Source organism: Ruegeria sp. AB11 (genome assembly GCF_056536325.1).
In genome coordinates, this window is record NZ_JBQFJO010000001.1 from 1,058,579 (window position 1) to 1,278,261 (window position 219,683).

At 56.8% G+C, this 219,683-nt stretch carries 236 protein-coding genes and 2 pseudogenes (2 of these 238 running past the window's edge); 138 read left to right on the top strand and 100 right to left on the bottom strand.

Going from position 1 to position 219,683, the window contains the following annotated elements; all coding sequences use genetic code 11:
- The 3 genes in view from ACR3EJ_RS05355 to ACR3EJ_RS05365 are tightly spaced (at most 9 nt apart) and all read right to left on the bottom strand, a layout consistent with a single transcriptional unit that may run on beyond the window.
- Window positions 1-82, bottom strand: the beginning of a protein-coding gene (locus ACR3EJ_RS05355) for a MotE family protein (RefSeq protein ID WP_170541946.1). Its footprint begins 512 nt before the window's first position; the window shows 82 of its 594 coding nt (coding positions 1-82); its start codon is at window positions 80-82; its stop codon lies off the left edge, out of view.
- Complete coding sequence (locus ACR3EJ_RS05360) at window positions 79-540, bottom strand: hypothetical protein (RefSeq protein ID WP_170541943.1); 462 nt, start codon at window positions 538-540, stop codon at window positions 79-81. Before ACR3EJ_RS05360 ends, ACR3EJ_RS05355 begins: the two co-directional genes overlap by 4 nt.
- Before the next feature lie 9 nt (window positions 541-549).
- Window positions 550-1,047 carry a flagellar basal body-associated FliL family protein gene (locus tag ACR3EJ_RS05365; RefSeq protein WP_170541940.1) on the bottom strand — a complete coding sequence of 166 codons (498 nt, stop codon included), beginning with the start codon at window positions 1,045-1,047 and terminating at the stop codon, window positions 550-552.
- 119 nt (window positions 1,048-1,166) lie between these two features.
- Between ACR3EJ_RS05365 and fliF the strand changes: the two genes are divergently transcribed.
- From fliF to fliP, 4 genes are read left to right on the top strand one after another with little or no spacing between them, the layout of a single operon-like run.
- Window positions 1,167-2,756: a flagellar basal-body MS-ring/collar protein FliF gene (fliF, locus tag ACR3EJ_RS05370; RefSeq protein WP_170541937.1), complete on the top strand. Its 1,590-nt coding sequence runs from the start codon at window positions 1,167-1,169 to the stop codon at window positions 2,754-2,756.
- On the top strand, window positions 2,756-3,352 hold the full coding sequence (locus ACR3EJ_RS05375; RefSeq protein WP_170541933.1) for an ABC transporter ATP-binding protein: 597 nt from the start codon (window positions 2,756-2,758) through the stop codon (window positions 3,350-3,352). The genes fliF and ACR3EJ_RS05375 overlap by 1 nt, the downstream gene beginning before the upstream one ends.
- A complete protein-coding gene (locus ACR3EJ_RS05380) occupies window positions 3,345-3,632 on the top strand; it encodes a FliM/FliN family flagellar motor switch protein (RefSeq protein ID WP_170541930.1) in 288 nt (95 codons plus the stop codon). The genes ACR3EJ_RS05375 and ACR3EJ_RS05380 overlap by 8 nt, the downstream gene beginning before the upstream one ends.
- Window positions 3,629-4,357, top strand: coding sequence for a flagellar type III secretion system pore protein FliP (fliP, locus tag ACR3EJ_RS05385; protein WP_480422819.1), 729 nt, complete (start codon window positions 3,629-3,631; stop codon window positions 4,355-4,357). The genes ACR3EJ_RS05380 and fliP overlap by 4 nt, the downstream gene beginning before the upstream one ends.
- Before the next feature lies 1 nt (window position 4,358).
- Here fliP and ACR3EJ_RS05390 read toward each other — a convergent pair whose 3' ends face one another.
- Both ACR3EJ_RS05390 and ACR3EJ_RS05395 read right to left on the bottom strand, forming a co-directional pair.
- Window positions 4,359-5,801, bottom strand: coding sequence for a sensor histidine kinase (locus ACR3EJ_RS05390; RefSeq protein ID WP_170703565.1), 1,443 nt, complete (start codon window positions 5,799-5,801; stop codon window positions 4,359-4,361).
- The gene (locus tag ACR3EJ_RS05395; protein WP_170541920.1) at window positions 5,798-6,535 is read right to left on the bottom strand and encodes a response regulator transcription factor; all 738 of its coding nucleotides are present in this window, start codon (window positions 6,533-6,535) and stop codon (window positions 5,798-5,800) included. The genes ACR3EJ_RS05390 and ACR3EJ_RS05395 overlap by 4 nt, the downstream gene beginning before the upstream one ends.
- Window positions 6,536-6,750: 215 nt before the next feature.
- Here ACR3EJ_RS05395 and ACR3EJ_RS05400 point away from each other — a divergent pair, with 215 nt between their 5' ends.
- From ACR3EJ_RS05400 to ACR3EJ_RS05415, 4 genes are read left to right on the top strand one after another with little or no spacing between them, the layout of a single operon-like run.
- Complete coding sequence (locus ACR3EJ_RS05400) at window positions 6,751-7,995, top strand: ABC transporter substrate-binding protein (protein ID WP_170541917.1); 1,245 nt, start codon at window positions 6,751-6,753, stop codon at window positions 7,993-7,995.
- A 57-nt stretch (window positions 7,996-8,052) separates the two neighbouring features.
- Entirely contained in the window at window positions 8,053-8,925 is an 873-nt protein-coding gene (locus ACR3EJ_RS05405) for a carbohydrate ABC transporter permease (protein WP_170387762.1), read from the top strand.
- Complete coding sequence (locus tag ACR3EJ_RS05410; RefSeq protein WP_010438517.1) at window positions 8,918-9,817, top strand: carbohydrate ABC transporter permease; 900 nt, start codon at window positions 8,918-8,920, stop codon at window positions 9,815-9,817. The genes ACR3EJ_RS05405 and ACR3EJ_RS05410 overlap by 8 nt, the downstream gene beginning before the upstream one ends.
- A gap of 5 nt (window positions 9,818-9,822) precedes the next feature.
- Window positions 9,823-10,920 (top strand): ABC transporter ATP-binding protein, encoded by a 1,098-nt coding sequence (locus ACR3EJ_RS05415; protein ID WP_170541914.1) that lies wholly within the window; start codon window positions 9,823-9,825, stop codon window positions 10,918-10,920.
- 77 nt (window positions 10,921-10,997) lie between these two features.
- Here ACR3EJ_RS05415 and ACR3EJ_RS05420 read toward each other — a convergent pair whose 3' ends face one another.
- Both ACR3EJ_RS05420 and ACR3EJ_RS05425 read right to left on the bottom strand, forming a co-directional pair.
- On the bottom strand, window positions 10,998-11,606 hold the full coding sequence (locus tag ACR3EJ_RS05420) for an MlaC/ttg2D family ABC transporter substrate-binding protein (RefSeq protein WP_170541913.1): 609 nt from the start codon (window positions 11,604-11,606) through the stop codon (window positions 10,998-11,000).
- Window positions 11,596-12,411 carry an MlaA family lipoprotein gene (locus tag ACR3EJ_RS05425; RefSeq protein WP_010438526.1) on the bottom strand — a complete coding sequence of 272 codons (816 nt, stop codon included), beginning with the start codon at window positions 12,409-12,411 and terminating at the stop codon, window positions 11,596-11,598. Before ACR3EJ_RS05425 ends, ACR3EJ_RS05420 begins: the two co-directional genes overlap by 11 nt.
- Before the next feature lie 296 nt (window positions 12,412-12,707).
- Between ACR3EJ_RS05425 and ACR3EJ_RS05430 the strand changes: the two genes are divergently transcribed.
- Genes ACR3EJ_RS05430 through ACR3EJ_RS05445 form a run of 4 tightly spaced genes read left to right on the top strand, consistent with a single transcriptional unit; the run spans window position 12,708 to window position 15,465 of the window.
- The gene (locus ACR3EJ_RS05430; RefSeq protein ID WP_010438528.1) at window positions 12,708-13,163 is read left to right on the top strand and encodes a RidA family protein; all 456 of its coding nucleotides are present in this window, start codon (window positions 12,708-12,710) and stop codon (window positions 13,161-13,163) included.
- The gene (locus tag ACR3EJ_RS05435; RefSeq protein WP_170541911.1) at window positions 13,160-13,930 is read left to right on the top strand and encodes a glycerophosphodiester phosphodiesterase family protein; all 771 of its coding nucleotides are present in this window, start codon (window positions 13,160-13,162) and stop codon (window positions 13,928-13,930) included. Before ACR3EJ_RS05430 ends, ACR3EJ_RS05435 begins: the two co-directional genes overlap by 4 nt.
- Before the next feature lie 45 nt (window positions 13,931-13,975).
- The gene (locus ACR3EJ_RS05440) at window positions 13,976-15,163 is read left to right on the top strand and encodes a GNAT family N-acetyltransferase (RefSeq protein WP_170541908.1); all 1,188 of its coding nucleotides are present in this window, start codon (window positions 13,976-13,978) and stop codon (window positions 15,161-15,163) included.
- Window positions 15,160-15,465, top strand: a complete 306-nt coding sequence (locus ACR3EJ_RS05445) for a 4a-hydroxytetrahydrobiopterin dehydratase (RefSeq protein ID WP_170471617.1) — start codon at window positions 15,160-15,162, stop codon at window positions 15,463-15,465. Before ACR3EJ_RS05440 ends, ACR3EJ_RS05445 begins: the two co-directional genes overlap by 4 nt.
- On the opposite strand, the gene ACR3EJ_RS05450 is transcribed toward ACR3EJ_RS05445, so the two are convergent.
- From ACR3EJ_RS05450 to ACR3EJ_RS05465, 4 genes are all read right to left on the bottom strand, one after another.
- Entirely contained in the window at window positions 15,448-15,756 is a 309-nt protein-coding gene (locus tag ACR3EJ_RS05450) for a hypothetical protein (RefSeq protein ID WP_170471619.1), read from the bottom strand. The two genes, ACR3EJ_RS05445 and ACR3EJ_RS05450, sit on opposite strands and share 18 nt — an antisense overlap.
- A 21-nt stretch (window positions 15,757-15,777) precedes the next feature.
- Entirely contained in the window at window positions 15,778-16,125 is a 348-nt protein-coding gene (locus ACR3EJ_RS05455) for an EF-hand domain-containing protein (protein WP_480422824.1), read from the bottom strand.
- A gap of 11 nt (window positions 16,126-16,136) precedes the next feature.
- Window positions 16,137-16,382 carry a glycine zipper 2TM domain-containing protein gene (locus ACR3EJ_RS05460; RefSeq protein WP_170541902.1) on the bottom strand — a complete coding sequence of 82 codons (246 nt, stop codon included), beginning with the start codon at window positions 16,380-16,382 and terminating at the stop codon, window positions 16,137-16,139.
- A 102-nt stretch (window positions 16,383-16,484) separates the two neighbouring features.
- On the bottom strand, window positions 16,485-16,970 hold the full coding sequence (locus ACR3EJ_RS05465; protein WP_170541899.1) for a peroxiredoxin: 486 nt from the start codon (window positions 16,968-16,970) through the stop codon (window positions 16,485-16,487).
- Between the two features lie 99 nt (window positions 16,971-17,069).
- Between ACR3EJ_RS05465 and ACR3EJ_RS05470 the strand changes: the two genes are divergently transcribed.
- From ACR3EJ_RS05470 to ACR3EJ_RS05485, 4 genes are read left to right on the top strand one after another with little or no spacing between them, the layout of a single operon-like run.
- The gene (locus ACR3EJ_RS05470) at window positions 17,070-18,281 is read left to right on the top strand and encodes an FAD-dependent oxidoreductase (protein WP_170541896.1); all 1,212 of its coding nucleotides are present in this window, start codon (window positions 17,070-17,072) and stop codon (window positions 18,279-18,281) included.
- Entirely contained in the window at window positions 18,278-18,835 is a 558-nt protein-coding gene (gene rsmD, locus ACR3EJ_RS05475) for a 16S rRNA (guanine(966)-N(2))-methyltransferase RsmD (protein ID WP_170541893.1), read from the top strand. The genes ACR3EJ_RS05470 and rsmD overlap by 4 nt, the downstream gene beginning before the upstream one ends.
- A 1-nt stretch (window position 18,836) precedes the next feature.
- Window positions 18,837-19,472, top strand: a complete 636-nt coding sequence (locus tag ACR3EJ_RS05480) for an HAD family hydrolase (protein ID WP_170541890.1) — start codon at window positions 18,837-18,839, stop codon at window positions 19,470-19,472.
- A gap of 25 nt (window positions 19,473-19,497) precedes the next feature.
- A complete protein-coding gene (locus ACR3EJ_RS05485; protein WP_170541888.1) occupies window positions 19,498-19,677 on the top strand; it encodes a hypothetical protein in 180 nt (59 codons plus the stop codon).
- Here the strand turns inward: ACR3EJ_RS05485 and map are convergent.
- On the bottom strand, window positions 19,665-20,477 hold the full coding sequence (gene map, locus ACR3EJ_RS05490) for a type I methionyl aminopeptidase (protein WP_170541885.1): 813 nt from the start codon (window positions 20,475-20,477) through the stop codon (window positions 19,665-19,667). The genes ACR3EJ_RS05485 and map overlap by 13 nt on opposite strands.
- Before the next feature lie 88 nt (window positions 20,478-20,565).
- On the opposite strand from map, the gene ACR3EJ_RS05495 reads away from it, so the two are divergent.
- Both ACR3EJ_RS05495 and ACR3EJ_RS05500 read left to right on the top strand, forming a co-directional pair.
- The gene (locus ACR3EJ_RS05495) at window positions 20,566-20,733 is read left to right on the top strand and encodes a hypothetical protein (RefSeq protein ID WP_170541883.1); all 168 of its coding nucleotides are present in this window, start codon (window positions 20,566-20,568) and stop codon (window positions 20,731-20,733) included.
- Between the two features lie 36 nt (window positions 20,734-20,769).
- Window positions 20,770-21,411, top strand: a complete 642-nt coding sequence (locus tag ACR3EJ_RS05500) for a GNAT family N-acetyltransferase (protein WP_170541880.1) — start codon at window positions 20,770-20,772, stop codon at window positions 21,409-21,411.
- Between the two features lie 41 nt (window positions 21,412-21,452).
- Here the strand turns inward: ACR3EJ_RS05500 and sfsA are convergent, their stop codons facing one another.
- Complete coding sequence (sfsA, locus tag ACR3EJ_RS05505) at window positions 21,453-22,163, bottom strand: DNA/RNA nuclease SfsA (protein ID WP_170541878.1); 711 nt, start codon at window positions 22,161-22,163, stop codon at window positions 21,453-21,455.
- Between the two features lie 51 nt (window positions 22,164-22,214).
- Here sfsA and ACR3EJ_RS05510 point away from each other — a divergent pair, with 51 nt between their 5' ends.
- The 5 genes from ACR3EJ_RS05510 (at window position 22,215) to ACR3EJ_RS05530 (ending at window position 26,090) form a co-directional block, all read left to right on the top strand.
- A complete protein-coding gene (locus tag ACR3EJ_RS05510; protein ID WP_170541875.1) occupies window positions 22,215-22,937 on the top strand; it encodes a molybdopterin-binding protein in 723 nt (240 codons plus the stop codon).
- Entirely contained in the window at window positions 22,934-23,644 is a 711-nt protein-coding gene (locus ACR3EJ_RS05515; RefSeq protein ID WP_170541872.1) for a GNAT family N-acetyltransferase, read from the top strand. The genes ACR3EJ_RS05510 and ACR3EJ_RS05515 overlap by 4 nt, the downstream gene beginning before the upstream one ends.
- Complete coding sequence (locus tag ACR3EJ_RS05520; RefSeq protein ID WP_480422828.1) at window positions 23,613-24,227, top strand: peroxidase-related enzyme; 615 nt, start codon at window positions 23,613-23,615, stop codon at window positions 24,225-24,227. Before ACR3EJ_RS05515 ends, ACR3EJ_RS05520 begins: the two co-directional genes overlap by 32 nt.
- Window positions 24,224-25,126, top strand: a complete 903-nt coding sequence (locus ACR3EJ_RS05525) for an OmpA family protein (RefSeq protein WP_170541869.1) — start codon at window positions 24,224-24,226, stop codon at window positions 25,124-25,126. Before ACR3EJ_RS05520 ends, ACR3EJ_RS05525 begins: the two co-directional genes overlap by 4 nt.
- 148 nt (window positions 25,127-25,274) lie before the next feature.
- Entirely contained in the window at window positions 25,275-26,090 is an 816-nt protein-coding gene (locus ACR3EJ_RS05530; protein WP_170541866.1) for a DUF2189 domain-containing protein, read from the top strand.
- Between the two features lie 85 nt (window positions 26,091-26,175).
- On the opposite strand, the gene ACR3EJ_RS05535 is transcribed toward ACR3EJ_RS05530, so the two are convergent.
- Entirely contained in the window at window positions 26,176-27,081 is a 906-nt protein-coding gene (locus ACR3EJ_RS05535; protein ID WP_010438570.1) for a LysR family transcriptional regulator, read from the bottom strand.
- Between the two features lie 228 nt (window positions 27,082-27,309).
- Here ACR3EJ_RS05535 and ACR3EJ_RS05540 point away from each other — a divergent pair, with 228 nt between their 5' ends.
- Window positions 27,310-27,750: a DUF4399 domain-containing protein gene (locus tag ACR3EJ_RS05540; protein WP_260023377.1), complete on the top strand. Its 441-nt coding sequence runs from the start codon at window positions 27,310-27,312 to the stop codon at window positions 27,748-27,750.
- 3 nt (window positions 27,751-27,753) lie between these two features.
- On the opposite strand, the gene ACR3EJ_RS05545 is transcribed toward ACR3EJ_RS05540, so the two are convergent.
- On the bottom strand, window positions 27,754-28,434 hold the full coding sequence (locus tag ACR3EJ_RS05545) for an ArsR/SmtB family transcription factor (protein ID WP_170541863.1): 681 nt from the start codon (window positions 28,432-28,434) through the stop codon (window positions 27,754-27,756).
- Window positions 28,435-28,506: 72 nt separating this feature from the next.
- Between ACR3EJ_RS05545 and ACR3EJ_RS05550 the strand changes: the two genes are divergently transcribed.
- Window positions 28,507-28,827 carry an NIPSNAP family protein gene (locus ACR3EJ_RS05550; RefSeq protein ID WP_170541860.1) on the top strand — a complete coding sequence of 107 codons (321 nt, stop codon included), beginning with the start codon at window positions 28,507-28,509 and terminating at the stop codon, window positions 28,825-28,827.
- Window positions 28,828-28,831: 4 nt separating this feature from the next.
- On the opposite strand, the gene ACR3EJ_RS05555 is transcribed toward ACR3EJ_RS05550, so the two are convergent.
- On the bottom strand, window positions 28,832-30,133 hold the full coding sequence (locus tag ACR3EJ_RS05555; protein ID WP_170703571.1) for an MFS transporter: 1,302 nt from the start codon (window positions 30,131-30,133) through the stop codon (window positions 28,832-28,834).
- Between the two features lie 87 nt (window positions 30,134-30,220).
- Window positions 30,221-32,248, bottom strand: a complete 2,028-nt coding sequence (locus ACR3EJ_RS05560; RefSeq protein ID WP_170541854.1) for an NADPH-dependent 2,4-dienoyl-CoA reductase — start codon at window positions 32,246-32,248, stop codon at window positions 30,221-30,223.
- A 137-nt stretch (window positions 32,249-32,385) separates the two neighbouring features.
- On the opposite strand from ACR3EJ_RS05560, the gene ACR3EJ_RS05565 reads away from it, so the two are divergent.
- Window positions 32,386-32,877 (top strand): RNA pyrophosphohydrolase, encoded by a 492-nt coding sequence (locus ACR3EJ_RS05565; protein WP_170541851.1) that lies wholly within the window; start codon window positions 32,386-32,388, stop codon window positions 32,875-32,877.
- A 49-nt stretch (window positions 32,878-32,926) separates the two neighbouring features.
- Here ACR3EJ_RS05565 and ACR3EJ_RS05570 read toward each other — a convergent pair whose 3' ends face one another.
- The 5 genes from ACR3EJ_RS05570 to ACR3EJ_RS05590 all read right to left on the bottom strand — a co-directional run bounded on the left by ACR3EJ_RS05570 (window position 32,927) and on the right by ACR3EJ_RS05590 (window position 37,360).
- Entirely contained in the window at window positions 32,927-34,264 is a 1,338-nt protein-coding gene (locus ACR3EJ_RS05570; protein WP_170703572.1) for a leishmanolysin-related zinc metalloendopeptidase, read from the bottom strand.
- 255 nt (window positions 34,265-34,519) lie between these two features.
- Window positions 34,520-35,509, bottom strand: coding sequence for an adenosine kinase (locus tag ACR3EJ_RS05575; RefSeq protein ID WP_170541844.1), 990 nt, complete (start codon window positions 35,507-35,509; stop codon window positions 34,520-34,522).
- Window positions 35,506-36,150: an endonuclease III gene (gene nth / locus ACR3EJ_RS05580; RefSeq protein ID WP_170541841.1), complete on the bottom strand. Its 645-nt coding sequence runs from the start codon at window positions 36,148-36,150 to the stop codon at window positions 35,506-35,508. The genes ACR3EJ_RS05575 and nth overlap by 4 nt, the downstream gene beginning before the upstream one ends.
- Before the next feature lie 96 nt (window positions 36,151-36,246).
- The gene (locus ACR3EJ_RS05585; protein WP_010438592.1) at window positions 36,247-36,888 is read right to left on the bottom strand and encodes a cysteine hydrolase family protein; all 642 of its coding nucleotides are present in this window, start codon (window positions 36,886-36,888) and stop codon (window positions 36,247-36,249) included.
- A 1-nt stretch (window position 36,889) separates the two neighbouring features.
- On the bottom strand, window positions 36,890-37,360 hold the full coding sequence (locus tag ACR3EJ_RS05590) for a MarR family winged helix-turn-helix transcriptional regulator (RefSeq protein ID WP_260023371.1): 471 nt from the start codon (window positions 37,358-37,360) through the stop codon (window positions 36,890-36,892).
- A 99-nt stretch (window positions 37,361-37,459) separates the two neighbouring features.
- On the opposite strand from ACR3EJ_RS05590, the gene ACR3EJ_RS05595 reads away from it, so the two are divergent.
- Window positions 37,460-38,311: a bifunctional helix-turn-helix domain-containing protein/methylated-DNA--[protein]-cysteine S-methyltransferase gene (locus ACR3EJ_RS05595; protein ID WP_170471759.1), complete on the top strand. Its 852-nt coding sequence runs from the start codon at window positions 37,460-37,462 to the stop codon at window positions 38,309-38,311.
- 176 nt (window positions 38,312-38,487) lie between these two features.
- Window positions 38,488-38,922, top strand: coding sequence for a glyoxalase superfamily protein (locus tag ACR3EJ_RS05600; protein ID WP_170541835.1), 435 nt, complete (start codon window positions 38,488-38,490; stop codon window positions 38,920-38,922).
- A 45-nt stretch (window positions 38,923-38,967) separates the two neighbouring features.
- Here ACR3EJ_RS05600 and ACR3EJ_RS05605 read toward each other — a convergent pair whose 3' ends face one another.
- From ACR3EJ_RS05605 to ACR3EJ_RS05615, 3 genes are all read right to left on the bottom strand, one after another.
- On the bottom strand, window positions 38,968-39,678 hold the full coding sequence (locus ACR3EJ_RS05605) for a glutathione S-transferase family protein (protein WP_170541833.1): 711 nt from the start codon (window positions 39,676-39,678) through the stop codon (window positions 38,968-38,970).
- 64 nt (window positions 39,679-39,742) lie between these two features.
- A complete protein-coding gene (gene sigZ, locus ACR3EJ_RS05610; protein ID WP_170541830.1) occupies window positions 39,743-40,285 on the bottom strand; it encodes an RNA polymerase sigma factor SigZ in 543 nt (180 codons plus the stop codon).
- Between the two features lie 131 nt (window positions 40,286-40,416).
- Window positions 40,417-41,856, bottom strand: coding sequence for an aldehyde dehydrogenase family protein (locus ACR3EJ_RS05615; RefSeq protein ID WP_170541827.1), 1,440 nt, complete (start codon window positions 41,854-41,856; stop codon window positions 40,417-40,419).
- Window positions 41,857-42,074: 218 nt separating this feature from the next.
- Here ACR3EJ_RS05615 and ACR3EJ_RS05620 point away from each other — a divergent pair, with 218 nt between their 5' ends.
- Entirely contained in the window at window positions 42,075-42,725 is a 651-nt protein-coding gene (locus ACR3EJ_RS05620) for a peroxiredoxin (protein WP_058274981.1), read from the top strand.
- Window positions 42,726-42,764: 39 nt separating this feature from the next.
- On the opposite strand, the gene ACR3EJ_RS05625 is transcribed toward ACR3EJ_RS05620, so the two are convergent.
- Window positions 42,765-43,760 (bottom strand): Hint domain-containing protein, encoded by a 996-nt coding sequence (locus tag ACR3EJ_RS05625; protein WP_170541823.1) that lies wholly within the window; start codon window positions 43,758-43,760, stop codon window positions 42,765-42,767.
- Window positions 43,761-44,035: 275 nt separating this feature from the next.
- On the opposite strand from ACR3EJ_RS05625, the gene ACR3EJ_RS05630 reads away from it, so the two are divergent.
- On the top strand, window positions 44,036-45,481 hold the full coding sequence (locus ACR3EJ_RS05630; RefSeq protein WP_170541820.1) for a pyridoxal-dependent decarboxylase: 1,446 nt from the start codon (window positions 44,036-44,038) through the stop codon (window positions 45,479-45,481).
- A 123-nt stretch (window positions 45,482-45,604) separates the two neighbouring features.
- On the opposite strand, the gene pnp is transcribed toward ACR3EJ_RS05630, so the two are convergent.
- The 5 genes from pnp to ACR3EJ_RS05655 form a co-directional block, all read right to left on the bottom strand.
- Window positions 45,605-47,755 (bottom strand): polyribonucleotide nucleotidyltransferase, encoded by a 2,151-nt coding sequence (pnp, locus tag ACR3EJ_RS05635; protein WP_170541817.1) that lies wholly within the window; start codon window positions 47,753-47,755, stop codon window positions 45,605-45,607.
- Between the two features lie 223 nt (window positions 47,756-47,978).
- A complete protein-coding gene (locus tag ACR3EJ_RS05640; RefSeq protein ID WP_170541814.1) occupies window positions 47,979-48,347 on the bottom strand; it encodes a DUF1761 family protein in 369 nt (122 codons plus the stop codon).
- Entirely contained in the window at window positions 48,344-48,766 is a 423-nt protein-coding gene (locus ACR3EJ_RS05645; protein ID WP_170541811.1) for an SRPBCC family protein, read from the bottom strand. The genes ACR3EJ_RS05640 and ACR3EJ_RS05645 overlap by 4 nt, the downstream gene beginning before the upstream one ends.
- Window positions 48,747-49,100, bottom strand: a complete 354-nt coding sequence (locus ACR3EJ_RS05650) for an ArsR/SmtB family transcription factor (protein ID WP_010438614.1) — start codon at window positions 49,098-49,100, stop codon at window positions 48,747-48,749. The genes ACR3EJ_RS05645 and ACR3EJ_RS05650 overlap by 20 nt, the downstream gene beginning before the upstream one ends.
- 55 nt (window positions 49,101-49,155) lie before the next feature.
- Window positions 49,156-50,070 (bottom strand): LysR family transcriptional regulator, encoded by a 915-nt coding sequence (locus ACR3EJ_RS05655; protein WP_170541808.1) that lies wholly within the window; start codon window positions 50,068-50,070, stop codon window positions 49,156-49,158.
- Window positions 50,071-50,219: 149 nt separating this feature from the next.
- On the opposite strand from ACR3EJ_RS05655, the gene ACR3EJ_RS05660 reads away from it, so the two are divergent.
- Window positions 50,220-51,788 (top strand): arylsulfatase, encoded by a 1,569-nt coding sequence (locus ACR3EJ_RS05660; RefSeq protein ID WP_170541805.1) that lies wholly within the window; start codon window positions 50,220-50,222, stop codon window positions 51,786-51,788.
- A gap of 1,059 nt (window positions 51,789-52,847) precedes the next feature.
- Here ACR3EJ_RS05660 and rpsO read toward each other — a convergent pair.
- From rpsO to rbfA, 6 genes are all read right to left on the bottom strand, one after another.
- Complete coding sequence (gene rpsO, locus ACR3EJ_RS05665) at window positions 52,848-53,117, bottom strand: 30S ribosomal protein S15 (RefSeq protein ID WP_008757925.1); 270 nt, start codon at window positions 53,115-53,117, stop codon at window positions 52,848-52,850.
- A gap of 143 nt (window positions 53,118-53,260) precedes the next feature.
- Window positions 53,261-54,283: a calcium-binding protein gene (locus ACR3EJ_RS05670; protein WP_170541802.1), complete on the bottom strand. Its 1,023-nt coding sequence runs from the start codon at window positions 54,281-54,283 to the stop codon at window positions 53,261-53,263.
- Window positions 54,284-54,379: 96 nt separating this feature from the next.
- Window positions 54,380-54,883 (bottom strand): DUF1643 domain-containing protein, encoded by a 504-nt coding sequence (locus ACR3EJ_RS05675; protein WP_170541799.1) that lies wholly within the window; start codon window positions 54,881-54,883, stop codon window positions 54,380-54,382.
- 21 nt (window positions 54,884-54,904) lie between these two features.
- Window positions 54,905-55,810 carry a tRNA pseudouridine(55) synthase TruB gene (gene truB, locus ACR3EJ_RS05680; RefSeq protein ID WP_170541796.1) on the bottom strand — a complete coding sequence of 302 codons (906 nt, stop codon included), beginning with the start codon at window positions 55,808-55,810 and terminating at the stop codon, window positions 54,905-54,907.
- Window positions 55,811-55,864: 54 nt separating this feature from the next.
- The gene (locus ACR3EJ_RS05685) at window positions 55,865-56,608 is read right to left on the bottom strand and encodes a phosphodiester glycosidase family protein (protein WP_170541793.1); all 744 of its coding nucleotides are present in this window, start codon (window positions 56,606-56,608) and stop codon (window positions 55,865-55,867) included.
- Window positions 56,605-57,000, bottom strand: coding sequence for a 30S ribosome-binding factor RbfA (rbfA, locus tag ACR3EJ_RS05690; RefSeq protein WP_010438628.1), 396 nt, complete (start codon window positions 56,998-57,000; stop codon window positions 56,605-56,607). Before rbfA ends, ACR3EJ_RS05685 begins: the two co-directional genes overlap by 4 nt.
- Window positions 57,001-57,091: 91 nt before the next feature.
- Here rbfA and dapB point away from each other — a divergent pair, with 91 nt between their 5' ends.
- The gene (gene dapB, locus ACR3EJ_RS05695) at window positions 57,092-57,901 is read left to right on the top strand and encodes a 4-hydroxy-tetrahydrodipicolinate reductase (protein WP_170541790.1); all 810 of its coding nucleotides are present in this window, start codon (window positions 57,092-57,094) and stop codon (window positions 57,899-57,901) included.
- Window positions 57,902-57,961: 60 nt separating this feature from the next.
- On the top strand, window positions 57,962-58,624 hold the full coding sequence (locus ACR3EJ_RS05700; protein WP_480422838.1) for a DUF2306 domain-containing protein: 663 nt from the start codon (window positions 57,962-57,964) through the stop codon (window positions 58,622-58,624).
- Here the strand turns inward: ACR3EJ_RS05700 and ACR3EJ_RS05705 are convergent.
- From ACR3EJ_RS05705 to tmpA, 3 genes are read right to left on the bottom strand one after another with little or no spacing between them, the layout of a single operon-like run.
- Window positions 58,611-59,279 (bottom strand): ureidoglycolate lyase, encoded by a 669-nt coding sequence (locus ACR3EJ_RS05705; RefSeq protein ID WP_170541783.1) that lies wholly within the window; start codon window positions 59,277-59,279, stop codon window positions 58,611-58,613. The two genes, ACR3EJ_RS05700 and ACR3EJ_RS05705, sit on opposite strands and share 14 nt — an antisense overlap.
- Window positions 59,276-59,866, bottom strand: coding sequence for a (R)-1-hydroxy-2-trimethylaminoethylphosphonate oxygenase (tmpB, locus tag ACR3EJ_RS05710; protein WP_170541780.1), 591 nt, complete (start codon window positions 59,864-59,866; stop codon window positions 59,276-59,278). The genes ACR3EJ_RS05705 and tmpB overlap by 4 nt, the downstream gene beginning before the upstream one ends.
- Window positions 59,863-60,999, bottom strand: coding sequence for a 2-trimethylaminoethylphosphonate dioxygenase (tmpA, locus tag ACR3EJ_RS05715; protein ID WP_170541777.1), 1,137 nt, complete (start codon window positions 60,997-60,999; stop codon window positions 59,863-59,865). Before tmpA ends, tmpB begins: the two co-directional genes overlap by 4 nt.
- Before the next feature lie 99 nt (window positions 61,000-61,098).
- Here tmpA and ACR3EJ_RS05720 point away from each other — a divergent pair, with 99 nt between their 5' ends.
- Window positions 61,099-61,956 (top strand): LysR family transcriptional regulator, encoded by an 858-nt coding sequence (locus tag ACR3EJ_RS05720; RefSeq protein WP_170541773.1) that lies wholly within the window; start codon window positions 61,099-61,101, stop codon window positions 61,954-61,956.
- Here the strand turns inward: ACR3EJ_RS05720 and ACR3EJ_RS05725 are convergent, their stop codons facing one another.
- Window positions 61,957-62,139, bottom strand: a complete 183-nt coding sequence (locus tag ACR3EJ_RS05725) for a DUF1674 domain-containing protein (protein WP_010438637.1) — start codon at window positions 62,137-62,139, stop codon at window positions 61,957-61,959.
- A 91-nt stretch (window positions 62,140-62,230) separates the two neighbouring features.
- Here ACR3EJ_RS05725 and ACR3EJ_RS05730 point away from each other — a divergent pair, with 91 nt between their 5' ends.
- From ACR3EJ_RS05730 to ACR3EJ_RS05765, 8 genes are all read left to right on the top strand, one after another.
- Window positions 62,231-63,490 (top strand): transcription antitermination factor NusB, encoded by a 1,260-nt coding sequence (locus tag ACR3EJ_RS05730; RefSeq protein WP_170541770.1) that lies wholly within the window; start codon window positions 62,231-62,233, stop codon window positions 63,488-63,490.
- A gap of 88 nt (window positions 63,491-63,578) precedes the next feature.
- Entirely contained in the window at window positions 63,579-65,318 is a 1,740-nt protein-coding gene (locus ACR3EJ_RS05735) for a heparinase II/III domain-containing protein (RefSeq protein ID WP_170541766.1), read from the top strand.
- 22 nt (window positions 65,319-65,340) lie between these two features.
- On the top strand, window positions 65,341-66,930 hold the full coding sequence (gene purH, locus ACR3EJ_RS05740) for a bifunctional phosphoribosylaminoimidazolecarboxamide formyltransferase/IMP cyclohydrolase (RefSeq protein ID WP_170541764.1): 1,590 nt from the start codon (window positions 65,341-65,343) through the stop codon (window positions 66,928-66,930).
- Complete coding sequence (gene lspA, locus ACR3EJ_RS05745; RefSeq protein WP_170541761.1) at window positions 66,930-67,400, top strand: signal peptidase II; 471 nt, start codon at window positions 66,930-66,932, stop codon at window positions 67,398-67,400. Before purH ends, lspA begins: the two co-directional genes overlap by 1 nt.
- Before the next feature lie 50 nt (window positions 67,401-67,450).
- Entirely contained in the window at window positions 67,451-67,966 is a 516-nt protein-coding gene (locus tag ACR3EJ_RS05750) for a DUF3035 domain-containing protein (RefSeq protein WP_010438645.1), read from the top strand.
- An 85-nt stretch (window positions 67,967-68,051) separates the two neighbouring features.
- A complete protein-coding gene (locus ACR3EJ_RS05755; protein ID WP_170541759.1) occupies window positions 68,052-69,392 on the top strand; it encodes a M16 family metallopeptidase in 1,341 nt (446 codons plus the stop codon).
- Complete coding sequence (locus ACR3EJ_RS05760; protein ID WP_170541756.1) at window positions 69,389-70,693, top strand: M16 family metallopeptidase; 1,305 nt, start codon at window positions 69,389-69,391, stop codon at window positions 70,691-70,693. The genes ACR3EJ_RS05755 and ACR3EJ_RS05760 overlap by 4 nt, the downstream gene beginning before the upstream one ends.
- A gap of 250 nt (window positions 70,694-70,943) precedes the next feature.
- Window positions 70,944-71,108, top strand: a complete 165-nt coding sequence (locus ACR3EJ_RS05765; RefSeq protein ID WP_010438648.1) for a hypothetical protein — start codon at window positions 70,944-70,946, stop codon at window positions 71,106-71,108.
- 65 nt (window positions 71,109-71,173) lie between these two features.
- On the opposite strand, the gene ACR3EJ_RS05770 is transcribed toward ACR3EJ_RS05765, so the two are convergent.
- The 3 genes from ACR3EJ_RS05770 to deoC all read right to left on the bottom strand — a co-directional run bounded on the left by ACR3EJ_RS05770 (window position 71,174) and on the right by deoC (window position 75,418).
- Window positions 71,174-71,986 carry an SDR family oxidoreductase gene (locus ACR3EJ_RS05770; RefSeq protein WP_170541753.1) on the bottom strand — a complete coding sequence of 271 codons (813 nt, stop codon included), beginning with the start codon at window positions 71,984-71,986 and terminating at the stop codon, window positions 71,174-71,176.
- A 24-nt stretch (window positions 71,987-72,010) separates the two neighbouring features.
- On the bottom strand, window positions 72,011-74,344 hold the full coding sequence (locus ACR3EJ_RS05775) for an aldehyde dehydrogenase family protein (RefSeq protein WP_170541750.1): 2,334 nt from the start codon (window positions 74,342-74,344) through the stop codon (window positions 72,011-72,013).
- A 75-nt stretch (window positions 74,345-74,419) separates the two neighbouring features.
- Complete coding sequence (gene deoC, locus ACR3EJ_RS05780; protein ID WP_170541747.1) at window positions 74,420-75,418, bottom strand: deoxyribose-phosphate aldolase; 999 nt, start codon at window positions 75,416-75,418, stop codon at window positions 74,420-74,422.
- Window positions 75,419-75,617: 199 nt separating this feature from the next.
- Between deoC and ACR3EJ_RS05785 the strand changes: the two genes are divergently transcribed.
- From ACR3EJ_RS05785 to ACR3EJ_RS05810, 6 genes are all read left to right on the top strand, one after another.
- A complete protein-coding gene (locus tag ACR3EJ_RS05785; protein WP_170541744.1) occupies window positions 75,618-76,571 on the top strand; it encodes a metal ABC transporter solute-binding protein, Zn/Mn family in 954 nt (317 codons plus the stop codon).
- Window positions 76,572-76,574: 3 nt separating this feature from the next.
- Window positions 76,575-77,378: a metal ABC transporter ATP-binding protein gene (locus ACR3EJ_RS05790; RefSeq protein ID WP_170541741.1), complete on the top strand. Its 804-nt coding sequence runs from the start codon at window positions 76,575-76,577 to the stop codon at window positions 77,376-77,378.
- A gap of 2 nt (window positions 77,379-77,380) precedes the next feature.
- A complete protein-coding gene (locus ACR3EJ_RS05795) occupies window positions 77,381-78,586 on the top strand; it encodes a metal ABC transporter permease (RefSeq protein ID WP_170471832.1) in 1,206 nt (401 codons plus the stop codon).
- Window positions 78,583-79,512 (top strand): metal ABC transporter permease, encoded by a 930-nt coding sequence (locus ACR3EJ_RS05800; RefSeq protein WP_170471834.1) that lies wholly within the window; start codon window positions 78,583-78,585, stop codon window positions 79,510-79,512. The genes ACR3EJ_RS05795 and ACR3EJ_RS05800 overlap by 4 nt, the downstream gene beginning before the upstream one ends.
- A gap of 282 nt (window positions 79,513-79,794) precedes the next feature.
- The gene (gene mutL / locus ACR3EJ_RS05805) at window positions 79,795-81,639 is read left to right on the top strand and encodes a DNA mismatch repair endonuclease MutL (RefSeq protein ID WP_170541738.1); all 1,845 of its coding nucleotides are present in this window, start codon (window positions 79,795-79,797) and stop codon (window positions 81,637-81,639) included.
- 52 nt (window positions 81,640-81,691) lie between these two features.
- On the top strand, window positions 81,692-82,921 hold the full coding sequence (locus ACR3EJ_RS05810; RefSeq protein WP_170541735.1) for a DNA recombination protein RmuC: 1,230 nt from the start codon (window positions 81,692-81,694) through the stop codon (window positions 82,919-82,921).
- Between the two features lie 3 nt (window positions 82,922-82,924).
- Here the strand turns inward: ACR3EJ_RS05810 and ACR3EJ_RS05815 are convergent, their stop codons facing one another.
- The 3 genes from ACR3EJ_RS05815 to ACR3EJ_RS05825 all read right to left on the bottom strand — a co-directional run bounded on the left by ACR3EJ_RS05815 (window position 82,925) and on the right by ACR3EJ_RS05825 (window position 84,696).
- Window positions 82,925-83,308: a hypothetical protein gene (locus ACR3EJ_RS05815; RefSeq protein ID WP_260023345.1), complete on the bottom strand. Its 384-nt coding sequence runs from the start codon at window positions 83,306-83,308 to the stop codon at window positions 82,925-82,927.
- A gap of 70 nt (window positions 83,309-83,378) precedes the next feature.
- Window positions 83,379-84,029, bottom strand: coding sequence for a ChrR family anti-sigma-E factor (locus ACR3EJ_RS05820; RefSeq protein WP_170541732.1), 651 nt, complete (start codon window positions 84,027-84,029; stop codon window positions 83,379-83,381).
- A 10-nt stretch (window positions 84,030-84,039) separates the two neighbouring features.
- Entirely contained in the window at window positions 84,040-84,696 is a 657-nt protein-coding gene (locus tag ACR3EJ_RS05825; protein WP_170541729.1) for a sigma-70 family RNA polymerase sigma factor, read from the bottom strand.
- Between the two features lie 149 nt (window positions 84,697-84,845).
- On the opposite strand from ACR3EJ_RS05825, the gene ACR3EJ_RS05830 reads away from it, so the two are divergent.
- The 4 genes from ACR3EJ_RS05830 (at window position 84,846) to ACR3EJ_RS05845 (ending at window position 86,679) form a co-directional block, all read left to right on the top strand.
- Window positions 84,846-85,616, top strand: a complete 771-nt coding sequence (locus ACR3EJ_RS05830) for a DUF1365 domain-containing protein (protein ID WP_170703578.1) — start codon at window positions 84,846-84,848, stop codon at window positions 85,614-85,616.
- 85 nt (window positions 85,617-85,701) lie between these two features.
- Window positions 85,702-86,019 (top strand): DUF3775 domain-containing protein, encoded by a 318-nt coding sequence (locus tag ACR3EJ_RS05835; RefSeq protein ID WP_010438669.1) that lies wholly within the window; start codon window positions 85,702-85,704, stop codon window positions 86,017-86,019.
- 165 nt (window positions 86,020-86,184) lie between these two features.
- Entirely contained in the window at window positions 86,185-86,421 is a 237-nt protein-coding gene (locus tag ACR3EJ_RS05840) for a DUF1127 domain-containing protein (protein ID WP_170541723.1), read from the top strand.
- Between the two features lie 57 nt (window positions 86,422-86,478).
- On the top strand, window positions 86,479-86,679 hold the full coding sequence (locus tag ACR3EJ_RS05845) for a DUF1127 domain-containing protein (RefSeq protein ID WP_170541719.1): 201 nt from the start codon (window positions 86,479-86,481) through the stop codon (window positions 86,677-86,679).
- A gap of 63 nt (window positions 86,680-86,742) precedes the next feature.
- Here the strand turns inward: ACR3EJ_RS05845 and ACR3EJ_RS05850 are convergent, their stop codons facing one another.
- From ACR3EJ_RS05850 to ACR3EJ_RS05865, 4 genes are read right to left on the bottom strand one after another with little or no spacing between them, the layout of a single operon-like run.
- Window positions 86,743-87,885, bottom strand: a complete 1,143-nt coding sequence (locus ACR3EJ_RS05850) for a saccharopine dehydrogenase family protein (RefSeq protein WP_170541716.1) — start codon at window positions 87,883-87,885, stop codon at window positions 86,743-86,745.
- 3 nt (window positions 87,886-87,888) lie between these two features.
- Window positions 87,889-88,944, bottom strand: a complete 1,056-nt coding sequence (locus ACR3EJ_RS05855) for a saccharopine dehydrogenase (RefSeq protein WP_170541713.1) — start codon at window positions 88,942-88,944, stop codon at window positions 87,889-87,891.
- A 14-nt stretch (window positions 88,945-88,958) separates the two neighbouring features.
- Window positions 88,959-89,573 (bottom strand): glutathione S-transferase family protein, encoded by a 615-nt coding sequence (locus ACR3EJ_RS05860; RefSeq protein WP_170471854.1) that lies wholly within the window; start codon window positions 89,571-89,573, stop codon window positions 88,959-88,961.
- Between the two features lie 10 nt (window positions 89,574-89,583).
- Window positions 89,584-90,234 (bottom strand): histidine phosphatase family protein, encoded by a 651-nt coding sequence (locus ACR3EJ_RS05865; RefSeq protein WP_010438686.1) that lies wholly within the window; start codon window positions 90,232-90,234, stop codon window positions 89,584-89,586.
- Window positions 90,235-90,379: 145 nt separating this feature from the next.
- Between ACR3EJ_RS05865 and ACR3EJ_RS05870 the strand changes: the two genes are divergently transcribed.
- The 7 genes and pseudogenes from ACR3EJ_RS05870 to ACR3EJ_RS05900 all read left to right on the top strand — a co-directional run bounded on the left by ACR3EJ_RS05870 (window position 90,380) and on the right by ACR3EJ_RS05900 (window position 100,163).
- Complete coding sequence (locus tag ACR3EJ_RS05870) at window positions 90,380-91,567, top strand: Zn-dependent hydrolase (RefSeq protein WP_170541711.1); 1,188 nt, start codon at window positions 90,380-90,382, stop codon at window positions 91,565-91,567.
- 273 nt (window positions 91,568-91,840) lie between these two features.
- Window positions 91,841-92,935 (top strand): glycine cleavage system aminomethyltransferase GcvT, encoded by a 1,095-nt coding sequence (gcvT, locus tag ACR3EJ_RS05875; RefSeq protein ID WP_480422848.1) that lies wholly within the window; start codon window positions 91,841-91,843, stop codon window positions 92,933-92,935.
- 17 nt (window positions 92,936-92,952) lie between these two features.
- Window positions 92,953-93,317, top strand: a pseudogene (gcvH, locus tag ACR3EJ_RS05880) (glycine cleavage system protein GcvH).
- Window positions 93,318-93,460: 143 nt separating this feature from the next.
- Window positions 93,461-96,307 (top strand): annotated as a pseudogene (gene gcvP, locus ACR3EJ_RS05885) (aminomethyl-transferring glycine dehydrogenase).
- Window positions 96,308-96,502: 195 nt separating this feature from the next.
- A complete protein-coding gene (locus tag ACR3EJ_RS05890) occupies window positions 96,503-97,657 on the top strand; it encodes a phosphoserine transaminase (RefSeq protein ID WP_170703631.1) in 1,155 nt (384 codons plus the stop codon).
- Window positions 97,658-97,714: 57 nt separating this feature from the next.
- Complete coding sequence (gene serA, locus ACR3EJ_RS05895; RefSeq protein WP_170545433.1) at window positions 97,715-99,310, top strand: phosphoglycerate dehydrogenase; 1,596 nt, start codon at window positions 97,715-97,717, stop codon at window positions 99,308-99,310.
- Window positions 99,311-99,434: 124 nt separating this feature from the next.
- Window positions 99,435-100,163, top strand: a complete 729-nt coding sequence (locus ACR3EJ_RS05900) for a metallophosphoesterase family protein (RefSeq protein ID WP_170545430.1) — start codon at window positions 99,435-99,437, stop codon at window positions 100,161-100,163.
- Window positions 100,164-100,166: 3 nt separating this feature from the next.
- Here ACR3EJ_RS05900 and ACR3EJ_RS05905 read toward each other — a convergent pair whose 3' ends face one another.
- The 3 genes from ACR3EJ_RS05905 to ACR3EJ_RS05915 all read right to left on the bottom strand — a co-directional run bounded on the left by ACR3EJ_RS05905 (window position 100,167) and on the right by ACR3EJ_RS05915 (window position 103,815).
- The gene (locus tag ACR3EJ_RS05905) at window positions 100,167-101,684 is read right to left on the bottom strand and encodes a malonate--CoA ligase (RefSeq protein WP_480422850.1); all 1,518 of its coding nucleotides are present in this window, start codon (window positions 101,682-101,684) and stop codon (window positions 100,167-100,169) included.
- Between the two features lie 67 nt (window positions 101,685-101,751).
- Complete coding sequence (locus tag ACR3EJ_RS05910; protein WP_170545424.1) at window positions 101,752-102,456, bottom strand: GntR family transcriptional regulator; 705 nt, start codon at window positions 102,454-102,456, stop codon at window positions 101,752-101,754.
- Window positions 102,457-102,459: 3 nt separating this feature from the next.
- A complete protein-coding gene (locus ACR3EJ_RS05915; protein WP_170545421.1) occupies window positions 102,460-103,815 on the bottom strand; it encodes a formimidoylglutamate deiminase in 1,356 nt (451 codons plus the stop codon).
- A gap of 81 nt (window positions 103,816-103,896) precedes the next feature.
- On the opposite strand from ACR3EJ_RS05915, the gene hutI reads away from it, so the two are divergent.
- The 8 genes from hutI to ACR3EJ_RS05955 all read left to right on the top strand — a co-directional run bounded on the left by hutI (window position 103,897) and on the right by ACR3EJ_RS05955 (window position 111,184).
- Window positions 103,897-105,102, top strand: a complete 1,206-nt coding sequence (hutI, locus tag ACR3EJ_RS05920; RefSeq protein ID WP_170545418.1) for an imidazolonepropionase — start codon at window positions 103,897-103,899, stop codon at window positions 105,100-105,102.
- A complete protein-coding gene (hutH, locus tag ACR3EJ_RS05925) occupies window positions 105,099-106,634 on the top strand; it encodes a histidine ammonia-lyase (protein ID WP_170545415.1) in 1,536 nt (511 codons plus the stop codon). Before hutI ends, hutH begins: the two co-directional genes overlap by 4 nt.
- Window positions 106,634-107,425: an N-formylglutamate deformylase gene (gene hutG / locus ACR3EJ_RS05930; protein ID WP_170545412.1), complete on the top strand. Its 792-nt coding sequence runs from the start codon at window positions 106,634-106,636 to the stop codon at window positions 107,423-107,425. Before hutH ends, hutG begins: the two co-directional genes overlap by 1 nt.
- A 1-nt stretch (window position 107,426) precedes the next feature.
- Window positions 107,427-109,109 carry a urocanate hydratase gene (gene hutU, locus ACR3EJ_RS05935; RefSeq protein ID WP_170545409.1) on the top strand — a complete coding sequence of 561 codons (1,683 nt, stop codon included), beginning with the start codon at window positions 107,427-107,429 and terminating at the stop codon, window positions 109,107-109,109.
- Window positions 109,110-109,177: 68 nt separating this feature from the next.
- A complete protein-coding gene (gene serB / locus ACR3EJ_RS05940) occupies window positions 109,178-110,056 on the top strand; it encodes a phosphoserine phosphatase SerB (protein ID WP_170545407.1) in 879 nt (292 codons plus the stop codon).
- A gap of 39 nt (window positions 110,057-110,095) precedes the next feature.
- On the top strand, window positions 110,096-110,425 hold the full coding sequence (locus ACR3EJ_RS05945; protein WP_170545404.1) for a metalloregulator ArsR/SmtB family transcription factor: 330 nt from the start codon (window positions 110,096-110,098) through the stop codon (window positions 110,423-110,425).
- Complete coding sequence (locus ACR3EJ_RS05950) at window positions 110,413-110,841, top strand: SRPBCC family protein (protein ID WP_170545402.1); 429 nt, start codon at window positions 110,413-110,415, stop codon at window positions 110,839-110,841. Before ACR3EJ_RS05945 ends, ACR3EJ_RS05950 begins: the two co-directional genes overlap by 13 nt.
- Before the next feature lie 22 nt (window positions 110,842-110,863).
- Window positions 110,864-111,184 carry an autotransporter adhesin family protein gene (locus ACR3EJ_RS05955; RefSeq protein WP_170545399.1) on the top strand — a complete coding sequence of 107 codons (321 nt, stop codon included), beginning with the start codon at window positions 110,864-110,866 and terminating at the stop codon, window positions 111,182-111,184.
- Between the two features lie 3 nt (window positions 111,185-111,187).
- Here ACR3EJ_RS05955 and ACR3EJ_RS05960 read toward each other — a convergent pair whose 3' ends face one another.
- Window positions 111,188-112,186, bottom strand: a complete 999-nt coding sequence (locus tag ACR3EJ_RS05960) for an asparaginase (RefSeq protein ID WP_170545396.1) — start codon at window positions 112,184-112,186, stop codon at window positions 111,188-111,190.
- A 179-nt stretch (window positions 112,187-112,365) separates the two neighbouring features.
- Between ACR3EJ_RS05960 and ACR3EJ_RS05965 the strand changes: the two genes are divergently transcribed.
- The 5 genes from ACR3EJ_RS05965 to ACR3EJ_RS05985 all read left to right on the top strand — a co-directional run bounded on the left by ACR3EJ_RS05965 (window position 112,366) and on the right by ACR3EJ_RS05985 (window position 115,839).
- Window positions 112,366-112,899: an invasion associated locus B family protein gene (locus ACR3EJ_RS05965; protein WP_010440673.1), complete on the top strand. Its 534-nt coding sequence runs from the start codon at window positions 112,366-112,368 to the stop codon at window positions 112,897-112,899.
- 176 nt (window positions 112,900-113,075) lie between these two features.
- Complete coding sequence (locus ACR3EJ_RS05970) at window positions 113,076-113,246, top strand: hypothetical protein (RefSeq protein WP_170545394.1); 171 nt, start codon at window positions 113,076-113,078, stop codon at window positions 113,244-113,246.
- 100 nt (window positions 113,247-113,346) lie between these two features.
- The gene (locus ACR3EJ_RS05975) at window positions 113,347-113,724 is read left to right on the top strand and encodes a lysozyme inhibitor LprI family protein (RefSeq protein ID WP_170545391.1); all 378 of its coding nucleotides are present in this window, start codon (window positions 113,347-113,349) and stop codon (window positions 113,722-113,724) included.
- Between the two features lie 77 nt (window positions 113,725-113,801).
- Window positions 113,802-114,989, top strand: coding sequence for a dual-specificity RNA methyltransferase RlmN (gene rlmN / locus ACR3EJ_RS05980; protein WP_170545388.1), 1,188 nt, complete (start codon window positions 113,802-113,804; stop codon window positions 114,987-114,989).
- Between the two features lie 226 nt (window positions 114,990-115,215).
- Window positions 115,216-115,839, top strand: coding sequence for a cytochrome P460 family protein (locus ACR3EJ_RS05985; RefSeq protein WP_170545386.1), 624 nt, complete (start codon window positions 115,216-115,218; stop codon window positions 115,837-115,839).
- A 3-nt stretch (window positions 115,840-115,842) separates the two neighbouring features.
- Here ACR3EJ_RS05985 and ACR3EJ_RS05990 read toward each other — a convergent pair whose 3' ends face one another.
- The 3 genes from ACR3EJ_RS05990 to ACR3EJ_RS06000 form a co-directional block, all read right to left on the bottom strand.
- A complete protein-coding gene (locus ACR3EJ_RS05990) occupies window positions 115,843-117,495 on the bottom strand; it encodes a U32 family peptidase (protein ID WP_170545383.1) in 1,653 nt (550 codons plus the stop codon).
- A gap of 63 nt (window positions 117,496-117,558) precedes the next feature.
- Window positions 117,559-117,903 carry a hypothetical protein gene (locus ACR3EJ_RS05995; protein WP_010440680.1) on the bottom strand — a complete coding sequence of 115 codons (345 nt, stop codon included), beginning with the start codon at window positions 117,901-117,903 and terminating at the stop codon, window positions 117,559-117,561.
- Window positions 117,900-118,817 (bottom strand): DnaJ C-terminal domain-containing protein, encoded by a 918-nt coding sequence (locus ACR3EJ_RS06000; protein ID WP_170545380.1) that lies wholly within the window; start codon window positions 118,815-118,817, stop codon window positions 117,900-117,902. The genes ACR3EJ_RS05995 and ACR3EJ_RS06000 overlap by 4 nt, the downstream gene beginning before the upstream one ends.
- 161 nt (window positions 118,818-118,978) lie before the next feature.
- Here ACR3EJ_RS06000 and ACR3EJ_RS06005 point away from each other — a divergent pair, with 161 nt between their 5' ends.
- Window positions 118,979-119,368 carry a hypothetical protein gene (locus ACR3EJ_RS06005; protein ID WP_010440684.1) on the top strand — a complete coding sequence of 130 codons (390 nt, stop codon included), beginning with the start codon at window positions 118,979-118,981 and terminating at the stop codon, window positions 119,366-119,368.
- Here the strand turns inward: ACR3EJ_RS06005 and ACR3EJ_RS06010 are convergent.
- Both ACR3EJ_RS06010 and ACR3EJ_RS06015 read right to left on the bottom strand, forming a co-directional pair.
- Entirely contained in the window at window positions 119,363-120,463 is a 1,101-nt protein-coding gene (locus ACR3EJ_RS06010; protein WP_170545378.1) for a cystathionine gamma-lyase, read from the bottom strand. The genes ACR3EJ_RS06005 and ACR3EJ_RS06010 overlap by 6 nt on opposite strands.
- A gap of 3 nt (window positions 120,464-120,466) precedes the next feature.
- The gene (locus ACR3EJ_RS06015) at window positions 120,467-121,309 is read right to left on the bottom strand and encodes an LOG family protein (RefSeq protein WP_170545375.1); all 843 of its coding nucleotides are present in this window, start codon (window positions 121,307-121,309) and stop codon (window positions 120,467-120,469) included.
- A 78-nt stretch (window positions 121,310-121,387) separates the two neighbouring features.
- On the opposite strand from ACR3EJ_RS06015, the gene ACR3EJ_RS06020 reads away from it, so the two are divergent.
- The 5 genes from ACR3EJ_RS06020 (at window position 121,388) to dapD (ending at window position 125,526) form a co-directional block, all read left to right on the top strand.
- Window positions 121,388-122,299, top strand: coding sequence for a threonine/serine dehydratase (locus ACR3EJ_RS06020; RefSeq protein WP_170545372.1), 912 nt, complete (start codon window positions 121,388-121,390; stop codon window positions 122,297-122,299).
- A gap of 44 nt (window positions 122,300-122,343) precedes the next feature.
- Entirely contained in the window at window positions 122,344-122,943 is a 600-nt protein-coding gene (locus ACR3EJ_RS06025; protein ID WP_170545369.1) for a GntR family transcriptional regulator, read from the top strand.
- Between the two features lie 118 nt (window positions 122,944-123,061).
- Window positions 123,062-123,649, top strand: coding sequence for a biotin transporter BioY (locus tag ACR3EJ_RS06030; RefSeq protein ID WP_170545364.1), 588 nt, complete (start codon window positions 123,062-123,064; stop codon window positions 123,647-123,649).
- Entirely contained in the window at window positions 123,642-124,607 is a 966-nt protein-coding gene (gene bioB, locus ACR3EJ_RS06035) for a biotin synthase BioB (protein ID WP_170545361.1), read from the top strand. Before ACR3EJ_RS06030 ends, bioB begins: the two co-directional genes overlap by 8 nt.
- A 91-nt stretch (window positions 124,608-124,698) precedes the next feature.
- Entirely contained in the window at window positions 124,699-125,526 is an 828-nt protein-coding gene (gene dapD / locus ACR3EJ_RS06040) for a 2,3,4,5-tetrahydropyridine-2,6-dicarboxylate N-succinyltransferase (RefSeq protein WP_010440698.1), read from the top strand.
- A gap of 55 nt (window positions 125,527-125,581) precedes the next feature.
- On the opposite strand, the gene ACR3EJ_RS06045 is transcribed toward dapD, so the two are convergent.
- On the bottom strand, window positions 125,582-126,769 hold the full coding sequence (locus ACR3EJ_RS06045; protein WP_170545358.1) for an aromatic ring-hydroxylating oxygenase subunit alpha: 1,188 nt from the start codon (window positions 126,767-126,769) through the stop codon (window positions 125,582-125,584).
- Between the two features lie 104 nt (window positions 126,770-126,873).
- Between ACR3EJ_RS06045 and ACR3EJ_RS06050 the strand changes: the two genes are divergently transcribed.
- From ACR3EJ_RS06050 to ACR3EJ_RS06060, 3 genes are read left to right on the top strand one after another with little or no spacing between them, the layout of a single operon-like run.
- The gene (locus ACR3EJ_RS06050) at window positions 126,874-127,146 is read left to right on the top strand and encodes a hypothetical protein (RefSeq protein WP_260023317.1); all 273 of its coding nucleotides are present in this window, start codon (window positions 126,874-126,876) and stop codon (window positions 127,144-127,146) included.
- Window positions 127,147-127,157: 11 nt separating this feature from the next.
- Window positions 127,158-127,751, top strand: coding sequence for a TetR family transcriptional regulator (locus ACR3EJ_RS06055; RefSeq protein ID WP_170545355.1), 594 nt, complete (start codon window positions 127,158-127,160; stop codon window positions 127,749-127,751).
- Between the two features lie 37 nt (window positions 127,752-127,788).
- On the top strand, window positions 127,789-128,133 hold the full coding sequence (locus ACR3EJ_RS06060) for a hypothetical protein (RefSeq protein ID WP_010440705.1): 345 nt from the start codon (window positions 127,789-127,791) through the stop codon (window positions 128,131-128,133).
- Here ACR3EJ_RS06060 and ACR3EJ_RS06065 read toward each other — a convergent pair.
- Complete coding sequence (locus tag ACR3EJ_RS06065; protein WP_010440707.1) at window positions 128,130-129,188, bottom strand: transporter substrate-binding domain-containing protein; 1,059 nt, start codon at window positions 129,186-129,188, stop codon at window positions 128,130-128,132. The genes ACR3EJ_RS06060 and ACR3EJ_RS06065 overlap by 4 nt on opposite strands.
- A 207-nt stretch (window positions 129,189-129,395) precedes the next feature.
- Here ACR3EJ_RS06065 and dapE point away from each other — a divergent pair, with 207 nt between their 5' ends.
- Genes dapE through rnr form a run of 3 tightly spaced genes read left to right on the top strand, consistent with a single transcriptional unit; the run spans window position 129,396 to window position 133,430 of the window.
- A complete protein-coding gene (gene dapE, locus ACR3EJ_RS06070) occupies window positions 129,396-130,535 on the top strand; it encodes a succinyl-diaminopimelate desuccinylase (RefSeq protein WP_170545352.1) in 1,140 nt (379 codons plus the stop codon).
- A gap of 3 nt (window positions 130,536-130,538) precedes the next feature.
- Complete coding sequence (locus ACR3EJ_RS06075) at window positions 130,539-131,114, top strand: TIGR04282 family arsenosugar biosynthesis glycosyltransferase (protein WP_170545349.1); 576 nt, start codon at window positions 130,539-130,541, stop codon at window positions 131,112-131,114.
- Window positions 131,115-131,171: 57 nt separating this feature from the next.
- Window positions 131,172-133,430, top strand: coding sequence for a ribonuclease R (gene rnr, locus ACR3EJ_RS06080; RefSeq protein WP_170545346.1), 2,259 nt, complete (start codon window positions 131,172-131,174; stop codon window positions 133,428-133,430).
- Here the strand turns inward: rnr and ACR3EJ_RS06085 are convergent.
- The gene (locus ACR3EJ_RS06085) at window positions 133,421-133,807 is read right to left on the bottom strand and encodes a DUF1801 domain-containing protein (RefSeq protein ID WP_170545343.1); all 387 of its coding nucleotides are present in this window, start codon (window positions 133,805-133,807) and stop codon (window positions 133,421-133,423) included. The genes rnr and ACR3EJ_RS06085 overlap by 10 nt on opposite strands.
- Window positions 133,804-134,502, bottom strand: a complete 699-nt coding sequence (locus tag ACR3EJ_RS06090; RefSeq protein ID WP_480422861.1) for a glutathione S-transferase family protein — start codon at window positions 134,500-134,502, stop codon at window positions 133,804-133,806. Before ACR3EJ_RS06090 ends, ACR3EJ_RS06085 begins: the two co-directional genes overlap by 4 nt.
- Before the next feature lie 82 nt (window positions 134,503-134,584).
- Between ACR3EJ_RS06090 and ACR3EJ_RS06095 the strand changes: the two genes are divergently transcribed.
- Together ACR3EJ_RS06095 and ACR3EJ_RS06100 are read left to right on the top strand one after the other, a co-directional pair.
- Window positions 134,585-135,292, top strand: a complete 708-nt coding sequence (locus ACR3EJ_RS06095) for a helix-turn-helix transcriptional regulator (RefSeq protein WP_170545337.1) — start codon at window positions 134,585-134,587, stop codon at window positions 135,290-135,292.
- 70 nt (window positions 135,293-135,362) lie between these two features.
- Window positions 135,363-136,679: a lytic murein transglycosylase gene (locus ACR3EJ_RS06100; protein ID WP_170545334.1), complete on the top strand. Its 1,317-nt coding sequence runs from the start codon at window positions 135,363-135,365 to the stop codon at window positions 136,677-136,679.
- 39 nt (window positions 136,680-136,718) lie between these two features.
- Here ACR3EJ_RS06100 and ACR3EJ_RS06105 read toward each other — a convergent pair whose 3' ends face one another.
- Both ACR3EJ_RS06105 and ACR3EJ_RS06110 read right to left on the bottom strand, forming a co-directional pair.
- Entirely contained in the window at window positions 136,719-138,116 is a 1,398-nt protein-coding gene (locus tag ACR3EJ_RS06105) for an aspartate aminotransferase family protein (protein WP_170545330.1), read from the bottom strand.
- Between the two features lie 75 nt (window positions 138,117-138,191).
- Entirely contained in the window at window positions 138,192-138,875 is a 684-nt protein-coding gene (locus ACR3EJ_RS06110; RefSeq protein ID WP_170545327.1) for a GntR family transcriptional regulator, read from the bottom strand.
- Between the two features lie 140 nt (window positions 138,876-139,015).
- Between ACR3EJ_RS06110 and ACR3EJ_RS06115 the strand changes: the two genes are divergently transcribed.
- The 5 genes from ACR3EJ_RS06115 (at window position 139,016) to ACR3EJ_RS06135 (ending at window position 144,302) form a co-directional block, all read left to right on the top strand.
- A complete protein-coding gene (locus ACR3EJ_RS06115) occupies window positions 139,016-140,101 on the top strand; it encodes a polyamine ABC transporter substrate-binding protein (protein WP_170545324.1) in 1,086 nt (361 codons plus the stop codon).
- A gap of 70 nt (window positions 140,102-140,171) precedes the next feature.
- A complete protein-coding gene (locus ACR3EJ_RS06120) occupies window positions 140,172-141,299 on the top strand; it encodes an ABC transporter ATP-binding protein (RefSeq protein WP_170545321.1) in 1,128 nt (375 codons plus the stop codon).
- Window positions 141,299-142,189, top strand: coding sequence for an ABC transporter permease subunit (locus ACR3EJ_RS06125; protein WP_010440728.1), 891 nt, complete (start codon window positions 141,299-141,301; stop codon window positions 142,187-142,189). The genes ACR3EJ_RS06120 and ACR3EJ_RS06125 overlap by 1 nt, the downstream gene beginning before the upstream one ends.
- Window positions 142,186-143,004 (top strand): ABC transporter permease, encoded by an 819-nt coding sequence (locus tag ACR3EJ_RS06130; protein ID WP_170476358.1) that lies wholly within the window; start codon window positions 142,186-142,188, stop codon window positions 143,002-143,004. The genes ACR3EJ_RS06125 and ACR3EJ_RS06130 overlap by 4 nt, the downstream gene beginning before the upstream one ends.
- Window positions 143,001-144,302 (top strand): NAD(P)/FAD-dependent oxidoreductase, encoded by a 1,302-nt coding sequence (locus ACR3EJ_RS06135; RefSeq protein WP_170545318.1) that lies wholly within the window; start codon window positions 143,001-143,003, stop codon window positions 144,300-144,302. Before ACR3EJ_RS06130 ends, ACR3EJ_RS06135 begins: the two co-directional genes overlap by 4 nt.
- Here ACR3EJ_RS06135 and ACR3EJ_RS06140 read toward each other — a convergent pair.
- The 3 genes from ACR3EJ_RS06140 to ACR3EJ_RS06150 form a co-directional block, all read right to left on the bottom strand.
- Entirely contained in the window at window positions 144,297-145,070 is a 774-nt protein-coding gene (locus ACR3EJ_RS06140; RefSeq protein WP_170545314.1) for an aminoglycoside phosphotransferase family protein, read from the bottom strand. The two genes, ACR3EJ_RS06135 and ACR3EJ_RS06140, sit on opposite strands and share 6 nt — an antisense overlap.
- A 147-nt stretch (window positions 145,071-145,217) precedes the next feature.
- Complete coding sequence (locus tag ACR3EJ_RS06145) at window positions 145,218-145,883, bottom strand: flagellar hook capping FlgD N-terminal domain-containing protein (protein WP_170545310.1); 666 nt, start codon at window positions 145,881-145,883, stop codon at window positions 145,218-145,220.
- A 3-nt stretch (window positions 145,884-145,886) separates the two neighbouring features.
- On the bottom strand, window positions 145,887-147,107 hold the full coding sequence (locus tag ACR3EJ_RS06150; RefSeq protein WP_170545308.1) for a flagellar hook-length control protein FliK: 1,221 nt from the start codon (window positions 147,105-147,107) through the stop codon (window positions 145,887-145,889).
- A gap of 113 nt (window positions 147,108-147,220) precedes the next feature.
- Between ACR3EJ_RS06150 and ACR3EJ_RS06155 the strand changes: the two genes are divergently transcribed.
- The 6 genes from ACR3EJ_RS06155 (at window position 147,221) to ACR3EJ_RS06180 (ending at window position 150,938) form a co-directional block, all read left to right on the top strand.
- Entirely contained in the window at window positions 147,221-147,493 is a 273-nt protein-coding gene (locus ACR3EJ_RS06155; protein ID WP_010440740.1) for a rod-binding protein, read from the top strand.
- Window positions 147,486-147,833 (top strand): flagellar export chaperone FlgN, encoded by a 348-nt coding sequence (locus tag ACR3EJ_RS06160; RefSeq protein WP_170545305.1) that lies wholly within the window; start codon window positions 147,486-147,488, stop codon window positions 147,831-147,833. Before ACR3EJ_RS06155 ends, ACR3EJ_RS06160 begins: the two co-directional genes overlap by 8 nt.
- Window positions 147,834-148,043: 210 nt before the next feature.
- Window positions 148,044-149,291, top strand: a complete 1,248-nt coding sequence (locus ACR3EJ_RS06165) for a flagellin (RefSeq protein ID WP_170545302.1) — start codon at window positions 148,044-148,046, stop codon at window positions 149,289-149,291.
- A 77-nt stretch (window positions 149,292-149,368) separates the two neighbouring features.
- Window positions 149,369-149,743 (top strand): flagellar biosynthesis regulator FlaF, encoded by a 375-nt coding sequence (gene flaF, locus ACR3EJ_RS06170; RefSeq protein WP_170545299.1) that lies wholly within the window; start codon window positions 149,369-149,371, stop codon window positions 149,741-149,743.
- Window positions 149,743-150,144 (top strand): flagellar biosynthesis repressor FlbT, encoded by a 402-nt coding sequence (flbT, locus tag ACR3EJ_RS06175; protein WP_170545296.1) that lies wholly within the window; start codon window positions 149,743-149,745, stop codon window positions 150,142-150,144. Before flaF ends, flbT begins: the two co-directional genes overlap by 1 nt.
- Entirely contained in the window at window positions 150,141-150,938 is a 798-nt protein-coding gene (locus ACR3EJ_RS06180; protein WP_170545293.1) for a DUF1217 domain-containing protein, read from the top strand. The genes flbT and ACR3EJ_RS06180 overlap by 4 nt, the downstream gene beginning before the upstream one ends.
- Window positions 150,939-151,090: 152 nt before the next feature.
- Here the strand turns inward: ACR3EJ_RS06180 and ACR3EJ_RS06185 are convergent, their stop codons facing one another.
- The 3 genes from ACR3EJ_RS06185 to ACR3EJ_RS06195 all read right to left on the bottom strand — a co-directional run bounded on the left by ACR3EJ_RS06185 (window position 151,091) and on the right by ACR3EJ_RS06195 (window position 153,701).
- Complete coding sequence (locus ACR3EJ_RS06185) at window positions 151,091-152,650, bottom strand: DUF427 domain-containing protein (RefSeq protein ID WP_170476332.1); 1,560 nt, start codon at window positions 152,648-152,650, stop codon at window positions 151,091-151,093.
- A gap of 90 nt (window positions 152,651-152,740) precedes the next feature.
- Window positions 152,741-153,442: a helix-turn-helix domain-containing protein gene (locus ACR3EJ_RS06190; RefSeq protein WP_170545290.1), complete on the bottom strand. Its 702-nt coding sequence runs from the start codon at window positions 153,440-153,442 to the stop codon at window positions 152,741-152,743.
- Window positions 153,414-153,701 (bottom strand): hypothetical protein, encoded by a 288-nt coding sequence (locus tag ACR3EJ_RS06195; RefSeq protein WP_170545287.1) that lies wholly within the window; start codon window positions 153,699-153,701, stop codon window positions 153,414-153,416. The genes ACR3EJ_RS06190 and ACR3EJ_RS06195 overlap by 29 nt, the downstream gene beginning before the upstream one ends.
- Before the next feature lie 176 nt (window positions 153,702-153,877).
- On the opposite strand from ACR3EJ_RS06195, the gene ACR3EJ_RS06200 reads away from it, so the two are divergent.
- From ACR3EJ_RS06200 to ACR3EJ_RS06215, 4 genes are all read left to right on the top strand, one after another.
- Complete coding sequence (locus ACR3EJ_RS06200) at window positions 153,878-154,357, top strand: hypothetical protein (protein ID WP_170545285.1); 480 nt, start codon at window positions 153,878-153,880, stop codon at window positions 154,355-154,357.
- 110 nt (window positions 154,358-154,467) lie between these two features.
- The gene (locus ACR3EJ_RS06205) at window positions 154,468-155,085 is read left to right on the top strand and encodes a ribonuclease HII (RefSeq protein WP_170545281.1); all 618 of its coding nucleotides are present in this window, start codon (window positions 154,468-154,470) and stop codon (window positions 155,083-155,085) included.
- Between the two features lie 105 nt (window positions 155,086-155,190).
- Window positions 155,191-156,294, top strand: coding sequence for a site-specific DNA-methyltransferase (locus ACR3EJ_RS06210; protein WP_170545279.1), 1,104 nt, complete (start codon window positions 155,191-155,193; stop codon window positions 156,292-156,294).
- A gap of 139 nt (window positions 156,295-156,433) precedes the next feature.
- Entirely contained in the window at window positions 156,434-157,822 is a 1,389-nt protein-coding gene (locus ACR3EJ_RS06215; protein WP_170545276.1) for an adenylate/guanylate cyclase domain-containing protein, read from the top strand.
- A gap of 78 nt (window positions 157,823-157,900) precedes the next feature.
- Here ACR3EJ_RS06215 and ACR3EJ_RS06220 read toward each other — a convergent pair whose 3' ends face one another.
- Window positions 157,901-159,037 (bottom strand): alkane 1-monooxygenase, encoded by a 1,137-nt coding sequence (locus tag ACR3EJ_RS06220; RefSeq protein WP_170545274.1) that lies wholly within the window; start codon window positions 159,035-159,037, stop codon window positions 157,901-157,903.
- 59 nt (window positions 159,038-159,096) lie between these two features.
- Window positions 159,097-160,083, bottom strand: coding sequence for an A/G-specific adenine glycosylase (locus ACR3EJ_RS06225; RefSeq protein ID WP_480423322.1), 987 nt, complete (start codon window positions 160,081-160,083; stop codon window positions 159,097-159,099).
- 150 nt (window positions 160,084-160,233) lie between these two features.
- Between ACR3EJ_RS06225 and ACR3EJ_RS06230 the strand changes: the two genes are divergently transcribed.
- Together ACR3EJ_RS06230 and ACR3EJ_RS06235 are read left to right on the top strand one after the other, a co-directional pair.
- Complete coding sequence (locus tag ACR3EJ_RS06230; protein ID WP_170545271.1) at window positions 160,234-160,740, top strand: DUF721 domain-containing protein; 507 nt, start codon at window positions 160,234-160,236, stop codon at window positions 160,738-160,740.
- Between the two features lie 14 nt (window positions 160,741-160,754).
- Window positions 160,755-161,420, top strand: a complete 666-nt coding sequence (locus tag ACR3EJ_RS06235; protein ID WP_170545269.1) for a DsbA family protein — start codon at window positions 160,755-160,757, stop codon at window positions 161,418-161,420.
- A 38-nt stretch (window positions 161,421-161,458) separates the two neighbouring features.
- On the opposite strand, the gene lpxK is transcribed toward ACR3EJ_RS06235, so the two are convergent.
- From lpxK to ACR3EJ_RS06260, 5 genes are all read right to left on the bottom strand, one after another.
- Window positions 161,459-162,457: a tetraacyldisaccharide 4'-kinase gene (lpxK, locus tag ACR3EJ_RS06240; protein WP_170545267.1), complete on the bottom strand. Its 999-nt coding sequence runs from the start codon at window positions 162,455-162,457 to the stop codon at window positions 161,459-161,461.
- The gene (locus ACR3EJ_RS06245) at window positions 162,444-163,679 is read right to left on the bottom strand and encodes a glycosyltransferase N-terminal domain-containing protein (protein WP_170545265.1); all 1,236 of its coding nucleotides are present in this window, start codon (window positions 163,677-163,679) and stop codon (window positions 162,444-162,446) included. Before ACR3EJ_RS06245 ends, lpxK begins: the two co-directional genes overlap by 14 nt.
- The gene (locus ACR3EJ_RS06250; RefSeq protein WP_170545263.1) at window positions 163,676-164,476 is read right to left on the bottom strand and encodes a 3'(2'),5'-bisphosphate nucleotidase CysQ; all 801 of its coding nucleotides are present in this window, start codon (window positions 164,474-164,476) and stop codon (window positions 163,676-163,678) included. Before ACR3EJ_RS06250 ends, ACR3EJ_RS06245 begins: the two co-directional genes overlap by 4 nt.
- Window positions 164,463-165,809: a TldD/PmbA family protein gene (locus ACR3EJ_RS06255; protein WP_170545261.1), complete on the bottom strand. Its 1,347-nt coding sequence runs from the start codon at window positions 165,807-165,809 to the stop codon at window positions 164,463-164,465. Before ACR3EJ_RS06255 ends, ACR3EJ_RS06250 begins: the two co-directional genes overlap by 14 nt.
- A 125-nt stretch (window positions 165,810-165,934) precedes the next feature.
- On the bottom strand, window positions 165,935-167,458 hold the full coding sequence (locus ACR3EJ_RS06260; protein ID WP_170545259.1) for a DUF2125 domain-containing protein: 1,524 nt from the start codon (window positions 167,456-167,458) through the stop codon (window positions 165,935-165,937).
- A 132-nt stretch (window positions 167,459-167,590) separates the two neighbouring features.
- On the opposite strand from ACR3EJ_RS06260, the gene ACR3EJ_RS06265 reads away from it, so the two are divergent.
- From ACR3EJ_RS06265 to ACR3EJ_RS06275, 3 genes are read left to right on the top strand one after another with little or no spacing between them, the layout of a single operon-like run.
- Complete coding sequence (locus ACR3EJ_RS06265) at window positions 167,591-168,340, top strand: SDR family oxidoreductase (protein WP_170476297.1); 750 nt, start codon at window positions 167,591-167,593, stop codon at window positions 168,338-168,340.
- Entirely contained in the window at window positions 168,337-168,945 is a 609-nt protein-coding gene (locus ACR3EJ_RS06270; RefSeq protein ID WP_170545257.1) for an enoyl-CoA hydratase/isomerase family protein, read from the top strand. Before ACR3EJ_RS06265 ends, ACR3EJ_RS06270 begins: the two co-directional genes overlap by 4 nt.
- Window positions 168,942-169,682, top strand: coding sequence for a VOC family protein (locus ACR3EJ_RS06275; protein WP_170545254.1), 741 nt, complete (start codon window positions 168,942-168,944; stop codon window positions 169,680-169,682). Before ACR3EJ_RS06270 ends, ACR3EJ_RS06275 begins: the two co-directional genes overlap by 4 nt.
- On the opposite strand, the gene ACR3EJ_RS06280 is transcribed toward ACR3EJ_RS06275, so the two are convergent.
- Window positions 169,679-169,975, bottom strand: coding sequence for an HNH endonuclease (locus ACR3EJ_RS06280; RefSeq protein WP_170545252.1), 297 nt, complete (start codon window positions 169,973-169,975; stop codon window positions 169,679-169,681). The genes ACR3EJ_RS06275 and ACR3EJ_RS06280 overlap by 4 nt on opposite strands.
- 44 nt (window positions 169,976-170,019) lie before the next feature.
- Here ACR3EJ_RS06280 and ACR3EJ_RS06285 point away from each other — a divergent pair, with 44 nt between their 5' ends.
- On the top strand, window positions 170,020-171,198 hold the full coding sequence (locus ACR3EJ_RS06285; RefSeq protein ID WP_480422871.1) for a TIGR03862 family flavoprotein: 1,179 nt from the start codon (window positions 170,020-170,022) through the stop codon (window positions 171,196-171,198).
- Window positions 171,199-171,201: 3 nt separating this feature from the next.
- Here the strand turns inward: ACR3EJ_RS06285 and holA are convergent, their stop codons facing one another.
- From holA to ACR3EJ_RS06305, 4 genes are all read right to left on the bottom strand, one after another.
- Window positions 171,202-172,230, bottom strand: a complete 1,029-nt coding sequence (gene holA / locus ACR3EJ_RS06290; RefSeq protein ID WP_170476285.1) for a DNA polymerase III subunit delta — start codon at window positions 172,228-172,230, stop codon at window positions 171,202-171,204.
- A complete protein-coding gene (gene lptE / locus ACR3EJ_RS06295; protein WP_170545248.1) occupies window positions 172,227-172,718 on the bottom strand; it encodes an LPS assembly lipoprotein LptE in 492 nt (163 codons plus the stop codon). The genes holA and lptE overlap by 4 nt, the downstream gene beginning before the upstream one ends.
- Window positions 172,705-175,257, bottom strand: coding sequence for a leucine--tRNA ligase (leuS, locus tag ACR3EJ_RS06300; protein WP_170545245.1), 2,553 nt, complete (start codon window positions 175,255-175,257; stop codon window positions 172,705-172,707). The genes lptE and leuS overlap by 14 nt, the downstream gene beginning before the upstream one ends.
- A gap of 72 nt (window positions 175,258-175,329) precedes the next feature.
- Window positions 175,330-175,818, bottom strand: a complete 489-nt coding sequence (locus ACR3EJ_RS06305) for a DUF3576 domain-containing protein (RefSeq protein ID WP_010440798.1) — start codon at window positions 175,816-175,818, stop codon at window positions 175,330-175,332.
- A gap of 282 nt (window positions 175,819-176,100) precedes the next feature.
- On the opposite strand from ACR3EJ_RS06305, the gene ACR3EJ_RS06310 reads away from it, so the two are divergent.
- Both ACR3EJ_RS06310 and ACR3EJ_RS06315 read left to right on the top strand, forming a co-directional pair.
- Window positions 176,101-177,108 carry a porin gene (locus ACR3EJ_RS06310; RefSeq protein ID WP_170545242.1) on the top strand — a complete coding sequence of 336 codons (1,008 nt, stop codon included), beginning with the start codon at window positions 176,101-176,103 and terminating at the stop codon, window positions 177,106-177,108.
- Between the two features lie 102 nt (window positions 177,109-177,210).
- Window positions 177,211-177,870, top strand: a complete 660-nt coding sequence (locus tag ACR3EJ_RS06315; RefSeq protein WP_170545239.1) for a YggS family pyridoxal phosphate-dependent enzyme — start codon at window positions 177,211-177,213, stop codon at window positions 177,868-177,870.
- Here ACR3EJ_RS06315 and ACR3EJ_RS06320 read toward each other — a convergent pair.
- The gene (locus ACR3EJ_RS06320) at window positions 177,854-178,354 is read right to left on the bottom strand and encodes a L,D-transpeptidase family protein (protein WP_170545236.1); all 501 of its coding nucleotides are present in this window, start codon (window positions 178,352-178,354) and stop codon (window positions 177,854-177,856) included. The genes ACR3EJ_RS06315 and ACR3EJ_RS06320 overlap by 17 nt on opposite strands.
- On the bottom strand, window positions 178,351-179,445 hold the full coding sequence (ribA, locus tag ACR3EJ_RS06325; protein ID WP_170545233.1) for a GTP cyclohydrolase II: 1,095 nt from the start codon (window positions 179,443-179,445) through the stop codon (window positions 178,351-178,353). The genes ACR3EJ_RS06320 and ribA overlap by 4 nt, the downstream gene beginning before the upstream one ends.
- 161 nt (window positions 179,446-179,606) lie before the next feature.
- On the opposite strand from ribA, the gene ACR3EJ_RS06330 reads away from it, so the two are divergent.
- The 6 genes from ACR3EJ_RS06330 (at window position 179,607) to ACR3EJ_RS06355 (ending at window position 183,708) form a co-directional block, all read left to right on the top strand.
- Window positions 179,607-180,293 carry a response regulator transcription factor gene (locus tag ACR3EJ_RS06330; RefSeq protein ID WP_008756096.1) on the top strand — a complete coding sequence of 229 codons (687 nt, stop codon included), beginning with the start codon at window positions 179,607-179,609 and terminating at the stop codon, window positions 180,291-180,293.
- A gap of 188 nt (window positions 180,294-180,481) precedes the next feature.
- Window positions 180,482-180,949: a GNAT family N-acetyltransferase gene (locus ACR3EJ_RS06335; protein ID WP_260023276.1), complete on the top strand. Its 468-nt coding sequence runs from the start codon at window positions 180,482-180,484 to the stop codon at window positions 180,947-180,949.
- Between the two features lie 114 nt (window positions 180,950-181,063).
- Window positions 181,064-181,852 carry an exodeoxyribonuclease III gene (locus ACR3EJ_RS06340; protein WP_010440811.1) on the top strand — a complete coding sequence of 263 codons (789 nt, stop codon included), beginning with the start codon at window positions 181,064-181,066 and terminating at the stop codon, window positions 181,850-181,852.
- An 87-nt stretch (window positions 181,853-181,939) separates the two neighbouring features.
- Entirely contained in the window at window positions 181,940-182,857 is a 918-nt protein-coding gene (locus ACR3EJ_RS06345; protein ID WP_170545226.1) for a thioredoxin family protein, read from the top strand.
- 27 nt (window positions 182,858-182,884) lie between these two features.
- Window positions 182,885-183,526 carry an LON peptidase substrate-binding domain-containing protein gene (locus ACR3EJ_RS06350; RefSeq protein ID WP_010440815.1) on the top strand — a complete coding sequence of 214 codons (642 nt, stop codon included), beginning with the start codon at window positions 182,885-182,887 and terminating at the stop codon, window positions 183,524-183,526.
- Window positions 183,523-183,708 (top strand): Trm112 family protein, encoded by a 186-nt coding sequence (locus ACR3EJ_RS06355; protein WP_010440817.1) that lies wholly within the window; start codon window positions 183,523-183,525, stop codon window positions 183,706-183,708. Before ACR3EJ_RS06350 ends, ACR3EJ_RS06355 begins: the two co-directional genes overlap by 4 nt.
- Here the strand turns inward: ACR3EJ_RS06355 and ACR3EJ_RS06360 are convergent.
- Window positions 183,705-184,967, bottom strand: a complete 1,263-nt coding sequence (locus tag ACR3EJ_RS06360; RefSeq protein WP_480422877.1) for an FAD-dependent monooxygenase — start codon at window positions 184,965-184,967, stop codon at window positions 183,705-183,707. The two genes, ACR3EJ_RS06355 and ACR3EJ_RS06360, sit on opposite strands and share 4 nt — an antisense overlap.
- A gap of 51 nt (window positions 184,968-185,018) precedes the next feature.
- Here ACR3EJ_RS06360 and ACR3EJ_RS06365 point away from each other — a divergent pair, with 51 nt between their 5' ends.
- The 4 genes from ACR3EJ_RS06365 to ACR3EJ_RS06380 all read left to right on the top strand — a co-directional run bounded on the left by ACR3EJ_RS06365 (window position 185,019) and on the right by ACR3EJ_RS06380 (window position 191,179).
- On the top strand, window positions 185,019-186,347 hold the full coding sequence (locus tag ACR3EJ_RS06365; protein WP_170545223.1) for an amidase family protein: 1,329 nt from the start codon (window positions 185,019-185,021) through the stop codon (window positions 186,345-186,347).
- Window positions 186,348-186,455: 108 nt separating this feature from the next.
- A complete protein-coding gene (locus tag ACR3EJ_RS06370) occupies window positions 186,456-187,637 on the top strand; it encodes an aminotransferase class I/II-fold pyridoxal phosphate-dependent enzyme (protein WP_170545444.1) in 1,182 nt (393 codons plus the stop codon).
- A 14-nt stretch (window positions 187,638-187,651) separates the two neighbouring features.
- Window positions 187,652-190,543: a DNA translocase FtsK gene (locus ACR3EJ_RS06375; RefSeq protein WP_170545220.1), complete on the top strand. Its 2,892-nt coding sequence runs from the start codon at window positions 187,652-187,654 to the stop codon at window positions 190,541-190,543.
- A gap of 39 nt (window positions 190,544-190,582) precedes the next feature.
- Window positions 190,583-191,179 carry a LolA family protein gene (locus ACR3EJ_RS06380; protein ID WP_170545217.1) on the top strand — a complete coding sequence of 199 codons (597 nt, stop codon included), beginning with the start codon at window positions 190,583-190,585 and terminating at the stop codon, window positions 191,177-191,179.
- Between the two features lie 10 nt (window positions 191,180-191,189).
- On the opposite strand, the gene ACR3EJ_RS06385 is transcribed toward ACR3EJ_RS06380, so the two are convergent.
- Window positions 191,190-191,771, bottom strand: coding sequence for a transglycosylase SLT domain-containing protein (locus ACR3EJ_RS06385; RefSeq protein ID WP_010440829.1), 582 nt, complete (start codon window positions 191,769-191,771; stop codon window positions 191,190-191,192).
- A gap of 60 nt (window positions 191,772-191,831) precedes the next feature.
- A complete protein-coding gene (locus tag ACR3EJ_RS06390) occupies window positions 191,832-192,713 on the bottom strand; it encodes an AEC family transporter (protein ID WP_010440831.1) in 882 nt (293 codons plus the stop codon).
- Between the two features lie 80 nt (window positions 192,714-192,793).
- Here ACR3EJ_RS06390 and hspQ point away from each other — a divergent pair, with 80 nt between their 5' ends.
- The gene (gene hspQ / locus ACR3EJ_RS06395) at window positions 192,794-193,120 is read left to right on the top strand and encodes a heat shock protein HspQ (protein ID WP_010440833.1); all 327 of its coding nucleotides are present in this window, start codon (window positions 192,794-192,796) and stop codon (window positions 193,118-193,120) included.
- Between the two features lie 24 nt (window positions 193,121-193,144).
- On the opposite strand, the gene ACR3EJ_RS06400 is transcribed toward hspQ, so the two are convergent.
- The 3 genes from ACR3EJ_RS06400 to ACR3EJ_RS06410 all read right to left on the bottom strand — a co-directional run bounded on the left by ACR3EJ_RS06400 (window position 193,145) and on the right by ACR3EJ_RS06410 (window position 195,744).
- Window positions 193,145-194,722 carry a gamma-glutamyltransferase family protein gene (locus ACR3EJ_RS06400; protein ID WP_170545214.1) on the bottom strand — a complete coding sequence of 526 codons (1,578 nt, stop codon included), beginning with the start codon at window positions 194,720-194,722 and terminating at the stop codon, window positions 193,145-193,147.
- A 211-nt stretch (window positions 194,723-194,933) separates the two neighbouring features.
- The gene (locus ACR3EJ_RS06405; RefSeq protein WP_170703615.1) at window positions 194,934-195,383 is read right to left on the bottom strand and encodes an ATP-binding protein; all 450 of its coding nucleotides are present in this window, start codon (window positions 195,381-195,383) and stop codon (window positions 194,934-194,936) included.
- Window positions 195,384-195,405: 22 nt separating this feature from the next.
- On the bottom strand, window positions 195,406-195,744 hold the full coding sequence (locus ACR3EJ_RS06410) for an STAS domain-containing protein (RefSeq protein WP_170545209.1): 339 nt from the start codon (window positions 195,742-195,744) through the stop codon (window positions 195,406-195,408).
- Between the two features lie 102 nt (window positions 195,745-195,846).
- Here ACR3EJ_RS06410 and ACR3EJ_RS06415 point away from each other — a divergent pair, with 102 nt between their 5' ends.
- Both ACR3EJ_RS06415 and ACR3EJ_RS06420 read left to right on the top strand, forming a co-directional pair.
- Complete coding sequence (locus tag ACR3EJ_RS06415) at window positions 195,847-197,019, top strand: thiolase family protein (RefSeq protein WP_170545206.1); 1,173 nt, start codon at window positions 195,847-195,849, stop codon at window positions 197,017-197,019.
- Window positions 197,020-197,094: 75 nt separating this feature from the next.
- Window positions 197,095-197,547 (top strand): GAF domain-containing protein, encoded by a 453-nt coding sequence (locus ACR3EJ_RS06420; protein WP_170545205.1) that lies wholly within the window; start codon window positions 197,095-197,097, stop codon window positions 197,545-197,547.
- A 10-nt stretch (window positions 197,548-197,557) separates the two neighbouring features.
- Here ACR3EJ_RS06420 and ACR3EJ_RS06425 read toward each other — a convergent pair whose 3' ends face one another.
- Window positions 197,558-197,941 (bottom strand): DUF1294 domain-containing protein, encoded by a 384-nt coding sequence (locus tag ACR3EJ_RS06425; protein WP_260023267.1) that lies wholly within the window; start codon window positions 197,939-197,941, stop codon window positions 197,558-197,560.
- An 18-nt stretch (window positions 197,942-197,959) separates the two neighbouring features.
- Here ACR3EJ_RS06425 and ACR3EJ_RS06430 point away from each other — a divergent pair, with 18 nt between their 5' ends.
- From ACR3EJ_RS06430 to rarD, 9 genes are all read left to right on the top strand, one after another.
- On the top strand, window positions 197,960-198,529 hold the full coding sequence (locus ACR3EJ_RS06430; RefSeq protein ID WP_010440848.1) for a helix-turn-helix domain-containing protein: 570 nt from the start codon (window positions 197,960-197,962) through the stop codon (window positions 198,527-198,529).
- On the top strand, window positions 198,529-199,152 hold the full coding sequence (locus tag ACR3EJ_RS06435) for a LysE family translocator (RefSeq protein ID WP_170545202.1): 624 nt from the start codon (window positions 198,529-198,531) through the stop codon (window positions 199,150-199,152). The genes ACR3EJ_RS06430 and ACR3EJ_RS06435 overlap by 1 nt, the downstream gene beginning before the upstream one ends.
- Window positions 199,153-199,156: 4 nt before the next feature.
- Window positions 199,157-199,537 carry a GFA family protein gene (locus tag ACR3EJ_RS06440; protein ID WP_170545199.1) on the top strand — a complete coding sequence of 127 codons (381 nt, stop codon included), beginning with the start codon at window positions 199,157-199,159 and terminating at the stop codon, window positions 199,535-199,537.
- Window positions 199,538-199,552: 15 nt separating this feature from the next.
- Window positions 199,553-202,000, top strand: coding sequence for a GcvT family protein (locus tag ACR3EJ_RS06445; RefSeq protein ID WP_170545196.1), 2,448 nt, complete (start codon window positions 199,553-199,555; stop codon window positions 201,998-202,000).
- A gap of 24 nt (window positions 202,001-202,024) precedes the next feature.
- Window positions 202,025-203,071 (top strand): alcohol dehydrogenase family protein, encoded by a 1,047-nt coding sequence (locus ACR3EJ_RS06450; protein WP_170545193.1) that lies wholly within the window; start codon window positions 202,025-202,027, stop codon window positions 203,069-203,071.
- Window positions 203,072-203,083: 12 nt separating this feature from the next.
- Window positions 203,084-203,977 (top strand): homocysteine S-methyltransferase family protein, encoded by an 894-nt coding sequence (locus ACR3EJ_RS06455; RefSeq protein ID WP_170545190.1) that lies wholly within the window; start codon window positions 203,084-203,086, stop codon window positions 203,975-203,977.
- Window positions 203,978-203,986: 9 nt separating this feature from the next.
- Window positions 203,987-204,967 (top strand): helix-turn-helix domain-containing protein, encoded by a 981-nt coding sequence (locus ACR3EJ_RS06460; protein WP_170545187.1) that lies wholly within the window; start codon window positions 203,987-203,989, stop codon window positions 204,965-204,967.
- 89 nt (window positions 204,968-205,056) lie between these two features.
- Window positions 205,057-207,510, top strand: coding sequence for a GcvT family protein (locus tag ACR3EJ_RS06465; protein WP_170545184.1), 2,454 nt, complete (start codon window positions 205,057-205,059; stop codon window positions 207,508-207,510).
- Window positions 207,511-207,670: 160 nt separating this feature from the next.
- Complete coding sequence (gene rarD / locus ACR3EJ_RS06470; protein ID WP_170545181.1) at window positions 207,671-208,576, top strand: EamA family transporter RarD; 906 nt, start codon at window positions 207,671-207,673, stop codon at window positions 208,574-208,576.
- On the opposite strand, the gene ACR3EJ_RS06475 is transcribed toward rarD, so the two are convergent.
- On the bottom strand, window positions 208,567-209,202 hold the full coding sequence (locus ACR3EJ_RS06475) for an SGNH/GDSL hydrolase family protein (RefSeq protein ID WP_260023260.1): 636 nt from the start codon (window positions 209,200-209,202) through the stop codon (window positions 208,567-208,569). The two genes, rarD and ACR3EJ_RS06475, sit on opposite strands and share 10 nt — an antisense overlap.
- Before the next feature lie 77 nt (window positions 209,203-209,279).
- Entirely contained in the window at window positions 209,280-209,690 is a 411-nt protein-coding gene (locus tag ACR3EJ_RS06480) for a nuclear transport factor 2 family protein (RefSeq protein WP_170545175.1), read from the bottom strand.
- Between the two features lie 97 nt (window positions 209,691-209,787).
- Here ACR3EJ_RS06480 and ACR3EJ_RS06485 point away from each other — a divergent pair, with 97 nt between their 5' ends.
- Window positions 209,788-210,435, top strand: coding sequence for an RluA family pseudouridine synthase (locus ACR3EJ_RS06485; protein WP_170545172.1), 648 nt, complete (start codon window positions 209,788-209,790; stop codon window positions 210,433-210,435).
- A gap of 2 nt (window positions 210,436-210,437) precedes the next feature.
- On the opposite strand, the gene ACR3EJ_RS06490 is transcribed toward ACR3EJ_RS06485, so the two are convergent.
- On the bottom strand, window positions 210,438-210,629 hold the full coding sequence (locus ACR3EJ_RS06490; RefSeq protein ID WP_170476216.1) for a hypothetical protein: 192 nt from the start codon (window positions 210,627-210,629) through the stop codon (window positions 210,438-210,440).
- A gap of 104 nt (window positions 210,630-210,733) precedes the next feature.
- Between ACR3EJ_RS06490 and ACR3EJ_RS06495 the strand changes: the two genes are divergently transcribed.
- The 3 genes from ACR3EJ_RS06495 to ACR3EJ_RS06505 all read left to right on the top strand — a co-directional run bounded on the left by ACR3EJ_RS06495 (window position 210,734) and on the right by ACR3EJ_RS06505 (window position 212,855).
- Complete coding sequence (locus ACR3EJ_RS06495) at window positions 210,734-211,426, top strand: helix-turn-helix transcriptional regulator (RefSeq protein ID WP_170545169.1); 693 nt, start codon at window positions 210,734-210,736, stop codon at window positions 211,424-211,426.
- Window positions 211,427-211,544: 118 nt separating this feature from the next.
- Complete coding sequence (locus tag ACR3EJ_RS06500; protein WP_170545166.1) at window positions 211,545-212,216, top strand: YiaD family glycine zipper/OmpA-like lipoprotein; 672 nt, start codon at window positions 211,545-211,547, stop codon at window positions 212,214-212,216.
- 96 nt (window positions 212,217-212,312) lie between these two features.
- The gene (locus ACR3EJ_RS06505) at window positions 212,313-212,855 is read left to right on the top strand and encodes an NAD(P)H-dependent oxidoreductase (RefSeq protein ID WP_170476210.1); all 543 of its coding nucleotides are present in this window, start codon (window positions 212,313-212,315) and stop codon (window positions 212,853-212,855) included.
- Between the two features lie 3 nt (window positions 212,856-212,858).
- Here the strand turns inward: ACR3EJ_RS06505 and ACR3EJ_RS06510 are convergent, their stop codons facing one another.
- Window positions 212,859-213,338, bottom strand: coding sequence for a GNAT family N-acetyltransferase (locus ACR3EJ_RS06510; protein WP_170545163.1), 480 nt, complete (start codon window positions 213,336-213,338; stop codon window positions 212,859-212,861).
- The gene (locus ACR3EJ_RS06515) at window positions 213,335-214,369 is read right to left on the bottom strand and encodes an NAD(P)/FAD-dependent oxidoreductase (RefSeq protein WP_170545160.1); all 1,035 of its coding nucleotides are present in this window, start codon (window positions 214,367-214,369) and stop codon (window positions 213,335-213,337) included. Before ACR3EJ_RS06515 ends, ACR3EJ_RS06510 begins: the two co-directional genes overlap by 4 nt.
- Before the next feature lie 55 nt (window positions 214,370-214,424).
- Here ACR3EJ_RS06515 and mnmC2 point away from each other — a divergent pair, with 55 nt between their 5' ends.
- Complete coding sequence (gene mnmC2, locus ACR3EJ_RS06520; protein ID WP_170545157.1) at window positions 214,425-215,090, top strand: tRNA (5-methylaminomethyl-2-thiouridine)(34)-methyltransferase MnmC2; 666 nt, start codon at window positions 214,425-214,427, stop codon at window positions 215,088-215,090.
- On the top strand, window positions 215,087-215,965 hold the full coding sequence (locus ACR3EJ_RS06525) for a DMT family transporter (RefSeq protein WP_170545154.1): 879 nt from the start codon (window positions 215,087-215,089) through the stop codon (window positions 215,963-215,965). The genes mnmC2 and ACR3EJ_RS06525 overlap by 4 nt, the downstream gene beginning before the upstream one ends.
- On the opposite strand, the gene ACR3EJ_RS06530 is transcribed toward ACR3EJ_RS06525, so the two are convergent.
- The gene (locus tag ACR3EJ_RS06530; RefSeq protein ID WP_170545151.1) at window positions 215,930-217,903 is read right to left on the bottom strand and encodes a lytic transglycosylase domain-containing protein; all 1,974 of its coding nucleotides are present in this window, start codon (window positions 217,901-217,903) and stop codon (window positions 215,930-215,932) included. The genes ACR3EJ_RS06525 and ACR3EJ_RS06530 overlap by 36 nt on opposite strands.
- A gap of 122 nt (window positions 217,904-218,025) precedes the next feature.
- On the opposite strand from ACR3EJ_RS06530, the gene dapA reads away from it, so the two are divergent.
- Window positions 218,026-218,898, top strand: coding sequence for a 4-hydroxy-tetrahydrodipicolinate synthase (dapA, locus tag ACR3EJ_RS06535; RefSeq protein ID WP_170545150.1), 873 nt, complete (start codon window positions 218,026-218,028; stop codon window positions 218,896-218,898).
- A gap of 132 nt (window positions 218,899-219,030) precedes the next feature.
- Here dapA and ACR3EJ_RS06540 read toward each other — a convergent pair whose 3' ends face one another.
- On the bottom strand, window positions 219,031-219,683 hold the 3' portion of the coding sequence (locus ACR3EJ_RS06540) for a dimethyl sulfoxide reductase anchor subunit family protein (RefSeq protein ID WP_010440886.1). The gene runs 235 nt beyond the window's last position; the window shows 653 of its 888 coding nt (coding positions 236-888); its start codon lies beyond the right edge, outside the window; the stop codon is at window positions 219,031-219,033.

Here is a 219,683-nt window from a genome sequence, read left to right on the forward strand (position 1 = left end):
ACCCGATCATCAGCAAGGAGATGACGGTCAGAACTCCTCCGCGCGTGCGCTGGTCACAATTCTTTTTTCTTTGGCGGATCATTGGCCCGACCCGCTTGACGCTGCGGCATGCCGAAAGAACATCAAGCCCTCGGGCTTTGTTACTGGTTTTAAGGATATGGGCTCAGAATTTTCAGGAACAGTTTCTTCGACAGCGTCCACGTCAGTTTTTTCCTGCGCGTGCTCTTCGGGCTGCTCAGGGCTTGGTTGGTCTTCCTGTACGACATCGTGCATCGAGGCCATCATCAGTTCCAGGCGCTGCGCTACCGACTCCGCCCGTTCAGTCAAAGTCTGCAGGGCAACCCCGGACTCGTCGGAAGACTGACGGGCGCTATCGAGCGATTTTCGCAGCTCTTCCGCTTGGGCCGAAAGAACGGAAACCGCACCACCTACGCCCTTTTCAAGATCAGTAAATCGACGCAAACGACGCGCCAAAATGAAACAGTACAGTCCTGCCCCAAGCGCGCCTGCTACCAGGAGAATATCGGCAATCAGTTCCACCTTCGCCTCCTAATTCAATACAAATTCTGTCACCAGAACGTCGCGCACACGGCCGTCACCTACGACAATTCCTATACGTCGCAGCAGGTGCCCACGGATGCGCACCAAGGCGAGTGAATCTTCAAGGTCGTTCAGCTCGACCGCGCGCAGATAACTGTTCAGAACATCCATGATTCGCGGCTGCATCTTTTCAACCTCGGCGGCGTAGCCCGCGTTCACCTCGAGTTGTGCATGGAACTTGAGATGCCGTGAATCGCCTGCATTGACCGAAACGATCACCGGCGGCAGATCAACAAAGCTCACGTCTGGAAACGCCGTCGCTGGCCTTTTATTGCTATTGCTATCTTCTTCTTTTGCTTCGGCACCGCTACCAATTGGCAGCAAGCCAGAGGCGGTTATGAAATAGCCACCAACACCGCCTGCCACGGCCAGAATCATCCCAAGAATCAGGCCCTTTTTTCCTGATTTTTTAGGGGTTTCCACTTCGTCAGCTGTTGCGTCGGTCATGCCGTCCTCATGAATCTGTTCGGCAACTGTCATAACCCCGCAGGGACTAACCGATTGTTAAGGGCAATCGTCCAAACAGGGGTTGAGCCGAGCAGAATGTCGGTGAGTCGGAGGTGAGTGTGCAGCAGATCGGAACTGTCTGGGCAAGTTTGGACAAGCGCAAACAAATTTTCGTGGCCGGTGCGGTAGTGCTGGTGTTTCTGGTCGTGCTTGCGATGTCGCGGATTGCGACGGCACCGTCGATGACGCTGTTATATTCAGGTCTCGAAAGCGGTGCGGCGGGTGATATCGTGCGATCGCTGGATCAGCGCGGTGTTGCGTATGAAATCCGGGGTGGTTCGATCTATGTACCGGGCTCGCAACGGGATGAGTTGCGCATGACGCTGGCCAGTGAAGGACTGCCAGCAAACGGCAACCGCGGATACGAGTTGCTGGACTCACTCAGTGGATTTGGCACGACGTCGCAGATGTTTGACGCTGCTTATTGGCGGGCAAAAGAGGGCGAGTTGGCCCGCACGATTGTCGGCAGCTCACATGTCAGCCAGGCACGCGTACACATCGCCAACGGTTCGGCCAACCCGTTTCAACGTAGTGTTGCGCCGACCGCTTCGGTATATTTGGTGCCATCGGGTGCGCAGATCACAGGAGATCAGGCCAAGGCGATCCGGTTTCTGGTGGCGTCAGCTGTCAGCGGGCTTGCACCAGAAAACGTCACCGTAATCGATTCGAACGGCGCTGTGATCGGAGCACAGGAATCAACCGTGGCCGCTGATACTGCAGACGACAAAGCACGCCAGTTGCGGGAAAAAGTTCTTCGACTTGTCGAAGCACGCGTCGGGGCCGGTAATGCCATGGTCGAGGTCAGCGTGGATACGGTGACCGAAACCGAGTCGATCCGTGAGCGCCGCTTCGATCCTAAAGGTCGCGTAGCGATCAGTACGGATGTTGAAGAACGGTCTGACAGTGCGCGAAATCAGTCTGCAGACGTGACCGTGGCGTCAAATCTACCGGATGGGGATGGTGCTGGCGGGGACGAATCCAATTCAAATGCCACCCAGACCCGCGAGCGGGTGAATTATGAGGTTTCCGAGACCGAACTCGAGGTTCACCGAGCGCCGGGCGCCATCAAACGTCTGACCGTTGCAGTGCTGGTCAACGGTGCCCGAACGGTTGATGCAGAAGGCGTCGAACGATTTGAACCCATGCCGCAGCCAGAGCTTGACGCGTTGGAGGAACTTGTTTCCTCAGCCGTAGGTTATGATGCCGAACGCGGTGACGTCATTACCCTGAAATCGCTTGATCTACCTGTTGTTGAGCCGCAGGGTACATTGGTGTCGTCGTCGATATGGCAGAAGATTCATCTTGATGCCATGTCGCTGATTCAGATGTTCGTTTTGGCACTGGTATCCCTTGTTTTGGGTCTGTTTGTCATACGGCCCATTTTTACAAATTCTGCTGCACCGGCCCTGCTGCCTGCAGGCACACAGCCGGAAGCAGACCCGGCAACTTACCTGACGGGAGAGATCGCAAATGGTGATGCGCAAGAGTTCACATCACTTCCTGAGACCGCTCAGACAAATGTTCCGGTAATAGCCAGCGCCCATGGTGAAGACCCCGTCGACCGATTGCGCGCCATGATCGGTGACAAACAGGAAGAGACGGTTGAGATCCTGCGAAGCTGGCTTGAAGAAGGTGAGGAGAGGGTGTGATGTCTATCGCTCATCTCCTTGAGGATTTCACCGCCCCAGCAGCTGGTGTCGCTGTTCATCTATTGGATGAAGAGGCACTGGAAGAACAACGCCTTGCGGCCTTTGAGCAAGGCTATGGTGCCGGTTGGGAAGATGCGGTGCAGGCGCAGGAACAGGGTGGGGCGCAACTGAGCTCTGACTTGTCTGCAGCGCTAGCAGACCTGTCGTTTACCTATCAGGAGGCGTTAACCCGCATGACATTGTCGCTGGAACCGATGTTTCAGAGCCTGATACAGGTGGTTTTGCCCGAAACCGTCGAACTGGGCTTTTCCGCCAGATTGACTGAACAGCTTTGTGAGATGGCCCGGGAACAGATCGGGCAGCCGATGCTACTTACCGTTCCGGACGGTGCCGCCGATCAGGTTCAGGCAGTTCTTCCACAAGATCTCACGCCGTTGCCACAAGTTGCCGAGGACCCTTCTCTGCGGCCGGGACAGGCGCGTTTGCAAGTGGGCACCGCCTGTCGAGAGGTGGATTGTACCGCGTTGCTCGCGTCCATTGCCGCATCTTTCGACGCCTATCTATTTGAAGCAAAAGAGGCTCTGTCAAATGAGTGATCCCCAAGCTCCGAAATCCGAAAAGCCAAATCCGTTCGAAGCGGTTCCGATCGAAGTCACAGTTTCGGTTGGTCGGGCGCGACCTTTGATCCGTGATCTGCTGAACATGGGCGAAAACGCTGTTCTGGCGCTGGACAAACGCATTGAAGACCCCGTCGACCTGTATGTCGGGGACCAATTGGTCGCACGCGGGCTGCTGGAGGAAATGGAAGGAGATCAGGCTGGGCAGCTGGCTGTGCGGCTGACAGAGATCTCGGATCTGCAAAACGGGATCGGATGATGCGCCATCTGATCTGGCTGGCAATTCTGCTGGTCGTCCCCACCAGCGGCATGGCGCAGGAGTTGTCGCTGTCTATGGGCGAAGATGGATCGATTTCGGCCCGGACGATTCAGCTGATATTGCTGATCACGGTGCTCAGCCTGGCACCGGGTCTGGCGATCATGATCACCTGTTTTCCATTTCTGATCACCGTATTGGCGATACTGCGGCAAGGGATTGGGTTGCAGCAATCGCCGCCCAACATGCTGATTGTCAGTCTGGCGCTGTTTCTGACCTATTTCATCATGGAGCCGGTTTTCACCGAAGCGTGGGAAGTCGGCATCCAGCCAATGGTCGAGGAAACAATAGACGTGGAGCCCGCGCTGGAACGCGCGCTGGTGCCATTTCGCAGCTTCATGGCGGCGCGTCTGGATGTCGTTACGTTCCAGGCGATGGCAGCATTGCGACCAGATGGCGCGGATTTGCGGCTGTCACCCGAGGCACCTCTGTCCGTTCTGATGCCATCATTCATGCTGTCCGAGATTGCGCGGGCCTTTCAGATCGGGTTTCTGATATTTTTGCCGTTCCTGATCATCGATCTGGTTGTTGCGGCGGTCCTTATGTCGATGGGTATGATGATGGTGCCTCCGGCTACGGTTTCCCTGCCGTTCAAACTGGCATTTTTTGTGATTGCAGATGGTTGGGCTTTGATCGCAAGCGCGCTGGTACGCAGCTATTCGCCCTGATCTATTGCCGGGTGATCTGCAGGCAAGCGCGCAAGCCTTGGTCTCCGGCCTCAAAGCTCAGCGTTCCGCCATGTTGCTCGGCAACGGTGCGTGCGATGGTCAGGCCAAGCCCAAAGCCATCTGACGAACCGGTGTTTGACCCACGCTGGAACGGGGCCAGCAATGCCTCGATATCATCAACCGACAGATCGGTGCCTTTATCTTCAACAATAATCGTGGCGGATTGAGCATCGGTTTCCAGCTCAACTTCGGCCCGCCGCCCATATTTCAAGGCGTTGTCGATCAGATTTGACAGCGCCCGCCTCAACGAGATGGGTCGACCCATCACCAGAATGCGCCGTGTCTCAGGCAGCGATCCGTGCCCCCGGCGCGACATGAACAATGACGGCGCACCTTCGACAGCGACAGGTTCAATCGCTTTCAAAGATACGGGCAAGTTCATATCCTGATAGTCGGCGACCAGTGACTCGACCAGTGAGGTCAGCGATATCTGGCGCGGTTCCTCGACGCTGAGCTCGGACCTTGTATAGGTTAGTACACTTTCGATCATGCCGGTCATTTGATCCACGTCTGCTTCGAGCTTCTCGCGCAATTCGGCATCGTCGATCAGGGCGGCACGCAGCCGGACACGCGTTGCCGGCGTACCCAGATCGTGGCTAACACCCGACAGCACAATGGCGCGTTTCTCAAGCTGCGCGCGTTCAGCCTCAAGGTGATCATTCACCGCAGCCACGATATCGCGCAGCTCTTCCGGCCCGTCCGCATCATAACTTTGTGGCCCACCGCGGCGTTTGCGGTCACCAAGTGCCTGTGCAAAGCGCGTGAAGCTGTCCGAGACATTACCGACAGAGGTCAGCAACGCGGCCAGCGCGACGATACCCAGCAATATCGCGGGCAGGCGCAGATCAATCGGAGCTGCCTTACACCCCCAGATTTCAGTGCCATCAATCTGTTGCCAGACACCACGTCCAAATTGCGCGATCAGGATCGGTTCGCTGCAATAGGTCGCAAGCAGGCGCGTCAGATTGCCCATCTTCTCGGGACCTGTCTGATCGCTGCCGGACACGATGTCTGAAACCGGATAGACTAGCCGATCCGATAATACCGCCAGCGTCAGTTCGCGCCCACTCAGGGGGGCTGAACTGTCGGTCAGGATCGACAGGTTGGTGACAAAGCGGCGATCAGAAAAGCCGGGCATTTGTTGGAATTCTCCCCTATCGGCAAGTGCGGCGGCCTTGGCAGGCAAGGGATTGATCAGCAAGCCGGGTGGCGGTGCCATCCCCGTCCGCAAATCCTCGTATACGGTGAATCCCGCAACAAATGCCTGAGTTTGGAAACGGTTCCAGGCCTGTGCAGAGGTGAACCACAATGCGGTTGCCAACAGCCCTGCAGCGAAGGCTGACAGCGTCCAGACCCAACCAAAGCTGCGCAGGCGCAATGTCATGCGTCCTCATCTACCGAAATGTCGGCGGTAAATATGTACCCAACCCCACGCTCAGTGCGCAGCATCTGAGGCTCTTTCGGATTAGCCTCGATTTTAGAGCGTAGTCGCCCAACCAACATATCGATGGCGCGGCCTTGCGCCTCGGGTTTGTCAGCCTCGCCAGTGACATCCAGTGCGGTGGCGATCTCATCCCGGGTTAGCGGGATGTGTGGATTTGCTAGCAAGACTTTCAGCAGGGCGGTTTCGCGCTGAGAAAGCGAGACTAAATAGCCGTCGGGCGAATGTACCTCGTCCCGTTTGCCGTCAAAGACCCAGCCGTCAAAGTGAAATGTACGGGTACGGCGGCGATAAGCTAGCGAAGGGGTGCGTTGCGCGCGCTGCATCACAGCACGGACGCGGGCCAGTAGAAGCTGCGGGTTGAACGGCTTGGCAATGTAGTCATCCGCGCCAACTTCATATCCCGCCATGCGCTGGTGATCTGCCGACAAAGCAGAGACTAGAATGATCGGTACATCTTGCTCGGTGCGCAATCTAGCGCAAATTTCCACACCGTTCTCGTCGCCTAGCATCACGTCCAACAGGATCAGGTCGATCCGGCCTGAAGTCAGATGCGTGCGTATTTCACTTTCCGAACTGGCAGGCAGCGCTATATACCCGTTCTGCTGAAAGAACTGGGTCATCATCGAACGCATCTCAGAATCGTCGTCCACCACCAGGAGCCGGGGAATACCCACTCTGATCCTCCTCTCAAACTTCCTCCGCCGCCGCAATTGTAACGAATGGAAACGGATTCAAGCCCAAAGTAACACGCGGTAACAAAAGCGGTGAAAATTTCCGCCTTGTCAGGATATTGCTCTGCATTCTGCGTTGCCATGCGGCATTCTGTTAGCGCTATATCGAGCATCGCCGCCCATTGGGTGGCACCGAATTCTCAGGGAGGAGAACAAATATGAAGCGTTTTGCATTTGTCACTGTGTCGACCTTTGCCATTGCGGCCGGGTCGTCGGTAGTGGCCGAACCGCAGGCAGAAGTCCTGCACTGGTGGACATCCGGCGGTGAAGCGAAATCGGTCGCTGTTCTGCAGGAGGAGTTTGCCTCGAACGGTGGCACATGGACTGATATGCCGGTCGCAGGTGGCGGCGGTGATGCGGCCATGACCGCGTTGCGGGCCCGTGTTCTGGCAGGTAACGCGCCGACAGCCGTTCAGCTGAAAGGCCCTGCCATTCAGGAATGGTATGAAGAAGGCGTACTGGCCGATATCTCAGCCGTGGCTGAAGCCGAAGGCTGGGCAGATGTCCTGCCTGCGTCGATCGCGGGCCATATGAAGTGTGAAGGGAGCTGGTGCGCGGCTCCGGTGAACGTTCACCGTGTTGACTGGATCTGGGCCAACGCGGACGTTCTGGCCGCAAACGGTATCGAAATGCCCAGCACTTGGGATGAATTCAATGCCGCTGCCGAAAAGCTGCAGGCCGCCGGTGTGATCCCGCTGGCTCATGGCGGTCAGGCATGGCAGGACGCCACCGTGTTCGAAGCAGTTGTGCTTGGCGTTGGTGGACCTGAGTTCTACCAGAAAGCACTGGTTGATCTGGATCCCGAAGCGCTGACCTCGGACACCATGGTGCAGGCGTTTGATCAGATGCGTACCCTGCGCGGATACGTGGACGAGAACTTCTCGGGCCGCGACTGGAACCTCGCCACCGCGATGGTGATGAACGGCGAAGCTGCGTTCCAGATCATGGGTGACTGGGCCAAGGGTGAATTCCTGGCGGCTGGCAAAAAGCCCGGCGAAGATTTCCTGTGCGCCTCGACCCCCGGTGACGGGTATCTGTACAACGTCGACAGCTTTGCCATGTTTGACGTGGAAGGCGACGACAAGAAAGCCGGTCAGGACCTGCTGGCCAAGCTGATCGTTGCACCGAACTTCCAGAAAGTGTTCAACCTGAACAAAGGCTCGATCCCTGCGCGGACCGATGTTGGTCTGGAAGACTTTGACATCTGTGCCAACCTGTCGGCCGAAGACATGGGTTCGACATCTGCCGCAGGTTCGCTGCTGCCGTCTTACGCCCATGGCATGGCGCTGCGCGGGTCGCAGTCCGGTGCGATCACCGATGTTGTGACCGCACATTTCAACTCGGATATGTCCTCGGCTGACGCGGTTCAGCAACTGGCGGACGCGGTAGCAAACAGCTACTGATCCAATACGCTCTGCCCCCTATACTGAGGGGCAGAGCATTTTTCCCCGGAGGCTAAAATGTCCGAATGGCTGGAAAACCACCTGCCCAAGGTGGTGCTGGCACCGTCGTTCATCGCCGTATTGATCTTTGTCTACGGATTTATCGGATGGACCGCATGGGTGTCGCTAACCCGATCGAAACTACTGCCGAAATACGAGATCAAGGGCTTCATTCAGTACGAACGCCTGTTTGACTCGCCCCGTTGGGATACGGCGATCAACAACCTGTATATCTTTGGTGCGCTGTTCATCGTCATCGCGATGGTACTGGGCCTGTTGCTGGCCATCCTGCTGGATCAGAAAATCCGCGTCGAAGGAGCCATCCGCACGATCTACCTCTACCCGATGGCGCTGTCGATGATTGTGACCGGTACCGCGTGGAAGTGGATTCTGAACCCGGGTCTGGGCATAGAATCCATGGTGCAGGGCTGGGGCTTCACAAACTTCGAGTTCGATTGGTTGGTGAACCCTGATTACGCCATCTACACCATCGTGATGGCCGCGATCTGGCAAAGCTCGGGTTTCGTCATGGCGCTGTTCCTGGCCGGTCTGCGGTCAGTGGACGGAGAGATCATCAAGGCCGCGCAGGTCGATGGCATCCCGACATGGCGCATCTATACTGCGATCATCATCCCCTCGATGGCCCCGATCTTCCTGTCAGCCTTCATCGTACTGGCGCATCTCGCGATCAAAAGCTTTGACCTTGTCATCGCCTTGACGGGTGGCGGTCCGGGCTACGCGACTGATTTGCCTGCCACTTATATGTACGCCATGGCGTTTTCGCGCGGCGATATTGGTCAGGCGGCCTCGTCCGCGATGATCATGATGCTGGTCGTCTTTGCCATCGTGGTTCCCTATCTTTACTCAGAGCTGAGGGCGAAAAATGACTGATCTGTCGATGCCCCAAACCCAAACCCGTACCCAAAGCGCCACTGGAAAGATTGCCCTGCGTTGGTTGCTTTATGTCCTGCTGGGCCTGTTCGCGCTGTATTACCTGATGCCGCTGTTCGTGATGTTGACCACATCGTTGAAAAGCCTTGAGGAAATCCGCACCGGGTCCCTGATTTCGCTTCCGCGAGAGGTCAGCTTTGACGCCTGGAAAACTGCATGGTCCGGCGCCTGTACCGGTATCCAGTGCGAAGGTCTGCGGCCATACTTCTGGAACTCGGTCCTGATTGCGGTGCCTGCGGTGGCGATCTCGACCCTTCTAGGCGCACTGAATGGCTATGTCGTAGCGCAGTGGCGGTTCAAGGGTGCCAACATCATCTTCTCGCTGATGCTGTTTGGTTGCTTCATCCCGTTCCAGGTGGTTCTGCTGCCCATGGCGCGCCTTCTGGGCATCATGGGAATCGCAGGAACCATTCCGGGTCTGATCTTTGTCCACGTAATATATGGGTTGGGCTTCACCACGCTGTTCTTCCGCAACTACTATGTCACCATTCCGGCCGAGCTGACCAAGGCGGCGCGTGTCGATGGGGCCGGGTTCATGAGGATCTTCTGGTCGATCTTCCTGCCGCTGTCGCTGCCGATCATCGTGGTGACCGTCATCTGGCAGTTCACGCAGATCTGGAACGACTTCCTGTTCGGCGTGTCATTCAGCCAGGCGGGCACACAGCCTGTGACCGTGGCGCTCAACAACATCGTAAACTCCACCACCGGCGTCAAAGAGTACAACGTCGACATGGCTGCCGCGATCATCGCGGGGCTGCCGACGCTGCTCGTCTATGTCGTTGCCGGTAAGTATTTCATCCGCGGCCTGACCGCTGGCTCAGTGAAGGGATAAGACCCATGGCTCCCATCCTTGATATCAACAAGCTCTACAAGAATTACGGCCCTGTCGAAATTTTGAAAGACATCAACATCTCGATTGAACCGGGCGATTTCCTGGTGCTTGTCGGCCCGTCGGGCTGCGGTAAATCCACCCTGCTGAACTGCATTGCTGGGCTTGAGGAAATCACCGGAGGCACCCTGTCCATCGGCGGTAACGACATGACCCATGTCAGCCCCAAGGACCGCGACATCGCAATGGTGTTTCAGTCCTATGCTCTGTACCCGACCATGTCGGTGGCCAAGAACATCACTTTCGGCATGAAAGTGCGTGGGGTCGATCAGGCCACTCAGGATGCCAAGCTGAAAGAGGTCGCGTCGCTGCTTCAGATTGAACCGCTGCTCAACCGCCGCCCAAGCCAATTGTCGGGCGGTCAGCGTCAACGGGTCGCAATGGGTCGGGCGCTGGTGCGTGATCCTAAGCTGTTCCTGTTTGACGAACCCCTGTCGAACCTTGATGCCAAGTTGCGGGTCGAGATGCGGACCGAGATCAAGAAGCTGCACCAGACGCTGGACGCCTCGATCGTTTACGTGACCCACGACCAAATTGAAGCAATGACGCTGGCGACCAAGATCGTCGTGCTTAAAGGCGGGATCGTGCAGCAGATCGGAACACCGGCCGAGATCTACAACAACCCGGCCAACCTTTTCGTTGCGGATTTCATGGGCTCTCCGGCGATGAACCTGATCCCAGCACAGGCATCGAACAATGGTTCGGGGACGCAGATTTCGATCACGCGAGAAAGCGGCGATACGCTGGTCTTAACCGATGCGCGCGCACCGGAACTGCCGCAGGATGTCATCCTCGGTCTACGCCCGGAAGACATCGCCGAGGCCGGTTTCCGCGCCGGGGCAGGTGTGCAAGAGGCGGCCTGCATGGTCGATATGGTCGAACCTGCCGGGGCCGACACCTATGTGGTGTCGGAACTGGGGGGCAAGCAGGTCACAGCGCGCCTGCATGCCGAAACCAGCGCGCAGGCGGGCCAGATGTTGAACCTGGCTTTCGACATGAGCAAGGTGTCGTATTTCGCCAAGGAAACCGGTGAACGGCTGAATTGATTCCGTGGATTCAGGCAACGGATCGCCACTGTGCCGCCGGTGTTAACCGGCGGCACGCTCGTTTTCGGATATCAGGATCAGCCGGTGTTTTTCAGGTCCTTGATCAGGCGATTTAGGTCACCGCCACGTGCATCCAGCATGGCACCGATCTCAGTGCGCTCGGTCAGCAGCAGGTTCACGCCTTCGATGAACATGTTGTAGAACTTGCCGCGGCCAGACTTGTCGGACACTAAGAATGTCACTTCGAACGGGGACGAGCCGCGCAGTTTGACTGAGGTTCTGACCTCGTATCCGGTCTTGATCTTGCGCGCATTGCGCACGGTGACCTCACCGCCGATGAACTCGCGGAACCGGCGGCCATATTTGCGCGAGATATAGCCCTCAAACGCCTTGGTGAACTGGCGCAACTGCGCGGATGACGCTGTGCGTGCATCCGCCCCCAACGCATAGCGGGCCATGATCGGCACATCACCGTATTGAACGAAAATCTTCTGAAAATCGCGCAGCATCGCGTTCTCGGATTTACCCGAGTCGATGATACGCGTGATATCGGCCACCACGCTGTTGACCAGTTGCTTGGCCTGCGCTTCGGTCAGCGCAAACGCGGGCAGAGGCAATGCGGCAACTGTCATCCCGGTCAGGGCAGCGGCTACAAATCGGCGTCTGTTCAACAGGTTATTCGGCATAGGGGTCCTCATACGGGTCAAGATAGGGGTCTCTGACAGGGTCGGTCCCGGTGTTGGCGTAGGGATCGTCATACAGACCCAGATAGGCGTCTTCATCATCCCTTGCCAGTTCAAAGCGGCGATTTTGCAAATAGATCGTACGTGCCTGCGCGTAACTATCGGCACTGTCATAAAGAATTGAATCGACCGTATCCGAGAACCGTCCACGATCCCCCATGCGCCGCACAACCTCGGCATAGACACCAATGTTGTCGACCGGACGCACCGGAGAGAAGTTAATTGGGTTCGAGAAAAGATTGAATACGACGCCGACAGCATCACGCGCGGTCGACGGGCCATAGAAGGGGAGTTCCACGTAGGCGCCCTCGCTGACACCCCAAACATGCAAGGTTTCTCCGAAATCGGTGTCGACGGGCGGCAGGTTCAATTCATCCGCCGGAGCGGACAGGCCAAATCCACCCACGGTCGAGTTGATCAGAAAGCGCAGCAACGCGTTGCCCGATTGTTTCAGGTTGCCTTGCAACAGATAATCCAGAGCCTGCCCTGGCATGGTCAGGTTTTCAGCAAAGTGATTGAAGCTGGTGACCATCGGATCGGGCACGATCTTCACATAGCCTTTTGAGGCTGGACGGAACAGGAACCGGTCAACGCCCAGATTGAACTTGTGAATGCCACGGTTGGCACCTTCGTAAGGGTCGAAAATCTCACCTCGCGCGGCAGCGTCCTGTGGCTGCGTTGCGCATGCCGACAGAACCGTCATGATGGCGAATATGAATAGGTGCTTCAGGCGAATATAGCTTGGCACTGTCTTCTTTACTCCAAAAACACCCGGTGGTGTGCCGGGCCTTCAATCAATACGGCCATTGCGCTCATGGTGCGCAATTCGTCTCACATAGAGGTTTCGCGCAGAATATGAAACAACGACTCGCGTTTACCTCAGTAGGTGGGAGGTCGTAAAGTGACACGAATTCAACACTTCCTGAACAGGAGAACACCCGCGCAGTTCGCAGGCCTTAAGAAAATAACCGCTTTCCCGCTTTCCGAAACCTGCGTTCCCGGTTAGCGTCCGCGCGGAATCACTGTGAGATGAGGATCAACCACATGAGTATTGCAGCAAAACTGGATAGCTTGGGTGTCAATTTACCGGACGCGCCCGCGCCCGCAGCAAACTACGTTCCGTTCGTGCGCATCGGCAACATCGTCTATGTGTCGGGCCAAATCTCCAAGGCGGACGATCTGATCACAGGTAAGCTGGGCGATGACATGGATATTGAGGCAGGTGCGGCTGCGGCCAAGGTCTGCGCCATCAATCTGCTGGCTCAGGTAAAAGCGGCGTGCGACGGCGATATCGACAAACTGGTGCGGGTGATCAAACTGACTGGTTTCGTGAACTCGACTGCTGATTTCACCGCGCAACCGCAGGTGATCAATGGCGCGTCCGATTTTCTGGTTGAGGCGCTGGGTGAGGCTGGTCGTCACTCGCGCTCGGCCGTCAGCGCAGCGTCGCTGCCGCTGGGCGTCGCGGTCGAAATCGAAGGCATCTTCGAGGTTCAATGACACCTTCGCTGCCTCTTGAGTTTCTGAAGCGCCCGATTGCACATCGGGCGCTGCATGACGTTGCGGACCAGCGGCCCGAGAACAGCCGGTCCGCCATTCGTGCTGCGATAGACGCGGGATATGGCATTGAAATTGATCTGCAGCGCACGCGCGATAACCGTGCGATGGTGTTTCATGACTATGACATGACTCGCCTGACCGGACGCGCGGGACCTATTCAGCAAATCACTGCGGCGCAGGCTCAGGCGCAGCCTCTGCTGCATTCCGACGGTGAGAGTATCCCGTCATTCGAAGAGGTGTTGAACATGGTTGCCGGTCGGGTGCCTCTGCTGATTGAGCTGAAGGATCAGGATGGGGCAATGGGACCTGATATCGGCGCGTTGGAAGCGGATGTAGTAAGTGCGCTGAAAGGCTATGTCGGACTGGTCGCGCTAATGTCATTCAACCCACACGCGGTTGCCGAACTCGCGCGCCTTGCGCCACATCTACCGCGCGGTCTCGTTACCGGCTCTTACGACCCAAAGGCCGAGCTTTTGCCGCAATCCATTTGCGACCATCTGCGCAATATCCCTGATTTTGACCGTGTTGGTGCCAGTTTCATCAGCCATGAAGCTTCTGATCTTGACCGCCCCCGGGTCGCCGAGCTGAAGGCACAAGGTGTGCCGATCCTGTGCTGGACGGTGCGCTCGCCTGAACAAGAGGTCGAGGCCCGCAGGGTTGCCGATAATGTGACCTTCGAAGGCTATCTGGCCGAATATCCCGCTTGATCCTGCCGTGCGCGATCACAGATAAAGGTGCAGCGCGGAGGGGACATGGATCAGGCACAGATTGAGGTTCGGGTTCTGACATCGCTATCGCAGATAACAGCGGGCGATTGGGACAGTTGCGCCTGTCCTGAGGTTGCTGATGGCGGGCGACCGCATGATCCGTTCACCACACACCGATTTTTGCTGGCTTTGGAAGAAAGCGGTTCAGTCGGACGCGGCACAGGCTGGCAGCCGCAATATCTGACGGCTTATCTTGATGGAATGCTGATCGGTGCGGCGCCGATGTATGCCAAATCGCATTCGCAGGGTGAGTACATCTTCGATCACAGCTGGGCCCATGCTTATGAAAGTGCAGGCGGGCGATACTATCCGAAACTGCAGATCGCTGCGCCATTTACACCCGCAACAGGCCGACGTTTTCTGGTACGGCCCGGCTATGATGCGGTGGGCATGTCAGCGCTGGTGCAAGGCGCGGTGCAGTTAGCCGCCGAAAATCGCATCTCTTCACTGCACGCCACCTTCTGCACCGAGGCCGAGGCGCTGGCTGGTGAACAGATGGGCCTGATGGTCCGGCATTCGCAGCAGTTTCACTGGCTCAATGATGGATACACCGATTTCGATGGGTTTCTGGCAGCGCTATCTTCGCGCAAACGCAAAAATATCCGGAAAGAACGCGAGCAGGCCTGTGACTTCGGCGGGCAGATTCGTACGATCACAGGCGATGATCTGCGGCCGGAGCACTGGGATGCCTTCTGGCGATTCTACCAGGATACCGGCGCGCGCAAATGGGGATCACCCTACCTGACGCGGCAATTCTTTGATATCGCTCAGGAAACCATGACAGATGACATCGCTCTGGTGCTGGCCGAACGCAACGGATACCCGGTAGCCGGGGCCTTGAATTTCATCGGCCGGGAAACGCTCTTTGGCCGCTATTGGGGCTGCGTGGAACACCATCCCTGCCTGCATTTCGAACTGTGCTATTATAGGGCGATCGACTTTGCCATTGCCGAAGGGCTGGCCCGGGTTGAGGCAGGTGCCCAGGGCGAGCACAAGCTGGCGCGCGGTTATATGCCGACCCGCACGCATAGCTTGCACTGGGTCGGTGATCCGGGTTTTGCTGATGCAGTTCAGAAATATCTGGACGCCGAAGCCCACGCAGTGGGAGAAGAGATCGAGATTCTGACGGATTATGGCCCGTTCAGGAAATCGAACCCGGAGGAACAGCAATGACCGAACTTCTGTCAACCGAGACCCGCGGCCCGCTGCTGGACCCGCTGTTCAGAAATGGCTGGACTATGGTTGAGGACCGCGATGCGATCACAAAGACCTTCATCTTCGATAATTTTGTCGCCGCTTTCGGCTGGATGACGCAGGTGGCGATCTGGGCCGAGAAATGGAACCACCACCCCGAATGGTCGAATGTCTACCGCACAGTCGAGGTGGTGCTGTCCACCCATGATGTTGGCGGCCTGTCCGCACAAGACGCCAAGCTGGCGCGCAAGATGGATAGCCTTCTATCGGTCGCCAGCTGACCCTGCACCACCTGCCAGCAACGCAGCGGTTCCTAGTTGTTTGAAATCATCTGGAGAAATGGTTCCTCCGCTGATATCGATATTGGCCGGAATTCTGATCGTGCGGCTGCCGACCGAGCGGACGCTGCGGGTCGACGGGTTGATGTCGAGGCACCGTGTCTCATAACAGGTCAAACCGGCGGTATTGATCTGAATGCGGGTCTGTCCGTCTGGGCCGGTAACAACAGGTGATTGCGGTACATCACAAGCCGCGAGCACCAGAAGCGCGCCGAGGCTGATCCATCTCGTCATCTTACGCCTCCTGATTGAGCATTAGTTTAATTGCCCATTGCCATCCAGATCAGCCGAGGTGAAATCGCTGTCCATCTGGGCGTCGTATTCTGGCCGTGAGATAGCGTTATCTCCATCGCGGTCAACATTCTGAAACTGCTTGATGTCTAGGAACGGTTTAGCTTCATCCAGGCCAAGTGTGCCGTTCTTGTCTTCGTCCATCGCTTGAAACGCATAATCCGTGAAGGCGTTGAATTCGTCCCGGGACAGAAACCCATCATTGTTCTTGTCGATATTGTTCAGCTCGGCCTCGTGCAGTTCTGCGACACTTTCGGCGCTTGCGGTGCCAGACATCAGAATGACAGCGATGATGATCAATGCTTGTTTCAAATCCAATCTCCTCAGCATGCGTAACGTTCGCCAGACAACCCACCTGCAGCAGCGCCCGCCGCCGTCAGAATGGCTTTGCCCGATCCACCGCCAAATTGATTGCCGATCACTCCGCCGATCAATGCGCCGCCTATGGTGCCGCTCAGACAAGCGATCTCGTGTTGCCGAGCAGCTTGTTGCTGGGGTGTAGGGGCAGGGCCGCACGCGGCTAAGGCGCCGGCGCCACCAAGAATCAAAGTGATTAATTTCAGTCGCATCAATGAACTCCCGGGTTGTATGTCCAAGTATTGGCACATCGGGTCGTTGCATCAAGTTAAATGCGTTTCATGTGGCCCCGGTGATGCCGGGGCCAACCGGGATCAGAAGGTTTCAAGCAGACCTTCGCCAGCCGAAATCTCGCAAACGCCCGGATTCTCTTCGATGTTCAAGGCGATTACCTTTCCGTCATTGACGAACATTGCATAGCGCTTGGACCGTGCCAGCAGACCAACCGGTGGTGCGTCGAAATCCATGTCTATCGCCTTGGTGAATTCCGATGCGGCGTCAGCCAGCATGGTCAGTCCTGCGGCAGTTGCTCCGGTGCTTTCACCCCAAGCGCCCATCACGAAGGGATCGTTGACCGAAATACAGATGATCTCATCAACTCCTTTTGCGTCGAATTGGCCTTTTGTCCGCATGAAGCTTGGGACATGCGCGGTCGTGCAGGTCCCGGTAAATGCGCCGGGCACAGCAAAGATCACCACCTTGCGCCCTTTTGTTTTTTCTGAAATCCGCACCTCTTCAGGGCCATCGGCTCCCATCTGAATCAGCGTCGCGTCGGGCAGCATGTCACCTGTTGAGATCATTTATTAAGCTCCTGTCATTTGGATTTGCAGAGTCGGGCTTTGTCGCAATATAGGTTGTCGAAAGAAAGAGACCATCGGAATTCTGCAGGGGAGCACAACATGAGCCATATCGTCGTGATCGGGGCAGGGCAGGCTGGTGCTTCACTCGTGGCGCGGCTACGCAAAGATGGGTTTGAGGGCGACATCACCTTGATTGGTGCCGAGCCGCACCTGCCCTATCAGCGCCCACCTTTGTCCAAGGGTTACCTGTTGGGCGAGATGGAGTTGGAACGCCTGTTCCTTCGACCCGAGAGCTTCTATGCCGAGAATAACATCACCCTGCGACTGGGGCAGCGTGTGACCGGAATTGACCCCAAGGCCAAAACGGTAACGATAGGTGATGACGTGATCGCCTATGACGAGTTGGCACTGACCACAGGCTCTGATCCGCGTCGCCTGCCCGCAGCCGTTGGTGGCGATCTTGAAGGCGTCCATGTGGTGCGCGATCTTGCGCATATCGACGAGATGGAGCCTCGGGTAACCGACGGCGCGCGCGCTTTGATCGTCGGTGGCGGCTATATCGGGCTCGAGGCCGCCGCGGTTTGTGCCAAGCGTGGGGTCAAGGTGACCTTGGTCGAGATGGCAGACCGTATTCTGCAACGTGTCGCCGCGAAAGAGACCAGCGACTATTTCCGTACGCTTCATACGGAATACGGAGCCGACATTCGCGAAGGCGTTGGGCTGGATCGTTTGGTTGGTGAAGATGGCAAGGTGACGGGTGCTATTCTGTCCGATGGCACTGAATTAAAGGTGGATTTCGTCGTGGTGGGGGTCGGAATCGCGCCCTCAACGCAACTGGCTGAAATGGCGGGGTTGGAGCTGGACAACGGCATCAAAACCGATGCCCATGGCCGCACCTCGGACCCGTCGATCTGGGCGGCGGGTGATTGTGCCTCGTTCCCGCATGGTGAGGGCCGCATTCGTCTGGAGAGCGTGCCCAACGCCATCGACCAGGCCGAGATTGTGGCCCAGAACATGCTGGGTGCTGCCAAGGATTATACCGCGACGCCGTGGTTCTGGTCGGATCAGTACGACGTCAAGCTGCAGATTGCGGGCCTAAATACAGGCTATGATCGCGTCGTGACCCGAAAGGGTGAAGGCGCGACGGTGTCCTTCTGGTACTATAAAGGCGGTCAGCTGATTGCGGTCGACGCGATGAATGACCCGCGCGCTTATATGGTAGGTAAACGCCTGATCGATGCGGGTAAAACAGCCGATCCGACGGTGGTGGCTGACCCAGAAGCGGAACTGAAACCGCTGCTCAAAGCGTGAGGATCATCGCCGGTAACTTCCGGGGCCGCGCTTTGGCCTCGGTCGGCAAGGGCGATGCTGGAGCACATCTGCGCCCCACCACCGATCGGGTGCGGGAAAGCCTTTTCAACGTCCTGAACCATCAGATCGACATTGATGGTCTGCACGTGTTGGACCTGTTTGCAGGTACTGGTGCGTTGGGGCTTGAAGCGCTGTCGCGCGGAGCGGCCCATGTTACGTTTGTCGATGATGGGCGAATTGCGCAGAGTCTGATCCGCAAGAATATCGATCTGACCGGAAGTCGGGACCAGACCACTCTGATCAGACGTGACGCAACGCGGTTGGGGGAAAACCCAGGCGACGCATGCGATCTGGTCTTTCTTGATCCGCCTTATGGCAAAGACCTGGGTCAAAAGGCGCTGGCGGCGGCCACCAAAGGTGGCTGGCTGGCCCAGGACGCCCTGATCGTGTGGGAGGAAAACGCCCCCATGATTGCTCCAAATGGGTTCACTCTGCATGACGCGCGAAAATATGGCGACACGTGCATTTCGCTGATGTGGCGAACTGGGGGCTGATATGCATGATCTGGTCATTTTCGATTGCGACGGGGTTCTGGTTGATAGCGAGGTTCTGTCCAATCAGGTCATGATCGACAATCTGGCCCAATATGGTCTGCACCTGACCCTTGCAGAGTGCATGTCTCTATTCGTCGGTGGTACGATGACTGGTGTCCGAGACAAGGCGCGCGATCTCGGTGCGGATCTGCCTGACGACTGGACCGATCAAATCTACTCGGAAATCTATAAGAGGCTGCGAGCGGGCACTCCTTTGGTTGAAGGCATCCCAGAATTGCTGACGCAATTGGATGCAGCCAGCATTCCTTATTGTGTCGCCTCAAATGGCAGGCCAGAGAAAATGCAGATTACTCTGGGTCAAAACGGTCTGTGGGAGCGGTTCAGCACGGTCATGTTTTCGGCCCATGTGCTGGGCTCAGGTAAACCTGACCCCACCCTGTTCCTGACAGCGGCGCAGCAATTTGGCGCCAAATCGCCGGTCGTGATCGAAGACAGTGAGAACGGCGTCACCGCCGCCATCCGTGCCAATATGCGCTGCCTCGCCTATGCAGCCCACGACGACGGCGCGCGGCTGGCTGCGCTGGGGGCCGAGGTCTTCACGGATATGTCACATGTGCCGGGGCTTTTGGGACTCTGACTGCGAAGCATGGTAAGGTCGGCCCATGGACCGCGCTATCTCACCTCCGCTCTGGGCATTCTCGCAGGATGCCGACACCACCACCGGACCGACGACCAAACCGTTGCGTGCGCCGGTGTTCATCAACGACGCGGTGATACCATGGCGGGATGAGACATTGCTGTTGAAACTGTTACGCGATCAGGCGACCGATCAGGACGAATAGGTCGGATGATATTTGCCACCCGGTGACAGCGTGAAAATCTCAACCCCATCGGCCGTCACACCCACCGAATGCTCAAACTGCGCCGACAGAGATTTGTCGCGTGTCACGGCAGTCCAGTCATCGGCAAGTGTTTTGGTTTCGGGGCGGCCCAGATTGACCATCGGTTCGATGGTGAAGAACATGCCTTCTTCCAACACGGCGCCAGTTCCGGGGCGGCCGTAGTGCAGAACGTTTGGTGGCGCGTGGAAAACACGGCCCAGCCCATGTCCGCAGAAATCGCGGACAACGCTCATCCGGTGCGCCTCGACATAGGCCTGAATGGCATGGCCTATATCCCCGAAGGTATTACCCGGCTTGACCATATCGATGCCCTTGAACAGCGCATCATGGGTCACCTGAATCAACCGCTCGGCTTTACGCGGAAGCTTACCAGCCACGTACATACGCGAGGTGTCACCAAACCAGCCATCGACGATCACAGTGACGTCGATATTCAGGATATCGCCATCCTTCAGCTTCTTCTCGCCGGGGATGCCGTGACAGACTACATGGTTCACGCTGATACAACTTGCGTGCTGATAACCTTTATAGCCAATGGTCGCTGATTCTGCGCCTGCGTCCTCGACCATCTGAGTGATCAGCCCGTCAATCGCACCAGTGGTCTGACCAACAAAAACATGATCAGCAATATCGTCCAATATCTGCGCAGCCAGCGCCCCTGCCGCATGCATTCCGGCAAAGTCACTCTGTTCGTAGATACGGATGCCATCCTTGGTCAGACGGCCACGATGTTCTTTCATCGGTGCGAGACTCCAAATATTTCACGCAGCACTTCTTTTACGCTGCTTGTGCAGAAAGTACCAGAGGGCGCGCGATCGCGAATTAAAGATGGCGAATGAATCGGTGACTTCAAGACTTAAAGCCAACGTGACATTGGGATGGGTGCTGCATTTGGCGGCGAAGCGGACAGATGGCCTAGACTGGTATATGCTATTCGGATCGATGCGGGTGCTCACGCCAAAAGTGAAACTGTTCGACACCGCCGTGCGTGCATGAGGGCGTTAATGCCCTTTATCTTGGGAGACTTATCCAATGGCTAGTTCAGTGATCGGGGTCAGGCGTATGTCAGAAGCAGACAATGGTGAAATGTCTAAGCTGCTTGGCGATGTTTTCAGCCGGCGGGATCCTCCCGCTGTTGCAACTAACTTCTCGCCTGTAAAGCTCGAAAAGATCGCCATGCTGTTTGGATCAAAATCTGCAAAAGAAGGATTGTCGTCTGTGGCTTTCAATCAAGCTACTGGTGAAATTGTAGGCGCAGTTTTAGCGCATGATTTCGGTCAGCCACCCCCCGACGGGATTGATGCGCTGGACTTAGACTCTGAACCCGTCATCGCGCTAATTGACGAGTTGGAAAGTGTTTTTTCGAATGCCTACGACATTCAAGCAGAAAAATTCCTTCATATATTTATGATTGCAGTGCGTGATGATTTCTCAAGAAGAGGAATTGCACAAAGCTTGCTAGTTTCATGTCTAAAGCAAGCTGAGAATTCTGGTTATCGGATTGCTTTCGCCGAAGCGACAAACAGTTTTTCACAAAGCCTTTTTTCAAAAGCAGGCTTTGTCGGCATTCACTCGATCGGTTACGAAGACTTTGAAATTAATGGGCAACGGCCATTCCTGGATATCAAGGACGAGGGGGCCTGTGCGCTAATGGAACTCGATCTTTCGGCTTAAACTAGATTTTTGATGTGTATAAGCAAAGCGGCCTGAATCCGTCAACGCTCGTAAGCTTGTCCATAACCTGAGGCGACCCAAACCCCTTCCGGAGAAATTCGTGTTCCGCAGATCATCCGTTCTACCCCCTTGGCCTGCGCCCCTTCAAATGCCGCCGCATAAGCCGGATCGATATCCGCAGCCAGAGCAAACCTGTCACAGTCAGAGCGCTGCACCAGATAGAGCATGATCGCCCGGTGACCTTGCGCCGCCATCGCTGCCAACTCCCCCAAATGCTTGGTGCCGCGCGTTGTAACGCTGTCGGGAAACTCGGCCAGACCGGGTTGGCGAGATAGGGTGACGCTTTTGACCTCGACATAGGCATCTGGCAAACCAGGCTGGGTCAGCAAGAAATCGATGCGGCTGTTTTCACCGTATTTAACCTCAGGGCGCACGGTTTCATAGGACGCCAATTCCGGGATTTCGCGCGCCTCCAGCGCTGCACGAAGCGCCTTGTTCGGGACGGATGTGTCGACCCCCGTAAAATGCCCGTTCCCATGATCGACCAGCCGCCAGCCGTATTTCAGCTTTTTCTTCGGATCATCATTCGGCTCCAGCCAGATTTTCTCACCCGGCTCCGCCAGCCCCATCATCGAGCCGGGATTGGCGCAATGGGCTGTTACTTCGCGCCCGTCTTCCAACCTGCAATCTGCCAGAAAGCGCTTGTAACGTCGGATCAGGCGGGCGGGGACAAGGGGGGTTTCAAATCGCATGGCCTAGGGCCTATACCTGCCCTAACGGTCGATCAAGAGGGAGGGCGCGCCATGGCCAATCCAACCGCTGCAATGTTGGTGATCGGGGATGAGATCCTCTCGGGCCGCACCCGCGATGCCAATATGCATTATCTGGCTGGAGAGCTGACCAAACACGGCATCGATCTGAAAGAGGTGCGTATTGTCAGTGATGATGCGCCCGCGATTGAGGCGGCAGTCAGGGCGCTATCCCAGGCCCATGACCATGTGTTTACCAGTGGCGGCATCGGCCCGACCCATGACGATATCACCGCCGATTGCATCGCTCGAGCTTTTGGCGCGCATATCGATGTTCGCCACGACGCGCGGGCGCTGCTTGAAGCGCATTACGAGAAGTGCGGGCTGGAGCTGAACGACGCTCGCCTGCGTATGGCGCGTATCCCGGACGGGGCGGAATTGATCGACAACCCGGTCTCGACCGCGCCCGGCTTTACGATTGCAAACGTCCATGTCATGGCCGGAGTACCGTTGGTTTTTCAGGCGATGGTGGCGAGTGTTTTACCTTTGCTTACCGGAGGCAACCCGCTTTTGTCGCAGACTCTGCGTGTGGACAGAGGTGAGGGCGATATAGCGTCGACCTTGGCCGCGCTCGCCAAAGATTTCGGCGACCTCTCGATCGGATGTTATCCGTTTCAGACAAATGGCGTGTTCGGGGCGAATGTGGTTGTGCGCGGTACCGATGGCGGGCGCATCGATGCCGCCATGACCCGCCTCGCGAAAGAGATCGAGCTTTGAGCACCGATTGGGCTGCAGTTGTAGACGGCACATGGCCTGCTGCAGGCTATCAAACGCAAGGCCCATTTCGGCTGCGACAAGGGCAGGGCGGAGGGTCACGCGTATCCGCCGCCAGTCGGATTGGGGACGTAGCCAGCGCCGATATCGACGCGGCTGAAGGCGCCATGCAGGCGATGGGCCAGAAACGCATCTTCTGCCTGCGACCGAGAGATGAAGCACTGGATGCGATGCTTGCCGAACGCGGCTACGACATTCTCGATCCGGTCAATATCTATTCCTGCCCGGCGCAGCAATTGACCGATATCCCGATCCCGCGCGTGACTGTTTTCAACATCTGGGAACCGCTGGCCATCATGCGCGAGATCTGGGCGCAGGGCGGTATCGGCCCCGAGCGGATTGCCATCATGTACCGGGCACCGGGCCCAAAGACCGGCCTTTTGTTGCGCCACAGCGATCAACCCGCAGGAACCGGCTTTGTGGCGATCCATGACGGTATCGCGATGGTGCACGCGCTGGAAATCCTGCCGGACCACCGCCGCAAGGGGTTGGGCAACTGGGCCATGCGCGCCGCGGCCTTTTGGGCGCTGGACAATGGCGCGCAGACGCTTAGCGTGATCTGTACCAAGGCGAACGCGGGGGCCAATGGCCTCTACCACTCGCTTGGGATGAAGATCGATGGAGAATACCACTATCGCCAGCGCGTCTGAGGAGAGCGAATTGACCAAACAGGACATGCCCACTGCCCTGGATCTGCCAATGGTGGACCCTCTACCGCCAGAGACGCAGAAATACTTCGATATCTGTGTCGAGAAACTGGGAATGGTGCCGAATGTCCTGCGCGCCTATGCCTTCGATATCGACAAGCTGAACGCCTTTACCGCGATGTACAATGACCTGATGCTGGCCGACAGCGGGCTGTCCAAACTGGAGCGCGAGATGATCGCGGTCGTGGTGTCCTCGATCAACAAATGCTTCTATTGCCTCGTGGCCCATGGCGCGGCGGTGCGGCAGCTTTCGGGTGATCCGCAACTGGGCGAGATGTTGGTGATGAACTACCGCGTCGCCAAACTGGATGCGCGCCAACGTGCGATGCTGGATTTCGCCGCCAAAATGACCACTGCCAGCACCACAATCGAAGAGCCCGATCGCCAGCAATTGCGCGATGTAGGTTTCTCAGATCACGACATCTGGGATATTGCCAATGTCACAGGTTTCTTCAACATGACCAACCGCGTGGCGAGCGCGACTGCAATGGTCCCGAACCCCGAGTATCACGCCCAGTTCCGATGATCCGAACCCTGTTCATCTGTATTGCTTTGCTGGCCGCGCCTGCCTTGGCGCAGGAGTTGAACTTTCCTGCGGGCTCCCGGCAGATATCTGACCGCACCAGTGCGTTGGACAGTTACGACCTGCCAACCGGCGTGTTTGCCGAAGGCTCGGTCCCGTCGCGTAATGTCGAAGGGCGCGTCGAGCGGCTGACATGGCGGCTGCAGGCGGGGTCTAGCACAACGCTGCAAATCCTTGCGCCTCTGCGGGATCAGCTTCAGGCGCAGGGTTTCGAGATCGCGTTTGAATGCGAGGCGCGCAATTGTGGCGGGTTCGATTTCCGCTTTGGCACCGAAGTGGTGCCGACACCCGACATGTATGTGGCGATCCACGATTACCGCTTTCTGTCCGCCGCCCGCGGCGACGAGGTGCTGAGCCTGCTCGTCAGCCGTAATCCGCCGGATGGCTATGTGCAGATGATCTGGGTGACCCCACTGGGCACGCAGCCCGCGCCGCCATTGGTGATCGAGGAAACTGTTGAAGGTTCGGCCGGGTTGCTCAGCGATCTCAGCGGCACCGGACACGTCATTCTCGATGACCTGCACTTTCGCACCGGTGAAGTCGCGCTGGGCGAGGGGCCTTTCGCCTCGCTGGCGCTGCTTGCGGGTTATCTGGCCGACAATCCATCGACCCGCTTGGCGTTGGTCGGACACACGGATGATACCGGCGCCTTGCCGGCCAATATTGCGGTCAGTACCAAACGGGCCGAAGCCGTGCGCGCGCGCCTGATTGAAGCGCATGGCGTTGCCGCCGACCGGATCGAGGCGCAGGGTGTGGGCTATCTTGCGCCCATCACCTCGAACGCCACGCCCGAGGGCCGAGATATTAATCGCCGGGTCGAGGCGGTGTTGCTGGTCAACTGACGGGCGCGGGCATCGCAACCGCTCTGCGCCCCTCTTGCCCTGATGCCGCACCCTGATGCACACTTGCAGATGAACGGGGCCGCTGCCTTGCCGTCGGACTTGTTGGAAGGCAGTCCCATCCGCCACCAAGCTTAGGGAGGAGTGCGTCATGGCTTCCAGGACCGACGATTCCACACCGCCGGACAACATGGCCCCACAACCAGCCATGCCCGAGGTCAACAGGCTGACAGCGGAAGATATCACCGCATCGCTCAAGGCCGGGTTTTCCGACTTCCTCGCACGCCCGGTCATGAGCGGTTTTTTCGGCCTGTTCTATGCGGTTTTCGGCATCCTGTTCGTCTGGTGCCTGGTTTGGCTTGGCAAGATCTGGATGATCATTCCTGCGGCGGTAGGCTTTCCGCTGGTCGCGCCCTTCGCAGCCGCAGGGCTCTATGAGATGTCTCGTCGCTTGCAAAAAGGGGAAAACTTCGGGTGGTCCGAAATCCTCACCGTCATGGCCAATCAACGCAAACGCGAGCTGGGCTGGATGGCCTTCGTCACCCTGTTCATATTCTGGGTCTGGACCTATCAAATCCGCCTTTGGTTGGCGATCACTCTGCAAAAAGCGTCATTTTCCGATTTTGAGGGGTTCTTGAACATCGTGCTTTTCACGCCGCAGGGCTGGACCTTCCTTGCGATTGGCACCTGCGTCGGGGCGTTTCTGTCGGCTGTGCTGTTCTCGGTAACCGTTATCGCCATGCCGATGCTGCTGGATCGTGAAACCAATTTCGTCTCTGCCATGCTTACCTCGGTTCGCGCCGTCTCCGAGAATCCGGTGGTGATGCTCGGCTGGGCTGCGATCATCTCGGTCACCATGCTGATATCGCTGGTACCTGCGTTTTTGGGACTTGTCTTTACACTGCCGATCCTGGGTCACACTACATGGCACCTGTATCAGCGGGCTGTATCACCTGCTGAGGTTTGACCGGCAGATTCAGATCGAACGAGCGACAAAACAAAAAAGACCCGCACTGATCAGCGCGGGCCATTTAGGTTCCACAGGGAGAATTCTACCAATCCATCGGACCTTTTTCAGCGAAGGATGCGACCAGAAAATCGATGAAAGCACGCACCTTGGGCTGGGTGAACCGGCCCGGCGGATAAACTGCGTAAACGCCTTGCACCTCGTCCGGAAGCGAAGGCATCGCATCCACCACCTCGCCCGATTTCAGCGCGTCGGCATAGAGATAGCTTGGCAGATGTGCGATCCCAAGGCCTGAGATTGCGGCGTTCAACAGCGACTGCCCGTCATTTACGCTTAACCAACCAGCGGTGCGCACCTGACGTTTCTCGCCCGACGGCGCGGTCAGTTTCCAGACGCTGCCCGAGGACTGGCTCGAATAGTGCAGTAGCTTGTGTTCATTCAGGTCGTCGATCTTTTGCGGGCGCCCAAACTGCTCGATATAGCTGGGCGCTACGACCATGCGTTTTACGGTTTCGGTCAGTTTGCGGGCGCGCAAGGTGCTGTCTTCCAGTTCCCCAATGCGCACAGCCACGTCAAAGCCTTCCGAGATCAGTTCGACGTAACGGTTGTTCAGCACCATGTTCACGGTGATATCGGGATAGGCAGACAGGAATTCCGAAAGCACAGGTGACAGGTGATTGACACCGAAATCCGTCGCCACACTGATCCGCAGAAGACCAGAAGGGTCGGATTGCATCGAGGTTACAAGCGCATCTGCCTCGCCCGCATCGTTGAGCACGCGCCGGGCGCGATCATAATAGGCCAGTCCAATCTCGGTCGGTGAAACCCGGCGTGTGGTGCGGTTTAGCAGTCGCGCACCCAGCCGCGCCTCAAGGCTCGACACGTGTTTGGACACGGCTGATTTGGAGATACCCATTTTTTTGGCCGCGTCGGTGAAACCACCCTGGTCCACCACGTTGGAAAAGGCCTCCATTTCGGTCAGTCGATCCATTCTCGTTCCCCAGGTCTTCTGTTCGTTGTCTCTTTATCGCGATCAATCTGGGCGAGAACTGGGCAGACATGAGATAATATCAGGGTTTTGATAGGGATCGTTTGCGACTGGGAAACGCCGAAGTTGTCGTGCTGTAATTCCAAACACCCAACACAAATAACCGATATCTGGACTTTTTCTCTATCGTGCTATGATGAGGATGGCATTTTTGTGACCATGGAGGAGATCATGAAAGCCCTATTTGCTGCTGCCGCTCTGTGCCTGTCCGCAACTCTCGCGTCGGCCGGAGGAGAAACGCCGTCAAACCCTGATGCCAGGGTTTATTTCGCAAATCTGACTGACGGAGACACCGTACAATCACCCGTCACGATCGTGTTTGGCCTAAGTGGCATGGGTGTTGCTCCTGCCGGAACCGAAAAGGAGAACACGGGCCACCATCACCTTCTGGTTGATCGTCCTCCGTTGGGGCAGGGTGAAGACGGCGCGGATGAACTGGCCTATGGGCTGCCCGCAGATGACAATCACATCCACTTTGGCGGCGGCCAGACCGAGGTCACGCTGGAATTGAGCCCGGGGGAACACACTTTGCAGCTTGTGTTGGGTGATGCGGGTCATGTGCCCCACGCGACGCCAATCGTTTCAGAGGTGATTACAATCACTGTAGAGTAGTGGTTAAGCGCTGAATTGTGCGTCGAACTCAGTTTCTCCTGTTCGGGTAAAGCGGATGATGCGGCTGTCAGGTATACGCACCAGCCAGCCGATCTCTTCCATGCGGGTCAGCATGGCGCGGCCGAGTTTGCCGGCCAAATGCGTTTCCCGTTCGCTCCAGTCTAGACAGGGGCGGCAAAGCGGTGCGCGGCTGCGGCCGAGTCCTTCCAGATCGATGCCAAAGCCGATGCAGAATTGAGTGCCCTCTTTGGTCAGGTGAACCGCGTCCTCCGTTGTCTCAAGATACCCTTGTTTCTGCATGGCGGTGAACATCTGCACCCCTCGGCTGCCCGCCAGATGGTTGTAGCAAACCCGTGCCGACCGCATTTCCGCATCTTTTGGTCCGGTCTGCGTCCGTAGATGGCCGCGCCCTGCAGCCAGCCCCATAAGGTTTTCCAGCACATGCGCTACATCTTCTCCGGACAGTCCGTAATATTTGTGCCGTCCCTGTCCACGCACCCGGACCAGGCTGCCTGCAAGCAGCTTTTTCAGGTGTGAGCTTGCGGTTTGGGGGCTGATTCCGGCCTCACGCGCCAGTTCGCCAGCCGTCAGCGCTTTGCCTGACATCAGTGCTGTTAACATATTGGCACGCGCAGGATCGCCAATCAGCGCCGCGATCTGTGCAATATCCGGTCCGTTTCGCATACTTCGATCATAGTCGAAACATAAGCTGCATCCAAGAGGTTATTCTTTGCCAATCATAAACCGGAGGCGTCTATGCTCACTTGTATAATCCAATACCAGATCGATCCGACGAAAAAAGAGCAGTTTCAGACCTACGCGCGCAATTGGGGACAGGCGATTCCGCGATGCGGGGCTGATCTGGTCGGATATTTCGCACCGCACGAGGGGTCATCGACCTTAGCCTATGGAATCTACAACATTCCCAGTCTTGCTGAATATGAGTCCTACCGCGCTCGTCTGTCGGCTGATCCACTTGGGCAGGAGAACTACGCATTTGCGCAACAAGAAGGCTTTATACTACGGGAGGATCGAACTTGGCTCAGATGTGTCTCAGCGCCGCATGATAGAACGTAACGAACTACGCCTTTTCTTCCTGCCTCGCGCCCTTCGGAATACTCGGTTCGACAAAGGACAGAATCGCCACAACCGCAAGCAGGCTACCGGCCGAAATGGCAGCGACCGCCCATACGATTTCATTCATGTGGGCAATCGCAGCCAAAGCCGCTGAGATGGCGACGACGGCAACCCGCACCAGCGTTTGTGAGATCGCTTGCGCCGCGATCCGTTGGGATTTTGGGGCGACGTCCATAAAATAAAGCCCACGAGCACTGCCCAACCCGGTGACGGCTACAGTTACGATAAACAGCGACACGGCATGCAGATGCACGTTGTGATCAAATCCCCAACGATGGATCGCTGCCAACCCTATCCCTGTAAGGGCAACCATCGACGCCCCGGCCACCATGACGACTCGATTGGAATAACTGCTGAGCGCCCTCCAAAGGGGCGACGCCACCAACAATGCGGCTGCCGACGATACAACAAGCGCTGTCAGACCCTGCGACGAGCTGTGCTGCGCCTCTGCCGCCAGCAATGCGTAGAACGGAACCGACAGGCCGGTCAGAACAAAAGCAAGCCGGATCAGAACGTATTTCTGAAACCAGCGTTCTTTCAGTAGCGCTTTGGCCTTTTGCCAATATGCCTTAAACGCCTCCGAACGTGTGTTGGCGGACGACGCGGTGCTCGAGGTCTGATCCGGCGATTTCTCTTGCAGAGTCATCATGAATACGGCTGAGAAAACGAAGCAGGTGGCACCAAGTCCGACTACTGTGCTGTGTCGTGTCAGTGCGGGGGCATCCTGAAATAGCTGATGCAGCAACAGTACAATGGCAATCGTTGCAGCGCCTCCAAGCGCCTTCTGCGTATAACTAATTCGCATCCTGTCTTTTGAGGTCAGATTGTCGCTGATGAAATCGATGATCATCAGGCTCTTGATCTCTCCCAAGACACCGATGACGAATATCCCAACAACAAATGCTGCAATGGTTATCGGTCTACTGCCGTAGGTAACGGCGAAAATGACAATCAGAAAACATATTGCAACCGCCAGATCAGCCCGGGCGATGGCTGACTTCTTTTGGGGAAGTCGGGTGATCGACTGTGCAAAGAACATATCCGCAAGCGTGCCCGCGCGTGCCGAATGGTCATCAAAAGGCCAGCCAAAAAGACGGGCAGGTCCAGTGACACCGCAAGAAAAGTCAATACGATCGCCGGGCTGGCCATGGACCAGGCCATGACGGACAGCGCACCTTGCCCGGCTATAATCGGCAGGTTGCTGCGGCGCGGTACGAACGGCTCCTGACTCATAGTCCCGTTTCAAACAACGTGTGTTGATCGTGCCAACTTCACGATAAACGGGAGACTATAGCAAGGATTGGCAACCGGATTGGCGCCAATCCGACGCAATTTAGAAAGTTGCCGCCAGCCGCGTCCCCTGATTGATTGCGCGCTTTGCGTCCAACTCGGCGGCCAAATCTGCACCACCGATCACATGAGGTGTTATCCCGCGTTCAATTAGCTCATCTGCCAGTGAACGGTCCGAGACCTGACCCGCGCACAGTACGATCGTATCCACCGGGATCACAGTCGGGTCTTCGTGGGCTTCGCCAAAGCTCACGTGCAGGCCGTCATCATCGATGCGCTCGTAATTCACGCCGCCTACGAAATTAACGTCTTTCATCTTTAGGGTCGCACGGTGAATCCAACCCGTTGTCTTGCCGAGCCCCTTGCCGTGACGCTGTGCTTTGCGTTGCAGCAACGTGACCTGCCGCGCGGGCGCCTCAGGCTGCGGACCTTCGGGTGCCAGTCCCGAGCGATGTTCGGCCGGGTCAGTGACGCCCCATTCCTTCATCCAAAGAGGCAGGTCCGTGGTCGGGCTGTGGCCATCTTCCAGCAAGAATTCGGAGACGTCGAACCCGATGCCTCCGGCCCCGATCACAGCAACCGATTTGCCGATCTCGGCCTTGTCGCGCAGCACGTCGATATAGCTGAGCACATTGTCTTGCTCTTGTCCGGGGATCTGCGGATCGCGCGGGGTGACACCGGTGGCGATGACCACTTCATCGTAACTGGTGAGATCATCCGCGCTGACTTCGCGGTTCAGTTCGACCGTCACACCCAGATCGTCCATCATGGTGCGGTACCAGTCGACCAGTCCCCAGAACTCTTCTTTCCCCGGCACCTGTTTGGCCATGTTTAATTGTCCGCCAATCTCGGCGGCGCGATCAAACAGGGTTACGTCATGGCCGCGCTGGGCGGCAGTCATCGCGGTCGACAAACCGGCAGGTCCCGCGCCGACAATGGCCACGGTCTTGCGTACCGCGGACTTGCCGATCACCAGTTCGGTTTCATGACAGGCACGCGGATTGACCAGGCACGAGGTCAGCTTGCCGCTGAAGGTATGATCCAGGCAAGCTTGATTGCAGGCGATGCACGGGGCGATCTTCGCTGCCTCACCGGCGATCGCTTTATTCACGAAATCCGCATCGGCCAACATCGGACGGGCCATAGACACCATGTCAGCGCAGCCGGTCGCTAAAACCTCTTCGGCCACTTCAGGCGTATTGATCCGGTTCGAGGTGATCACCGGGATGCCAACTTTGCCCATCAGTTTCTTTGTGACCCACGCAAAGGCCGCACGGGGTACGCTGGTGGCAATCGTTGGAATCCGCGCCTCGTGCCAGCCGATCCCAGTGTTGATGATTGTGGCCCCGGCCTGCTCAATCCGCTGCGCAAGTTCAACGACTTCGTCATGGGTCGACCCATTGGGCACCAGATCAATCATCGACAGGCGATAGATGATGATGAAATCGGTCCCCACGGCTTCGCGCGTGCGGCGCACCACTTCGATGGGCAGACGCATCCGGTTCTCGTATGACCCGCCCCAGCGATCCTCGCGCTTGTTGGTGTGGGTCACGAGGAATTGGTTCAGAAAATACCCTTCGGACCCCATGATCTCGACCCCGTCATAGCCCGCCTTCTGGGCCAACCGGGCCGCGTTGACGATATCTGCGATCTGCTTCTCGATCCCTTCCTCATCCAATTCGGTAGGTGGGAACGGAGAAATCGGGGATTTCACCGGGCTGGGGGCCACGCATTTCGGCCCGTAGGCATACCGCCCCGCATGCAGAATCTGCATTGCGATCTTGCCACCCGCCTCATGCACGCGTTTGGTCACGATGGAATGGTTTGCCACTTCTGTTTCATTGGTCATCATCGAGGCCCCAGGCAGAACCGAGCCTTCTAGGTTCGGGCCAATTCCACCCGTCACCATCAAGGCCACACCGCCACGCGCGCGATCCGCGTAAAACTCGGCGACACGGTTCCAGTCGCCAGTCTCTTCCAGCCCGGTATGCATCGAGCCCATCAGCACGCGGTTCTTCAACGTGGTAAAGCCCAGATCCAGCGGGGCCAGCATGTTTGGGTACGCAGTCATGGCAAACTCTCCCTCCCGACTTTGTCCGTCAGATTGACCTTCGCGTCACCGTTGTCACGCGAAACCTAACGTCATTCCCTTTGCGTTTGCCGCAGTGCTTGCTACAGACGCTTAAAAGAATGTTCATGAGGCCGCATATGACCCCCGACCAGATAGCAAAACTTCCTTATCGCCCCTGTGTCGGGCTGATGCTAATGAATGCCAAGGGATCGATTTTTGTCGGTCAGCGTAACGACCGCCACAAAGACGCCTGGCAGATGCCTCAGGGCGGTGTGGACAAGGGCGAAGACCCGCGCGATGCCGCCCTGCGCGAGCTTTGGGAAGAAACCGGCGTGACCGCAGATCTGGTCGAAATCATCGCCGAGACCGACGGCTGGCTGCCCTATGACTTGCCGCATGACATTGTGCCCAAAATCTGGAAGGGCCGGTATCGCGGGCAGGAGCAGAAATGGTACCTGATGCGGTTTCTGGGGCGGGATGATCAGATCAACATCGCAACTGAGCACCCGGAATTCACCCACTGGAAGTGGCAGACACCGTCACGGCTCGTTGATGAAATCGTACCCTTCAAACGAGACGTGTATGCGCGTGTGGTCGAGGTCTTTCGAGGACATTTGCCTGAGATTTGACCGCAGTTCACTTCATTGAGTGCATGTCGGTTTGCAGACAAGACTTTGATCAAGCGATAAGAAAATCGTTGTACCACTCCATCAAATCTATTCCGTCGCCTGCTTCGTTTGAGCCATTCAGGGCAGCGAGTTCCTCTTCCCATCCGTCAGCAAGGTCATAAATCCCAAGATCCTCTAGCGAAGCAAGCGAATAGTCCGCCAGATACATGGTGTCGGTCTGTTCAACGATCCCTGTCATTAGTTCGGCGTCCAAAGCGGCCTCGTCCCAATGACCTCCGGAAGTACCGCGCCCGCCACCGCCTTCCACCGGAATGTTATCACCATACAAAGCCGTAGCTGCTGCCCCAGTGTAGACAAGATCACCCTTGGATTTCGTTGTCAGATCGTTGCCAGCAACATCCCAAAGGATACCAAATCCCAGCGTATGCATCATCTCGTGAAGTATGGTGTCATCCAGTACGCCGAGCGCATCAAGTGAAGCTGCGTCAGTGAGGTCGATCGTAAGGGTCGCTCCCGCTGGTGTTTCAGCGGTGCCGTTACCGTCCCAATCGTTTGCTGCATATATGTCTGCTGATGCTACCTCTCCACCCAGCGCTCCCGATTCAAGTTTAACTTCAACATACAGGTCATCGAGTACAAACTCCGTACCGTCTGACTTCAAACCGTTGTCATCATCCGTGAAGCCATAAGCAATGACTGAAGAAAGAAACTCCGCCGCCGCTTCAACGTAGCCTTTGATGGTTGTTGCAATCGTAGTGTCCCAATCTGTTCCGCTGCCGGTAAACTCGATCTGGAAATTAAACGGGTCAGTGGTGCCGCGATTGGTATCTACGGTGATAGTATCGTCGAACCCGGCATCAAGAGTGCCGGAAGTGTAGGTAGCTTCTACAACATTGCCGCCACCGCTATCCCCATCCCCATCACCATCATCGCCGCCTCCCGGGCGACCTCCTCCTCCGCCGCCGCCGCCGAACGGATTGCCCATGTTGAACTCTTCGTAGTCAACAAAGGTTGCGTCCGAGCCTTCAAGGCTCTGTCTTTCAAACGTTGCAGGCTGAAAGATTGAGCGCAACGCCTGGCAAGCAACTGGTGATCCAAGCGCAGCACCATTGGGCGCGCTCACATGCTCTAAGACCGAGTCAATATAGGTATCGAGGGTATCTACGCTGCCATCATCGGCACTGCCGAATTGATTGCCTGAGTTTAGTACTGGGTATTCATCTTCGGTTTCAAGAGAGCCCATACTTTCGTCGCTATCAAGAGCTGTATTTTGAAGTGTTGCGCGAAATACCTCACTATCAGCCATTGCAAACGGTTCGAGTCCGTTGGGAGCGATATTCTGCTTGGGGATCCATCCGTCAATGGCATAAAAAAGTCGCCAAACCAAATTCGATCAAAACGTATTTCTTGCATATTACATACCTCCGAGTAGTCACCCCTCCAATACATCTGATTATAAGAATAGAATAATGTGATTTAATGCATGAAGAATACGATGTTAATGTTTGGTTAATACTCTGGCCTGCAGCATGTTAGCCAATCCAACTGCGCAATTTTTACCCACGCGAAAGTCTAAATGGGCTATATATAGTTATTCGCTGCGGCGCAGCAGCCGAAGTCTGCATGACCGGCTGCTCTTGGCTCAAAGCAGCCCTTTCCCCCGCAACAACTCAAGCATGTTTGCCTCCGGTCTTGGCCCGATATGGCTGATCACCTCCCGGGCGCAGACATTGCCAATGCGTGCGCAGGTCTCGTAATCGCGACCCGTTGCCATGCCGAACAGGAAGCCGGCGGCGAATTGATCACCTGCACCGGTCGCGTCCACAGGGACGACCTTTTCAACTGGCACATCGATGCGTGCATCGCCGTTCAGAACGGTCACCCCATCGCCAGACCGGGTGCAGACGACCAGAGGGCAAATCTCGGCCGTTTTAGCCAGCGCCTCTTCCAGATCGTCGGTTTCGAACAGCGATTTGATCTCAGCCTCATTGCCGATCACAAAATCCAATTCGTTTTCGATCAGCAGCAGGAAGTCGACCCGGTGTCGTTCAACACAGAACGGATCGGAAATGGCGATGCCTGCCTTACCGCCGCCTTTGTGGCAGTTGCGCGCAGCTTCCAAAAACGCCGCCTTGCCCTTTTCCTTGTCGAACAAATAGCCTTCGAGGAACATGATCTGGCTATTGCCGGCGACCTCTTCCGAGACATCCTCAGACGACAGCTCGGACGAGATACCCAGATAGGTGTTCATCGACCGCTCACCATCCGGCGAGACAAAGATCATTGAACGAGAGGTCGGCAGTTCTCCACCCGGGATCGGAGGGTTTACGAAATCCACCCCATCCTCGTTCATCGCATCGGCGTAGAACCGACCCAGGGCGTCATCATGTACGCGTCCGATGAAAGCGGAATCCAGGCCCAATGCACCCGCTCCGGCGATGGTATTTGCAACCGAACCGCCCGGTGTCTGCACCCGACCTTCCATCGAGGCATACAGCACTTCGCCGCGTTCCTGCTCGATCAGCTGCATGATGCCCTTTTCGATACCCATCAGCTCAAGGAAACTGTCATCGGCCTGGGAAATCACGTCCACAACGGCGTTTCCGATGCCCGTCAGTTGGTAGGTCTTCATAGAGTCTTGTCCTCAAATTCGCAGAGATCGCGGATGATACAGGTCGGGCACTGCGGTTTGCGTGCCTTGCAGTGATAGCGGCCATGCAGGATCAGCCAGTGATGCGCATGCAACTGGAAATCGGTCGGGATGTTATCTTCGATAGCGCGCTCAACCGCGTCCACATTCTTGCCTGGACAGATGCCGGTGCGGTTGCCAACGCGGAAGATGTGCGTGTCTACTGCCTGCGCCGGATACCGCCACCACATGTTCAGTACGACATTAGCGGTCTTGCGCCCCACACCCGGCAGCGATTGCAGCGCGGCGCGGGAGTTCGGCACCTCGCCTCCATAGTCCTTGACCAAAATGCGGCTCAGCTTGATCACATTCTTGGCTTTCTGACGGAACAGACCGATGGTCTTGATATGTTCGATCAGACCCTCCTCGCCCAGATCCAGCATCTTTTGCGGGGTATCGGCGATCTTGAACAAGTCACGGGTGGCCTTGTTGACGCCCGCATCGGTCGCCTGCGCCGACAGCGCGACGGCCACGACCAGCGTATAGACGTTCACATGCTCCAACTCGCCCTTGGGTTCAGGGTCGGCGTCGTGAAAACGCGTAAAGATCTCGCGGATCTTGTGGTATCCAAGTTGCTTGGCCATCCGAGCCTTAATGCCCTGCCAGACAAGCGGTCGCAATTGAAAAGGTGCGTTTTGGTTTTGCTCAAGTGCGGGTCTTGGTCGATTTGTCCCTGTGCCTTACGTCTGCGGTCGGAAATCTACGCCCGCCGTTGCAAGTTGATTCCTGATCCCGTGCCATCGGCTCGGGTCAGCCACCAGAACGGCTGCCGGATCGATCTGAACCCGGTATCCTCGATTGAGCGCGCCCTGCGCGGTCTTGTTCACGCAATGACACCCGTCCAACCCTGTCAGAACCAGCGTTCCGATCTGTTTTTCTTCCAGGAACTGCTCAAAAACCGACGAAGAAAAGGCGTCACCCACAGACTTTACAAACTCGGCATCCGGATTCAGCGCGAGACGCGGATCCAATCCGATCCCGTCTGATTCCGCATTGCCACGCCCCTGATTGAACCAACCATTCAGCATGTTCGCCAGCCTCCCTTCGAATTCATGCCGAATGACGATCACGGGCCTACGAGACTGATGGGCGCTATCCGTCATCGACCGGATCGCCGATAAGGCGCCCTCGATCTGCGCGTCATCCCATGCGGACATCGAGGTAAAATCTGTTTGCATATCGATCACCAGCAGCGCCGTTTCAGGCCGCGATGCAAGGTTTATTTTGGGCCCGGTGGTCGGAGTTCCAATCTTACGGATTTCCAGGAGTATATATAAAACGGCGATCACTATCCCGGTCGCTATGATCCAAAGGACGGACATGTCAGGTATCCTTGGCGAGGTCTGCAAAGTACCGGGTCAGGGCAAGTTGAACCTTGTGGTAAGCGGCAAGCTCTGACGCAGAAAAATCCTGTGCAAAGCGTGACAGCTTTGTCATCTCATCCGCTCTGATTGCCGTGATCGTCGCATCGCCCGAAGGGCTCAGCCGGTAGCAATGGGTGCCTGCACGTCTGGAATTGGGTTGGCTTTCGATCAGCTGTTCGCTCATCAGCTCTTTTAAGATGCGCGAGACATATTGCCGTTTCAGCTGCAGCTTGGCGCACAGCACCGGGGCGGTCGCGCCTGGAAATAGCGATAGACCTTCCAGAAGGGCACGTTGTCCGACGGTCACGCCTTTGCGCTGGCTGCCCTGCTCAACGGCTGCCGTGATGTTCCGAAGCAATGGCCGGGCGGCCTGCACTGCCTGATAAAGCTGATCCAACCTGTGTTCCATACCTGAATAGTAGGGGCACACAGATTGATTCGTCAACTCAGTTGACAAGATAAAGCGCAGGTTCCGGGTCGCAAGATCGCCGGGGGCAAGTTACTGTTCCTGTAACTGATGAGGTGACCGATGAACATCCAGACAGCAGAAAGCGGATATCATTACAACGTCATGCGGCGCGCGATCGAATTGATCGATCAGGGTGGAGAGAATCTCAGCCTTGATGAGCTGGCCCGCCAAATGGATATGAGCCCAGCCCATTTCCAGCGCCTGTTCTCGCGCTGGACTGGGGTGTCACCCAAGCGATACCAGCAGTACCTGACTTTGGGCCATGCCAAGGCACTGCTGCGCGAACGTTTTACCACGCTGGAGACCGCGCATAACGTCGGATTATCCGGTAGCGGGCGGTTACACGATCTGTTCCTGAAATGGGAATCCATGAGCCCCGGCGAATACGCGCGTAAAGGCGCGGGTCTGACGATCTATTGGGGTTGGTTTGAAAGCCCATTTGGCCCGGCTCTGGTCATGGGGACCGACAAGGGGATCTGCGGCATCGCCTTTGGCGCTGAAACAGGTGAAGAAGAGGCGATGGAAGACATGCTGTCGCGCTGGCCTCAGGCCGAGTTCGTCGAAGACCCGATGCGCCTGCGCCCATGGGTTCTTAGTGCCTTTGGCGCGGAAAGTGACCGCTTGCAACCGACACCGCTCTATCTGATTGGCTCGCCGTTGCAGATCAAAGTGTGGGAGGCGTTGATGCATATCCCATCTGGACAGGTCACTACCTATTCAGAAATCGCGCAGCGGGTTGGCTCGCCACAAGCGGTGCGTGCGGTGGGCACGGCGGTGGGCCGGAACCCGGTCAGCTGGCTGATCCCGTGTCACCGTGCTTTGCGCAAATCGGGCGGTCTGGGTGGTTACCACTGGGGCCTGCCGGTCAAACGCGCCATGCTGGCCTTTGAGGCGGCGCAGGCAGACGCCTGATTGACAGGTCGATCCGAGGCTGCCAAAAGGCGCGGCAGGTTCGGGTCCCCTGCCGTTCGCAGCCTTTGGCTTTGGTGAAACCCGGTTGAATAGCATCTGTTGCCCTTTCCTGGCGTGCGGATGGCAATGCGAGCCCCGTCCAGATTTCGCGCCCGTTCAAGGAAACGAGGCAGATCATGACACATACTCAATACATTGCTCCGATTGCGGAGCTGAAAGAGCAGGCTAAGCGCCTGCGCAAACGTCTGCAGGATAGCGGGGTGAAACTATCGCATAGCGAGGCCTTGGAACTGCTGGCGAATCAGCATGGTGCCCGCGACTGGAATACATTGCATTCGATGGCCGGTAATCGAATGCAACTACGCGTTGGTGACCGGGTTGAGGGCCGATATTTGGGTCAGCCCTTTACTGCGGAAATCCGTGGCCTGACAATCTTGGGTGATGGATCACATCGGCGGGTGACCCTGCAGTTCGACGCGCCTGTAGATGTGGTACAGTTCGATAGTTTTTCGGCTTATCGGCAGCGTGTCACCGGCGAGATTGGCTGGGATGGTCGATCCACCCGGCACACGTCGAATGGAGAGCCTCAACTGACCATTCGACCGGTTTGATGGCGAGCTCCTGCCCGGCGATTGCAGAGCAGGAGTATTCCTATTCTATCCGCAGCACCCGCTCCCGGTTGATTTTGCGGGCGCGCTGGGTGCTTCATTCAGGTTTGCGCCTCGCCCAAGCCATGTGCGTTTGGCCAAATAAAAATCCGAGAACTTCTGATCGAAATCCGCGGGTACGGATTTCGCCGGAATTCCCGTCTGCAGCACAGCCTGCTGCCATGACTTCACCTTGGGATAACCCGCAAGCATGTCATAACCGCTGTGTTTTTCGACAATAGCCGCGCGGTGCAGCAGCGGCAGCCAGGCGATGTCAACATTGCCGAGTTCTTCGCCGGCAAAAAATGAGCCCTCGCCCAGTTGTTTCTCAACCCTGGCAAACGACGCATCCAGTTTGCGGATGCGACCATCCAGCGTCGCCTTGTCGGCGCTCTGCATCGTACTGCATTGGACCAGATAGTGTTTCGTCGCCTGATAGCTCCAAGCGCGATTAACTGCGCGTTGCTCGGGTGAAATGTTTGCCTGCAATGGCGCGGTGACATCGTCGATGTATTCTACGATCGCGTCGGATTCGAACAGCGCGGTACCGTTCTCGGTTACCAGGACAGGCACTTGGCCCGTCGGTGAAATTTCCAAAAACCAGTCCGGTTTGTCGCTTAGGCTGATGTATTTCACGTCATAGGCTACGTTTTTTGCTTCCAGCATCGCGGTGACACGCTGCACGAACGGGCAGATTTTGAAGCTGATAATTTTGATCATCGTTTTATCCTTTTGATACGTTCACCTGTAAGACGGCGCCCGAATTAAAAAGACGAAGATTGGCTCAACATTTTTTGCAGTTATCAGATTTTAAATGATATTCCGCGATATTTCCGCGTGTATCGATGGTCCAGTTACAGCAATCGTCAAATGCTTTACGCAGGTCGTCGCGACCCTTTTGAACTCTGGATTTCAATGTCGAATAAGATAGTCCGTGAGCCTTGGCATATTCTTTTTGGGACACGCCATTGATGTCGATGTCCATAAGCAACTTTGCCGTCTCGGCGGGCAAGCCGCGGATAAATGGCTCAACGCAATTTTCCAGTTCCTGACGGATGCCCGGATCGTCACTGGAATACCAAAGATCTTCGGGATCAACGGTCTTTGCCCGCGCGTTTTTTCTGTAGAAATCGATGATTGTGCGGTCAGCAGTCTGGAACAGCCAGGATTGCAGCTTGGTAGGGTCGCTGAGTGTCGGCAGCCCTGTGAAAACCTTGATCGATATTTCCTGCAATAGGTCGTCTACATCCGCCGGGTTTGCCACCTTGGAATGCAGGAACGCCTTGATACGTGCGCGGTAGTTTGGCCAGATTTCTTCTATTTGCATAACTGGCAGGTATGGTCACCCAGAAGGCTTTTTTCAAGTTTGGCCAGTTCCGAGACGCTGGGATGCGTATCCAAATGAAAGCGGAGCGCGCCTGCGAAGCGCACTCCCCCATAGTCAAATGCGATGGATGCTTACTCCGCAGGCCAGCCGCCTACGGCCTTCACTTCCAGAAAGTCTTCCAACCCCCAAACGCCGCCTTCACGTCCGTTCCCGGATTGCTTCATACCCCCAAACGGTGACCCTGCACTGCGAGACTGGCCATTCATCTCAACCATGCCGGATCGCAACACGCGGGCCATTCGATTGGCGCGGTCGCCATCTTGGGTCTGCACATAATTGGTTAGCCCATAAGGCGTGTCATTGGCGATCTCGATGGCCTCATCCTCGGTATCAAACGGGATCATGGTCAGGACGGGGCCAAAGATTTCTTCGCGGGCGATAGTCATCTGATTGTTTGCATCAGCAAATACTGTGGGGCGTACATAATAGCCCTTGTTCAATCCCTCGGGCCGACCGGTGCCACCAGCGACCAGGCGCGCCCCTTCGTCGATACCCTTCTGGATCAGGTCCTGAATCTTGGTCCACTGAACCTCATTCACCACCGGTCCGATATGGCGACCTTCTTCAGCGGCGCTGCCCACGGTAATCTTGTTGGCCACCTCGGCGGCGGTCTCAACCGCCTGATCATAGATCGGACGCTGCACCAGCATCCGGCTGGGCGCGTTACAGCTTTGGCCGGTGTTGTTCATCATGTGCAGCACGCCGCGTTTGACTGCTTTCTCATCGGCATCCGCAAAGACCACATTTGCGCCTTTGCCACCCAGTTCCAGATGCACCTTTTTCAAGGTATCGGCGGCGTTTTTGGAAATCGCAGTACCTGCGCGCGTCGAGCCGGTGAAGCTGACCATATCCACATCTGGATGCCCCGATAGCTGCGAGCCGACGCCGACACCATCGCCGTTCACCAGATTGAAGACGCCTGCTGGAAAGCCAGCTTCATCCATCATCTCGGCAAAAATCATCGCGTTCAGCGGGCTCTGTTCCGAGGGTTTTATCACCATCGTGCAGCCCGCAATCGCGGCGGCGCCCACCTTGAGCGTGACCTGATTCATCGGCCAATTCCAGGGCGTGATCAGGGCAGCGACACCTACCGCCTCATAGATGATCCGGTCATTCGGCGCGTGATCACCCAGCGGACGTTCGAACTGGAACGCCTTGGCGGCGCGGATAAAGTTTTTCAGGTGATAGATGCCCGCACCGGATTGTTGGGTACGCGCCATGTCAATTGGCGCACCCATTTCCATGGACATCGCCTGCGCCAGATCCTCCGAACGCGTAGCATAGATGTCGACCAGCTTTTCCACCAAGCCGATGCGCTCTTCGACGGGTGTGGCCATCCAGCCGGGTAGGGCGGCTTTGGCCGCAGCGACCGCCGCATTCGTGTCGGCCTCAGATCCCAGCGAGATCACCGCGCAGGGCTCTTCGGTCGAGGGGTCGATGACTTTGAAATCATTCGGTTCTGATGGGGCAACCCATTTGCCGTCGATATAGAACTCGCGCTTTTCGATCATGGCTCATCCTCCGGAGCAAAAATAAATCGACCGTCCGGTCGGCTTTCATGTGCACTCTGTCACCTGACTTGGTGCAAGGCAAGTGAGAATCATAATTTGATCAAATTATGTATCTACCGAATTTCCTGACAGGGCAACATGAATGGTTTAACCTTTGCGGTAAGTGATTAGATTGGCAGCAACCGACTCACGATTTTCTACAGTAGAGGAGTTTTCCAATGGGTTTGCGTATCAACGACACCGTCCCGAATTTCACAGCAGAAACGGATCAAGGTACCGTCCAATTCCATGACTGGATCGGCGACAGCTGGGCAATCCTGTTCTCGCATCCCAAGGATTTCACCCCCGTCTGCACGACCGAGTTTTCGGCCGTTGCGCAGCTTAACGATGAATGGGCGGCGCGGAACACCAAGGTGATGGGTGTGTCGGTCGATGGTGTCGAAGACCACAAGAAGTGGAAGAAAGACATTGAAGCATATGGCAACGCCAACCCCGGCTTCCCGATCATTGCTGATGATGGGCTGGCCGTGTCCAAAGCCTTCGACATGCTGCCGGCAGAAGCGTATCTGCCCGACGGTCGTACGCCTGCCGACAGTGCCACCGTACGTTCGGTCTTTATCATTGGTCCGGACAAACAATTGAAGCTGTCGATGACCTACCCAATGACCGTGGGCCGGAACTTTGCGGAAATCCTGCGTGCACTGGACGGGCTGCAAATGAGCGCCAAGGGCGTGGCAACTCCCGCCAACTGGGTGCCGGGTGAGGATGTGATCATCCCGCCTGCGGTATCGAATGATGAGGCGAAAGAAAAGTTCGGCGAGTTCGAGACGATCTTCCCTTATCTGCGTAAGACCAAAGCGCCGTCCTAAACGGATAGACGGGCAGGGGGCAAAAGCCCCCTGCTTCTTTCAATGCAAAAATGCTGGTGTGGTCCCGGAAGGGGCGCACAAACCCGAGCGCAAAATCTGCACTTCGAATGATCTCAGCACCGGCAACACGGTATCACCATAGCCGCGAGCACCCGACTGCAGTTCGGGAAACAGATCGAACAGTTCTTCCTTCACCGCCACACTCATCACGTCGAGTGTATGGTCGCCGGGATAAAATGATTCCGACCACAACCCTTCAACATTCACCAACTCATGCTGGTCGAACAGGATGTGAATATACTCGACACCTCCTTCCGGCGGCAGCTGATTGATGGTCTTACCGTTGACCAGAGATTTAGCAGTCGCCAGCATCATCGAGTGACTATGATGAAGTTCCATTGCCGGTGACGAAACGACCACCCGATGCTGCGGCGACAGCAGCAGATCTCGCGACGGCGTTTGCGGTCCCAGACTGCCTGCGCTGATCCGGATCGGACAATGCTTCGGGGTCTGATGCAGATCCGCTTCGCTCAGCCACCGCCTGCCCACCCAGCGCACGGCCCGGCTGGTGCCATCCGCGACGATCACCTGATCCCCGACTTTGATCTCTTCAATCAAACGGCGACCGGACGGAGTTAGGATGTAGGACCCCGATGTGAAGCAGACAAAGCTAGGCAGGCTGTCATAGGCCACCGGCGGCGCGGGGTTCTGCGCCAGCGTGTTGCCTGTCAGAACATCGCCGACTTCAACATCGCCAGAGGTCACGACGATGTATTGCGTCCCTGAAAAATTAATCAGAGTATAGGTAACTGGCGCCCCGCTTACAGTGGCCGTGTAACCTTCGAAAATCTGGAGGTTGCCCGAGTTGTCCAGGTTAGGAAGCGTACTGGTGTTAAACTGCTGGCCGCCGTTTCCATCCGGATCTTCAAGAAGGCCGTCATCATCGGTGATTTCGACCTGATACCCTTCGGTGATGGTCACGCTTGGATTGCCAAACGGGTCGCCGCTGATTTCATAGATGGTGATCGAGGCCAAAGCGGAGCGATTTCCCGGATATCGTTATATTCCTTAACTTTGAGCTAACTCAACTTATAAGTGTTAAGAATTGGTTTACCGAACCAGCACCTGAGTGCGGCTAAGGACGGTGTGAGCGGAACCCGAGGCCCCGTGGGTGTCCCCTTTCTAATGAAGCGCGCATAGGGTCTCACAGCTTTATTGACCGGCCAAATCAGGATCAGAATCCAAGGCAGATTGACTAAGTATCATGTGCACCCCACACTTGCGGCTTTTGAACACTTGGGGGTTTTGACATGGGCAATTTTGAAGAATCTCTGGATCCGGAAGACTGGACCCTATCGCGCAATCTTGCACATCAGATGGTTGACGATGCGATCGGGCATTTGTCCCAGGTCCGTGATCGGCATGTCTGGCAGGAAATGCCGGATACGGTTCGAGACTTCTTCAAATCCCCTGCACCCATGACGCCGCAGCCGCTTGATGCCGTCTATGCCGACCTGCGCGAAAACCTGTTCCCGTATTCCATGGGCAACATCCATCCACGGTTCTGGGGATGGTATATGGGTTCGTCCAATTTCACCGGTGCACTGGGCGATTTTATTGCCGCGGTTGACGGTTCGAACCTTGGTGGCGGCAACACGGCTGCGGCGATGATCGACAATCAGGTGGTTGACTGGTTCAAGGAATTGATGGGCTTTCCCGAGGACGCTAGTGGAACTCTGACCAGCGGTGGCTCGATGGCCAATATGGTGGCTCTGAATGTGGCGCGAAACGCACTTGCCGGCGTTGACGTTCGCGCCGAAGGCATATTGGGCATGCCGCAACCCCTCAGGTTTTACTCTTCAGACCAAGTACATAGCTGCCATCAGAAAGCACTCGAGACGATGGGCCATGGCGCAAAGTCGCTGACAGAGGTTGCAAGCGATGACCACAATCGAATGCGCATCCCTGCGTTGGAAAACGCCATCGCAGCAGACCGGGCCAAAGGCATCAAACCGGCCTGCGTGATCGCGACGGCAGGGACGACGAATACCGGTGCAATGGATGATCTCGCTGCGGTCGCGGAAATCTGTCGTCGCGAAGGGATGTGGTTCCATGTTGACGGCTGTATTGGTGCTTTCCTGCGCTTGGCGCCCGCCAACAAACATTTGGTTGATGGAATAGAGTTGGCCGACTCCATCGCCTTGGACCCGCATAAATGGCTGCACAGCCCTTTCGAAGCTGGCTGCGTACTGGTCCGGGACGCAAAGCGCCATTTCGATACGTTTGAGATGCACGGCGACTATCTGCAAATTCAGGAACGCGGGCTGATCGCTGGCAAGTTTTTGGCCGACTATAGTTTTGAGCTTAGCCGTGGGTTCAAAGCACTCAAGATCTGGATGTCACTGAAAGAGAACGGGGTCGAAAAGTTTGGCCGTCTGATCGATCAGAACATCGAACAGGCGCGATATCTGCAGCAATTGGTGAGTGCCGACCAGCGGCTTGAACTCGTCGCGCCCGTGGATCTGAACATCGTGTGCTTTCGCTATACCAATGGGATCGCGGATGAAGATCGGCTAAGGGAAATCAACACAGAAATCATGTTGCGGGTTCAGGAATCCGGTATCGCGGTTCCCTCTGATACCACCCTGGACGGGAAGCATTGCTTGCGCGTGGCGATCAACAATCACCGCACGCAGCGGCAAGATCTGGAGCTTTTCCTCGACACTGTTCTGCAAATCGGAGCGGATTTGGAATGAAAGTTCCGCGCCAACACATAGATTCGAAGCGGGCAGTACTTGCTTCTGTTTATGCGGGGATCATAAAGACAAAAAGACCCCGGCCTGAACCGGGGTCTCTCGCATCCAGACAGTAAAGGCAGATTACTCTGCGCTTTCCTCTTTCTTTTCTTTCTTCTCGGGAACGATCTCTTCGCCGGTTTCCTGATCGACGACTTTCATCGACAGGCGCACCTTGCCGCGATCGTCAAAGCCAAGCAGCTTGACCTTCACTTCCTGTCCTTCCTTCAGAACATCCGACGGATGGTTCAGGCGGCGGTTTTCGATCTGGGACACGTGGACCAGACCGTCGCGCTTGCCAAAGAAGTTCACGAAGGCACCGAAATCGACGATCTTGACCACTTTACCGGTGTAGATCTGACCTTCTTCCGGCTCAGCAACGATCGAGTGGATCATCTCATAGGCCTTCTTGATCGATTCACCATCGGGCGACGCGATCTTGATGACGCCGTCGTCGTTGATGTCGACTTTGGCACCCGAAACCTCGACGATTTCGCGGATGACTTTACCGCCCGAACCAATCACTTCGCGGATCTTGTCGGTTGGGATGTTCATGGTCTCGATGCGCGGGGCGTGGACCGAGAATTCGTTGGTCTCAGATAGGGCTTTGCCCATCTCACCCAGAATGTGCATCCGGCCGTCCTTGGCTTGCGCCAGGGCTTTCTCCATGATCTCGGGCGTGATGCCCGCAACCTTGATGTCCATCTGCAGCGAGGTGATGCCGTTTTCGGTACCCGCAACCTTGAAGTCCATGTCGCCCAGGTGGTCTTCGTCACCCAGAATGTCCGACAGGATGGCGTATTCGCCGTCATCTTCCAGGATCAGACCCATGGCCACACCGGCAACCGGTGCTTTCAGCGGAACACCCGCATCCATCATCGACAGCGAACCGCCGCAGACCGACGCCATCGAGCTGGAGCCGTTGGATTCGGTGATCTCCGACACGATACGGATCGTGTAGGGGAAGTCGGTTGCCGCAGGCAGAACCGCCTGCAGGGCGCGCCATGCCAACTTGCCGTGGCCAATCTCACGACGGCCCGGTCCACCCACGCGGCCAACTTCACCAACCGAATACGGAGGGAAGTTGTAGTGCAGCAGGAAGTTCGATTTGAAGTTGCCATGCAGCGCGTCGATGAACTGCTCATCGTCACCGGTGCCCAGAGTGGTCACGGCCAGTGCCTGTGTCTCGCCACGGGTGAACAGGGCGGAACCGTGGGTCCGCGGCAGCATCGAGGTTTCTGCAACGATCGAACGGATATCGGTGGTCGAACGACCGTCGATCCGCTTGCCGCCTTTGACGACGTCGCCGCGCAGAATGCCAGCTTCCAGCTTTTTCATTGCAGAACCGAGGTTGCCGTCTTCCAGCTGTTCCTCGGTCAGCGCCTCTTTGATCGCTTCACGGGCAGCGGCAACAGCGGCAGTGCGCTCTTGCTTGTCGGTGATCGCGAAAGCGGCGCGCATCTGCTCTTCACCAGCTGCGGCAACAGCGGCGGACAGCTCCGAGTAATCGGGCGCTTCGAATTCAAACGGCTCTTTCGCGGCTTCTTCAGCCAGCGAGATGATCAGGTCGATCACGGGCTGAATCTGCTCATGCGCAAAGGTCACCGCGCCCAGCATTTCTGCCTCGGACAGCTCGTACGCTTCCGATTCAACCATCATCACGGCGTCTTTGGTCCCGGCAACAACCAGATCCAGACGCTGTTCTGGGTTCAGGCGCAGGTCCTGCATGTCATCGACGGTCGGGTTCAGAACGTATTCGCCATCCTCGAAGCCAACGCGGGCACCGGCGATCGGGCCCATGAACGGCGCACCGGAAATGGTCAGGGCAGCGGATGCCGCGATCATCGCAACGATGTCGGGATCGTTGACCAGATCGTGGGACAGCACGGTGCACATCACCAGAACTTCGTTTTTGAAGCCGTCGACGAACAGCGGGCGGATCGGACGGTCGATGAGTCGCGCAGTCAGCGTCTCTTTCTCGGTCGGGCGCGCCTCGCGCTTGAAGAAGCCACCCGGAACCTTACCGGCGGCATAGTATTTTTCCTGATAGTGGACGGTCAGCGGGAAAAAGTCCTGACCCGGCTTTTGAGCCCGCGCAAAGGTCACGTTCGCCATGACGCTGGTTTCGCCCAGCGTGGCAATTACGCTGCCGTCCGCCTGACGAGCAACTTTGCCGGTTTCCAGTGTGAGCGTCTCTTCGCCCCACTGCATAGATTTCTTCGTTACATCAAACATATGCGTATCCTAGAACGGAGCACTCCCGCCCCTGCGGGTCTCCGGTTTGCGTGGCGGCCCCATTGCCGCCGACCCCATTTATCTTCCGTTCGAGTGCCGGGGTCAGGGCACAACGTCTCAGATGACTGGCCCATACATCAGTTTGCATGCTTTGGAAAGTCGGGAGTTTTTGAGGGGCAGGGGTTTGCCTAACCCCCGCCCAAGCCGGGCAGGGGTCGATATATCAAAGGATCGCGTGCGCCAGGATCATCACTACGCCGCAGCCAAACGCATAGCCAGTATCGACCGCGATGGCGAAACCGCTTTTCTGCGCCCATGCCCCGACCGAGGCCGTCTGTGCTGCGACTGCAAGGATGGCCAGTACCGCAACCCCAAGGCTGTTGGTCGTCTCAGTTACGGCAATCACTGAGGCCAGCAGGATCAAAAACACGATCTGGGCTGCCATTTGCGGCAGAGGTGGAGACGCGGGTGGGGTGGGATCGATCCGCGTGCCTTCGGCCCAGCGTTTTTGAAATCCGATGGGGCCGTAGACCAGCCACCCCAACAGAAAGGCGGCGATTACGCCAGCGCCAAGGGCGAGCCAGTTTATCACAGCGCACCCTCCAGCGATTCAAGGATTCGGGTCCAGCCGCCTTCATGATTGTCGCGGCTTTCCTGCGACGGAAAGCGGATGTGGTGCAGGCGCAGTTCGGTGCCCTTGTCAGTGGGTGTGAAATCCAGCGTCACGGTGGAATCGTCCTGACTGTAGGGAGAGTTCCAGGTGAATTGCAGCCGGTTGGGCCGGTCTATGACCTTATATTCGCCCTCATGCGGCAGGTCTCCGGCCTCGGGTGCGCGCATGATGATCTTGAACCGGCCACCGACCTGGGCGTCGGATTGCGCCTCGGGCACGGTCATGTTGGGGCCGGGCAGCATGAATTTAGCCAGCATTTCCGGGTTCAGCCACGCGTCAAACACCTTTTCAGGCGGGTGCGGGATGGCGCGCGTTATTTCAAGGGACAGTTCCGTCATCTTCTGGGTCCTCCAAAGCAGTTTCCAAGGCGTCCAGCCGAAGCGCCCAAATTGAACGCAGCCCGGCAAACCATTCATCCACGGCTGACAAGGGATCCATCTGAACCTCGATCAGATGTTCGCGCCATTCTGTCCGACGCTGCACCAACCCGGCATTTTCCAGCACCTTGATGTGCTTGGATACCGAATTGAGGCTCATCTCGAAGCGTCGCGCGATATCCGTCACCCGCAAGGGACCCTGCTGCGCAAGCATAGTCAGGATCGCTCGGCGTGTCGGGTCGGACGCGGCCTTCAATATTGCGCCCAGGTCATAGCGACTCTCTCGTTCAACCATTTGGATGAATTATACCCCTTCCATGCTTCAGTCAACCATTTGGGTGAATAAGGCGTTACCCATGGTTTTGACAAGCCAGTTCCTCCAACTGTTTCCACAGGGCTTCGGTAGCCGGCTGACCCGGCCCTGCTTTTCGTGCAGCGCATATGTTCCAGGTAATCGGTGGCGTGGTCTCGATCAGCTTGACCGATCCGTCCGCGACCAGTTCGGCGAAGGTTTCAGGCATACCGCCGACAACAAACTCTTGGCCCGTCAGCAGCGACGTTAGAAAGGCATAATCATCACTTTCCACCTGAGGCAACGCTCTGACCTTTTCGGCCGCTTCGTCGGTGCCGCCCAATGCCCGCGTGATCGCCGCACGCCAATGCTTGTGCAGATGCGGCGAGGCGAAAGGATATGAGAAAAGCGCGTTCAAGGTTACAGGCGAGGTGCCGTGCAGTGGATGTGAAACATGGGCAGCAAACGCCACCGCACGTTTTTCGAACATCATCAGCTTGATATTCTCGGTCTCAGGCGTATGCGTCAGATCGCCCAGATAGATGTCGATTTCATCGCTCTCAAGCATCTCGATCGGTGCCTGTCGCGCGCTGACATCCACCCTGAAACGGAATGCCGGGGATTGCTGCAAGGCGGCCTGAATCGCGGGCCGCACCAGCGTTCGCGGCGTTAGAGGGCCACAACCGATCCGCACGGTTTGACCGGTATCCAGACGGATACGCTCCACCTGATCAGCGCAGCGATTCAAACCCGCCTGCAGAGTTTTGGCCACGGGCAGGAACGTTTGCCCCTCACGCGTCAGCCCGCTGTTGCCGCGTTTGCGGTGAAACAGCGGAAAGCCGACTTGTTCCTCGGCCATCGAAACATAACGCGACAGCGACGCGTTCGAGACACCAAGGCGTTTGGCCGCTTCCTGAAAGTTGCCCGTCTCGGCAAGGTGCAGAAAGGCGGAAAGAGTCTTTTCGGTTAACACGATAGCCCTCAAGTTACAGATTCTGATCCCTAAGTTTCAGATCCTGCAAAAAAGTAAAGCTGTGTTTGCGGTGAGAATGATCCTCCCGCTAGGACATGCCGCATATCGGCCCACGTGGCCAATCCGATTGAATGCAGGAGACGAGCGGAATGTTTGGAATAAAATCAATAACAGCCAGCCTCGCGGCGGGGTTGTGGGCGGTTGCCACGGTGGCCGTCGCACAGACCGAAAAGCCCAATATTCTGGTGATAATGGCTGATGATGTCGGCTGGGCCAGCCTTGGCAGCTATCATCAAGGTGTCAAAAGCATCCAGACCCCGAATCTGGATCAACTCGCTGCCGAAGGTGCTCGGTTGACGGACTATTATGCGCAACCCAGCTGCACCGCAGGGCGTTCAGCCTTTATCACCGGTCAGTTCCCGGTGCGTACAGGCATGCACACCGTCGGCCTTCCAGGCGATCCGGTGGGGTTGAGCGACGAAGACCCGACGCTCGCAAACATCCTCAAATCCATGGGCTATACAACCGGGCAGTTCGGCAAGAACCATCTGGGCGATCTGAACAAATTCCTGCCCACGGCCAAGGGTTTTGACGAATATTGGGGCTGGCTCTACCACCTCAATGCGATGGAATACGCCAATGACCCGGATTGGCCCGATGATCCGGAATTTGCCGCTCAGTTCGGCCCACGCAACATTATCCATTCGTTTGCCACCGATACTGTTGACGAAACCGTCGACCCGCGCTGGGGGCCGGTGGGCAAACAGCGCATCATTGATGATGGCCCCGCGCCGCCCGAACGTCAGAAAACACTGGATGATGAGGTCACGGCCCACACCATCGATTTCATCAACCGCGCAGTTGATAGCGAAACCCCGTTCTTTGTCTGGATGGCCCCGGCCCGGGCGCATGTCTGGACCCATCTCAGCCCGGAATACGAGGCGATGCTGGGCGACGGGCGCGGCTTGCAGGATGTGGTCATGAAAGAGCTTGACGATAATGTCGGCAAGGTGACCGCGCATCTGGAAGAGCTCGGTATCGCCGACAACACCATCGTTATCTTCACCTCGGACAATGGCCCGGAAACGATGACATGGCCCGATGGTGGCACCACGCCATTCCACGGCGAAAAAGGCACCACGTGGGAGGGAGGATTCCGCGTTCCCGCGATCATCCGTTGGCCCGGCAAAGTTGCCGAAGGTCAGGTGCTGAACGGTATCTTCGACGGCATGGATTGGATGCCCACTCTGGTCGCGGCAGCAGGGGGGTCGCAGGATTTGCCCACCGATCTGCTTGAAGGGTTCGAAGGCTATCAGGTTCACTTGGACGGGTACAATCAGCTTTCATATCTGACCGGTGAAACCCCCAGCAACCGCAAAGAGATTGTCTATTACGAAGGCACTGACCTGCAGGCGATCCGCTACAACGACTGGAAGGCGCATTTCACCATTCAGGAAAAGGGTTGGGCCGGGCCCAAAGAGGAACTGAACGCGCCAATGCTGTTCAACCTGCGCCGCGATCCTTATGAGAAAGCGGCCGAGGAATCCGGCATGTATACGCGCTGGATGGGCAACAAGATGTGGGCCTTTGGTCCCGCCGCTCGTCTTGTTCAGGCGCATCTGGCGACCTTTGCGGATTTCCCGCCACGTGGTGCGACCGTGGGCAATGAGACCCACGTTCAGGAACAGGTCAGCAGCGAAGGTGGCATGTCGCAATAGCAGCCCGAGTTCACCTGACCCCCATTAAACGCCCGCCGAGTTGCGGGCGTTTTCAATAGTGCGCAGTGCTTCGATATTTGGCACTGGAAACCCGATGACAGAGGCCGGATGTGATGACATTGGCGCGCTATTGTATTGGGTCTTCGTGCGCGCGCGGTTTCGCCGGATTCAGCTGTTCCTCTCTGAGAATTCCTCGGAGAACAGCGGCGGTTTCGACCCTCGATATTGGTTTTCGCGTTCCATCTGGGCTGGAAGGCACCACCGATGGTTTTACAACATCAGCCGTTCGAATTGTTTTAGTCGAAAACACTCTGTCCAGAACAGCTTTCAATGGCATCGTTCACCTCCCAACAACTTAATTCGCCCAGATGCTTGTCGCTGCGGGTCAGATCTGAGCCTCGAGGGAGAAGCTCAAAGATCATATGCCGTGAGTGGTAACCCGCAGCGACACGGTGCATGTATGAAAAATTTGACTTTGAAAAAGGGGAAGGATTCCACGTTTCGCATCATTTTTGATCAAGTGGTAAAAAATAGCTGTATTATTTACGCTTACGTCAACCTTCGGAGCTATCGCCATACGGTCACGACGCCACGTCACAATTAGACCCTTGATTGATTAAGGGTCTTCTCGTCTTCCGGAGCACGAACTTCTTCCTGGATTTGATGCAAATCGGCTGAGAATCGCTCGCATTCCGGGTGATCAAGGTAACAAAAGGGCGCGCCTGTCAAAGGCGCGCCCAGTAAATATAGGGAGGACTATGAAAACCTGACGCCCGAAACAAAAGAAGCGCCTACTCACTAACAATGTCAGCATGGCGCATTCTTTTGGTCTGGTCAGTGAAGTGGTTCACATGGAGCAAAAAAATTTGTTCAAAGTGTAACTGCACATTTTAATGCCACTCCTGAACGTGGGTTGGCCTATAGCTCTCGGCCATGCTTCATGCAAGATGCCTTAGCTGATTCAGTGTTACACAATACAAATACGCCCGCCTATTGGCGGGCGTACTAGATGTACAAAAAAGGGGCAGTCAGTGCCCGCAACGCACGAACAAAGCGTGATTAGCGGCGGATGCCCAGCTTTTTGATCAGGTCCTGATAGCGCGCTTCTTCTTTGCCCTTCAGGTAGTCCAGCAGCTTACGGCGCTGGGCGACCATTTTCAGCAGACCGCGACGACCGTGGTTGTCTTTCTTGTGGGTCTTGAAGTGCTCGGTCAGGGTGGTGATGCGCGAGGTCAGGATGGCAACCTGGACTTCTGGCGAACCGGTGTCGCCGTCCTTAGTTGCGAATTCTTTCATAACGCGTGCTTTTTCAGCGGCAGTAATCGACATCGGGGTCTCCTTTAAAGGTTAGAGTTGATGGCGCAGGCCGGGATGTCGTCCAGCACAGGCCCATGGAGAAAACCGCACCGATTCCGAAGCGGATGGGCGCATATAGGCGCTTTTGCTGCGAATGGCAAAGAGATTCTGCGGGTTCAACCAGTGAAAGCGTATTGTGCCAATTGGGCTTCGGTCACAAACAGAATATCCTCTGCGGCTAGACCTTCTGCACCAAATATCTGCGCAACGTTCTCGCCGTTGACCCTGACATGGGTCAGGTCATTGTTTTCGCTGTCTGGCTCGATGGTCAGCTCAGGGTCTTCTGGGCCGTCCCAGGTGACTAGCAGCTTATCGTGACCAATCTGGAAATCCATGATTGTTGCGGCCTCCTGATCCGGTTCTGGCTGCACGATTATTTCGTCATCGCCGTCTCCACCGGTGACGATATCTCCGTCTTTGGCCAGTATGACATCATCGCCAGCGCCCCCGTTCAGAAAGTCAGGGGAAGTCTCCTCTGGACCATTGTTGCCGTTCAGAATGCCATCCCCGTCTCCACCGAACAGGGCATCTTGTCCTAGACCGCCTGTCAGATAGTCATCGCCGTCACCACCTTGCAATTGATCGTCGCCGTCATCGCCCCTCAAGATATCATCGTCCTGACCGCCGAAAATCCGGTCATCGCCGTCGCCACCTTCCAACTCATCCATTCCGAAATGACCATACAGGTCATCATTGCCTGACATTCCGGCCAAATTGTCGTCGCCATACCCGCCATGGAGCACATCGTTCCCGACGTTTCCGATCAGCGTGTCCTCTCCAGAACCACCGTGGATGACGTCATTTCCGTCCCCCCCGTCGATGAGGTCGCCGCCTTCGTACCCATTAATCTGATCATTACCCTCTTGTCCGGTCAGAACATTTGCATCCTCATCGCCCGTGATGACCAAATCTCCCTCATGCTCAAAGATGATTTCACTTGTGTTGGCATCTTCGGATGAACCGGGCTCTTCAACATCTTCATCCAGTTCGAGGAGGCTGCCTTCGGTCAATTCATCCTCAACCGAGTCATCAATTTGCTCACCATCCTCCTCGGTTGTTTCGTCGGGTACGAGAACGTCGCTTATCGCATAGGCGGCCCCTCCTAATGCAGCCATCCCGAATAAACCGATCAGAAACATGATTACCCTCCGCAAGCACACTTGCCCCGAGTGTAAAACATCTCATGCAATCAAGAGGTTGGTCAAAGCCAAGTTGCAGGCGTGGTTAACCCTTCGTCACCACAACTGAGGCTGTTGCGCGTAAGCGATGTAGAGCGGGTGCTTTGGATGGCCGTCTTTGGTGAGCCCCAGATGATACATCGGTTGACCTGTGGCGCGCAGCAGTGCTTCGACAGATCGACCGCGATCAAGATGCGCGCCATGTGTGCCCCAGCCAGCAATAACCTGATCGGCCCAGTCAACACCTTCCAGAATGGCTTGGTCGTTCTGCGGTCCAACAGGATCCTCGGCTGCGCGCATTTTGCGCGGGTCGGTATCGCGCCATGCAAAAATGTTGGTAACCTGAAATGCGCCGAAGCCCAGTGTTCGCGCCCGCCGTTCACAGCGTTCCACCGTGGGATCGTTCTGTACCTCGGTTGCGGTCGATGGGTTAAGCATCACAAACAGCGCCTTGCGCCCCGCCGGATCCCAGATGCGGGTCAGGCTATAGCGATACTTTTCGCAGTTGGAGTAGATGGCGGTCGAGGGCGCGTCGCCCTTGGTATGAGAACGGGTGATCATGCCCTTCGCCTAACACGTGGTTCAAACGACGAACACCCGGCTGGGATGCAATTCACCGGATTTGTATATCCCGACGGCCACAGCCTTGCCATCCAGCGAAGCCCAGGCCTCGTCGCCGTATTCGACGTCGGATGCCAGCACCATTCCCGGATTGCCATTGCGCAGTCGGGTTGCCCCTTCCGGGGTGCACTTCAACTCAGGCAGATCAGACAGGCCGGTTTCCAACGGGTGCAGGTATTCATCCAATGCTGTGGATTTGGCCATCTCGTCGATCTGTTCGATGGACAGGCCGTCTTCGGCCTCGAACGGACCCGACCAGATGCGACGGAGTTCTTTGACGTGGCCGTAGCAGCCCAGCGCTTCGCCCAGATCGCGCGCGATCGAACGGACATACCCGCCTTTGCCGCATGTCATTTCCAACACCACATGATCGGTGTCGGGTCGGTCGACAAGGATCAATTCTTCAACCCACAGGGGGCGTGCGGACAGTTCCACATCTTCGCCATCGCGGGCCAGTTTGTACGCGCGCTGACCGTCGATCTTCACAGCGGAAAACTTGGGCGGCACCTGCATGATGTCCCCGAGGAACGGTGAGAGCGCCTGTTTGATGTCTTCATCCGTCGGGCGCACAGAGCTTTCCGAGATAACTTCGCCTTCCGCATCGTCGGTATTGGTCGCCTGTCCTAATCGCACAGTGAATGTGTAGGCTTTCAGCGCATCGGTGATGTAGGGAACAGTCTTGGTCGCCTCGCCCAAAGCTACCGCCAGAACGCCAGTTGCTTCGGGGTCCAGCGTGCCCGCATGGCCTGCTTTCTTGGCGTCCATCGCCCAACGTACCTTGTTGACGACCGCGGTCGAAGTCATACCCGCAGGCTTATCCACCACCAGCCAACCGGAAATGTCACGACCCTTGCGTTTGCGTCCCATCTTGCACCTTGAAACTTGCTGAGGCGCGCGAGTTAGCGGATCGCTTCGACGCTGTCAATTTGCCGGTATGTTTTCGACGACGCCTACTATTGGTCCCAGTGAAAACCCGATATCTGATCGGTTGTTCGCGCGGTCATACATCCGCGAAATATTGCCATCCAGAAACAATGCGTTCGGAGTATCCAGCGCGTCGCGGAACACCCTGCCGAATTCATGGAAGGTGACGTAATCCTCAGAGATTGCAAATACCGCACGGGTCCCTTCAGCGTTGGTTCCGACCCCATTGCGTATATAGCGAGAGGTCGAATCCGTCAGAAATCGGGGGTGCAGCTCTCCGTCGATGACAAGCATTGGGCCGGACTGGGTGGCGAACCGGCATTCCGGCACGCGTTCGATGTAATCCAATGTCTCAAACACATCGGCGCGTCCGTCGCGAATGCAGAACACACCGTTGGGCAACAGACCGAAGTTTCCCGGGCCAGCATTCGGGATCACACGCATCTGTTCTTCGCCGTCCTCAACAAAGTGACCCACGGGCGAGCGATCATCATGATACATGCCCGCGTTCATCGCAAAGGCCAGACGCTTACCGTCAGGTGCCAAAGCTTCGTTCACTGACGAGAAATGGCCCAACAGGTCGCCATTCTCATCGTTCAGGAACAGGCGCAAATCTTCGGATGCCGAGTCTACCTCGCAAATGGTATAGCGCTTGTCCTCGTGGGTCAGCTTTTCACAAGTCACTGCCCCAGCCTGTGCGGCCCAAACAACTGCGCCTAATGTGACAGATAGGCGGATCACTCGTCCAGATCGCGGCGCACCGCGTCCTGTTCGAACATGCGACGGGTGTCATCCAGTCGGTCGAATGTGTCATCCAACCGGAAACGTAGATCGGGAGAGAATTTCAGTCCGACCTTCTTGCCGACCATGCGCCGCAGCTCACCCTTGTTGCGAGCGAGCAGTTCGATCACGTCCTCCTGCCCTTTGCCGCCCAATGGCAGCACATAGGCGGTGGCGATCTTTAGATCGGGCGAGGTGCGCACCTCGCCCACGGTGATCGACATGCGGTTCAAATCGGGGTCGTGGACATCTCCGCGCGCCAAAACTTCGGACAGGGTACGGCGGATCAGTTCGCCGACACGCAGCTGTCGTTGGGACGGGCCGGGGCCATCGTGGAATTTGTTCTTAGCCATAAACCCCGATCTAAGCGCAAAGCCGGGCTTTGCCAAGCGGGTGCGAACGGGGTAGGAGGCTTTGAGCCGACTTTAGAAAAGGACCAACGCAATGACCCATATTCCGGGGATCGTCATTACAGGGGCTTCGGGCCGTATGGGGCAGATGCTGATCAAGACCGTGACCGACAGTGATCAGGCACGCCTGGTTGGTGTGGTCGAGCGCAAGGGTCACGATTGGATCGGTCAGGATGTTGGTGAAGCAATGGGTGGCCCTGCGCTGGGAGTTTTGGTCACCGATGATCCGCTGGAGGCCTTCGCGCAGGCGCAGGCGGTGATCGACTTCACCGCACCCGAGGCGACGCTGGAGTTTGCCGCTTTGGCCGCGCAGGCGCGCTGCGTGCATGTGATCGGCACCACCGGCATGAGTGACGAACAGATTGCGGCGCTGGAACCGGCCTCGCGCCATGCGGTGATCGTGCGGGCAGGAAACATGAGCCTTGGCGTGAACCTGCTGGTGCAACTGACCAAAAAGGTCGCCGCCGCGCTGGATGAGGATTTCGATATCGAAGTAATTGAAGGTCACCACCATCATAAAGTCGACGCACCCTCTGGTACGGCCTTGATGCTGGGTGAAGCCGCTGCCGAAGGGCGCGGCGTCAAATTGGCGGATGTGTCCGACCGAGGTCGCGACGGCATAACCGGCGCGCGCAAACGCGGCGATATCGGCTTCCACGCCATTCGCGGCGGGGACATCGTGGGCGAACATGACGTGCTGTTCGCCGCGCCGGGAGAACGCATCGTGTTGCGCCATCTCGCCACGGATCGCGCCATCTTTGCGCGCGGCGCGCTGAAGGCAGCGCTATGGGGGCAGGGTAAGGCACCGGGCCAATACGACATGGTGGATGTGCTCGGGCTGTAAGCCATAGACGGGCCGCGCAACGGCGTTAAACTCGGGCCTATGCGGAACCTTACATCTCGAGTGGCGACCGGATTGGTGCTGATCGTGTTCTATCTGACGCTGCTGCCCTTTTTGATTCACGGGCTGGGTATGATCGGTGTTGGCCTGTCCAAAGACGCGGCTAGGCAGAGCTATCTCTTTTCCGAACGTCAAGATGTCGGCAACGCGGCCATGATGCTGCATATCTTTGCCGGAACTTTGCTGGTGGCGCTGGTGCCGCTGCAGCTGCTGCGGGGTCTTCGGCTGCGGTTTATCGGATTTCATCGCATGTTGGGCGGGCTGCTGGTCACGTTGGCGCTGATAACCGGCCTGGCGGGCATGACCTATATCCCGTTGCGCGGAACCATCGGTGGACCGCTCATGTCTGCAGCGTTCTTTCTGTATGGGCTCTGCCTGTTCACCGCTGGATTAATGGTGGCGAGGATGGCGCTGATCAGGGATCGTGCAGGGCATTGGGCCTGGGGGTTGCGGCTGTTCTGGCTGGCTCTTGGGTCATGGCTATACCGTGTACATTACACGCTTTGGTACCTGCTGACCGGTGGAGTGGGGTCAGAGCCCGATTTCTCGGGCCCTTTCGATCTGGTGCAGAACTTCGCGTTCTTCGTGCCTTACCTGTTGGCGGTTCAGATGTGGATCATTCGCAAGCGTTCTGCGCATCAAGGGGTACTGACTACAATTCTCTGATCTTGTCCGCGCGCAGCGGACAGGACAGATAGACGCCGAACTCCTTGCCGATATCCGCGCTGACCCGGGCATGAACAGCGCCCTGACGGTCAAGGAAACGCTGGTTGTCTTCGACCGGGAAAATCCCCTCGTGCCAGATGCCGGGATGGATGTAGAGGCCGCGCGAACCATCACACCAGAACGCCACCACTTTTTCTGGCGTCAGGTTGTCACCAGGCAGGGCGGCGGGAACGATGAATGGCTTTTTGTCCAGCGGCCAGAACATCTGCCCCCCGTCCGGGTGGTAGTTCATATGCCACAGCAAGACCTGATCGCGGGGTGCGGTTTGACGGCCCGTCTGTGCCTTCTGCGGATCGGCGGACCAACCTAGAACATAATGGCCATTGACGGCCTCGTTCTCACCATAAAGAACATCGCCCTGCCAGTCACAGTTAAACGTGCCTTCGACCCAACCCGCTTCGTCGCCGGTTCCTTCGTCAATTGGTCGCCAACCTTGCTGCGGCCAGCGCACAATTTCGATCTCGAACTTATCCGGGGTGTCGACCAGACAGCCAAACCCCTTGACCGAAGTTTCCGTTGCGCGGATCAGCGGCACCTCGTGCCAGGGCAGGGATGGTTTTGAACTGGCCTCGAAGATGTACTCTGGCGCGGTCATGACGAACCTAGATGTTTATCGACCATGCGCTGCACCATCGGTGCGAAATGGGCGAAATCCGGTGTTTCCATTTCCGCGCGCTTGCCCGCCTCGTCGAGATAGCGCACCTGGATGATCTCTTTCAGGTTCGGGTTAGCCTCAAATTCCGCGACCTCCGCGGCGCTCATCGGGCCGCCTTGTAGTTCTAGCGTATGAACCGAGGCGGCGGACAGGCGGTTGAAATAATCAGGCTTCGTCGCGCAGAGATATCGCTTGGCCGCCACATGATAACGGCAGCAATCGGTGATGACCGAGGGGAAGAACTGCTCGAGCACCTCTGCTCCCGCGTCCTCGTGGTGGCGATCTTCGGTGTCGTCGGGGTGATAGGTGCCAAATTCAGATGTGAAGTGACCAATGTCATGCAACAGCGCGCCGACAATGATTTCTTCGGGCTGCCCATTTTGTTCGGCAATCGTGGCACCCTGCAGCATGTGCTCGGCCATGGTCACGGGTTCGCCCAGATATTCCTCGCCACCACGGCGCTCGAAGATGTCGCCGATAAATGCCACGATGTTGTCCTGGTTCAGGGTTGAAAAGTCGGGTTTCATTCTGCTGCCTCCGGCTGTGCCATCCGCATGGCAGCCAAGGTCGAAAGCAACCCATCCTTGTCAGCATAACAGCCCTGCAGCCAGCGTGACCCCGCGCCAGAGTAACCTAGACGCGCATGCAGGACGCGGGTGTTGTCGACAATAAAGCTTTCGCCCGGTTCCAGCTTGAAAGACACGCCCATGGCAGGATCGTCGATGATCTCACCCAACTGACGATAGGCGGCGTAATAGGCCTCCATCTGATCGAACGGCACATCGACGAACGGAGCGGAGGAACGGTTGTTGAAGCGGATGCCGATCAATTCGCCATCCGGAGACAGTTCGATCATCGGGCGACGCGATTGCAGACAGACGCCGTCAGAGCCTTTGTATTCAAACCGCGCCGGATAGCCCGCCAACAGGGCGAAACCTTCGGGGTTCTGATCGCGTAGACGCTCGGCCGCGTGGAAGCCATCGACAACAATGGAATCCCCACCTTCGGCCGAATTCTCAAGACAGTAGAGGATTTGCAGCGTTGGTACCGGGTCGCGATAGGGATTGTCGGTATGGGCCTGCAGACCTAATCCGGTATAGGCGAGGTTGGTTGGATTCACCTCGGTCCGGACCTCAAAATAAGGACCATAGTTGGTCTCACGCACATAGCCGAACAAATCGGCGACTTTCAGCAGCGATTCTGGCTCGGTGGGGCCATCTGTTAGCTTAGCGAACCCGTATTCCGCCACTGCGGCCAGCCAGTCGCGCTTGGCTGTGGGGTTGGCATGCACCGCATTCCAGTCACCGCACGGCGCGTCGATGCCGCGTTCCCAAGTTGTGATGTCTGGGGCCAGGCGGCCGATCTCGCTGTCCCGATCGCGATCATAGACGTGTTCGGCCAACCAACTGGCAGGAAAAGTCACAGTTTTGTCTTCGGGTTGGAATGTGACGATCAGATCTCCGTTAACGACCTCTGTGGCGCTGATCGATACATCCGCCGGAATATCGCCGATTGTGATCAGGCGCTGACCATTGCCCGACGCTCGTGTTTCGGGGTCCAGAGCGTTGTCGCGCAACCAGATGGCGTGAAATCTGGATTGAGTGCCATTCGCAAAATCGATGGTGACCATCGAGGGATCATGGGTGGCAGAGCGCAGCATGGGGGTTCTCCTGTTCAGCGCGGGCTTTGCTTGAGGAGATACGCGCTTCGTGGCATTACCACAATTAAACCTTGTTGCCGCTGAGGCCTGGAAAATCTTATGGCTAAGAATAAGATCGGATTACCCCCTCTGGACTGGCTGCGCGTGTTCGAAGCTGCCGGGCGACTGGGCGGTTTTTCCGCCGCTGCGCGCGAATTTGGTCTGACGCAGGCAGCGGTCAGTCAACGGATCGGCAATCTTGAGGCTTGGTTAGGTCGATCGCTGTTTGTGCGCGAGGCACGGGGCGTGTCGCTGACAATCGAGGGTGAAAGCTATCTGCCATTGGTGCAGGACAGCCTGCAGGCACTGGAACGCAATACCGAGGATTTGTTCGGAAAAACCCCGCGCGAGCTTCGAGTCGCAGGACTTTCGTCGCATATCCACGCGCTGGTTCTCCCTGCCTTGCCTACGTTCCTGGAGGCGCAGCCCAAAGTGCGTGTGATGACAGATTCGATGGCGCGTCGCGCCTCGTTGGAGGAAGAGCGTACCTGGCTGCAGATCCGCTATGGCAGAGGCGTCTGGCCTGGGCGAAAGGCAAAGCTTATCGCGCCTGAAGTGCTGGCACCGATGGCAGCACCTGGCATCAAGTGGGGCGCGCCGCTGATTGATCTACGTGGAGAACGCCCCGGCTGGAAGGACTGGGCGCAGGTTGCGGGGGTTGATGAATTGCCAACTGGCCGGATCAGTTTCGACTCGGTCGGTCATGCGATCACGGCAGCGCGTCAGGGCATGGGGATCGCGTTGGGATCACTCCCTTTGGCGTCGAGCAGTTTGGAGACCGGTCAACTTCGCAGACTGGAAATGCCCGAGCTTGCGACAAAGGATGGCTATTGGCTGACATGGCCCGAGGATAGGGTGCGCTCGAATCGACAACGCGCTTTGATCGATGACTTCTTGCAGGCGTTGCGCGATGGCTGATCAGAAATCGATTGCGATGCCCTTTTTCTCCCAATCACCGTAACGGGCCGGATCTGGTCCGTCGCGCCCGCCCAGCTCTTTGGGCCGTGCCTTCGCTTCGGCCTCTGCGTTTTTGCGGCGTTCTTCTGCCTCGGCAAGGGCGCGCTGGGCGGCAGGGGGCAGGTCTTTGCGCTCGTCACTCATGACATTGGGTTCCTTTCCGTACAGGGCCTTGATATACGCCCTCGTCCGCACAAGGCAATGCGGGCAAAGGTCACGAGAGGCACTCAGCATCATGTTAAATTCCGCCACAGCAGCGCGCCGAAGTGCGATCTATCTGCTGGATCAGATACTCGGCGAGGGGCGGCTGTTGCCCGAATGTCTTGCGGCAGGTGCGCTGGATCGATTGGCCCCTGAGGATCGCGCGCGGGCGCAACGATTGACGATCGAAACCTTGCGCGGGCTCGAGCGTGCCGACCGGCTGCTGGCCGATCACCTGCGACAAACGCCCGCGCTGACGGTTCACAACGCCTTGCGGCTTGGCACGGTCGAGCTGTGTCAGGGCGAAGCCGCGCACGGGGTGGTGAATTCCATGGTCGAGATCGTGGGCCGTTCGCGCAAGCATGGACGGCTGAAGGGGTTGGTTAACGCGGTTTTGCGCAAGATTGCCGCCGACGGGCCCGACGCTTGGCCCAAGATGCGTGTGCCTCGCCTGCCAGAGTGGTTGCGCGAACCGCTGATCATGGCGTGGGGTGAAGACGCCGTGAAAGGTATGGAGCACGCGCAATTCAACGGGGCACCATTGGATTTGACGCCAAAACCAAGCGTCGAGATCGCGGGTGCAGAGATGTTGCCCACCGATTCGGCGCGGCTGCAGGATGCGGGGCAGGTCTCGACCCTGCCAGGATATGAGGCCGGGGATTGGTGGGTTCAGGATGCGGCGGCGGCGTTACCCGTTCGGGTTCTGGCCCCGAAAGCCGGAGAGAAAATTCTGGATCTCTGCGCCGCGCCGGGTGGAAAAACCTTGCAGCTATCTGCTGCAGGTGCAGATGTCACCGCTCTGGATATCTCGGAGGCGCGACTTGTGCGTGTTCGCGAGAACCTGAAACGAACCGGCCTGAAAGCTAAGGTTATCGCCCAAGATGCGCTGGAGCATAAGGGCCAGTATGACGCTATCTTGCTGGACGCACCCTGTTCGGCAACGGGTACGATTCGCCGCCATCCGGATTTACCTTTCGCCAAGGACGGTTCGGAATTTGGCGGGTTGATCGAGTTACAGGCGCGCATGCTGGCTCATGCCTGGACTTTGCTGAAGCCTGGCGGGCGGTTGGTCTATTGCACATGCTCGCTGCTGCCGGACGAGGGTGAAGTACAGATTGAAGAGGCACTGGATAGCTATACTGATATGCAGGTTGACCGCGCCGCTCTTGAGATTGCGGGCGTTGAAGCAGATTGGATCACTGTAGAAGGTGGCCTGCGATTGCGTCCCGATTACTGGCAGGACAAGGGTGGGATGGACGGATTTTATATTGCCTGTCTGAACAAATCCGCCTGACGCGACGCTTTTCGATGACTTGACGAGCGGACCGGTCTATCGTGTGTTCAAGCGCCCGCAGAGCGCAAGGGGCAGAGTCGCAAGCGTCATGTCAAACACGGATACAATGGCCAATCGCTGGATGCGGTTTCAGAACCGTCTTTATGCGCGCCTGAGTCAAAGGCGGAAGGCGGTCTCAGGATTCGTCGGCCAGCCCGAGCCGCGTACCGTTGGGTCTTTTGCCCGTGGTCGGCAACTGGTGGCCGGGAATTTGCTGTTTGCGGGATATCTGGTTGAGGCTGATGACACCGACCTCTGGGATGTGGTCGCGCCAAGCCTTGATTTCGATGACGAACGTCACGGTTTTGTGTGGCTGGACGATTTGGCGGCCGTGGGCGACATGCGCGCCCGGGAAAAAGCGCAGCGTTGGGTCTGGGGCTGGATAGATGCGCATGGGCGCGGCAAAGGCCCTGGTTGGGCGCCGGACCTGACAGGGCGGCGGGTCATGCGTTGGATCAATCACGCGGTTTTTCTGCTGCGCGGTGTCGATGAAGCGCAAAGCAAGGCTTTCTTTCGATCGCTGTCGCAGCAGACGTGGTTTCTGTCCAAACGCTGGACAGCGGCAACACCGGGATTGCCAAGGTTCGAGGCTCTGGCCGGTCTGGTGCAGGCCGGATTGGCGTTGGAAGGTCAGGAGCAGATGGCAGACCCGGCCTTGCGCGCTCTGGCCCGTGAGTGTGAACGTCAGATTGATGCCGAAGGCGGTATCCCAACCCGCAATCCCGAAGAATTGCTTGAGGTGTTTACCTTGTTGTCCTGGACTTCGGCGGCTCTCAGCGAAGTGGGCCGCGGCACACCTGCTTCGCAGACCGAAGCGATCAAACGCATCGCGCCGACGTTGCGAAATCTGCGCCATGCGGATGGGGCGCTGGCCAGATTTCACGGCGGTGGGCGCGGGTTGGAAGGACGGTTGGATCAGGCGTTGGCGCAAAGCGGGGTAAAGCCGCAGCAGCACTCGGACCTGTCGATGGGTTATGCGCGTCTGGCGGCCTCGCGCACGACGGTTCTGGTGGATGCCAGCGCGCCACCCAAAGGCGCAGCCTCGTATAACGCGCACGCGTCCACCCTTGCGTTTGAACTGACCTCGGGCCGGCGCCCGCTGATCGTGAACTGTGGATCGGGTGGCAGTTTTGGTCAGGACTGGCGACGTGCGGGGCGCGCAACCCCGTCCCATTCGACCCTGTGTGTCGACGGCTACTCCAGCGCGCGGCTTGCCGAAGTCGCAAAAGGATCGTCGCAGGAGGCGCTGGTCGATGGCCCTCGGGACGTCCCGGTGGATTTCGAAGATGCCTTTGAGGGCACACGGTTCATGGTCGGCCATGATGGTTACAACAAAGTGTTCGGTCTGACCCACGCCCGTACGCTCGAGCTGCGATTTGATGGGCGCGAGCTTGAAGGGGAAGATATACTGCTGACCGCAACCGACAAAGCCAAACGGCAATTTGATCGGGCCATGGACGGGGCGGGCCTGAATGGGATCGCCTTTGATATCCGTTTTCACCTGCATCCCGACGTTGATGCGGCGTTGGATTTGGGCGGCGCGGCCGTGTCGATGGCGCTCAAAAGCGGCGAGATTTGGGTTTTCCGCCACGATCGTGTTGGAAAGTTGTCAGTTGAACCAAGCGTTTACTTGGAAAAAGGTCGATTAAAGCCGCGCGCGACAAAACAGATCGTTCTATCTGGGCGCGCAATGGAGTATGCGACGCGCATCCGGTGGACGCTCAGCAAGGCTCAGGATACAGCCTACGCCGTGCGCGATACGCACCGGGACGAGCCCGTTTTCGACTGACGCCAAAAGGACCTTTGGACCCATGACCGACCTTCACCCCGTGCGCCGCGCGTTGCTTTCCGTTTCCGACAAGACCGGATTGATCGAACTGGGCAAGGCACTGTCCGAACGCGGGGTCGAGTTGCTTTCGACTGGCGGCACGGCCAAAGCGTTGCGTGATGCTGGCCTAGAGGTCAAAGATGTGAGCGAGGTGACCGGTTTTCCTGAGATGATGGATGGCCGGGTCAAAACGCTTCACCCGATGGTGCATGGCGGCCTTCTGGCGCTGCGCGACAATGATACCCACGTTGCCGCGATGAACGAACACGGGATTGCTGCGATCGACCTGCTGGTCGTGAACCTCTATCCGTTTGAAGCGACCGTGGCGAAGGGTGCAGGTTACGATGAGTGCATCGAGAATATCGACATTGGTGGACCTGCGATGATCCGGGCGGCGTCCAAGAACCATGCCTTCGTTAACGTCGTTGTGGATGTCGAGGATTATTCTTCGCTGCTGGATCAACTAGAAGAAAACTACGGTAAGACGTCGCTGGGTTTCCGACAGTGGCTGGCGCAAAAGGCTTATGCCCGGACTGCTGCTTATGACACCGCCGTGTCCAACTGGATGGCCTACGCGTTGCAGCTTGAGGCGCCGAAACGCCGCGCCTTTGCGGGTGAGTTGAAACAGACCCTGCGCTATGGCGAGAATAGCCATCAGCAGGCTGCATTCTACACAGATGGTACGGATCGCCCTGGCGTGGCGACCGCTGTGCAGCATCAGGGCAAGGAACTGAGCTACAACAACATCAACGACACGGACGCGGCGTTTGAGCTGGTCGCCGAGTTTGATCCGGCGGACGGCGCAGCCTGTGCCATCATTAAGCACGCGAACCCGTGCGGTGTGGCCAAGGGGGCTACGTTGCTTGAAGCCTATAAAGCCGCGTTCGATTGTGATCGGACCTCGGCCTTTGGCGGAATCGTTGCTCTGAACCAGCCTCTGGATGCGCAAACCGCGCAAGAGATCACTGGAATCTTTACCGAGGTCGTGATCGCTCCGGGTGCGTCGGACGAGGCCAAAGCGATATTCGCCGCGAAGAAGAACCTGCGCTTGCTGACCACAGAGGCTCTGCCTGACGTGACAGCAGGAGGGAAAACCGTGCGTCAGGTCGCCGGTGGCCTGCTGGTGCAGGACAAGGATAACGGCTTTGTCGGCATGGATGACCTGAAGGTCGTCACCAAGAAGGCCCCGTCTGACGAACAAATGCGCGATCTGCTGTTTGCCTGGAAGGTCGCCAAACACGTAAAATCCAACGCTATCGTCTACGTTAAAAACGGCGCAACCGTAGGCGTTGGTGCAGGCCAGATGAGCCGCGTCGATTCAGCGTTGATCGCCGCCAAAAAGGCCGAGCGCATGGCCGACGTACTGGAACTGCCCCAACCACTGACCATCGGCTCGGCCGTGGCATCTGATGCGTTCTTTCCCTTTCCCGACGGATTGATGGAGGCCGCCGAGGCAGGCGCCACTTGCGTCATTCAGCCCGGCGGTTCGATGCGTGACGATGAGGTGATCGCGGCGGCAGATGAGGCAGGTCTGGCCATGGTCTTCACCGGTATGCGGCATTTCCGTCACTGATGCGCAGCCCGCTCCTCCTCTGGGCCGGACTGGCGGCGTTTTTGATCGACCAGATCAGCAAGTATCTGGTCGTTCACGTGCTGCGCGTGGCGCAGGGCGATATCGGCGTCCTGCCGCCGTTTCTGGTGTTCAAATACGGTGAGAATCGCGGCATCAACTTCGGGCTGTTTCAGGGCGACAGCGATGCAGCGCGCTGGGTCCTGATCGGCATTTCTATGGCGATTTGTCTGGGTGTCCTGATTTGGTTGGGCCGAATAGCCCCGACGAGGTTTCAACAATTCTGCGGTGGCCTGCTGATCGGCGGCGCGCTGGGAAATGTCGTGGACCGGGTGCTTTATGGCTATGTTCTGGATTTTCTGAACATGTCCTGTTGTGGGATCAATAACCCGTTTGTGTTCAATCTGGCGGATGTGTTCATATTTGCGGGAGCATTGGGTTTGGTCCTATTCGATGGCAAAAAGCCCTCGTGACCTGCCCGATGATATGCGATAAAAGCGCCTGAAACTGGCTGGAGACACTGATGCGTATGCCACGCACCATTCTTGTTCTGACACTCGCCGCGACAGTTGCGGGCTGTTCCGATATTGGTTTGCGCAATCTTCGGGCGCCCGGGCCCGGGCCGGATGAGTTCTCGGTCCTGCCGGTTAAGCCGCTGACCCAACCAAAGGATTATGCCTTTCTACCTGCACCTACCCCTGGTGGCGCGAATCTGACTGATCCTAATCCAAAGGCAGATGCTGTTGTGGCTCTCGGCGGCAGCGAAGCGGCCCTGAACCCTAATACCGCGATCCCTGCGAGTGATGCAGCGCTGGTCACAGCTTCAAGCCGATATGGTGTTCCCGCCAATACGCGGCAGGTTGTTGCTCAGGAAGATGCGGATTTCCGTAAGAAGAAGCAGCGCTTCACGCGTTTGCGGCTTTTCCCGGTGGATCGTTATTCGCAGGCATATCGGCGCGAGTCGATCGATGCGAACAATGCGAACGAAGCGGCGCGGCAGCGTGGTATCGAAACACCTTCTGCGCCTCCGTTGGAATGAACTTTTCTTAACATTCCGTCATTGGCCTTGAACACTGGCAGCACCACCGTAGTTTGAATACCAGAAACGAAACGGAGGATGCCCCATGGTTCGGGCCCTGGCATTGTCGGCTGCCCTGATCGCAGCATCCCCTCTTTTGGCCAAAGAGGGGCATGAGGCGGTTACCACTTTCACGCTTGATAACGGCATGGACGTCGTAGTGGTCGAAGACCACCGCGCGCCGGTGGTGCAGCATATGGTCTGGTATCGGGCAGGCTCGGCAGACGAACCGATCGGGTCCTCTGGTGTCGCGCACTTTCTGGAACATCTCTTGTTCAAGGCCACCGATACAATGGAAGCGGGCGAGTTGTCGGCTACCGTCGCGGCCAACGGGGGAAATGACAACGCATTTACCTCTTATGACTACACTGCTTATTTCCAGCGCGTTGCCGCCGACCGGTTGGAACTGATGATGCGGATGGAGGCGGACCGGATGCGCAACATCCGCCTGACCGAAAACGACATCGTGACCGAGCGCGACGTCATCCTTGAGGAACGCAACCAGAGGACCGAGAACAATCCACGCGCGCTGTTTGGTGAACAAATGAACGCAGCGCAGTATCTGAACCACCGCTATGGCGTTCCCATTATCGGCTGGAAGCACGAGATGGAAGAGCTCGACATGGACGATGCCCTGTCCTTCTATCAGACCCACTATGCGCCCAATAACGCCATTCTGGTCGTGACTGGTGATGTTGACCCGGACGAGGTCAAATTGCTGGCAGATCAGTATTATGGTGTGATACCCGCCAATCCGGACCTGCCCGAAAGGATCCGTTCGCAGGAGCCCCCGCAAACGGCTGAGCGCCGCCTGACCTACAAAGACGCCCGAGTCTCGCAGCCTTATGTGCAACGCAGTTATCTGGCACCCGAACGCGATGCAGGCGCACAAGAGAAAGCCGCGGCGCTGTTTCTTCTGGCCGAGTTGCTGGGCGGTAGCACCACATCCTATCTGAATGAAAAGCTGCAGTTTGAGCAGCAACTGGTCGTCTATACCGGTGCGTTCTACCGGGGCGTTTCACTGGATGACACAACCTTTGATCTGATTGTTGTTCCGGCTGAAGGTGTCTCGTTACAGGAGGCCGAAGATGCGATGGATCAGGTCGTTTCAGACTTTATTGCCGAAGGCGTGAACGAAGAGGATCTGGATCGCATCAAGATGCAGCTTCGCGCCGCTCAAACCTATGCGCGCGACAATGTGGACGGAATCGGAAACCGCTATGGACGCGCGCTGACCAGCGGGTTGACGGTCGAGGATGTACAGGCTTGGCCGAATATCCTGCAGGCGGTGACAAGCGATGACATCATCGCGGCGGCACGAGAAGTGATACAGCCCGAAACATCTGTAACCGGTTGGCTGATGCGTGACGATGAGGTGACACAATGAAACGGATTTTCGCGACCCTGATCGCTGTTGTTATCGCGTTGCCCGCATGGGCTGAAATCAAAATCCAGGAGGTAACCTCGCCAGGAGGAATCACCGCATGGCTGGTCGAAGATCACTCAATACCCTTTACCGCGCTTGAGATGCGATTTCGCGGCGGCACCTCCTTGGATGATCCCGACAAACGCGGCGCGGTTTACCTGATGAGCGGGTTGATCGAGGAAGGCGCGGGCGACATGGATGTCCGGACCTATGCGCGCGAGCTTGAGGCATTGGCGGCCTCATTCAGCTACCGCGCGACGGATGATACAGTCTCGATTTCAACCCGCTTCCTGACCGAGAACCGCGATGATGTGGTCAATCTGTTGCGGACTACAATTCACGAACCCCGCTTTGACCAAGATGCCATTGAACGGGTGCGGGGGCAGGTGCTCTCGGGTCTGAAATCGGACCAAACTGATCCGAACGATATTGCCGGACGCAGTTTTGCAGCAATGGCTTACGGAGATCACCCCTACGCGACGGACGGAAAAGGGACGATCGAAAGTGTTTCGGGGCTGACCCGTGACGATATCATTGCGGCCTACCAGAACGTCTTTGCCAAGGATCGGCTATATGTTGGGGCCGTCGGTGACATCACCGCAGAAGAACTGGGCACATTGTTGGATACGCTGCTGGTGGATTTGCCAGCAACAGGGAAAGCCATCCCGGATAAGGCCGATGTCAAGATCGATGGCGGCATAAGTGTTGTGGAATTCAACACGCCTCAATCGGTTGCTCTTTTTGGCCAAAAAGGCATTGACCGCGACGATCCTGATTTCTTTGCAGCCTTTATCCTGAATCACATATTAGGCGGTGGTGGATTTGAAAGCCGCCTGATGCACGAAGTGCGGGAAAAGCGTGGTCTAACCTACGGTGTCTCGACCTTTCTGGTGCCCAAGGATCTGGCCTCGGTTTACCTTGGTTCGGTCTCATCCGCAAATGACCGGATTGCGGACGCGGTTAACGTGATCCGCGACGAGTGGGCGCGCGCTGCGTCCGAGGGATTTACCCAAGAGGAACTGGATGATGCCAAGACCTATCTTACGGGTGCATATCCGCTAAGGTTCGACGGGAATGGTCAGATCGCGGGGATCATGGTGGGGATGCAGATGGAAGACTTACCCATCGACTATATCGCAACCCGCAATGACAAGGTGAACGCGGTGACACTGGAGGATATAAACCGGGTAGCGGCCGAGTTTTTGGACCCCGAAGGCCTGCATTTCACCGTGGTTGGGAAACCGATCGGTCTGGACGGATAGCGGCCAGACGACCTTGCTGCGCGTCATGACGGTGTGATTGTGTTGAGACAGTCGTACAGGGTGCGCAATCTATGAATCTGCCAAGGGTACTAGAAATCCCTTGGCGTGCAATTTTGTGACTTAAGAGTTCATTAAAGAGTCGTGGTCATAATTTGGCCAGAAACATCAAGGATGCTTTCATTGTCGAGGCGATTGAGCGGTTAGATCAAACCGGTGTCTCGTTCGACAATAGGTAGGACAGAAAGACGCCATGATAGTTGCGGCATTAGGAATTGGGATACTTGCGGGGCTGCTGACATTTGCGGCCTCTCTGGCTCTCGGCCAATCCCTGCTCAGCGCATTTATTCTCTATGTTGTGGCCGGTTTGCTGACTACGCTTTTGGTTGCAGCTGGACTGTATGTCAAACGCTCCTAGCCTTATTTGAAACGGTAATCCCGCGAGTCTTAAAATGTTGGCGATGCCAATGTCCTGACAGGTGCTCAGTTCTGTTTTGCCTGTGCACGCAGCATTTGCCCCATCATTTGCCCGAACTTGCCAGACCCGCGTTGATAAAGTGCCCCGTCGACCGCCAGAACCGTGCCACTGATGTAGCTCGCCATATCTGAGCTGAGGAACAGGCAGGCGTTTGCCACGTCCTGCGGCTGGCCCCAACGGCCCAACGGTACGTCTTTGCGTAACGCTTCCCCAGCATCCGGGGTGGGGGCAAGGCGTTTGGCTCCCTCGGTGCCTTCGATGAAACCGGGCACGACTGAGTTCACTCGAATACCTTCCACACCCCATTCCATCGAAAGGGTCCGGGTGATTTGATCCACGCCCGCCTTTGCCGCGCAGACATGGGCCTGACCTTCATAAGGTAAGTATGCCTGTGGGGCTGAGATGTTGATGATGCTGGCGCCGGGGCGTTTGAGGAACGGGTAGGCCCCCTTCATCACATGGATCGTGCCCATCAGGTCGATATCGATCACAGTTTTGAACGCATTGACTGACATCTCAGCCGCCAGCGCTGGGAAGTTGCCTGCTGCACCCGAGACCAAAACGTCAAAATTGCCTAATGTATCATGGAACTGTTTCAGTCCAGCCGCTACGGCCTCAGGGTTCCTCACGTCAAACGCTGCACCGATGGCATCCTGTGCGCCAGCGGCTTTCAGAGCCGCGACCGTATCATCAACCTTTTCCTGCGAACGACTGGCTACAGCCAGTTTGGAGCCCGAGGCCGCAAAGGCCTCGGCAATGCCGCGATTGATGCCGCTGGTTCCGCCGATAACGATGACGGTTTTTCCTGAAAAATCCATGTAGACCTCCCTTGGCAGGGAACCCTACTCGCCGTAGGGCACCCAGATGTTTTTCACTTCGGTCGCAGCCTGAAGGAAGCGGCGGGAATGGTCCATGCTCCAGTCAAATGCCGTCGCGTTATTGACCCAAGTTCGCTTCAGGTTTCCGGCCGAGACGGCTTCGATCTCTTTCGAAAGGTCGGTGGACGAGAACGACCAGACCGCATCCACGTTCAGATGTGAGGCCAGCGGTTTCGCCAATTCCACATGACTGCCGGTCAGGATGTTCACCACGCCAGCGGGGACGTCCGAAGTTTCGAGGATCTGGTAAAAGTCTGTTGCCGCCAGTGGATAGGGCTCGGAAGCCACCAGAACTGTCCGGTTGCCCATGGCAATCGCTGGCGCCATCGCAGAAACCAGACCCAGAAGCGGTGCCTCGTCGGCACACAGAGCACCGATCACGCCAACGGACTCTTTCATCGCAATAGCGACTCCCCGGATCGGAACGCCATGCACCTGACCGTCATACTTGTCGGCCCAGGCAGCGGCGGCAAACAGACGCTGGATTGAGGCTTCAACCTCTTTCGCGCCGTCCTTTTTGCCGGTCATTGCGTCGATACGCGCGGCGAATTCATCGGCACGGGCCGAGAGGTTTTCGCCGATGTAGTACAAGATCTGCGCGCGCAGGTGGCCGGTTGTCTTGGACCAACCCTTCGCACCAGCTGCGGCCTCAACCGCGTTCCGGATGTCCTTGCGATTACCAAGCCCCACATGGCCCAGCAGACCGGATTTACCCCAGACGGGCTTTGAATAGCCACCGTCGGGCCGCGCCTGTTTACCACCGATATACAATTTGGCGGTGCGGTCGATTGGATCGACCGGAGCACCTTCGCCCATGGTCGGCTCGATCTTCGCCAGCGGTTTACCCTTGCCCTTGGGCTTTGTGTATGCCGCCAAACCTTCCCAGCCGCCTTCGCGACCAAAGCCGCTTTCGCGCACGCCGCCAAACCCGGCGGCGGCGTCAAACAGGTTGGTCGCGTTCACCCAGACCACGCCAGCAACCAGCTTGGGCGCGATGTCCAGCGCGAGGTTTACGTTTTCGGTCCAGACCGTTGCGGCCAACCCGTAACGGGTGTTGTTTGCCAGCTCGACTGCCTCTTCCGGAGTGCGGAAGGTGGACGACACCAGAACCGGTCCAAAAATTTCCTCCTGCATCAGCGGGTCAGAGGTCTCCAGCCCCGAGATTAGCGTTGGCGGGTAGTAGCAGCCGTTCGCGGGCAAGTCGCAAGCGGCCTGATGAACGCGACCAGCGGTGTTACTTTCAACCATGCCCTTGATGGTCTGCAGCTGAACAGGGTCAACTACAGCGCCCACGTCGATGCACTTATCCAGCGGGTCACCGATGCGCAGGGTGTCCATCCGGGCACGCAGCTTAGCGTGGAAACGATCGGCGATGCCCTCTTGAACCAGAAGGCGCGAGCCTGCGCAGCAGACTTGACCCTGATTGAACCAGATGGCGTCGACGAGCCCCTCGATGGCTGAATCGATATCCGCGTCATCAAAGACGACGTAGGCGGACTTACCGCCCAATTCCAACGTCAGCTCTTTGCCTGACCCTGCGGTCGCCTCGCGGATACGTCGGCCCACAACGGTTGAGCCGGTGAACGCGATCTTGTCCACATCCGCATTCACGATCATCTCGCCCACTGCACCATCTCCGGTCACGATGTTGACGACACCTTTCGGCAGCCCGGCCTGTGAGCAGATATCGGCGAACAGCAGCGCGGTCAGCGAGGTGTATTCGGCCGGTTTCAGAACCACCGTGTTGCCCATTGCCAGCGCAGGCGCGATTTTCCACGCCAGCATCAGCAGCGGGAAGTTCCACGGAATGATCTGGCCGCAAACCCCCAGCGCCTGAGCGTCGGGCAGTTCGCTTTCCATCAACTGCGCCATGCCCGCATGGTAATAGAAATGCCGCTGCGCCAGCGGGATGTCGATATCGCGCGATTCACGGATCGGCTTACCGTTGTCGAGGCTTTCCAGCACAGCAAACAGGCGCGAATGCTTCTGCAGCAGGCGTGCAATCGCGTAGAGATAACGTGCGCGCCCCGCACCGCCCAACTTCTCCCACTTGGGTTGCGCTTTACGTGCGGCAGAAACCGCGGCGTCCACGTCACCCTGTTTCGCTTGCGTCAGCTTGGCCAGAACCTCTCCGGTCGCCGGGTTGCGGCTGTCAAACCCTTTGCCGGGTTTGGTGAATGCGCCGTCGATATAGTGGCCGAACTTGTCGCCCTGATCGACCAGCCAGGCCAGTGCCTCGGCTGCGCTTTCGGGGGCAGGGCCGTAGTCCATGGTCTCGAAAATCTCTTTGACTGTCATTGTTCTTGTCCTTTTCCCGGGGCTTCGCCCGTTCAGCGCTGAAATCGCTCCACCGGAGCGATTTCCGGGCGCGCCTCACCCCATAGAATGACGGTAACCGGCGGAATATGCGCCTGTCACATAGTGTTCCAACTGCCGCTCAATGTCGCCCAGCAGTGATGAGGCACCAAAGCGGAACAGGTCTGGTTCCAGCCAGCGGTCGCCCAACTCGTCCTTGATCAGCGACAGGTAAACCAATGCGTCTTTGGCTTTTGAGATCCCACCCGCAGGCTTATAGCCAACGCGATATCCCGTGCGGTCATAGTAATCCCGGATCGCGCGGATCATCACAAGCGACACAGGCAAGGTGGCGTTGACGCTTTCCTTGCCAGTCGAGGTCTTGATGAAATCGGCACCCGCCATCATGCAGACCAGCGAGGCGCGGGCGACATTGCGCAGGCTGCCCAGTTCGCCGGTGGCAAGGATGGCTTTGACATGGGCATCACCACAAGCGACGCGGAACGCTTTCATCTCATCATACAGGGCCTGCCAATCGCCGGACAGCACATGACGGCGCGAGATCACGATATCGATCTCTTCGGCGCCCGCTTTCACACTTTCTTCGATCTCGGCCACGCGCAGATGGAATGGAGATAGACCAGCCGGGAAGCCAGTGGATACCGCCGCAACCGGAATACCAGTGCCTTCCAGTGCGTCCACAGCCGTTTCGATCATGTCATGGTAGACGCAGACTGCTCCGGTTGTGATTGGCGGCATGTCCAGCGCCTGCAGAACCGACGACGCAACGGGTTGACGAGCCTTGGCACAAAGGCGGCGAACCCGCCCTACTGTGTCATCACCCGATAGGGTGGTCAGGTCGATCATTGTGATCGCCTTCAGCAGCCATGCGGCCTGGTATTCCTTCTTTACCGACCGCCGACCGGGCAGCGTCGCGGCGCGGCGTTCGATGGCCGAAGTGTTGGCCTGTACGGCCCGCACCCAATCCAGATCCAAGTCCATTCCCGGGTTCCGGGGCTCGGTCACTTGCGGCAGATGCGGGGTGCGCACGGGGCTTTCTGAGCTCTGCGTTTCCATTTTTCCGTCCTTTTGGAGGTTTGCGCCAAATTCGCATGGGCTGCGAAGAAAAGAAAGGTGTGCCGACCCCTGCAAAGGGTAAAATTTTGACCAAATGGACAAAAAAGATGTTTTCTTGCGAGTAATTCGCATTTGCATTGACTTAGTTGCGAATGGTTCGCATATTCAGAGGTAACAAGGCACCTAAATGGAGTCGCAAATGATTCGCCGTACCTTTCTTGCAACATTGGCTTTCGTTGCTGCATTACCAGCCGCCGCATTTGCCGAGGCGCCGTTGAAGGTTGTCGCAACGACCGGCATGATCGCTGATACGGCCCGTCAAATCGGCGGTGATCAGGTTGAAGTTAAAGGTTTGATGGGCCCAGGCGTTGACCCACATGCTTATCGTCAGACACGCACAGATATCGTTGCGATGACCCGCGCAGATCTGGTGCTATGGCACGGCCTATATCTCGAAGCGCAGATGGAAGATTTCTTTGATGATCTGGGGCGTAAGCAAACCGTTGTGGCTGTTGCGGAGGGTGTCGACAAAGGCAAATTGCGCGCTCATGACGACTACGCCGACAAATATGACCCGCATGTCTGGATGAGCCCGGTGCTATGGCGTGATGTTGTGCTTGAGGTGCAAGATGCTCTGACTCTAGCTCGCCCTGAGGCTGCAGAATTCTTTGCCGCAAATACTCAAGCGTTTCTGGCCGAGATCGACGCGTTGAGCGCTTATGGCGAACAGATGCTTACTGCAGTTCCTGAAGACAACCGTATGTTGGTAACTGCCCATGACGCCTTTGGCTATTTCGGTGCTGAATATGGCTATGAAGTGCTGGGTGTTCAGGGCATCTCGACCCAATCAGAGGCCGGTTTGAACCGCATCGGTGAGTTGGTCGACACACTCGTGAACCGTCAGTTGAAAGCGGTCTTCGTGGAAAGCTCGGTCTCTGACCGGTCCATGCGTGCTCTGATCGAGGGTGCCGCGGCTGAAGGCCACGAGGTCGGTGTCGGTGGAGAGCTTTACTCGGACGCGATGGGAGAGCCCGGAACATATGAGGGCACTTATATCGGAATGCTTGATCACAACATCACCGTGATTGCCGGGGCGCTGGGCGCGGATGTGCCGCAGCGTGGCATGAACGGCAAACTGTCGGCGGGGTTCTGAGCCATGCTGGAACTCGCAACAGTTCAGGGTGTTTCAATTGAAGGGCAGGATATTGATCGCTGCCCGCTCGCCATTCGCGGTCTGACTGTCTCGTACGGTCAGAAGCCCGCAGTGTTTTCGGTGGATATGACGGTGCAACCCAGCGCGATGACGGCGATCATCGGACCGAATGGGGCTGGCAAGTCCACTTTGCTCAAGGCCGCGTTGGGGATCGTATCGCCTCTTTCCGGTCAGGTGACGGTGTTTGGCCAGCCGCTCGAAGATCAACGTGCGCGTATCGCCTATGTCCCGCAGCGCGCCAGTGTGGATTGGGATTTTCCGACACGCGTGATTGACGTGGTTCTGATGGGATTGTCGCGTCAGTTGGGTCTACTGGGTCGTGTTCGCGCACGTCATATGGCCCGCGCCATGGACTGTTTGAACCGTGTCGGAATGCGAGAATTTGCGGACCGTCAGATTGGTCAGCTTTCCGGTGGTCAGCAACAGAGGGTCTTTCTTGCGCGTGCATTGGCACAGGATGCTGATCTGTACCTGCTGGACGAGCCCTTTGCGGGCGTGGACGCCGCGACCGAAAAGGCCATTATTGCTGTACTGAAATCGCTGAAAGAAGCTGGCAAGACCGTTGTCGTGGTACATCACGACTTGGCAACGGTTGTGGACTATTTTGACCATGTGTTCCTGATCAACACCCGCAAGGTGGCCGAAGGTTCGGTTGAGCAGGCCTTTACTGCGGAAACGTTGCAAGCCGCTTATGGCGGACGCCTCGCAACGGCACAGATTGATCAGATTTCGCGCGCGCTGGGATAATCATGCTTTGGGATGCTCTGACCCTGCAGCTTGGCTATAACGCCACGCTGGTCGCAATCGGTGCGACATTGCTGGGCATTTCAGCGGGAGTGACCGGCACGTTTCTGTTCCTGCGTAAGCGTGCCCTCGTAAGTGATGCCATTAGCCATGCGACCCTGCCGGGGGTTTGCCTTGCCTTCATGGCATTGGTGGCGTTTGGAGGGGATGGGCGCAATCTAATTGGTCTGTTGGTCGGTTCGGCCATATCGGCTTGGGTCGGTCTGCTTTGCATGAACTGGCTAACGCGTCATACGCGGCTTGCAGAGGATGCTGCGATCGGTGCGGTTCTTTCGGTCTTCTTTGGGTTTGGTGTTGTCCTGCTGACGGTGATTCAGACCATGGGTGTTGGACGTCAAGCCGGGTTGGAGGGGTTCTTGCTTGGGTCCACCGCCGGAATGCTCTGGGCAGACGCGCTCGTGATTGCAATCGGTGGTGCGGCGACTCTGTTGCTGGTGATGATTATCCGCCGTCCGATGACGATGGTGGCCTTTGATCCTGAATACGCCGCCGCGCGTGGATTGCCTGTGCACCGGATTGATCTGGCGATGATGGGGCTTGTTATGGCGGTCACTGTGGTCGGGTTGAAGATCGTTGGCCTGATCCTGATTGTCGCGCTGCTCATCATTCCTCCGGTGACCGCGCGGTTTTGGACAGAACGATCCGATCGTGTTGTGCTGCTGGCAGGGATATCCGGGGGGCTTGCTGGCTTTTTGGGGGCAGGAATTTCGGCCTCGGCACCGAACCTGCCAACCGGTCCGATCATTGTCCTGGTCAGTTTTGGATCTTTCGCGCTGTCACTTTTGTTCGCACCGGTTCGAGGCGTTTTGGCGGCGGTACTGCGGCACCTTAGATTCCAGCGACGCGTGCATATCCGGCAGGGTCTTCTGGCGCTGGCGCAAGGTCAGAAGATCTATGAGCCACTGACCATTCGCCTGCTGCGTCGTGCGGGTATCGTGCGCGCCGATGGTGTCGCGACAGATGAAGGGAAAGCGCGCGCCGCCAAAGCGCTGCGGGACGAAAAGCGGTGGGAATTCGTACGTGCCGATCAGGCGCATGAGGCCACCGCGGCGCTGTACGATGGTTTGCGTGATATCGAGACTGTTCTAACGCGCGATCAGATCGCCGAAATAGACCGTCGCATCGGTGGCCCGCAGGAGGTCATGCCATGAGTGGTGAAGAATTTGTCCCTCTGTCGCTGACCCCTCTGTTGATTGGAACATTTGCAGCCATCGCTTGCGCGCTTCCCGGAAACTTTCTGGTTCTTCGTAAACAGGCCCTTATTGGCGATGCGATCAGCCATGTGGTGCTGCCCGGCATTGTCGTGGCGTTTCTGCTGACAGGTGCGATCTCTACTTGGCCCATGATGCTCGGCGCGGCCGGGGCCGCTGTCGTTGCCGTTGTGATGATCGAGGCGATCCGACGATTAGGTCAGATCGAACCCGGCGCCGCAATGGGAGTGGTGTTCACAACCATGTTTGCGGGCGGGGTATTACTGTTGGAACAGACTGATACCTCGACGGTTCATCTAGACGTGGAACATGCGCTTTATGGCAATCTGGAAAGCTTGATCTGGTTGGATGCCACAGGATGGTCGTCTCTGCTGGACGTACAGGCATTGGCTGGTCTGCCCCCCGAATTGCCCCGAATTGCACTGACGATGGTGGGTGTCATCTTGTTTACCTGGTTGTTCTGGCGGCCGCTCAAGATCTCGACATTCGACGAAGGATTTGCTCGTACCATTGGCATCCGAACCGGAGCGTTGGGTATGGCGCTGGTCATCACAGCGGCGATCGCTGCCGTAGCTGCATTTGATGCCGTGGGATCAATCATCGTGATCGCCATGTTCATCTGTCCACCCGCTGCGGCTCGGATGATGACGAACCGGCTGGAAACCCAGATTGTCTGGAGCGTTCTGTTCGCGACCATTTCGGCCATCTCGGGGTATGTTCTGGCTGGGTACGGCCCATTGTGGCTGGGGGGTGCAGATGCTGTTAGTGCTGCGGGAATGATCGCGACGATATCTGGCTTGATACTGGCGCTGACCGCCGTCCTTGGCCCCTGTCGAACCCGCAGCGGAGCCCCCAGCCAGGCTTAACTTGGCGTATTCACGCCAATGGTTTTCGCAAGGTTTCGGCTGAACTTCGCCAAATAGAAACAATTTCCAAATATTAACGGGATTTATTCCATGTGCGATGGTACGCAAGCTTGGATCAAATACCACAAGACCACCACTCACTCTGGTATATCCGGCCAGTATTGACCTAAGTCGCTACCCCCTTTACGACAGGGTCAAGCTGGCCGGATACATCATTTGCTCGCCCGCTGAACCATCCAAACCTGTGGTCGAATCGCGCATATCTATGCTAGGTCTAGTGGTATGGTGTATGCAGACCCCAATATCAGCAACGATCGCCCGGTAATTCGGCAGCTTGATGATGCAGCAATCAATCGGATTGCTGCTGGTGAAGTCGTGGAACGGCCGGCCTCTGCAGTTAAAGAATTGGTCGAAAATGCCATAGATGCTGGGGCCAAACGCATTGCCGTCGAAGTCGCGGATGGCGGCAAGACCCTGATTCGTGTCACCGATGATGGCTGCGGCATCGCTGCTGAAGATTTACCGCTGGCGCTGTCGCGTCATGCGACATCAAAGATCGACGGGTCCGATCTGCTAAATATCCACACATTTGGGTTTCGCGGGGAAGCGCTGCCCTCGCTGGGAGCGGTTGGTCGTTTGACCATCACCAGTCGCGTACCGGGCTCTGAAGCCGCTACAATCCACGTGGCGGGTGGCAAAGTGGAGGCTGTGAAGCCTGCCGCATTGCGCACGGGGACAGTGGTCGAGCTGCGAGACCTATTCTACGCCACCCCGGCACGGCTGAAGTTCATGCGCACGGACCGGGCTGAGGCGCAGGCAATTTCCGACATCGTGAAACGTCTTGCAATGGCCGAGCCTGCAATAGCGTTCACACTACGTGATGTTTCGGGTGGTGGAGAAGGTCGCGTGACCTTCCGCGCCGACCGCGAGAATGGCGATCTGTTTGATGCGTTGCACGCCCGATTGGCGCGCATACTAGGACGTGAATTCGCTGAGAACGCGTTGCAGATCGATGCCACCCGCGAAGGGCTCAGGCTGTATGGCTATGCCGCGCTTCCGACCTATTCGCGCGGGGCTGCAGTCGCGCAGTATCTATTCGTCAACGGACGACCCGTGCGGGACAAGATGCTAACCGGTGCTCTGCGCGCGGCCTATTTCGATTTTCTCAGTCGCGATCGACATCCGGCCGCAGCGCTGTTTATCGACTGTGATCCAACGCTGGTGGACGTGAATGTGCATCCGGCTAAATCCGAGGTTAGGTTCCGCGATCCGGGCCTAGCACGTGGGTTGATCGTATCCAGCCTGCGCCACGCGCTGGCCGAGGCCGGACATCGTGCGTCTTCGACTGTCGCAAATGCAACCTTGGGTGCGATGCGGCCCGAGCCCGCTGCGCCAGCGCGGGTGTATCAGATAGATCGTCCGTCACCGATGGCGCGTCAGGCGGCCTATCGTGCGCAATCTCCTGGCTTTGCGGAGCTGTCACAGAATTATAGCGGGCGCATCGTGGAGCCGGTGCCAGAAACTGCTCCGGTGGAAGAACCGCAGGACCTGCCATTGGGGGCCGCGCGAGGTCAGGTGCACGAGAATTACATCATTGCCCAGACAGCAGATGGCATGGTGATCGTGGATCAGCACGCCGCGCATGAACGGTTGGTTTACGAAAAGCTCAAAGGCCAGATGGCTGAAAACGGCGTTGCCGCCCAAGCCTTGCTGATCCCTGAAATTGTCGATCTGACAGATGGGGACTGCGCGCGGTTGATGGCAGTCGCTGATGATCTTGCGCGCTTTGGGCTGACCATCGAACCCTTTGGCGGTGGAGCGGTCGCTGTGCGCGAAACTCCGGCCATTCTGGGTGAAGTCGATGCCCGAGCCATGATCCTCGACATCCTTGACGAGCTTGCCGATCAGGGCGAAAGCCAAACCGTGCAGGCACGGATTGAGGCGATCCTCAGCCGGGTGGCCTGTCATGGTTCAGTCCGATCAGGCCGTCGGATGCGGGCAGAAGAAATGAACGCCCTGCTGCGCGAGATGGAGGCGACGCCCCATTCCGGCCAATGCAACCATGGGCGGCCGACCTATGTGGAACTGAAGCTCAGCGATATCGAACGCCTGTTCGGTCGCAGTTGATCCATCGGCCCTGTCGGGCTATGAAGAATAAAACAAGAACATCCGAGGCGACATGATCGAGATAGCTGGTACTCAATATGCGTTGAATGACCCCGTCATCCTGATCACTGGCGGAGTTGTGGCGTTGATTCTGCTCTTGCTGTTTCTATCGCTACGGGCGTCACAACGCTCGGCCCGGATGGCCGAACCCTTGGCCCGGCAGATGGCCCATTTGGGACAGCATGTGCAGCAACTAGGCCAAGGGCAGGAGCAGCTACGCGGCGGATTGCAGCATGTCTCGGACACGCAGGCCAATGCGCAGGTGCAGGTGATCCAAACTGTCGAATCCCGTCTGTCGTCGGTGCAGCAGCAGATGAATGACCGGCTGGCAGATAACGCGATGAAATCGGCGCGCGCCTTGGCTGAGATGCAGGAGCGAATGAAGGAATCGCTACATGGCTCATCGAAACAGACGGCGACCTCGCTGACTCAACTGCAGGAACGTCTGGCGGCCATCGACAAGGCTCAGGACAATATTACCAAGCTGTCTGGCGACGTATTAAGCCTGCAGGACATCCTGTCGAACAAACAGACGCGCGGGGCGTTTGGAGAAATTCAGCTAAATGATATCGTCTCAAAGGCGCTGCCATCGGATAGCTTTCAGTTGCAGGCGACATTGTCGAACGGACGGCGGGCAGACTGCCTGATCAACCTGCCCAACCCCCCAGGCCCGATCGTGATCGACAGTAAATTCCCGCTGGAAGCCTATGAGGCGCTGGTCGGTTCGACCAATGACATGGAACTGAAAGCTGCCGTGCAGATGTTCCGCAGCACGGTTCGCAAGCACATCAACGATATCTCCGAGAAGTATATTCTGGACGGTGAAACAGCTGATGGGGCGCTGATGTTCCTGCCGTCCGAGGCGGTCTATGCCGAGCTGCACGCCAAGTTCCCGGAACTTGTGCAGGAGAGTTTTTCGAAACGCGTTTGGATCGTTTCACCAACCACTTGCATGGCGACACTGAATACTATGCGCGCGATCCTCAAAGACGCGCGCATGCGCGAGCAGGCCGGTGCCATCCGCAAGGAGCTGGGAATGCTGCACAAGGATGTGGACCGTTTGGGTGAACGTGTCTCGAACCTGGATCGCCATTTTGGTCAGGCGGCCAAGGACATCTCGGAAATCAAGATAAGCGCCGAAAAGGCGGGTCGCCGGGCGCAACGTTTGGACAATTTCGATTTCGAAGAGCTTGCGCCGGATGACCACACAAACGTCGTGCCGCTGGGAAAAACCGAAGGCTGAGCGTTACTGGATGGATAGGTCCAGATTATAACCAACCGTCTTGCCGGTGTCGCGATCGTTCCCCATCAGATAAACACGTATGGTGTAGTCGCCACTATCTGGAAGCTCGATCCGGGCGGTATTGCCATCAATTGAACCATTGTAAATTGCAACCCCGTCACTGTTCGGCGGCAGGATATTGAAATAGATCACTCCATAACCGTTGGTGTCACTGACCTTGAGGTCGGCGAACATCTCCTGCCCAGCCTTGGCGCCCAGTTTATAGTCGAAATACTCGTTTCCGGTTACAGTACCATTCACCATCGTACCGAAATTGCCCGGTTGGAATTTCACGTCTGCTGTCATCTGAGCGGAAACGCTGGCTCCGAAGGCCATCAACAGCGCCATAGTTGCCATCCTTAACATTGCTGAAATCCCCCAGTTGGTTAGCGTCGATAAACAACCCTACCATAACGGATCAGATTCGAAGGAATGGCTGGAACAGGCGCGGCATCAGCTTGCTGAACTTCAGTGGAGCATCGGTGACGGCCAGACAAATGCAGTCTTCAGAGATGTCTGCCGTAGGCGTGTGATGGATAGATTGGTCTGCAATTTCGACATCGCCGCGGTCGAAGCGGTCGATCTCGTCAGAGAATGCACCCTGCAGGACCATCGTCAGTTCTATGCCATTATGGCTGTGATCCGGCACCGCTGCCCCGGCGGGGATAAACAACAACCGGGCGGTGGCTTCGCTGGTCGTGGGCAGGATTGCCTGTTTGACACCCATGCCGACGGGCTTCCATTTGATCGCGTTCACGTCGCCGCCAACATAGTCCTGCAGCGGAGCCGGAAGAACTGCACAAGATGGGCGCGCGGGTTTCGCCTTTGGTGTGCCCTGAGCAATCAATGCCATTGTTGCCGCCAGCGAACCGTCGCTCATGCTTGCAGACGCATCCTGTTCCTGCAGGACACATCCGCCAACTGCGTCAAAGCTTTCAGCGCGGGCGCGGCAGTGGTCGCAAAGAGATAGGTGCGTGGCGACCATCAGGTCGAACGCTTCGGGCAGATTGCCTGAGGCATAGGCCATCAGCAGGTCGTCGGTCAGGTGATGTTTAATCTCGTTTCTCATGCTCGTCATCTCAGTTCATCGCGTAGCGCAAGCGGTCCAGCGCCAGCCGTATCCGTGATTTGATCGTTCCCAACGGTAACCCGGTCTGAGATGCGATTTCTCGATGGCTCAGATCTCCGAAGTAGGCCTTCTCGATCAGCTGTCTTTGCGCCTCGGGTAATGCCGCCATGGCATCACGCAGCTGCGCGGTTTCCTGTTGCAGCGCCAGAACGTCTTCCTGTTCCGGCTCCGCCTCTGGCCCCCACCAGAGGTCTTCGGGTTCAGGGCGGCGTTGCTTTCGCAATACGTCAATGCGCTTGTTTCTTGCGATAGTGAACACCCAGGTCGCAACCGTTGCCCTTGTCGGGTCAAACAGATGCGCCTTGTGCCACAAGGTCGCCATGACCTCCTGCGCGCATTCCTCCGCCAGTGCAGCGTCTGACCCGGACTTGATTAGAAATGCCTTTATTCGAGGTGCAAAGTGCTGGAACAGTTCAGCAAATGCGATCTGATCCTTCGCATCTCGGATGCGACGGACGTGATCCACCCATTCCTTTCTCGTGTCACAACCTTTGTTTTGTCCGTTCACCGATTTACCTTTAAATCGTTTGGCTCCGTGCACGGCACTTTTGACAGCAGGTTGTGCTGCCGCATCGTCCAAGGTCACGGTATCTATCTCGGTAAACATAACCTCATTACGTTGTCTGACCCAAGTTGGATCAGTCTGGTGCAAAAAATTTCATCCAAAACGAGCAGTATTTCGTAATGTATGATGTATGGGCATTCGGAAATGGATGTCTTTTGAACAGTTTGCAGTCAGTACGGAACATCTGCGTTATGAACACTGTTGATCACATCGCGGGTCATACCTTTCACGGGCGCAAGGGTGCGATCGATAATTCGTTTCGCTATTCAATCGATTATGTTCTGTTTGACCCTGAAGCATGTGCCAAGACGCCCTTTTTGTTTTCGTTCAACAAGGTAAATCTGACCGGATGGCGAGATAGCGATCACGGTGGTGAGCCTGGTCGGGGTCGCGGCGCGATTTGGCTGCGCGAGTGTTTTGAGGCGCAGGGTATTCCTCAGCCGGATCAGATCACTCTATTGACCCAACCGCGCATGCTTGGGCATGTGTTCAATCCCGTGAGTTTCTGGTTCTGCTTTGATGATGGGAATCAGCTCTATGCTGTGGTTGCTGAAGTGACCAATACTTATGGTACGCGTCACAGCTATCTGTGCCACAAACCCGATCATTCGCCCATTGCGTCAACAGATCGGATACTGGCTGACAAGTTGATGCATGTCTCGCCGTTTCAAGAAATTGAAGGAACCTATACATTTCGGTTTGATTATCGCGACGAGCGCGTGGGTGTCTGGATCGATTATGGTCGCGACAGCGGGGGGCTGATCGCCACCCTGACGGGTTCACGCCGGCCGCTTAGCAACCGCATTATTCTTAAATCGCTCTGGCGCCGACCGTTCGGAGCGCGAAGGGCGGTGTTTCTGATCCACTGGCAAGCGCTCAAGCTATGGGTCAAGCGCGCCCGTTTCAGCCCCTTTCGCACCGCTCCCGTCCCTGATCAGCCTGTATCGCGTTCACATCAGTAAAGCCCTCTGCTTTGCGCAAGATCAAAGACGGTCGCCTGTGGCATCGTTCAGATAACAGTGAACCGCGAACACGAGGAGTTGGGACATGTTGGAAATCTCGGCAAGAAAAATCGCTCAGGTTGCCATGATGGGGCGAGAGCTGAACCGGGCCGAGGGCGAATTACGCGCATTCATCGAACGCATGAGCGAGGATGAACAAGCAGAACTGGTCGCCGTCATGTGGGTCGGTCGTGAGAGCTTCTTCGCTGAAGATCTGGCCGAGGCCATTGCAACCGCAAAGTCCGAGGCCTCAACCCCTTGCGCGGATTATCTGATCGGAACGCCGCATTTATCCGATCACCTGGAAAATGGGTTGGATGCGCTGGGAATCTCTGCTGAAGATGTCGAAAACGATCTGATGTAATCCCTGATCTCGCGTTATGGCGTATGGATTGGTCCGGATGCTGGCGCGTCGGATTGGTTGATCCGCTTTCATTAAACAATATTAATGCGGCGTTCCTACGAGGTTAATGTCGAGTTCTTTTATCAGGTTCATCAACGGCAACGATGAATACTGGAGAAATTCGACATGGCACACGTCAATACAACCGCAGCTGATCATCGGTCTCTGTGCTTCGGCCAGTTTGCGAGCCAGCCTGAGGCCCCATCTGCATGGCAGCGTCGCAGAGTTTACAACAAGACTATCCGGGCGCTTGAAAAGCTCAATGATCATCAGCTTAGCGATATCGGCATCTCACGTGCTGAGATACGGCAGCGCGTATATCGAAACGTTTATCACAACACGCCCTATCAGGCCTGCTCTTAGGCACTGTCCGGTGCGATCCGAAAAGCAATCTATGTAAGTAAGCGCGAGGTAACGAATATGCTGGATAGTAACCCAAACCCGAAACAGACCGTGTCTAACAGTGCGCTGTTGTTGTTCGATCAGGCGATGAGAATGCGCGCAATCCAAGCCGATATCGTTCGCGCCGGTCAAGAGCTGAACCGTCTTTCAGATTTCGAATTATCAGAGCTTGGAATCAATCGCTGCGATGTTGAAGCGGTGATAGCGCAATATATTTGACGGCCGTCAGCGACGCCACAATGTGATCAGCCGCTTCGCGTGTTCGAAGCGGCTGATTGCGTTTTAGGCGGTGTGGTCCACGATCTGCAGGTGTTGCGCCAGTGTGTCGATCTCACCCATCCAACCCTGTACCAGTTTCGGATCACTTGGCGCGGCGTGGACACCGGCAGGGATAGCACGGTTCAGGACGGCTTCGACTGCAAGGGACACCGGGATCGATACCAGACGGGCCATGGCCGTGCCGCGTTCGTCACCCCAAGCGTCCATGACATAGGTCTTATGCCAGACCTCAACGCCGTCTTTCTCGGCTTTCAGGCCCACACACAGAACCACGCGGTCGGGTTCGCTCTCTTCATAGGCGTTTTCTTCCCAGAACTGATCCGACATCTCTTTCAGGCGGGCGTCGCCTTCCGGCCCTGCGAGGGTCTCGATTTCAGTAAACACATCCGACCACGCGTCAGCCCAACCGTTCAGGCGCAGGGTGCCGCGGACAAATTCCTTGACCGGCCAGTGATCCTCGAACTGGTACTCGGCCTTAAAAGGGATTGAATCGCGGTTCGGGTAGACCTCGAAGCTTTCGGGCGTGGGCAGCGGGGCGATATAGCTGCTGATCGCGTCCCACGGGCGCGCGACGTCCAATGGGGCATAGTCGCGGATTGATTTCGACGGTGAGCGCAGCGCCTTTAGAACACCTAACGGTGACCAGCTGAACTTGTAGCGGAACGGGTTTGGGTTCTTCGGGATCCCGCCGCAATACGAAATAAAGCTTAGGTGGTTCTGGGGATCGAACGCGTCCGATGCGCGGTAGTCGGCGACCAGAGCATGCGCCATCAGGTGGTCGATCCCAGGGTCCAACCCGACCTCGTTGACAAGCGCCACACCGGCCTCGCGCGCCTTGTCGTCCAAAGCGCGCATCTCGGGCGCGATGTAGGAAGACGACACAAAGTTGGCCTCTTTCGAAATTGCCAGCTCTGCCAGTGGCACATGCCAGTCACCCGGCAGCATCGAGACGATGATGTCGCCCTTCTCAAGCACCGCGCCTAGGGCGTCGATGTCGAAGGCGCGGATGTCATCAGTCAGGTCTCCGACCTCGGCCTTGGCCTTCTCGACGGTCCGGTTCCAGACCGCGACCTTGTGCCCGCCTTCGATTAGGCGGCGCAGGCCGGGGATGGCCGACAGGCCGGTGCCACACCAGTGAATCGTCATCTCTCAGATCCCTTCGATATGTGTTTTATAGGTTGCCTCAGCCCGCCCCCAAACACCGCTGTCCAGATCGGTCAGCGTCAGCAGGGACGGTAGCAGTTGCGCCGCGTAGTCTTGCGAGCTTTCGACGGGCAGCATCGACGGCAAATTGTCGATGGCCATCACATCCATGACCGGGTTGGTCGCCACGCGCAAAGCAGGGGCGTTCCATGTGGTGGCACGGTCATAGACCGGCACTGGGTTGTAATCGCTGTCCGGGTCGCAGGCCACGTCGCCGATGGCCGTCAGACTGCGTTGTGCGCTCAGAGCATCGCGCGGGACAAAAACCGGGGTGCCCGGTCGGGCGAAGATGCAGTTCAGGAAGAGATCGTGATCAAGGATTTCGGGAAATGGCCCGCCGCTGGACGTCTCGGCAATGTCCCATTTGGTGACGGCGACCCCCATGGCCTCGCACATATCGGCGGCGCCGGTCCCGACACGGCCTAACGCGCCGATGACGATGGCGCGGGGACGGTCGGCTCCTCTAGCGTCCAGTTCGGCCATCAGTTCATCATTCAACGCGTCTTTGTTGGCATAAACACCAACGGGTGGGCATGCCTGCCCGCGTTGCTGCGCTGCCCATGTCTTCAGTGTAACCGCAGCACCGGCGTAACCGGCCCAATAGCCAAAGGCAGCAACCCTGCGGCCATCTGCGTCCACCAGATATTCCAAGTCAAAAAGCGTGCCGCCACCGGCCTTAAACCGCCGCAACAATTCGCGTCCAGAATGCTGACCCTTATAAGCATGGCCAAACATGATGTGGCGGTGAGGCAAGGGCGTGCCATCCTCGGGCAGCTCTTTTAAGCCAAAGACGATTGCGTCAAGCGGGGCTTCTGGCCACGAATTCTCGGACGCGATTTCGCAACCTGCCTGTCTGTAACCATCCAAAGGAATAGCCCGTACAGAGCTTTCTTCGACCGTCACCCGAATGCCTGCAGCGATCAGTGCGGCGGCACCTTCAGGGGTAAGCCCGACCCGTTCCTCGTTCGGGCGCTGTTCCGCCCGGACCCAGAGATGTGTCATCATACTTCCTTTTGTCAGAGCATTCCGGCGGCGCGCACCGCCTGAACCGATGGCCGAGCCTCCATCGCCTCGCGGAAGGCGATGATCTTGGGAAAGGCCGAAACGTCGACGCCGTCACCTTCCAGCCAGCTACAGACCACATAGAGGTAAGCGTCGGCTAGCGAGAGTGTCTCACCCAACACGAACGGACCACGCAGCCCGTTTGAAACGATATAGTCGCATGACGCGGTCATCGTCTGGGGTACCTTGTCCTTCATGTCCTTCCAACTGGCCTTCTTGTCCGCCCAACGAGGCCCGCGCAGTTTGTGCGCGTGGTTCACATGCATGGTCGAGGCCAGATAATACATTACCTCCCGCATTCGCGCTGCCATCACGGGATCTGCCGGAACCAGCCCGGCCTCGGGTGCTTTGGCGGCAACAAACTCCAGTAGGGCGCCGGTTTCAGTCAGAATGCCACCATCAACCGCAAGCGCAGGTACACGGCCTTTGGGATTAATTTGCCTGTACGCGGGCTTTGTCTGCTCGCCACCGGCGAAATCAAGCTGCACGGCTTCATATTCCAAACCGGCCTCTTCCAGCGCAATCGCCACAGCGACTGAGATTGTGCGGGGGGCAAAATAGAGCTGCATCCGTGCCTCCTTACAGGTGGGTTTGGGCAAAATGCCGATCTGGTGCTTCTAGATGGGGCACTGCATTGAACAGGACCGGGCTCAGCTGTGAACCGATTGGGTGCAGACGATGCATCGACGTATTCATGATGGCAAGCGCCACCCGTGCCATCGAAGTGATATCCAGCATCATAGCCTGCCGGACCACCATCGAGATCAGCCCCCCGGATGTCACAACAATCGCGGGCCCGCCTTCGGTCCCGATGTCGCGCAACGCGTCGCGGACGCGGGTTTCAAATTCGACGAAGGTCTCTGGCGGGTTTTCAATTTCGCCATTGGCCCAAGCGGTAAATGTCTTGGGAAGATGTTCCACAAACTCTTCGCGGTCGATTGGAATCGCCACGCCATGTTGCTCATGAAACAGCTGCGCGAGGGTGAAGTACTCAATTTCGTTGAGGCGCGCGTCGTGCACAGGTTCGGCCAAACCCATGCTGGCTGCTGTCTCCACATGACGTGTAAGGGTGCCACAATAGACCCGAGGGTGATGGGCCTGGGTATCTTTCAGATGCGCACCCAGCCAACGCGCTTGCTGGTGGCCCAGATCGCTGAGCCTGTCGTAGCTATTCTCGTCCCGCGCGGCGGTGTTGGCCTGCCCGTGACGCACCAATGTAATGAATGACATTTCAAACCCTCTTGCGACGAAGTCTTAGGGCAGCTTCGCGTTCGGGGCCAGAGGGGTTTGGGGAAAAACTGCATCAATTCACGCCCCTCCCTTGCGAGCTAATCTGACGGGCGTATTGTGCATTCTGGTTGATCGGGGGAATGTAATGGCAGTCGACGAAAAACGGTTTCTGGAAGATCTGCATAAATTACGGCAGTTCGGAGCTTCTGGCGTGGGCAAAGGTGTCATTCGGCCTGCTTATTCTGAAGCTGACATTGCAGCCCGTCATTGGTTGGCAGGCCGCATGGCCGAAGCCGGGTTGACCCCCCATTTCGACCCGGTTGGAAACCTTTTCGGATTAGCCGAAGGACCGTCGCTGTTGATGGGGTCACATTCGGACAGCCAACCCGAAGGCGGCTGGCTGGATGGCGCATTGGGTGTGATCGCGGCGCTTGAGGTCGCGCGGTCCAGTGAGCAACCTATTTCAGTTGTCAGCTTTCAAGATGAAGAAGGTCGGTTCGGTGTCACAACGGGCTCGGCGGTTTGGTCTGGCGAATTGGATCTGGAACGGGCAGATGAGCTGACTGATCATACCGGAGAGACCTTTGGTTGCGCACGCGCGGCGATGGCGGATTGTGCCGCTAGTTTCGTCGACCCGGGTCGGTTCACCGGGTTTGTCGAAATGCATATCGAACAAGGCCCCTCGCTTGACACGCAAGGTGACCAGATCGGTGTTGTTACCGACATCGTCGGCATTCGCGATATGGTGGTTCAGTTTGATGGCCAGCAAAACCACGCAGGTACAACGCCCATGCACCTGCGACGCGACGCATTTCAAGCGCTGTCCCTGTTCAACACACGCCTTAATGACCAATTTCGTAACGTCGTAACGCCGCAAACAGTCTGGACAATTGGGCATGTAGACCTGCATCCCAGCGCGTCCTCAATCGTGCCGGGCCGTGCGCGTTTTTCGATGCAGTGGCGCGATGGAGATGCAGATCGGCTGGCAAGGATGGAAGAGATCATTCGCAACACCGCGAGCGATATCGCCGCACAAACGGGTGTGGAGCTTAGCTTTGGAGCCCTTCTGGGCTTGGAGCCTGTGGCGATGGATCACAAACTTCGCAAAGCGCTGGAAGCGGCTGCCGAGCAGATCGCGCCAGGCCGGTGGCGACGGATGCCATCAGGGGCTTTGCATGATGCAACCAATGTTTCGCGCATGATGCCGGTTGCGATGCTGTTTGTTCCGTCAATTGGTGGAATCAGCCACGATTTTGCCGAGGATACAGCCGAAACTGACCTGGTTGCCGGCCTCAAGGTTCTGGATTGTGCGGTTCAGAAACTGAGGTCATGAATGTGATAAGGTGCTGTAAGATCTGAGCTTCTACCTTCGTGTGGTCTGGGAAGGATTGGAAAAGCAAAGCAGTAAGTTAGGCGCGATCTAAAGAGTGTTGCTTAATGGAAAAAAGTTTCCTATAGGAACATTATTAAAGCATACACTCGCATACGAGCCTGGCCAGTCCTTGGTCTGCCATCGAAAACCGGGGCTGAATCGTTGCAAAATATTCAGCTTGGGTCAGACTGACGGGATAGCTTCTGTTCACTATATAATAAGAAGGTAGCCATCATGACATCCTTAAGACGCACGCCTCTTCACGCTTTGCATGTTGAGTTGGGTGGTAAGTTGGTTGATTTTGCTGGGTGGGAGATGCCTGTTCAGTATCCATTGGGGATTATGGGGGAGCATAAGCAGTGTCGTGAGAAGGCGGCGGTGTTTGATGTGAGCCATATGGGTCAGGTGATCCTGAAGGGCGAGAATGTGGGCGAGAAGCTGGAAGCTTTGTGCCCGCAGGCCTATGCGACGTTGAAGGAAGGCAAGGCGCGGTACGGGTTCTTTACGAATTCGGATGGCGGGATAATGGACGATTTGATCGTTTCGAATGCGGGCGATCATTACTTTGTGGTGGTGAACGCGGCGCTGCGGCATCAGGACATTCCGCATATGCGCGAACATCTCGACGGTGTTGAAGTGATCGAGATCTTCGACCGCGCGCTGGTGGCGGTACAGGGCCCTGCGGCGGAAAACGTTGTGGCCGAGCTCTGCCCTGCGGCGCGGGATCTGAAGTTCATGGAAACCACGGTGGCCGATATCAACGGTGTTGAATGCCGTATCTCGCGGCTGGGCTATACCGGCGAGGACGGGTACGAGATCTCGATCCCCGAGGACAAGGCGATAGAGATCACCAAGGCCTTCCTGGCGCATGAAGATTGCGAGGCGGCCGGTCTGGGCGCGCGCGACAGTCTGCGGCTTGAGGCGGGTCTGTGCCTTTATGGCAATGACATCGACCAGAGCACTTCGCCGATCGAGGCCTCCCTGGCCTGGGCGATCCAGAAGCGCCGCAAGGAAGAGGGCGGTTTCCCGGGCGCGGACCGTGTGCAGAAGGAACTGGCCGAAGGTCCCGCCAAAAAGCTGGTGGGCATCAAGCCCGAAGGCCGCGCACCGGCGCGTCAGGGCGTTGAGATCCAGTGCAGCAATGGCAATACAATCGGCCAGATCACCTCGGGCGTGTTTGGCCCCACCGTGGGTGGACCGGTGGCGATGGGCTATGTCGCGGCAGGTCATACCGAGCCGGGCGAGACGGTGAACCTGATCATCCGGGGCAAACCGCAACCGGCGCAGATCGTGGCGCTGCCCTTCGTCAAACAGAATTACAAGCGTTGAAGTCAGGAGAGAGAGACATGGCAACCTATTATTCCGAAGAACATGAATGGCTGGCTGTTGAGGGCGACACCGCCACGCTGGGCATCACCAAACACGCCGCCGAGCAGTTGGGCGACGTGGTGTTCGTGGAACAGCAGGAAGCAGGGGACGAGTTCGAAAAGGCGGCGAGATCGGCGTGATTGAATCCGTCAAGGCCGCGTCCGAGCTTTATGCGCCGGTCGATGGCGAGATCACAGAGGTGAACGAGGCGCTGGCTGACAATCCCGGTTCTCTGAATGACGACCCCGAAGGCGAAGCCTGGATCTACAAGATCAAGATTGCGGATGCCTCGCAGCTCGAAGATCTGATGGATGAGGCCGGCTACAAGGCCTTCATCGGTTAACTCTCAATTGGGGCCCTGTTTCCGGGGCTCCGCCCGTTCGGGCCTGAAACTGTCCCCTGGACAGTTTCCAAGACGGCCCTCACCCCACGCCGGAGGCTCCCGCAGCCGCCGCCGAACCTGATCTATCCTTGAGGAGCGCAACGATGGCCTTCAAACTGACCGATTACGAAGCCTATGACTTCGCCAACCGCCGCCATATCGGGCCCAGCCCGACGGAGATGCGCGACATGCTCAAGGTGATCGGCTTCAAGACACTGGACCAGCTGATCGACGCCACCGTCCCGCCTGCGATCCGGCAGAAAGAGCCGCTGGACTGGGGCCCGGCGATGACGGAACGCGACGCTCTGTTCCACATGAAAGAGGTGGCGAGCAAGAACAAGGTTCTGACCTCGCTGATTGGTCAGGGATATTATGGCACCACCACGCCGGCGCCGATCCTGCGCAACATCCCAAAACCCGGTGGTACGGCCTATACGCCCTATCAGCCCGAGATCAGCCAGGGCCGCCTTGAGGCGCTGTTGAACTTCCAGACCATGGTCAGCGACCTGACCGGGCTGGATGTGGCCAACGCCTCGCTGCTGGACGAAGCCACAGCTGCGGCGGAAGCGATGGCCATGGCCAAGCGCGGTGGTCGGTCCAAGGCCAACAATGCAGCCTTCTTTGTCGACAAGAACTGCCACCCGCAGACCATCGCGGTCATTAAAACCCGGGCCGAGCCTCTGGGCATCGAAGTGCAGGTGGCCGATCCGGACACGCTGGATGCAGGCGCGGTCTTTGGCGCGATCTTCCAGTATCCCGGCACCCACGGCCATGTGCGTGACTTCACCGCCGAGATCGCGGCGCTGCATGAGCACAAGGCCATCGCAATTGTCGCCGCCGATATCCTGTCGCTGGCGCTGCTCAAGTCACCGGGTGAGATGGGCGCCGACATTGCCATCGGCTCGACCCAGCGCTTTGGCGTTCCGATGGGCTATGGTGGCCCGCACGCCGCCTATATGGCGACCACCGACAAGCTGAAGCGCTCGATGCCGGGCCGGATCATCGGTGTCAGCATCGACAGCCGCGGCAACAAGGCCTATCGCCCGCTGCAGACCCGCGAGCAGCATATCCGCCGCGAGAAAGCCAACTCGAACGTTTGCACTGCGCAGGCGCTGCTGGCGGTGATTGCTTCGATGTATGCGGTGTATCACGGCCCCGACGGCATCAAGGCCATCGCGCAATCGGTGCACCGCAAGACCTCGCGCATGGCTGCCGGTCTGGAAGAGGCAGGCTTTGCCGTCGAACCCGAGGTATTCTTCGACACGATCACGGTTGAGGTTGGCCATCTGCAGAACGTCGTGATGGAGGCCGCCGTGGCCCGCGGTGTGAACCTGCGTAAAGTGGGCGACACGAAAGTGGGCATTAGCCTGGACGAACAGACCCGGCCCGAGACCATCGAGGCGGTCTGGGGGGCCTTTGGCATCGACCGCAAGGATGACAGCTCGAACAAGCAGTACCGCCTGCCGGATTACGCGCTGCGCGAAAGCGAATACCTGACCCATCCGATCTTCCACAAGAACCGGGCCGAGGCCGAGATCACCCGCTATATGCGCCGTCTGGCCGACCGCGACCTGGCGCTGGACCGGGCGATGATCCCGCTGGGCTCGTGCACCATGAAGCTGAACGCCACGATCGAGATGATCCCGGTCACCTGGCCCGAGTTCGGCAACCTGCACCCGTTTGTGCCGCAAGATCAGGCGCAGGGCTATCACGAGATGATCGACGATCTGAACGACAAGCTGTGCCAGATCACCGGCTATGACGCGATCTCGCAGCAGCCCAACTCGGGCGCGCAGGGTGAGTACGCGGGCCTTCTGACCATCCGCAATTATCACTTCGCTCGTGGCGAGGGGCAGCGCAATGTCTGCCTGATCCCAACCTCGGCGCATGGCACCAACCCGGCCTCGGCCCAGATGGTCGGCTGGCAGGTTGTGCCGGTGCAGGCGGATGACAAGGGCAACATTGACCTGAACGACTTCCGCGCCAAGGCGGAAAAGCACTCGGATCATCTGGCCGCCTGCATGATCACCTATCCATCCACCCATGGCGTGTTCGAGACCACCGTGCAGGAGGTCTGCCAGATCACCCATGATCACGGCGGTCAGGTCTATATCGACGGCGCCAACATGAACGCCATGGTTGGCGCGCGTCCGGGCGATGTGGGCGGTGACGTCAGCCACCTGAACCTGCACAAGACCTTCTGCATCCCGCATGGCGGCGGCGGCCCCGGCATGGGCCCGATCGGCGTCAAGGCGCACCTGACCGAGCACCTGCCCGGCCACCCGGAATACGGCACCGCCGTGGGCCCGGTCTCAGCCGCACCCTTTGGCTCGCCCTCGATCCTGCCGGTCTCATGGGCCTATGTGTTGCTGATGGGCGGCGCAGGTCTGACCCCAGGCCACGAAAGTGGCAATCCTGAACGCCAACTACATAGCGGCGCGGCTCAAGGATGCCTACCCGATCCTCTACACGTCGGACACGGGCCGGGTGGCGCATGAATGCATCCTCGACACCCGTCCGCTGGACGAGGCCGCGCATGTCAGCGTCGATGACATTGCCAAGCGCGCCTGGTCGATTCAGGCTTCCACGCCCCAACCATGTCCTGGCCGGTGGCCGGAACCCTGATGGTGGAGCCCACGGAATCGGAGCCCATGGACGAGCTCGACCGCTTCTGCGAGGCCATGCTGTCCATTCGGGCCGAGGCGCAGGATATCATCGACGGCAAGATCGATGCGGAAAACAACCCGCTGAAAAACGCCCCCCACACGGTGCGCGATCTGGTCGGCAGCTGGGACCGCCCCTACACACGCGAACAGGCCTGCTTCCCTCCGGGCTCCATGGGCGTCGACAAATACTGGTCCCCCGTCAACCGCGTCGACAACGCATACGGTGACAGAAACCTCATCTGCACATGCCCGCCAATGTCAGAATACGAAGAAGCCGCAGAGTAAACTCTCAAAACCCCGCCGGACTACCGGCGGGTTTTTCGCTCATCGGAAACCTCTGTCCCGATTTGATACCCTTTAAGATGTCGTTTTTAACGGTCGATGGGTCTTTTTCGCTTGCTGCAGGTGCGAAGGAGCCATACCCCTATCCGTGGGACACCCCTCCCCAACGAGGGGCGTGTATCTGGAAGGGTAATACAGATGACAATTGAACAACCGGCGACGCGGCCGGCCAATCCGCGTTTTTCTTCGGGCCCTTGTGCCAAACCCCCCACATTTGATCTGACCAAACTGGCGGATGCGGCCTTGGGCCGTTCACATCGTGCTGCTGTTGGTAAGGACAAGCTGAAGGCGGCCATTGAAGGCACGCGCGAGATTCTGGGTATTCCAGCGGATTATCGCATCGGCATCGTGCCTGCCTCAGACACCGGTGCGGTTGAGATGGCGCTGTGGTCGCTTCTGGGTGAGCGCAAGGTCGAGATGCTGGCCTGGGAAAGCTTTGGCGCGGGTTGGGTGACCGATGTGGTCAAGCAGCTGAAAATCGACGCGGATGTGAAAACTGCCGATTACGGGCAAATCGTCGATCTCGCGTCCGTCGATTTCGCCAATGATGTAGTGTTTACTTGGAACGGTACCACCTCGGGTGTGCGGGTTCCGAATGGCGACTGGATTGCTGATGATCGTCAGGGTCTGACGATTTGTGATGCGACCTCGGCAGCGTTTGCGATGGATCTGCCTTGGGACAAGCTGGATGTGACCACTTTTAGTTGGCAGAAAGTGCTGGGTGGAGAGGCTGCGCATGGGATGCTAATCCTGTCGCCCCGCGCCGTTCAGCGGCTTGAAAATTATACCCCGGCATGGCCATTGCCGAAGATTTTCCGCCTTACCAAGGCGGGCAAGCTAATCGAGGGCATTTTCAACGGAGCAACGATCAACACGCCCTCGATGCTGGCGGTCGAAGACTACTTGTTCGCTTTGGACTGGGCGCGCTCGGTTGGCGGCTTGCAAGGCCTGATCGCCCGCGCGGATGCCAATGCGGGTGCGGTGCATGCGTTCTGCGATCAAAACGACTGGATCGGCAATTTGGCCGAGGACGTAGCGACACGATCGAACACTTCAGTTTGTCTTAAGTTCACCGACACGCGTATTCAGGATGGTTCGGCTTTTGCCAAGGCCGTGGCCAAACGGCTCGAAGCCGAAAACATCGCACTGGATATCGGTGCCTATCGCGATGCCCCTGCGGGTTTGCGCATCTGGTGCGGTGGCACGGTCGAGACCTCGGATATTGAGGCGATGTTGCCATGGCTCGCATGGGCCTTCGAGACCGAAATCGCGGCGCAGACTGAAGCTGCCTGATGTTATTGCCGGGCCACCCAAGGCCCGGCGCTTCCATACAATTCAAGGACCAAAGATATGGCCCCCAAAGTACTCGTATCTGACAAGCTCAGCGAAACCGCTGTGCAGATCTTCCGTGATCGCGGCATTGATGTGGATTTCATGCCCGATCTGGGTAAGGACAAAGACAAATTGGCCGAGGTAATCGGCCAGTATGATGGCCTTGCGATCCGCTCGGCCACCAAGGTCACGCCAACCATTCTTGATAAAGCGGACAAGCTTAAAGTCATTGGCCGTGCTGGGATCGGCACCGATAATATCGACAAGGATGCGGCGTCGAAAAAAGGTGTGATCGTGATGAACACGCCATTCGGCAACATGATCACTACAGCCGAGCACGCCATTGCGATGATGTTCGCGGTCGCACGACAAATTCCCGAGGCCAGCACCTCGACCCATGCTGGCAAGTGGGAAAAGTCCAAGTTCATGGGGATCGAGCTGACCAACAAAACACTCGGCGTGATCGGCGCGGGTAATATCGGCGGCATCGTTTGCGAGCGTGCGCTGGGGCTAAAGATGAGGGTTGTCGCCTATGATCCCTATCTCGGCGAAGAGAAAGCCGCGCAGATGGGAGTGGAAAAGGTTGAGCTGGATGAACTGCTGTCGCGTGCTGACTTTATTACTCTGCACGTGCCGCTGACCGACCAGACTAGTAACATTCTGAGCCGTGAGAACCTTGCCAAAACCAAACCCGGTGTGCGCATCATCAACTGTGCCCGTGGCGGGCTGGTTGACGAAGACGCGCTGGCCGAGGCGTTGCAATCGGGACATGTCGCCGGGGCGGCTTTTGATGTGTTCAGCGAGGAGCCTGCCAAAGAGAACGCGCTGTTCAATCTGCCCAATGTGGTGTGCACACCTCACCTTGGCGCTGCAACGACCGAAGCGCAGGAGAACGTGGCGTTGCAGGTGGCCGAGCAAATTTCGAACTACCTGCTGACCGGCGCGGTAGAAAACGCGCTGAACATGCCAAGCGTTACGGCGGAAGAGGCCAAGGTCATGGGGCCATGGATCAAGTTGGCTGGCCATTTGGGCAGTTTCATTGGTCAGATGACGGACGAACCGATCAAGGCGATCAACATCCTTTATGATGGCGTTGCGGCCGAGATGAACCTGGCGGCGCTGAACTGTTCGGTGATCGCTGGAATCATGAAGAAATTCAACCCCGAGGTGAATATGGTTTCTGCTCCGGTCGTGGCCAAAGAGCGGGGGATTCAAATCTCGACCACCAATCAGGATAAGTCCGGAGCCTTTGAAGGCTATATCAAGGTGACCGTCGTGACCGGGAAACGCGAACGTTCGATCGGGGGAACCGTGTTCAGTGACGGCAAGCCGCGCTTTATTCAGATCAAAGGCATCAATATCGACGCCGAGGTTGGCGCCCACATGCTTTATACCACCAACGAGGATGTGCCAGGCATCATCGGTGCCTTGGGGCAAACTATGGGCACGCATGGTGTGAACATCGCGAACTTTACCCTTGGTCGTGCTGAGGCGGGAGGCGAAGCGATCGCGCTGCTATACGTCGACGAACCAGTTCCGGCTGAAGCGCGCGCGCAGCTGGCGGAAACCGGTCTGTTTACCCAGATCAAGCCACTGGAGTTTGAGGTGGCCTGAGTGTCGCTGTTGAATTTCTGAAACAGATTGATGCCCGGGCTTATGCAAAGCGCGGGCATCGCCTTTTCAAAGAGTCGTATTTGCGTCAGAAGTGCAGCAATCGCAGATGCCCGAGGGGAACCAGATGACCAACCCGATCTACGCAATCGGTGATTTGCACGGGCGTGTGGACGAGTTTGACCGCGCATTGTCGCTGATCGAGCGCGATGGTGGTCAGGACGCCGAAATCGTGTTTTTGGGTGATTACGTCGATCGAGGCCCAGACAGCAGGGGCGTCATCGACCGTTTGATCGCGGGACGTGATGCAGGCAGGCGTTGGGTCACCCTGCTGGGCAATCATGACCGGATGTTTTCGTGGTTTTTGGAGGATGTGCCACGTCATGATCCGCATATGTTGGTGGGGTATCATTGGCTGCACGAGCGGTTGGGTGGTGTCGAAACACTTCAAAGCTATGACGTGTTCTTCGATCAGCAGACGCGCCTAGAGGATCTACATGCCATTGCACGGGGCGCGGTTCCTGTGGCGCATCGGATGTTTCTGCAGGGGCTCGTGGCCATGCATCAGACGCCAGAGATTGCGTTTGTTCACGCAGGTATCCGGCCCGGAATACCGCTGAGCGAACAACGGGAAAATGATCTGGTGTGGATCAGGCAGAGCTTTCACAATCACCGTGGCCCGCATCCGAAGCTTATCGTCCATGGACATACGCCTGTGGATCAGGCGACGCATTATGGTAATCGCATCAATCTGGATAGCGGTGCAGGGTATGGCCGCCCGGTAGGCGTTGCGGTGTTTGAAGGTCGGGATTGCTGGTTGCTGACGGACAAGGCCCGCGTTGCGCTTTTGCCCTGACGATCAGGACTGTGTGAACAGGTCTTTGCAGCGGTCACGCAGGATGTTTTTTTGCACCTTGCCCATTGTATTGCGCGGCAGTTCGTTAAGCAGGATCAGTTGGCGGGGATGTTTAAAACGGGCCAAAGCACCCTGTATCGTATCCTTGATCGCTTCGATATCAGGCGTCTGACCGGGGGTCGGAACCAGAATGCCAACCGGGGTTTCTCCAAAATCCGGGTGGGGTACGCCGATCACCGCGCTTTCCAGCACGCCGGGTTGTTCATCCAGCAGCAGCTCGATCTCTTTAGGGTAAATGTTGTACCCCCCTGAGATGATCAGGTCGTTCCCGCGTCCGACGATGTGGACATATCCATCCTCGTCGATCCGTCCCAGATCACCGGTGATGAAGAACCCATTTTCGCGCAGTTCGGCGGCGGTTTTCTCGGGCATTTGCCAATAGCCCTGAAACACGTTGGGGCCGCGTACTTCGATGATCCCGATTTCACCACTTGGCAGAGTCTCCCCCGATTCAGGGTCCGTGACCTTCAATTCGACATCTGGCAAGGGAAATCCAACGGTTCCTGCGCGACGCTCGCCGTCATAGGGGTTTGACGTGTTCATATTGGTTTCGGTCATGCCATAGCGTTCCAGAATGCGATGGCCCGTTCGGTCTTCGAATTGGACATGCGTTTCTGCCAGCAAGGGGGCAGAGCCTGAAATAAACAGCCGCATATCTTGGGTCAGCTGACGTGTGAACCGGTCGTCGCTTAGCAGCCGGGTGTAGAAGGTAGGCACGCCCATCATCGTTGTCGCCTGCGGCATCAGGCGTAGCATGTCGTCCAGATCGAATTTCGGCAGAAAGATCATCGATCCACCCGAGGCGAGCATGACATTGGTCGCAACAAACAGCCCATGGGTGTGAAAAACCGGAAGTGCGTGGAGCAGCACGTCGCTGTTGGCAAACCGCCACTCGTTTACCAGAGTCTCCGCGTTCGATAACAGATTGGCTTGCGTCAGCATCGCCCCTTTCGAACGTCCCGTCGTGCCCGAAGTATAGAGGAAAGCGGCCAGATCGTCCTCGGTCCGGCGGACCGGTTCAAAGGCAGGAAGCATCCCTAAGGCACGCCGTGTCAGGCTGCCCGAACCGTCCGCGTTCAGCGTCTCTAACCGGGCGTTGTTCTTTTGTGCAATATCAGCAAGCCCAGCCTCGTTGGTCGCGTCGCAGACCACCAGAGATGCGCCGCTGTTTTCGATGAAATAGCTCAGCTCTTGCGTCGTATAGCCGGTGTTCAGCGGAAGAAAGATCAGCCCGGCTTGCGCGCAGGCGGCATAAAGTGCCAGTGCTTCGGCGGATTTTTCCAACTGCACTGCGACACGGTCGCCCGGTTCCAGTTCCAGTCCGGTCAGCGCATTGGCCAAACGGGCTGCCGTGTCCAGAAACGCGGCATGGGTCAGTGTCTGACCATCGGCGAGATGCAGAAACGGCGTGTCCTTGCCCGCATGAATGCCAAACAAACGATCATAAAGCGGGTTGCCCATCCCGGTTTCCTTTCCATCCGACGCTGGAACTCTGTCTCGTAAATGGCAGGGGGTAAAGCCCGGAAAATCAGAATTCGGTGGTCATCCGGTAGCCCGCTGCAAAATACATTTTGGCGAAGGTCACCGGCTGACCTTGCAGCCATGTGATGCGCTCTGCCGTAAAGATGGGCTCTCCTTCGGACACATCCAAAAATCCGGCCAATGTGGCGTCAGCGCGGCTGGCTAGAAATGTCAGCTCGACATTTGTGAAAGGGACAGTTTGCACCAGCCAGTCATTCGGTCCGATACTTGAGAAATTGGCCTGTTCCACTTGCGGTACGCTGTCGATCACGATCCAGCGGTCCTCGAACTGAAAGGGTGTGTTGGTGGAAAAATGCATGCATCGCACATGCATGACTCGCTGATCCACGCGCAGGGCCAGACGAGCCGTCAGCCAATCGGGAGCGGTCTGTGTTTCCTGCGATACCAGCGCATAGCGATAGGAGCCGCCCGCAGCTTCAATCTCATCACGGACCAGTGGAATGGTGAATCGTGCCTGACGCAGCGGAGCGCTGAGAACCCGGGTGCCCGCCTTTCTACGCCTTTCCAGAAACCCTTCATCCGCCAGTTCCCGCAGCGCACGGTTGACTGTGGTGCGGGTGCACGAAAATTCCACCGCAAGCTCTTGCTCATTGGGAAGCAGGGCATCCGGTTGCCATTCGCCGGATCGGATGCGTTGCAGGACGGTTTGCTTAATGTCTTTATAGCTGGTGGTATCGCTTGTCTGGGTCATGATTCAAAGGTCCGCCAGCAGGTCACTCATCGCCGCGCGATAATTGGTCAGGATCGCATCGCGAGCGATGTGCCGCCCGCCGCACACTTGATGTCGCCCGGCAGACCACAAATCGGTCACAGTTCCGTCTGGCGCCGCAAAGCAGAGCCCGTCAAGCAGTTGATCGTCGCGCAGACTGCACAGAGTTGGGTGGCTGCGATCGATGGCAACCAGATCGGCAAGGTGACCCACAGCTATATTTCCAGCCGCGCGCCCAAGGGCTTGCGCTCCACCTCGTGCGGCCCCGGTATAAAGAGCCTGACCAACCGATCCTTCGCCGCGCACCAAAACCGTGCGCGCTTTGTCACGCAACCTTTGTGAATATTCCAGCGTCCGCAACTCCTCAGGCAGTGAAATGCGTACATTCGAGTCTGATCCGACACCAAAGGCACCTCCGGCGTCGGTATAAACAGCCCCATTGAAGATGCCATCGCCCAGATTGGCCTCGGTGATCGGGCAGAGACCGGCGACCGCTCCGGATTGGGCGACGGCGCGGGTTTCATCGTCGGTCATGTGGGTGGCGTGGATCAGGCACCAGCGCTCGTTCACGTCTGCGTTGTTCAACAACCAATCCACCGGACGCTGACCCAGAGCGGTCTCGACATCCGCGACCTCCTTCACTTGTTCCGAGATATGGATATGCACCGGGCCGTTAGGAGTTGCCTTGAGCACCTGCTGCAGATCATCCGGTGAGGTCGCGCGCAAGGAATGCGGCGCGATGCCAATCTGACTATCTGCGTGGGGCAGAAGCGGTTGGCATTCTTCAGTAAGCTGCAAAAACCGATCCACATCATTGCTGAAGCGTAACTGAACACCTGTCAACGGCTCTTGTTTGACGCCGCCATAGGTGTAGAGCACCGGCAGATGCGTCAGGCCAATCCCGGTTTGGCTTGCTGCCGAAAAGATGCGCTGGCTCAGCTCGGAAAGCTGCGTATAGGGCGCACCGCCGGGTTGGTGGTGGACATAGTGAAATTCCCCGACCGAGGCATACCCGGCCTCCTGCATTTCCATGAAAACCAGTGCAGCGATGGCTTCGATGTGCTCTGGGGTGAGGCGATCCAGAAAGCGGTACATCAGGGTGCGCCAGGTCCAAAAGCTTTCGCGCCCGGCAGCGCGGGTTTCGGTCATACCGGCCATGGCGCGCTGAAAGGAGTGGCTGTGCAGGTTGGCCAAAGCGGGAAGCAGGACATCGACACGGGTGTCGCTTGGATGGGCGTCTTTCCCGTGTTCCAGCTTCGTGATCCGGCCGTGTTCGATTTCAACCCGAAGATCGCTAACCCAGTCAGAGCCTAACAGGGCCGTTTTGGCATGAACCGTCATCGCAATTCCATTTTGTGTAGACTTTATGTATTTACATGTATACGAAAAAATCAAGCGCAGGGGGAGCCCAAAAGAATCGCCATGACAAAAAAAACCGTTCTTTGCTGTAAACAGGTGGCCACCATGGGGGGCGACCAGCCCTATGGGATGATTGAGGATGGCGCGATAGCCGTCGAAGGATCACAGATCGTCTGGGTGGGCAGTCAATCTGAAGTTCCAGCAGCTTATGCTAAATGGCAGCGTGTTGATTACGGTGACCGACTGATCACGCCCGGGCTGATTGATGCCCACACCCATGTAGTATTCGGCGGTAACCGCGCGGTAGAGTTCGAGATGCGCCTAAACGGAGCGACCTACGAGGAAATCGCGCGCGCGGGCGGGGGCATCCTGTCGACCGTAAACGGGACGCGAGCTGCCTCGGAAGATGAACTGCTTGCAGGTGCTCTTCCGCGCGTGGATGCGCTGTTGGCCGAAGGTGTGTCCTGCATCGAAGTGAAATCCGGCTATGGGCTCGATGCCGGATCTGAACTGCGCATGCTGCGTGCCGCGCGCCGGATTGCGCAGGAGCGGCCCGTTCGGGTTAACACCAGCTTTCTGGGCGCACACGCCACTCCGCCGGAATTTGCGGGCCGCGACGATGCCTATATCGATGAGGTTTGCATTCCGACCCTACGCGCGGCCCATGCCGAAGGACTGGTGGACGCGGTGGATGGGTTCTGCGAAGGCATTGCGTTTGACCCCACACAGATCGAACGGGTTTTTGTTGTCGCGCAAGAGCTTGGCTTGCCGGTGAAGCTGCATGCTGAGCAGTTGTCTAACCTCGGCGGGGCAAAGCTGGCGGCAGCCTACGGGGCTCTGTCCGCTGATCATATCGAGTATCTGGACGCCGACGGTGTTGCCGCCATGGCCACCGCCGGAACGGTTGCGGTCCTTTTGCCCGGCGCATTCTACACGCTGCGCGAGACGCAGATGCCGCCAGTTGAGATGTTGCGCCAGCAGAATGTGCCAATGGCGCTGGCGACCGATTGCAATCCGGGGTCATCACCGCTGACCTCTCTGCTTTTGACGATGAACATGGGTTGTACCTTGTTTCGCATGACACCCGAGGAAGCCCTGGCAGGTGTCACCCGCGTCGCGGCCCGCGCTTTGGGTCTGGATGATACGGGCATGATCGCACCCGGTTTGCGTGCTGATCTCGCTGTTTGGGACATCTCCCATCCGGCCGAACTGTCCTATCGCATCGGTTTCAACCCGCTGCACAAACGTATTTTTGGAGGTGAGGAATGACTCCCCTACCGCTCACTCCGGGCCAGGTGTCGCTGGATCAATTGGCCGAGATTTATTGGACCGAGGCCGCGATCTCGTTGGATGATGCCTGCCGACCCAAGGTAGACGCCGCTGCGGCTCGTATAGCGCAAGCCGCCGAAGGGACTGAGCCCGTCTATGGCGTGAATACCGGCTTCGGTAAGCTGGCGAGCCATAAGATTGCGTCCAAGGACACCTCGACCCTGCAGCGCAACCTGATCCTCAGCCATTGTTGCGGGGTGGGCCCTGCGGTGCCGCGTCGTCTGGCGCGGCTGATGATGTCGCTCAAGCTGCTGTCCTTCGGGCGCGGAGCGTCGGGGGTTCGCTGGGAGCTTGTCGAATTGTTGCAACAAATGCTGGCCCGCGGTGTGGCGCCCGTGATCCCGGCGCAGGGTTCGGTCGGCGCGTCAGGTGATCTGGCGCCCTTGGCGCATATGACCGCAGTGGTGATCGGCGAGGGCGAGGCAGAGGTAAACGGCACCGTCATGCCGGGTGCGGAGGCTTTGAAAACAGTTGGGCTAGAGCCGATTCAACTTGGCCCAAAGGAAGGTCTTGCGTTCATCAATGGGACGCAATTTTCGACCGCCTTTGCGTTGGCCGGTTTGTTCGAGGGCTGGCGTTCGGCGCAAAACGCGTTGGTGATTTCGGCGGCCTCAACGGATGCGATCATGGGCTCCACCGCCCCTCTGCAACCCGAAATTCACGCGCTGCGCGGCCATCGCGGCCAGATCGAGGCGGCGGCGGCAATGCGGGCCACTTTGGACGGCTCTGAAATCCGCGAAAGCCATCGCGATGGGGATACTCGCGTTCAGGACCCATACTGCATTCGTTGCCAGCCACAGGTGACGGGCGCGGCGATGGACGTAATCCGGCAAGCTGCCGCAACACTGGTGATCGAGGCCAACGCGGCCACCGACAATCCACTGGTTCTGACCGATCCGGATGCCATCGTATCGGGCGGGAACTTCCACGCTGAGCCGGTGGGTTTTGCAGCCGATATGATCGCACTGGCCCTGTCCGAAATTGGAGCAATCGCTCAGCGCCGGATCGCGCTGATGGTTGATCCGACGCTCAGCTTCGATCTGCCGCCTTTCCTGACGCCAGAACCAGGGCTGAACTCGGGCCTGATGATCGCCGAGGTCACTACGGCCGCTCTGATGAGCGAGAACAAGCATCTGGCCAACCCCTGCGTGACGGACAGCACGCCGACATCGGCTAATCAGGAAGACCACGTCTCGATGGCTGCCCATGGGGCGCGGCGGCTGAGCCGGATGGTGGACAATCTGAACTATATTTTGGGGATCGAATTGCTCTGCGCCGCGCAAGGCATCGAGTTTCGTGCGCCTCTGGTTACCAGCAAAGCACTGAACAGTGTAGTTGGGCGCCTGCGCGAGGACATCCCGTCGCTAGGCGATGATCGCTATCTGGCGCCCGAGTTGGAGACGGCGAAGTCGCTGGTCGAAAGCGGCGCTGTTCTACAGGCGGCTGCTCTGACTATGCCGGAGCTGTCGTGATGCAGGTGTTCAGCGTTCAGCGTGGCGATGGACCTATCGTTCTGGGACAGCCGCATGGCGGCACGTTTGTACCTGACGACATTGCCGCGCGACTGAACGCGAACGGGCAAAATCTGGCGGATACGGATTGGCACATCAACAAGCTCTACGATGGGTTGGTGGCCAATGCGACGGTCGTGCAATCTCATGTCCACCGTTATGTGATCGACGCCAACCGAGACCCTGCGGGCGCATCATTATATCCGGGGCAGAACACGACAACATTGGTGCCATTGACCGATTTTGACGGTCAGACGATCTGGGCAGAAGAGCAAGAGCCCTCTGCCGATGAGATTGAGGCGCGACGCATCGCCTACCACGCGCCCTACCACAACGCGCTTGAGCAAGAGCTTGAAAGGGTGCGGGCAAAACACGGGGTTGCGATCCTGTTTGACTGCCACTCGATCCGCAGCAAGATCCCGTTCCTGTTCGAAGGCACCCTGCCGGATATGAACATCGGCACCGATGGTGGCGTGACCTGCGCCCCCGGCATCGAGGCCGCGGCCTACGAATTTTCGCATTCCTCCCCCTACAGCGCCGTCCTGAACGGGCGGTTCCGAGGGGGCTGGACGACCCGCCACTATGGCCGCCCGAATGAAGGCCTGCACGCGATCCAGATGGAGCTGGCGCAATCAACCTATCTTTCCACCGAAACCCCTCCGTGGGCGTTTGACGACAAGAAAGCCGAACGCCTGCGTCGCTGGTTGGTGGATATTCTCGACGCCATCCAAGACACTGCATTGGAGCTTTGACATGACCGATCCTCGCAAGAATACCCGCGATATCTATCCGCCCACCGGCCCCGAACTGAACGCAAAAAGCTGGGTGACCGAAGCGCCATTGCGGATGATGATGAACAACCTGCATCCGGATGTGGCCGAAAACCCGCATGAGCTGGTGGTTTATGGAGGCATCGGTCGGGCGGCGCGGACATGGAACGATTTCGACCGGATCGTCGCAGGGCTGAAGGATCTCGAAGAGGATGAAACCCTGATTGTCCAGTCGGGCAAACCGGTGGCGATCATTCGTACTCATAAAGATGCACCGCGCGTTCTAATCGCCAACTCGAACATCGTGCCGCATTGGGCCAATTGGGATCATTTTAACGAGCTCGATAAGAAGGGCTTGATGATGTACGGCCAGATGACGGCTGGGTCGTGGATCTATATCGGTACGCAGGGCATCGTTCAGGGCACCTATGAGACCTTTGCCGAGGCAGGTCGTCAGCACTATGGCGGTGACCTTACTGGCAAGTGGATTCTGACCGGTGGTCTGGGCGGCATGGGTGGCGCACAGCCTCTAGCAGCGGTGTTTGCCGGTGCCAGTTGTCTGGCAGTTGAGTGCAATCCAGACTCGATCGATTTCCGCCTGCGCACCAAGTATCTCGACAAAAAAGCCGAAACGCTGGACGAAGCGCTTGAGATGATCGACCGCTCGACAAAGGCGGGCGAGGCGAAATCTGTGGGTCTGCTGGGCAATGCGGCGGAGGTGTTCCCCGAGATTTACGCGCGGATGCAGGCCGGTGGCATGCGCCCCGATATCGTCACTGACCAAACCAGCGCCCATGACCCGATCAATGGTTACCTACCGATCGGTTGGAGCATGGCACAGTGGAAGGACAAACGAGAGACTGAACCTAAGTCGGTTGAAAAGGCTGCCCGCGCGTCGATGAAGCAGCATGTCGCTGCGATGGTCGATTTCTGGAACGCGGGCGTTCCGACGCTGGATTACGGCAACAACATCCGACAGGTGGCTCAAGACGAAGGTCTTGAGAACGCCTTTGCGTTCCCCGGCTTTGTTCCCGCCTATATTCGCCCGTTGTTCTGCAAAGGCATCGGCCCGTTCCGCTGGTGTGCCTTGTCTGGTGACCCCGAGGATATTTACAAGACTGACGCCAAAATAAAGGAATTGTTCCCCGAGAACGAGCACCTGCATCGCTGGCTCGACATGGCGCAAGAACGCATCGCGTTTCAAGGCCTTCCGGCGCGTATCTGCTGGATCGGTCTCGGGGATCGCCATCGCGCCGGATTGGCATTCAACGAAATGGTGGCCAATGGCGAGCTGAAAGCGCCGGTTGTTATTGGGCGAGACCATCTGGACTCGGGCTCGGTCGCCAGCCCAAACCGCGAGACCGAGGCGATGCTGGATGGCTCAGACGCTGTGTCGGACTGGCCGCTGCTGAATGCGCTGATCAATACGGCCAGCGGTGCGACCTGGGTTTCGTTGCATCATGGCGGCGGCGTGGGTATGGGCTTTAGCCAGCATGCAGGTGTGGTGATCTGTGCAGATGGCACCGAAGATGCCGCACGGCGCCTGGAGCGGGTGTTGTGGAACGATCCCGCCTCGGGGGTGTGGCGCCACGCGGATGCGGGGTACGAGATCGCCAAAGACTGCGCCCGCGAACATGGGCTGCGGCTGCCAGGTATTCTGGGCTAGATCAAACTGCCTCTGGCGAAAATGCTGCACCTGCGATATCTCGCGGGTGCGCAAATCGGAGGCCTGACATGTACGTAGCCACTCTGCTGACCAACCCGGCGGCCCCTTCGCTAGAGGCAACGCTGGTCGAGTCATTGCGGAATGCTTGGGGCGGGGGTGAGGCAAGCTGGCTCAGCCCCGATGAGGCGGCTGAGTTTTCCTTGCTAGATATTCCCGACAATCGCTGGGAGGTATGGGCCGACTTGCAGCAGATGGGCGTGGACCTGGTCGTGCAGAAGGCCGAAGGCCGCCGGAAAAAGATGCTGTTGGCTGATATGGACAGCACCATGATCCAACAGGAATGCATCGACGAACTGGCTGATGAGGCTGGTGTGGGCGATCGCGTCAAGGACATCACCGCGCGCGCGATGAATGGCGAACTGGATTTCGAAGGTGCGCTGACCGAGCGCGTCGGCCTGTTGAAGGGGCTGGATGAAGGCGTGATCGGCAAGGTTCTTGAGGAACGGATCACGCTGATGCCCGGCGGTAAGGCCTTACTTTCCACGATGCGCGCGAATGGTGCCTACGCCGCTTTGGTATCGGGTGGTTTTACCGCTTTTACAGCCAAGGTCGCCGAAGAGCTTGGGTTCGATGAGAACCGGGCGAATACATTGCTGGCAGAGGATGGAAAGCTTACCGGCTACGTGAAGCGGCCCATATTGGGGCGACAGGCCAAAATCGAGGCATTGGAGCAGATCACGGCCAGCCTTGGCATTTTAGAAAGTGATGCAATCGCTGTTGGTGACGGTGCCAATGATCTGGGAATGTTGGGCCGCGCGGGCACGGGTGTTGCGCTGCACGCCAAGCCCTCGGTCGCTGCCGAATGTGATGTCCGCGTAAATCACGGCGATCTGACGGCGTTGTTGTATCTGCAGGGCTACAGCAGGTCAGAGATTCACGGCCTCTAAAAGGCTTTCTTTAATTTAACACTTATGTTAAATAAGGCCATGAACACGCTTCTGGCCACATTCTCCGCTTTGTCCGATGCCACTCGGTTTTCGATTGTCGAGCAACTGATGGACGAGGGCGAACTGCCCGTCGGCGACCTGATTGAAGGCAAGGGCATGTCAGGGGCTGCGATCTCGCGTCACCTAAAGGTCCTGCGCGAGGCCGGTCTGGTGCAACAACGGGTGCGCGGCACGCAGCGGATGTATTCGGTGCAGCCCGAGGGTCTACGTGCAATTGCCGAGTGGACGATTTCGAAACGACAATTTTGGGAAAGCAGCCTCGACCGTTTGGGCGAACTTATTGAAAAGGAGAACTCATGGCCGACCTGAAACTGGAACGAGATTTTCCCGTCAGCCCCGAGGACCTGTTCGCATGGGTTAGCGATGGCGCAAAGCTGCTGCAGTGGTGGGGGCCTGAGGGTCTGCATGTGCCGGAACATGATCTCGATTTTTCGCGCATTGGTCCGTGGTATTCGGTGATGCAGAATGGCGAGGGCCAGCAATTCAAGGTTTCGGGGCACGTCACCCATATCGATCGGCCAAAATCGGTTGGATTTACATGGGCATGGCACGACGATCAGGATCAGCGCGGTGCCGAAAGCCATGTAACCTTCTCGGTTTCCGCAACCGACAGCGGATCACGGCTGGTGGTCGATCATCGCGAGCTTGTTGATGCCGAGTCGGCCACGAACCACAACGAAGGCTGGACGTCTTCGCTGCGCAAGCTCGAAGCCCTTTGCACATAGGTTTTCATCAGGGAGGAGCGATATGCCCCAATATTTGTTTGTTTATCACGGGGGCCACACCCCAACCGATCCCGCCGAGGTAGAAGCGACTATGGCCGCCTGGGGTGCCTGGTTTCAGGACATTGGCGGTTCGCTTGAGATTCCCGGAAATCCTGTGGGTCAATCCTATACGGTCAGCAGTGGCGGGGTCGAAGACAATGGCGGCGCCAATCCGGCCTCGGGGTTTACGGTTGTAAAGGCTGATAGCATCGAAGCCGCAACCGTAATGGCCAAGGGCTGCCCTATGGTGGTGAACGGCTCAGGCTCGGTCGAAGTGGCCGAGGTGCACGAGATCGAGATGTAAGTCTTAGCCGGGGAAGTCCGGCGCGGGCTTGATCACACCACATTCCAGTCCGCGACGGCTGTATTGCTTGGCGTTCATGAATTTGCGGGTGGCCGGGTGATCGGCCGCCAGCACGCCCAAGCTTACCAGAATGGCCGCGATGGCGCATTCGCTGGCGCGGGTCGTGCCATCCGTGATTTTCAGCGCTACACCCATTCTCTTCTCGGGAATGATGGCGACAAAGACGGCTTCGGCCCCTGTTTTGATTGCCACGCGTCCATTCATCGCGCGCATTAATTCGGTACAGGCGCGGGTTTCTCCGGCGACAAGTTCGGGGTGCTTCACCATCGCCGCCGTAAGCTGCGATGCTGCTTCGCTGGAGCGGTCTGACCGGTCAGCGGCTGACGCAAACCATGCCATTGATCGCGCAAGTCCGACCAGGGACGTCGCAAAATTCGGGGCTGAGCAACCATCGATCCCAAAGGTTGGGCTCGTCTCACCTGTGGTCTCTTCGATGGCAGACAGGCAGGCCTGCTGAACCGGGTGATCGATTTCAAGATATTCAGGCCCGGCCCCCATATGCTGCGCCAAAGTCAGGAAACCGCAATGCTTGCCTGAGCAATTGTTGTGTATCTGGCAGGGCGTATCGTCCGCCAGGATGAGTCCGTCTCGGGCTGCCATGTCAGCGGGTTCCTGCGGGCCGCAGCGCAGATCGGGCTCGGACAGGCCGAGGTGATCGAGCCATGCGGACACGCGATCGGTATGGATATGCGCCCCGTTATGCGAGGCACAGGCCAGTGCCAGATGTTCGCTGTTCAAACCGTATTTCGCCGCCGCACCCGAGGTGATCAACGGCAGGGCCTGGATCATTTTGGCCGAGGAACGGGGATAGATTATCGCGTTCGGATCCCCCCAACTGCGCACGATCTGACCACTATCGTCACAGATCACTGCGTGACCCAGATGCAGGCTCTCTAATAGCGATCCGCGCCAGAGTTCTGTCATCGGTACGGCTTGTGTCATGTCCACCCCATAAATCATGCGCAAAAATCTGCCAATCGCCCTTTCGCCTGTGGCGAAACCTGCGTTAGTGTGTGTATGTCGACAATCATCGGAATACGCAACTGAACAGACGAACCGGCAGGGTTCGCACGCATGTCCGATGGGTATGAGGTATTAGGTCGGGCTAGGAGGCTGGACAGATGGGACTAAAGCTCGTTCGCGTGATCGCGGGCCTGTGTATGGCAGGAATGGCGACAACGGCAATTGCTCAGCAGGCGACCAGTACGAACCGCGTCGCGGCAAAGACCGATTGGAGCGTGTTTGTCGAAGAAGACCCCACCGAATGCTGGAGCGTTTCCGCGCCCAAGGAAACAGTGAACACACGCGGTGGCCGCGTCGTTTCTGTGCGGCGCAGCGATATCCTGCTGTTTGTGTTCTACCGCCCAAATGCTGAGGTCAAAGGGCAAGTGACCTTTACCGGCGGCTATCCGTTTGCCTCTGGATCGACTGTCAATCTACTTGTCGATGGCAGCGAATTCGAACTGTTCACGGATGGCGAATGGGCGTGGCCTGCAACCGCCTCGGACGATGCCAAGATCGTCACGGCTATGAAGCGCGGAAGCGAAGCCGTGCTGACTGCCCGTTCGGAACGTGGAACACAGACCAAAGATACGTTCTCATTGCTGGGTTTCACGGCCGCGATCGAAGACGCTGAAAAGCGCTGCACGAACTGATGTGCATACAGATAGGACCTTGAAGCCCCGCTATCCGGCGGGGTTTTCTACGTATGGGTAGATCTTTTGGTTTTATTGGAAATTTACTCAACGTCGGAATGTGTTTTTGATCCTTGTCAAAGCCGACTTCACAAATTTCTGAACTAATCAGTTTAGATCAATTTGAGGAGTTGGTAATGAATCCAAACAAATATCTGTCCGCGCTTTTGGTGGCGTCTGCGGTGATCCTTGCAGGATGCGAGAAGGAAGCGGAAACTTATCCAATTACGGGTGAGCAATGTGGACCGGAAGATCCCGTAAAAACTCTGGATGCAGAAGATTGCTACATCCCACCTGCAGTAAACTGACAAAAATGGACCGCTGAGGTTTCTGCCTTGGCGGTCCAACTTGATTGGGCGTGGGTTTTGATCTGTGATAGACAGGTGTCTCTGTCAGGAGGATCGACGGATGCGACGGGCTATTGTTTTTCTGCTGTTTCCCATGTCCGCTGTTGCGGACCCAACAATGGAGTGTATCGACGCCGGATCGCAGGTTGAGATTGGGTCTTGTGTTTCGGACATGGAAACGCGCGTGAATGCCGCGATAGACTCCAACTATTCCTTGGCACTTGGCGCTGCAAAAGAACTGGATGACGTAACCGGTCATGCTGTCGCCACGCCCGCGCTGGAGGCATCGCAAAACGCGTGGACAGCTTATCGCGATGCACATTGCGAAGCGGTGGGTACGTCATTTGGTGGTGGATCAGGCACCGGCATTGCCATCACTGCGTGCCGCGTTGATCTTGGGCGGGCACGTGTTGACGAATTGCTGCGCTATGCAAATTGATGCACGATTTCTTTTGATCTTTGTGCGCGTTCCTATATAGAGGCGCATCCCAAGCCAGAATCCATTGAGATAGCCACATGTCGCCCAAAGCGCCGATCACTCAAGATGTCATGACCATCCCCCGCAAATTGCCCGAGGGGAAGGTGAACCTTGTTGGCCTCACCCGTGATCAATTGCGCGATGTGCTGATTGAGCATGGTACACCGGAAAAGCAGGCAAAGATGCGCACCGGCCAGATCTGGCAGTGGATCTATCAATGGGGTGTGCGCGATTTTGGTGAGATGACCAACCTCGCCAAAGCTTATCGGGCACAACTTGCCGAGAATTTCGTAATTGAAATCCCCGAAGTCGTGACCCGTCAGGTGTCCGAGGACGGCACACGCAAATACCTGTGTCGCATCGCGGGTGGGCACGAAGTAGAGGTTGTTTACATCCCCGAAGAAGATCGCGGTACGCTGTGCATCTCGTCTCAGGTCGGTTGCACGCTGACCTGCTCCTTCTGTCATACGGGTACACAGAAACTAGTGCGCAATCTGACTGCGGCAGAGATAGTCGGGCAGGTCATGATGGCGCGTGACGATCTTGAGGAATGGCCGATACCCGGTGCCCCCAAAGACGAGACACGGCTGTTGTCGAATATCGTGCTGATGGGTATGGGCGAGCCGCTCTATAATTTTGAAAATGTCCGTGACGCGATGAAGATTGCCATGGACCCCGAAGGAATTTCTCTGTCGCGCCGACGTATTACCCTGTCGACTTCGGGTGTGGTGCCTGAAATTGAACGTACCGCCAAGGAAATTGGCTGCCTATTGGCGATCTCGTTCCACGCCACAACCGATGAAACCCGCGACGTGCTGGTGCCAATCAACAAGCGCTGGAACATCGAAGAGCTGCTGCAGGCACTGGCCAGCTACCCCAATGCCTCGAACTCCGAGCGAATTACGTTTGAATACGTGATGCTGCATGGCGTGAACGACAGCGATGAGGACGCGCATCGACTGATCGAGCACATCAAGCGCCATAAGATTCCGGCCAAAATCAACCTGATTCCGTTCAACGAATGGCCCGGCGCGCCTTACAAGCGTAGCTCGAACAATCGCATCCGAGCCTTTGCCAATATCATCTATCAGGCGGGTTATGCCTCACCCATCCGTAAAACCCGCGGTGAGGATATCATGGCTGCCTGCGGGCAGTTGAAATCGGCCACCGAACGCGCCCGAAAATCGCGCAAGCAGATTGAGGCCGAGGCTGGCCTGAACCGTTAGATTCCGCAGATTGTCCGCCATTACGATAAACTTAATAAATTGAATGCTGTTTTGGCATTCAGAATTTGCTATGTTTAAGGGGCATCTGCTCCGGTTGGGGGGTCACTAGCAAACACAAAGTAGTGAAGTTGCTGGGGCGGTGCTGGCAACACTATTTAAGGCCGCTATCATTTTTTCGAACTTAATGCGGCATTTCGGCGAACTGATCAGTCAGGGAGGCCATAGAATGATTACAAGACACCTGCCGATCGTTAAGATCGTGCTGTTTGTTGCGGTGTTGGGGCTTATTTCTGTTGCGGGAAATGCACAGAACAACGATCAGGATGCTCATCTGGCCATTGAAAACCCGGCTGATCTGTCCAAGGAAGATGCTCAGGCTCATTACAAATCTCTGTCCCGGCGCATGGCACGAGGCTATGCCGCAGCCCAGTTGGACGTGCTTTTGAACTATCAAGCCTGGCCGCTGTTCAACGATGCGCCGTATATCTCGGCCACCCATGGGCAGCGCTATGTCAACAGCTACGCCAATCGCATGGCGCATAATTACGGAACCTTGCAGGAAGGTGAGGTTTTGCCTGTGGGCTCGGTTCTGGCCAAAGACAGCATGACCGTCACCGATGAGGGTAAGGTGCATCCGGGTGCCTTGTTCGTGATGGAAAAACTACCGGCGGGTACCAACCCTGAGACAGCAGATTGGCGATACATCATGGTGATGCCGGATGGTTCGCTGTTTGGCGACACGATGGGCTTTCGCGCGTCCGAGGTCGATTACTGCCATGTCTGCCACGAGGCAGTTGCTGACAGGGATTATACGTTTTACGTGCCTGAAGAGTATCGCGTCGAGAACTGAACTTCAGCTTGCTGGTAAGGTCAGTTCGGTGGCCTCACTGCGGCTAAGTTGCTCACCCTGCTTGCGTTTGGACAGAACCTCGCGTGCACGCGCGTATTTCTCATCCTGCCAGAAGATCAAACAGCCGTTGCAGCCTTTGCCGCAACACCCTTCGGTTCCTATGCGATTGGTTTTGAAGCGGCGTTTGTTGCCGTCTTCTCCGATTTTCTCAATCAGTTCATCGCGGCGGCGCGCATAAGCTTTGGCGTTGTCACGACCCGAGGTTTCCAGCCCTTGCACCAGCTTGTCGAACCGAATGCGGCTCCAGTGTTCGTCGGTCATGGCGCGTTCCTTGCGCAGAACCGAGTAGACTGGGAAACGCGCGCGTAAATCTTCGATATCCTCGTGATCGAACAGAGTGAATGGTACGCGGATGATTGTCTTGGTGCTTCCATGCACCACGTCTAGTCTCGCGCCATCTTGGGCGCGTTCGAAGTTATAAACCCGTAACAACACGGTATCGCGTGAAATCGGAGAGACGAAGTCTAACACATCCCCAGGTTCCAGCTTGTTTTTCACCTCGACTAGAAAGGCATCCTCGGTCACTTCAGTGACGATTCCCGCATATTCCCACTGCGCGATAGACGCGGTGTGCTCGTAATCATGTGCGTAGTTTGTCAGTCGGCCTTCGTGGAAGGCAAGCGTGTAGCCTCGGTTCCCGACGGTTTCGAGTTCACGCATGTAAGGTTTCGGGTCCCAGTTCTCGGGGTCGGCGTGATAATCGTCGATGGCCATACGATAGGCGCGCGCGACGATGGCAGCATAGTATTCCGACTTGCCGCGCCCTTCGACCTTCAGGCTGTCGACGCCGATCTTCAGGTATTCATCCAGTTTCGGCATGATGCACAGATCGCGGGAATTGAGTATGTAAGACCCTCGATCATCCTCTTCGATGGGCATCAGATCGCCGGGGCGGCAGCCTTCTTCCAAAAGGAATTCGAACAGGTCGGCGTTTTCTTCGGTTATACGAAGCTCCTGATGTGTTCCGTCTTTGAGACGCAGTTTCAAGCCATAGTTCCAGCGGCAGGAATTGGCGCAGTTGCCTTGGTTCGCTCCGCGTTCGGCCATGAAATTCGATAGCAGGCAGCGGCCCGAATAGGTCATGCACATGGCGCCGTGGACGAATGCCTCAAGCTTGATGTCGGGGCATTTCTCGCGAATCTCAACCAGTTCGGGGTATGAGACTTCGCGTGCCAGTACCACAAGCTCAGCCCCTTGATCCTGCCAGAACTTCACCGAAAGCCACGAACAGATATTGGCTTGCGTCGAGATATGCAGCGGCAGTTCCGGTGCCCGTTCGCGGACGTATTGGAACACGCCGGGATCAGCGATGATTAGCCCGTCGGGCTTCACCTTGCGGACCGTGTCGACGTATTCATCCAGCTTCGGGATGTCTTTATTGTGCGAGAACAAGTTCAGCGTCAGGTACGCGCGCCGGCCATGGCTATGGCAGAACTCGACGCCCTCGATCACTTCTTCCAGCGAGAACTCGGATTTCGTCCGCAGCGACATATCGGGTGTGCCCAGATAAACCGCATCCGCGCCATATAGGATGGCGAGTTTTAACTTGCGTAGATTGCCCGCAGGCATCAGCAATTCGGATCTGGACTGGGTCATAGGGATACCGGGCTAAGGATCAAGGGCGTCTTCTACGCCAAAACCCCTGTGCCCAAAACCCCGTTACCTGCGACTGAACCGCGCTGTGCCGATGACCTCGATCAGTTGTTTTCGAACAGGTTCCGGTTGCGCCTCGACCGCGTTCAGCACCTCGCGCAATTCGGCGCGCAGCCCATGCATCTGGTCGATCAGCGAGATCATCATCGACAGTGCGTCGGCCTCCATATCGTACTGGTCATGCAGCTCGCATGCCAGTTCCAGTCGGGCAACGTCAATGCGCTGATATCGCAGCCCTTGCTCCGATTGCTCGGGGATCACGATCTCAGCTGCCAGATATTCGGTCAGGCGATCCGAAGTCAGGCGGGCGATGGTTTCGATCAGTTCGGCTTCGGTCAATGTACGGCTCATGTCGGCATTCCTTTGCGCGGATCATAGCTGTGGGTTTCGCGCCATGTCTCCATGAATTGCTTCAATTCATCGTCTACCTTGTTTGGCATTGCGACGGTCAATTCGATGAACTGATCCCCCCTATCGGACGAACCGCGCTTCTTGACCCCTTTGCCACGCAGGCGCAGTGTTTTGCCGCTGCTGGTCCCTGCAGGGACACTGACATTGACGCCCCCGTCGATGGTGGGCGCTTGGACCTTGCCGCCCAATACCGCCTCGTCAATGGTGATGGGTAAAGTAATGTGGATGTCATCGCCCTGACGGTCAAACACCGGATGATCCGCAACCGAGATGTTGACCAGCGCATCCCCGGGAGGGCCTCCACCATATCCCGGTGCCCCCTTGCCACGCAGGCGGATGGTTTGACCGGTCGTGATGCCCGCCGGTATCTTCACTTCAATCCGGTTCCCATCCGGTAGGGTCAGCTTTTGGCTGGCGCCGAATACGGCATCCAGAAAACTGATCTGCAGTGAGTAATTCAGGTTGTGCCCTGGCGCGTGGAACTCTTGTGTTCGTTGGCCATAACCACCCCGCCCGCGCATGAACTCGGCGAAGATGTCGGACATGTCGTCTTGCTCAGTCGAATACCCGCGATAGGGGTTGCCTGCAGCTTCGGCATAGTCCCGATAATATTGCTGCTGTGGACGTTCCTGACCGGACGCATCAATTTCGCCATTGTCATAGCGTTTGCGTGTTTCGGGATCTTTCAACAGGTCATAAGCGGCGGCGGCGGCTTTGAACTTGGCTTCGGCTTCCGCATCACCCGGCTTAAGGTCCGGGTGACACTCCTTCGCGATCTTCCGGTAGGCTTTCTTGATTTCGGCATCGCTGGCGTCTTTGGCGACACCAAGAACGGTATAGGGATCGTCGCTCATATTGCCTCTCGTCGATGTAGGTATGGTCTGGCCTTGATGAAGGTATTTTATCATGTGATTTCAACAGGTCAAAAATCCTTCGGGGTCGAATTACCTCGCAAATTCTGGTTGTCCTGCTAATATCTGCATGTTTCGAAGTGTTGATTGCCGGAGATCACCTTATGTCGCGCAGAATAAAATCCGCTCTCGCGTTACTAGTCGGGAATGCCATCGGGTTGTTGCTTGCTTCGCTGCTGCTGGCGGGCTTTGCAATCAAGCCGATCTCGTTCATCGTTGTAGTGATTGTCTTTACGCTGGTTCAAGTCGTAGCCGAACCGTTGATCCTGAAGCTGGGCGAGAAGAAGGCCCCGGCGCTGAAAGGTGGGATCGCACTGATTGTCACATTTGTGGGCTTGCTGGTGACCGATCTGATAACAGCGGGGCTAACAGTTGGCGGTATTTCCAACTTACTGGCAGCGACTTTGCTGGTATGGCTGGGCGCGTTGATCGCCAGCATCGTGCTGCCAATCTACGTGTTCACCGAGCTGCGTGAACCCAAGAAGAAATCATAACGCGTTCAGGCTGGCCTCGATCGCCCGCCACAGTTCTTCTACCGGCTCGCACCCGACAGACAAGCGGATAAAGGCAGGGTCGACCGCATCGCCCCAGCGGGCACGCCGCTCGGCTGAGCTGTGGACACCGCCGAAGGATGTGGCAGGGCGCAACAGGGGGCAGGCGTTGATGAACTGTTCGGCTTTGGCCTCAGACTCCAGCGTGATTGTCAGCAGAAAACCGAACCGAGCGGTTTGGGCAGCCGCCAATGCGTGTGATGGATCACCGGGCAGGCCGGGATAGCGAATGTGTTTCACGGCCGGGTGCGATGCCAACCGTTCGGCTAGAACTTGCGCCGAGTTACACATGCGATCAAACCGCACATCCAGCGTTTCAAGGCCACGGTGCAACAACCACGCCTCGTGCGGCCCAGGTATCGCGCCAGAGACACGGCGCCATTCCTCTACCCGAGCCATGATGTCCACATTGCGGCTGGCGACGTGGCCCATCAATAGGTCCGAATGCCCGCCCATCGCCTTCGTATCCGAACTCACCACCACATTGACGCCAAGGTCCAGTGGGCGTTGGCCCAATGGCGTCATGGTTGTGTTGTCGGCAATCGTGATGCCACCAGCCTCGCGCACGGCCCTGGCGATTGCTGGCAGATCAAGCATGTCCAGACCGGGGTTCGATGGGCTTTCCAAGAACACGACATCAATTCCGTCAAAGCCACCTTCGGCAAAGGCAGTAGTTGGGCGTTCGACGATAGAAACGCCCAGATTTGACAGGAACCGGTCGGCCAGAAGCCGGGTCACATAGTATCCGTCGGATGGGATCAGCAAACGGGACCCTGCTTTGACCGTGGCAAACAACGCAGCCGAAATCGCCCCCATGCCAGAAGGAAAGCTGAGGCAGGGCGCGTTTTCGAGATGCGACAGGACGTGCTCCAGGTGAACCCAAGTCGGGTTGTCGACCCGGCCATAACTGGCGTGACCGTCTGGATCACCTGGCAAATGAAACATGCTGCTTTGGGTCAATGGCAGGGCCACAGGCTCGCCCTTGTCCAACGCGTTTCCGCGCAGGTGGAGCATCTCGCCGATCTTGGGTCTAGTCATAGTTCAGCGTCCCGGAATCTGGTCGCGCGGGGGAGCGGGTTCCCAGTTCTCGATAATCTCGACCGCCTCTTGCGCGGTGTCGACAAAGCGGAACAGGTCCAGATCTTCGTCCGAGATGGTGCCCGCGTCCGCCAGCGCCTCCCAGTTGATGACTTTCTCCCAGAACTCACGCCCGAACAGCAGGAAGGGAACGCGCTCCATCCGTCCTGTCTGGATTAGGGTCAAGGATTCGAACAACTCGTCCATAGTGCCGAACCCGCCCGGGAAAATAGTGATGGCGCGGGCGCGCATCAGGAAGTGCATTTTGCGGATAGCAAAATAGTGGAAGTTGAAGCTGAGATCAGGCGTTACATACAGGTTCGGGGCCTGTTCGTGCGGCAGCACGATGTTCAGGCCGATGGAACAGCCTCCCGCATCCTGTGCACCGCGATTACCCGCTTCCATTACGCCGGGGCCGCCGCCGGTGACGATCACATTCTCACGGCAGCCGGTCTGGTTCGATTTTTCTGTCATCAGTCGCGCAAACTCGCGCGCCTCATCGTAGTACTTTGACAGACCGGCCAAGGTCGCGGTTCGCGCCGTGTGTTTCTGGGCTGGTTCCGGGATACGTGCACCGCCAAACATGACGATGGTCGAGGTGATTTCACGCTCAGTCATGATCATCTCGGGCTTGAGCAACTCCAGTTGCAGGCGAACGGGGCGCAGCTCATCCCGGCACAGGAAATCATCATCAGCGAAGGCAAGTCGATAGGCCGATGACCGCGTCTGCGGCGTGTCCGGCACTTCGCTTGCGGTCGAGCGGTCGGTCTGTGCGTCGCGAAAGGGGCTGAGGCGATCTTCTCTCATAAACGGGGTTCCCTGCTTGCGTGTTTCCAAAACAGCTATAGGGTTCGCGGGAAGAGTGCCAGTCACGGAAAGACAAGAATGGATTGGAAAAGTGAAATATTGGCAGCGCGGGATCGCATTGCCGGACATGCACAAATCACACCTGTGATGCAGAGCAATGCGCTGGGCTATCCGGTCGAGTTGAAGCTGGAGCATATGCAACACACTGGCAGCTTCAAAGCGCGCGGCGCGTTCAACACTTTGCTCAGCATGGATGTTCGTTCGGCGGGCGTGGTGGCGGCATCGGGCGGCAACCATGGAGCGGCTGCGGCCTATGCGGCGCATGCGTTAGGTCATCCGGCGAAGATTTTTGTACCCGAGCTTGCAGGACCGTCGAAGATTTCCCTGATCGAACGGATCGGAGCCGATCTGAGCGTGGTTCCGGGGGAATATGCCAACGCTTTAACCATGGCTCAGGCACATGAGGCTGAATCTGGTGCAATGCAAATCCACGCCTATGACGCGCCCGCAACCGTCGCTGGGCAAGGGACGTGTTTTGCTGAATGGGACGCGCAGGGTTTGCAGGCAGATACCGTTCTGGTCGCCGTCGGTGGCGGTGGCCTGATTGCCGGGGCGCTGGCTTGGTTTCAGGGTGCGCGCAAGGTTGTGGCTGTCGAGCCGGAAACCTCCTGCGCGCTGAATGCTGCCTTGGCTGAAGGTGAGCCGGTTGATGTTTCGGTCTCAGGCATTGCAGCGAATGCGTTAGGCGCACGTCGAATTGGCGATATCTGCTTCGGTCTGGCACAGGGGATGACTTCGGTTTTGGTTCCCGATGAGGCGATAGCGCAGGCCCAGCAGACATTGTGGCAAGCTCATCGAATTTTGGTGGAACCAGCTGGGGCCGCAGCCATGGCTGCGCTGATCTCAGGTGCATATCAGCCCGAACCAGATGAGCGGGTTGCGGTTCTTATCTGCGGTGGGAATATTGCGCCGGACCCCCTGGCTGATTGAATTAACCGCTTGTGGAAACGCGTTGTGAATTTTATCTATAATTAATGAATGCGACCATTGCCGACACGATATATCAAGCGCTGAGCCAGAAAATCATAACCGGCGACCTTGCCGCCGGTGAGAAGTTGCGTCAGGACCATATTGCGCGCGACTTTGATACCAGCCATGTGCCGGTGCGTGAAGCGCTGCTGCGGCTTGAGGCACATGGATTGGCCAAAAGCGAGCCGCGAAAGGGCATGCGTGTCACTGCCTTGGACCCCGCCGAAGTGCGTGAGGTGATCGAAATGCGTGTCGCGCTTGAATCTCTGGCATTGCAGCATTCAGCGCAAAACATGACCCCAACCGCACTGAAAGTAGCTGATCGGGCGCGAAAAGATTGCGATGAGGCTGACAGTATGCCGCAATGGGAAGCGCGGAACAGAATCTTTCACCGAGCTATCCTGACGCCATGCGGCCTACCTCGCCTGTTGCATGCGATTGATGATCTGCATATTGCCAGCGCGCGGCATCTGTTCGCGCACTGGCGACCAAAATGGATGCAGCGGACCGATACGGATCACGCGGCCATAATTCAGGCGTTAAAAAGCAAAGATGTGTCAGCGGCGACATCGATTCTGGTGCGCCATATTCGCCGCGCAAATTGAATTATTTCAGGCAGTTAAGTGCTATTTTTTCACCGCTGAAGATTTTACTTGATTTTTAATAGATAAAAATGATGATCATGAGTCAACTGGTCAATAATTATCTATAAAAGGAAATACAATGAAAACCATGCTGCGATCCGCCTTGCCGACTACCGGTGCGCTCAGCCCGGCGGGACAGATCATCCGTGTCGTGATGGGCATCCTTCTGCTGACAGCCAGCGCAAAAGTCCAAGTGCCATTTTGGCCGGTGCCGATGACCCTGCAGGTCGCTGCCGTCATGGCGATTTCTGCAGCTTTCGGGATGCGCCTCGGATCCGCAACTGTGATTGGCTACATGGTGGCTGGAGCCGTCGGTCTGCCGGTTTTTGCCGGGACACCCGAAAAAGGCATCGGACTGGCCTATATGATGGGCGGCACTGGTGGCTATCTGCTCGGCTTCGTTGTTGCCGCGGCCATCGTCGGATGGGTGGCGGATAATCTGCGCAAGCTGTTTTTGGTCCCGGCCATGTTAGCTGGACTTGTAGCGATCTACGCTCTGGGTCTGGGGTGGCTGGCCCAGTTTGTACCTGCGGACAAAGTGCTGGTTTACGGTTTCAGCCCGTTTATCGTAGGTGATCTTGTAAAGATCGCGTTGGCGGCCGTTATGGTGATTGGCCTGCCAACGGGTTTGATGCAGAAAATCCGCGGGTCGCAAGCGGATGCTTGATACCGGACAGGACATCCGCAGCAACTGGACCGTGGATGAGGTGGAGGCGCTACTGCGCCTCCCGCTGCTGGATCTGGTTGGCCGTGCAAATACCATCCATCGGACGTATCACGACCCGGAAGACATTCAGAAGGCCAGCCTGCTATCGATCAAAACCGGCAGCTGCCCGGAAGATTGTGCCTATTGCCCTCAATCCGCGCATCACCGCGAGGTCGAACTGACCAAAGAGAAATTGATGGACCCCGGGCATGTGGTCTCGCTGGCGAAACGGGCCAGGGATGCCGGGGCCGAGCGGTTCTGCATGGGGGCCGCGTGGCGCCAAGTGCGGGATGGGGAAGAATTCGACAATGTTCTGGAAATGGTTCGGGGTGTTCGCAATCTGGGGATGGAAGCCTGCGTGACACTGGGTATGTTGAAGCCGCATCAGGCCCAACGACTCGCCGACGCGGGACTAACTGCCTACAATCACAACCTTGACACCTCGCCGGAGTTCTATGGTGAGATCATCGGGACGCGCACCTATCAGGATCGGTTGGAAACACTCAGCTATTGCCGTGACGAAGGTATCGATCTGTGTTGTGGAGGTATCATCGGCATGGGTGAAAGTCTGCGGGATCGTGCTTCTCTATTGCGGGTTCTAGCGAGTTTTGACCCACATCCCGAAAGCGTTCCAATCAATGCTCTGATCCCGATTAAGGGCACTCCGCTGGAGCAACGAGAGAAGGTGGGCATCTTCGACCTGGTGCGCATGGTTGCGACCGCACGTATCACCATGCCAGCAACCCGCGTACGCTTGTCGGCGGGCCGGTCTGACTTTTCGACCGCAGAGCAGGCATTGTGTTTTCTCGCCGGCGCAAACTCGGTTTTCTACGGAGATGTTTTGCTGACCGCACCCAATGCTGGAACGCAAAATGACAGGGACATGTTTACAGTTCTTGGCGCAATAGCAGAAGATTGACGCATGTAGGGTTGCTTGCGTCGCATTGCGCCATGGTTTCACCTTGCGTATAGGCCACATCAACGTGAACAGATTCTCTAGGGAGACGCCTATGTCAAACGCGCAACTTGAAGCCGCCATCGAAGCCGCCTGGGACATGCGTGATACGATCACACCGGCCACGACGGGCGAGCAGCGTGAGGCCATCGAGGACACTCTGAATGCGTTGGACAGCGGTTCATTGCGCGTTGCCGAAAAGCAGGCAGATGGCAACTGGCACGTAAACCAGTGGGCTAAGAAGGCCGTTCTTCTGGGGTTCCGTATCAAGGATATGGAGATCCAAAATGGCGGCCCGCAAGCCGGTGGCTGGTGGGACAAGGTCGACAGCAAGTTCGCCGGTTGGGATGAGAACCAGTGGCGCGCTGCAGGTTTCCGGGCGGTGCCCAACTGCGTCGTGCGCAAGTCAGCCTATATTGCACCCGGTGCGGTGTTGATGCCGTCATTTGTGAACCTGGGTGCTTATGTGGACGAAGGCACCATGGTCGATACCTGGGCAACGGTCGGTTCTTGCGCACAGATCGGTAAGAATGTGCACCTGTCGGGCGGTGTTGGCATCGGCGGAGTGCTGGAGCCAATGCAGGCTGGTCCCACCATCATCGAAGATAACTGCTTTATCGGTGCCCGTTCCGAGGTTGTTGAAGGCTGTATTGTCCGCGAAGGCTCGGTTCTGGGCATGGGCGTATTCATTGGCAAGTCGACCAAGATTGTCGATCGCGAAACCGGTGAGGTTATGTATGGCGAGGTTCCGCCCTATTCAGTGGTTGTTGCAGGCTCGATGCCGTCCAAGAACAACGTCAGCCTGTATTGCGCGGTCATCGTGAAACGCGTTGATGAAAAGACGCGCTCGAAAACCGGGATCAACGATCTGCTGCGCGACTGATCCTGAGCTGTTTATTTAAGATTTGGCCGCAGAATAGATGCTGCGGCCAAATCTATTATTGCTTGGGCATCAACCCTAGCACTGTCTGTTGAAAGAAATCTATTGCGGCCTCGCCGCCAGCGCCTATGGCGAGAGCGCCCACTTCGAAGCGCGGAGATTGCATGGATTTTTGCATCTTTTCGCAAACCCAGACATCTTCGGTTTGGAAATCGCCCGTTTCCAACGGGTGTTTGGTCCAGTGCGAGGATTTGATCAGCCCTGTTTCGGCATCGTACCCGGGAATGTCAGACGCGCGGTGCGTGTAAGTAAACCAGCCCTTCGGAGACCAGTTCCGCACCCTTAATCGCATCCTGTTTGCGCTTATGGGTTCCATCGTTGAAATCGAGAATCCCCAGGGATTGGGCGTTAGGATCGTGGTTGGGAACAGCATGTAGACCCCGCCATACCCCGGAGTTTCAGCATTTTTGACGGTTTTCAAACCTGAACCTTTGGCAGAGTTTTCAACGAATTGCGGAATCCTGTGTTTCACACCTTCGCGCTCGGTCGACCACCAAATCATATTTTGACCAAACACCTCCCACAGGTTTTTGTCATGGGTCGGCCCTCCCAGCGTGTCTTTGTGCAGATAGGCGAGATGATAGCCATCAATTGCGTTCTCGAAGAAGACCTTCCAATTGCACTCGATTTCATAAACCACGTTGTCGGGATTTTCCTGCAGCTCGGTCGAGTTCAGATCATGCGGCCAGGGAACCTGATCCAGCCCGCTCAGCCAGTTGTTAAAATCCGCATCCGGGTCAGGATTAACGAAAACAAGATTGCGAAATACGCCCACAGCCGCCCCAAAAAGCGCATTGGATTTCTTGTCGAGATCAGGAAAGCACTCACGCTGGGCAGGAACTCCGCGCAAAGCACCGTCCAGATTATAGACCCAGTTGTGATAGGGGCAGACAATGGTTTTGCCTGCATTTCCGCATCCTTCCAGAAGTTCTGTGCCACGATGGCGGCAAAGATTGTGAAACCCGCGTAACTCACCATCGGCGCCTTTGATGACAATTACGGAATTTGCTCCGGCTTTGATCGTGCGAAAATCTCCGGGTTCAGGAAAATCCATTGTCACACCGGCAAAGGTCCAGCAGCGGCTGAAGATTTGTGCTTGTTCAACCTGAAACCAATTCTCTGAAACATAGGCTTCTCGTGGTAGTCGGTTTTTCGGTTTGTCGGGTAGCGATGCCGGGGCTTGCATGTCACTTCCTTAGATTGTCAAAAATGATAATTGCCATTATTGACAATAATACGATTTGTCCAGTATCCAATTTCAAGATTTCGACCGAAGGATAAGGCGGGCAGATGAAACCTGGAAACAGCCTAAGGCATCACAAATGGATGACTATCGCGGCTGTGCTGGTGCTGTTGGCATCAACACTGGCGGGGGTATATGCGATCTGGGGCGTGGTTTTTGTGTACTGGGGCGTTCTGGCAATTCGATCAGGGCAGGCCTTTCTTGTTGAAGCTATTGAGCGCAGAGAGAACCCGGTTTTATTCTGGGTGCTAACGGCGATGTGGTTCGGCTTCGGAGTACTTTACATCCTGACGGACATTTTCCCCACTCAGACCGCCTGAATGAATAGCTCATGCCCAGAACCAGTTTGAAAAACGTTCGTACGCAGGAAATACTGAGCGCATTTACCAGATGTGTCGCGCGGTATGGATTGGATGGCTCTACACTCGCCCGTATCTCCGAAGAAGCGGGGATCGCGCGGCCTCTGCTTCGTCACTACCTTGGCAATCGCGAAGAAATGATCCAGCGCCTGCTGGACCATGTTCTGAGTGATTTTGCTACGCGGACAAAAACCTTCTTCGATATGTTGCCAGCAACAGAGCGCATTGATGCTTTGATCGAAGCGTTGTTTGGACGCGTTGATTATTCTTCTGAAAGCGCCGCCGTTTTTGCGGCTTTGGTTGCGGCCTCGGAGCGACACAAAGAAATTCGCAAACCCTTGTTGCGCTTCGTATACGAGTTTGAAGATCGTATCGCTGCTGAGATCCGCGCTGAGAATACAAGCGCTGATCCGAATCTTGTGGATGTCGCGGCTGCAGGGATCACAGCGATTTACTTCAATACAGATGCGGTAATGCCCTTGGTTCCAAAGGAAGGGTGGCGCGACAGGCAGCGCGCAGCCGCATTGGTTTTGCTGGAAGCGGCCTGCCAGAGCGGTCGGACCTGAGTTGACCCACACTCTGGCTCAGCGTATTGCGGGCCTTATGCAGAAGCAAAAGAAACCCTCGCGTCAGCAAGTCTATACTCTTCTGGTTCAGATTGGCCGGAAGGATGGAGATGGTTTGCCAAAAGACGCAACCGGAGCCGCGCTGATGTGCTTTGCCAGCGGTGTGGATGAGGCAGAAGCCGTGCGTGAAACGGTGGCGATTTTAAAACAGGCCGATACCGCTCCTCTGGATGTCACCGGCTACGGCACGCTTGCCGAGCGTGAAGCGCAGGGGCACGATATCGATCCGGATGAGCGGGCATTGATGCAGCGGGCGCTGGACGAAAACGCCGTCATAGTTGCGCAGATGACGCCATTCTTTGGAGACGAGAGCCCGGCTTAGTTTCGCGCTCCGAACCATTTGCGGTAGATTTCATCATAGGTACCGTCTTCGCGAAGAGAGAGAAGCGCCTGGTTGACGTCTTCAACCAAAGGCGAACCGGTTGGGAAGGCGATGCCATAATTTTCGCGTAGGAAAATCCCGCCGGTCATACTTGCCGTTCTTCGACCCTCATGACTGGCGTAATAGGACAGAATGGGCGCATCGAATACGACTGCATCCAGATCCTTGTCTTTGAACGCAGCCAGCATGTCCTGAAGGTCGGCATAGCCCGTGAACTCGATCTCGCGGCGGTTCAGAAAGTTGGCTGCTGTTGAATCAGAGATGGTTCCGACTTGCTTGCCATAGAGGTCATTAACCGAATTCACGCTGCCGGTGATCGCATCTACAGTCATCACCGATGTGATCCGGGCCGTAAACACCGATACGATGAACAGCGAGGAAACAACCAGCACAACCCCCAGAATGCGCCCAAACGGCGTGCGAGGCATCCGCTCTTCAAATCCGCCATTAACCACGAGGTTGAGCGCCCACCAGAAGGAAGGGAACCAAGCCTCATTCAGTTTCCGGTCAAAATAGGGCTGCGCGCGTTTCTCGAAACTCCACATCAGCATGCCGCCGCCCAGAAGAATGGCAAAGGCCAGACCAATGGCGATGAACAGCTCGCGCGACAGCAGGGCGTGCAGTAAAGACGGTTGTCGCGCTGCCTCGGACGGAACCATGATCTGTAGTCCGGCTTCAAAGATGGGCTGCGTAAAATCCATGCGGGTTTCACGCATGGCGGTGATCGAAATATTCGCAATCGCCAGATCGGCTGACCCGTCCTGAACGGCCCCCAGCATTTCGCCAAAGCTCTCGACCCGGTTGATCGAATACTCCCAGCCCAGCGACTCAGATAACGCCGCCAGCAGGTCCATCGAGAAACCGGTCTGGACCCCGTCCTCGACAAACGAGAACGGAGGGCGGGTCACAGTTGTAACCGTGAGGGTCTGAGCCTGGCTTTGCTGCGCGAGAGTCGCGAAAGTCAGGCAGATCAATGCGAAGAAGACGCGCTTCATTTGGAATCACCTGTTTCGCGGCCCTCTAACCCAGTTCGGGGCAGCGCGGCAAGGCAGCCGCAGGGTCAAGGCTCATGTTTTATTGGGGTGCTAAAATCGAAGTCTTTGGATTTTGGATTGGAAATCTGACTATTCGGGGTTGGCAAGCTGGGCAATTCGTTGAATCTGTGCACGAACACCGGCATCCATCAGAACAAGAGGCCCGTTATGACCGATCCAGTTGAGCTGACCGCAAATCTGATCCGTTGCCCTTCGGTCACACCCGAAGAGGGCGGCGCGCTGGTTTTACTGCAACGTGAACTCGCAGATGCAGGTTTTGAATGCACCCGTGTGGATCGCGGAGGTGTCAGCAACCTATTTGCGCGTTGGGGGAAGAAAGGGCATGCTCGCAGCTTTGGCTTCAACGGCCACACAGATGTTGTTCCGGTGGGTGATGAGGCCGCTTGGACTGCGCCCCCATTCGGAGCAGAAATTCGTGATGGAGTAATGTATGGCCGTGGTGCAACGGACATGAAATCGGGTGTGGCGGCCTTTGCCGCAGCAGCCATTGATTTTGTGCGCAATACGCCTCCGGATGGTGCGGTGATTCTGACAATAACAGGTGATGAAGAGGGTGATGCGGTCGATGGCACTGTCGCCCTGCTGGATCACATGGATGCGACGGATGAGCGGATGTCGGTCTGTCTAGTAGGGGAACCAACCTGTCCGAATAAGATGGGTGAAATGATGAAGATCGGTCGGCGCGGCTCGATGTCAGCTTGGTTTACCGCGACCGGGGTGCAGGGGCATTCTGCTTATCCGCACCGGGCGAAAAACCCATTGCCAGCAATGGCGCGGTTGATGGATCGGCTGGCCAGTCGCGAGCTGGATCAGGGGACCGACCACTTTGATGCCTCAACATTGGCCGTGGTGACGATCGATACGGGCAATCCAGCGACGAACGTCATCCCGGCGCAATGCTCTGGAACAGTGAACATCCGGTTCAATGACCTGCACTCGGGCGCCGGCCTGAGCGACTGGTTGAAATCCGAGGCTGAATCAGTTGCCAAGGCGTTTGGAGTTGAAATCGAAACCAGGATCAAAATCTCAGGTGAGAGCTTTCTGACTCCTCCGGGTCGGCTCTCGGATTTGGTAGCGTGCGCCGTTGAGGCAGAAACAAATATCTGCCCCGAGCTTTCAACCACTGGCGGCACTTCGGATGCCCGGTTCATCAAGAACCATTGCCCAGTGGTCGAATTCGGGCTGGTCGGGCGCACGATGCATCAGGTTGATGAGTGCGTTGAGGTGGCACAAATTCATCAGCTCAAGGCAATATACGCGCGTATTCTATCGGATTATTTTGCCTGATTGATGCAAAAGACTTTGGTCATCATGGTGAAAGAGCCACGTCCGGGGCGGGTGAAAACCCGTCTGGGACGCGATATTGGCATGGTCGGTGCGGCTTGGTGGTTTCGACATCAAACGCGGTCACTTGTCCGACGCCTGCGCGATCCGCGCTGGCAGATTGTTCTGGCGGTTACTCCGGATCGGGAGGGGATGAAAAGCCGTGTCTGGCCCGTCGATCTGCCGCGTAAGCCGCAAGGGCGCGGAGATCTCGGTGATCGTATGGGGCGGATGCTGCGCGGTGCCCCCGATGGGCCAGTATGTTTGATCGGTGCAGATATTCCGGGGATTACACGCGGACACATTGCGCGGGCCTTCGGCGCATTGGGCCGGGCTGAAATCGTGTTCGGGCCAGCCCCTGACGGGGGCTATTGGTTGGTCGGTGCGCAGCGTTATAGCGCGTTGCCGTCAGGGATGTTCAACAACGTGCGCTGGTCGACTGAGAACGCTTTGGCCGACACGCTGGCTTCGGTAAATGGACGTCGAGTGACGTTGCTGGATCACCTGCGCGATGTGGATACCGTGGCCGATCTGCACGGCTGACCCGACAGGCCGCTTTTTGGTCATGACGCGGTCGCATGCCCGTGCTAGGCCAAACTCATGACACGCATTCCGACCAAGCAAGAGGTCCTCGATTGGATCTCGGCGAACCCTACCCTGACCTCGAAACGTGATATCGCCAAGGCCTTTGGCATCAAGGGCGCAGATCGGATCGACCTGAAGCGCATTCTGAAAGAGCTTGAGGCCGAGGGCCATCTGGAAAAGCGCAAGCGCAGCTATCGCGATCCGGATCGCCTGCCGCCGGTCAGCGTATTGCAGGTGAAGGCTCCGAACGCGGATGGCGACCTGTTTGCTCGGCCGTTGGAATGGCACGGTGAGGGGGTCGAGCCCATTATTCTGCTCATCACCCGCGCCAGCGATCCGGCATTGGGCGAGGGTGACCGCATTCTGGCCCGTCTGACCGTTGTGCACGAGGAAGACCACAATTACGAGGCACGTCTGATCCGCCGTATCGGCACCAACCCGCGCAAGGTCGTTGGCATTTTCCGCAAAGGGGCCGAGGGTGGCCGGATCGTACCTATCGACAAGGCTGGTTCCACCGAATGGCTGGTCGCGGACGGGGCCGTTCTGGGCGCCAAGGACGGTGAGCTGGTTGAGGCCGAGCAGGCCGGACCCAAGAACCGCATGGGCCTGCCACGCGCGCGCATTGTTGAACGGCTTGGCGATCCGACCGCGCCCAAGGCTGTCTCATTGATCGCCATCCACCAACATGGCATTCCTGACGATTTTCCGGACAAGGTGATTGAAGAGGCCGACAAGGCCAAACCTGTTGGCCTAAAAGGGCGCGAAGACCTGCGGGATATGCCCTTGCTGACGATCGATCCTGCGGATGCACGGGACCATGACGACGCCTGTTATGCGCACGCAGACGATGACCCGAAGAATAAAGGTGGCCATGTGATTTGGGTCGCCATCGCCGATGTGGCCGCCTATGTGACACCCTGTACGGCGCTGGATCGCGAGGCGCGCAAGCGGGGCAACTCCAGCTATTTCCCGGACCGTGTGGTGCCGATGCTGCCGGATCGCCTATCCGGCGATCTGTGTTCCCTGCACGAAGGCGTCCCGCGCGCTTGTATAGCGGTTCGGATGCAGATTGATACCGAGGGTAATAAGATCGACCACCGGTTCGTGCGCGGCCTGATGCGCTCTGCCGCCTCGCTGAACTATACCGAGGTGCAGGAAGCGATCGATGATAACCCGAACGACCGCACCGGGCCGTTGCTGGAAACCGTTCTGAAACCGCTCTATGCCGCCTATACCGCATTGAAAAAAGCGCGGGCGGAGCGCCAGCCGTTGGAACTGGACTTGCCTGAACGTAAGATCGTTCTGAGCGACGCAGGCGAGGTGACCAGCGTCGCGTTCCGTGACCGGCTGGATGCGCATAAGTTGATTGAGGAGTTCATGATCCTCGCCAATGTCGCCGCCGCCGAGACCCTGATCTCCAAACGCCGCCCGCTGTTGTTCCGCGTCCACGAAGAGCCCGCACCTGAGAAGCTGGAAAGCCTGAGAGAGACGGCGCAAGCAGCAGGTTTGAATCTGGCCAAAGGGCAGGTGTTGCAGACCCGCCACCTGAACGCGCTGCTGAATGCTGCCGCGGGTACCGAAGATGCCGAGCTGATCAACCTAACCACTTTACGGTCGATGGCACAGGCCTATTACAACCCTGAAAACTTTGGACATTTTGGGCTGGCTCTGCGGAACTATGCGCATTTCACCTCACCCATTCGTCGCTATGCTGACCTGATCGTGCACCGCGCGCTGATCACGGCCCATGGCTGGGGCAAGGACGGGCTGACCGAGGAGGAAATCGCGCGGCTGAAGGAAACGGCCACCCATATCTCGGACACGGAACGCCGATCGATGATGGCCGAGCGCGATACGACTGATCGCTATCTGGCGGCCTATCTCAGCGAGCGGGTCGGCAATGAGTTCACCGGCCGTATCAGCGGCATCGCGCGTTTCGGGGCCTTCGTGAAGATGGACGAGACCGGAGCGGACGGTCTGGTGCCCGTGCGCTCGCTAGGGCGTGAGTTCTTTCATTTTGACCGTGAAGCCGGGACGCTGATGGGTTCGGATACCGGCCTGATTATTGCCATTGGTCAGCGTGTCACCGTGCGGCTGACCGAGGCAACGCCTGTAACCGGCGGATTGGAATTGGAACTGCTCTCTATCGATGATCAAGCCCTGCCACGAGGACGCGGTCCAACCAAACGCGGGTCGCGGCGCAAGGCGGTCAGCACCAAGCGCAAGAAGGACAAAATCAAGCGAAAGGTTGAACGTAAGCGCCGTCAGAGGTGATAGGTTAGCGCGCGCGCAATGAGCCAGCCATGGCGCGTTGGATCAATCTGATCAGTCGTATTGAACAGAATGGCGCGATTGCCATCGATCTGATCTTCATCGGGAAAAGCAGAAGTGAAATCCCCCATCAGTCTGCTCTGGCAGTGCACGAACAACGCAAACCGAGCGGCTTTGTGTCCGCCCAGTCGGATCGTTGATCCCTTGGGTGCCAAATAGGCTGGCTGCCCCCACCGCAACGCTTCTTCCAGCGGCTGAGCCCGCGGTAGCGAGGCCGCAGTATCGAAAATCAACTCGCGCAGCATAAGTGCTCCTGTGCGAGTTTCTTCTGGCAGCGCCTCGTAGGCTGCGGCGACTTTTGCATCCTCAAAGGGTGTCATGACAATGGGATCGCCTGTTCCATTCGATCGATATAACTGTTGAGCAACTTATCCTGTTTGATCCGGCGGGTCAGGGGGGTGTCGGACGGTGTCGCGCGCATCGCGGCCAGCATTGGACCGACGCTCATGTCCGCCGAGGTCGGTTCCTCACCCATCAGGTAGGGCGATTGCCAAAGGTAGGTTGAGATAGCTTCAAGGTCTCGCTCTAGTCGGTCCTGTCGCTCGGCGGGTGAGAAACGGGAAACTCCTTGAAAGGCCAACCCTTTGACAACGGATTTACGGATTGAGTTCGAAACCGGCTTGCGGATCAGTGCTGGAATGACTGTGAAGAACGTATCGCGCAGGATTGGCCAGACCTCATCATTGGCCCAGCGATCCCGGACGACATGGAAGTAAAGATGTTCCTCGGCCATGCGGATTAGGGTACGGGATTGGGCTTTTTGCAGGCCATTCAAACCGGCATCGAAATCTGCACCCTGAGACTCGAGCCACTCGCGGATCAAGTCGCTGTCGGGGATCAGGCGCTCGGGTGTGCGCAGAACCGGCAGTTTCTGATGCGGCATCTTGCGGGGGTCCAAAAGGTCGGACCGCTGCCAGCGCTGTCCTGCCCGTTGAAGCATCAGGGCGGTTTTCACACAGAACGGGCTGGCACTGAACAGGCCGAACGCAGAGGGGAAAGTAAGAAGGGTCAGCATCATCAGCTCCATAATTGGGATGTCCGAGGGATACGCCTGACTAATGACAGTTTCTGACATTAGGTTTAGGTTAGTGTGCAGTATGTCTCGTACCGCTCGCCTGTTTCAGTTAATGCAAGCCCTGCGTTCTGGCCCATCACCCAGAACGTCGGTCCAGCTGGCACAGGATTTGGGCGTTTCACCGCGTACAATACATCGGGACATCGATGCTTTGCGTGCTCTGGGGGCCGTAATAGACGGCGAGGCCGGGTTTGGGTTTACCCTGATCGAAGATGCAACTTTGCCACCTCTGGGTTTTACCAATGACGAGCTTGAAGCGTTGGTATTAGGTCTACGAGAGGTGCAGTTGATTGGCGATCCGGCGCTGTCTGATGCGGCAAGCGAGGCCTTGCGAAAGCTGCAGGGCCGGTTGCCGCAGCGCCAATCCCACCGACTAAGCCATGCGGTTCTGACTGCCACGCGGTTTGACAGGCCAGCGGTGCCAACAATTGATGTTGCAGTCCTGCGCCAAGCAGCATGGGACGAACGCGCAATTGAGTTTGCTTATACCGATGCCAAGGGCGCGGAAACCCGGCGTCGGGTCAATCCACTAAGTATTGTCTACATGGATCGCGCCAGCGTTCTGCTCAGCTGGTGTCACTTGCGCGAGGATTTTCGCGTTTTCCGGCTGGACCGTATGCAAGACATGGATGTGTCCGACGAAAGTTTCCGCCCCAAGCGCGTGTCGTTACTGCGAGAGGCGATTGCCCGCATTCGTGCTGAACACGAGGCGCAGGAACAGGAAAGCTAATTTTCTACATTTTGAGAAATACCGATTGTGCGCTATCATTGAGCCTGAGCAGTAATCAGGAATAATCGGAATGCGTAAGTGCGTAGGTGGCGTCATGACCGCCGCATTATGGGCATCCATCGTGCAGGCGGATACAACAGACAAATCGATACGGCCTCTGGCCCGACCATTGGTCGACAATATTCAACTGGCTTCGGCAGACGTGATGGTTTCGGTAAGACCAGTATTGCGTCCTGAGGTCGAGCACTATCGCGTATCAGCCGAAGGGAACGCGCGATTCCAGGCTTGGCTTGGAGCGTTTCGCGAGCGGGCCCGCGCTCAAGGAATCTCGGCCCGGACGCTGGACCGGGCATTGGCCGGGGTGACCTATGACAGCGACATCATCAAACGAGATCGCAATCAGGCCGAGTTCTCAAAACCGATCTGGGAGTATTTGGATTCGGCAGTTTCAAAAACGCGGATTTTGAATGGTCGTACGGGCTTGGACCAGCACCGGGAGACTCTGACCCGGATTGAGGCGCAATATGGCGTTGAAAAAGAGGTTGTCACCGCTATTTGGGGGCTCGAAACCTCGTTTGGAGCTTATCGGGGTGGCAAGCAAACTATCAGATCGCTCGCGACACTGGCCTTTGATGCACGGCGGGCGAGTTTCTTTGAATCCCAGCTTATCGCGGCCCTTCAGATCCTGCAGGCCGGGGACGTGGATGCTGTGAATATGGTCGGCAGTTGGGCCGGAGCGATGGGGCACACGCAGTTCATGCCGACCTCATTTCTGGATCACGCAGTAGATTTCGATGGCGATGGACGCCGCGATATTTGGTCGGATGATCCAACTGATGCTCTGGCGTCGGCCGCTGCCTATCTGGCAAAGCATGGATGGACCAAAGGCCAACCATGGGGGGTAGAGGTCAAGTTGCCATCCGGCTTTGATTATGCAGATGCAAGACGAGACGTTACACTGACGCCGTCAGAATGGGCGGCCCGAGGAGTTCTGGCGCACACAGGCCAGGTGGTGCCCGACTATGGAAAAGCGGCAATTCTGTTACCAGCGGGCGGCCGTGGTGTTGCTCTGATGATTTTCGACAATTTCAAGGTGATCGAAGCATACAATGGTGCCGATGCTTATGTGATCGGGATCGGGCATCTGTCTGACCGAATTGCAGGCGGTGCTCCGTTTCAGGCCGAATGGCCACGTGGAGATCGCGTGCTGAGTTTTACCGAAAAGAAAGAGTTGCAGCGTCGGTTGACGCAGGCTGGGTTTGATACTCAAGGGATTGATGGTCGCACCGGACCGAATACGATCAATGCTGTCCGAGCGTTCCAGGTTGCTCAAGGGCTGGTTCCGGACGGGTACCCGTCGCTTAGTCTGCTGGAGCGGATGCGTTGAAAGTAAGGGCGGACCAAATGGGCCGCCCTTTGATCGTTATTAGGACGCGGATTTCATCAATCCCCTGTTGTTGATTTCTTCCAATGCTTCGTCCAGCGATTTGTTAATACGCACAAACATCTCATCGATGTCCTCAGGCGTCAGGATCAGGGGTGGCGAGATGATCATCCGGTCGCCCACGTGGCGCATGATCAGGTTGTTCGCAAAGCAGCGGTCGCGACAGATATACCCAATCGTGCCGGGTTCAGACGCAAATTTGGCGCGGCTGGATTTATCCGGTGTCAGCGCGATTGACGCCATCATTCCAACGATCTTAGCTTCGCCGACCAATGGGTGATCAACCAGTGCCTCCCATTTCTTCTTCAGATAGGGGGCCGCAACATCGCGGACATGATCCACAATTCCTTCTTCTTCCAGAATGCGCAGGTTTTCCAGCGCAACCGCAGCAGCAACGGGATGGCCGGAATATGTATAACCGTGGTTGAATTCGGTGTTGCCGATGACTTCAGCAATTTCATCATTTACGATAGACCCACCGATAGGCGCGTAGCCCGAGCTGAGGCCTTTGGCGATGGTCATGATGTGTGGTCTGATGCCGACAGTTTGTGACCCGAACCAATTCCCAGTCCGACCAAACCCGCAAATCACCTCATCTGCGATCAGCAGGATATCGTATTTGTCGCAAATACGTTGGATTTCCGGCCAGTAAGTGTCTGGCGCAACGATAACACCACCCGCACCCTGCACTGGCTCGGCAATAAAGGCTGCGACGCGGTTTTCACCAAGCTCTAGAATGGCCTCTTCCAATTCGCGTGCGCGGGCGAGGCCAAACTCTTCAGGAGCGAGGTCACCACCTTCGGTCCACCAGTTTGGTTGGTTAATGTGGTGAATATTTGGAATCGGGATGCCGCCTTGCGCATGCATTCCGGCCATACCACCCAGCGATGCGGATCCGACCGAAGAACCGTGATAGGCATTCTTGCGGCTGATGATGATATTCTTGTCCGGCTGACCTTTCTCAGCCCAATAGGTGCGAACCAGACGGATATTGGTGTCATTGGCCTCGGACCCGCCAGCGGCGAAGAACACGTTGTTCAGATCTCCGGGTGCAAGTTCAGCAAGCTTGGCGGCCAGTGCGATGGCCGGGATGTGGGTCGTTTTGAAGAACGTGTTGTAATACGGCAGTTCGCGCATTTGACGGGCGGCGGCTTCGGCCAGTTCATCGCGGCCATAGCCGATATTGACGCACCAGAGCCCGGCCATGGCATCCAGAATCTCTTCACCTTCGCTATCGGTCAGATACACGCCTTTGGCGCGGGTGATTACACGTGCGCCTTCCTCACCCAGCGATCCATTTGCCGAGAACGGGTGAATGTGATGCGCCGCATCCAGCGCCTGCAATTCGGCGGTGGGCATGTGATTGGTGATTGTGGACATCGTCGATTCTCCTGCAAGCGTGATTGCAGGATAGAATATGATCAAATTTTACACTGTCAATCGAATCGCTGCATTCTAGGTCCCGGGCAGGGCATCGCCCATCATTCCCATACCTTGCTCAATGTCCTGTGCTGTTGCCAAAGCTGCCTTTTCCGCATCCTTATTGTGCAGTGCGACGATGATATCCTTATGTCTATCGGGTAGGCTTTGGGTGCCGAATCGACCGCAAACAATCCGCAATGAAGGGCCGAATCTCAACCACAGACGTTCGGCCAGGTCGACCAGAATCGGGGCATCGGCATGCGAATACAGGGCTTGATGAAAGGCGTGGTTCAATCGCAGATATCCGCCAACATCCCCATCTGCAATCATGAGGTCGAGCCGTTGATCCAGCTTCTCCAGATGGTCAATTTCGGTCGACGAAATGTTCCTGGTGGTACGCCTTGAAAGCTCTGTTTCTATTGATATTCTTGCAAAAATCATCTGCTCGATATCATTGGCAGATAATAAGGGTACGCTGACCCGTCGGTTGCCTTGAAAGATCAGGGCGCCGTCAGAAATTAGGCGTCGTATCGCCTCGCGCACCGGGGTCATGCCTACGCCCAACGAATCAGTCAGACCCTGAATCGTTACCGGCTGTCCTGGCACAAGATCACCAAACAGGATCTGCGATTTCAGAGTGCGGTAGACCTGTTCATGCGCAGGGCGTTTTTCTTCATCATCCGGCTGTGTGCTCGCCTTATTTTTGATCAAATCCAAATGGTTTACCTCAATCCGCGCGTTTCTATCTTGTCTGAATTTACACCTGTTCCGACCATAGGTGAAACCACTGCAAAACGCAAAACTTGATCAAATCCAAAAAAAAGTGAAAATAGCCGCATAATCGCAGGGAGAAGACTATGAAACTAAAAACGCTGGGGATGACAACGATCGTCGCATTGGGGACTTCGGCCGCTTTTGCCGAAGAAGTGCGCGTCTATAACTGGTCCGACTATATTGACGAGGAGTTGCTGAGCAAATTCGAAGAAGAGACAGGCCTGACCCTGATCTATGACGTGTTTGATAGCAATGAGGTTCTGGAAACCAAAATGCTGGCCGGTGGGTCAGGTTATGATGTGGTTGTGCCTTCGGGGACGTTTTTGCAACGCCAGATTCAAGCTGGCGCGTTCCAGGAACTCGACGCAGCCAAACTATCGAATGCAGGAAACCTGTGGGATGTGATTCAGGAGCGCACCGCAGGGTATGACCCCAACAACGCTTATTCGATCAACTACATGTGGGGAACCACTGGCATCGGCTTGAATGTTGACAAGGTCAAAGAAGTTCTGGGCGACGATGTTGCGCTCAACAGCATGGATCTGGTGCTGAAGCCTGAAAACATGGAAAAGCTGGCCTCGTGCGGTGTCCATTTCCTGGATGCACCCGCCGAGATCATTCCGATGGTGCTGCAATATATCGGCGAGGACCCGGATAGCCATGACACGGACGTCATTGCGAAGACCGAAGAGGTTCTGACCGGCGTGCGTCCATATGTGCAGAAGTTCCACAGCTCGGAATACATCAATGCGCTTGCCAACGGTGATATCTGTGTGGCCGTCGGTTGGTCAGGGGACATTCTGCAAGCTCGGGATCGTGCCGATGAGGCAGAAAATGGTGTGGTCATCGAATACCATCCATTCGCGGAAGGCTCGCTGATGTGGTTTGACCAGATGGCGATACCTGTTGATGCACCAAATCCGGAAGGCGCACACAAGTTTCTGGACTTTATTCTGGATGCCAACAACATGGCTGCCGCGTCGAACTATGTTTACTACGCCAACGGTAACAAGGCTTCGCAAGAGTTCCTGGAAGAGGACGTAATCGGAGATCCGGCGATCTATCCGGATGATACGACGATGCAGAATCTCTATATCACCACGCCTTATCCGGCAAAAACCCAGCGGGTGGTCACTCGTCTCTGGACCAAGGTGAAATCAGGCACCTGATCTGATTGATGCGCAAGGCAGACAAACTGCCTTGCGCCATATTTATCCTGACCGATTACCGGGGGCCACTTTGAACACTGAAGTCTTTGCGCCGTGGGACGACCCGCAGGCGAAACCCTTGATCCAGTTCCAGAACGTCACCAAACGATTTGGCGCATTCACCGCAATCGATAACCTTTCGCTGGATATCTATGAGCGTGAGTTCTTTGCTCTGCTTGGGCCGTCGGGCTGCGGAAAGACCACGATGATGCGGATGCTGGCCGGTTTTGAAACTCCGACCGATGGCCATATCCTTCTTGGGGGTCAGGATATCGATCCGATCCCGCCCAATAAGCGGGCGGTGAACATGATGTTTCAGTCTTACGCCCTGTTCCCTCATCTGAGCATCTGGGACAATATCGCTTTTGGTCTGCGTCGGGACAGCATGCCCAAGCGCGATCTGGAAGAACGAGTTGAAGAGATGTTGCGCCTGACCCGCCTTGAGCAGTTTGCGCGCCGTAAGCCGCATCAGATCTCGGGCGGTCAACGCCAACGCGTGGCGCTGGCCCGGTCATTGGCCAAAGCGCCAAAACTGCTTTTACTCGACGAACCCTTGGGGGCGCTGGATAAGAAGCTGCGTCAAGATACCCAATTCGAGTTGATGGACATTCAGGAAAAGACCGGCACGACCTTTGTCATCGTGACTCACGACCAGGAAGAGGCGATGACCGTTGCCAGCCGAGTGGCTGTCATGGATCAAGGCAAGTTGATGCAAGTGGCGACACCCGATCGCATCTATGAGACACCGAATTCCGTCTATGTCGCTGATTTTATCGGCGACGTGAACATCATCGAAGGGCGTGCCACGGCACAAGGGGATGAAAGATATCAGATCGATTGGGCCGAGGGGCAGCCTCCGCTCACAGCCTCAACTGCCACCCAATTGTCCAACGGGCAGGGCTGCCATCTGGCGATCCGCCCCGAGAAAGTCGCCATTTCAGCCGAGCGCCCCACAGATGCGATCAATGCGATCCAGGGCAAGGTGCATGACATCGCTTATCTGGGCAACCTGTCGACCTATCATGTTGAGCTGCCAAACGGCACGATCATCAAAGCACAAACGGCGAATACCCGTCGTATCTCGCGCCGCTCGTTTACTTGGGAAGACCCGGTCTGGCTGTCCTGGACAGCGACTGCCGCAGTCTTGTTGGAAAACTGATGCGTCGCGCTGTTCTGATCGCCATTCCCTATGTCTGGCTTCTGGCGCTGTTTCTGGTGCCGTTCTTTATCGTTCTGAAAATCTCACTTTCGGACACCGCGCTGGCCATTCCACCTTACACGCCGACATTGGATTTCTCTGAGGGCTGGACAGGCATTAAGAACTTCTTCAGCCAACTTGATCTGGAAAACTTTGTCTGGCTGACCGAGGATGATCTCTATTGGAAAGCCTATCTATCCAGCGTCAAAATCGCCCTGATTTCAACTATTCTTACACTGATTGTCGGCTACCCGATCGCCTACGCGATGGCGCGTGCGCCTGAAGAATGGCGGCCCACTTTCATGATGTTGGTTATCTTGCCCTTCTGGACGTCATTCCTAATCCGGGTCTACGCGTGGATGGGCATTCTCAGCAATGAAGGTTATCTGAACCAACTGCTGCTGTGGACGGGCATTATCTCAACCCCGCTGACCATTCTTAACACCAATACGGCGGTCTATATTGGCATCGTCTACACTTATTTGCCCTTCATGATTCTGCCGATTTACTCGTCTCTAGAACGTATGGACGGGTCGCTGATCGAGGCCGCCGAAGACCTTGGGTGTTCGCGCATGCAGGCTTTCTGGTTGATCACAATCCCTCTGTCACGCCCGGGTATCATCGCGGGTTGTTTTCTTGTGATGATCCCGGTGATCGGTGAGTTCGTGATCCCGTCGCTTCTGGGTGGCTCCGGAACTTTGATGATCGGCAAGGTTCTTTGGGAAGAGTTTTTCTCGAACCGCGACTGGCCGGTCGCCAGTGCGGTGGCCGTGGTTTTGCTACTGATCCTTGTGATTCCGATCGTGCTGTTCCAGCGCAACCAGCAAAAGCAGACGGAGGCTGAACAATGAGCAGACTCAGCTGGTTCAACACGGTGTCGCTGACATTGGGGTTCGCGTTCCTGTATATCCCGATGATCATCCTGATCATTTTCAGCTTCAACGAAAGTAAGCTTGTCACGGTCTGGGCCGGGTTTTCGACCAAATGGTACGGAGAGCTGGTTCAGAACGAGGCGTTCCTTGACGCGGCATGGGTTACACTGCGCGTCGCTGTGTTCTCGTCGACTTTGGCGACGATCCTTGGCACGGCAGCGGCATATGTTTTGGTGCGTGGCGGGCGGTTTTTTGGACGAACGCTATTTTCGGGGATGATCTACGCCCCTCTGGTGATGCCAGAGGTGATAACGGGCCTGTCTCTGCTGCTGTTGTTCATCGGGATCGGGTTGGATCGGGGGATCCTGACCATCGTTCTGGCTCATACGACATTTTCCATGTGCTTCGTTTCGGTTGTCGTCTCTTCCCGCCTTGTTACATTTGATCGGTCGCTGGAAGAGGCCGCGCTGGATTTGGGGTGTTCGCCGGCGCAGGCTTTTCGTCTAGTGACGTTGCCGATCATTGCGCCCGCCGTTGTTTCCGGCTGGTTGTTGGCGTTTACCTTATCGCTTGATGATCTGGTCATTGCGTCCTTCACCTCTGGACCATCCGCCACGACACTTCCCATCAAGATTTTCTCGGCTGTGCGTCTGGGTGTCAGTCCAGAAATCAACGCGTTGTCGACGCTTATGATCGCTGTGGTAACGTTGGGTGTCATCACCGCATCATTGGTGACCAAACGCGCGATGATGCGGCAAAAGCAGGATGAACAAGCCGCGGCGCGCACCGAATGAAGCGAATCTTTTCGGATTACGCCTACAGTGCGGCCCCTCGTTCAGGATGCTGGTGGGACGAGACGATTGAGGCACCTGATTGGCCTAAGCACCAAGGAGAGCGGAAAGTCGATGTTGCCATTATTGGTGGCGGTTTCACGGGCATTTCTGCAGCGCTGCATTTAGCGAAAAAGGGCGTATCGGTTGCTGTGTTCGAGGCGAACGCTCCGGGCTGGGGCGCGTCAGGGCGAAACGGAGGATTCTGCTGTCTGGGTGGTTCGAAGCTCAGTGAAGCCACTCTCAGACGTCGTTACGGTGCAATTGAGGCAGCAGCATATTTTCAGGCTGAAAAAGACGCAGTGTCGTTGGTTGCCGATCTTCTGGCGCGTCATGAAATCGATGCGGACAGGCACTCGCGGGGTGAAACTCAACTGGCCCATTCCAAGCGAGCGATGGCACGACTACGTCAAAGCGTCGCCTCAGAAGGCCAGCTGCATGAGCAGCATGAACTGGCAGATTTAGGATTGGGAGGCGCGTTTTTTGGCGGATACACAACGCCTATAGGTTTTGGTTTGAACCCTCGTAAGTACCTTTTTGGTTTGGCCAACGCAGCGCAGACTGAGGGTGCAAAGTTGTACCAACACAGCCCGATTCAGAAGATATGCAAAATCGCGCAAGGCTTTGATCTGCATACCCCCACCGGTCATGTTCGGGCTTCGAACGTGCTAACCTGCACAAATGGGTATTCCAGCGAGGATTTACCCCAATGGATGGCTGCGCGCTACATGCCGACGCAATCGACGGCTTTTGTCACACGCGTTCTGTCCCAAGACGAATTACAGGCTCAAGGCTGGACTTCGGATCAGATCGCATATGACACGCGCAACCTGCTGCATTATTTCCGGTTGATGCCCGATAGGCGGTTTCTGTTCGGAATGCGTGGGGGATTGATGTCGTCACCCCGTGCCGAAACGCGCATTCGGCAAAAGGCGTTGCAGGATTTCAGACGCTTATTTCCTGCGTGGGCCTCGATTGACGTTACGCATATCTGGTCCGGTATGGTCTGCCTGTCCCGCGCCCTCGTGCCCTTTGCGGGTCCGGTTCCGGATCAAGCCGGGTTGTTTGCGGGCTTTGCATATCACGGCAACGGCGTCGCTATGGGGACATATTGCGGGCGCGCTCTCGCCCGGATGGTCCTCGGGCAACCAAGCGAGCTTCCTTTGCCGATCAAGCAACCGCCGGCCCGTTTTCCATTGGGAAGATGGCGTCGTGCCTTGATGCCGCCAGCCTACGCATTGCTTGGGCTTGCAGATCTATAAGGCTTGGATTTCCAATTCAAAGGCCCGAACATATTCAGGTGATCCGTTTTCGACCCGCCAAAGACAATAGGCCGCCATTCGCCAGCCATACCAAGAGCGCAGAGATAAGTATCGCGCAGTAACTTGGTGCCGATCATAGGCGGATAGAAAGCTCGTTACCTCCGCCTCCGACAGAGGTGCACCGCGATAAAGCTGTTGCATCGCGGGCGATAAAAATATCGCTAAGTCTTCACATGGGTCACCCAAGGCCGGGCATTGCCAGTCGATGAGTGTCAGCCCGGCAGATGATTGCAGAATGTTGCCCGCCACCGGGTCACCATGGATCAGACATCGCTCGGCAAGAGGTGGTATTTGCCCCCGCGGCTTCAACGCGATCAGCTGCTGCGTCTCAGCGTTCTGGCAACTGCGCAAGATTTGCTCAGCATGGCATCTCAGATCCTCGCTGCCATTGCAGCCAGCGGGAAGATCCAGATTTATCGAAAGACTGTGTAGTCGCCTTAGCAGAACAGCGACGTTTTCGACGCCTTCGCGCCATGGAATGCCTGGTGCATGATCGTAGTAAACCCAGTTCGCCTTCTCGAAAGACCCGGTTGCCCGAAGCTTGGGCACAAATCCGGTGCTGTTGAGTGTGCGCAAGCAGTTCGCCTCAAGTTTAGCGTCGTTGCGAAACAGCGGGTTCTGAAACGGTGCGCGATACAGCTTGAGGACCGCGTCGCTGTGATCCGACAGTACCTTCCAGACCTGATTTGTACGCCCACCGTACAGCACCTGAAATTGGGCTTGAACGTCAATCAGCCCTTGAGAATTTAGCTGGGCAACCAGCTTTGGCGGAGGTGGGATTTGGTCAGACAGGGAAGTTACCAGATTGAGCAGCGAGTCGATTTTGCCAAGCTTTGACCTGCGCCGCCCAACAGATCAAGCACCTGTTCGGATTTGAGTAACCTCATTCGCAGATACTTCTGCCCCGCTTTCAAGTGTTAACATGACCGCGCCTTCACCAACCTTGGCCTCAACAACACGGCCAAAAGCTGCGGTGGGGGTTTCGGCCAGCAATTTGTCTCCCTTATAACTCGCGAGAGACGCAGAGTAACTCCCTGCCAGAAACGTAGTGCCGGTACTGTCAACACCGTGCCATTCGAATTCGGTTTCATTGACGGGTACGGTAATTCGGTCGACCACGTCGCCCTGCGTGTTGCGGATGATCAGTTCAGCTCTGGTTGCATCAGGAGCTGCACTGGCAAAGAGCGTAACGGGCTGATTTTCAAACTGAAATGGTGCGGCAACTTGAACATCCATACCAACCCAACTAGAAAGCTGGTTCAGATTGACCGATCCCAACGTCAAAGCCAGACCAGATAAAAGTTCATTTGCCTTGACCTGTTGCTCGACCATCGAAAACTGCGCGAGCTGCGAGGTATATTCTGATGAGTCCAATGGTTCCAGCGGATCCTGGTTTCGTGCCTGTACCGTCAGCATGCGCAGGAATGTCTCGAAATCCGACGTCAGAGCAGAACGTTGCGCGTTGCTGGGTACACCTGAGGTGGCAATTGGGTTTGCGGTTGAACTCGACGGGGTGATCATCGCTCAAAGCCTCACATCAAGGCCACCACGCGGGCCGGTTTGAACTATTGGTGCATTATGAGTCTCATCAACAGCGACCTCCGATGTGTCAGAGTACTGCTGCGCCTCGGGATCTTTTTCTTGCTCTGCTGTGTTACCGGACAGGCCCAGATCAAGTGACATACCTTGGTATCCAAGTTTCTCGAATTCAGCGGATAATAGCGTGATGTGCCGCCGCATCAAATCAAGCGTTTCTGGCCGTTCCGTCATGATCATCAGATGCAACCCGTCTTCACCGTTGGTTAATGTGATCGAGACGCGGCCCAGTTCCTCGGGGTTGAGGGCAATGTCTACGCCCTGAGCGCCGGGCCTTGCTGAGATGACGGCTGCCAGTTGGCCCGCAATGGCGCGGGCATATTCGGCGCGATGGGGTATAAATGGTGTTATGCCCATGGTTTCCCGCTGCGTTGGCACAGTTGTGGCTTCCTTTAGTGTCGGAATATCGAGAATCTCGTGGTCTGTTGCAGGTTCGCGGATTGTGTCCACAGGAGCTATATTTGTGGCTTGGGCCGATATCAGCGCATTTGTGGCGCTAGCTGTTTGATGCTGCGAGACTACTTTAAATACCGACGCGATCGGTGTGTCTAAATCCGGGCGGATGCCGACTTCGGTCGAATTTCGAGACTGAAACGGGCGTGCATTCGAATCCGGGCTGATCCCGGACCGACCTAGCGTCCGTGTGAGCACCCGTTTTTTAACTTTATCGGATTTTTGTTCCGGCGCTGGCGGGATTTCGGACGCTGCAGGGGTGGTCGAACTTATTGTTGTCGACCTATTTGTCTGATCGGTTGGTGAAGTGGATATGTTCTGATTAGACACCGGATCTACAGCGGGCGAGGGTACTGCTATTTCCGACTGTCTTGGCGCTTGCAGTTCGCTGTCCGCAAGCGTCAACAGTTGCGGAAACGCAGCCTCGGGATTTGGCAACTCCTCATCACCGTTTTGGGATAGTGGTTCCTCAGTAGTTCTAACAGAGGCGTTGATTTCGACATCCGGCTGTTTTTCTGCTGCGACTTTCTGTTTTGAAATTGTTGGTAAGCTCTCAGGATCGTTCAACTCGGCCTCTTCGTTCATGACGTCTTCAAAGGCCTGAGCTCCCTTGTTCTCTCGCGCTCCCCCGTGCTGGGCATCGGATTTGCCTCCTGTTGTGGTTGAGGCCGTCAAAACGGTCAGCGGGTTGGACATTTCTTGCTCCGGCTGTGTTTGTCTGACCCGGACTCTGACCTCAGGAAGTTACAATTATTTTAACTGCTTTCCTCTTTGATCATGAAAGTTCGAAGCAATTTAAGGAGAATCCAATGTCGATATCAGCGATTGGAGCAACGACGCCGGCCGCCCAAGCTTCAGATAAGCTTAGAGCTGCCTCAATCGAGCTTGAGGCGACCTTTCTCGCCGAGATGTTGAAATCCGCGGGCCTTGGTCAGGCGCGGCAATCGTTCGGAGGAGGCGCAGGTGAAGATCAGTTTTCTTCGTTTCTAATTCAGCAGCAGGCCCAGCAGATGGCCCGCGCTGGTGGAATTGGCCTGTCAGAGGTTCTCTTTAATGCAATGATGGAGAAGGCCGATGGGTGAAAATCCGATAAAGGCGTTGGAGGATCTGCTGGATCAGGAGCGTAAGGCATTGATAGGCGGCGATCTTGACGACCTGAACCGATTGGCACCTGAAAAGGAAGACCTGATTGATGCTCTCAACGGCCTGAAAGTCATTGATAGCGACGACCTTGTTCGTGTTCAGATGAAAGTTGCGCGTAATCAGGCACTATTGACCAGTGCAGCCGAGGGCATCCGCGCCGTTGCTGAACGCATGTCGGAACTGCGTCGCGTGCGTCAGGAGTTCAGTACTTATGACGCGGCGGGTCAGCGGAATGGGTATTCGGTGCGCTTGCAGGCAAAGCTGGAGAAGCGTGCATAAGGCTGGGTTTGATTCAAATCCAAAGCTTTGGATTTATTCGTCTTAGCACTCCGTTAGGGGATCAGGGTCAAAGTTGGGATTGCACCTGGAACAGCAGGTGGCGCGAAGGCCACAGGGCGCGACGCAAAGGTCAGAACGACGGAATGCCCGCCGGTTCGGTGGGTCCAACATGGGCGTCGAAGGCGCTCGAACGCAAAGAAGATGACAAATATGTCCAGCATTCTGACGAACAATGGCGCAATGGTTGCGCTGCAAACTCTCAAATCCGTAAACAAGAACCTGGCGATGACGCAGAACGCGATTTCGACCGGTAAAGATGTGGCGACGGCCAAGGACAACTCTGCCGTCTGGGCTATTTCCAAAGTGATGGAATCGGACGTTAAGGGTTTCAACGCCATCAAAGACAGCCTGGCGCTGGGTGAATCCACAGTGGCAGTTGCACGGAACGCTTCGGAAACGGTTACAGATCTGCTGAACCAGATGAAAGGCAAGATTGTTGCGGCACAGGAAGACAATGTCGACCGCGGCAAGATCAATGACGATGTGACGGCATTGCGGGACCAGATCGCATCGGTCGTAGGCGCGGCGCAATTCAATGGTCTAAACCTAGTCGATGGGTCGGCAGGTACAGCATCCATTCTTGCGTCGCTGGACCGTGATAGCGCTGGAAACGTAAATGCATCATCAATTTCGGTCGCGAGCCAGGATTTGTCGACCGGCGGCTATGCGTCGAAGGGGGTTCTGGCGGGGTCGGATAACGTAACCACCGACAATGATGCAGCCGGGTTCACAATGGATAAGTCCGGTGGTTCGGGTGATATCGTTATCGACAGCTCGACTGACAACTTTGCTGCTGGTGACCAGGTGTCGATTACCATCGGTGACAAAGTTGCTTCCTATACGGTTCAAGCTGGAGATCTGGACCCGTCGGGCACCTACGACTCAGCTTATACTGATGCGATTGTCGCAGTTGGGTTGAAGAACCAGATTGATGCCTTGGGTATTACCGGTGTGGCTATCGACTATGACTCCAGCGCGGCGGGTACGCTCTCATTCGTTACCGGGACTGCGACAGCGGGTGCTGACGCAGATCGCGATGTGACCGTTTCGGCGCAATTCACCAATGCCGGAGCAGGCGGTTTAGGTGCGTTGTCGTCGATTGACGTATCGACCGATGCAGGTGCCGCGGCAGCATTAGGAACCATCGAGACACTGATCAACACCGCGATTGATGCATCGGCCGCATTTGGTTCGTCGCAGGGCCGGATTGAAACCCAGAAAGAGTTCATCTCGAACCTGGCGGACTCGTTCAAATCCGGTATTGGCTCATTGGTCGACGCCGACATGGAAGAGACGTCGGCCCGGTTGCAGGCTCTGCAGGTACAACAACAGCTGGCGACGCAGTCTCTTTCTATTGCGAACCAGGCTCCGCAGTCCATCCTGTCGCTGTTCCGCTAATTCAGGAACTCAGCCGGGGCGCGCGCGCCGTGCTCCGGCCTTAACTGCCCGCTGATGGATAATCGGAAGGATTTCAAGTGACTCCGCAAACGCTCGCCCAACGCGCTTATGCGCAATCTGCTGCACCGACGCGAACGCCCCGGGATACGGAATATGAGGCGATATCCAAAATCACACATCGCCTAAAGTCTGCGTCGGCACGCATGGAAACGGATTTTACCGCCTTCGTCCAGGCATTGCATGAAAACCGCCGGTTATGGAGCGTGTTGGCGACCGATGTTGCGGATGCTGATAATGCACTGCCGAACAATCTGCGGGCTCGAATATTTTATCTCGCTGAATTCACGGAACAACACAGCAGTCAGGTGTTGGGAAATAAAGCGACAGTAGAGCCGCTGCTTGAAATCAACATGGCAGTCTTGCGAGGACTGCGTCAAATGAGGGGGAATTGATGGGCGGTCTGGTGCTAAAGCTTGCTCCAAAAGAGCGGGTTCTGATCAACGGCGTCGTCATTGAAAATGGTGACCGCCGCAGCAGATTTTCCATCATGACACCGCAAGCCAAAGTTCTGCGTCTGCGCGATGCAATTCACCCTGAAGAGGTGAACACCCCAGTGCGTCGTGTCTGCTATGCGGCACAGCTTGTGCTGTCTGGTGACACTGAACCCGATCAAGCGCGTCAGCAGTTGCTGCGACGCGTAGAGGAGTTAAGCCAGGTCTTTACAGATACCGATAGCCGCCGAGTGTTAGCCGATGCCACAGAAGCGTTGGTGGCCGAGCAATACTATAAGTGCCTAAAAGCGTTGCGCTCTCTATTACCACGAGAAGAGCGTTTGATGGCGTATGAGCAATGACCTTTCAACCGGTCGTACCCACTGGTGGAATTGTGGGCTGGCGATTTCTTCAGCGGACGTATGACGCGCAACTGCAAAGTTTTTCGAACTCGTCGATTAATGAGCGCGAGACAGCGTATTTTCTGAAAAACATAGGAAATGTTCGCTCGGCTGAAGATCTGGTTGCTGATCGTCGCTTGCTACAGATCGCCTTGGGCGCTTTTGGCCTCGAAGATGATCTGAGCAATCGGTTTTTCATTCAAAAGATCTTGTCGGACGGTACTCAGGCGGAGGATGCGCTGGCGAATAGGTTGGCTGACAACCGATATCGTGACTTTGCAAAAGCTTTTGGATTGGGGCCGGGTGAGATTCCCAAGACGGGTTTGGTCAGCGCGATGGAGAAGATCGCCGAAGATAATCTGACCGCTCGGTTCGAAATATCGGTTGGTGATTCCGATGAAACGATGCGTATCGCATTATTCACGCAGCACGCCTTGCGCGAGATAGCTCAACAAGGTGGAAGTGAGAACAGAAAATGGTTCGACCTTATGGGATTGCCACCGTTGCGCAATATGATGGAAACGGCATTAGGCCTGCCCAGATCATTTGCACAGCTGGATTTAGATAAACAACTTGAAGTCTTTAAGGATCGGTTGCATCGCGCCACCGGATCCTCGGATCTGGCGCAATTTAAGGACATAGAAGCCATCGAAAAATTGACAGATACCTATCTGACCCGCAGCCAGATCGCGCAAATCCAGAGTGTAACTTCACCTGCACAAACGGCTTTGATCCTGCTGGGTGGCGGGTTTTGATACTAAATTCCTGATCTCGGACGGAGTTCGATCTGGGTCAGAAATCGCTAAAGCTCTAAAGCGTGAATTCGAGTGTGTTAAAGACCAGGCTTCAGCAACTAGGTGTTCAGATCTTTCGACGCGTCGTGTCCGCTGACAATATAAGTATCCGGTTAGATATCTGCAGAAGCTTGCAGTGCAAAAGAACTAATCGGTTGCGAAACGTTGTGCAGCTTGATCTCTCCCAACGGGATGGCCTGTTTGCAGGCGGGCTCGATATCGTGGGATACAACGATTCTGTGGCCAGCTGTTTTGCCATATTCCCCTAGTCTGGCGGCGATATTGGCCGCTTGTCCGATCACCGTAAAATCCAGCCGTTCTTGTGAGCCGACATTGCCGTAAGTGACACGACCATAGGCGACGCCTATTGAGCAGTCGCAATGATAGTCATTTTCGCCGTTGCGCAGCTCAGCCAGTTTCTCGACGATCTCAATCGCGGAGAGCTGCGCGTTGGTCCGGGCATTAGCGGCGTCGTCACCCGCCGGGAAAACAGCCAGTACCGCGTCGCCGATGAATTTCAACACTTCTCCATCATGATCGTGCACGATCCCCGATACTGTTTCGAAGAACGCGTTCAGCAAATCGATGTATTCATCGCGGCCCAACGTCTCTTCGAGCGCGGTTGAGTTGCGCAGATCACAGAACATTATGGCCGCATCGATATCATCACCATCACCTCGGCGGATTTCACCGCCCAAAACCCGAGCGCCCGAGCGTTTGCCAACATAGGTTTCAAGCAAAACCTGGGCGTTTTCGCGCTGCATGAAGACCTCGTAGAAGCGCGCGATTACTGAAGAGCACTCAAAAACCAGGCCAAGGTTTTCTGTTGTGAATCCATCTGGGTGATCACTGGTCAGGGTCAGGACGTTTATTCGCCCATCTGAAAAGGGTAGTGGCATGGCAACATAGTCTGTTGCCCCTTTCGCGCGCAGATCTTCGATGATCGGAAAGCTATTGTGTGGATTGTCGTTGTTCAGGCGTTGGCGCACGCCGCCCAGGCCATTTGAGACGTGGCGCAGGGGGCTGTTGGTAAAGGCAGGGTGATCGTGGATCTCGTAGGTCGGGGTGTGGGTCGAAATCTCGGCTGTGTCCTTTTCCCAGATGTAGTGTTTGCCTGCGATCAACGGGTGCAGCGACCAGACCAGGATGCTAAGGCGTTGTATTGCGATGCCGTGTTCCAGCATTTTCTCGGCCAGTGCTTTGGTGAAAGCATCAGGTGTTTCGATATCCGACGCTCCGCGCATTAACCAGTCGATCAAAGGCCCGCTGATATTGCCGTCATCGGGTTGCCGAAGTTGGTTTTCTCCAAGGTCGATCCGCGTCGCCGTGTTGGGCATAAAGCCGATATGTCCTTGAATGGCTGCGCTTTCGGGAAAGGCATCTTCATAGGCCCAGATCGAGTTTCTCAGGTGCTCTTCCGGCAGGCTGATGTCGTGATAGGTTGCGGTACCCTTGAAGGGGCAGAATGTTTGCAACTCAGTCTCGGGGCTGAGTTCCACGCACAGATCTTCACGCGGGATGTAAACTGCAGGGGGCAGCCGCGTTTCATACATAACCTTGGCATTATGGCTTTCGGCTAGCAGGATATCACCACGGTAGATCGCAATCCGCCCTTTTAACGGTTCAACCGAAATACCATAGCCTTTGACATTTGGTGTGGCATGGACGTTCATCTGCAACCTCCCCTGGCCAAGCCCTTATATGATGGGCCTTCAGGGTGACGATTCCAAGATGTGTACACAGATTTTCCCGCGGTGAAGCAGTCAGACCATCTGAATAACGTCTTTTTCGATCGACAACATGTAGCCTTTTTTTGCGATGTTTTTCACCAGCAATTCACTGACCATCTGATTGCCGAGTGCGTCCCTTAGGCGTTTGATGCGGGTGGCACCAGCGGCTTCTTCGCAATCGATCACGTTCCGCCCTGAAATCATGGCTTCGATCTGCGCACCGGACAGAACTTCGTCATCCAGCCGGGATTCGGCTAGTACCGATAGGGTTTCCATTGCTGCGGGAGTCAGCCTGAAATCCATGTTGTTGAGGTAAACCGTGTTTTCCTCGCGGCTGATCAGCAGCGAGGTCACCTGAATCCCGGTCCGCTCAATCTGCGCCATGCGGCGATTCAGCAGGACTAGCATCACCAGAAACACCAACGCGGTAATCAGCATGGCGCTGGCAAAGACCAGCAGCACGAAGATGACCATGCGATAGCTGGACAGCGTATCAGCGAATGCTGTGCCGGATTGGGCCAATATTTCCAGCAGGCGGATTTCGGATTGTGAGGTCAGGTCAGACTCGACAAACAACCGCTCGACGCGCGCGTTGAAAGCGTTCGCATCCGGTAGCGTCCAGAACAGGAAAACCGCTGCAGTCACCAGGATCGCGACGATCGCCGCTATCCCCAGACCAACCAACCGAACCCCCGAGCGACGCGCTTCAGTAACGGAGATAGAATTTTCCGGCATTGGCCTTCCTTTGATCCAATCCATTCGCCTCAAAAACGGTCATCACGTTCAACAGGGTCCAGCCGTTCGATTTCAGCCGCTTTGCGACTTCGTTCCGGGCCGAGCCCTTATCGCAGCTTGAGACCAGCATGACGCCATAGTGCAGACGCAAGGGATTGTCCTGCTTTGCTTTGTAGTCGGCATAGCAATCTGCCGCGACGGCCTGCGACCCAACCGATATCAGGGCCGTCAGAGCCAGAGAAGATAGGATCTGTTTCATGGGCTGCATCCTGCGCATGGGTTGGACGGATATTCAATAACCTCAGGGGTTTTGAGGTGCTGATATTGGATAACAGATTGCCGTTATTGCTTGTCTGAAGGGGGAGGTCGCAATGTCGGGTCATCAGTTTTGCGGTCGTTAACAGGCCTGCCCCATTATCCGAAAGGACACGTATCATGCACCGGAAGTTCATTGCTCTGATCATCGCAACCGCCGTCGCCATCACCGGGATCTCAGCGTCACAGGCAAGCGCGGCGGATACCCGAGATATTCTCGGCGGATTGGCTGCAATCGCGATCATAGGTGCTGCGGTCAACCACTATCATCAAGAGAAAAAGCGCGACGAAGAGGCAGAACGCCGCAAGCGTCATAAGAAGGCGGAAGCCAAGGTGAAGAAGGCCAAGAAAAAACATGCTGTACGCCCGTTGCCAAAGCGGGTGGCCCGTTATGATCTGCCGCAGCGCTGCCTGCGCACGTTCAATGCCTATTCGAGCAATCGTCCCTTGCTTGGGCCGAACTGCCTTAAGAAGCACTATAAACATGCCGATAGCCTGCCACACCAATGCAAGGTTGGTTTCTGGAATGGTAAAAGGGTAAAACGGGCATACGAACCCGCCTGCCTGCGCCAGAAAGGATACCGCGTCGTTTACCAGTAACCGGTTTCGAGCAGGAGTGGCGCCACAGAAGCGCCACGCGGGAGAGGGTGGCGCAAGCTGCCCTCTTCTTTTTTCTTGCGCCCGGCAAGGAAACGCGGTTTGCCAATTGTATGAGGACACCTGATTTCGAACTCGAACGGGCTTTGCTGGCGCGCGGATACACCCGAATTGCCGGGGTGGATGAGGTTGGGCGTGGTCCATTGGCCGGGCCGGTTGTTGCGGCAGCGGTGGTATTGAATCCGCAGGATATTCCGGACGGGTTGAACGATTCAAAAAAACTGACGGCCAAACGTCGCGTTGGTTTGGATGAGACATTGCGCAATCGGGCAGAGGTCGCGGTGGCCGAAGCCACAGTTGCCGAGATAGATGAGCACAACATCCTACGCGCCTCTCATCTAGCGATGGTGCGTGCGGTCGCGGCGCTCGACCCGGCACCGGATTTTCTGCTGATCGATGGGAATATGATTCCGCGCGGGATGAAACTACCCTCGCAAGCCGTGGTGAAGGGTGACGCTCGATCGATGTCGATTGCGGCAGCGTCGATCATAGCGAAAATCTGGCGTGATCAATTGATGGTGGATTTGGCGCAACAGCATCCCGGCTACGGGTGGGAGGCAAATGCCGGATATCCGACAAAACAGCACCGCGAGGCGCTGCGAAATCTCGGGGTGACCCCACACCATAGACGTTCGTTCAAACCGGTCCACAATATCTTGTATCAAGAGTAAATCTTAAGTTGCTGATTCAAAAAAGAAATTGACGGCGAATCATCTTTGACTCATCCTTGTCTCAACCAAATGAGCGCAAAAGCGCCGTGGAACTGAGGCAGTGATATGACCACAATCAAGACGAAGGGCGCAACCGCGCTCCCTTTAAACACGATTCTATCCGGGGACTGCATCGAGGTGATGAACAGTCTGCCCGAGGCGTCGGTTGATCTGATTTTTGCGGACCCCCCGTATAATCTGCAGTTGAAAGGCCAGTTGCACCGGCCAGACAACTCTCAGGTCGATGCGGTCGATGATCACTGGGATCAATTCTCAAGCTTTGGCGCCTATGACCAGTTCACGCGTGAATGGCTGAAAGCGGCGCATCGTTTGCTGAAACCCAATGGCGCGATCTGGGTGATTGGGTCTTACCACAATATTTTCCGCGTGGGTTCCGCCCTGCAGGATGCGGGCTATTGGATTCTGAATGATGTGGTTTGGCGAAAATCGAACCCGATGCCGAATTTCCGCGGCAAGCGCTTCACCAATGCGCATGAGACGATGATCTGGGCCTCCAAACGTGAGGGTGCGAAATACACGTTTAACTACGAAGCGCTGAAAGCGCTGAATGAAGGCGTACAGATGCGCAGCGATTGGGTGCTGCCGATCTGCACCGGGCACGAGCGCTTGAAGGATGAAAATGGCGACAAGGCGCACCCGACACAGAAGCCAGAATCACTGCTGCATCGTGTTTTGATTGGTTCGACCAATCCGGGTGACGTTGTGCTCGACCCCTTCTTTGGTACTGGCACCACGGGTGCTGTCGCGAAAATGCTTGGGCGAGAGTTCATCGGTATCGAACGCGAAGAAAGCTATCGCAAGGTGGCTGAAAAGCGCATCGCCAAGGTCCGTAAATTCGACCGCGAGGCGCTGGAAGTCAGCGCCAGCAAACGCGCCGAGCCACGCGTGCCATTTGGCCAATTGGTCGAACGCGGCATGCTGCGTCCGGGTGAGGAGCTTTATTCCATGAACCAGCGCCACAAGGCTAAGGTACGCGCGGATGGGACGTTGGTAGGCGACAACGTCAAGGGCTCGATCCATCAAGTGGGGGCGCATCTTGAAAACGCGCCGTCCTGCAATGGCTGGACTTACTGGTGCTTCAAACGCGATGGCAAGACTGTGCCAATTGATGTGCTGCGTCAGCAGATCCGATCAGAGATGCATAGCTGATTTACTCAATACCGCCGGTGCCTGTGGCCTGACACAAGGCACTAAGCCTTGCCCCGCCGTTTAGGCGGGGTCTTTTGTTTTCCTCTATAGGATGTTTGCATAGGGCAGCCCCTGACAGCGCATATGGGAGACCGATGCAATGACCGAGACAACCGCCAGTCAATCTCGTCTGAGCAGACTGTTCTTCACGCAGCCGGACAATTATGACCTAGACAACAAGTACACCGAAGCCGCGCTGGAACGAAATAAGCGTGAGGGTTTGGAGCTTGCAGTTCGGGCGCGTTGGATCGCAATGGCCTTTACAGCACTATTGCTGATTTACCTGAACCCCCACTGGGAGGTTCTCTGGTACCATTTCATTCTTTTGCTGATCTGCGCCAATGGTTGGCTGATCCGACGTGCGGGGCGCGTTGGTCAATCCCGAACAGAGCTATTTTTGATCTTCATTGATCTGCTGATCATGACACTGGGTATGATCGTTCCTAACCCATTCAGCGACGACGTGCGGCCGCTGGCAATGCAGTATCGGTTCGACAACTTCCAGTATTTCTTCATCATTCTGGCTGCAGGAACTCTTGCCTATTCCTGGCGTACCGTCATCGCGATTGGAACTTGGACGGCGTTCATGTGGACAGCAGGTTGGGTGATCGCATGGTGGGTCTCCACGCCGATTCCGGGGATCAGCGAGCGCGTATCCGAGGCCTTGGCAGGTTATCCAGACGTCGCAGAATTCATGGATCCCAACAGTTTCATGCCGACGCTTCGTATTCAGCAGGTGATCGTTTTTGTCATGGTTGCAGTGACGCTTGGTGTTTCGATGCGGCGCCTTAATCGCTTGTTGATGTCGAATGCCGGGCTTGAACGTGAGCGCGCGAACTTGTCGCGCTATTTCTCTCCGAATGTGGTTGATGAGCTCAGCCAGAACGATGAGCCTTTGAAGCAGGTCCGCAAAGAAGACATTGCGGTTCTTTTCATCGACATCGTTGGGTTCACCAAATTTTCTGCGGGGCGCGATCCGTATGAGGTTATCGAGGTCTTGCGCGGGTTCCATGCGCGGATGGAGACAGAGGTGTTTCGCCATCATGGAACGCTCGACAAGTATCTTGGAGACGGATTGATGGCTACGTTTGGCACACCGCTGCCGGGTGAATTGGATGCGAGCAATGCATTGGCTTGTGCCCGGTCGATGGTCGATATGATCGACCGCTGGAATATTGATCGCAAACGCGCCGGCGAGGCAGAGATTCAGATCGGAGTAGGGGTTCACTTTGGCTCAGTTGTCCTGGGTGATATCGGAGCGAACCGGCTGGAGTTCGCCGTGATAGGCGATGCGGTAAATGTTGCTGCAAAGCTTGAGGCCATGACGCGCGAATGCGCTGCCCGCATAATTGTCAGCGATGCATTGCGCACCCAAGCGTTGCAAGAAACACCGAACTCAGAAGACTTGATGGCAGGATTTGAACAGCGGCCGGATCAGACGGTGCGCGGTGTCGCCGCCCCGATGGATTTTTGGGTGCTCCAAAAATAGGGGCTCCCGCCTGTCAGAACCGCATCAAAGATGCGATCCTTCCTGTCGGGCCGGGCAGCACGCTGGCGCGTGCTGCGGTTAGGTGCGAGGCAGAGGGTTCTGCGCCTTGTTATAGGGCTGCCAGTCTGTGATCTCGGGATAGTACTGACGTCGCCACGCTCGGACCTTGGGGTTCATGATGCGTCGCCACAATGGTGGGATCATCGCAGCAATTGTCATGACCGGATACCCATATGGCAGTTGCGGGGCGGCGTCCTGAGAATGGTGTTGCAGCAAAGGGAACCTGCGGCTTGGTTTGTAATGGTGATCCGAATGGCGTTGCAGGTTGATAAGTAGCCAGTTCGACGCTTTATGCGACGCATTCCACGAGTGGCGCGGGTGGACGTGTTCGTACTTCCCGTCGCCAAGATATTTGCGCGTCAGGCCGTAATGTTCGACATAGTTGACCAATTCTAGCTGCCAGATCGCGGTACCTGCCTGCAGCAGGAACAAGCCTAGCCCGGCCCATCCTCCGAGCAGGTACGCCAGAAGCAGCATGGTCGATTGCAAGGCCCAATACCGCCAGAAGGGGTTCGTGGAAGCTGTCCAGGGGCGGTCTTTGCGGGCCAGTTTGTTCGCTTCGGCGTGAAACGCCGATTTTAGACTTTGGCGCAGGACGCGCGGATAGAAACGGTGGAAGCCTTCGTTGTAGCGTGCGGTCACAGGGTCGCGTGGGGTGCCAACATAGCGGTGGTGGACCAGCAGATGCTCGGACCGGAAATGGGAGTAAAGCACCATCGACAGCAGGATATCACCCAGCCATCGTTCCAGCTTGCCTTTCTGGTGCATCAACTCGTGGCTGTAATTGATTCCGATCGTGCCTGAAATAACGCCCATACCGAAGAATACGCCAATTTTTTCGATTGTGGTTAGACCAGTTGCGCGGGTCGTGTACCAGATCAGTCCGTAAAGCGTGAGGAACTGCACCGGAGCCCATGCTTTGGTCAGCCAAATATACCAGTCTAGCTCTTCATCTGGCGCATCCGGGTCGGCATTTTCCAAGTTAAGCCCCGTCAGTTGATCCAGCACAGCGAAGGTCCACCAAGTCGAAAGAGGCACAAGCAAGACCCACCAACTACCAGCAAGGGAAGTCATCCAAATGAGTGGGACCAGCAGGTATGAGACCCAAAATGGAACGGCAGATTGCCAGCGAGAGAGGGTGTCAGATGCAATCATCTTGGGGCTCCAAAACGTTGCCCGAACAGTAGACCGCTCTTTATGTTTTGCACAGCGGTCTATTGGCCGCGCCAGAGATCGAAACCCTTGCGCATAACGGTGGGTAAGTCGCTGGGTTTGAACTGGTGTTTGTCCATGATCACAAGATCGTCCGGAGTAAACCCATCGGGCAGTTTGGTCGTCCAGATACGCAGGATCAGGTGAAAATGGGTGAAAGTGTGCCGCACTTCGCCCGGTATTTCTTGCCAACGCGCCGGGAACGGAGGATTTTCTACAGGCGCATCGGACCAGTCCGAGCCGGGCCAGCCCAACATGCCGCCCAGCAGGCCTTTGTCGGGGCGGCGTTCCAACAGCAGAGCGCCATCACTGCGTTGGGCGATATAGATATGGCCCAGCCGTGTAGGTTTCGGTTTCTTGGGTGTTTTTTGCGGTAATTCTGTCTGCGTACCCGCAGCCCGCGCCAGACAGGGCGCATAGAGTGGACAAATCCCGCAGGCTGGAGATTTAGGAGTGCAGATCGTCGCGCCTAAATCCATAACCGCCTGAGCATGATCCCCGGGCCGCAGCAGTGGTGTCAGTGACGCGGCCTTTTCTTTCAACAGGGGTTTTGAACCAGGCAGGGGATCGTGAATGTCATATAACCGCGCCATGACTCGTTCGACGTTGCCGTCCAAAACAGTCTCGGATTGATCAAATGCGATCGCTGCAATAGCAGCAGCGGTGTAGGGCCCAATTCCCGGCAGTTTCAGTAATGCGTCGTATCTCTCGGGGAATCTACCATCATATTCAGCAGCGACAACGCGCGCGCATTTCAATAAGTTGCGCGCGCGGGCGTAATAGCCAAGGCCAGCCCACTCGCCCATGACCTGGTCGTCTTGGGCCTGTGCCAAGGCTTTGACAGTGGGCCAACGGGTGGTGAATCTGATGAAATAGTCGCGCACAGCGGCTACGGTGGTCTGCTGTAGCATAACTTCGGAAAGCCAGACCCGATAGGGATCAGGCATGACACCGGCGGCGCGATCCACCGGGCCAATGCGCCACGGCATTTCCCGCGCGTGGCGGTCGTACCAGTCCAACAGCGTCTTGCTCAGGTCGATTTCGGTGCAGTCACGCAAGTTTTATGTAACTCCCTGTCGGGTTTCACTGGCGCACAGGTCGCAGCTTATTACAATAGCCGCGCAAGAGTTGGAAACCAGATGCAACGCAGACGTTCTTCGACCCGCGGGTTCAAGCGCACCGCCACTTTGCTGAATGACCGGATCAGGCAGGCCGGGGAAAGCCGGGGTTTTGCCGTCTCGCGCCTTTTGACCCATTGGGCCGAGATTGTGGGCCAGGACATCGCGTCGATCGCCCGGCCGGTGAATGTAGGATACGCCAAGGGCGGATTTGGGGCGACGCTGACGGTGCTGACAACCGGGCCGCAGGCTCCAATGCTGGAGATGCAGAAAGAGCAGCTCCGTAACAAGGTGAATGCCGTCTATGGTTACAACGCGATCAATCGGGTACGTATCACCCAGACCGCGCCGACCGGATTTGCCGAGGGGCAGGCGAGTTTCGATCACAAACCGAAACAGACAAAACCTGTTGTTTCACCAGAAGTTGCAGCTGAGGCCGACAATGTGTCGCGCGCAGTTCATGATGAAGATTTGCGTGCAGCCCTTGAACGTTTGGGCCGCAACGTTTTATCCAGACAGAAACGCTAAGAAAGGGCTGAGGAATGAGCCGGATTGCAACCGTAATATGTGCGGCTGTCGCCGTAGCCGCTGGCGGCTATTGGCTGACAACGTCGAGTAATACGATCCCTTCGAACCCGCTTGTCGGTACCGCCGAGGCGCAAGAGGCGGATCTGGACACGTCAACCATCGTTGAGATGGTGCAGGGGGCGGAAGACGCGCCAGTCGAGATCATCGAATATGCGTCATACACTTGTCCGCACTGCGCGAACTTTCATCAGGGCGCGTATAAGCAGCTCAAGAAGGACTTCATCGACACGGGCAAAGTCAAGTTCACCTACCGCGAGGTGTATTTCGACCGCTATGGCCTTTGGGCATCGATGGTGGCGCGGTGTGCGGGTCCCGAGAAGTTTTTTGGCATTACCGATCTGCTGTATGAAGGTCAGTCCGAATGGACTCGCGCCGGAGGTCCTGCCGAAATCGTTGACGAGCTGCGCAAGATTGGTCTTCTAGCAGGTATCGACAATGATCAGCTTGAAGCCTGCTTGCAGGACGGCACCCGCGCGCAGACGTTGGTAGCCTGGTATCAAGAGAACGCTGAAAGTGATGGAATTCAGGCGACACCCTCTTTCATCGTGAATGGCAAGAAGGTTGATAACCAGTCTTATGACGACTTCAAGAAGTTGATCGAAGACGAGCTGGGCAGCTAATCCCTGTTGGGCCAGCCTGTATCGGGCTGGCCATTCGTTCAGGGTGAGGGCGCGACTTTGGTTAACATCGCTTTGACCATTTCATCCTGATTGATGTGTAGCCGGACCGGAAGTGTCAGGACCTTACTTCGGAACGCCGCAGGTAAGCGCACGGCGTCCTTCTCGGTTGTAACCAATTGGGCGCTCAACGCTTTAGAGTCCTTCTCCAAGCGGCTCATAAGGGCGGTTGTCAGCGGCTGGTGATCGTCCAAAGCTTCGGCGCGCAGCAGTTTTGCGCCTTGTTGCCGCAGAGTTTCAAAAAACTTCTCGGGGTATCCTATGCCCGCAAATGCCAGAACAGAAGTATCGCTCCAGTCCATCCCGGTTTGCAGCGGTCGCATCTCACCCGTGGCGTGGGGCACCGAAAGGGCGTGGCTCCATCTTTCAGCGAAAATCGATTGCGCGTCGGAATCGCCAAGGGACAATACAAGATCAGCTCGCTTCAACCCCGCTTCCACAGGTTCTCGCAAGGGTCCGGCAGGAAGGCACAGCCCGTTGCCAAATCCCCGCGCGGCATCCACCACGATGATCGAAAAGTCTTTGTTGACAGAGCGATTTTGAAATCCGTCATCCAGTACAATTGCGGTCGCGCCCGCAGCTGCGGCAGCCTGTGCTCCGGCGGCACGATCCTTGGCAACCCAGACTTCGGCGAATGCGGCCAACAAAAGGGGTTCGTCGCCCACCTGCGCCGCGGTGTGTTTCCGTGGGTCAACCTGCACTGGGCCTTCAAGAGATCCACCATGTCCGCGGGTGACAACATGAGGCTGGTGCCAGATGCTCCTAAGACAATCCAGTACCCATATTACGGTTGGCGTTTTGCCGGTGCCGCCCGCGTTCAGGTTGCCGACGCAGATTACCGGTACTCCGGGAGAGAGGCTCTGCCCGCTCGCCACGCGGCGGGCTGTCGCGGACGCGTAGATGCGGCCGAGTGGTGCAAGTAATCTGGCCCGCAAGTCCAACTGATCGGGGGCCGAATTCCAGAAATCAGGGGCGCGCATGGTGGGCCCTCCGCCGGTCCAGCGTGTCTTGCACCATATCGATCAGTTGATCCGCCTGTGGCGCGCCTTCGGTTACAATCTGCCAACCGGCCAATGCCATGTCTGCGGTACGGTCCGGAGCCAGCAACTCGACTACGCCATCGCCCAACTCAGTCGCCGATTTTATGGTTATGGCGGCGTTGGCTTGGTTCAACCTATCATAAAGGACCTGGTAATTGCCGACATGCGGGCCATTAATCACCGCCGATCCCAACGCGACTGCAATTAACGGGTCTTGACCACCTGCGTTGCGTTCCAACGAACTGCCCATGAATGTCACGGCTGAAACACGATGCCAAAGGCCCAGATCTTCGGGTTCTGATGTCACGATGACTTGCGTTGTATCCTCAATGGCATGACCTTCGTCCCAATTAGCGCATCGCAAGTCCATCGCCTCTAAACGTTTGTACAATGGCGCGGCCTCGGATGCATCGGCCACGTGCAGAACCATAGCAAGACGCGGTAACAATCGTAGTGCCTGGCGATGTGCACTGAGTACCGAAATAAACTCCTTGGCCTGAACCCATGCGGCCAGCCAAACTGGCCGACCGGCCAGAATGTGGTTGGTCTCGATCAATTCATCCTCGGGCCAGGGGGTTGGGTTGGGGCTGACATGAAGAGGAGGCTCGACCGAAATTTTTGCCGAGTTGACCCCCAACCTCCGGATTTGGCGTGCTGTTTCATCATTTGTGGTGAGGATGGTCGTAAAGCAATCCAGCGTATAACGGGTAATATCCGGGAGCCAACGCCCACCTCGTGCCGTCTTCACTTCAACCAATGCCTCAAGCAGTACGAGCGGGATTGACCGTTCCTGCGCACGGGTAATGATGTTTGGCATTAATCCACCGCCGAACCAAAGTCCCATATCGGGGCGCCAATGGTCCAGGAAAGCTCGTGCGGCACCGGTGTGTTCGGCCGGGAGCTTTAGAATTTGGCAGCTGCACTCTTCCCATTCTCCGATATCGGCGTCGGGAGGCGCTGTTAGAAGCAGCGACAAACCCGGTCGCGCGGACATCAAGCGGCGACAGAAATCATCAACGGCGCGCAGCCGGTATGGTGTGCTGACATGCACCCATAAAACTTCTCCCTCGGGACGCGCTATACCTGCAAAACTGGTGTTCTTGGGAACACCCCAAGAAAGGACCCGATAGGCCGCCAGGCTGAGAGATCGTGGTTTACTCATGCTGAGATGCCGATCCCGCGTGGGTCCAATCTGGAACGAAGATTTTCATGTACCTCTGAGCCCGCCGCTACAACGCCATTCAGGCGAGGGTGAGCATTATTGAACCGTAATGGATGCCCTAACCGATCTGTACAGCGTCCGCCCGCCTCACGCAGGATAAGATCACCGGCGGCGATATCCCATTCCCAGCTGGGGCGCAGGGTCAGCATTCCGTCGAACCGTCCTTGTGCAACCAATGCCATCCGATAAGCGAGTGACGGCCGGTACACTCGGCGAAAGTCCGGGACAGCCTCAGACAGCCAATGGCGCGGATCAAGATTAGGTTTTGCGGCCAGAATCTCGGCGTCGGACAGCTGCACCCGCCCAGAAACGTATATGGGTCTGCCATTCAGCGTTGCGCCTTGCCCTTTTGCGGCGGCATAAAGCAGATCGCGCATTGGCAGATAAATGACCGCTGCCGTTACCTCCGCCTGCTCAGACACGGCCAGCGAATGCGCCCAGGTGCGTGATCCTTCGGCAAAACTGCGGGTGCCATCGATGGGGTCAATGACAAAGACCCGATTACGGGTCAGGCGATCAGGTGAATCCTCGGTTTCTTCGCTGAGCCAGCCGTAGTCCGGGCGGGCAGCCTGCAGTTCACGCTCGAGCATTGCATTGACGGCCAGATCAGCTTCGGTAACCGGTCCTGCGCCTTTGGGTTTGTCCCAGCGCTGGGCGTCAGGGCCCGAATAGCGCGTGGCGATCTTTCCCGCCTCGAGCGCGGCGTCGATCAGCAGGGACAGGTCAGTTGCCGGCAAGGGTCATCCCTTCAATCAGCAGCGAGGGCACAACGCGCGACAGGTAAGCCCGCGCATCGTTGGCAGGAATGATGCGCATCAACATGTCGCGCAGATTCCCCGCGATGGTGCATTCGTTGACAGGGTGCGTGATCTCACCGTTTTCGACCCAAAAACCCGATGCACCGCGGGAATAGTCGCCGGTATTGGGGTTGATGGTCGAGCCAATCATCGACGTAACCAACAGCCCTGTCCCCATATCGCGCAATAAGTCAGCACGTGTTTTGTCGCCCGGCGTCAGACTAAGGTTCCAGTTGCTGGGTGAGGGTGGCCCGGATACGCCGCGCGCGGCGTTCCCGGTAGAACTCATTTCTAGTTTGCGCGCGCTGGACAAATCCAGTGTCCACCCAGTCAGCACGCCATCCTCAACGATAGCCCGCCGGTGTGTTGCCAGGCCTTCGGCGTCAAATGGGCGCGAGCCGGAGATGCGCGGGCGATGCGGGTCTTCGATCAGCGACAGGTGTGACGGCAGAACTTGCTGCCCTAGGCTTTCCTTCAGCCAAGAGGCTCCGCGTGCAATAGCGGCGCCATTGCTGGCCGCCAGCAGATGGCCGATCAGGGACGAAGAAATACGCTCGTCGAAGACGACAGGGAAACTGCCGGTCTGCGGTTTGCGCGCACCGACGATCTGAACCGCGCGCTCACCTGCTGTTCGGCCAATCTCGGCCGGGCTGCGCAGATCTGACTGAAAGGTACGGCTGTCACCGTCATAGTCACGTTCCATCCCCGTGCCCTCGCCGGATATGGCAACGCATGAGGTTGAACGGCTGCTGCGCATGTAGCCACCCGAAAAGCCGTTTGTCGCGGCGAGATGGACCCGGTGAGTGCCATAAGCCGACGCCGCGTCAGAAACCTGCGATACGCCCGCAACTTCCAACGCCGCTGCTTCGGTAGCCAACGCGTCCTGCATCAGAGCTTCGGCGCTGGGTTCAGGGGCCGTGTCAAAAAGTTCCAGTGCATCCATGTCCCAGTCGGTGATCAACTGGTCGGGTTCAGCCAAACCGGTAAACGGATCCTCCGGGGCTTCCTGGGCCATGGCAACTGCCCTTTCGGCCATCGCTTTGAGGGTCTCGGGACGGCTGTCTGAACTGGAAACGATCGCCTGACGCTTGCCCAGAAAAACCCGCAGCCCCAGATCGGTTGCTTCCGAGCGTTCGGCATGTTCCAACGCACCACCACGCACCTCGACAGAAACGGATGATCCATCAATAACAATGGCATCGGCCGCCTCGGCGCCAGCCCTGCGGGCTGCGTCCAGCAGTTCGTCGCTGATGTTCTGAGGTGTTCGGGTCATGAGGCCTCCGGTCTGGTTATACTGGACCTAGCCTCGGATCGTTCGTCCCGCAAGGCCTGCAGCACAATAGCGTAATGTGCCTCAGGCGGGAAAGGCCACGATTGCGGCCTTTCCCCATATGTTGATCACTTGATACGCTGACCGTTGGCCAGAATCTGTCCGTCCTCGGTGAACTCAATATTCGAATTCAACGTGTCGGGTTCTTCGCCTGGAACAGCCATCAGACCCATCATCATACGGGCACCCAGCGCGTCGTTTTCCGAGACAAAGCCCATGCCGATCAGCTTGTCGAGCAGAGCATTGGCCCCGACAAGTTTCAGATTGGCGACGCCCGACGGGGCGGGTAGACCATCAAACTCTTCGGTGTTGGAATTGTCGAACGTGAAGTCTCCATTCCCGGTCAACTCTGCCCCGACCAGCGACACAAGCAGTTCGTTGATCTTCAGTGAATGCAACTCGCCCGGAACCACATCAGATGTCTCAAGCTCTTCCACTGCTTCTGGGTCCATGAAATCAACCAGAACCTTGGCGGTGCCGGTCGTATCCAACGCAATGGTTGCCGGATCACGGGGCAGCGCGCCTGCAGGGTCAAACATGCTCCACAAAATGTCGGACATGGTGAAATCGGTCAGGTTCATGCCAAACCCGAAGGGCTGGATCTCTTCCGACGCCTGAACGGGGAACTCAAATTTCAGCCCGGCATTGGCCATTGCCATTTCGATTGGGAACGGCAGGTCGGCCGTTGTGACCGCCAGCTTCGTGCCGTTCTGCGCAAGATCGTAAACAAGTCTCTGGGCATCGATGCTGCCGGTAAATCTGCCACCTTCGGAACTGCTGCCCAGCGAGAACGGTTCGCCCTCGGATGTACCCGCCATTTCGGTGCTACCCGAGGCATAGGTAAAGGTCCCTGACGCGGCAAACCCTGCCTTATAGATGTCTTCAATACTTGCGACATCCATGCCGGGTGGGATGATTGTATCACCGTCAAATTTCAGGTCATCAAGCTTGCCGCTGATCCGGCCCGTATCTTCGCTATCAGGCTCGTTAAAGGCGACGTCATAGGACAGACTGCCAGCGGTAAGTTGCTGCTCTATATTGCGCTTCTCGTTGATTTCCATCCGGGACGCGCCAGCAATATCGTTCATCTGGACATTCAGGGCCAACATGTCATCTGGCGCAGTCTCACCGTCGAATTCCATCGAGTCCAGCGTCAGAGACAGGCTGTTCGCCGTATAGTCGTAAGTCATATTTTCGGGAGTACCCGAGACGACCATTTCCAGAGCGTCATGAGAATAGACCAGATCGGCCGAGAAGGTCTCCCCCTCAGCTTCACCCGAAATTGTCATTGGAAAGCTGGCAGGGAACCCGATATTGACAGTGCCGTCGCCATTCTCGGTCAGCGTCATCTCGGGGACGACCATATCAAATGTGCCTTCGGTATCCGGAATCGCCATCGCCATCGTCATGTTCGAGATGGTTGTGACGCTGCCCGATACGCTTTGCTCACCGGTTACGTCATAGCCCATGCCGCCCAGATAGGCCTGCCAGTCGGACCAGACATCATCGGCTGTTACATCTGCAAATGCGCCGTTTGTGGCAACGGCATATGCCAAAGCTGCACCGCAGCTGCGGCGAAGGAAAACAGTCATAAGAGAACCCTTCTTGATCAATTTGACGGCATCGTCGTGCCTGTAGCGATCAGCGTCAAGGGGGAAGGGGTGGACCAATTCCCCATTTGCGGGTTACGAGTTAAGACAATTTCAAATGCAGGGATTTAAGCGATGCATATGCAAGGGAAAACTGTACTGATCACTGGGGCTAGTCGAGGCATCGGCGCAGAAGCCGGGCGCGTTTTTGCCGCAGCCGGGGCCAATGTGGCTTTGGTCGCGCGCAGCCGTGATCAGATCGAAGCGCTGGCTGCGGCGCTGGGTGAAAATGTGATCGCATTGGCTTGCGATGTCAGCGATTTTGCGCAGGTAGAACAGACAGTTGCCGACTGCATTGATCGGTTTGGTGCACTGGACGTGCTGATCGGGAACGCGGGTGTGATCGATCCGATTTTTCATCTGTCGAACGCGGATACACAGGCTTGGAGCCATGCGATCGATATCAATCTAAAAGGTATCTTCTATGGAATGCGCGCGGCTTTGCCCATCATGCGGGCGTCAGGCGGGGGCACGGTTTTGACCGTCTCGTCCGGCGCGGCGTCTAATCCGGTGGAAGCCTGGAGCCACTATTGCGCCTCCAAAGCTGGTGCCAAGATGTTAACGGAATGCGTGCATTTGGAAGAGGCGCATCATGGCATCCGCGCCATGGGCTTGTCGCCGGGGACCGTGGCCACTGATATGCAGCGGGTGATCAAGGCCAGTGGTATCAATCCGGTCAGCCAACTGGATTGGGACGATCATATCCCGGCAGATTGGCCTGCGCGAGCGTTGATGTGGATGTGTTCGGCGGATGCGGATGAGTTTTTGGGGACCGAGATATCGCTGCGCAATGAAGAAATTCGCAAACGAGTTGGTCTGACGTGATTGATCTGACCCAAGAAGACGGGTTGTGGACGGTCACGTTGAACAACCCGGAAAAGGCCAATGCACTGACTTCAGCGATGCTGGGTGAATTGGTCCACATCGCAGAGACCGCAACTGAGGCCCGCGCGTTGATCTTGACCGGCGTAGGCCGGGTTTTTAGCGCAGGTGCAGATCTCGAGGAAGCGCGGGCGGGACTTGCAACCTCAGATCTGTGGGAACGACTTTCGGGTGCGATTGCTGCGTTGCCCTGCCTGACGGTGGCGGCGCTCAATGGCACGCTGGCGGGTGGGGCCAACGGTATGGTTCTGGCCTGTGATCTGCGTATCGCAGTTCCGTCAGCCAAGTTTTTCTATCCAGTCATGAAGCTGGGTTTTTTGCCGCAACCCTCTGATCCGAAACGGATGGCCGCTTTGATTGGCCCATCCAGAACTAAAATGATCTTGATGGCCGGGCAAAAGATCTCGGCCGAAGAAGCGTACAACTTTGGGTTGGTTGATCGGGTTGTCGAGGCCGATCTACTGATGCCCACCGCGCGGGAGTTGGTAGCAGACAGTCTGTCTGCTGACCCAGCGATTGCAGCTGGTATCGCCGGATTGTGCCCATGAGGATGGCTGCACTGCGCTTGCGAGTGGCAGATCCGGATGGGTTGGCTGCGTTCTATCGTGATGCGCTTGGTATGTCGGTTCAGGCCGAAGGTGCCAATCGCCGCGTGGGATACCCCGACCAAGATGCTGATCTTTTGCTGATGCCGGGTGGCGGCGGCTATCACCACGACCGTGGTCAGCGCTATTGGAAGATCGGGATCACGCTGCCGAATGTTGATCTTGCGGCAGATATACTGCGCCAGAAGGGTATCGCGGTCAGCGCGCCGGGACAGTTTTTGGACATTGGCTACATGTGCCATCTGAGTGATCCCGAGGGGTTTGTCATCGAGCTGCTGCAGCATGATTTCGAGGGTAACCGACCCGACGAAGCCGCCGGCCCGGACACCCCATTTGCCGAGGCCCACATTGGTCAGATCACCTTGCGGACTGGTGACATCGCCGCTGAAGATGCGTTTTGCCGATCTCAGGGAATGACTTTGCTATCTATGCAAGATGTCGAACCTTACGGCTTTGATCTGCATTTCTATGCGTTTACAGCCGACGCGCCTCCTAACCCCGATCTCTGGGCGGTCGAGAATCGCGAATGGCTGTGGAAGCGCCGCTACACGACGTTGGAGTTCCAACATATCCCAAGTGCCCGGTTTACGCCGGTGCCGGATTATCTTGGGATCGAGGTCGAAGGTTTGGCAGACCCGCGAGAGGATGCATTCGGTGATCCATGGCTCCCGGGTAGTTAACGACCGCGCCGTTTACCGGGCACCTTTGACCGAAAACCCGGTGGGCGTTTACGCACCCAATCCAGAAACTTTTTCAGCCTTGGGTGCGTGCGCAGCGAATCGACCGTGTTGTAGTCGCGCGCCAATTCGGCCTCGGTGAGTGTAGCATGTACTTCTTTGTGGCAGATCTGATGCAATAAAACGGTTGGCCCGCCCTTGCCTCCTTTGAGCTTTGGGATCAGATGGTGCAGGCTACCACCCCCTTCAGGGATCGGGCGGTTACAGAGCGGGCAGATCGGATCAGAATTTGCCATGACCTAACTTTGCGCCGAAGCGTGCATTGGGCAAGAGGAACACAATGGAGCAAACCGTTGTCATAGGAGCAGGACCAGCGGGATTGATTGCTGCCGAGCAACTTGCTGCTGCGGGGCATAAGGTTCTTGTGGCCGAAGCGAAACCTTCGGTGGCGCGCAAATTTTTGATGGCAGGAAAGTCCGGGCTGAACCTGACGAAAGACGAATCCTTTGAGACTCTTATTTCCGCATATGGGGAAGCTGCGAACTGGCTGCACCCGATGATCCAAGCGTTTGACGCGCAGGCGGTCATGTTTTGGGCCGGTGGTCTGGGGCAAGAACTTTTTACAGGTTCAACCGGCCGGGTATTTCCCAAAGTGATGAAGGCATCGCCCTTATTGCGGGCGTGGTTGACCCGACTTGATCGGGCTGGTGTCGAGATCAAAACCCGATGGCGCTGGAAAGGTTGGCAAAATGGCGCTTTGGTGTTTGAAACGCCCATTGGGGCACAGTTTTGCACCCCAGACGCGACTATATTAGCGCTCGGTGGCGCCAGTTGGGCGCGGCTTGGATCGGATGGGGCATGGGCACCTTGGCTTGTAGAACAAGGTGTCAGCGTGGCCCCGTTCGCACCCGCAAATGCGGCTCTTTCAGTCGATTGGAGCCCGTATATGCAGCCTCATTTTGGTGCAGCCCTAAAGTCGGTGAGATGGTGGGCAGGTCAATTTCAAAGCCGAGGTGAGGCGACGATTTCTGCAAAGGGTTTGGAAGGTGGGGGCCTGTATTCTCTGACGCCGGCACTTCGGAATGGCTTGCCGCTTTTTGTGGATCTGGTTCCGGATGTTTCGAAAGATGCGCTGCATGAGCGATTGAGTGCGAAGAAACCCAAGGCGACTCTGTCGCATTGGCTGAAGAATGGTTTGCGCCTGTCTTCGCAGAAGGTCGCTTTGTTTCATGAAATGACCAAACGCAGCGAATTGGCATCTTCGCATTGGGTTGAGACCCTGAAGTACTTGCCTTTACAACATTCTGGCCTGCGCCCGATGGATGAAGCGATCTCGACTGCAGGTGGTATTGAGCGTCATTCGGTGAATGAAGGCCTAATGCTGACCGCCTTGCCTGGCGTCTTCTGTGCAGGCGAGATGCTGGATTGGGAAGCGCCAACTGGCGGTTATCTTCTGACCGGCTGTCTGGCGACGGGTCGATGGGCTGGGCAGTCGGCTGTTGAATGGTTGAACCGATAGGCTTCAGCCGGATCTGGCCAGCATTGCCAAGCGGATCATGGCCCTCTCCACCAGCGCCATTGCTGGTGCGGTTTGGCCAGCCGAGCGCAAGGACAGATCAGTATCGGTCAGAACCGTTAATGCGGTCTGCAATTTCTGTGCCCCCCAACCCTGGGCTTGCCGTAAGATCCGATCGCGCCGTTTGCCATAGACCGGAGGGCGCAATTTGCCGATTCCCTGTGCCGCCCCGCCTGGATCTGACGCACAGGCATAAAGAGTCCGGAAATGTCGCGTGGCACCGATACACAAGGTTACCGCATTGGTGCCCTGCGCCTGCAACCGCCGGATCAATGGCCCGATCTCTTGTGCACGGCCTTCGGCGACAACGTTCAACACATCATCCAGCGCGGCCTCAGTCGACCTTGGCGCGCATGCCTCGATATCTTCTATGATCAGTTCGCTTGTGTCGCCGCGCTTGTAAAGTGACAGTTTCTCTACAGTTTGCGTGAAATCGCCGGGGCTAAGCGCCATGGCGAGCTCGCTGAGGGCCGACATCGAATCACGCGGAATATTCTGTAATCCGGCTTGCGCTAGAATTCGTTCCACCTCGGCCCGAGAGGGTGGATCATCATAGATACCAACGGCGTACGCTGCCGGGTTCGCCTCAAACGCTTTGCGGATTTTTGAGCTGGGTTTGAGCTGACCAGCGGTTACAACGATTTGAGCGTCGCCATGATCCCAGTCTTCCAAAGCGGCGAGAATCGCGGGCGCTGCCATATCTGTCGTGTCTTCGACAAATACCGCGCGTGGTCCGGGAAAAAACCCGACCGCCTTTACTGCGTCCAGCAACAAGGCCGGGTCGCTGCGCAGCTCGCTTCCAGGGATTCGGGTCAGGCGCATTTCTTCTTCCGCGCCGGGTCCAAGCAGGGCGGCCAGTACCTGTTGGCGTTTCAGGGCAACCCGCATGGCGTCCGCGCCGTAGATCAGCAGACCCGCTTTGCCCTCATCCGGCTTGGCAAAATATCCCTCAGCCTCGCGCGGGCTCAGCTTCATGCGGACAGGCCCGGTGTGGCATATAGACGATTTACGATCTGATCGGCCAGGATCACCATCAATCTCTCGGTCGCGTCGCGTTCATCAGCCAATGTTGAGACGGTCGAGCCAGCGGCAGAATAACCGACGAAATCTGTGACCCGTCCAGAGGCAAGGACCTGCCCGGTCGCGTCGGACTTCAACTCGTATCTGGCATTGCCATCAATCGTGTAGCGATTGGTTTCATTTGCCGTCGTGATTGAGGCTCGGCGGGTGACCGTCGAAACCACGACATCTAGTTTGTATTCATTGCCGGAGGTCGCGCTTCGGCCCAATTTACGCTCAAGATTCTGTACCAGCAGAAAACTTTCGACCGTATTCGGTGCTGATACCTCGACCTTGCCATCCAGAGCCGAGCCTGATCCACCGGGTGCATAGACCGGCTCGAACCCGCAAGCGGCAAGCGCTAGCGGCATCAACAGCAAGGTTCTGCGATCAAACGACGACATTTACGATTCGGCCCGGAACAACGATCACTTTTTTCGGAGCAGCGCCATCCAGCGCCTTTTGCACAGCTTCGGTGCTGAGCGCGATTTTTTCAACCTCTGCCTTGTCCATGTCTTTCGGAACGCTGATTTCTGCACGGCGCTTGCCGTTGATCTGAATGGGCAGGGTGATGGTGTCATCAACCAGCATCGCCTCATCGGCCACAGGCCACGGTGCTGTTGCGACCAAACCTTCGCCGTCCAGCATCTGCCAAAGCTCTTCTGACAGGTGAGGGGTCATGGGTGACATAAGCTGTGCCAGCGTTTTTGCGGCCTCGCGCTTGGCTGCGGTGCCCGCCTTTGATTTCGCCAGCGTGTTGGTGAAGGCATAAAGCTTGGCGATCGAGGCGTTGAAGCCGAAGGATTCGACGCCGCCTGACACATCGTGAATGGCTTTGTGCATCTCGCGCAGTAGCGCTTCGTCCTCGGCATTGGCGGCCACGTCCGACCCGACGATTTCCGATGCGATCCGGTGCACCCGGCTCAGGTGCTTGAACGCGGCTTCAGCGCCGGACGCGGTCCATTCCACGTCGCGTTCGGGTGGCGAATCGGACAGCACGAACCAGCGCGCGGTATCGGCACCGAAGGCCGAGATGATGCTTACCGGATCAACCACGTTTTTCTTGGATTTCGACATCTTGGCCGAGGGGATGATCTCGACCTCGGTGCCGTCGGCCAATTTGCCGTCGGTCACATCCTCGGGCAGGTGGTAGACCGGTCGGCCCTTGGTATCGCGCGTCTGGTAGATCTCGTGCGTGACCATGCCTTGCGTGAACAGCGCATTGAAGGGCTCGATGGCTTTTTTCGGCAGGTGGCCAGTGATGTTCATCGCCCGCGCGAAGAAACGGGAATAGAGCAGGTGCAGAATCGCGTGTTCGATCCCACCGATATACTGGTCGACGTTCATCCAATACTCGGCTTCGGCAAGATCGGTAGGCGATTCCGCGCGCGGCGCAGTGAAACGGGCGAAATACCACGACGAATCGACGAACGTGTCCATTGTGTCGGTTTCACGCTTGGCCGGTGCGTCGCAGGACGGGCAAGGGGTGTCACGCCAGTTAGGGTGACGGTCCAGCGGGTTGCCAGGGATCGAAAAGTCGATTGGTTCGCCGTTGCCACCGTCATAGGGCAGCTGAATCGGCAGATTCTCTTTCTTCTCGGGCACGGTGCCGCATTTGTCGCAATGGACAACGGGAATCGGGCAACCCCAATACCGCTGACGGCTCAGACCCCAGTCGCGCAGGCGGTACTTAGTGACGCCTTCACCCCATCCTGCTTTTTCGGCGAAATCGACCGTCGCGTTAATCGCCTCATCACCGGTCGCCTCGGTCAGACCGGCAAAATGTTTCACCCAGCGGACCTTTTCGGTCTTAGGCGGCACAAAGGCGATTTTGTCGACCGGTGTGTCACTGTCCAGTGCGAAGAACGTGTCGATCACCGGCAGGTCGTATTTGCGGCAGAAATCCAGATCGCGCTGGTCATGGGCGGGGCAGGCGAAGATCGCGCCGGTGCCATAGTCCATGAGGATGAAGTTGGCGATCCAAACCGGCAGCTCCCAGTTAGGGTCCAAAGGGTGCTTGACGCGGATGCCGGTATTGTAACCCAGCTTTTCGGCCGTTTCGATGGCTTCTTCGGTGGTGCCGCCCTTGCGGCATTCGGCAACAAATTCAGCAACTTCTGGGTTTTCGATCTCAAGCTGCTTGGCGATCGGGTGATCAGGCGAGATGCCTACAAAAGATGCCCCCAGCAGCGTGTCGGGACGAGTCGTATAGACGGTGATAGGCTCTTCGCCATCGGTTCGTTCGAACCCAAACTGAAGGCCGCGCGACTTGCCTATCCAGTTTTCTTGCATCAGGCGCACCTTGGCGGGCCAGTTATCCAGCGTGTCCAGCGCGTCGAGTAGCTCCTCGGAATAATCCGAGATCTTGAAGAACCACTGAGTCAGTTCCCGACGCTCCACTAATGCACCTGAACGCCAGCCACGGCCGTTTTCTACTTGTTCATTGGCCAAAACGGTCATGTCGACCGGGTCCCAGTTCACTACGGCGTTCTTGCGGTAGACAAGACCGGCCTCAAGCATATCTAGGAACAGCGCTTGCTGTTGGCCGTAGTATTCCGGATCACAGGTGGCAAATTCACGGGACCAATCGATCGACAGGCCCAGCGGTTTCATCTGTCCGCGCATGTCGGCGATGTTGCCGTAGGTCCAGTCTTTAGGGTGGCCGCCGATTGCCATCGCGGCATTTTCGGCTGGCATTCCGAAGGCATCCCAGCCCATCGGATGTAGCACGTTATGTCCGGTCGCCAGTTTATGCCGCGCGATCACGTCGCCCATCGTATAGTTGCGCACATGCCCCATATGAATGCGGCCCGACGGGTAGGGGAACATCTCAAGCACGTAATACTTCGGCTTGTCCGCCTTGTGGTTGGCGGTGAAGATTCCGGCCTTGTCCCAGGCCTCTTGCCATTTTGCTTCGATTTCGTTGGCCGAGTAGCGCGACATGGTGCGGTCCTTCGTGAATGAAAACGCCGGGCATGAACCCGGCGTTGTATTATTGTGATTTCTTGCGGGTTGCTAGAACTTGTTGTCAGCAATCCGTAGCTGACGGGCCCGGGATAGGATTGCATCCTCAACCGCGCGAGAGGTTGCCGCACTGACCGGGGAACCGCCACTGGTCTGAAGCGCAACAGAAAGTGAGCGCGCCTCGAGCGCTGGATCACTAATATGTACCGTTGCGCGATACGACCGCCCGCCGCCGGGCGGCCTTCCGTAACCGGTAACGATCACACCTGTAAACGGATCAACCTCTTCAATAGGCAGGAAATTCAGCACATCCAGTGACGCGGCCCAAAGATAGCGGTTTACCTGCGTGACCTGCTCGGATGTGTCCGGGCCGAAGATGTCCCATATCGTTGTACGATTCGGATCATTCAGCTCACGCTCTTCTGACGAGCTGCCATCAACGGTCAAAACGCTGGCGTCTCCTGGCGGCAGTCGCCCGCGACTACAGGCAGAGACAGTCGCCGTCACCATGATCAAACCCAGAATCGTTATCAGGCGCATCGTTGGAAGGTCCTGTTTTACTTGTTTTGTACTGTTTGAATGTCACTCCTAGACAAGGAGTGGTGCTGCAACAAGCCTATTCTTTACATATGGGCGTGAGTTGCCCGCAGGACCTGGCGGAAAATCGACTGTGGCATCCTTGCACCAATTCGATCTGAATGACGGCAGAGCGTTTATGCCAAGCTTGCGCAACCGGGGTAAAAAAAGCGAAACGATGTCCGTGCTGAGACGCGTGCTTTGCATGTGTCGAGTAGAAATATCTTTGAAACCGAGGGAAACAAGATGAAAAAAGTTCTCTTCGCATCGACCGCTCTGATCGCAACCGCAAGTGTTGCAGCGGCCGACGTTAAATTCAGCGGTTATGGCCGCTTTGGTATTGGTTACCTGGAAGACCGTACCGGCACCGTTGATTCGATTGATGGCGGCACCGCTTCTGGCGTTGACACCGACAACACAATCCTGATCTCGCGTTTCCGTCTGAACATCGACGGCACCGCAGAAACCGACGGTGGTGTTGAGTTCTCGGCTCGTGTTCGTCTGCAAGCTGACGAAAACGCCGGCAACGGCGAAGCAGGCACAGCTCAGCTGAGCGGCGCGCGCTTCTCGGCAATCTACGGTGGTCTGCGTGTTGACGCGGGCAACGTATCGGGTGCCTTCGACAACCTGGCAAACTACTACGGTAACGAGCCTGGCCTGGAATTCTTCATCGGTCAGTATGCCGCTGTTGACTACAGCTTCCTGGCATTCTCGTCGACCGGTGCAGGTTCGAACGCTGTGTTCTTCCAGTACGCAGTTGGCGACTTCGCCTTCGGTGCGTCGTATGACCAAGCCACTTTTGCTGAAACTGCAACTGCCGGTGCAGACACCGACAGCGGCGACCGCTGGGATATCAGTGCAACTTACACCTTCGGCAACGTCACAGCCGCTCTGGCCTATGGTCAGACCGACCGTCCGTTCGGTGGTGAGAAAGACACTCTGACTGTACTGACCCTGGGTGCTGACTTCGGCGACTTCAACGGTACCCTGTTTGTAGCTGACGATGACGTTGCAGCAGATAACTTGAACGGCACCGCGTATGGTTTCTCGCTGGCCTACAACTTTGGCGCGGCAACCACTCTGACCGCTGCTTACGGTGACGGTAGCGCAGACGACGACACCCAGCAGTACGGCATCGGCTTCATCCATGACCTGGGTGGCGGTGTGTCGCTGAAAGGTGGTCTGGGCAACACCAAAGCTGGTGACGGCGACAGCCGCGTTCGCGCAGACTTCGGTGTCAACTTCAACTTCTAAGTTGATTTGAACCGCAAGGTTTAAGGGCAGGTCTTCGGACCTGCCCTTTTCTTTTTCGGCTACATGGTGTTTTGCTGCAGCAAACGCAGAATGAGAGGCCCCATGTCGCTGCAAGATATCACCGACCGTATCGCAAAAGCGGAATCCGCATCCGGGCGCGCCACTGGGTCTGTAAAGTTGATCGCGGTTTCCAAGGTTCAACCCAACGATCGGGTCGAAGCCGTTTTGCAACAGGGCCATCGGTGTTTTGGAGAGAACCGGGTTCAGGAGGCAGCGGGCAAATGGCCCGCGTTCCGGGAAAGTTATCCAGATGTCGATTTGCATTTGATCGGACCGCTGCAGACCAACAAGGCACGGCAGGCGATCGAGCTTTGCGATGCGATCCATTCGGTCGACCGGCCTAAGCTTGCGAAAACACTGGCGAGATTGGCGCAAGAGACGGGCAAGTGCCCGGATCTGTTCATTCAGGTCAATACGGGAGAAGAGGATCAGAAGGCAGGCGTACTTCCACTTGATGCGGATACCTTTATCGCTGAATGCCGGGGCCTTGACTTGCCCATTCGTGGATTGATGTGCATACCACCGGTCGAAGAAGAACCCGCGCTGCACTTCGCGCTTTTGGCAAAAATAGCCGAAAGGAACGGGTTGGACGGGTTATCGATGGGGATGAGCAGCGATTTCGAATCCGCAATTGCCTTGGGCGCGACTCACGTTCGCGTCGGATCAGCCATCTTTGGTGCGCGCGTTAAGCCTGAGGAATGATCAGCCGATTACCCGGTGCAATCTGCCGCGCGATCCATCGTAGATGGTCGCGCCGGAAGGCGATGCAGCCTTCTGTGGGATAGCGCGGTCGTCGCCACTGATGCAGGAATATGGCCGAACCTTGACCGGGTATCGAGTCAGGGTAATTCCAGTCGGTTATAAGTATCAGATCGTACAACGGATCGGGACGACGCAGTTTTTCGTGGCTGTAGCCGTGAGGCGCATGAACCAGATGATTATAGGCGGTGTCTTCTACGTCGTCTGACCAAAAATCGTTTGTTCCGATAGGGCGCGCCCAAGAAGCGGGCCGCGACATTCGGTCAGCGCGGTAGAGCATCCCGACAATATGATGTGCGCCCACAGGTGTAGCCCCATCACCTTCCCGTTTGGTTCGACTCAAAGATCCCCTGCCTATCGCACAGGGGAACATGCGCCCCAGAAACCGTATGCCCCGAGGTGTTAGAACCAGATCGCGTGGTGTCACAGTAAATGACCCGATTTCGCCGCTTTGGTTGCAAGATATGATCGGTTGAAATCGGTTTCGCCCACCTTCAGCGGAACGCGTTCAGTGACGGCGATTCCGGTTCGCTCCATCATCGCGATCTTAGCGGGGTTGTTGGTTAGCAGACGCACCGAACTGAACCCCAGAGACTTCAGGATGTCAGACCCCAGTCGAAAATCCCGCTCGTCATCTTCGAAACCCAATCGATGATTGGCTTCGACCGTATCAAAGCCCTGATCTTGTAAGAAATAGGCGCGCATCTTGTTGGCGAGTCCAATGCCGCGGCCCTCCTGATTCAGATAGAGCAGTACCCCCGCACCTTCGGCGCCCATCTGAGTTAGAGCTCCGCGCAATTGCGGACCGCAGTCGCATTTCAGGCTGCCCATAAGATCACCGGTAAAACAGGCTGAATGCAGCCGAGCGAGGACGGGTTTGTCTCGGTCCGGGCGTCCGATCTCAACGGCGTAATGTTCCTCTCCGCCGTCTTCGGGGCGGAATACGTGCAGGCGACCAGCCTCTGAAACTTCCATCGGAAGGCGCGCGGCGACGACAGGATGCAACGCGCTTCGATCGGTTAGATGTGGTGCCGCGCGTGCATGATCGATACGGGTAAGCCCATGCGTTGTTGCAAACTCATGGCTCTCATCGATGGGAACAACCACAGTCGCGGGTAGAAGTTGGGCCGATTTGGCCAACGCAATCGCGATCCGGTGCAAATTTGCGCTGCCCTGCCGCTGGGTCATCAACGGCCCTTTCATGGGCGCGTTCAGATCGTCCGAGGGGTCTGCGACCGCCTGGACCCAGCTTAGCTCGGCATCCGCCGGGATCATGACCCGGGCCAGATCGCCGTCATACGCGCGCGCTTTTAGTGTTTCGGCGCGCCGCATTGTAATGGCCACAACCGGTTCTCCACCAAGGGTACGCAAGTCTGCCAGTCTCTGTGGGCTCAGCGTTTCCGTGGCGAACGCAAGAACACCGAATCCCAGTTCATCCGTTAGAACGACAGGAACGCCCATTCGCAGGTCGGCCCGCGCCCGCGCCAGCAGTTCAGTTATGTTGGGGACGAGACTCATGTATGTTACCCTATAACGATTTGTCTTTCTCCTACCCTGATCAATGGGAAATGTGAAACAATTCCTATGCGACAGACACGAGGCCGTGAGGCGACTGCAGTATATCTTGCTGATTGCATTCTCCGTACGCAAGTGATGGAAAAGGCTTAGGAGGACCGGACATGGCTCAGCTCAAGAAAATCCTGCTGGTGGATGATGACGAAGATTTGCGCGAAGCGCTCAGCGAGCAACTCGTGATGACTGAAGATTTTGATGTGTTCGAAGCATCAGATGGTCAGTCCGCAATGGAGCGTGCACGCGAAGCGATTTACGATCTGGTTATTCTAGATGTCGGCCTGCCCGATACCGATGGCCGCGAGCTGTGCCGCCTGATGCGCAAGCAAGGTGTCAAAAGCCCTGTACTGATGCTGACCGGGCACGACAGTGATGCCGATACGATCCTTGGCCTGGATGCAGGTGCAAATGACTATGTCAGCAAGCCTTTCAAATTCCCGGTTCTTTTGGCACGCATTCGGGCCCAACTGCGTCAACACGAACAATCCGAGGATGCAGTATTTGTTCTTGGCCCCTATACCTTCAAGCCAGCGATGAAGATGCTGATGACCGAAGATGATCGCAAGATCCGTCTGACTGAGAAAGAGACGAACATTCTCAAGTTTCTCTATCGGTCGACCGATGGCGTTGTCGCGCGCGATGTCCTGCTGCACGAAGTGTGGGGTTATAACGCCGGTGTTACGACGCACACATTGGAAACACACATCTACCGTCTTCGTCAGAAGATCGAACCCGACCCGTCAAATGCGCGCCTTTTGGTCACAGAATCGGGCGGATATCGCCTTGTTGCTTGACTAATGGTGGATTGACTTGGATCAAAGTGATACCCTGTAGGTATCTTTAGATTACTCCCAACCCGCGCATGTCCGGGTTATGACATGCACCTCCCTGTTGGACTGCCGGGCCCCATGGCCCGGCTTTTTTTTACGCTCAGCCAATTGATCGCCTGAATTCTACTATGTTGTCACGATCAGAGATTGAGATGAAACTGACCTTTACACGCCTACCCGAGGTTGATCCGCAAGATATTCTTTCGCACATGTCTGATCCTCGCTTGGCTGAACATTTGCCTCTGTTAACAAGCGGATGGGACAACGCAGCCGTCGTCCAATTTGTTCAGGTCAAGGAAGAGTACTGGGTGCGTGACGGGCTTGGGCATTGGGCAATATTGCAGGGCGATACATACATAGGTTGGGGTGGGTTCCAAAAAGAAGGCGACGAGTGGGACTATGGTTTGGTTCTGAGGCCTGAATATTTTGGATTAGGCTCGCGGATCACGCGACAGGCAATTGAATTTGCTATTGCGGACCCGCGCATCCCGTTCGTGACGTTTTTACTGCCTCTATCGCGTCGAAAACTGGGGGCTTTGGCGCGGTTGGGTGCGCATTATGTCGGTGAGATTGAGTATGAGGGTGCGAAGTTCAAAAAGTATCGTATTAAAACAGGCTGAAAGCCCGATACATGCTGTTTCGCGCAATGGGATCTGATTTGTCGGTCTTTTCCCATGGCGCCGCTCACGGTCGCGCGCTAACCTGCGCAAATCGAGACAAAGGAACTTTCCGATATGCCCTTTACCCTTGCCACATGGAACATCAACTCGGTCCGCCTGCGTGAGCCTATCGTGCTGAAATTGCTGCAGGAAGAGGCGCCAGATGTGCTGTGTTTGCAGGAATGCAAGTCGCCGGTCGACAAGATCCCGACCGAGGGCTTTGCCGAGCTTGGCTACACGCATATGATCGCGCGGGGGCAGAAGGGCTATAACGGTGTCGCCATCCTGTCCCGGCTGCCGCTCGAGGAAGTGGGGGACAAAGATTTCGCGGGATTGGGTCATGCACGCCATATCGCGGGTCGGCTGGAAAATGGTGTGACCATCCACAATTTCTATGTTCCTGCCGGAGGTGATGTCCCGGATCGCAAGATGAATGAGAAGTTTGGTCAGAAACTGGACTACCTGACCGATATGCGGGACTGGTTCCATGCCGAGAAGCCGGAAAAGTCCATACTGGTTGGCGATTTAAATATTGCCCCGCGCGAAGATGATGTTTGGTCGCACAAACAACTGCTCAAGGTGGTTTCGCATACGCCGATCGAAGTTGAAGCGCTGGCCGAGACGCAGGATGCGGGTGGCTGGGTCGATATTACCCGGCAGGATATCCCCGAAGGGCAGCTTTATAGCTGGTGGTCCTACCGGGCGCGGGATTGGGACGCGGCAGATAAGGGGCGCAGGCTGGATCATGTCTGGGCCACGCCTGATATCTCGAACGCTGGCCATTCCAGCCGAGTTTTGCGCGATGCGCGTGGATGGGAGAAACCAAGCGATCATGCACCGGTTTTTGCGACATTCGACGTCTGATTGATGTAAAAACGCTCGACTCAGCCCTTGGTTTCTGAACTGCGGGGCTGCATATAGAGCGCAAATACGAACCTGAGAGTAAATACCATGGAACTTTTGAACGGCGCAGCCAGCCCTGATACCACTGATCTGATCAAGGATGGGACCGAGGCCACTTTCATGGCCGATGTGGTCGAAGCCTCGCAAGAGATGCCGATCATCGTCGATTTCTGGGCTCCATGGTGCGGTCCTTGCAAAACGCTGGGCCCGGCACTGGAAGAGGCTGTGACCGCAGCCAAGGGCGCGGTCAAGATGGTCAAGATCAACGTGGATGAGGCTCAGATGATTGCTGGACAACTGCGTGTTCAGTCGATTCCAACCGTCTATGCCTTTCACAAGGGTCAACCAATTGACGGATTTCAAGGCGCCTTGCCAGGGTCTGAGATCAAGGCATTTATTGATCGCGTGATCGAAGCCGCAGGTGGCGAGAGCCCCGGTAATCAGCTGGACGATGCGGTTCAGGCCGCAGAAGAAATGTTGACTGAAGGGGCGGCTGTTGACGCGGCGCAAACCTTTGCGGCTATTCTGGGCGAGGATGCCAACCACGCTGCAGCTTATGGCGGGCTAGTAAGGGCGCATATCGCGCTGGGTGATTTGGATCAGGCCGAAGCCATCCTCAACGGTGCCCCGGCCGAGATTTCAACTTCGCCCGAGGTTGAAGCAGCCCATGCGCAGCTCGAACTGGCCAAACAGGCGGCGGATGCGGGGCCGGTTGGTGAATTGACTGCGGCGGTTGAGGCTGAGCCTGACAACCATCAAGCCCGATTTGATCTTGCGCAGGCCTTGCATGCCAACGGTGATGTTGAAGAGGCGGTCGCTCAATTGCTCGAACTGTTCCGCCGGGATCGCGAATGGAATGAGGGCGCGGCCAAGGCCCAGCTCTTCACGATCTTCGATGCGCTCAAGCCCAATGATCCGATCGTGTTGAACGGACGGCGCAAGCTCAGCTCGATGATATTTGCCTAAATTCCGATCAGGGCTACACTCGTCTACATGATGCACCCCGCTGATCTGCCGGAAACGGTGTCTGTGTTTCCTCTGCCCGGAGCGCTGCTGTTGCCGCGCTCGCGCCTACCGCTGCACATTTTTGAGCCGCGCTATCTCCAGATGCTGGATGACGCTCTGAAAACGTCCGAGCGGCTGATCGGGATGGTGCAGCCGAACACCTGTCAGGGGGACGAGACCAAGCTGCATCAAATCGGTTGTGCTGGCCGCATCACACAGTTTTCCGAGACTGAAGATGGTCGCTATCTGATCACTCTGACTGGTATATCGCGTTTTAGGGTCAAATCAGAACTGGACAGTTTCACCCCTTATCGGCGCGCCTCGGTGTCGTGGGATGGGTTCGACCGTGATCTGGGTAAGGCCGAAGTGGATGATGGTTTTGATCGAAACAGGTTCCTAAAACTACTGGAACGGTTTTTCTCATCGCGCCAGTTGTCGACCGATTGGGACACGATGAAAGACGCAGACGACGAGCTTTTGGTCAATTCGCTGTCGATGATGCTCGAATTCGATCCTGAGGAAAAGCAGGCCCTGCTTGAAGCCCCCTGCCTGCGTACCCGGCGCGAGACCTTGGTGACATTGATTGAGTTCGCCATGCGTGGCGGATCGAATGAGGAACATTTGCAATGAGCACACCCGAACACGCATTTGATCGCCACATGCTTGAGGCGTTGATTTGTCCGCAGACGCACACGACGCTGCACTATGATGCCGAGCGGCAGGAACTCGTTTCCAAAGCCGCCGGGCTAGCCTTCCCGATCCGCAATGGTATCCCGGTGATGCTTGTGGATGAGGCGCGCGAACTGGACTAAATCGGGCGCCCTTGCAGCAGTTTCGGCAGATCGCCGGTCAGCCCTGCTGCCTCGCGCACAAAGCCCCGGCGCAGCCCGGGCAGAGATCCGACAATGCCCATACCGATATCCCTGCCCATGCGGAGCAGAGGGTTGTCGTTTGAAAACAGCTTGTTGAACACATCCGTCGCCATTGCGAGCGAGGCGGTGTCGAACCGACGCCACTCCTGATAGCGCTCCAGTACCAGCGTTGATCCGATATCTTCGCCACGTCGGCCAGCAAGAGTCAGGACCTCGGCCAAGGCCCCCACATCGCGCAGTCCCGCGTTCAGGCCTTGCCCGGCAATGGGGTGCATGCCGTGGGCGGCGTCTCCGACCAAGGCCAGCCGATCCGCTATGAAGGAATTGGCAATTGTCAGGTTCAGCGGATACGTGAACCGGTCGCCTTGCAGGTGGATGTCCCCAAGGAAATCACCAAAGCGCGGGCGCAGGATCTGCAGGTAGTCTGCGTCGGGCAGGGCATTGATCTGTTTTGCCGTCTCACTGCGTTCGCTCCACACGATGGAACTACGGTTGCCGGTCAGAGGCAGAATCGCCAGCGGGCCGGGGGGCATGAAGAATTGATGGGCAATTCCGTGATGGGGCAGTTCGTGTTCTATGGCGCAAACCAAAGCGGTCTGGCCATAGTCCCATCCTGTGCGCTTTATTCCAGCGCGCGCTGCAGTCCCACTGCGACGACCATCGCAACCGACCAAAAGATTGCCAGACAGAGTCGAACCGTCATCCAGCGTCAGTGTCGCTCCGAGTGCTGTGATGTCCTGAGATAAAACCGTTTTGCCGCTGATTTCGGTGATCCAGGCATGTTCGGCCATGGCTTCCAGAAAGGCGCGCCTGAGGTGGCGGTCTTCGACCATATAGCCCATTGGACCTTCTTCGATCTCAGCATGATCGAAATGCATGAAGAACGGGGACGGGCCTGCACCGGCATGGCCATCGGTGACCTTGATTTCGAGCATGGGCTGGGCATGTTCTTCGACCTTCTCCCAAACGCCAATTGCGTCCAGAAGACGTTGCGAGGCCAGCGCCAGTGCGTAAGCACGCCCATCAAAGGCCGCGTTCTTGCGCACCTTCTCTGCCAGAGCATCAACTACGGTGACTGAATGCCCGGTCTGAGCCAGCGCCAGCGCAAGAGCGGGGCCATTCAGGCCACCGCCAACAATCAGGATGTCGGATCTGTGTTCCATGTGCTGCAATATGCGTGCCCATTCGGGATTGTCCATGTGCGGTCCTGTCGCTACCGTCCGGACACGGAGTTAACTGGAGGGGACCGGATGCAAGACTGGCTGACCATGACGGCATGTGATTTGGGCCGTGGTATCGGAATGGGGCAGATCGATCCGGTAGAGCTGACCGAAACTTACCTGGCGGCGATTGACGCTCACCCTCATCGCGATCGCATTTACGCCTGTGTTACCCACGATCGCGCCCGCGCCGAGGCACAAGCAGCGCAAGAGCGGGTCAAACTTGGCCTGCGTCGATCATTGCTTGATGGAGTTCCTATCAGCTGGAAAGACCTGTTTGACACGGCAGGCGTCGGAACCGAGGCAGGTTCGGCCCTGCTAAAAGGCCGCGTGCCCGATTCTGACGCGCAGGTGGTACGGAACGCGATCGCGATGGGCACGGTCTGTTTGGGTAAAACGCATATGAGCGAATTGGCGTTCTCGGGTTTGGGCCTCAACCCTGTGACGGCCACACCTCCGTGTGTGAATGACGAAGAGGCCGTACCCGGAGGTTCATCCTCAGGGGCAGGGGCCTCGGTAGCATGGGGTCTTGCAGCTGGCGGTATCGGATCAGACACAGGCGGATCGGTGCGCATTCCTTCTGCATGGAACGATCTTGTGGGGCTCAAAACCACGGCGGGACGCGTTAGCCTCGAAGGCGTCGTACCGCTTTGCTTGAAATTCGATACGGTTGGGCCTTTGACAAGGTCTGTTGAGGATGCCGCTCATATGCTGGCTGCACTGGAGGGCACAGTCCCGGCTGATCTGCGCGGGGCCTCTTTGAAAGGTCGCCGCTTTGCTGATTTGCAGAACGTGGCCAAAGATGATCTGCGCGAAGCACCAGCCAAGGCCTATGATGAGGCGCTAGTGCGTCTGAAAGAGGCCGGGGCCGAGATTGTTCCGCTTGAAGTGCCCGAGTTGAACGATGCGATGGGACTGTCAGGTGTGCTTTATACGACCGAAGCCTATGGTCTGTGGCGCGACCTGATCGAAGCGAACCCTGAAGCGATGTATCCCGAAATCCTGGAACGGTTCCGCATGGGTAAAGCCTATACCGGCCCGGATTACGTGGCTGCCTGGTCAAAGCTGACTGCCTGCCGTCAGACCTGGGACGCGGCGACCGCCGGGTTTGACGCGGTGCTTGCGCCGACGGCGCCGATCCTACCGCCCAATCTCGACCGGCTGATGAATGATCATGACTACTATGTCACTGAAAATCTCTTGGCCCTCCGAAACACAAGGATTGGAAATCTGATGGGGCTTGCTGCGCTGACTCTGCCCACGGGAACACCCGGTTGCGGGCTGATGATGCTGGGCTATCCGGGGTCGGAAGAGGCCCTGTTACGGCTCGGATCAGCCGCCGAAGGTGCTTTGACCTGAATGCCACAATCCCCTGATTCAGAACCTCTTTGTCTGGACGAGACCCGGGTCGATCTGTAGTCTGCCAAGAAACGGGGCGCAAAATGACCCCGATATAGAGGCAGTATGATGAATTACCCCGAGCGGTTTTCGAACCTACCGGAATATGCATTCCCGCGTCTGCGCGCCCTGTTGGATCATCATCAACCGGGTGGCGATATCGTTCACATGACCATTGGCGAGCCCAAGCACGATTTCCCGCCCTGGGTAACCGACGTGATCATGGAAAACGCCGCCGGATTTCAAGGCTATCCGCCAAACGAGGGCTCGCCCGAATTGCGCGCTGCAATCGCTGACTGGGTCAACCGCCGCTATGGCGTGTCGATGGATGCAGATACCAATGTGATGGCTCTGAACGGCACCCGCGAGGGGTTGTACAATGCCGCGATGGCACTGTGCCCTGAACAGAAGAACGGCCAGCAGCCGATCATTCTGTGCCCTAACCCATTTTATCAGGTCTATATGGTCGCCTCGATCTCGGTCGGAGCGCAGCCCTATTTTGTGTCCGCAACCGCTGCGACCAGCCATTTGCCGGACTACACCAGTTTGCCCGAAGAGGTGCTGAATCGCACGGCCGTCGCCTATATCTGTTCACCCGCGAACCCTCAGGGGGCGGTCGCATCGCGAGACTATTGGGCTGAACTGATCCAATTGGCCGAGAAATACGATTTTCGCATCTTTGCCGATGAGTGTTACTCCGAGATCTACCGCGACACCGCTCCGGTCGGTGCGCTGACCGTTGCACAGGAGCTGGGTGCTGATCCCGAGCGGGTTACTCTGTTCAACTCACTGTCCAAGCGATCAAATCTGGCCGGATTGCGGTCCGGGCTGATCGCGGGTGGGCCTGAGACAATAAAACAGGTCAAGCTGTTGCGCAGCTATGCGGGTGCCCCCTTGCCTGCACCGTTGCAGGTCGCCGCCGCCAAAGTCTGGGCCGATGAGGTGCATGTGCAGGAGAACCGCGCTCTTTATCAGGAGAAATACGCCATCGCGGATGAGGTCTTTGCAAGTGTGCAGGGTTACATGCCGCCTGAGGCCGGGTTCTTCCTGTGGCTGCCGGTCGAAAACGGCGAAGAAACCGCATTGAAGCTTTGGCAGGAAACCGGCGTTCGGGTTCTGCCGGGCGCATATCTTTCCCAAGGTGATCCGGGGCAAAACCCGGGCGAGCAATTTATCAGGGTCGCTATGGTGGCCCCAAAAACAGAGATGAAGCGCGGGCTGATCACGCTCCGCGACTGCATCTATTCGTGAGGTACGAGGGCAAAATGGCATCATTGAACGCGCGCAACCGTGACCCGCTGCTGGACAGCACCACGCAAGCCGCCATCGAACGGCGCAGTAAGGAACTGATCGGGATCGCTCTGATCTTGTTGGGGCTCGCAGCGGCCGCGATGGTATGGTCCTATACGCCTGACGATCCGAACTGGATGGTCTCAACCGACGCACCTGTGCAGAATTGGATGGGGCGCATCGGGGCCTCGATCGCCGCACCGTTGTTCATGATCGTGGGGTGGGGCAGCCTGGGTGTCGCGTTGGTATTGGTCACTTGGGGCGTGCGCTTTTCTGGTCATTTTGGCGAAGATCGCGCCATTGCCCGTTTGATTTTTGCTCCGATCTGGATTGCAGTTCTGGCCGTATACGCAGCGACGCTGGTGCCGGGGGCTGAGTGGCGCGCTACGCATAGCTATGGGTTGGGCGGTCTGTTTGGTGACACGGTGATGGGCGCTTTGTTGACGCTGTTGCCGGTCTCTTCCCATTTTCTTGTCAAGCTGATGTCGCTCGCGATGGCGGTTGGGATGCTGGCGCTGGGCGTTTTCGTGTTGGGTTTTACCAAAGTCGATGTGCGCAATGGTTTCCGGGCCTTCTTGTTGGGGCTGGTCATGGCTTATGACTTGCTGATGAATGCGCTGGGCCGAGGGGCGACCGCGACCGCGCAGGCCGCGCGCGATCGAAAGGCGCAGTGGGCCGAGCGTAAAGCAGAACGCTCAGTAGCGGTGCAGGCGGATTTTGATGATGATCTGGCCTATGCAGATCCTGTTTTTGAAGACCCTGAGCCTGAAATTCTGGAGCCCGCAGCTAAGACAGGTCTTCTGGCGCGGATGCCATCGCTGATCCGCCGCCCCGAACCGATGCCCGAACCCGAGTTGATCGAAAACGTCGCTGTCGAAGGCTACTACGATATGCCCGGCGAGGATCGTATTCGGTCCAAGATTTCGGCTGCGGTACGCAATCGTAAGGTCGCGGCAGGGGAGCTGACGCCTGAACCTGATCCGAGCCTGCCATTGACCAAAGGGCGGGGCAGGGGCCCGGATCCGCTGATATTGAACTCTGGCGTGGCAGATGAATTGCCACCGGAGCCTCCAATGACATCTGCCGGTTTGCCCCCCGAACCACCGATGACAGCTGGTTCTGAGGCGCCTTATTTGGCTCAGGCTGATTTTGTGGCCGAACCGGACTATGAAGACGAGGCAGTGTTTGAGGATGCCCCTGAACAGGCGCCGCAACCACGGCAGGCGGTTAAGATACCGGTGGCTGAACCGCGTAAGCCCGTAGTAGCTCAGCCGGTTCGGCGCACTCCCCCGCCTTCGCGCCGGGCACAGGCCGAGGCGCAGCCGACACTTTCATTTGAGGAGCGGCATTCCGATTTCGAACTGCCACCGCTGGGCTTGTTGTCAAACCCGGCCAGCATTCAGCGTCATCACCTGAGTGATGAGGCGCTGGAGGAAAATGCGCGGATGCTGGAAAACGTACTGGATGATTATGGCGTCAAGGGTGAGATCGTCAGCGTCCGCCCCGGCCCCGTGGTCACAATGTACGAACTTGAACCGGCTCCGGGCCTGAAAGCTAGCCGTGTGATTGGTTTGGCGGACGATATCGCGCGCTCGATGTCGGCCCTGTCGGCGCGGGTGTCGACTCTGCCGGGGCGTTCGGTGATCGGGATCGAATTGCCGAATGAAAATCGTGAGATGGTGGTGCTGCGCGAAATCCTCGCCAGCCGTGATTTCGGCGATGGAAATCACGCGCTGCCGCTGGCATTAGGTAAGGATATCGGCGGTGAGTCTGTCGTAGCGAACCTCGCAAAGATGCCTCATCTACTGATTGCTGGTACAACCGGTTCCGGTAAGTCGGTAGCGATCAACACGATGATCCTGTCGCTGCTTTATAAGCTGACGCCGGATGAATGCCGCCTGATCATGATTGACCCGAAGATGTTGGAACTGTCCGTTTATGACGGTATTCCGCATCTGCTCTCACCCGTCGTGACTGACCCGAAAAAGGCGGTCGTCGCCCTGAAATGGGTCGTGGGAGAGATGGAAGATCGCTATCGCAAGATGTCCAAGATGGGCGTGCGCAACATCGCGGGCTACAATGGCCGCGTGAAGGACGCGCTGGCCAAGGGAGAGATGTTTAGCCGCACGGTCCAGACCGGATTCGACGATGAAACCGGCGAGCCGATGTTCGAGACCGAGGAATTCGCGCCTGAGGCAATGCCATATATCGTCGTCATCGTCGATGAGATGGCCGACCTGATGATGGTCGCAGGTAAAGAGATTGAGGCCTGCATCCAGCGTCTGGCACAGATGGCGCGCGCCTCAGGTATTCACTTGATCATGGCCACGCAGCGCCCCTCGGTCGATGTGATCACCGGCACGATCAAGGCGAACTTCCCGACGCGGATTTCATTCCAGGTAACTTCGAAAGTCGATAGCCGCACCATTCTGGGCGAGATGGGCGCCGAACAGCTGCTGGGGCAGGGCGACATGTTGTATATGGCGGGCGGCGCCAAGATTACCCGTTGCCACGGTCCGTTTGTCTCAGATGAAGAGGTCGAAGAGATCGTCAATCACCTGAAACAGTTCGGTCCGCCGGATTACATGAGCGGCGTAGTCGATGGCCCGGCCGAGGAAAAGGCTGACAATATCGACGCCGTTCTGGGCTTGAATACCGGTGGTAACACCAACGGAGAAGATGCCCTTTATGATCAGGCGGTGGCGATTGTGATCAAGGATCGCAAATGTTCAACCTCGTACATTCAGCGGAAACTCGCCATTGGCTATAACAAAGCGGCGCGGCTTGTTGAGCAGATGGAAGACGAAGGCGTTGTTTCCGGGGCAAATCACGTGGGCAAACGTGAAATCCTCGTCCCCGAGCAATAGGATATTTAATAACAAGGGCAGAACGCTTATCTGGGGCGTATGAAACAGATTGCTTTTGCCCTTGCTCTGACACTGGCCGCACCTGCCGCATGGGCGGCGGACAAGCTGCCGCTGTCGCAGATCTCTAACTATCTGAATCAGTTGAAAACGGTTCAGACCACCTTCACGCAAGTAAATGATGATGGCTCGTTGAGCACCGGAAAGCTGTGGTTGCAGCGCCCGGGTAAGATGCGGTTTGAATATGATCCGCCAAATGACGCGGTGGTTTTAGCACGGGCCGGAACGGTGCAGATATTCGACCCCAAATCGAACCAACCGCCCGAGCAATACCCTTTGAAACGTACTCCGCTGTCGCTGGTCTTGGCGCGCAATGTCAATCTTGCACAAGCCAACATGGTTGTGGGTCACGACTTTGACGGAACAGCTACGATTGTCACGGCTCAGGACCCCAAGAACCCTGAAAGCGGCCGGATCGAACTGATGTTTACTTCCGATCCGGTTGAGCTGCGCAAATGGGTGATACACGACAACGCAGGCAGTCGGACGACCGTTCTGCTTGGGCCTCTGACCGAGGGGGGGACCCTCGATTCAAATGTATTTTCTAACAAAGCCAGAATCGGGTCAAGCAATCGCTGATGCGACAGGTTCAATATCGGCAATTCGCCAACTGGGCCTGATACAGCTCTGCGCGGGCGTCCACATCACTCGCCACATTCAGCAGCCATGACTTGCTGTTGTAGCTGCCGCGCGCGTAACCCGTATGACCTTCGTGATAGGCCAGATACTGGTTGCGTGTGTCGCTGGGGTGGATGCCGTTCCGCTCATAGCTTTTGTTCATGTACCAGCCGATGAAATCTGACGCATCGCGAATACGATCCCGCTTGGCGCGGCGTTTACCGGTTTCACGCTGATACTGCTCCCACGTGCCATCAAGCGCCTGGCCATAACCGTAGGCGCTGCTTTGACGACCCATCGGAATAACACCCAGCACATATTTGTGCGGCGTGCGTGCGTCGTGCCTATACCGGCTTTCCTGGTAAATCGTTGCCATCTGAACGTGGACCGGAACGCCCCATTTGCGCTCGGTGCTTTTGAAGGCCTTGATATAGTCGGGCTTCTCGCGCGCAATGCTGCACGCGTCATTCAATCTGCTTGGCGGTTGCTTCGACCCGCCACCGCAGGATGCCAAAAGCAGCACCCCGAAGAGTACGAAAAGAAATCTGCTCATGTGCCTCGTGCCTTTTTTCTTTATTCTAGCGCAGATTGAGCATTTTGGAAATCACAATCGTTACAGAATAATAGCGAGAATTAGAGGTAGTGCTGCAACAGACAACATCGTCGAGACCATAACCATGCCGGCAACGGCGTCGGAATCAGCCTCGAACCTTTCCGCCAGCAGGTATGATGTCACGGCGACTGGCGTGCACATCTGCAAGACCAACACTCCAAAAGCCACAGGCCCCAACCCAAAACCGGCGGCAAAAGCCCAGCCGAGCCCGAAGCACACAGAAAGCTTGAGCAGAGAAAGCCAAATCGCCTGTTGCAGTTTTTGGGTTGTCAGTCGGGCAATCGCTACGCCAAGTGTAATCAGCATCATCGGAATTGCCATCTGGCCCAGCAATTCCAGCGTGTTGGTCAGAAACAGAGGTGTTTGCCACCCGCGCCAAAGAAATAAGGCCCCCAGCAACGTGGCCCAAACCATGGGTTCGCGCAGAACCTTCCCAAATGCTCCGCGCCCGGCAACCAGATAGATACCGTAGGTGAATGAGAACAGAGCGGTCACTGCCAAAAAAATAACCGCATAACCCAATCCTGCCTGACCAAATGCAAATATGCAAAGCGGTAGCCCAAGATTGCCGGTATTTCCAAAGATAAGCGGTGCCAGATAAGTGCGTTGCTCCATTCTGGTCAATCGCACAAAGGCCCAAAACACTGCTGCCAGCGCGATATGGGCCGCAATTGCCGCAATGGTGAACCGGGTCAGATCCCCACCGGGAATATTGGTCTGCATCAGGGCGACAAAAATCAGACTGGGCACCGCAAGTGTGACCGCAAGACGCGTTACAAACTGTAGCCGATACTCAAATCCAAGCCTAACCCATGCGAACCCGATCCCAGCCAAAAGGAACACAGGGGCCACGATTTCGAACACTGTCAGTAGTAGGTGCACAGACTGTTTCCCCGAATTTCCACTCAATGATTGGCTTTTCCGCCCGAAAAGAGGTAGTAACCTCTTTGGGGGCCGAAACAATGTTAAAGACACAAGCCAAGTACCGCCTGGGACAGGTGGTTCGACATAAAAGACACCCTTTTCGAGGGGTAATTTTTGATGTCGATCCGGAATTTTCGAATTCAGAAGAATGGTATCAGGCCATCCCCGAAGATAGCCGCCCTCTGAAAGATCAGCCGTTCTATCACCTGCTAGCTGAAAACGACCAATCCTTCTATGTGGCTTATGTTTCAGAACAAAATCTGATCGAAGACCAATCGGGTGAGCCCGTTGATCACCCCGACATCCCCAATATGTTCGGCCCGTTTCAGGACGGATCATACCCGTTACATTTTCAGTTGAACTGAATTCCGTAGCTGTATTGTAAGTGTTTAGTATCCAAGGGCGCAGCCGTCTTTACGCGGGTCACTTGCCCCTATCAAGATGCCTGTGTCACAGATTCGAATGGCTTGCGCGCCCCCAAGGGGTGTTTCCAGAACCTCAATGATGTGCCCCATATCGGATAATTGTTGTTTGATTGGGTCAGAATAGCCGCGTTCCATTTTTAATACACCTCCATCCGCAAACGCGCGGGGGGTGTCTATGGCCTGCTGCATCTCCATCTTGAAATCCGTCAGGTTTGATACAAGCCGGGCATGGCCGGTCGGTTGATAGGCACCCCCCATGACGCCAAAGGGCATCGTTATCCGGCCATTTTCACGCAAAAGGCCGGGAATGATGGTGTGCATAGGACGCTTCCAACCTGCCAACTCATTCGGATGTCCAGGTTCAAGATTAAACCCGGCCCCCCTGTTCTGCAGCAATATTCCGAACTTCTCGGAAGCAATGCCCGAGCCGAACCCATGGTAGATCGAATAGATCAGCGAAACCGCCATGCGATCCCGGTCAACGACGGTGATATAGACGGTGTCCTTGTGCACGGATTCAGTCAGAGGGGCGGCTGCGGACATAGCGCGTTTCGGGTCTATGAGGGCAGCCAGGCTTGCAGCGGTTTCTGGGGCAAGGAAATGCGCCATCCGGCTGCTATGATCGGGGTCGGCAATGAACCGGTTGCGGGCGTCATAGGCTAACTTGGTGGCTTCGGCCTCAATATGCACCCGCTCGGCCCCCAATGGGTCGAGTGCTGCCAAATCAAAATGTTTCAGAATGTTTAGCAAAAGGATTGCGGTGGCGCCCTGACCGTTTGGAGGATGTTCGTACAGATCGACACCTGCGTAATCTCCACGAACAGGCGACGCTTCGTCACTCTGAACCGCTGCGAAATCTTGTGCTGTGTGTGTGCCTCCAAGTTCGGACAAGACCGCCAGCATGTCTTCGGCAATCTCACCGTTATAAAACGCGTCATGCCCGTGTCGTGCCACACGGCGCAGTACCTCTGCCTGGCCCGGTGCCCGAAAAATCTGACCGGTTTGCAGGGGTTTGCCATCCTTCAGATAGTGATCCCGTGCGGCACCTTGCAGGGTCGCGCCGCTGTTTTGCCAATCAAACGCTACGCGCGGCGCAACTGGTACGCCAATTTCAGCATAGTGGATGGCCGGTCGCAGAATCGCTTCCAGCCCCAATCGCCCCTCCGATTTTGCCAATCGGCAAAAGGCCTCAACGGCGCCAGGAATAGTCACCGCATCGGGGCTGGTCAGAGGGACGGAGCTTAGTCCGCGATCACGCAATGCCCCTGCATCAGCATCCGCTGCGGCACGACCTGAGCCGTTTAGTGCGCGCACGGTGTTCTCACCTGCGCGGTTATACAGAACAAAGCAATCGCCACCCAAGCCGGTCATCTGTGGCTCGCAAATGCCCAAAAGCACAGCACCCGCAATGGCGGCATCCATCGCATTGCCACCTTGTTCAAGAATGTCCAAAGCTGTTTTGGCGGCCAGTGGATGTGATGTGGCACACATTCCTTCGGTTGCCAGAACTTCAGACCGTCCGGGCTTGTGCAGATCGCGCATAGCGTACCTCTTCCGTAATCAGGCCGAGATTAGGGCTTGGGATAAAATTGTCCAACAATTTCAGGAAGGAGGTTCCTCGGCGCCGTTCACTGGGTGGGGGCTGTGACGCTAGGCGCCGAGGGAAGCTATCTGAGCTACCCCTTGTTTATGATCTTTGTTTGCGGCGCGACAATGGTTCGATCTGGGCGTTATTGTGGCCATTTGGTGCCGATCAGTGTGGCGTGTCAAAGTTGAAGCGAAGGTAGAGCAGATTAACTCCGTCTTTGCGCTCATACTGAATGTCGCTGCTAAGTCGGTGAATCAGGTACCAGCCAAAGCCGCCTTCAGGAAGGTTCTCCAAATCTGTGTCGACGGGTGCCGGTTGGCTGCTTGGCACACGCAAACCGGGCATTGGATCGCCGGAGTTAAAAATTTGGACTATCAGTTCTTTTGCGCACGAAGAGCAATCAATTCTAATGTCAGTCGGGGAGATCTCGGCATAGGCGTGTTCAATCACATTGTTTATGGCTTCGGTGAGCGCAATTCTAACATCGTCAGCTTTACTTTCTGGCAAGCCGTGTTTTGCCAGTCGAGCACTTAAAATAGCTATCCCTTCGGAGGCCTGAACCTGAGTCGCGGGAAAGCTCAAATTGAGACAATCTTGTTTGCAATTGGCGCCCACGGCGATTTACTCCTGCCGGTCGTCAATCCGCCTCTGCGCATATCGCTTCATCCAGCGAAGCGAACAACCTGAAAACGGTGTCCATACGCGTAAGACGAAACACTTTTTGAACAATCGGGCGCGGTTCTGCCAAGTCCAGGCGTCGCCCGTCGCCCAGTTGTTTCATTGAGGCGACAATGGCCCCCAGGCCACTGGAGTCTATGAATTCTACCGATGACAAATCCAGGACAATTCGTTTCGCACCGGTTTGTGTTTCTGCCCGCATGTCTTCTTTGAATTGAATCGCCATTGCGGCATCTATGCGGTCGCAGTGAACGGATACTACTTGTGTCTCGCCGGTCGTGTCGCTGCTGAGCCCCATGGTCAACCGCCCTTCGTATTGCAATTTGATCGTAGAAATACGCTAGACGGTAATTCTTACCATTCGGTATCCATGGTCGGGAAAGCACGAAGGAGATTCCGGATGAACGAAGTTGTGATCGCGGGGGCCGCACGCACGCCAATGGGTGGATTTCAGGGAATGTTTGACGGCGTCACTGCTGCGGATTTGGGTGGTGCTGCAATCCGTTCCGCGTTGAAAGGTGCAGGGGCTGAGACCGTTGACGAAGTGCTTATGGGCTGCGTCCTTCCAGCGGGTCAGGGCCAAGCCCCTGCGCGCCAAGCGGGATTTGCGGCAGGCTTGGGTGAAGAGGTGCCCGCCACAACGCTTAACAAAATGTGTGGCTCCGGCATGAAGGCCGCAATGATTGCGTTTGACCAGATCGCTTTGGGCCATACTCAGACAATGGTCGCTGGCGGGATGGAGAGCATGACAAATGCACCCTACCTTCTGCCCAAGATGCGCGGCGGGGCACGGATCGGGCACGGGCAGGTGGTTGATCACATGTTTCTGGACGGGCTTGAGGACGCCTATGACAAAGGCCGCCTCATGGGCACTTTCGCCGAAGACTGCGCCGAATCCTACCAGTTCACGCGCGAGGCGCAGGACGAATATGCTCTGCGATCGCTTTCGAACGCTCTGTCAGCGCAGGAAAATAATGCCTTTGATCAAGAGATTACCTCGGTCTCGATTCAAACCCGCAAGGGAGAGGTCGTGCTGGATGCAGATGAGCAACCACAGTCGGCGCGGCCCGAGAAGATACCCACGCTGAAACCAGCCTTTCGCAAGGATGGAACGGTAACGGCGGCCAATTCTTCTTCGATCTCGGATGGTGCAGCCGCCCTTGTGCTTGCTTCGGCTGAGGCGGCTGAAAAGCAGAACCTGACCGTGCGTGCGCGAATCCTTGGTCACGCCAGCCATGCTCAAGCGCCGGGGTTGTTCACAACTGCTCCGGTCCCTGCCGCGCAGAAATTGTTGGATCGTATCGGTTGGAAGAAAGAGGATGTCGATCTGTGGGAAGTCAACGAAGCCTTCGCTGTTGTGCCCATGGCCTTCATGCACGAAATGGGCTTGTCCCGTGAGATCGTGAACGTGAATGGCGGCGCATGTGCGCTTGGTCATCCGATTGGCGCCTCCGGGGCCCGGATCATGGTCACGCTGCTCAACGCGTTGGAAAAACGGGACCTCAAGCGCGGTGTCGCGGCAATCTGCATCGGTGGCGGAGAAGGGACGGCCATAGCAATAGAACGCGTTTGACGCTTTGACTTTTTGCAAATACTCCGGGGAATTGGCGGTAGCGCCCGCAGTTCCCCGGATGCAAGGTCCATCAACATGACAGCCGATTACGACACACTCGCCAAAACCATTGCCGCCTTGACCGAAGGTGAAACCGACGAGGTTGCGCTGATGGCCACGGTGGCATGCGAAGTGCATCACTCCGACGACCGTTTCGACTGGACAGGTTTTTATCGCGTGACCGAGCCCGAGGTGTTGAAAATCGGACCCTATCAAGGTGGGCACGGCTGCCTTGTGATCCCTTTCGAACGGGGCGTTTGTGGCGCGGCTGCCAGGACAGGGCAGATTCAATTGGTCCCGGATGTCGACGCCTTCCCGGGCCATATTGCCTGTGCATCTTCCACACGATCCGAGTTGGTGCTGCCCGTGCGGGATGCTAACGGAGACGTTATCGCAGTGTTTGATATCGACAGCGATCAACCTGATGCGTTTACCGAGGATGACGCGGTTGCGCTTTGCTCCATTCTTGTGGGTGTTTTTGCGCGCTAGGAATCTGCATCTATTGCAATAGCGCCCCGAGGTCGTGGGAGACGATCAGATAGCAAAGCCCGGCGTGACACACGGTAATGGCATAAAGCCACGTGGAAAATCCGCGCTTGCGTGTCTTGTGCCCAAATATCCAGCGCCCAAGAAGCGCGGCCAGACTGCCGCCCAGAGCTGCCAACCACAACAAGCGCTGCTCAGGAATGCGCCGCTTTCTGCGGCGTGCACGCAACTTGTCCCAACCAAAGATCAATAAGGTTAGGGCGTTAATGGCCCAAAGATAAATTACGGCAATCCACATGGACCGTGCATAGCCAACTATTTTTGCGGACCCAAGTGAAAAAATGCTTGGAAATTTCACCGATTCGAGGCACCGTGAAAAAGTAAGAAAAAATTTCACGCTAACTCGGAGCGCAAATTGAACTCTCAGGCCCCCCACAGCGCAACACTCGGTGCCGACCTGCGCGCGCTGCGTAAGGCGCGCGGGTTGACGCTGACTGAAATCGCTAATCGATTGGATCGGTCCGTAGGCTGGCTCAGCCAGGTCGAAAGAGACATGTCCGAGCCTTCAATCTCGGATCTACGACAGATTGCCGAGTGTTTAGGCGTGCCGATGTCGATGCTGTTTGCTCATTCTGCAGCCCCAGCGGATGAGCAAGGATATGTCGTGCGGGCCGGATCACGTCGTCCGATGGGCTCGGGTGAAGAAGGTCTGATTGAAGAATTGCTTTCGCCTGACCTGACCGACGATTTCGAGATGGTGCATTCAACGTTCGAGCCGCATTCGCAGATGCAGACGCCAGCAAACCGGCCGACACAGGAAGTCGGCTATATGGTGTCAGGCCGTCTGGAACTGACGATTGGTACGCGCAGTTTTCAGGTTGGTCCTGGTGACAGCTTCCGGATCAAGCACGAACCCTACACATGGTCCAACCCCTTTGACGAACCCGCGGTGGCCATCTGGGTCATAGCGCCTCCGGTGTACTGATGAGTTTTGAAGCCTGGACCATATTCGCTCTGTTCTGGGTGGTGTTTGTGACCACTCCGGGGCCGAATGCGGTCAACTGCATCTCAAATGGTATGAGCCTGCCATTAACCAAAGCTATGCTGGGCGTACTCGCCATTCTGACACAGGCAAGCGCGTTCCTGATCCTCTCGGCAGTGGGGATTACTGCGTTGATTGCCGCATCGCCAATGGGGTTCTTTATTGCCAAGTTGATCGGGGCCGGGTTTCTGATCTGGATGGGCGTTCGCGGTTGGATGAACGCTGCGAAGCCTGCTCCAGCTTCTGAGCGTCCGGCGCGGCATGTTTACTTTCACGCGTTGGCCGTCGCCACGATCAACCCCAAAAGCATCGCCGGATACCTTGCGGCGTTTTCGCAGTTTGTGCAGCCGGATGTACCCATCTGGCAGCAGATGGCTGTGATCATGCCGACGGCACTGGTCATCACGACACTCAGCTATACCGGGTTCACCTTGCTGGGGGCACTGATGGGCAAGGCCGCACTGGGGGCGGTGTTCAATATCTGGGTACGCCGCGTGATGGCGACCTGTTTCATCATCTATGGCGTTTTGCTGGGGGCCAGCTCTACGCCGACAGCGAGGGGATAAAGACATGCATACCGGTTCCTGCCTTTGCGGCGCGGTCGCTTTCGTTGTTGACGGAGACCTCACGCCACCAAATGCCTGCCATTGCGGGCAGTGCCGCAAACAGTCGGGTCACCTGTGGGCCTCGACCGTCACGCATCAGGACAATCTCAGCTTTACCGCCAGCGAAACGCTGGGCTGGTATCGCGCCTCTGACATTGCCAAGCGCGGTTTCTGCCGCGCTTGTGGCTCGTTCCTCTTCTGGCAGCACAATGACGAGGACACGATCGCAATTTCCGTGGGCTCATTGGATGAGCCGACCGGGTTGAAACTCGCCCAGCACATCTTTGTCGCGGACAAGGGCGATTACTATGACATCAAAGACGACCTGCCCCAGCGGGCACACTAATAGGGAACCAAACACATGAGTGATTTTCCAACCAAGGCCCGTGTGGTCATCATCGGCGGCGGCGTTGTTGGCTGCTCGTCGCTTTATCATCTGGCCAAGAAGGGTTGGACGGATTGTGTGCTGCTGGAAAAGAATGAACTGACCGCAGGCTCGACATGGCACGCGGCGGGCAACGTGCCGACGTATTCCACTTCGTGGGCGATCATGAACATGCAGCGCTACTCGACCGAGCTGTATTCGCGCCTTGCAGACGAGGTCGACTATCCGATGAACTACCACGTTTCGGGGTCGATCCGTCTGGCGCACAGCGAGGAACGGATGCAGGAGTTCGAACGCGCCATGTCCATGGGCCGCTATCAGGGTATCCCGATGGAGATGTGGACGCCGGAGGAGGCCAAGGAACGCTATCCCTTCCTTGAGACTCATGATCTTGAAGGCGTGCTCTATGACCCGACCGATGGCGACATTGACCCCGCACAGCTGACCCAGGCGCTGGCCAAAGGCGCACGCGATATGGGGCAGAAGATCATCCGCTTCTGCCCGGCAACAGGTGTGACCCAGCATGATGACGGCACTTGGACCGTGCATACCGATAAGGGTGACATCGCCTGTGACTATGTGGTGAACGCCGCTGGTTACTATGCCCAGCGCGTGGGGGAATGGTTCAAACCTTTTGGCGGCCGCACCGTGCCCGCAATGGTGATGAGCCACCAGTACCTGTTGACCGACGAAATCCCCGAGATTGAAGCGTGGTCAAAAGAAAGCGGCGGCAAGCTGCCGCTGCTGCGCGATGTGGATATCTCATACTATCTGCGGCAGGAGAAGAACGGCTTCAACCTTGGTCCCTACGAACCCAACTGTAAGGGCCACTGGATGACCGAGGATGATCCGATGCCCGAGGATTTCAGCTTCCAACTGTGGAATGACGATCTGGACCGCATCGAAGATATCGTCACAGATGCGATGGAGCGGGTGCCGCTGATGGCAACCTCGGGCGTTGGTCGTGTCATCAATGGCCCGATCCCCTACGCGCCGGACGGCTTGCCTCTGATTGGCCCGATGCCGGGTGTGTCAAACGCGTTCGAGGCTCATACATTCACCTTTGGCATCGCCCAAGGTGGCGGCGCTGGCAAGGTGCTGGCCGAATGGATCGTCGATGGTCACACCGAATGGGACATGTGGGCCGTCGATCCACGTCGTTACACCGACTACACCGATCAGGATTACTGCAACCAGAAAGGCATGGAAGTCTATGGCAACGAATACGCCATGCACTTCCCTCATCACGAATGGCCCGCTGCGCGCGATAAGAAAGTTTCTCCCGTTCATGCCAAGGTTAAAGAACTGGGCGGTGTCATGGGGGCCTATAACGGCTGGGAACGCGCCAACTGGTTCGCGCAACCCAGCGACGACACCTCTCTGGAGGCTACACATACTTGGGGACGTTCAGGCCCATGGGAACAGCGGGTCAAAGAAGAATGCGAAGCTGTGCGCGATCACTGCGGTGTGCTGGATCTGCCCGGGTTCTCACGGTTCTGGATACAAGGGGATGGTGCGGATGACTGGCTGAGTGGCTTCTGCACCGGAGGTATACCCAAAGCCGGGCGCATGAACCTGATCTATGTCTCGGATGAAAGAGGGCGCATTCTGACCGAATTGTCCTGTATCCGTCTGGCTGAGAACAACTTCGTCCTGATCACCGCCGCGACGGCGCAGTGGCATGATGGGGATTTGATCCGGAATTCGGTGCCCGAAGGTGTGACTGTTCGCGAAACCACTACCGAGCGCGATACGCTGATCGTGACGGGGCCGATGTCGCGGAATGTGTTGTCCGGCATCACGGATGCGGATCTGCAGCAAGGTTGGCTGACCCATCAGTTTGCCAAAGTTGCCGGGCAGGAGGCCTTTCTGATCCGAGTATCTTTCGCAGGCGAGTTGGGCTGGGAAATCCACGCTGAAAACGATGCGATGCCAGCCATCTACGAAGCCGTGCTGGCTGCCGGGGCCAAACCCTTTGGCATGTATGCGCTGAACTCTTTGCGGATCGAGAAAGGTTATCGCGCTTGGAAGGGCGATCTGAGCACGGATTACTCTTTGCTTGAAGGTGGTTTGGGTCGTTTTGTCAAACTCGACAAGCCGCAGGATTTTGTTGGCAAAGCGGCCATTCAGAACGAAAAGCAGCAAGGCGTTAAGAAATCCTTTGTCACTCTGATCGTGGACGCAGGCGAGGTCGATGCGCCTTACATGTCTTGCATCTGGAGCGGCGATGAGATCGTGGGTGAAACGACCTCAGGTGCGTGGGGGTATCGCATTGGTGCTTCCGTCGCGCTTGGCATGGTGCGTGCAGATCAGGCCGTGCCAGGAACTGAGCTGGAGGTTGAAATCTACGGTCAAAAATGCCGTGCTGTTGTGCAGGAAGACCAACCTCTTTGGGATCCTTCGAATGAACGGTTGAGGGCCTGACGACCTAGATAGAAAGGAACGCAAATGACCCGGCAGATGCAAGGCGTATATCTGAATGGCCACGGTGGACCCGAGGTGTTGGAATGGCGGGACGACATCCCAGTACCAAACCCTGATCCGGGGCAGGTCCTGGTCCGCGTTGCCGCTGCCGGGGTGAACAACACTGACATTAATACGCGGATCGGCTGGTATTCCTCGGACGTCACGGGTGCAACGGATGCGGTAGATCAGCAGGTCGAAGCAGGTGGTTGGGGAGGTGCGCTGCACTTTCCCCGGATCCAGGGTGGCGATCTTTGTGGAATTGTCGATGCGGTTGGATCGGGTGCGGCGTTCAAGCCTGGTCAACGGGTGACTTGCCCGATCAATTTGCCGCGCCCGGTTCCTGGCCGACCACAGGATTTTATCGTGCTCGGTTCAGAAATTGACGGGGCTTTTGCCCAGTATTGTCTGATGGAAAGTGATGACCTGTACGACGTAACTGAATCGCCTTTGTCTGACGTTGAAATTGCCGCGATTCCCTGTGCTTTTGGAACGGCCGAAGGCCTGCTGACTCGTGCCGGTGTCATCGCAGGTCAAAAAGTGCTGATCACAGGGGCGTCGGGCGGTGTGGGCCTTGCTGCCGTCCAGCTTGCAGCGCTGCGCGGGGCGACGGTCTGGGGCGTTAGCAATGCCGCCAAATCTGAGGTGGTCAAGTCACAGGGCGCAATCGGGACTTTTGAACGCGACGCGGCTTTGCCGGAAGACATGTTCGATGTCGTTATAGATGTGGTCGGAGGTCCGGCTTGGCCAGACCTGATACTTGCGTTGAAACCCGGCGGCCACTATGCCGTAGCTGGCGCGATCGCAGGTCCCATTGTCAGCGCGGATTTGCGGGATATCTATCTGCGCGACATCACGATCCATGGGTGCACCTATCAGCCTTCGGACGTTTTCGACCGCCTTGTTGCATTGATGAATGCAGGCCGGATCAAGCCCTTGGTCTCAAAGACCTATCCGTTGCGCGACATTGTTCAGGCGCAAGAGGATTTCCTGTCCAAGACTTTGCCCGGAAAGCTGGTTCTGGTGCCGTGAAAGAGGGAATAAATGGCTGATATTACGCTTTTGGATGGTTCGATCGGGCAGGAGTTGGTGAAGTTGAGCGGTGATAAGCCGACGCCACTTTGGTCAACACGCGTGATGATCGACAAACCCGAACTTGTGGCGGAGGTTCACGCCGCCTATTTCCGAAGCGGTGCAACGATCGCTACGACAAACACCTACGCAATACACCGCTCACGTCTGGTCCGTGAGGGGATCGAAGATCAGTTGTCCAATCTCATTGACGCTGCCTTGTCACAGGCCGAACAGGCGCGCTGTGGCACCAGTGGGCGGATCGCAGGTGCGCTTGGCCCGCTATTGGCCAGCTATCGGCCCGATCTGAACCCCGACCCTGCAGATGCCGCCGCGAAATTCGCCGAGCTGGCTGCAATGATGTCGGGCCGGGTCGATTTTTTTCTGATCGAAACAGTATGCTCGGTGCAGGAGGCCGAAGGTGCGCTGCGCGGGACCGAGAACTGTGGGAAACCCGTCTGGCTTGCCCTGTCGGTCATGGACGAGGACGGAACCCGCCTGCGTTCAGGCGAACCACTGGGGGACATTGCCCCTCTTGTTACGCGCTATGCACCCGAGGCGGTGCTGATCAACTGTTCACGCCCCGAAGCGATTCCGGCGGCTTTGGATGTCATCGCAATGTTCGATCGCCCGTACGGGGCCTATGCCAACGGATTTACAGGCATCACAGATGGCTTTCTGGAAGATGCCCCAACGGTTGATGCCTTGGAGAGCCGCCATGACCTGGGCCCTGATGCCTATGCACGGCACGCGATGGGTTGGGTGGCGCAGGGCGCTACGATCGTTGGTGGTTGCTGCGAAGTCGGGCCGGAACACATCAAAACCCTCGCCGAGAATTTACGTGCGGCCGGACACAAAATCGTCTGAGGGACTTAGATGCCTGTCCGGACCAAATCTGACCAACAGCAGGATCGCGCCCAGTACCATTTTGACATTCTGGTTGCGTCGGGTTTCGTATTGCTCGAACTGGCCTCGCTGGTTGAGGTTTTGCGCTTAGCGAACCGTGTATGTGCCCACCCGCCGTTCACGTTCACATATCGGTCACGAAAAGGAGGGCCGGTCGAAAGCAGCAGCGGAGCAACAGTATCGACCGACACAGTCCCGGCGCAACCGAATGCGAATTATCTGTTTGTGATCGGAAACTCAGACCCGGATCAGCCTGAACTTTCTCTGGGCCGTGTCGTGCGCGACTATACGTTTCGGGGCGCCCAGGTATTTTTGTTGGCTGAAGCTGCAAGCCGGTATATCGACGAAAATAGCGCTGATCATATGGCAACCCATTGGGAAAATGCCTCTTTCCTGCGCGAACGTGGTGCTCGGTTTGAGGCCAAGCTATCTATCGCCACCGAGCAAGGTTCGGTTGTCACCTGCGCTGGCATGGAGGCAACCACAGATATCGCGCTGGCCGTGATTGGGCGGCATATCTCGGGTGCGGCCAAGATGACGGTTGCCGACATTATGCTGCATGAAAACATCCGTGACTTTTCATCCATGCAACCTTTTTCCGGCGCCCGGATAACGGCCACTGGTGACGAGAAATTGGACCAGTGCATCAAGCTGATGCAGGCAAACATCGAGGAACCTCTGCCGATTAAACAGATCGTTGACATATTGCACGTATCGAACCGCTCTCTTGAGCGAAAATTCAAAGCAATTTTCGGAACCACGCCGAACGGGTTCTACCGGGAAATGCGACTGGCCAAAGCTAACAACCTGCTTCTGAATACGACGATGAGCGTGCGGGAAATCGGGCTGGTTTGCGGTTTTCCAAACGGATTTTCATCCGTCTACAAAAGTTTTTTTGGCATCACACCGTTTGTTCTGAGACGCCAGAAAAGACGCCCGGAATATCGGTGATTTTTGTATTTAAGCTGACGCTTTTGATGCTTTTATTGTCGATCCTTCGTGGCATTTTGCAGAAAACCTGAATCAGCGGAGACGTCAGGATGGTTGATCTTCCCACCAAGGCCCGAGTGGTCATCATCGGCGGCGGTGTCATTGGATGTTCGGTTGCGTATCATCTGACCAAGAAAGGTTGGGGCGATGTCGTTCTGTTGGAGCGCAAGCAACTGACCAGCGGTACGACATGGCACGCGGCGGGACTGATCGCGCAGCTGCGCGCGACGGCGAACATGACCAAACTGGCCAAGTACAGCCAGGAACTATACGGCGCGCTTGAAGAAGAGACCGGTGTTGCCACTGGGTTCAAGCGCTGCGGATCGATCACGGTCGCTTTGACCGACGAGCGTAAGGAAGAGATCTATCGTCAGGCCGCTATGGCCCGCGCTTTCGGGGTTGAGGTCGAAGAGATCGGCAATGACCGTGTGCAGGAGCTATATCCCCATCTTAACCTGGAAGGGGTTAAAGGGGCAGTTTACCTGCCATTGGACGGGCAGGGTGATCCGGCAAATATCGCTCTGGCTTTGGCCAAAGGCGCGCGTCAGCGCGGTGGTATCGTCAAGGAACGTGTGAAAGTCACCGACATCGTCAAGCAAGGCCGTCAGGTGACGGGCGTTGATTGGGTCGCAGATGATGGCAGCGCTTCGGGCCATATCGAGTGCGACATGGTGGTGAACTGCGCAGGGATGTGGGGCCACGAGGTTGGCAAGATGGCAGGTGTGAACGTACCGCTTCACGCTTGCGAGCATTTCTATATCGTCACCGAGGGGATCGACGGTCTGACCCAATTGCCCGTGCTGCGCGTGCCGGACGAATGCGCCTACTACAAAGAGGATGCAGGGAAAATCCTGCTAGGTGCGTTTGAGCCGAATGCCAAGCCCTGGGCAATGAACGGCATCCCTGACAGTTTCGAGTTTGACCAATTGCCTGAAGATTTCGACCATTTCGAACCCATCCTTGAAGCAGCCTGCAATCGGATGCCAATGCTGGCCGAGGCCGGGATTCACACGTTCTTCAATGGTCCTGAATCCTTTACACCGGACGACGCCTATCATCTGGGCCTCGCACCCGAGATGGACAATGTCTGGGTCGCGGCCGGGTTCAACTCAATCGGTATTCAGTCGGCGGGCGGGGCTGGCATGGCACTGGCCGAATGGATGGATTCGGGTGAAAAGCCATTTGATCTGGGCGATGTGGACATCAGCCGCATGCAGCCCTTTCAGGGCAATAAACAATACCTCTTTGAGCGTTCGAAAGAAACGCTTGGCCTGCTTTACGCTGACCACTACCCCTACCGCCAAAAAGCCACTGCACGGGGCGTCCGTCGGACACCATTTCACCATCATCTACTGGAACAGGGTGCGGTCATGGGCGAAATTGCCGGGTGGGAGCGCGCCAACTGGTTTGCCAATGACGGACAGGAACGTGAATACCAATATAGTTGGAAGCGCCAGAATTGGTTTGAAAACGCGGCCGCAGAACACCGCGCAGTGCGCGAAAATGTAGGCATGTACGACATGTCGTCCTTCGGCAAAATCCGTGTCGAAGGGCCGGATGCCGAGAAATTCATGAACTATATTGGCGGCGGCGATTATTCGGTGCCCAATGGTAAGATCGTCTATACCCAGTTCCTAAACCGCGCTGGTGGTATCGAAGCCGACGTGACCGTCACGCGCCTGACCGAGACGGCTTATCTGGTCGTCACCCCAGCGGCGACCCGTCTGGCGGATCAGACCTGGATGATGCGTTATGCGGTCAATTTCAACGTCGTCGTCACGGATGTCACCTCAGGCGAAGGCGTTCTGGCTGTCATGGGGCCAAATGCCCGCGCACTTCTGGAAAAGGTTTCACCAGCGGATTTCTCGAACGCGACCAACCCCTTTGGCACCGCGCAGGAGATTGAGATCGGTATGGGCCTCGCCCGTGCCCACCGCGTGACATATGTGGGCGAGCTTGGGTGGGAGATCTATGTTTCATCCGACATGGCGGGTCACGTGTTCGAAACGCTGCATCAGGTCGGTCAGGATATGAACCTGAAGCTTTGTGGTATGCACATGATGGACAGCTGCCGTATCGAGAAGGGCTTCCGCCATTTTGGCCATGACATCACCTGTGAAGATCACGTGGTCGATGCAGGATTGGGCTTTGCCGTCAAAGTGGATAAGGGCGGTGATTTCATTGGGCGTGAGGCGGTTATAGCCCGCAAAGAAAGCGGGCCTCAAAACCGTTTGGTCCAGTTCAAGCTGACCGACCCCGAGCCGCTGTTGTTCCACAATGAGCCGATCATACGCGATGGAGAATATGTGGGGTATCTCAGTTCTGGCAACTATGGGCATACACTCGGCGGCGCGATTGGTCTGGGCTATGTACCCTGCCAAGGCGAGAAAGCGGCAGATGTTCTGGCTTCGAGCTATGAAATAGACGTTTGCGGCGTGAAAGTGAAAGCTGAGGCATCGCTCAAACCGATGTACGACCCAAAGTCCGAACGCGTAAAAGTATAGCCAAACTGTCGGGGCGCTGTGGCGCCCCGAATTGTTTGTTTGGCCTGCCTGTTTCAGATGAAACATATCAGGATTCCTGATGACCGGCTTCACAGTTTTGATGGTTCCCAAGTCCGTCTGATTTGCCGTAGAGAAATACAGTATCAGTCGGAGACCCATCGTGGCAGAGACCCCTGTAACGCCAAACAACACGGATACGCCCAAAGGGCTTGTGCTGGCCGTATTGGCCTATGTCCTTTGGGGCTTCCTGCCGTTGTACATGAAGGCGATGGAACATATCGGCCCGATAGAGGTCGTTGCACATCGCGTCATCTGGTCGGTTCCGGTGGCTGGGTTGCTGTTGGTTGCGCTTGGGCGTACCGGTGATCTTAAAGCTGCACTTCGCAATCCTAAGATGTTGGGCATGGCAGCGCTGACTGCGGCTTTGATTTCGGTGAACTGGGCGATTTATGTTTGGGCGATTTCATCTGGCCACGCGCTGGATGCGGCGCTTGGCTACTATATGAATCCTTTGTTCAGTATTGCGCTCGGTGCGATCCTGCTACGCGAACCCTTAACCCGTACACAATTGGTCGCGGTCGGGCTGGCCGCATTGGGCGTGTTGGTTCTAGTGTTTCAAGCCGGAAGCCTGCCTTGCGCTGCTTTGGGATTGATGGTCAGTTGGGGATTCTATGCATTCTTCAAACGCTCTCTTCCGATTGGACCCAATCAGGGATTTTTGCTTGAAGTCCTGATCCTGCTTATCCCGGCTTTGGCCTATGTTACATGGTTGGGCGCAAGTGGAACGGGGCATTTTGGGGCGGCTGCGTCAGACACTTTGTTGCTGGCAGGTGCGGGTATCGTAACAGCCGTACCCTTGTTGATCTATGCAAACGGGGCAAAACTGGTACGCCTGTCGACCATGGGCATATTACAGTACATCGCGCCCACTATGATCTTTGTCACTGCGATCACCCTGTTCGGAGAACATATTGACCAGGCAAGAATGATTGCCTTCCCTTTGATTTGGTCCGGGTTGGTCGTGTATTCGATTCCGATGATCCGGCAGATACGGTCTCAGGCCTGACGAATAAGTCGAGTGATTTCGGCAGCCCAGATCGCATAGGTTTTAGGGCTTGGATGGTACCCATCCGGGGCGGCGAGGGACGGATCGTCGGGAAGATTCAATGAAAGATGGTAAACCTGCGGGAAACCAGCAGCCACCTTTTGCAATCCTCGGTCCAACCGCGCGGCCTGTTGCCCCAATACCCATGCCAAGGGCTGAGGCAAAGCTGGGAATCGCGCCATCTGGGGAACGGCCGTCACGATTACATTTCGTGCTCCGATTTGCCCGGTCAGCAAGGCCAGAAGGCGTGACTGCTGATCTTCAAAGCGTTGTGCGGTCACGGCACGGGTCACGTCATTCACGCCAAGGGCCGTCACCACCACATCAAATTGGTCTTTTAGTCTCTGCAATCGGTCGATTGTATCTTGCGTGGTATATCCGGTCGTAGCTTCCAACCGCCATTCTACGGTGTGGTGTGTTGCCAGTAGGCTGACCAATTGCCCCGACAGCGCTTGTTTTTGCGTGCCTGCGCCTACACCGGCAGCCGAGCTGTCCCCGGCGATCAACAAACGCAATCGCGGACCGCGCCCTTCACGCCCTTCGCGAGGACCTTCTGGTTCAGGCAGCAAGCGAGCATTGCGTCGCACAGAGTGGCCCTGAACAGCCAGTACTGGCAATAACGGGACGCGGAGAATTTGGTCCGCAGCAACAGGGAAAGGCATCTTCAGTTCAGCGCATCCTTGAATTTCAGAAAACGCGCATCTTTCATGACCCGCGCCATCATGGCTTCACGCAGGGCGTCGACAGTTTTGTAGGGGCGCATGACAACTTCGAAATCTTGAATGAGGCCATCAGCATTCAAAGTGATCAAATCAACCCCGACTGCGTCCAGATCTCCGACCTTGCATTGAAACTCCAACGCCCAATCGTTGCCGTCACCCATGATCCGGCGATACCGAAAATCCGAGAATACCTGACCTACATGACCCAGAACCGCCGCAACCGGCTCACGCCCTGTCCAGGTGCTATAATAGGTTGGGGGCAAAAACCGCACGTCCTCTGCCAGCAACTCGTGGATCAAGCTTTCATCGCCTTTTGCGACAACGTCCTGCATTCGTTTGATCGTCGGGTGCATGCCATCTTCCTTCTTGTTGACCCGAGAGTTGCTGAACCGTTTCGTTGAGGCAAGGACGACGTTGCGGGAGGTAACGGGCTGGGATAGGCAGGCACGCATGAGCGAGACCTATGATCCCCCGCAAACACCTCTGGACGTGCTGTATGAAGACACACAGTTGATCGTGGTGAACAAGCCATCGGGTTTGCTGTCTGTGCCCGGACGGGGGGAGCATCTGGCCGATTGCCTGCTGACCCGTGTCCAGGCCGCGTTTCCTCAGGCTCTGCTGGTGCACCGTTTGGATCGGGACACATCGGGTGTCATGGCTTTTGCCCAGACACCGCATGCGCAGCGGCATCTGGGGCTGCAGTTTGAAAACCGTCAGACCCGTAAGACCTATATCGCCCGTGTTTGGGGACAGGTCGAAGCGAAAACGGGGACTGTGGATTTGCCTTTGATCGTTGATTGGCCTAATCGCCCACGCCAGATGGTGTGCCACGAGACGGGAAAGCCAGCGATCACCGAATGGCGTGTTCTGAAATACGAAGGTCAGTCGACCCGTATCCGCCTGTTTCCCAAAACCGGGCGATCGCATCAATTGCGTGTACATATGCAGGCGCTGGGCCATCCGATCCTAGGTGATCCATTTTACGCGGACGGCGCAGCGCGCGATTTTCCGAGGCTAATGCTGCATTCCGAAGAATTGCGACTGAAAAACCCAGAAGGCGGAGTATCAATGAAATTCCGCGCCCCAGCTGAGTTTTAAAGTTAGGCGGTGCTGGTCCACAACATCTTCAGATTACCTAAAGAAAACCGCTTGGTACGTTTGATGGGTCGCGCGGCTTTGCATTCTCGGGCAGCAGCCAGTTCGCGCTCGATTTCGAAGCCGCGTAATACGTGATCCTGAGACCAGCGATCTAACTTCAGGGTCATCATGACGTGATTGTCGAGGTAAGGCATGGGCAATCTCCTGATTGGTGTTTGACCTATCTTCGCTCAACACTCCTGACACCACCTTGTCAGTGGGGTGTGCTAAGTTGTCAGCAGATCGCAAGGAGCTTCTGATGCGTCGTTCAACCCGTCTGTTCGAAATCATACAGATTTTGCGTGCTGCCGAGACACCTGTGACTGCCGATGCGCTGGCTGCAAAGCTCGAGGTGTCGGTGCGTACTGTCTACCGTGATATTGCTGCGTTGCAGGCGCAGCGCACGCCCATCGAGGGTGAGGCGGGTGTCGGATATCTGATGCGGCGGGGATATGATTTGCCGCCACTGAATTTTGACCCCGAAGAGGTTGAGGCCCTTTGGGTAGGTCTTTCGATGTTGGCGCGTACGGGCGACAGCACCTTGCAGCAAGCCGCAGACAGGGTGTGTCGCAAGATCGAAGCGTTACGGGTTCCTGCGGATTGGCTGCAGGTTGCTCCATGGGGGGCTCCTATGGATGATCCTGAAAAGGGCTGTGTGCCAGTCGTAAACTATCGAGAAGCGATCAGGGCTGAACAAAAGATCCGCATCACCTATGTGAATTCGGAAGGTGATCGCAGCGAACGAACGGTGCGACCCGTTGCCCTGATCTACCACATAGAATGCACAATGTTGGCCGCCTGGTGTGAGCTGAGAAATGGGTTCCGCCACTTCCGCACCGATCGGATTTGGGCCTGCGAATTGACGGAAGATCACTTTTGTGGGCAGGGAGAGCCATTGCGCGCGATCTGGCAGGAGCAAAATCACTGGAGTGACCCTGTCGGAGCGGCCTAAATGGCGAGTATTCGCCGATCTCACCCAATTGTTGCTTGAGGCCCATTGTTCTCACCATGTTATACTGCGCGCAACGAGGCAAACCCGGTGAACGGGTACGTGAGCAGAAGGTGAATTTATGACGATTTCCAAATGTGTACTAACAGCCGGGCTGTGTTTGGCGTTTTTTTTGGCTGCGTGTACCGACCCCGCCACTCTAACCGCGCAAGAAGATCCCAATAAGAATGCGAAACAAGGCGCATTGCTTGGGGGTCTGATCGGTGCGGGTGTGGGCGCAATCGCTAATGATTCAGATCCGTTGCTGGGGGCGCTGGCCGGCGGTGCGATCGGTGCCGCAGGCGGTGGCGTGATCGGCAACCAGCTTGACCGGCAGGCGGCTGAGTTACGGCAACAGCTGGCCAATGACGGCATCACTATCGTCAACGCGGGTGACCGCCTGATCGTTACAGTACCGAATGATATCACCTTCGATACAGATAGCTCCACCGTGCGTCCGGCCCTCCGCGCTGATCTGGTGAAGGTGGGGCAGAACCTGGTCAACTACCCGAACTCGAACGTGCAGATTATCGGTCATACCGACAGTGACGGAGAGGCGTCATACAACCTGGGTCTGTCCGAGCGTCGCGCGAATGCTGTCGCCGATATTCTGCAGGCCAACGGTGTCAGCTTTTCCCGCATCACGACCGTGGGGCAGGGTGAAAACAATCCGATTGCGTCGAACCTGACACCGGAAGGAAAAGCCCAGAACCGACGGGTTGAGATTGTGGTCGTTCCCAGCGGCAATACCTGACCGGATGTTTCGCGCACAGTGACTGCGCGTCACGTGGGCTTTGGTTCAGGATCATCCCGGTCTAACAAGAGGGAAACACCACAGCGGAGTTTCCCCATGTCCGAACCGATCCTTCTTGGCCTTTCCGGCTCACTGCGAAAAGATGCCACCAATCGCAAACTTCTTCGCGAGGCTGCGCGTTTATTTGATGCCGGTACGTTCATCGAGGCAGATTTGAATCTGCCTCTTTATGACGGCGATGTTGAGGTTGGTGAGGGTATCCCCGAAGCGGTACATGTGTTGGCTGATCAGATTTCGCAGGCTCATGCGGTGATCATTTCGACGCCGGAATACAACAAGGGGCCTTCGGGTGTTCTGAAAAACGCGCTGGATTGGGTTAGCCGGACCAGCGGCAGGCCTTGGATGGATAAGCCTGTGGCAGTGATGTCTGCTGCAGCCGGTCGTGCCGGCGGTGAGCGGGCTCAGATGATCCTGCGGTCTTTCATGGTTCCTTTTCAGCCTCGCATTCTGCAGGGGCCTGAATTGCATTTGGCCGACAGTTCCAACGAATTCGATAGTGAAGGACGATTGTCTAATGAGCGCTACGAAAACACACTGAACGCGCTGATGAAGAAGCTGCGGGCCGAAGCCGGGTTTTGAACTTCAGCCCAACCTTTTTTGCATGGTAATTGAGGTCGGCCGATCAAAGCCCGGATGGGCCGTCTCACCGGTCTTTGAGAATCCAAGCCGGGCAAAAGTCGCGTGGTTTTCGACAAGCTCAACCCGGGACTGTAGTTCCAGTATATCAAACCCGTACCTGCGTGCTTGGACCTGAGCTTGTTCGACTAGTATACGGGCCAGACCGCGACCGCGCTGTCGAAGGTCTACAGCCAGTTTGCTAAGATATAATCGACCCGGTTTGGGTGTCAGAAAAACAACAGCGTCGGGGTGGTCTCCGATCACCCAAATCTCGCCCTCATCGATCTGCCTGCGCAGACTGTCCAGAGTTAGGCGGTGCATTGATGAAGGCGGATCAATACGACCTTCCATATAAGCAAAGCTTTCACGGATCAGGCGTAATACCTCAGGCAACACAAGGCTGTCGCGGTTCAGTCGTGTGGGTTCAGAGTATGCGGCGTTCACAGCGACGCCTCGGGGCGAAAACCATCAGGAATTGCATCGTGGTTGTCGAGAATCAGGTCGGCGATGACCTCAGCTACCTTCGGGGCCATGCCAAAGCCGATTTTGAAGCCACCATTGGCGATAAATTGTCCTTTGTGCAACGGATGTGCACCCAGCATTGGCGCGCGGCTCTTGCTGCGCGGGCGAACACCGGCCCAACGCTCAATCACCTCGGCCCCGTGCAACACCGGCACTGCCCGCATCGCGCGATCCAGCAGCTCTTCCAATGCCGCATCCGTGCTGGTTGGGTCATCATACTCACGCTCGGACGTTGAACCGATGGCGAGTGTGCCATCCGTATGGGGTACAAAGTGAATAGCATCAGCAAACAGCTGCGGGACGGCACCCGCATCAAATCGCAATAGCGCCGCCTGTCCCTTGACGCCATTACCGACTGTTTTGCCAAATGCTGCGCTTAGCTCCAGCAGGCCTGCAAGCCCTGTCGCGTGGACGACTTGCCCTTTGTCGGGTGCATTTGTGGTGACCTCGACTCCCATTACCGCGAGCGATGCAACCAATGCGGCGCAGGCGCGCCGAGGGTGCATGCGGGCACTCAACGTATCGTGTATGACAAATCCTGTTGGGCTGGGTGGGCACCACGCACCGATCTCTTCCAACGCTCTGACGTTCCAGTCGGCTTGTCCCTGCCAGAGTTCCTTGGCCGTCAGTTCGCGTGCGCGGGCCAAGTCCAATGTCCGAGCGTCTGCAATGGGTTGCAGCCTGCCAAGCCGCGCGTATCCTGGTGACACCCCGCCTGTGGCCTCGACATGCTTCCAGAACGGTTCGGCCATGATGAGGCTTTCGAACTGAAACGCTTTTTTAGCGTTCCAGTTTTCGGGGACGTGTGGGGCCAACGCGCCGACCAAGCCGCCGCTGGAGCCCGCCCCGGGGCCAAAGGGATCAACGATCTGGACTTTGGCGCCGCGTCTTGCGCAGGTCCAGGCGATCGATAGGCCAAATATCCCTGCGCCGCGCACCGTCACATCGACCATTGCCAATCCCCTTTTCCTTGTTCAGTGTCGCGCCGCTTAGCTACAGGATTCCCCGATGGCAGACCAGCGTGCCGAACTCACTTGGACAGAGGATCAGATCCCGGTCTCTGATCGGTTCGATGATCCCTACTACTCGTTGCAAAACGGGTTGGAAGAAACGCGACATGTGTTTCTGGCCGGAAATAATCTGCCCGTGCGCTTTGCACCGGGATTTCATATCGCCGAGCTGGGCTTTGGCACCGGGCTGAACCTGTTGACCGTCTGGTCGGCCTGGGAAGCAGCGGGTCAGACCACACCTCTGCGGTTCACGAGTTTCGAAGCCTATCCAATGGCGCCCGATGATATGGCGCGCGCTTTGGCGGCCTTTCCCGAGGTGACGCCGTGGGCTGAGCGCTTTCTAAATGCCTGGAATGGGCAGAAATGTGTGCTGGACACATTGCATCTTGAAGTCATGGTCGGAGACGCGCGTGAGACATTGCCCAATTGGGATGACACTGCAGATGCGTGGTTTCTGGATGGCTTCTCACCGGCGAAGAACCCCGAACTGTGGGGCGCTGACCTGATGCAGCAGGTTGCTGATCACACGGCCCAAGATGGCACTGCGGCAACGTATACCGCCGCCGGTTTTGTGCGTCGCGGTTTGTCTGATGCCGGGTTCGAGGTGACACGCACCCCCGGTTTTGGTCGCAAGCGGCATATGACGCGGGCGGTGAAGACATGAGCCAGAAAAACAATGTTAATGCTGGCATTGCCTTGATGATCGCAGCAACGATTGTCTTTGCGTTACAGGACGGGATCTCACGGCATCTGGCGGGCACCTACAATACCTACATGGTTGTGATGATCCGGTACTGGTTCTTTGCCGCTTTCGTGATTGCCGTGGCTGCAAGGTCAACCGGGGGACTGCGGGCGGCGGCGAAAACCGAGCAGCTCGGGCTGCAGATTTTCCGTGGCCTTTTGCTGGCCGGTGAGATTTGCGTGGCAGTTTTCAGTTTCACCATCCTGGGGCTTATTGAAAGCCAAGCGGTGTTCATCTGCTATCCGCTGCTAATAGCCGCCCTCAGCGGCCCTGTTTTGGGCGAGAAAGTCGGCTGGCGCCGCTGGGCCGCTATAGGTGTCGGTTGCATCGGCGTCCTGATAATCCTCCAGCCCGGTGCGGGAGTGTTCAACCCCTGGGCCGTGGTGCCATTGATCTCGGCATTCATGTTCGCGGTCTACGGCCTTCTGACTCGATACGCTGCACGGCGCGACAGTACCGCGACCAGCTTTTTCTGGACCGGCGTGGCTGGCGCAGTCGCAATGACGGCTGTTGGAGTGTGGTTCTGGGAACCGATGGCCAGAACCGACTGGCTATGGATGGGTTTGCTCTGCATCACAGGCGCGTTGGGGCATTGGCTGTTGATCAAATGCTATGAGATGGCCGAGGCCAGCGCAGTGCAACCTTTCGCCTATTTCCATCTGATGTGGAGCGCCATTCTGGGCATCACGATCTTCCACGAAACGCTGCGCCCTGAGGTGGTTCTGGGCGCAGCAATTGTGATTGCCGCGGGTCTGTTCACCCTATGGCGCGAAAGACGAAAGAGTCGAGCCAGTTAGCTCTTGTGAGAATGGCACCGGGAGCGCTGGCTGACCTAGCCGCGCGCGATAGACGGGCAGGCTTTCAGCGACGCGCATCACATAGTTGCGCGTTTCCTTGAACGGGATGGTTTCGATCCAGTCGATCACGTCCACCTGACCCCGACGCGGGTCGCCGTAGCGTTCCATCCACGAGATTGGACGCCTTGGCCCGGCGTTGTATCCAGCCGCCATCATCACAACATTGCCGTTAAAGTCCTCGGCCAGTGTCGCAAGATAATTCGCCCCAAGTTTGGCGTTATATTGCCAGTCCGAGGTCAGACGCCCTGTCTTGTGCCCTCCTAGTATGCCCAGATCTTGCGCCACAAGTTTGGCAGTGGCTGGCATAACCTGCATCAAGCCACGCGCACCCGCACCGCTGATAACAACTGGATCGAACTCGCTTTCACGGCGGGCAATTGCAAGTGTCATCTCCTTTGCCATGGGCAGACCCATATCAGCCACCGGATGCACCGGGTAATAGGCGGCAGGCAAAACCATGCCGGTGGTCGCAGCTCGTTTGGCGATCATAACGGCCAGATGCGGCTCATTTAGTTCGATTACGAGATCACCTAACTGAGCGGCTTGCGTTTGATCGAGGCTCTCCACCAGATGGGTCAGGAAACGCTCAGACAGGTTACCCTCGCCAGCGCGCAGCAACAGCAACCCAGCCTCAAGTACGCTGGAGTCCGCAAACGCGGCCTGTTTCCAATGCGGTGCACGGCGTGGACTAGCCAATTCGCTGTCAAACGGACGGCCGATCTGCTCTGCAGCGAGCAATCCGTAGAACGAGGTCTGATAGTTTGCGCCTTCTGCATAGGCCTCGTGCGCCTTGTCCGCATCACCTTGCGCCGCGTGGGCACGACCCAGCCAATATCCACCGCGACCCTTCGAGATCGGCGATTGCACGGCACCCGAGAAATTCTGGAAATGCCGTACTGCTGTGGCCGGATCATTCAGTTTGCGCAGGGCCAGAAATCCGGAAAGCCATTCCAGATCTGCATAGCCATAGCCCATTTCAGGCGTCATGTGATGATTTGCGGCAATCGCATAGGCGCGCTCTGCATCACCGGTACGCATCTCGAGCCGCGCCAGCCGACGCCGGCCTTCCGCCCATTTGTCAGGCTCGCCCAGCGACTTTGGTCCGGTGGAACGTGCCAGCATCAGATCAATGGCACTGTCGTCCAGTTCCTTTCGATCCCGCCACACGAAACGATCAAAGGCCAGACCGGGATCCTTGGACAGTGCCTTAGGTACGGCAGCGACCTTGCCATCCACGCCGTTCTGGCGTTTTTGCAGGGCAATACGGGCCTGGGCCAGTTTGCGATAGTCGGCATCGACAAGGGGCAGCATCTGCCCTGCACTGACCAAATGCCCGTCCCACAGCATCCGGTCCAATCGCGCCTCGTGATGCGGTTTTAGGAGTTTGCTAAAGTTCTCCAGGTAGCTCTTTTGCAGACCTGACCCCATCGGCATTGTCCGCCACGCCGTTACGATGTCGGCTTCGGCCTCACCGTTGCGGCCTTTGCTTTTCAATGCCACGGCATAGTTCAACGCGCCTTCGGCGGTTTGCGGAGGCATCCCCTCGTAGAAATTCAGAACCCGATCCGGATCGGCTGCGGTGAACGATGGCTCGCTCTTGCGGCGCAACCAGGCCAGACCGGGCCAATCCGGACGCCGCTCCAGAAATACCAGCACGTCACCCGAGCTGCCAAAACCCTCGCGCAACCAATGCCAGACAATGATGTCCCGCGCCACCGATCCACGGTGACCTGCCACGCGCAGCGCGGCATTCCAGTCGCCCTTGCGCATCTCATAGAGCCCCGCGCGCAAATCCTGCGTCGCATCCGCCCGAGTGGCCTGCGGCTGTAGCACCAACGCCAGAATCATCGCTATTCCAAGCGACAGAATACGTCTCATCCCTTGCATTCCCCAACAAACCAAGGATACAGCCATGCAGGATAAACCTTGCGCCGCCGGGATCAACTCACAAACCCTTAATCGTGACGGACCGGTGCGCAAAAACACCTAAGGAGCGTTCCATGTTTAAAGGCTCAATGCCAGCCCTGGTCACCCCGTTCAGCAACGGCGCGTTGGACCTGGATACGCTCAAACACTTGGTCGAATGGCAAATTCAGCAAGGTTCGACCGGACTGGTACCGGTTGGTACGACCGGCGAAAGCCCGACGCTCAGCCATGAAGAGCATGAAACGGTGATTGCCGAGGTGGTCAAAGCCGCCGCAGGTCGCGTACCTGTCATCGCTGGTGCCGGGTCCAACAACACGGTCGAGGCCATACGGTTCGTTCAATTCGCACAGAAAATCGGTGCGGATGCGGCGCTGGTTGTAACACCCTATTACAACAAGCCGACCCAGAAGGGGCTGCTGGCGCATTTCCAAACTCTGCATGACAGCGCCGATATCCCGATCATCATCTACAATATTCCGGGTCGTTCGGTCATCGATATGACCCCTGCAACGATGGGTGAGCTTGCAAAGCTGCCGCGCGTCATCGGGGTAAAGGACGCGACCGGTGATCTTGCGCGCGTCAGCCAGCAGCGCGCGAGCTGCGGGGCCGATTTCTGTCAGCTGTCCGGGGAAGACGCGACAGCACTGGGCTTCAACGCTCATGGCGGTGTTGGTTGCATTTCTGTTACGGCGAACGTGGCCCCGAAGCTCTGTGCCGAATTCCAGCATGCTACGTTGGCAGGCGACTATAAAAAGGCTCTGAATTATCAGGACCGGCTGATGCCGCTGCACGAAGCGATCTTCATCGAGCCTGGCTTGGTCGGCGCAAAATACGCGCTCAACAAACTTGGCCTATGCAGCACCGAAGTGCGTTCGCCTTTGACCGAGCTGGAAGACAGCACCAAAGCCGCTATCGAAGCCGCAATGGCGCATGCTGGACTAATCTAAAGTCAACACACAGAATCGAAAGGGCGGCCTCGAAGATCGAGTGCCGCCCTTTTCAATTCGGGATCCAAACTTCATCTGGCTAAAAATATCTCGGGGGAGGCGCGGCTTGCCGCGACGGGGGCAGAGCCCCCATCAGCGCTTGCCGTAGTACAACCCAACCACATGCTCTGCTTGCGCAAAGAACAACCAGCGTGAAACCGCGACGCCGGTCAGATGTGACATGACAGCAAACAAAGCCAGGATGTGTTTCAGGACAACGCCATCTGCTGGAAGGATAAGCAGCAAGATCGGCAACACGAAGGCCAGCGCGAAAGAGATGGCCCGCAGCTTTTGCGCGTGTTTGCGCCCGACCACATGCACGAATTCCCGCAGCAGATAGTTTGTACCGGTATGTGGCGGCTCGAACGCACGCACCGTGCCACGATTGCCAAGGCCGGTTGCGGTGCCCAGATCGGTACCAGCGTTTTGAAACGCATTGTCGCCCATGACCCAGTAAATCAGTTGCACAATGGCGGCGACGACCAGCAGCGTGGGTGCAATACTTTCCGCACCAGCCAGCAACGCGCCGCCGGCAAGGCTGAAAGTGATGAACATCGCCGGGGTCGCCCACATATTCCAGCGCGGGATGGTTTTGAGCTGGGTGTAAATCATCGAGGTCGTGAAGACCGTTGCGAGACTAAGGATGGAGCCGACAACCCCGAGAAGCGTCCACTGCTGCCCAAGGAATATCACGCCGATGGCATAAAGCCCCATCACCGACAAAGCTGCAACGGCGCAGACGCCTT

What these genes read in the sequence shown, in the direction of transcription:
- ACR3EJ_RS05365 (WP_170541940.1), bottom strand. Translation starts at nt 1,047, where the DNA reads ATGACCGACGCAACAGCTGACGAAGTGGAAACCCCTAAAAAATCAGGA.
- ACR3EJ_RS05375 (WP_170541933.1), top strand. Translation starts at nt 2,756, where the DNA reads ATGTCTATCGCTCATCTCCTTGAGGATTTCACCGCCCCAGCAGCTGGT.
- ACR3EJ_RS05380 (WP_170541930.1), top strand. Translation starts at nt 3,345, where the DNA reads ATGAGTGATCCCCAAGCTCCGAAATCCGAAAAGCCAAATCCGTTCGAA.
- fliP (WP_480422819.1), top strand. Translation starts at nt 3,629, where the DNA reads ATGATGCGCCATCTGATCTGGCTGGCAATTCTGCTGGTCGTCCCCACC.
- ACR3EJ_RS05390 (WP_170703565.1), bottom strand. Translation starts at nt 5,801, where the DNA reads ATGACATTGCGCCTGCGCAGCTTTGGTTGGGTCTGGACGCTGTCAGCC.
- ACR3EJ_RS05400 (WP_170541917.1), top strand. Translation starts at nt 6,751, where the DNA reads ATGAAGCGTTTTGCATTTGTCACTGTGTCGACCTTTGCCATTGCGGCC.
- ACR3EJ_RS05405 (WP_170387762.1), top strand. Translation starts at nt 8,053, where the DNA reads ATGTCCGAATGGCTGGAAAACCACCTGCCCAAGGTGGTGCTGGCACCG.
- ACR3EJ_RS05410 (WP_010438517.1), top strand. Translation starts at nt 8,918, where the DNA reads ATGACTGATCTGTCGATGCCCCAAACCCAAACCCGTACCCAAAGCGCC.
- ACR3EJ_RS05415 (WP_170541914.1), top strand. Translation starts at nt 9,823, where the DNA reads ATGGCTCCCATCCTTGATATCAACAAGCTCTACAAGAATTACGGCCCT.
- ACR3EJ_RS05420 (WP_170541913.1), bottom strand. Translation starts at nt 11,606, where the DNA reads ATGCCGAATAACCTGTTGAACAGACGCCGATTTGTAGCCGCTGCCCTG.
- ACR3EJ_RS05430 (WP_010438528.1), top strand. Translation starts at nt 12,708, where the DNA reads ATGAGTATTGCAGCAAAACTGGATAGCTTGGGTGTCAATTTACCGGAC.
- ACR3EJ_RS05435 (WP_170541911.1), top strand. Translation starts at nt 13,160, where the DNA reads ATGACACCTTCGCTGCCTCTTGAGTTTCTGAAGCGCCCGATTGCACAT.
- ACR3EJ_RS05440 (WP_170541908.1), top strand. Translation starts at nt 13,976, where the DNA reads ATGGATCAGGCACAGATTGAGGTTCGGGTTCTGACATCGCTATCGCAG.
- ACR3EJ_RS05445 (WP_170471617.1), top strand. Translation starts at nt 15,160, where the DNA reads ATGACCGAACTTCTGTCAACCGAGACCCGCGGCCCGCTGCTGGACCCG.
- ACR3EJ_RS05450 (WP_170471619.1), bottom strand. Translation starts at nt 15,756, where the DNA reads ATGACGAGATGGATCAGCCTCGGCGCGCTTCTGGTGCTCGCGGCTTGT.
- ACR3EJ_RS05460 (WP_170541902.1), bottom strand. Translation starts at nt 16,382, where the DNA reads ATGCGACTGAAATTAATCACTTTGATTCTTGGTGGCGCCGGCGCCTTA.
- ACR3EJ_RS05465 (WP_170541899.1), bottom strand. Translation starts at nt 16,970, where the DNA reads ATGATCTCAACAGGTGACATGCTGCCCGACGCGACGCTGATTCAGATG.
- ACR3EJ_RS05470 (WP_170541896.1), top strand. Translation starts at nt 17,070, where the DNA reads ATGAGCCATATCGTCGTGATCGGGGCAGGGCAGGCTGGTGCTTCACTC.
- ACR3EJ_RS05480 (WP_170541890.1), top strand. Translation starts at nt 18,837, where the DNA reads ATGCATGATCTGGTCATTTTCGATTGCGACGGGGTTCTGGTTGATAGC.
- ACR3EJ_RS05485 (WP_170541888.1), top strand. Translation starts at nt 19,498, where the DNA reads ATGGACCGCGCTATCTCACCTCCGCTCTGGGCATTCTCGCAGGATGCC.
- map (WP_170541885.1), bottom strand. Translation starts at nt 20,477, where the DNA reads ATGAAAGAACATCGTGGCCGTCTGACCAAGGATGGCATCCGTATCTAC.
- ACR3EJ_RS05495 (WP_170541883.1), top strand. Translation starts at nt 20,566, where the DNA reads ATGGCGAATGAATCGGTGACTTCAAGACTTAAAGCCAACGTGACATTG.
- ACR3EJ_RS05500 (WP_170541880.1), top strand. Translation starts at nt 20,770, where the DNA reads ATGGCTAGTTCAGTGATCGGGGTCAGGCGTATGTCAGAAGCAGACAAT.
- sfsA (WP_170541878.1), bottom strand. Translation starts at nt 22,163, where the DNA reads ATGCGATTTGAAACCCCCCTTGTCCCCGCCCGCCTGATCCGACGTTAC.
- ACR3EJ_RS05510 (WP_170541875.1), top strand. Translation starts at nt 22,215, where the DNA reads ATGGCCAATCCAACCGCTGCAATGTTGGTGATCGGGGATGAGATCCTC.
- ACR3EJ_RS05520 (WP_480422828.1), top strand. Translation starts at nt 23,613, where the DNA reads ATGGAGAATACCACTATCGCCAGCGCGTCTGAGGAGAGCGAATTGACC.
- ACR3EJ_RS05525 (WP_170541869.1), top strand. Translation starts at nt 24,224, where the DNA reads ATGATCCGAACCCTGTTCATCTGTATTGCTTTGCTGGCCGCGCCTGCC.
- ACR3EJ_RS05530 (WP_170541866.1), top strand. Translation starts at nt 25,275, where the DNA reads ATGGCTTCCAGGACCGACGATTCCACACCGCCGGACAACATGGCCCCA.
- ACR3EJ_RS05535 (WP_010438570.1), bottom strand. Translation starts at nt 27,081, where the DNA reads ATGGATCGACTGACCGAAATGGAGGCCTTTTCCAACGTGGTGGACCAG.
- ACR3EJ_RS05540 (WP_260023377.1), top strand. Translation starts at nt 27,310, where the DNA reads ATGAAAGCCCTATTTGCTGCTGCCGCTCTGTGCCTGTCCGCAACTCTC.
- ACR3EJ_RS05545 (WP_170541863.1), bottom strand. Translation starts at nt 28,434, where the DNA reads ATGCGAAACGGACCGGATATTGCACAGATCGCGGCGCTGATTGGCGAT.
- ACR3EJ_RS05550 (WP_170541860.1), top strand. Translation starts at nt 28,507, where the DNA reads ATGCTCACTTGTATAATCCAATACCAGATCGATCCGACGAAAAAAGAG.
- ACR3EJ_RS05560 (WP_170541854.1), bottom strand. Translation starts at nt 32,248, where the DNA reads ATGACTGCGTACCCAAACATGCTGGCCCCGCTGGATCTGGGCTTTACC.
- ACR3EJ_RS05565 (WP_170541851.1), top strand. Translation starts at nt 32,386, where the DNA reads ATGACCCCCGACCAGATAGCAAAACTTCCTTATCGCCCCTGTGTCGGG.
- ACR3EJ_RS05575 (WP_170541844.1), bottom strand. Translation starts at nt 35,509, where the DNA reads ATGAAGACCTACCAACTGACGGGCATCGGAAACGCCGTTGTGGACGTG.
- nth (WP_170541841.1), bottom strand. Translation starts at nt 36,150, where the DNA reads ATGGCCAAGCAACTTGGATACCACAAGATCCGCGAGATCTTTACGCGT.
- ACR3EJ_RS05585 (WP_010438592.1), bottom strand. Translation starts at nt 36,888, where the DNA reads ATGTCCGTCCTTTGGATCATAGCGACCGGGATAGTGATCGCCGTTTTA.
- ACR3EJ_RS05595 (WP_170471759.1), top strand. Translation starts at nt 37,460, where the DNA reads ATGAACATCCAGACAGCAGAAAGCGGATATCATTACAACGTCATGCGG.
- ACR3EJ_RS05600 (WP_170541835.1), top strand. Translation starts at nt 38,488, where the DNA reads ATGACACATACTCAATACATTGCTCCGATTGCGGAGCTGAAAGAGCAG.
- ACR3EJ_RS05605 (WP_170541833.1), bottom strand. Translation starts at nt 39,678, where the DNA reads ATGATCAAAATTATCAGCTTCAAAATCTGCCCGTTCGTGCAGCGTGTC.
- sigZ (WP_170541830.1), bottom strand. Translation starts at nt 40,285, where the DNA reads ATGCAAATAGAAGAAATCTGGCCAAACTACCGCGCACGTATCAAGGCG.
- ACR3EJ_RS05615 (WP_170541827.1), bottom strand. Translation starts at nt 41,856, where the DNA reads ATGATCGAAAAGCGCGAGTTCTATATCGACGGCAAATGGGTTGCCCCA.
- ACR3EJ_RS05620 (WP_058274981.1), top strand. Translation starts at nt 42,075, where the DNA reads ATGGGTTTGCGTATCAACGACACCGTCCCGAATTTCACAGCAGAAACG.
- ACR3EJ_RS05630 (WP_170541820.1), top strand. Translation starts at nt 44,036, where the DNA reads ATGGGCAATTTTGAAGAATCTCTGGATCCGGAAGACTGGACCCTATCG.
- pnp (WP_170541817.1), bottom strand. Translation starts at nt 47,755, where the DNA reads ATGTTTGATGTAACGAAGAAATCTATGCAGTGGGGCGAAGAGACGCTC.
- ACR3EJ_RS05645 (WP_170541811.1), bottom strand. Translation starts at nt 48,766, where the DNA reads ATGACGGAACTGTCCCTTGAAATAACGCGCGCCATCCCGCACCCGCCT.
- ACR3EJ_RS05650 (WP_010438614.1), bottom strand. Translation starts at nt 49,100, where the DNA reads ATGGTTGAACGAGAGAGTCGCTATGACCTGGGCGCAATATTGAAGGCC.
- ACR3EJ_RS05660 (WP_170541805.1), top strand. Translation starts at nt 50,220, where the DNA reads ATGTTTGGAATAAAATCAATAACAGCCAGCCTCGCGGCGGGGTTGTGG.
- rpsO (WP_008757925.1), bottom strand. Translation starts at nt 53,117, where the DNA reads ATGTCGATTACTGCCGCTGAAAAAGCACGCGTTATGAAAGAATTCGCA.
- ACR3EJ_RS05670 (WP_170541802.1), bottom strand. Translation starts at nt 54,283, where the DNA reads ATGTTTCTGATCGGTTTATTCGGGATGGCTGCATTAGGAGGGGCCGCC.
- ACR3EJ_RS05675 (WP_170541799.1), bottom strand. Translation starts at nt 54,883, where the DNA reads ATGATCACCCGTTCTCATACCAAGGGCGACGCGCCCTCGACCGCCATC.
- truB (WP_170541796.1), bottom strand. Translation starts at nt 55,810, where the DNA reads ATGGGACGCAAACGCAAGGGTCGTGACATTTCCGGTTGGCTGGTGGTG.
- rbfA (WP_010438628.1), bottom strand. Translation starts at nt 57,000, where the DNA reads ATGGCTAAGAACAAATTCCACGATGGCCCCGGCCCGTCCCAACGACAG.
- dapB (WP_170541790.1), top strand. Translation starts at nt 57,092, where the DNA reads ATGACCCATATTCCGGGGATCGTCATTACAGGGGCTTCGGGCCGTATG.
- ACR3EJ_RS05705 (WP_170541783.1), bottom strand. Translation starts at nt 59,279, where the DNA reads ATGACCGCGCCAGAGTACATCTTCGAGGCCAGTTCAAAACCATCCCTG.
- tmpB (WP_170541780.1), bottom strand. Translation starts at nt 59,866, where the DNA reads ATGAAACCCGACTTTTCAACCCTGAACCAGGACAACATCGTGGCATTT.
- tmpA (WP_170541777.1), bottom strand. Translation starts at nt 60,999, where the DNA reads ATGCTGCGCTCTGCCACCCATGATCCCTCGATGGTCACCATCGATTTT.
- ACR3EJ_RS05720 (WP_170541773.1), top strand. Translation starts at nt 61,099, where the DNA reads ATGGCTAAGAATAAGATCGGATTACCCCCTCTGGACTGGCTGCGCGTG.
- ACR3EJ_RS05725 (WP_010438637.1), bottom strand. Translation starts at nt 62,139, where the DNA reads ATGAGTGACGAGCGCAAAGACCTGCCCCCTGCCGCCCAGCGCGCCCTT.
- ACR3EJ_RS05730 (WP_170541770.1), top strand. Translation starts at nt 62,231, where the DNA reads ATGTTAAATTCCGCCACAGCAGCGCGCCGAAGTGCGATCTATCTGCTG.
- ACR3EJ_RS05735 (WP_170541766.1), top strand. Translation starts at nt 63,579, where the DNA reads ATGTCAAACACGGATACAATGGCCAATCGCTGGATGCGGTTTCAGAAC.
- purH (WP_170541764.1), top strand. Translation starts at nt 65,341, where the DNA reads ATGACCGACCTTCACCCCGTGCGCCGCGCGTTGCTTTCCGTTTCCGAC.
- lspA (WP_170541761.1), top strand. Translation starts at nt 66,930, where the DNA reads ATGCGCAGCCCGCTCCTCCTCTGGGCCGGACTGGCGGCGTTTTTGATC.
- ACR3EJ_RS05750 (WP_010438645.1), top strand. Translation starts at nt 67,451, where the DNA reads ATGCGTATGCCACGCACCATTCTTGTTCTGACACTCGCCGCGACAGTT.
- ACR3EJ_RS05755 (WP_170541759.1), top strand. Translation starts at nt 68,052, where the DNA reads ATGGTTCGGGCCCTGGCATTGTCGGCTGCCCTGATCGCAGCATCCCCT.
- ACR3EJ_RS05760 (WP_170541756.1), top strand. Translation starts at nt 69,389, where the DNA reads ATGAAACGGATTTTCGCGACCCTGATCGCTGTTGTTATCGCGTTGCCC.
- ACR3EJ_RS05765 (WP_010438648.1), top strand. Translation starts at nt 70,944, where the DNA reads ATGATAGTTGCGGCATTAGGAATTGGGATACTTGCGGGGCTGCTGACA.
- ACR3EJ_RS05770 (WP_170541753.1), bottom strand. Translation starts at nt 71,986, where the DNA reads ATGGATTTTTCAGGAAAAACCGTCATCGTTATCGGCGGAACCAGCGGC.
- ACR3EJ_RS05775 (WP_170541750.1), bottom strand. Translation starts at nt 74,344, where the DNA reads ATGACAGTCAAAGAGATTTTCGAGACCATGGACTACGGCCCTGCCCCC.
- deoC (WP_170541747.1), bottom strand. Translation starts at nt 75,418, where the DNA reads ATGGAAACGCAGAGCTCAGAAAGCCCCGTGCGCACCCCGCATCTGCCG.
- ACR3EJ_RS05785 (WP_170541744.1), top strand. Translation starts at nt 75,618, where the DNA reads ATGATTCGCCGTACCTTTCTTGCAACATTGGCTTTCGTTGCTGCATTA.
- ACR3EJ_RS05790 (WP_170541741.1), top strand. Translation starts at nt 76,575, where the DNA reads ATGCTGGAACTCGCAACAGTTCAGGGTGTTTCAATTGAAGGGCAGGAT.
- ACR3EJ_RS05795 (WP_170471832.1), top strand. Translation starts at nt 77,381, where the DNA reads ATGCTTTGGGATGCTCTGACCCTGCAGCTTGGCTATAACGCCACGCTG.
- ACR3EJ_RS05800 (WP_170471834.1), top strand. Translation starts at nt 78,583, where the DNA reads ATGAGTGGTGAAGAATTTGTCCCTCTGTCGCTGACCCCTCTGTTGATT.
- mutL (WP_170541738.1), top strand. Translation starts at nt 79,795, where the DNA reads ATGGTGTATGCAGACCCCAATATCAGCAACGATCGCCCGGTAATTCGG.
- ACR3EJ_RS05810 (WP_170541735.1), top strand. Translation starts at nt 81,692, where the DNA reads ATGATCGAGATAGCTGGTACTCAATATGCGTTGAATGACCCCGTCATC.
- ACR3EJ_RS05815 (WP_260023345.1), bottom strand. Translation starts at nt 83,308, where the DNA reads ATGGCGCTGTTGATGGCCTTCGGAGCCAGCGTTTCCGCTCAGATGACA.
- ACR3EJ_RS05820 (WP_170541732.1), bottom strand. Translation starts at nt 84,029, where the DNA reads ATGAGAAACGAGATTAAACATCACCTGACCGACGACCTGCTGATGGCC.
- ACR3EJ_RS05825 (WP_170541729.1), bottom strand. Translation starts at nt 84,696, where the DNA reads ATGTTTACCGAGATAGATACCGTGACCTTGGACGATGCGGCAGCACAA.
- ACR3EJ_RS05830 (WP_170703578.1), top strand. Translation starts at nt 84,846, where the DNA reads ATGAACACTGTTGATCACATCGCGGGTCATACCTTTCACGGGCGCAAG.
- ACR3EJ_RS05835 (WP_010438669.1), top strand. Translation starts at nt 85,702, where the DNA reads ATGTTGGAAATCTCGGCAAGAAAAATCGCTCAGGTTGCCATGATGGGG.
- ACR3EJ_RS05840 (WP_170541723.1), top strand. Translation starts at nt 86,185, where the DNA reads ATGGCACACGTCAATACAACCGCAGCTGATCATCGGTCTCTGTGCTTC.
- ACR3EJ_RS05845 (WP_170541719.1), top strand. Translation starts at nt 86,479, where the DNA reads ATGCTGGATAGTAACCCAAACCCGAAACAGACCGTGTCTAACAGTGCG.
- ACR3EJ_RS05850 (WP_170541716.1), bottom strand. Translation starts at nt 87,885, where the DNA reads ATGACGATTCACTGGTGTGGCACCGGCCTGTCGGCCATCCCCGGCCTG.
- ACR3EJ_RS05855 (WP_170541713.1), bottom strand. Translation starts at nt 88,944, where the DNA reads ATGACACATCTCTGGGTCCGGGCGGAACAGCGCCCGAACGAGGAACGG.
- ACR3EJ_RS05860 (WP_170471854.1), bottom strand. Translation starts at nt 89,573, where the DNA reads ATGCAGCTCTATTTTGCCCCCCGCACAATCTCAGTCGCTGTGGCGATT.
- ACR3EJ_RS05865 (WP_010438686.1), bottom strand. Translation starts at nt 90,234, where the DNA reads ATGTCATTCATTACATTGGTGCGTCACGGGCAGGCCAACACCGCCGCG.
- ACR3EJ_RS05870 (WP_170541711.1), top strand. Translation starts at nt 90,380, where the DNA reads ATGGCAGTCGACGAAAAACGGTTTCTGGAAGATCTGCATAAATTACGG.
- gcvT (WP_480422848.1), top strand. Translation starts at nt 91,841, where the DNA reads ATGACATCCTTAAGACGCACGCCTCTTCACGCTTTGCATGTTGAGTTG.
- ACR3EJ_RS05890 (WP_170703631.1), top strand. Translation starts at nt 96,503, where the DNA reads ATGACAATTGAACAACCGGCGACGCGGCCGGCCAATCCGCGTTTTTCT.
- serA (WP_170545433.1), top strand. Translation starts at nt 97,715, where the DNA reads ATGGCCCCCAAAGTACTCGTATCTGACAAGCTCAGCGAAACCGCTGTG.
- ACR3EJ_RS05900 (WP_170545430.1), top strand. Translation starts at nt 99,435, where the DNA reads ATGACCAACCCGATCTACGCAATCGGTGATTTGCACGGGCGTGTGGAC.
- ACR3EJ_RS05905 (WP_480422850.1), bottom strand. Translation starts at nt 101,684, where the DNA reads ATGGGCAACCCGCTTTATGATCGTTTGTTTGGCATTCATGCGGGCAAG.
- ACR3EJ_RS05910 (WP_170545424.1), bottom strand. Translation starts at nt 102,456, where the DNA reads ATGACCCAGACAAGCGATACCACCAGCTATAAAGACATTAAGCAAACC.
- ACR3EJ_RS05915 (WP_170545421.1), bottom strand. Translation starts at nt 103,815, where the DNA reads ATGACGGTTCATGCCAAAACGGCCCTGTTAGGCTCTGACTGGGTTAGC.
- hutI (WP_170545418.1), top strand. Translation starts at nt 103,897, where the DNA reads ATGACAAAAAAAACCGTTCTTTGCTGTAAACAGGTGGCCACCATGGGG.
- hutH (WP_170545415.1), top strand. Translation starts at nt 105,099, where the DNA reads ATGACTCCCCTACCGCTCACTCCGGGCCAGGTGTCGCTGGATCAATTG.
- hutG (WP_170545412.1), top strand. Translation starts at nt 106,634, where the DNA reads ATGCAGGTGTTCAGCGTTCAGCGTGGCGATGGACCTATCGTTCTGGGA.
- hutU (WP_170545409.1), top strand. Translation starts at nt 107,427, where the DNA reads ATGACCGATCCTCGCAAGAATACCCGCGATATCTATCCGCCCACCGGC.
- serB (WP_170545407.1), top strand. Translation starts at nt 109,178, where the DNA reads ATGTACGTAGCCACTCTGCTGACCAACCCGGCGGCCCCTTCGCTAGAG.
- ACR3EJ_RS05945 (WP_170545404.1), top strand. Translation starts at nt 110,096, where the DNA reads ATGAACACGCTTCTGGCCACATTCTCCGCTTTGTCCGATGCCACTCGG.
- ACR3EJ_RS05950 (WP_170545402.1), top strand. Translation starts at nt 110,413, where the DNA reads ATGGCCGACCTGAAACTGGAACGAGATTTTCCCGTCAGCCCCGAGGAC.
- ACR3EJ_RS05955 (WP_170545399.1), top strand. Translation starts at nt 110,864, where the DNA reads ATGCCCCAATATTTGTTTGTTTATCACGGGGGCCACACCCCAACCGAT.
- ACR3EJ_RS05960 (WP_170545396.1), bottom strand. Translation starts at nt 112,186, where the DNA reads ATGACACAAGCCGTACCGATGACAGAACTCTGGCGCGGATCGCTATTA.
- ACR3EJ_RS05965 (WP_010440673.1), top strand. Translation starts at nt 112,366, where the DNA reads ATGGGACTAAAGCTCGTTCGCGTGATCGCGGGCCTGTGTATGGCAGGA.
- ACR3EJ_RS05970 (WP_170545394.1), top strand. Translation starts at nt 113,076, where the DNA reads ATGAATCCAAACAAATATCTGTCCGCGCTTTTGGTGGCGTCTGCGGTG.
- ACR3EJ_RS05975 (WP_170545391.1), top strand. Translation starts at nt 113,347, where the DNA reads ATGCGACGGGCTATTGTTTTTCTGCTGTTTCCCATGTCCGCTGTTGCG.
- rlmN (WP_170545388.1), top strand. Translation starts at nt 113,802, where the DNA reads ATGTCGCCCAAAGCGCCGATCACTCAAGATGTCATGACCATCCCCCGC.
- ACR3EJ_RS05985 (WP_170545386.1), top strand. Translation starts at nt 115,216, where the DNA reads ATGATTACAAGACACCTGCCGATCGTTAAGATCGTGCTGTTTGTTGCG.
- ACR3EJ_RS05990 (WP_170545383.1), bottom strand. Translation starts at nt 117,495, where the DNA reads ATGACCCAGTCCAGATCCGAATTGCTGATGCCTGCGGGCAATCTACGC.
- ACR3EJ_RS05995 (WP_010440680.1), bottom strand. Translation starts at nt 117,903, where the DNA reads ATGAGCCGTACATTGACCGAAGCCGAACTGATCGAAACCATCGCCCGC.
- ACR3EJ_RS06000 (WP_170545380.1), bottom strand. Translation starts at nt 118,817, where the DNA reads ATGAGCGACGATCCCTATACCGTTCTTGGTGTCGCCAAAGACGCCAGC.
- ACR3EJ_RS06005 (WP_010440684.1), top strand. Translation starts at nt 118,979, where the DNA reads ATGTCGCGCAGAATAAAATCCGCTCTCGCGTTACTAGTCGGGAATGCC.
- ACR3EJ_RS06010 (WP_170545378.1), bottom strand. Translation starts at nt 120,463, where the DNA reads ATGACTAGACCCAAGATCGGCGAGATGCTCCACCTGCGCGGAAACGCG.
- ACR3EJ_RS06015 (WP_170545375.1), bottom strand. Translation starts at nt 121,309, where the DNA reads ATGAGAGAAGATCGCCTCAGCCCCTTTCGCGACGCACAGACCGACCGC.
- ACR3EJ_RS06020 (WP_170545372.1), top strand. Translation starts at nt 121,388, where the DNA reads ATGGATTGGAAAAGTGAAATATTGGCAGCGCGGGATCGCATTGCCGGA.
- ACR3EJ_RS06025 (WP_170545369.1), top strand. Translation starts at nt 122,344, where the DNA reads ATGAATGCGACCATTGCCGACACGATATATCAAGCGCTGAGCCAGAAA.
- ACR3EJ_RS06030 (WP_170545364.1), top strand. Translation starts at nt 123,062, where the DNA reads ATGAAAACCATGCTGCGATCCGCCTTGCCGACTACCGGTGCGCTCAGC.
- bioB (WP_170545361.1), top strand. Translation starts at nt 123,642, where the DNA reads ATGCTTGATACCGGACAGGACATCCGCAGCAACTGGACCGTGGATGAG.
- dapD (WP_010440698.1), top strand. Translation starts at nt 124,699, where the DNA reads ATGTCAAACGCGCAACTTGAAGCCGCCATCGAAGCCGCCTGGGACATG.
- ACR3EJ_RS06045 (WP_170545358.1), bottom strand. Translation starts at nt 126,769, where the DNA reads ATGCAAGCCCCGGCATCGCTACCCGACAAACCGAAAAACCGACTACCA.
- ACR3EJ_RS06050 (WP_260023317.1), top strand. Translation starts at nt 126,874, where the DNA reads ATGAAACCTGGAAACAGCCTAAGGCATCACAAATGGATGACTATCGCG.
- ACR3EJ_RS06055 (WP_170545355.1), top strand. Translation starts at nt 127,158, where the DNA reads ATGCCCAGAACCAGTTTGAAAAACGTTCGTACGCAGGAAATACTGAGC.
- ACR3EJ_RS06060 (WP_010440705.1), top strand. Translation starts at nt 127,789, where the DNA reads ATGCAGAAGCAAAAGAAACCCTCGCGTCAGCAAGTCTATACTCTTCTG.
- ACR3EJ_RS06065 (WP_010440707.1), bottom strand. Translation starts at nt 129,188, where the DNA reads ATGAAGCGCGTCTTCTTCGCATTGATCTGCCTGACTTTCGCGACTCTC.
- dapE (WP_170545352.1), top strand. Translation starts at nt 129,396, where the DNA reads ATGACCGATCCAGTTGAGCTGACCGCAAATCTGATCCGTTGCCCTTCG.
- ACR3EJ_RS06075 (WP_170545349.1), top strand. Translation starts at nt 130,539, where the DNA reads ATGCAAAAGACTTTGGTCATCATGGTGAAAGAGCCACGTCCGGGGCGG.
- rnr (WP_170545346.1), top strand. Translation starts at nt 131,172, where the DNA reads ATGACACGCATTCCGACCAAGCAAGAGGTCCTCGATTGGATCTCGGCG.
- ACR3EJ_RS06085 (WP_170545343.1), bottom strand. Translation starts at nt 133,807, where the DNA reads ATGACACCCTTTGAGGATGCAAAAGTCGCCGCAGCCTACGAGGCGCTG.
- ACR3EJ_RS06090 (WP_480422861.1), bottom strand. Translation starts at nt 134,502, where the DNA reads ATGCTGACCCTTCTTACTTTCCCCTCTGCGTTCGGCCTGTTCAGTGCC.
- ACR3EJ_RS06095 (WP_170545337.1), top strand. Translation starts at nt 134,585, where the DNA reads ATGTCTCGTACCGCTCGCCTGTTTCAGTTAATGCAAGCCCTGCGTTCT.
- ACR3EJ_RS06100 (WP_170545334.1), top strand. Translation starts at nt 135,363, where the DNA reads ATGCGTAAGTGCGTAGGTGGCGTCATGACCGCCGCATTATGGGCATCC.
- ACR3EJ_RS06105 (WP_170545330.1), bottom strand. Translation starts at nt 138,116, where the DNA reads ATGTCCACAATCACCAATCACATGCCCACCGCCGAATTGCAGGCGCTG.
- ACR3EJ_RS06115 (WP_170545324.1), top strand. Translation starts at nt 139,016, where the DNA reads ATGAAACTAAAAACGCTGGGGATGACAACGATCGTCGCATTGGGGACT.
- ACR3EJ_RS06125 (WP_010440728.1), top strand. Translation starts at nt 141,299, where the DNA reads ATGCGTCGCGCTGTTCTGATCGCCATTCCCTATGTCTGGCTTCTGGCG.
- ACR3EJ_RS06130 (WP_170476358.1), top strand. Translation starts at nt 142,186, where the DNA reads ATGAGCAGACTCAGCTGGTTCAACACGGTGTCGCTGACATTGGGGTTC.
- ACR3EJ_RS06135 (WP_170545318.1), top strand. Translation starts at nt 143,001, where the DNA reads ATGAAGCGAATCTTTTCGGATTACGCCTACAGTGCGGCCCCTCGTTCA.
- ACR3EJ_RS06145 (WP_170545310.1), bottom strand. Translation starts at nt 145,883, where the DNA reads ATGATCACCCCGTCGAGTTCAACCGCAAACCCAATTGCCACCTCAGGT.
- ACR3EJ_RS06150 (WP_170545308.1), bottom strand. Translation starts at nt 147,107, where the DNA reads ATGTCCAACCCGCTGACCGTTTTGACGGCCTCAACCACAACAGGAGGC.
- ACR3EJ_RS06155 (WP_010440740.1), top strand. Translation starts at nt 147,221, where the DNA reads ATGTCGATATCAGCGATTGGAGCAACGACGCCGGCCGCCCAAGCTTCA.
- ACR3EJ_RS06160 (WP_170545305.1), top strand. Translation starts at nt 147,486, where the DNA reads ATGGGTGAAAATCCGATAAAGGCGTTGGAGGATCTGCTGGATCAGGAG.
- ACR3EJ_RS06165 (WP_170545302.1), top strand. Translation starts at nt 148,044, where the DNA reads ATGTCCAGCATTCTGACGAACAATGGCGCAATGGTTGCGCTGCAAACT.
- flbT (WP_170545296.1), top strand. Translation starts at nt 149,743, where the DNA reads ATGGGCGGTCTGGTGCTAAAGCTTGCTCCAAAAGAGCGGGTTCTGATC.
- ACR3EJ_RS06180 (WP_170545293.1), top strand. Translation starts at nt 150,141, where the DNA reads ATGACCTTTCAACCGGTCGTACCCACTGGTGGAATTGTGGGCTGGCGA.
- ACR3EJ_RS06185 (WP_170476332.1), bottom strand. Translation starts at nt 152,650, where the DNA reads ATGAACGTCCATGCCACACCAAATGTCAAAGGCTATGGTATTTCGGTT.
- ACR3EJ_RS06190 (WP_170545290.1), bottom strand. Translation starts at nt 153,442, where the DNA reads ATGCCGGAAAATTCTATCTCCGTTACTGAAGCGCGTCGCTCGGGGGTT.
- ACR3EJ_RS06195 (WP_170545287.1), bottom strand. Translation starts at nt 153,701, where the DNA reads ATGAAACAGATCCTATCTTCTCTGGCTCTGACGGCCCTGATATCGGTT.
- ACR3EJ_RS06200 (WP_170545285.1), top strand. Translation starts at nt 153,878, where the DNA reads ATGCACCGGAAGTTCATTGCTCTGATCATCGCAACCGCCGTCGCCATC.
- ACR3EJ_RS06205 (WP_170545281.1), top strand. Translation starts at nt 154,468, where the DNA reads ATGAGGACACCTGATTTCGAACTCGAACGGGCTTTGCTGGCGCGCGGA.
- ACR3EJ_RS06210 (WP_170545279.1), top strand. Translation starts at nt 155,191, where the DNA reads ATGACCACAATCAAGACGAAGGGCGCAACCGCGCTCCCTTTAAACACG.
- ACR3EJ_RS06215 (WP_170545276.1), top strand. Translation starts at nt 156,434, where the DNA reads ATGACCGAGACAACCGCCAGTCAATCTCGTCTGAGCAGACTGTTCTTC.
- ACR3EJ_RS06220 (WP_170545274.1), bottom strand. Translation starts at nt 159,037, where the DNA reads ATGATTGCATCTGACACCCTCTCTCGCTGGCAATCTGCCGTTCCATTT.
- ACR3EJ_RS06225 (WP_480423322.1), bottom strand. Translation starts at nt 160,083, where the DNA reads ATGCCGTGGCGCATTGGCCCGGTGGATCGCGCCGCCGGTGTCATGCCT.
- ACR3EJ_RS06230 (WP_170545271.1), top strand. Translation starts at nt 160,234, where the DNA reads ATGCAACGCAGACGTTCTTCGACCCGCGGGTTCAAGCGCACCGCCACT.
- ACR3EJ_RS06235 (WP_170545269.1), top strand. Translation starts at nt 160,755, where the DNA reads ATGAGCCGGATTGCAACCGTAATATGTGCGGCTGTCGCCGTAGCCGCT.
- lpxK (WP_170545267.1), bottom strand. Translation starts at nt 162,457, where the DNA reads ATGCGCGCCCCTGATTTCTGGAATTCGGCCCCCGATCAGTTGGACTTG.
- ACR3EJ_RS06245 (WP_170545265.1), bottom strand. Translation starts at nt 163,679, where the DNA reads ATGAGTAAACCACGATCTCTCAGCCTGGCGGCCTATCGGGTCCTTTCT.
- ACR3EJ_RS06255 (WP_170545261.1), bottom strand. Translation starts at nt 165,809, where the DNA reads ATGACCCGAACACCTCAGAACATCAGCGACGAACTGCTGGACGCAGCC.
- ACR3EJ_RS06260 (WP_170545259.1), bottom strand. Translation starts at nt 167,458, where the DNA reads ATGACTGTTTTCCTTCGCCGCAGCTGCGGTGCAGCTTTGGCATATGCC.
- ACR3EJ_RS06265 (WP_170476297.1), top strand. Translation starts at nt 167,591, where the DNA reads ATGCATATGCAAGGGAAAACTGTACTGATCACTGGGGCTAGTCGAGGC.
- ACR3EJ_RS06275 (WP_170545254.1), top strand. Translation starts at nt 168,942, where the DNA reads ATGAGGATGGCTGCACTGCGCTTGCGAGTGGCAGATCCGGATGGGTTG.
- ACR3EJ_RS06280 (WP_170545252.1), bottom strand. Translation starts at nt 169,975, where the DNA reads ATGGCAAATTCTGATCCGATCTGCCCGCTCTGTAACCGCCCGATCCCT.
- ACR3EJ_RS06285 (WP_480422871.1), top strand. Translation starts at nt 170,020, where the DNA reads ATGGAGCAAACCGTTGTCATAGGAGCAGGACCAGCGGGATTGATTGCT.
- holA (WP_170476285.1), bottom strand. Translation starts at nt 172,230, where the DNA reads ATGAAGCTGAGCCCGCGCGAGGCTGAGGGATATTTTGCCAAGCCGGAT.
- lptE (WP_170545248.1), bottom strand. Translation starts at nt 172,718, where the DNA reads ATGTCGTCGTTTGATCGCAGAACCTTGCTGTTGATGCCGCTAGCGCTT.
- leuS (WP_170545245.1), bottom strand. Translation starts at nt 175,257, where the DNA reads ATGTCGCGCTACTCGGCCAACGAAATCGAAGCAAAATGGCAAGAGGCC.
- ACR3EJ_RS06305 (WP_010440798.1), bottom strand. Translation starts at nt 175,818, where the DNA reads ATGCGCCTGATAACGATTCTGGGTTTGATCATGGTGACGGCGACTGTC.
- ACR3EJ_RS06310 (WP_170545242.1), top strand. Translation starts at nt 176,101, where the DNA reads ATGAAAAAAGTTCTCTTCGCATCGACCGCTCTGATCGCAACCGCAAGT.
- ACR3EJ_RS06315 (WP_170545239.1), top strand. Translation starts at nt 177,211, where the DNA reads ATGTCGCTGCAAGATATCACCGACCGTATCGCAAAAGCGGAATCCGCA.
- ribA (WP_170545233.1), bottom strand. Translation starts at nt 179,445, where the DNA reads ATGAGTCTCGTCCCCAACATAACTGAACTGCTGGCGCGGGCGCGGGCC.
- ACR3EJ_RS06330 (WP_008756096.1), top strand. Translation starts at nt 179,607, where the DNA reads ATGGCTCAGCTCAAGAAAATCCTGCTGGTGGATGATGACGAAGATTTG.
- ACR3EJ_RS06335 (WP_260023276.1), top strand. Translation starts at nt 180,482, where the DNA reads ATGAAACTGACCTTTACACGCCTACCCGAGGTTGATCCGCAAGATATT.
- ACR3EJ_RS06340 (WP_010440811.1), top strand. Translation starts at nt 181,064, where the DNA reads ATGCCCTTTACCCTTGCCACATGGAACATCAACTCGGTCCGCCTGCGT.
- ACR3EJ_RS06345 (WP_170545226.1), top strand. Translation starts at nt 181,940, where the DNA reads ATGGAACTTTTGAACGGCGCAGCCAGCCCTGATACCACTGATCTGATC.
- ACR3EJ_RS06350 (WP_010440815.1), top strand. Translation starts at nt 182,885, where the DNA reads ATGATGCACCCCGCTGATCTGCCGGAAACGGTGTCTGTGTTTCCTCTG.
- ACR3EJ_RS06355 (WP_010440817.1), top strand. Translation starts at nt 183,523, where the DNA reads ATGAGCACACCCGAACACGCATTTGATCGCCACATGCTTGAGGCGTTG.
- ACR3EJ_RS06360 (WP_480422877.1), bottom strand. Translation starts at nt 184,967, where the DNA reads ATGGACAATCCCGAATGGGCACGCATATTGCAGCACATGGAACACAGA.
- ACR3EJ_RS06365 (WP_170545223.1), top strand. Translation starts at nt 185,019, where the DNA reads ATGCAAGACTGGCTGACCATGACGGCATGTGATTTGGGCCGTGGTATC.
- ACR3EJ_RS06370 (WP_170545444.1), top strand. Translation starts at nt 186,456, where the DNA reads ATGAATTACCCCGAGCGGTTTTCGAACCTACCGGAATATGCATTCCCG.
- ACR3EJ_RS06375 (WP_170545220.1), top strand. Translation starts at nt 187,652, where the DNA reads ATGGCATCATTGAACGCGCGCAACCGTGACCCGCTGCTGGACAGCACC.
- ACR3EJ_RS06380 (WP_170545217.1), top strand. Translation starts at nt 190,583, where the DNA reads ATGAAACAGATTGCTTTTGCCCTTGCTCTGACACTGGCCGCACCTGCC.
- ACR3EJ_RS06385 (WP_010440829.1), bottom strand. Translation starts at nt 191,771, where the DNA reads ATGAGCAGATTTCTTTTCGTACTCTTCGGGGTGCTGCTTTTGGCATCC.
- hspQ (WP_010440833.1), top strand. Translation starts at nt 192,794, where the DNA reads ATGTTAAAGACACAAGCCAAGTACCGCCTGGGACAGGTGGTTCGACAT.
- ACR3EJ_RS06400 (WP_170545214.1), bottom strand. Translation starts at nt 194,722, where the DNA reads ATGCGCGATCTGCACAAGCCCGGACGGTCTGAAGTTCTGGCAACCGAA.
- ACR3EJ_RS06410 (WP_170545209.1), bottom strand. Translation starts at nt 195,744, where the DNA reads ATGGGGCTCAGCAGCGACACGACCGGCGAGACACAAGTAGTATCCGTT.
- ACR3EJ_RS06415 (WP_170545206.1), top strand. Translation starts at nt 195,847, where the DNA reads ATGAACGAAGTTGTGATCGCGGGGGCCGCACGCACGCCAATGGGTGGA.
- ACR3EJ_RS06420 (WP_170545205.1), top strand. Translation starts at nt 197,095, where the DNA reads ATGACAGCCGATTACGACACACTCGCCAAAACCATTGCCGCCTTGACC.
- ACR3EJ_RS06435 (WP_170545202.1), top strand. Translation starts at nt 198,529, where the DNA reads ATGAGTTTTGAAGCCTGGACCATATTCGCTCTGTTCTGGGTGGTGTTT.
- ACR3EJ_RS06440 (WP_170545199.1), top strand. Translation starts at nt 199,157, where the DNA reads ATGCATACCGGTTCCTGCCTTTGCGGCGCGGTCGCTTTCGTTGTTGAC.
- ACR3EJ_RS06445 (WP_170545196.1), top strand. Translation starts at nt 199,553, where the DNA reads ATGAGTGATTTTCCAACCAAGGCCCGTGTGGTCATCATCGGCGGCGGC.
- ACR3EJ_RS06450 (WP_170545193.1), top strand. Translation starts at nt 202,025, where the DNA reads ATGACCCGGCAGATGCAAGGCGTATATCTGAATGGCCACGGTGGACCC.
- ACR3EJ_RS06455 (WP_170545190.1), top strand. Translation starts at nt 203,084, where the DNA reads ATGGCTGATATTACGCTTTTGGATGGTTCGATCGGGCAGGAGTTGGTG.
- ACR3EJ_RS06460 (WP_170545187.1), top strand. Translation starts at nt 203,987, where the DNA reads ATGCCTGTCCGGACCAAATCTGACCAACAGCAGGATCGCGCCCAGTAC.
- ACR3EJ_RS06465 (WP_170545184.1), top strand. Translation starts at nt 205,057, where the DNA reads ATGGTTGATCTTCCCACCAAGGCCCGAGTGGTCATCATCGGCGGCGGT.
- ACR3EJ_RS06480 (WP_170545175.1), bottom strand. Translation starts at nt 209,690, where the DNA reads ATGCACCCGACGATCAAACGAATGCAGGACGTTGTCGCAAAAGGCGAT.
- ACR3EJ_RS06485 (WP_170545172.1), top strand. Translation starts at nt 209,788, where the DNA reads ATGAGCGAGACCTATGATCCCCCGCAAACACCTCTGGACGTGCTGTAT.
- ACR3EJ_RS06490 (WP_170476216.1), bottom strand. Translation starts at nt 210,629, where the DNA reads ATGCCTTACCTCGACAATCACGTCATGATGACCCTGAAGTTAGATCGC.
- ACR3EJ_RS06495 (WP_170545169.1), top strand. Translation starts at nt 210,734, where the DNA reads ATGCGTCGTTCAACCCGTCTGTTCGAAATCATACAGATTTTGCGTGCT.
- ACR3EJ_RS06500 (WP_170545166.1), top strand. Translation starts at nt 211,545, where the DNA reads ATGACGATTTCCAAATGTGTACTAACAGCCGGGCTGTGTTTGGCGTTT.
- ACR3EJ_RS06505 (WP_170476210.1), top strand. Translation starts at nt 212,313, where the DNA reads ATGTCCGAACCGATCCTTCTTGGCCTTTCCGGCTCACTGCGAAAAGAT.
- ACR3EJ_RS06515 (WP_170545160.1), bottom strand. Translation starts at nt 214,369, where the DNA reads ATGGTCGATGTGACGGTGCGCGGCGCAGGGATATTTGGCCTATCGATC.
- mnmC2 (WP_170545157.1), top strand. Translation starts at nt 214,425, where the DNA reads ATGGCAGACCAGCGTGCCGAACTCACTTGGACAGAGGATCAGATCCCG.
- ACR3EJ_RS06525 (WP_170545154.1), top strand. Translation starts at nt 215,087, where the DNA reads ATGAGCCAGAAAAACAATGTTAATGCTGGCATTGCCTTGATGATCGCA.
- ACR3EJ_RS06530 (WP_170545151.1), bottom strand. Translation starts at nt 217,903, where the DNA reads ATGAGACGTATTCTGTCGCTTGGAATAGCGATGATTCTGGCGTTGGTG.
- dapA (WP_170545150.1), top strand. Translation starts at nt 218,026, where the DNA reads ATGTTTAAAGGCTCAATGCCAGCCCTGGTCACCCCGTTCAGCAACGGC.